General features: G+C 61.0%; 208 protein-coding genes, 6 tRNA genes and 2 pseudogenes (1 of these 216 cut by a window edge). 107 read left to right on the forward strand and 109 right to left on the reverse strand.

Translation table 11 applies throughout. The features are described from left to right. A pseudogene (locus tag WNE31_RS06560) lies at nt 1-3377 on the reverse strand (hypothetical protein); the annotation flags it as partial. A 280-nt stretch (nt 3378-3657) separates the two neighbouring features. On the opposite strand from WNE31_RS06560, the gene WNE31_RS06565 reads away from it, so the two are divergent. From WNE31_RS06565 to WNE31_RS06575, 3 genes are read left to right on the forward strand one after another with little or no spacing between them, the layout of a single operon-like run. After that, nucleotides 3658-4344 (forward strand): hypothetical protein, encoded by a 687-nt coding sequence (locus WNE31_RS06565; protein ID WP_349978920.1) that lies wholly within the window; start codon nt 3658-3660, stop codon nt 4342-4344. Further along, nucleotides 4341-5477: a sialidase family protein gene (locus tag WNE31_RS06570; RefSeq protein ID WP_349978921.1), complete on the forward strand. Its 1137-nt coding sequence runs from the start codon at nt 4341-4343 to the stop codon at nt 5475-5477. The genes WNE31_RS06565 and WNE31_RS06570 overlap by 4 nt, the downstream gene beginning before the upstream one ends. Further along, nucleotides 5474-6064, forward strand: coding sequence for a hypothetical protein (locus tag WNE31_RS06575; RefSeq protein ID WP_349978922.1), 591 nt, complete (start codon nt 5474-5476; stop codon nt 6062-6064). The genes WNE31_RS06570 and WNE31_RS06575 overlap by 4 nt, the downstream gene beginning before the upstream one ends. A 15-nt stretch (nt 6065-6079) precedes the next feature. On the opposite strand, the gene phoB is transcribed toward WNE31_RS06575, so the two are convergent. The 10 genes from phoB to WNE31_RS06625 form a co-directional block, all read right to left on the reverse strand. After that, nucleotides 6080-6769 carry a phosphate regulon transcriptional regulator PhoB gene (gene phoB, locus WNE31_RS06580; RefSeq protein ID WP_349978923.1) on the reverse strand — a complete coding sequence of 230 codons (690 nt, stop codon included), beginning with the start codon at nt 6767-6769 and terminating at the stop codon, nt 6080-6082. A 21-nt stretch (nt 6770-6790) separates the two neighbouring features. Then, nucleotides 6791-7504 carry a phosphate signaling complex protein PhoU gene (phoU, locus tag WNE31_RS06585; RefSeq protein ID WP_349978924.1) on the reverse strand — a complete coding sequence of 238 codons (714 nt, stop codon included), beginning with the start codon at nt 7502-7504 and terminating at the stop codon, nt 6791-6793. A gap of 12 nt (nt 7505-7516) precedes the next feature. Next, entirely contained in the window at nt 7517-8314 is a 798-nt protein-coding gene (gene pstB / locus WNE31_RS06590) for a phosphate ABC transporter ATP-binding protein PstB (RefSeq protein WP_349978925.1), read from the reverse strand. 20 nt (nt 8315-8334) lie between these two features. After that, nucleotides 8335-9681 (reverse strand): phosphate ABC transporter permease PstA, encoded by a 1347-nt coding sequence (gene pstA / locus WNE31_RS06595; protein WP_349978926.1) that lies wholly within the window; start codon nt 9679-9681, stop codon nt 8335-8337. Next, nucleotides 9678-11138: a phosphate ABC transporter permease subunit PstC gene (pstC, locus tag WNE31_RS06600; protein ID WP_349978927.1), complete on the reverse strand. Its 1461-nt coding sequence runs from the start codon at nt 11136-11138 to the stop codon at nt 9678-9680. Before pstC ends, pstA begins: the two co-directional genes overlap by 4 nt. Before the next feature lie 76 nt (nt 11139-11214). Next, complete coding sequence (locus WNE31_RS06605; RefSeq protein ID WP_349979185.1) at nt 11215-12252, reverse strand: PstS family phosphate ABC transporter substrate-binding protein; 1038 nt, start codon at nt 12250-12252, stop codon at nt 11215-11217. Between the two features lie 95 nt (nt 12253-12347). After that, a complete protein-coding gene (locus WNE31_RS06610; RefSeq protein WP_349978928.1) occupies nt 12348-13421 on the reverse strand; it encodes an ATP-binding protein in 1074 nt (357 codons plus the stop codon). 157 nt (nt 13422-13578) lie between these two features. Further along, the gene (locus WNE31_RS06615) at nt 13579-14100 is read right to left on the reverse strand and encodes a gamma carbonic anhydrase family protein (protein WP_349978929.1); all 522 of its coding nucleotides are present in this window, start codon (nt 14098-14100) and stop codon (nt 13579-13581) included. Beyond that, the gene (gene gmk / locus WNE31_RS06620; RefSeq protein WP_349979186.1) at nt 14100-14741 is read right to left on the reverse strand and encodes a guanylate kinase; all 642 of its coding nucleotides are present in this window, start codon (nt 14739-14741) and stop codon (nt 14100-14102) included. Before gmk ends, WNE31_RS06615 begins: the two co-directional genes overlap by 1 nt. Nucleotides 14742-14758: 17 nt before the next feature. Then, a complete protein-coding gene (locus tag WNE31_RS06625; RefSeq protein WP_349978930.1) occupies nt 14759-15649 on the reverse strand; it encodes a YicC/YloC family endoribonuclease in 891 nt (296 codons plus the stop codon). A 174-nt stretch (nt 15650-15823) separates the two neighbouring features. Between WNE31_RS06625 and WNE31_RS06630 the strand changes: the two genes are divergently transcribed. Next, a complete protein-coding gene (locus tag WNE31_RS06630) occupies nt 15824-16444 on the forward strand; it encodes a PAS domain-containing protein (protein WP_349978931.1) in 621 nt (206 codons plus the stop codon). A gap of 60 nt (nt 16445-16504) precedes the next feature. On the opposite strand, the gene WNE31_RS06635 is transcribed toward WNE31_RS06630, so the two are convergent. Beyond that, the gene (locus tag WNE31_RS06635) at nt 16505-17872 is read right to left on the reverse strand and encodes a class II 3-deoxy-7-phosphoheptulonate synthase (protein WP_349978932.1); all 1368 of its coding nucleotides are present in this window, start codon (nt 17870-17872) and stop codon (nt 16505-16507) included. Between the two features lie 208 nt (nt 17873-18080). On the opposite strand from WNE31_RS06635, the gene WNE31_RS06640 reads away from it, so the two are divergent. After that, nucleotides 18081-19085, forward strand: a complete 1005-nt coding sequence (locus WNE31_RS06640) for a GlxA family transcriptional regulator (protein ID WP_349978933.1) — start codon at nt 18081-18083, stop codon at nt 19083-19085. 4 nt (nt 19086-19089) lie between these two features. Here the strand turns inward: WNE31_RS06640 and WNE31_RS06645 are convergent, their stop codons facing one another. Genes WNE31_RS06645 through WNE31_RS06655 form a run of 3 tightly spaced genes read right to left on the reverse strand, consistent with a single transcriptional unit; the run spans nt 19090 to nt 21121 of the window. After that, nucleotides 19090-19509, reverse strand: coding sequence for a hypothetical protein (locus WNE31_RS06645; protein ID WP_349978934.1), 420 nt, complete (start codon nt 19507-19509; stop codon nt 19090-19092). 15 nt (nt 19510-19524) lie between these two features. Next, nucleotides 19525-19962: a hypothetical protein gene (locus tag WNE31_RS06650; protein WP_349978935.1), complete on the reverse strand. Its 438-nt coding sequence runs from the start codon at nt 19960-19962 to the stop codon at nt 19525-19527. A 58-nt stretch (nt 19963-20020) separates the two neighbouring features. Then, nucleotides 20021-21121, reverse strand: a complete 1101-nt coding sequence (locus tag WNE31_RS06655) for a PQQ-dependent sugar dehydrogenase (RefSeq protein ID WP_349978936.1) — start codon at nt 21119-21121, stop codon at nt 20021-20023. A gap of 165 nt (nt 21122-21286) precedes the next feature. Between WNE31_RS06655 and WNE31_RS06660 the strand changes: the two genes are divergently transcribed. From WNE31_RS06660 to WNE31_RS06685, 6 genes are all read left to right on the forward strand, one after another. Next, nucleotides 21287-22471: an ABC transporter substrate-binding protein gene (locus WNE31_RS06660; protein ID WP_349978937.1), complete on the forward strand. Its 1185-nt coding sequence runs from the start codon at nt 21287-21289 to the stop codon at nt 22469-22471. 99 nt (nt 22472-22570) lie between these two features. Beyond that, a complete protein-coding gene (locus WNE31_RS06665; RefSeq protein WP_349978938.1) occupies nt 22571-23353 on the forward strand; it encodes an ABC transporter ATP-binding protein in 783 nt (260 codons plus the stop codon). A gap of 121 nt (nt 23354-23474) precedes the next feature. Continuing rightward, nucleotides 23475-24182, forward strand: coding sequence for an ABC transporter ATP-binding protein (locus tag WNE31_RS06670; RefSeq protein WP_349978939.1), 708 nt, complete (start codon nt 23475-23477; stop codon nt 24180-24182). Then, nucleotides 24182-24595, forward strand: coding sequence for a hypothetical protein (locus tag WNE31_RS06675; RefSeq protein WP_349978940.1), 414 nt, complete (start codon nt 24182-24184; stop codon nt 24593-24595). Before WNE31_RS06670 ends, WNE31_RS06675 begins: the two co-directional genes overlap by 1 nt. Before the next feature lie 42 nt (nt 24596-24637). Further along, on the forward strand, nt 24638-25648 hold the full coding sequence (locus WNE31_RS06680; protein WP_349978941.1) for a branched-chain amino acid ABC transporter permease: 1011 nt from the start codon (nt 24638-24640) through the stop codon (nt 25646-25648). Beyond that, entirely contained in the window at nt 25645-26946 is a 1302-nt protein-coding gene (locus tag WNE31_RS06685; RefSeq protein ID WP_349978942.1) for a branched-chain amino acid ABC transporter permease, read from the forward strand. The genes WNE31_RS06680 and WNE31_RS06685 overlap by 4 nt, the downstream gene beginning before the upstream one ends. A gap of 83 nt (nt 26947-27029) precedes the next feature. On the opposite strand, the gene WNE31_RS06690 is transcribed toward WNE31_RS06685, so the two are convergent. After that, complete coding sequence (locus WNE31_RS06690; protein ID WP_349978943.1) at nt 27030-28571, reverse strand: helicase HerA-like domain-containing protein; 1542 nt, start codon at nt 28569-28571, stop codon at nt 27030-27032. A gap of 426 nt (nt 28572-28997) precedes the next feature. On the opposite strand from WNE31_RS06690, the gene WNE31_RS06695 reads away from it, so the two are divergent. Beyond that, on the forward strand, nt 28998-29585 hold the full coding sequence (locus WNE31_RS06695) for an invasion associated locus B family protein (RefSeq protein WP_349978944.1): 588 nt from the start codon (nt 28998-29000) through the stop codon (nt 29583-29585). 75 nt (nt 29586-29660) lie between these two features. Here WNE31_RS06695 and WNE31_RS06700 read toward each other — a convergent pair whose 3' ends face one another. The 4 genes from WNE31_RS06700 to WNE31_RS06715 are packed head-to-tail and all read right to left on the reverse strand — an operon-like array spanning nt 29661 to nt 33904. Then, on the reverse strand, nt 29661-30869 hold the full coding sequence (locus WNE31_RS06700) for a beta-ketoacyl-[acyl-carrier-protein] synthase family protein (RefSeq protein WP_349978945.1): 1209 nt from the start codon (nt 30867-30869) through the stop codon (nt 29661-29663). 10 nt (nt 30870-30879) lie between these two features. Further along, on the reverse strand, nt 30880-31140 hold the full coding sequence (locus WNE31_RS06705; protein ID WP_349978946.1) for an acyl carrier protein: 261 nt from the start codon (nt 31138-31140) through the stop codon (nt 30880-30882). Between the two features lie 33 nt (nt 31141-31173). After that, entirely contained in the window at nt 31174-32265 is a 1092-nt protein-coding gene (lpxD, locus tag WNE31_RS06710; RefSeq protein ID WP_349978947.1) for a UDP-3-O-(3-hydroxymyristoyl)glucosamine N-acyltransferase, read from the reverse strand. A 25-nt stretch (nt 32266-32290) separates the two neighbouring features. Continuing rightward, on the reverse strand, nt 32291-33904 hold the full coding sequence (locus tag WNE31_RS06715) for a L,D-transpeptidase family protein (RefSeq protein WP_463407420.1): 1614 nt from the start codon (nt 33902-33904) through the stop codon (nt 32291-32293). Between the two features lie 319 nt (nt 33905-34223). Here WNE31_RS06715 and WNE31_RS06720 point away from each other — a divergent pair, with 319 nt between their 5' ends. Then, nucleotides 34224-34793 (forward strand): YcbK family protein, encoded by a 570-nt coding sequence (locus tag WNE31_RS06720; protein ID WP_349978948.1) that lies wholly within the window; start codon nt 34224-34226, stop codon nt 34791-34793. A gap of 137 nt (nt 34794-34930) precedes the next feature. Here WNE31_RS06720 and WNE31_RS06725 read toward each other — a convergent pair whose 3' ends face one another. Then, nucleotides 34931-35596: a cytochrome b/b6 domain-containing protein gene (locus WNE31_RS06725; RefSeq protein WP_349978949.1), complete on the reverse strand. Its 666-nt coding sequence runs from the start codon at nt 35594-35596 to the stop codon at nt 34931-34933. After that, complete coding sequence (locus tag WNE31_RS06730; protein WP_349978950.1) at nt 35589-37211, reverse strand: tetrathionate reductase family octaheme c-type cytochrome; 1623 nt, start codon at nt 37209-37211, stop codon at nt 35589-35591. The genes WNE31_RS06725 and WNE31_RS06730 overlap by 8 nt, the downstream gene beginning before the upstream one ends. A gap of 214 nt (nt 37212-37425) precedes the next feature. Between WNE31_RS06730 and WNE31_RS06735 the strand changes: the two genes are divergently transcribed. After that, nucleotides 37426-40626, forward strand: coding sequence for a 2Fe-2S iron-sulfur cluster-binding protein (locus tag WNE31_RS06735; RefSeq protein ID WP_349978951.1), 3201 nt, complete (start codon nt 37426-37428; stop codon nt 40624-40626). On the opposite strand, the gene WNE31_RS06740 is transcribed toward WNE31_RS06735, so the two are convergent. Beyond that, nucleotides 40623-41936 (reverse strand): ATP-binding protein, encoded by a 1314-nt coding sequence (locus WNE31_RS06740; protein ID WP_349978952.1) that lies wholly within the window; start codon nt 41934-41936, stop codon nt 40623-40625. The genes WNE31_RS06735 and WNE31_RS06740 overlap by 4 nt on opposite strands. Before the next feature lie 39 nt (nt 41937-41975). Between WNE31_RS06740 and WNE31_RS06745 the strand changes: the two genes are divergently transcribed. The 6 genes from WNE31_RS06745 to WNE31_RS06770 all read left to right on the forward strand — a co-directional run bounded on the left by WNE31_RS06745 (nt 41976) and on the right by WNE31_RS06770 (nt 44674). Beyond that, nucleotides 41976-42890, forward strand: coding sequence for an MBL fold metallo-hydrolase (locus WNE31_RS06745; protein WP_349978953.1), 915 nt, complete (start codon nt 41976-41978; stop codon nt 42888-42890). Nucleotides 42891-42969: 79 nt separating this feature from the next. Further along, a tRNA-Asn gene (locus WNE31_RS06750) sits at nt 42970-43044 on the forward strand. Nucleotides 43045-43093: 49 nt separating this feature from the next. Beyond that, nucleotides 43094-43168: transfer RNA gene (locus WNE31_RS06755), tRNA-Asn, on the forward strand. Between the two features lie 153 nt (nt 43169-43321). Continuing rightward, nucleotides 43322-43444: a hypothetical protein gene (locus tag WNE31_RS06760; protein ID WP_349978954.1), complete on the forward strand. Its 123-nt coding sequence runs from the start codon at nt 43322-43324 to the stop codon at nt 43442-43444. A gap of 108 nt (nt 43445-43552) precedes the next feature. After that, nucleotides 43553-44341, forward strand: coding sequence for a sulfotransferase family 2 domain-containing protein (locus WNE31_RS06765; RefSeq protein WP_349978955.1), 789 nt, complete (start codon nt 43553-43555; stop codon nt 44339-44341). 3 nt (nt 44342-44344) lie between these two features. After that, entirely contained in the window at nt 44345-44674 is a 330-nt protein-coding gene (locus WNE31_RS06770; protein ID WP_349978956.1) for a TfoX/Sxy family protein, read from the forward strand. 64 nt (nt 44675-44738) lie between these two features. Here WNE31_RS06770 and ndk read toward each other — a convergent pair whose 3' ends face one another. Then, nucleotides 44739-45161: a nucleoside-diphosphate kinase gene (gene ndk, locus WNE31_RS06775; RefSeq protein ID WP_349978957.1), complete on the reverse strand. Its 423-nt coding sequence runs from the start codon at nt 45159-45161 to the stop codon at nt 44739-44741. A 131-nt stretch (nt 45162-45292) separates the two neighbouring features. Between ndk and WNE31_RS06780 the strand changes: the two genes are divergently transcribed. The 3 genes from WNE31_RS06780 to WNE31_RS06790 are packed head-to-tail and all read left to right on the forward strand — an operon-like array spanning nt 45293 to nt 48417. Next, the gene (locus tag WNE31_RS06780) at nt 45293-47143 is read left to right on the forward strand and encodes an ABC-F family ATP-binding cassette domain-containing protein (RefSeq protein ID WP_349978958.1); all 1851 of its coding nucleotides are present in this window, start codon (nt 45293-45295) and stop codon (nt 47141-47143) included. 16 nt (nt 47144-47159) lie between these two features. Continuing rightward, entirely contained in the window at nt 47160-47777 is a 618-nt protein-coding gene (locus tag WNE31_RS06785) for a MarC family protein (protein WP_349978959.1), read from the forward strand. A 58-nt stretch (nt 47778-47835) separates the two neighbouring features. After that, entirely contained in the window at nt 47836-48417 is a 582-nt protein-coding gene (locus tag WNE31_RS06790) for a retropepsin-like aspartic protease family protein (RefSeq protein WP_349978960.1), read from the forward strand. Between the two features lie 69 nt (nt 48418-48486). On the opposite strand, the gene WNE31_RS06795 is transcribed toward WNE31_RS06790, so the two are convergent. Beyond that, nucleotides 48487-48969, reverse strand: a complete 483-nt coding sequence (locus WNE31_RS06795; protein ID WP_349978961.1) for a DNA polymerase III subunit chi — start codon at nt 48967-48969, stop codon at nt 48487-48489. A 1-nt stretch (nt 48970) separates the two neighbouring features. Beyond that, nucleotides 48971-50455: a leucyl aminopeptidase gene (locus tag WNE31_RS06800; RefSeq protein ID WP_463407421.1), complete on the reverse strand. Its 1485-nt coding sequence runs from the start codon at nt 50453-50455 to the stop codon at nt 48971-48973. A 129-nt stretch (nt 50456-50584) separates the two neighbouring features. Here WNE31_RS06800 and lptF point away from each other — a divergent pair, with 129 nt between their 5' ends. Genes lptF through rsmA form a run of 6 tightly spaced genes read left to right on the forward strand, consistent with a single transcriptional unit; the run spans nt 50585 to nt 58065 of the window. Then, nucleotides 50585-51706: an LPS export ABC transporter permease LptF gene (gene lptF, locus WNE31_RS06805; RefSeq protein ID WP_349978962.1), complete on the forward strand. Its 1122-nt coding sequence runs from the start codon at nt 50585-50587 to the stop codon at nt 51704-51706. Beyond that, entirely contained in the window at nt 51703-52800 is a 1098-nt protein-coding gene (lptG, locus tag WNE31_RS06810; protein WP_349978963.1) for an LPS export ABC transporter permease LptG, read from the forward strand. The genes lptF and lptG overlap by 4 nt, the downstream gene beginning before the upstream one ends. Further along, nucleotides 52797-54989 carry an LPS-assembly protein LptD gene (locus WNE31_RS06815; RefSeq protein WP_349978964.1) on the forward strand — a complete coding sequence of 731 codons (2193 nt, stop codon included), beginning with the start codon at nt 52797-52799 and terminating at the stop codon, nt 54987-54989. The genes lptG and WNE31_RS06815 overlap by 4 nt, the downstream gene beginning before the upstream one ends. Nucleotides 54990-54996: 7 nt before the next feature. Then, nucleotides 54997-56223 carry a peptidylprolyl isomerase gene (locus WNE31_RS06820; RefSeq protein ID WP_349978965.1) on the forward strand — a complete coding sequence of 409 codons (1227 nt, stop codon included), beginning with the start codon at nt 54997-54999 and terminating at the stop codon, nt 56221-56223. Nucleotides 56224-56225: 2 nt separating this feature from the next. Beyond that, the gene (pdxA, locus tag WNE31_RS06825) at nt 56226-57200 is read left to right on the forward strand and encodes a 4-hydroxythreonine-4-phosphate dehydrogenase PdxA (protein WP_349978966.1); all 975 of its coding nucleotides are present in this window, start codon (nt 56226-56228) and stop codon (nt 57198-57200) included. A gap of 22 nt (nt 57201-57222) precedes the next feature. Beyond that, nucleotides 57223-58065, forward strand: coding sequence for a 16S rRNA (adenine(1518)-N(6)/adenine(1519)-N(6))-dimethyltransferase RsmA (gene rsmA / locus WNE31_RS06830; protein WP_349978967.1), 843 nt, complete (start codon nt 57223-57225; stop codon nt 58063-58065). A 50-nt stretch (nt 58066-58115) separates the two neighbouring features. Here the strand turns inward: rsmA and WNE31_RS06835 are convergent, their stop codons facing one another. The 3 genes from WNE31_RS06835 to prfA all read right to left on the reverse strand — a co-directional run bounded on the left by WNE31_RS06835 (nt 58116) and on the right by prfA (nt 60791). Then, nucleotides 58116-58688: a DUF4167 domain-containing protein gene (locus tag WNE31_RS06835; protein ID WP_349978968.1), complete on the reverse strand. Its 573-nt coding sequence runs from the start codon at nt 58686-58688 to the stop codon at nt 58116-58118. Nucleotides 58689-58905: 217 nt separating this feature from the next. Then, nucleotides 58906-59739 carry a peptide chain release factor N(5)-glutamine methyltransferase gene (prmC, locus tag WNE31_RS06840; RefSeq protein ID WP_349978969.1) on the reverse strand — a complete coding sequence of 278 codons (834 nt, stop codon included), beginning with the start codon at nt 59737-59739 and terminating at the stop codon, nt 58906-58908. After that, complete coding sequence (gene prfA / locus WNE31_RS06845; protein WP_349978970.1) at nt 59736-60791, reverse strand: peptide chain release factor 1; 1056 nt, start codon at nt 60789-60791, stop codon at nt 59736-59738. Before prfA ends, prmC begins: the two co-directional genes overlap by 4 nt. Before the next feature lie 62 nt (nt 60792-60853). Between prfA and WNE31_RS06850 the strand changes: the two genes are divergently transcribed. Next, nucleotides 60854-61180, forward strand: a complete 327-nt coding sequence (locus WNE31_RS06850; RefSeq protein ID WP_349978971.1) for a hypothetical protein — start codon at nt 60854-60856, stop codon at nt 61178-61180. Here WNE31_RS06850 and WNE31_RS06855 read toward each other — a convergent pair. The 3 genes from WNE31_RS06855 to WNE31_RS06865 all read right to left on the reverse strand — a co-directional run bounded on the left by WNE31_RS06855 (nt 61103) and on the right by WNE31_RS06865 (nt 63950). Continuing rightward, a complete protein-coding gene (locus WNE31_RS06855; protein WP_349978972.1) occupies nt 61103-61507 on the reverse strand; it encodes a DUF1499 domain-containing protein in 405 nt (134 codons plus the stop codon). The genes WNE31_RS06850 and WNE31_RS06855 overlap by 78 nt on opposite strands. Before the next feature lie 152 nt (nt 61508-61659). Continuing rightward, nucleotides 61660-62619 carry an agmatinase gene (gene speB / locus WNE31_RS06860; protein ID WP_349978973.1) on the reverse strand — a complete coding sequence of 320 codons (960 nt, stop codon included), beginning with the start codon at nt 62617-62619 and terminating at the stop codon, nt 61660-61662. Nucleotides 62620-62789: 170 nt separating this feature from the next. Next, nucleotides 62790-63950 (reverse strand): M20 aminoacylase family protein, encoded by a 1161-nt coding sequence (locus WNE31_RS06865; protein WP_349978974.1) that lies wholly within the window; start codon nt 63948-63950, stop codon nt 62790-62792. 64 nt (nt 63951-64014) lie between these two features. Here WNE31_RS06865 and mazG point away from each other — a divergent pair, with 64 nt between their 5' ends. From mazG to WNE31_RS06890, 5 genes are all read left to right on the forward strand, one after another. Beyond that, nucleotides 64015-64830 (forward strand): nucleoside triphosphate pyrophosphohydrolase, encoded by an 816-nt coding sequence (gene mazG, locus WNE31_RS06870; RefSeq protein WP_349978975.1) that lies wholly within the window; start codon nt 64015-64017, stop codon nt 64828-64830. Between the two features lie 91 nt (nt 64831-64921). Next, nucleotides 64922-65935, forward strand: coding sequence for a Fe(3+) ABC transporter substrate-binding protein (locus tag WNE31_RS06875; protein WP_349978976.1), 1014 nt, complete (start codon nt 64922-64924; stop codon nt 65933-65935). 209 nt (nt 65936-66144) lie between these two features. Next, nucleotides 66145-67086 carry a nucleoside hydrolase gene (locus WNE31_RS06880; RefSeq protein ID WP_349978977.1) on the forward strand — a complete coding sequence of 314 codons (942 nt, stop codon included), beginning with the start codon at nt 66145-66147 and terminating at the stop codon, nt 67084-67086. Further along, nucleotides 67083-67532 carry a GNAT family N-acetyltransferase gene (locus tag WNE31_RS06885; protein ID WP_349978978.1) on the forward strand — a complete coding sequence of 150 codons (450 nt, stop codon included), beginning with the start codon at nt 67083-67085 and terminating at the stop codon, nt 67530-67532. Before WNE31_RS06880 ends, WNE31_RS06885 begins: the two co-directional genes overlap by 4 nt. A gap of 8 nt (nt 67533-67540) precedes the next feature. After that, nucleotides 67541-68947, forward strand: a complete 1407-nt coding sequence (locus WNE31_RS06890; RefSeq protein WP_349978979.1) for a protein adenylyltransferase SelO — start codon at nt 67541-67543, stop codon at nt 68945-68947. Between the two features lie 74 nt (nt 68948-69021). On the opposite strand, the gene WNE31_RS06895 is transcribed toward WNE31_RS06890, so the two are convergent. From WNE31_RS06895 to WNE31_RS06905, 3 genes are all read right to left on the reverse strand, one after another. Next, entirely contained in the window at nt 69022-70497 is a 1476-nt protein-coding gene (locus tag WNE31_RS06895; protein WP_349978980.1) for a carboxypeptidase M32, read from the reverse strand. Nucleotides 70498-70500: 3 nt separating this feature from the next. Then, nucleotides 70501-71652 (reverse strand): heme A synthase, encoded by a 1152-nt coding sequence (gene ctaA / locus WNE31_RS06900; RefSeq protein ID WP_349978981.1) that lies wholly within the window; start codon nt 71650-71652, stop codon nt 70501-70503. An 81-nt stretch (nt 71653-71733) separates the two neighbouring features. Further along, entirely contained in the window at nt 71734-72483 is a 750-nt protein-coding gene (locus WNE31_RS06905; protein WP_349978982.1) for an RNA methyltransferase, read from the reverse strand. A gap of 222 nt (nt 72484-72705) precedes the next feature. Between WNE31_RS06905 and WNE31_RS06910 the strand changes: the two genes are divergently transcribed. The 4 genes from WNE31_RS06910 to WNE31_RS06925 all read left to right on the forward strand — a co-directional run bounded on the left by WNE31_RS06910 (nt 72706) and on the right by WNE31_RS06925 (nt 75973). Further along, the gene (locus WNE31_RS06910) at nt 72706-73326 is read left to right on the forward strand and encodes a thiamine phosphate synthase (RefSeq protein WP_349978983.1); all 621 of its coding nucleotides are present in this window, start codon (nt 72706-72708) and stop codon (nt 73324-73326) included. A gap of 64 nt (nt 73327-73390) precedes the next feature. After that, complete coding sequence (locus WNE31_RS06915; RefSeq protein ID WP_349978984.1) at nt 73391-74284, forward strand: PfkB family carbohydrate kinase; 894 nt, start codon at nt 73391-73393, stop codon at nt 74282-74284. Next, on the forward strand, nt 74281-75207 hold the full coding sequence (locus WNE31_RS06920; protein ID WP_349978985.1) for a pseudouridine-5'-phosphate glycosidase: 927 nt from the start codon (nt 74281-74283) through the stop codon (nt 75205-75207). Before WNE31_RS06915 ends, WNE31_RS06920 begins: the two co-directional genes overlap by 4 nt. A gap of 76 nt (nt 75208-75283) precedes the next feature. After that, nucleotides 75284-75973, forward strand: coding sequence for a DUF502 domain-containing protein (locus WNE31_RS06925; RefSeq protein ID WP_349978986.1), 690 nt, complete (start codon nt 75284-75286; stop codon nt 75971-75973). Between the two features lie 3 nt (nt 75974-75976). On the opposite strand, the gene WNE31_RS06930 is transcribed toward WNE31_RS06925, so the two are convergent. Together WNE31_RS06930 and WNE31_RS06935 are read right to left on the reverse strand one after the other, a co-directional pair. Then, complete coding sequence (locus WNE31_RS06930; RefSeq protein WP_349978987.1) at nt 75977-77008, reverse strand: patatin-like phospholipase family protein; 1032 nt, start codon at nt 77006-77008, stop codon at nt 75977-75979. A 72-nt stretch (nt 77009-77080) separates the two neighbouring features. Further along, on the reverse strand, nt 77081-77854 hold the full coding sequence (locus WNE31_RS06935) for a 3-hydroxybutyrate dehydrogenase (protein WP_349978988.1): 774 nt from the start codon (nt 77852-77854) through the stop codon (nt 77081-77083). Between the two features lie 296 nt (nt 77855-78150). Here WNE31_RS06935 and WNE31_RS06940 point away from each other — a divergent pair, with 296 nt between their 5' ends. Continuing rightward, on the forward strand, nt 78151-79974 hold the full coding sequence (locus WNE31_RS06940) for an extracellular solute-binding protein (RefSeq protein WP_349978989.1): 1824 nt from the start codon (nt 78151-78153) through the stop codon (nt 79972-79974). Between the two features lie 81 nt (nt 79975-80055). On the opposite strand, the gene WNE31_RS06945 is transcribed toward WNE31_RS06940, so the two are convergent. The 3 genes from WNE31_RS06945 to WNE31_RS06955 form a co-directional block, all read right to left on the reverse strand. Next, nucleotides 80056-81408, reverse strand: a complete 1353-nt coding sequence (locus tag WNE31_RS06945) for a cytochrome P450 (protein ID WP_349978990.1) — start codon at nt 81406-81408, stop codon at nt 80056-80058. Then, nucleotides 81405-82619, reverse strand: a complete 1215-nt coding sequence (locus WNE31_RS06950) for a hypothetical protein (protein ID WP_349978991.1) — start codon at nt 82617-82619, stop codon at nt 81405-81407. The genes WNE31_RS06945 and WNE31_RS06950 overlap by 4 nt, the downstream gene beginning before the upstream one ends. 105 nt (nt 82620-82724) lie before the next feature. Then, nucleotides 82725-83477 carry a cytochrome c biogenesis CcdA family protein gene (locus tag WNE31_RS06955; RefSeq protein ID WP_349978992.1) on the reverse strand — a complete coding sequence of 251 codons (753 nt, stop codon included), beginning with the start codon at nt 83475-83477 and terminating at the stop codon, nt 82725-82727. A gap of 93 nt (nt 83478-83570) precedes the next feature. Between WNE31_RS06955 and WNE31_RS06960 the strand changes: the two genes are divergently transcribed. Next, nucleotides 83571-83795 (forward strand): sulfurtransferase TusA family protein, encoded by a 225-nt coding sequence (locus tag WNE31_RS06960; RefSeq protein WP_349978993.1) that lies wholly within the window; start codon nt 83571-83573, stop codon nt 83793-83795. Between the two features lie 161 nt (nt 83796-83956). Here the strand turns inward: WNE31_RS06960 and WNE31_RS06965 are convergent, their stop codons facing one another. Next, complete coding sequence (locus WNE31_RS06965) at nt 83957-87073, reverse strand: Rne/Rng family ribonuclease (RefSeq protein WP_463407422.1); 3117 nt, start codon at nt 87071-87073, stop codon at nt 83957-83959. Between the two features lie 597 nt (nt 87074-87670). Between WNE31_RS06965 and WNE31_RS06970 the strand changes: the two genes are divergently transcribed. Next, nucleotides 87671-88459, forward strand: a complete 789-nt coding sequence (locus tag WNE31_RS06970) for an SDR family NAD(P)-dependent oxidoreductase (RefSeq protein WP_349978995.1) — start codon at nt 87671-87673, stop codon at nt 88457-88459. Between the two features lie 27 nt (nt 88460-88486). On the opposite strand, the gene WNE31_RS06975 is transcribed toward WNE31_RS06970, so the two are convergent. The 5 genes from WNE31_RS06975 to purC form a co-directional block, all read right to left on the reverse strand. Then, nucleotides 88487-89821: a sigma-54-dependent transcriptional regulator gene (locus WNE31_RS06975; protein ID WP_349978996.1), complete on the reverse strand. Its 1335-nt coding sequence runs from the start codon at nt 89819-89821 to the stop codon at nt 88487-88489. Nucleotides 89822-89827: 6 nt separating this feature from the next. After that, entirely contained in the window at nt 89828-91594 is a 1767-nt protein-coding gene (locus WNE31_RS06980) for a sensor histidine kinase (RefSeq protein WP_349978997.1), read from the reverse strand. 36 nt (nt 91595-91630) lie between these two features. Continuing rightward, a complete protein-coding gene (gene purQ, locus WNE31_RS06985) occupies nt 91631-92299 on the reverse strand; it encodes a phosphoribosylformylglycinamidine synthase subunit PurQ (protein ID WP_349978998.1) in 669 nt (222 codons plus the stop codon). Then, complete coding sequence (gene purS / locus WNE31_RS06990; RefSeq protein WP_255106572.1) at nt 92299-92529, reverse strand: phosphoribosylformylglycinamidine synthase subunit PurS; 231 nt, start codon at nt 92527-92529, stop codon at nt 92299-92301. Before purS ends, purQ begins: the two co-directional genes overlap by 1 nt. Nucleotides 92530-92621: 92 nt before the next feature. After that, the gene (gene purC / locus WNE31_RS06995) at nt 92622-93377 is read right to left on the reverse strand and encodes a phosphoribosylaminoimidazolesuccinocarboxamide synthase (protein WP_349978999.1); all 756 of its coding nucleotides are present in this window, start codon (nt 93375-93377) and stop codon (nt 92622-92624) included. Nucleotides 93378-93544: 167 nt separating this feature from the next. On the opposite strand from purC, the gene WNE31_RS07000 reads away from it, so the two are divergent. From WNE31_RS07000 to WNE31_RS07015, 4 genes are all read left to right on the forward strand, one after another. After that, nucleotides 93545-93859 carry a DUF1476 domain-containing protein gene (locus WNE31_RS07000; protein WP_349979000.1) on the forward strand — a complete coding sequence of 105 codons (315 nt, stop codon included), beginning with the start codon at nt 93545-93547 and terminating at the stop codon, nt 93857-93859. Between the two features lie 218 nt (nt 93860-94077). Beyond that, nucleotides 94078-95952: a phosphatidylglycerol lysyltransferase domain-containing protein gene (locus WNE31_RS07005; protein WP_349979001.1), complete on the forward strand. Its 1875-nt coding sequence runs from the start codon at nt 94078-94080 to the stop codon at nt 95950-95952. Nucleotides 95953-96063: 111 nt separating this feature from the next. Next, nucleotides 96064-97077, forward strand: coding sequence for a betaine--homocysteine S-methyltransferase (gene bmt, locus WNE31_RS07010; protein WP_349979002.1), 1014 nt, complete (start codon nt 96064-96066; stop codon nt 97075-97077). Between the two features lie 204 nt (nt 97078-97281). Further along, the gene (locus WNE31_RS07015) at nt 97282-97542 is read left to right on the forward strand and encodes a hypothetical protein (protein ID WP_349979003.1); all 261 of its coding nucleotides are present in this window, start codon (nt 97282-97284) and stop codon (nt 97540-97542) included. Nucleotides 97543-97599: 57 nt separating this feature from the next. Here the strand turns inward: WNE31_RS07015 and WNE31_RS07020 are convergent, their stop codons facing one another. Continuing rightward, nucleotides 97600-98475, reverse strand: coding sequence for a DMT family transporter (locus tag WNE31_RS07020; protein WP_349979004.1), 876 nt, complete (start codon nt 98473-98475; stop codon nt 97600-97602). 128 nt (nt 98476-98603) lie between these two features. On the opposite strand from WNE31_RS07020, the gene WNE31_RS07025 reads away from it, so the two are divergent. Both WNE31_RS07025 and WNE31_RS07030 read left to right on the forward strand, forming a co-directional pair. Then, on the forward strand, nt 98604-99299 hold the full coding sequence (locus WNE31_RS07025) for an endonuclease/exonuclease/phosphatase family protein (RefSeq protein WP_349979005.1): 696 nt from the start codon (nt 98604-98606) through the stop codon (nt 99297-99299). Between the two features lie 52 nt (nt 99300-99351). Further along, nucleotides 99352-100194 carry a PhzF family phenazine biosynthesis protein gene (locus WNE31_RS07030; RefSeq protein ID WP_349979006.1) on the forward strand — a complete coding sequence of 281 codons (843 nt, stop codon included), beginning with the start codon at nt 99352-99354 and terminating at the stop codon, nt 100192-100194. A gap of 21 nt (nt 100195-100215) precedes the next feature. Here the strand turns inward: WNE31_RS07030 and WNE31_RS07035 are convergent, their stop codons facing one another. Next, nucleotides 100216-101562 (reverse strand): DEAD/DEAH box helicase, encoded by a 1347-nt coding sequence (locus WNE31_RS07035; RefSeq protein ID WP_349979007.1) that lies wholly within the window; start codon nt 101560-101562, stop codon nt 100216-100218. 66 nt (nt 101563-101628) lie between these two features. Here WNE31_RS07035 and WNE31_RS07040 point away from each other — a divergent pair, with 66 nt between their 5' ends. After that, on the forward strand, nt 101629-101871 hold the full coding sequence (locus tag WNE31_RS07040; RefSeq protein ID WP_349979008.1) for a hypothetical protein: 243 nt from the start codon (nt 101629-101631) through the stop codon (nt 101869-101871). A gap of 33 nt (nt 101872-101904) precedes the next feature. Further along, nucleotides 101905-102315, forward strand: a complete 411-nt coding sequence (locus WNE31_RS07045) for a Fur family transcriptional regulator (protein ID WP_349979009.1) — start codon at nt 101905-101907, stop codon at nt 102313-102315. 10 nt (nt 102316-102325) lie between these two features. Here WNE31_RS07045 and WNE31_RS07050 read toward each other — a convergent pair whose 3' ends face one another. The 3 genes from WNE31_RS07050 to WNE31_RS07060 form a co-directional block, all read right to left on the reverse strand. Next, nucleotides 102326-103462: a BamA/TamA family outer membrane protein gene (locus WNE31_RS07050; RefSeq protein ID WP_349979010.1), complete on the reverse strand. Its 1137-nt coding sequence runs from the start codon at nt 103460-103462 to the stop codon at nt 102326-102328. A gap of 95 nt (nt 103463-103557) precedes the next feature. After that, complete coding sequence (locus WNE31_RS07055; RefSeq protein ID WP_349979011.1) at nt 103558-105987, reverse strand: GcvT family protein; 2430 nt, start codon at nt 105985-105987, stop codon at nt 103558-103560. Between the two features lie 139 nt (nt 105988-106126). After that, nucleotides 106127-106699, reverse strand: a complete 573-nt coding sequence (locus WNE31_RS07060) for a YceI family protein (RefSeq protein WP_349979012.1) — start codon at nt 106697-106699, stop codon at nt 106127-106129. A 210-nt stretch (nt 106700-106909) separates the two neighbouring features. Between WNE31_RS07060 and WNE31_RS07065 the strand changes: the two genes are divergently transcribed. Beyond that, a complete protein-coding gene (locus WNE31_RS07065; RefSeq protein WP_349979013.1) occupies nt 106910-109327 on the forward strand; it encodes a GcvT family protein in 2418 nt (805 codons plus the stop codon). A gap of 52 nt (nt 109328-109379) precedes the next feature. Beyond that, complete coding sequence (locus tag WNE31_RS07070) at nt 109380-110021, forward strand: nucleotidyltransferase family protein (protein WP_349979014.1); 642 nt, start codon at nt 109380-109382, stop codon at nt 110019-110021. Between the two features lie 6 nt (nt 110022-110027). Here the strand turns inward: WNE31_RS07070 and WNE31_RS07075 are convergent, their stop codons facing one another. The 4 genes from WNE31_RS07075 to WNE31_RS07090 all read right to left on the reverse strand — a co-directional run bounded on the left by WNE31_RS07075 (nt 110028) and on the right by WNE31_RS07090 (nt 113372). After that, nucleotides 110028-111095, reverse strand: a complete 1068-nt coding sequence (locus tag WNE31_RS07075) for a hypothetical protein (protein ID WP_349979015.1) — start codon at nt 111093-111095, stop codon at nt 110028-110030. Nucleotides 111096-111195: 100 nt separating this feature from the next. Further along, a tRNA-Leu gene (locus WNE31_RS07080) sits at nt 111196-111281 on the reverse strand. Nucleotides 111282-111453: 172 nt separating this feature from the next. Further along, on the reverse strand, nt 111454-112806 hold the full coding sequence (locus tag WNE31_RS07085; RefSeq protein ID WP_349979016.1) for a TRAP transporter large permease: 1353 nt from the start codon (nt 112804-112806) through the stop codon (nt 111454-111456). After that, on the reverse strand, nt 112803-113372 hold the full coding sequence (locus tag WNE31_RS07090; RefSeq protein WP_349979017.1) for a TRAP transporter small permease: 570 nt from the start codon (nt 113370-113372) through the stop codon (nt 112803-112805). Before WNE31_RS07090 ends, WNE31_RS07085 begins: the two co-directional genes overlap by 4 nt. 168 nt (nt 113373-113540) lie before the next feature. On the opposite strand from WNE31_RS07090, the gene WNE31_RS07095 reads away from it, so the two are divergent. Further along, on the forward strand, nt 113541-114116 hold the full coding sequence (locus tag WNE31_RS07095; RefSeq protein WP_349979018.1) for a YqaA family protein: 576 nt from the start codon (nt 113541-113543) through the stop codon (nt 114114-114116). Then, nucleotides 114113-114589 carry a disulfide bond formation protein B gene (locus WNE31_RS07100; protein WP_349979019.1) on the forward strand — a complete coding sequence of 159 codons (477 nt, stop codon included), beginning with the start codon at nt 114113-114115 and terminating at the stop codon, nt 114587-114589. The genes WNE31_RS07095 and WNE31_RS07100 overlap by 4 nt, the downstream gene beginning before the upstream one ends. 6 nt (nt 114590-114595) lie before the next feature. Here WNE31_RS07100 and WNE31_RS07105 read toward each other — a convergent pair whose 3' ends face one another. Then, nucleotides 114596-115021 (reverse strand): Lrp/AsnC family transcriptional regulator, encoded by a 426-nt coding sequence (locus WNE31_RS07105; RefSeq protein WP_349979020.1) that lies wholly within the window; start codon nt 115019-115021, stop codon nt 114596-114598. A gap of 117 nt (nt 115022-115138) precedes the next feature. Here WNE31_RS07105 and rocF point away from each other — a divergent pair, with 117 nt between their 5' ends. Beyond that, nucleotides 115139-116062 (forward strand): arginase, encoded by a 924-nt coding sequence (rocF, locus tag WNE31_RS07110; protein WP_349979021.1) that lies wholly within the window; start codon nt 115139-115141, stop codon nt 116060-116062. Continuing rightward, the gene (locus tag WNE31_RS07115; protein ID WP_349979022.1) at nt 116062-117105 is read left to right on the forward strand and encodes an ornithine cyclodeaminase; all 1044 of its coding nucleotides are present in this window, start codon (nt 116062-116064) and stop codon (nt 117103-117105) included. Before rocF ends, WNE31_RS07115 begins: the two co-directional genes overlap by 1 nt. A gap of 104 nt (nt 117106-117209) precedes the next feature. Here WNE31_RS07115 and WNE31_RS07120 read toward each other — a convergent pair whose 3' ends face one another. The 4 genes from WNE31_RS07120 to WNE31_RS07135 all read right to left on the reverse strand — a co-directional run bounded on the left by WNE31_RS07120 (nt 117210) and on the right by WNE31_RS07135 (nt 121135). Next, complete coding sequence (locus WNE31_RS07120; RefSeq protein WP_349979023.1) at nt 117210-117794, reverse strand: HNH endonuclease; 585 nt, start codon at nt 117792-117794, stop codon at nt 117210-117212. A 271-nt stretch (nt 117795-118065) separates the two neighbouring features. Next, nucleotides 118066-119703 carry a hypothetical protein gene (locus tag WNE31_RS07125; protein ID WP_349979024.1) on the reverse strand — a complete coding sequence of 546 codons (1638 nt, stop codon included), beginning with the start codon at nt 119701-119703 and terminating at the stop codon, nt 118066-118068. Nucleotides 119704-119837: 134 nt separating this feature from the next. Next, entirely contained in the window at nt 119838-120506 is a 669-nt protein-coding gene (locus tag WNE31_RS07130) for an alpha/beta hydrolase (RefSeq protein WP_349979025.1), read from the reverse strand. After that, a complete protein-coding gene (locus WNE31_RS07135) occupies nt 120503-121135 on the reverse strand; it encodes a DNA-3-methyladenine glycosylase family protein (protein WP_349979026.1) in 633 nt (210 codons plus the stop codon). Before WNE31_RS07135 ends, WNE31_RS07130 begins: the two co-directional genes overlap by 4 nt. An 85-nt stretch (nt 121136-121220) precedes the next feature. Between WNE31_RS07135 and WNE31_RS07140 the strand changes: the two genes are divergently transcribed. Then, nucleotides 121221-122450 carry an MFS transporter gene (locus tag WNE31_RS07140; protein WP_349979027.1) on the forward strand — a complete coding sequence of 410 codons (1230 nt, stop codon included), beginning with the start codon at nt 121221-121223 and terminating at the stop codon, nt 122448-122450. Between the two features lie 32 nt (nt 122451-122482). Here the strand turns inward: WNE31_RS07140 and WNE31_RS07145 are convergent, their stop codons facing one another. From WNE31_RS07145 to cysS, 4 genes are all read right to left on the reverse strand, one after another. After that, a complete protein-coding gene (locus WNE31_RS07145) occupies nt 122483-123253 on the reverse strand; it encodes a squalene/phytoene synthase family protein (protein WP_349979028.1) in 771 nt (256 codons plus the stop codon). Continuing rightward, complete coding sequence (locus WNE31_RS07150; RefSeq protein WP_349979029.1) at nt 123246-124226, reverse strand: alpha/beta hydrolase; 981 nt, start codon at nt 124224-124226, stop codon at nt 123246-123248. Before WNE31_RS07150 ends, WNE31_RS07145 begins: the two co-directional genes overlap by 8 nt. An 8-nt stretch (nt 124227-124234) precedes the next feature. Further along, a complete protein-coding gene (gene cimA / locus WNE31_RS07155; RefSeq protein ID WP_349979030.1) occupies nt 124235-125866 on the reverse strand; it encodes a citramalate synthase in 1632 nt (543 codons plus the stop codon). 127 nt (nt 125867-125993) lie between these two features. Then, entirely contained in the window at nt 125994-127367 is a 1374-nt protein-coding gene (gene cysS, locus WNE31_RS07160) for a cysteine--tRNA ligase (RefSeq protein WP_349979031.1), read from the reverse strand. Nucleotides 127368-127502: 135 nt separating this feature from the next. On the opposite strand from cysS, the gene WNE31_RS07165 reads away from it, so the two are divergent. Then, nucleotides 127503-127949, forward strand: coding sequence for an MmcQ/YjbR family DNA-binding protein (locus tag WNE31_RS07165; RefSeq protein WP_349979032.1), 447 nt, complete (start codon nt 127503-127505; stop codon nt 127947-127949). A 67-nt stretch (nt 127950-128016) separates the two neighbouring features. Here the strand turns inward: WNE31_RS07165 and WNE31_RS07170 are convergent, their stop codons facing one another. Further along, the gene (locus WNE31_RS07170) at nt 128017-128391 is read right to left on the reverse strand and encodes a VOC family protein (protein WP_349979033.1); all 375 of its coding nucleotides are present in this window, start codon (nt 128389-128391) and stop codon (nt 128017-128019) included. A 78-nt stretch (nt 128392-128469) separates the two neighbouring features. Between WNE31_RS07170 and soxR the strand changes: the two genes are divergently transcribed. Continuing rightward, nucleotides 128470-128940 (forward strand): redox-sensitive transcriptional activator SoxR, encoded by a 471-nt coding sequence (soxR, locus tag WNE31_RS07175; protein WP_349979034.1) that lies wholly within the window; start codon nt 128470-128472, stop codon nt 128938-128940. A gap of 35 nt (nt 128941-128975) precedes the next feature. On the opposite strand, the gene WNE31_RS07180 is transcribed toward soxR, so the two are convergent. Then, nucleotides 128976-129104: a hypothetical protein gene (locus tag WNE31_RS07180; protein WP_349979035.1), complete on the reverse strand. Its 129-nt coding sequence runs from the start codon at nt 129102-129104 to the stop codon at nt 128976-128978. On the opposite strand from WNE31_RS07180, the gene WNE31_RS07185 reads away from it, so the two are divergent. The 3 genes from WNE31_RS07185 to WNE31_RS07195 all read left to right on the forward strand — a co-directional run bounded on the left by WNE31_RS07185 (nt 129103) and on the right by WNE31_RS07195 (nt 132746). After that, nucleotides 129103-130275, forward strand: coding sequence for a pyridoxal phosphate-dependent aminotransferase (locus tag WNE31_RS07185; protein ID WP_349979036.1), 1173 nt, complete (start codon nt 129103-129105; stop codon nt 130273-130275). The genes WNE31_RS07180 and WNE31_RS07185 overlap by 2 nt on opposite strands. 237 nt (nt 130276-130512) lie before the next feature. Beyond that, nucleotides 130513-132054 carry a trimethylamine methyltransferase family protein gene (locus WNE31_RS07190; RefSeq protein ID WP_349979037.1) on the forward strand — a complete coding sequence of 514 codons (1542 nt, stop codon included), beginning with the start codon at nt 130513-130515 and terminating at the stop codon, nt 132052-132054. 155 nt (nt 132055-132209) lie between these two features. Then, on the forward strand, nt 132210-132746 hold the full coding sequence (locus WNE31_RS07195; protein ID WP_349979038.1) for a CatB-related O-acetyltransferase: 537 nt from the start codon (nt 132210-132212) through the stop codon (nt 132744-132746). A gap of 222 nt (nt 132747-132968) precedes the next feature. Here the strand turns inward: WNE31_RS07195 and WNE31_RS07200 are convergent, their stop codons facing one another. The 5 genes from WNE31_RS07200 to pdxH form a co-directional block, all read right to left on the reverse strand. Beyond that, nucleotides 132969-136649: a vitamin B12-dependent ribonucleotide reductase gene (locus tag WNE31_RS07200; protein ID WP_349979039.1), complete on the reverse strand. Its 3681-nt coding sequence runs from the start codon at nt 136647-136649 to the stop codon at nt 132969-132971. A gap of 770 nt (nt 136650-137419) precedes the next feature. Next, nucleotides 137420-137496, reverse strand: a tRNA-Pro gene (locus WNE31_RS07205). 28 nt (nt 137497-137524) lie between these two features. After that, nucleotides 137525-138004 carry a DUF192 domain-containing protein gene (locus WNE31_RS07210; RefSeq protein ID WP_349979040.1) on the reverse strand — a complete coding sequence of 160 codons (480 nt, stop codon included), beginning with the start codon at nt 138002-138004 and terminating at the stop codon, nt 137525-137527. 9 nt (nt 138005-138013) lie between these two features. Further along, nucleotides 138014-138538: a cold-shock protein gene (locus WNE31_RS07215; protein ID WP_349979041.1), complete on the reverse strand. Its 525-nt coding sequence runs from the start codon at nt 138536-138538 to the stop codon at nt 138014-138016. A gap of 120 nt (nt 138539-138658) precedes the next feature. Next, nucleotides 138659-139264: a pyridoxamine 5'-phosphate oxidase gene (gene pdxH / locus WNE31_RS07220; RefSeq protein ID WP_349979042.1), complete on the reverse strand. Its 606-nt coding sequence runs from the start codon at nt 139262-139264 to the stop codon at nt 138659-138661. 95 nt (nt 139265-139359) lie between these two features. Between pdxH and fabI the strand changes: the two genes are divergently transcribed. The 7 genes from fabI (at nt 139360) to trpE (ending at nt 147163) form a co-directional block, all read left to right on the forward strand. Then, nucleotides 139360-140178 carry an enoyl-ACP reductase FabI gene (fabI, locus tag WNE31_RS07225; RefSeq protein ID WP_349979043.1) on the forward strand — a complete coding sequence of 273 codons (819 nt, stop codon included), beginning with the start codon at nt 139360-139362 and terminating at the stop codon, nt 140176-140178. A 7-nt stretch (nt 140179-140185) separates the two neighbouring features. Beyond that, nucleotides 140186-140800, forward strand: coding sequence for a LysE family translocator (locus WNE31_RS07230; RefSeq protein WP_349979045.1), 615 nt, complete (start codon nt 140186-140188; stop codon nt 140798-140800). Between the two features lie 20 nt (nt 140801-140820). Continuing rightward, nucleotides 140821-141339, forward strand: coding sequence for a xanthine phosphoribosyltransferase (gene gpt, locus WNE31_RS07235; protein ID WP_349979046.1), 519 nt, complete (start codon nt 140821-140823; stop codon nt 141337-141339). 129 nt (nt 141340-141468) lie between these two features. After that, complete coding sequence (locus WNE31_RS07240) at nt 141469-141702, forward strand: hypothetical protein (RefSeq protein WP_349979047.1); 234 nt, start codon at nt 141469-141471, stop codon at nt 141700-141702. Nucleotides 141703-142488: 786 nt separating this feature from the next. Next, nucleotides 142489-143664 (forward strand): aminotransferase, encoded by a 1176-nt coding sequence (locus tag WNE31_RS07245; RefSeq protein ID WP_349979190.1) that lies wholly within the window; start codon nt 142489-142491, stop codon nt 143662-143664. Nucleotides 143665-143739: 75 nt separating this feature from the next. After that, entirely contained in the window at nt 143740-145614 is a 1875-nt protein-coding gene (locus tag WNE31_RS07250; protein WP_349979048.1) for a peptidylprolyl isomerase, read from the forward strand. Between the two features lie 37 nt (nt 145615-145651). After that, complete coding sequence (trpE, locus tag WNE31_RS07255) at nt 145652-147163, forward strand: anthranilate synthase component I (protein WP_349979049.1); 1512 nt, start codon at nt 145652-145654, stop codon at nt 147161-147163. A 30-nt stretch (nt 147164-147193) separates the two neighbouring features. Here trpE and WNE31_RS07260 read toward each other — a convergent pair whose 3' ends face one another. Together WNE31_RS07260 and WNE31_RS07265 are read right to left on the reverse strand one after the other, a co-directional pair. Next, on the reverse strand, nt 147194-148012 hold the full coding sequence (locus WNE31_RS07260) for a DUF2189 domain-containing protein (protein WP_349979050.1): 819 nt from the start codon (nt 148010-148012) through the stop codon (nt 147194-147196). A 157-nt stretch (nt 148013-148169) separates the two neighbouring features. Further along, nucleotides 148170-149531 (reverse strand): divergent polysaccharide deacetylase family protein, encoded by a 1362-nt coding sequence (locus WNE31_RS07265; RefSeq protein ID WP_349979051.1) that lies wholly within the window; start codon nt 149529-149531, stop codon nt 148170-148172. Nucleotides 149532-149726: 195 nt separating this feature from the next. Here WNE31_RS07265 and WNE31_RS07270 point away from each other — a divergent pair, with 195 nt between their 5' ends. The 7 genes from WNE31_RS07270 to lexA all read left to right on the forward strand — a co-directional run bounded on the left by WNE31_RS07270 (nt 149727) and on the right by lexA (nt 155390). After that, nucleotides 149727-150314 (forward strand): anthranilate synthase component II, encoded by a 588-nt coding sequence (locus WNE31_RS07270; RefSeq protein WP_349979052.1) that lies wholly within the window; start codon nt 149727-149729, stop codon nt 150312-150314. A 3-nt stretch (nt 150315-150317) separates the two neighbouring features. Beyond that, complete coding sequence (trpD, locus tag WNE31_RS07275) at nt 150318-151340, forward strand: anthranilate phosphoribosyltransferase (protein ID WP_349979053.1); 1023 nt, start codon at nt 150318-150320, stop codon at nt 151338-151340. 109 nt (nt 151341-151449) lie between these two features. Continuing rightward, entirely contained in the window at nt 151450-152103 is a 654-nt protein-coding gene (locus tag WNE31_RS07280; RefSeq protein WP_349979054.1) for a uracil-DNA glycosylase, read from the forward strand. After that, the gene (gene trpC, locus WNE31_RS07285) at nt 152100-152918 is read left to right on the forward strand and encodes an indole-3-glycerol phosphate synthase TrpC (protein ID WP_349979055.1); all 819 of its coding nucleotides are present in this window, start codon (nt 152100-152102) and stop codon (nt 152916-152918) included. Before WNE31_RS07280 ends, trpC begins: the two co-directional genes overlap by 4 nt. Beyond that, the gene (gene moaC, locus WNE31_RS07290; RefSeq protein WP_349979056.1) at nt 152918-153394 is read left to right on the forward strand and encodes a cyclic pyranopterin monophosphate synthase MoaC; all 477 of its coding nucleotides are present in this window, start codon (nt 152918-152920) and stop codon (nt 153392-153394) included. The genes trpC and moaC overlap by 1 nt, the downstream gene beginning before the upstream one ends. Continuing rightward, nucleotides 153391-154566, forward strand: coding sequence for a molybdopterin molybdotransferase MoeA (locus WNE31_RS07295; RefSeq protein ID WP_349979057.1), 1176 nt, complete (start codon nt 153391-153393; stop codon nt 154564-154566). The genes moaC and WNE31_RS07295 overlap by 4 nt, the downstream gene beginning before the upstream one ends. 110 nt (nt 154567-154676) lie before the next feature. After that, the gene (gene lexA / locus WNE31_RS07300; protein WP_349979058.1) at nt 154677-155390 is read left to right on the forward strand and encodes a transcriptional repressor LexA; all 714 of its coding nucleotides are present in this window, start codon (nt 154677-154679) and stop codon (nt 155388-155390) included. Here lexA and WNE31_RS07305 read toward each other — a convergent pair. After that, entirely contained in the window at nt 155384-157405 is a 2022-nt protein-coding gene (locus WNE31_RS07305; protein ID WP_349979059.1) for a ComEC/Rec2 family competence protein, read from the reverse strand. The two genes, lexA and WNE31_RS07305, sit on opposite strands and share 7 nt — an antisense overlap. Before the next feature lie 79 nt (nt 157406-157484). On the opposite strand from WNE31_RS07305, the gene gltX reads away from it, so the two are divergent. The 3 genes from gltX (at nt 157485) to WNE31_RS07320 (ending at nt 162099) form a co-directional block, all read left to right on the forward strand. Next, nucleotides 157485-158909: a glutamate--tRNA ligase gene (gene gltX, locus WNE31_RS07310; protein WP_349979060.1), complete on the forward strand. Its 1425-nt coding sequence runs from the start codon at nt 157485-157487 to the stop codon at nt 158907-158909. Nucleotides 158910-158981: 72 nt separating this feature from the next. Beyond that, entirely contained in the window at nt 158982-160277 is a 1296-nt protein-coding gene (gene gltA, locus WNE31_RS07315) for a citrate synthase (RefSeq protein WP_349979061.1), read from the forward strand. Nucleotides 160278-160479: 202 nt separating this feature from the next. Then, on the forward strand, nt 160480-162099 hold the full coding sequence (locus tag WNE31_RS07320; protein WP_349979062.1) for a calcium-binding protein: 1620 nt from the start codon (nt 160480-160482) through the stop codon (nt 162097-162099). A 24-nt stretch (nt 162100-162123) separates the two neighbouring features. Here WNE31_RS07320 and WNE31_RS07325 read toward each other — a convergent pair whose 3' ends face one another. From WNE31_RS07325 to WNE31_RS07370, 10 genes are all read right to left on the reverse strand, one after another. Further along, the gene (locus WNE31_RS07325) at nt 162124-162900 is read right to left on the reverse strand and encodes an enoyl-CoA hydratase-related protein (protein ID WP_349979063.1); all 777 of its coding nucleotides are present in this window, start codon (nt 162898-162900) and stop codon (nt 162124-162126) included. A 73-nt stretch (nt 162901-162973) separates the two neighbouring features. After that, entirely contained in the window at nt 162974-163426 is a 453-nt protein-coding gene (locus WNE31_RS07330) for a cytochrome c-type biogenesis protein (RefSeq protein ID WP_349979064.1), read from the reverse strand. Then, the gene (locus WNE31_RS07335; RefSeq protein WP_349979065.1) at nt 163423-165396 is read right to left on the reverse strand and encodes a heme lyase CcmF/NrfE family subunit; all 1974 of its coding nucleotides are present in this window, start codon (nt 165394-165396) and stop codon (nt 163423-163425) included. Before WNE31_RS07335 ends, WNE31_RS07330 begins: the two co-directional genes overlap by 4 nt. Before the next feature lie 77 nt (nt 165397-165473). Further along, entirely contained in the window at nt 165474-166007 is a 534-nt protein-coding gene (locus WNE31_RS07340; RefSeq protein ID WP_349979066.1) for a holin family protein, read from the reverse strand. Beyond that, nucleotides 165998-166606 (reverse strand): holin-associated N-acetylmuramidase, encoded by a 609-nt coding sequence (locus WNE31_RS07345; protein WP_349979067.1) that lies wholly within the window; start codon nt 166604-166606, stop codon nt 165998-166000. The genes WNE31_RS07340 and WNE31_RS07345 overlap by 10 nt, the downstream gene beginning before the upstream one ends. Nucleotides 166607-166761: 155 nt before the next feature. Then, a complete protein-coding gene (gene ccmE, locus WNE31_RS07350) occupies nt 166762-167205 on the reverse strand; it encodes a cytochrome c maturation protein CcmE (protein WP_349979068.1) in 444 nt (147 codons plus the stop codon). Between the two features lie 9 nt (nt 167206-167214). Then, entirely contained in the window at nt 167215-168243 is a 1029-nt protein-coding gene (gene argC, locus WNE31_RS07355; RefSeq protein ID WP_349979069.1) for an N-acetyl-gamma-glutamyl-phosphate reductase, read from the reverse strand. Between the two features lie 102 nt (nt 168244-168345). Then, nucleotides 168346-169158, reverse strand: a complete 813-nt coding sequence (locus WNE31_RS07360; RefSeq protein WP_349979070.1) for a glutamate racemase — start codon at nt 169156-169158, stop codon at nt 168346-168348. A 21-nt stretch (nt 169159-169179) separates the two neighbouring features. Next, entirely contained in the window at nt 169180-170058 is an 879-nt protein-coding gene (locus tag WNE31_RS07365) for a lysophospholipid acyltransferase family protein (RefSeq protein WP_349979071.1), read from the reverse strand. Nucleotides 170059-170176: 118 nt separating this feature from the next. Continuing rightward, a complete protein-coding gene (locus WNE31_RS07370) occupies nt 170177-173596 on the reverse strand; it encodes an indolepyruvate ferredoxin oxidoreductase family protein (RefSeq protein ID WP_349979072.1) in 3420 nt (1139 codons plus the stop codon). 173 nt (nt 173597-173769) lie between these two features. Here WNE31_RS07370 and WNE31_RS07375 point away from each other — a divergent pair, with 173 nt between their 5' ends. The 7 genes from WNE31_RS07375 to WNE31_RS07405 all read left to right on the forward strand — a co-directional run bounded on the left by WNE31_RS07375 (nt 173770) and on the right by WNE31_RS07405 (nt 182054). Then, entirely contained in the window at nt 173770-174675 is a 906-nt protein-coding gene (locus tag WNE31_RS07375; RefSeq protein ID WP_349979073.1) for a LysR family transcriptional regulator, read from the forward strand. A gap of 327 nt (nt 174676-175002) precedes the next feature. Then, nucleotides 175003-177270 (forward strand): mechanosensitive ion channel family protein, encoded by a 2268-nt coding sequence (locus WNE31_RS07380; protein WP_349979074.1) that lies wholly within the window; start codon nt 175003-175005, stop codon nt 177268-177270. Between the two features lie 154 nt (nt 177271-177424). Then, a complete protein-coding gene (locus tag WNE31_RS07385; RefSeq protein WP_349979075.1) occupies nt 177425-178492 on the forward strand; it encodes a BamA/TamA family outer membrane protein in 1068 nt (355 codons plus the stop codon). 86 nt (nt 178493-178578) lie between these two features. Next, nucleotides 178579-180735 (forward strand): phosphoribosylformylglycinamidine synthase subunit PurL, encoded by a 2157-nt coding sequence (purL, locus tag WNE31_RS07390; RefSeq protein WP_349979191.1) that lies wholly within the window; start codon nt 178579-178581, stop codon nt 180733-180735. 169 nt (nt 180736-180904) lie between these two features. Next, a complete protein-coding gene (locus tag WNE31_RS07395) occupies nt 180905-181132 on the forward strand; it encodes a BolA family protein (protein ID WP_349979076.1) in 228 nt (75 codons plus the stop codon). 100 nt (nt 181133-181232) lie between these two features. Next, nucleotides 181233-181595 carry a Grx4 family monothiol glutaredoxin gene (grxD, locus tag WNE31_RS07400; protein WP_349979077.1) on the forward strand — a complete coding sequence of 121 codons (363 nt, stop codon included), beginning with the start codon at nt 181233-181235 and terminating at the stop codon, nt 181593-181595. A gap of 6 nt (nt 181596-181601) precedes the next feature. Further along, nucleotides 181602-182054, forward strand: coding sequence for a hypothetical protein (locus WNE31_RS07405; protein WP_349979078.1), 453 nt, complete (start codon nt 181602-181604; stop codon nt 182052-182054). A gap of 64 nt (nt 182055-182118) precedes the next feature. On the opposite strand, the gene WNE31_RS07410 is transcribed toward WNE31_RS07405, so the two are convergent. Next, nucleotides 182119-182514 carry a cell division protein ZapA gene (locus tag WNE31_RS07410; protein ID WP_349979079.1) on the reverse strand — a complete coding sequence of 132 codons (396 nt, stop codon included), beginning with the start codon at nt 182512-182514 and terminating at the stop codon, nt 182119-182121. After that, the gene (locus tag WNE31_RS07415) at nt 182507-183232 is read right to left on the reverse strand and encodes a hypothetical protein (protein WP_349979080.1); all 726 of its coding nucleotides are present in this window, start codon (nt 183230-183232) and stop codon (nt 182507-182509) included. The genes WNE31_RS07410 and WNE31_RS07415 overlap by 8 nt, the downstream gene beginning before the upstream one ends. 271 nt (nt 183233-183503) lie before the next feature. Here WNE31_RS07415 and tkt point away from each other — a divergent pair, with 271 nt between their 5' ends. Further along, nucleotides 183504-185522, forward strand: a complete 2019-nt coding sequence (gene tkt / locus WNE31_RS07420) for a transketolase (RefSeq protein ID WP_349979081.1) — start codon at nt 183504-183506, stop codon at nt 185520-185522. A gap of 73 nt (nt 185523-185595) precedes the next feature. Beyond that, nucleotides 185596-186156, forward strand: coding sequence for a hypothetical protein (locus WNE31_RS07425; protein WP_349979082.1), 561 nt, complete (start codon nt 185596-185598; stop codon nt 186154-186156). 77 nt (nt 186157-186233) lie between these two features. On the opposite strand, the gene WNE31_RS07430 is transcribed toward WNE31_RS07425, so the two are convergent. From WNE31_RS07430 to WNE31_RS07460, 7 genes are all read right to left on the reverse strand, one after another. Then, nucleotides 186234-187361 (reverse strand): HlyD family secretion protein, encoded by a 1128-nt coding sequence (locus WNE31_RS07430; RefSeq protein WP_349979083.1) that lies wholly within the window; start codon nt 187359-187361, stop codon nt 186234-186236. Further along, entirely contained in the window at nt 187358-187615 is a 258-nt protein-coding gene (locus tag WNE31_RS07435) for a DUF3302 domain-containing protein (protein WP_349979084.1), read from the reverse strand. Before WNE31_RS07435 ends, WNE31_RS07430 begins: the two co-directional genes overlap by 4 nt. 115 nt (nt 187616-187730) lie before the next feature. Then, the gene (locus tag WNE31_RS07440) at nt 187731-188531 is read right to left on the reverse strand and encodes an acyl-CoA thioesterase (RefSeq protein ID WP_349979085.1); all 801 of its coding nucleotides are present in this window, start codon (nt 188529-188531) and stop codon (nt 187731-187733) included. An 83-nt stretch (nt 188532-188614) separates the two neighbouring features. After that, nucleotides 188615-189595 (reverse strand): DUF808 domain-containing protein, encoded by a 981-nt coding sequence (locus WNE31_RS07445; RefSeq protein WP_349979086.1) that lies wholly within the window; start codon nt 189593-189595, stop codon nt 188615-188617. A gap of 123 nt (nt 189596-189718) precedes the next feature. Beyond that, the gene (coaD, locus tag WNE31_RS07450; RefSeq protein WP_349979087.1) at nt 189719-190210 is read right to left on the reverse strand and encodes a pantetheine-phosphate adenylyltransferase; all 492 of its coding nucleotides are present in this window, start codon (nt 190208-190210) and stop codon (nt 189719-189721) included. Nucleotides 190211-190407: 197 nt separating this feature from the next. Then, nucleotides 190408-190842: a CBS domain-containing protein gene (locus tag WNE31_RS07455; RefSeq protein WP_349979088.1), complete on the reverse strand. Its 435-nt coding sequence runs from the start codon at nt 190840-190842 to the stop codon at nt 190408-190410. A gap of 60 nt (nt 190843-190902) precedes the next feature. Continuing rightward, nucleotides 190903-191799: a LysR family transcriptional regulator gene (locus WNE31_RS07460; protein ID WP_349979089.1), complete on the reverse strand. Its 897-nt coding sequence runs from the start codon at nt 191797-191799 to the stop codon at nt 190903-190905. Between the two features lie 105 nt (nt 191800-191904). Between WNE31_RS07460 and WNE31_RS07465 the strand changes: the two genes are divergently transcribed. From WNE31_RS07465 to WNE31_RS07480, 4 genes are all read left to right on the forward strand, one after another. Beyond that, a complete protein-coding gene (locus WNE31_RS07465) occupies nt 191905-193404 on the forward strand; it encodes a CoA-acylating methylmalonate-semialdehyde dehydrogenase (RefSeq protein WP_349979090.1) in 1500 nt (499 codons plus the stop codon). A gap of 75 nt (nt 193405-193479) precedes the next feature. Next, entirely contained in the window at nt 193480-193896 is a 417-nt protein-coding gene (locus WNE31_RS07470; RefSeq protein ID WP_349979092.1) for a hypothetical protein, read from the forward strand. 80 nt (nt 193897-193976) lie between these two features. After that, nucleotides 193977-194396: a hypothetical protein gene (locus tag WNE31_RS07475; protein WP_349979093.1), complete on the forward strand. Its 420-nt coding sequence runs from the start codon at nt 193977-193979 to the stop codon at nt 194394-194396. 118 nt (nt 194397-194514) lie between these two features. Then, nucleotides 194515-194934, forward strand: coding sequence for a hypothetical protein (locus tag WNE31_RS07480; RefSeq protein ID WP_349979094.1), 420 nt, complete (start codon nt 194515-194517; stop codon nt 194932-194934). Between the two features lie 42 nt (nt 194935-194976). Here WNE31_RS07480 and WNE31_RS07485 read toward each other — a convergent pair whose 3' ends face one another. Beyond that, entirely contained in the window at nt 194977-195423 is a 447-nt protein-coding gene (locus WNE31_RS07485) for a DsrE family protein (RefSeq protein ID WP_349979095.1), read from the reverse strand. Nucleotides 195424-195595: 172 nt separating this feature from the next. On the opposite strand from WNE31_RS07485, the gene WNE31_RS07490 reads away from it, so the two are divergent. The 4 genes from WNE31_RS07490 to mmsB all read left to right on the forward strand — a co-directional run bounded on the left by WNE31_RS07490 (nt 195596) and on the right by mmsB (nt 199983). After that, nucleotides 195596-196729 carry a carboxylate-amine ligase gene (locus tag WNE31_RS07490; protein ID WP_349979096.1) on the forward strand — a complete coding sequence of 378 codons (1134 nt, stop codon included), beginning with the start codon at nt 195596-195598 and terminating at the stop codon, nt 196727-196729. Between the two features lie 118 nt (nt 196730-196847). Further along, nucleotides 196848-197993 (forward strand): acyl-CoA dehydrogenase family protein, encoded by a 1146-nt coding sequence (locus WNE31_RS07495; protein ID WP_349979097.1) that lies wholly within the window; start codon nt 196848-196850, stop codon nt 197991-197993. Nucleotides 197994-198066: 73 nt separating this feature from the next. After that, on the forward strand, nt 198067-199107 hold the full coding sequence (locus WNE31_RS07500; RefSeq protein WP_349979098.1) for an enoyl-CoA hydratase/isomerase family protein: 1041 nt from the start codon (nt 198067-198069) through the stop codon (nt 199105-199107). A 3-nt stretch (nt 199108-199110) separates the two neighbouring features. Beyond that, nucleotides 199111-199983, forward strand: coding sequence for a 3-hydroxyisobutyrate dehydrogenase (mmsB, locus tag WNE31_RS07505; protein ID WP_349979099.1), 873 nt, complete (start codon nt 199111-199113; stop codon nt 199981-199983). A gap of 63 nt (nt 199984-200046) precedes the next feature. Here the strand turns inward: mmsB and WNE31_RS07510 are convergent, their stop codons facing one another. Together WNE31_RS07510 and uvrA are read right to left on the reverse strand one after the other, a co-directional pair. Beyond that, nucleotides 200047-201213: a type III PLP-dependent enzyme gene (locus tag WNE31_RS07510; protein WP_349979100.1), complete on the reverse strand. Its 1167-nt coding sequence runs from the start codon at nt 201211-201213 to the stop codon at nt 200047-200049. Nucleotides 201214-201420: 207 nt separating this feature from the next. After that, a complete protein-coding gene (gene uvrA, locus WNE31_RS07515; protein ID WP_349979101.1) occupies nt 201421-204291 on the reverse strand; it encodes an excinuclease ABC subunit UvrA in 2871 nt (956 codons plus the stop codon). Between the two features lie 154 nt (nt 204292-204445). Between uvrA and WNE31_RS07520 the strand changes: the two genes are divergently transcribed. Then, entirely contained in the window at nt 204446-204808 is a 363-nt protein-coding gene (locus WNE31_RS07520) for a rhodanese-like domain-containing protein (RefSeq protein ID WP_349979102.1), read from the forward strand. A 5-nt stretch (nt 204809-204813) separates the two neighbouring features. On the opposite strand, the gene WNE31_RS07525 is transcribed toward WNE31_RS07520, so the two are convergent. Continuing rightward, nucleotides 204814-205374, reverse strand: coding sequence for a methyltransferase domain-containing protein (locus WNE31_RS07525; RefSeq protein ID WP_349979103.1), 561 nt, complete (start codon nt 205372-205374; stop codon nt 204814-204816). Continuing rightward, nucleotides 205374-206768 carry a dihydrolipoyl dehydrogenase gene (gene lpdA, locus WNE31_RS07530; RefSeq protein ID WP_349979104.1) on the reverse strand — a complete coding sequence of 465 codons (1395 nt, stop codon included), beginning with the start codon at nt 206766-206768 and terminating at the stop codon, nt 205374-205376. Before lpdA ends, WNE31_RS07525 begins: the two co-directional genes overlap by 1 nt. Nucleotides 206769-206904: 136 nt before the next feature. Here lpdA and WNE31_RS07535 point away from each other — a divergent pair, with 136 nt between their 5' ends. Continuing rightward, the gene (locus WNE31_RS07535) at nt 206905-207342 is read left to right on the forward strand and encodes a hypothetical protein (protein WP_349979105.1); all 438 of its coding nucleotides are present in this window, start codon (nt 206905-206907) and stop codon (nt 207340-207342) included. A 26-nt stretch (nt 207343-207368) separates the two neighbouring features. Here WNE31_RS07535 and WNE31_RS07540 read toward each other — a convergent pair whose 3' ends face one another. The 5 genes from WNE31_RS07540 to WNE31_RS07560 form a co-directional block, all read right to left on the reverse strand. Continuing rightward, nucleotides 207369-207947 (reverse strand): DUF924 family protein, encoded by a 579-nt coding sequence (locus WNE31_RS07540; RefSeq protein WP_349979106.1) that lies wholly within the window; start codon nt 207945-207947, stop codon nt 207369-207371. 199 nt (nt 207948-208146) lie between these two features. Next, nucleotides 208147-209412 (reverse strand): MFS transporter, encoded by a 1266-nt coding sequence (locus WNE31_RS07545; protein WP_349979107.1) that lies wholly within the window; start codon nt 209410-209412, stop codon nt 208147-208149. A gap of 131 nt (nt 209413-209543) precedes the next feature. Continuing rightward, the gene (locus WNE31_RS07550) at nt 209544-210311 is read right to left on the reverse strand and encodes a L,D-transpeptidase (protein ID WP_349979108.1); all 768 of its coding nucleotides are present in this window, start codon (nt 210309-210311) and stop codon (nt 209544-209546) included. A gap of 151 nt (nt 210312-210462) precedes the next feature. Further along, a complete protein-coding gene (gene queA / locus WNE31_RS07555; RefSeq protein ID WP_349979109.1) occupies nt 210463-211509 on the reverse strand; it encodes a tRNA preQ1(34) S-adenosylmethionine ribosyltransferase-isomerase QueA in 1047 nt (348 codons plus the stop codon). A gap of 8 nt (nt 211510-211517) precedes the next feature. Then, nucleotides 211518-214814 carry a YhdP family protein gene (locus WNE31_RS07560; RefSeq protein WP_349979110.1) on the reverse strand — a complete coding sequence of 1099 codons (3297 nt, stop codon included), beginning with the start codon at nt 214812-214814 and terminating at the stop codon, nt 211518-211520. A 171-nt stretch (nt 214815-214985) separates the two neighbouring features. Here WNE31_RS07560 and WNE31_RS07565 point away from each other — a divergent pair, with 171 nt between their 5' ends. The 5 genes from WNE31_RS07565 to WNE31_RS07585 all read left to right on the forward strand — a co-directional run bounded on the left by WNE31_RS07565 (nt 214986) and on the right by WNE31_RS07585 (nt 220305). Continuing rightward, on the forward strand, nt 214986-215447 hold the full coding sequence (locus WNE31_RS07565) for a peroxiredoxin (RefSeq protein WP_349979111.1): 462 nt from the start codon (nt 214986-214988) through the stop codon (nt 215445-215447). A gap of 20 nt (nt 215448-215467) precedes the next feature. Next, a complete protein-coding gene (locus WNE31_RS07570; RefSeq protein ID WP_349979193.1) occupies nt 215468-216280 on the forward strand; it encodes a ferritin-like domain-containing protein in 813 nt (270 codons plus the stop codon). A 154-nt stretch (nt 216281-216434) separates the two neighbouring features. Then, on the forward strand, nt 216435-217748 hold the full coding sequence (locus WNE31_RS07575; RefSeq protein ID WP_349979112.1) for a M23 family metallopeptidase: 1314 nt from the start codon (nt 216435-216437) through the stop codon (nt 217746-217748). Continuing rightward, the gene (locus tag WNE31_RS07580) at nt 217738-218241 is read left to right on the forward strand and encodes a bactofilin family protein (protein WP_349979113.1); all 504 of its coding nucleotides are present in this window, start codon (nt 217738-217740) and stop codon (nt 218239-218241) included. The genes WNE31_RS07575 and WNE31_RS07580 overlap by 11 nt, the downstream gene beginning before the upstream one ends. Before the next feature lie 138 nt (nt 218242-218379). Beyond that, nucleotides 218380-220305 carry a DUF3604 domain-containing protein gene (locus WNE31_RS07585; RefSeq protein ID WP_349979114.1) on the forward strand — a complete coding sequence of 642 codons (1926 nt, stop codon included), beginning with the start codon at nt 218380-218382 and terminating at the stop codon, nt 220303-220305. Between the two features lie 60 nt (nt 220306-220365). On the opposite strand, the gene purN is transcribed toward WNE31_RS07585, so the two are convergent. Further along, nucleotides 220366-220959 (reverse strand): phosphoribosylglycinamide formyltransferase, encoded by a 594-nt coding sequence (purN, locus tag WNE31_RS07590; RefSeq protein WP_349979115.1) that lies wholly within the window; start codon nt 220957-220959, stop codon nt 220366-220368. Then, entirely contained in the window at nt 220956-222002 is a 1047-nt protein-coding gene (purM, locus tag WNE31_RS07595; RefSeq protein WP_349979116.1) for a phosphoribosylformylglycinamidine cyclo-ligase, read from the reverse strand. Before purM ends, purN begins: the two co-directional genes overlap by 4 nt. 108 nt (nt 222003-222110) lie before the next feature. Here purM and WNE31_RS07600 point away from each other — a divergent pair. Together WNE31_RS07600 and WNE31_RS07605 are read left to right on the forward strand one after the other, a co-directional pair. Next, nucleotides 222111-222187 (forward strand) — tRNA-Ile (locus WNE31_RS07600). Between the two features lie 223 nt (nt 222188-222410). Then, nucleotides 222411-223802 (forward strand): calcium-binding protein, encoded by a 1392-nt coding sequence (locus WNE31_RS07605; protein ID WP_349979117.1) that lies wholly within the window; start codon nt 222411-222413, stop codon nt 223800-223802. A 222-nt stretch (nt 223803-224024) separates the two neighbouring features. Here WNE31_RS07605 and WNE31_RS07610 read toward each other — a convergent pair whose 3' ends face one another. Together WNE31_RS07610 and WNE31_RS07615 are read right to left on the reverse strand one after the other, a co-directional pair. Continuing rightward, entirely contained in the window at nt 224025-224975 is a 951-nt protein-coding gene (locus tag WNE31_RS07610) for a hypothetical protein (protein WP_349979118.1), read from the reverse strand. A 37-nt stretch (nt 224976-225012) separates the two neighbouring features. Continuing rightward, nucleotides 225013-228108, reverse strand: a complete 3096-nt coding sequence (locus tag WNE31_RS07615) for a TrlF family AAA-like ATPase (protein WP_349979119.1) — start codon at nt 228106-228108, stop codon at nt 225013-225015. Between the two features lie 502 nt (nt 228109-228610). Between WNE31_RS07615 and WNE31_RS07620 the strand changes: the two genes are divergently transcribed. Both WNE31_RS07620 and WNE31_RS07625 read left to right on the forward strand, forming a co-directional pair. After that, nucleotides 228611-228907 (forward strand): hypothetical protein, encoded by a 297-nt coding sequence (locus WNE31_RS07620; protein ID WP_349979120.1) that lies wholly within the window; start codon nt 228611-228613, stop codon nt 228905-228907. 31 nt (nt 228908-228938) lie between these two features. Further along, nucleotides 228939-229976, forward strand: a pseudogene (locus WNE31_RS07625) (recombinase family protein); the annotation flags it as partial. Between the two features lie 493 nt (nt 229977-230469). Here the strand turns inward: WNE31_RS07625 and WNE31_RS07630 are convergent. Continuing rightward, a tRNA-Leu gene (locus WNE31_RS07630) sits at nt 230470-230554 on the reverse strand. Nucleotides 230555-230621: 67 nt separating this feature from the next. After that, nucleotides 230622-230686, reverse strand: the 3' end of a protein-coding gene (locus tag WNE31_RS07635) for a Hint domain-containing protein (protein WP_349979121.1). It continues 994 nt past the right edge of the window; only the last 65 of its 1059 coding nucleotides appear in the window; the start codon falls outside the window, past its right edge; it ends in the stop codon at nt 230622-230624.

Below are 230686 nucleotides of genomic sequence, written 5' to 3' on the forward strand. Positions count from 1 at the left end.
GGGCTGGAGGTGTGGGTGGTGTTGATCTGGAACTGCGAGGCGGTCGCCGTGCCGATCCCGAATTGCAGCACATCCCCTTCGGCGGCATTGTAGTCTTGGATCCAGTCCGAGCCATGGTCGCGAATGCCGATATGGAAGAATCGGTCCGCGCCGGTGCCACCGTTCACGCGGTCATGGCCCCAGCCGCCGTTGACGAAGTCGTCGCCAGCCCCGCCGAAGATCAGGTCGGACCATGCGCTGCCTGTCAGCAGATCCGCTCCGTCGCCACCTATCACGGTATCCGCACCAAAGCCGCCTTCAATGGTGTCGTCGCCAGCGTCCCCGCGCAGCTCGTCATTGCCATAACCGCCCTCGATCAGGTCGTTACCTTCGCCGCCAAAGGCGAGATCGCGAAGGTCGCGATCATCGTCGCCGCCGATCAGCGTGTCGTTGCCAGACCCACCGACAAGCTGGTCCGTGCCGGCACCACCCAGCAGGCTGTCATTGCCATCGCCGCCAAGCAGGGTGTCATTGCCGCCCTGCCCCAGAATGGTGTCATTGCCCGCGCCGCCATCCACACGGTTGTCATCGGGATAGGAATAGATCAGATCATCCCCATTGGTGCTGCCCGCCACGGGTGCAAGGCCAAGAACCTGCGCATAGCTGAGTGTGGTGTCCGTGAACTGGAAGAATTCGACGTTGTTTTCAACCGAGTCCGACCCTTCTGTGGAACTGACGATCACGCCATTCCCGCTGGACCATTCCCGCACCTGAACATCAGTGCTCGCTACCCCGTAAACCGCCGTATCGGTGCCATCGCCGCCGATCAACGTGTCATCTCCGGCACCACCGCGCAGGGTATCATTGCCGCCATTGCCATCCAACCTGTTGGCATAGTCATCGCCGGTCAGGCTGTCATTAAAGCCGTTCGACCCCTCGACGTGTTCAATATTGGACAGCTCGTGACGGAAACTTTCACCACGCCAAACACCTGTGGCGATGCCGGTGGCCAGGTTCACGATTACGGCCTCGACGCCGCTGCGATCATAGCGCACGCGGTCAAACCCGCCGCCGCCATCCAGCGTGTCATTGCCCGCCATGAGAATAAAGCGTTCGTCGGCGTCGCTGCCAAAGACGATGTCGTCTTCCATTGAGGTGCGCAGTTCAGAGGCCGACCCGACAATCGTGTCCTGATCTCCATAGCCGTCATTGCTTACGATGCCCGCCCCGAGATCAATCGCAACGCCGACGCCGGTGCCGGAATAATCGCGATAGTCGAGCCGCACCGTGCCTTGGCTGGCGTCGATGATAATCCGGTCATTGCCAATGGCCCCGCGCACCTGCATCCAGCCGCCGTTCGAAACCGTGACATTCAGAACGTCGTCGTGGTCTGACCCGGTCAGGCCAAAGCCCCAAGCATTCATCGGGTTCATCACGTCAAGAACCGTCGTCGTGGCGTCGGCATTGCTGACCGTGCCGGTATTGGTGACCCCGTTCAGAACGGCATTCACGCCCGTGTCAAAGTCCCAATAGCCGAGTTCGGCAAAACCGTTGACGATCTCGCCAAAGTCCACTGTATCATTTCCGGTTCCGGGCAGGATCTGGTCATAGCTTTGCGCGTTGTCCCCGGGGTTCAGATAATCATCGCCGGGTCCCCCCAAGAGCGTGTCATCCCCTGCCCCGCCACGCAGCGTGTCATTGCCGGCGTTGCCCTGGATCGAGTCATTGCCCGCCAGCCCGTCGATATTGTCATCGCCGTTGCCGCCGATCAGGATATCGTCGCCGTTTGTGGGCGTACCGGTGGCACCTTCGGGCAGAACGATATTGCCGTCATCAAGATGCAGTTCCTCGACCCCGTAAAGCACGTCGGTGCCTTGCGACGATACCACCGTGACGCCTGTTCTTGTGTCCCCGCTGATGGAAAGATCAGCCTGACCCAGCCCCCGGTAAAATGCCTCGTCATGGCCGTCGCCGCCGAACAGGACATCATTTCCGGCACCACCTTCAAGGTCATCATTGCCTCCGCCGCCGTTCAGCGTGTCATCACCGCCGCGCCCCGCAAGATAGTTGTGGCCGCCGTCGCCGGTCAGCGTGTCGTTGAAATTGTTGGTCCCGCGGATTTCCTCGACACCGGAAATCGAGTGCGAAAAACTGTTGCCATGCCACGTTCCCGTGGCCATGCCGCTAGCAAGGTTAACCGATAGGTTTTCAACCCCGTCGCGATCATAACGCAGCACATCCCATCCGCCACCGGCATCGAGCGTGTCAGAGCCCCCATGAAGAATGAACCGTTCATCCCGGCCGCTGCCGGTAATCGTATCGTTCATTTCGGTGCCCTGAATCTCAACGCGCACAGATGCATTGTGTACGTTGATCGTGTCCCTGCCCCCGAACCCGTCATTGGACACAACTCCGGTGTTCAGGTTGATGTTGACCCCCGTCGTTGCGGGCACCCCGAAAGAGCTTTCGACAAAAACAAGGCGCACAACGTTGCCATCATGGATGTTGAACGTGTCATTGCCCCCGCCCCCGGCAAACCCGGCCCAGGTGCTGTCTGAATTGACGCGGACATTGAAGGTGTCGGCGTGGTTGGTGCCCGATATCCAGGCGCCGGTGCCAATGGTCCAGTTCGACGCATCGTGATAGTCCACGATCGTATCGCGCCCGTTCATGCCTTTGTCGACCTCGGCCTCGTCATATCTGTGGTCAAGATTGACCGTGATGCCAGCGTTCAGCTGGTTGTATTCAAGGCGGTAAAAACTGCTGGTGTTCATACCGGTATAGATGAACATGTCGTTGCCCGCCGAGCCCAGCAACAAATCCTGATATTCGTTTAGTCCAGGCACATAAATATCGTTGCCCGCGGTGCCAGTCAGCGTGTCGCTGCCGTCGGTGCCTTCCACAAGGTTTGCGGCTTCGGATCTGACGTTCAGCAGACTGCTGAGTGGGATGTTCACATTCGGCCGCAACGGGCCGGTGGTCGGGGCCGTCGTGATGCCCGTGACCTGGCTGTTCACCGCGTTCATTTCGGCCAGTGAATTGATCGGTGGCAGCGGCGTTCCCCCAATCCCGAACACATATTCGCGCGAGGTGCCGCCGCCGGTATCCACCCAAAGTGTCATGATCGTGGTCTGGTTCCCGCCCCAGCTCAGGCGGCCGATATGGGCTTCGAACGCATCTGTTTCGGGGTCCGCCCCCAGCGCATTCAGAGCATTGCCGATGAACTGGCTGCTGTTGAGGTCGACCGTGCTGGCGCCGCCGTCGCTGACGCCTGTCACGCTGTAGGAAAAGGTGGCCGCGCTGTTGGCTGTCACAATCCTGGATTCCACCGCATGTGCGTCATAAGGTGTGTCGTTCTGGGAATAGATAATGAACCCGGTCAGCGTAAATACATGCATAAGTGTCCCCCCTTAAAAGCATTTTTTGAGCCGCTGCAATAAATGCCGGCGAGCCAGTTATGTCCGCGCCCCGTCAGAGTGTCTCTAATCCGCGTCAAAATCAAGTGACGTCGCGTAATCCCAAAACCCGCAGGCGGAGGCATCCTTGCTCATGACGCCCCTTGGACCTGACCGGGCTTGCACATATATGCCCGTTCAGGCAAACCCAAGGCATCCCGGCGGGCGACAGCGCGTTCTTGCGCGAAACCGGCCTGTCCCTTACACAACTGGCAGCGCGAACATGATGAAAATAAACGAAAAACCAACGGGTCTGGAATACCTGATCTACGGCTTCATGGCCGTGGTGATCTTGGTCGGCATCATCTGGGTCCGCGTCGATCTCGACACGTTCAAGAGCATCTACATACGCGAAGACGGTGTGCTGGAATATTTCACCTCGATCATGCTGTTTGCGGCGTCTGTTCTGATGATTAGCCGGATCGCCCGCATCGGATTTTCCAAGGGCGCGGGTTTCGTCGTGATGAGCGGTTTGATCGCCTTTCTGATGTTCTTTGGCGCGGGCGAGGAAATCAGCTGGGGCCAACGTATCCTTGGCGTGGAAAGTTCCGAGTTCTTTCTGGAAAACAACCGCCAGCGCGAAACCAACTTTCACAACATGGAAGTCAACGGCGTCAACCTGAACAAGCTGATCTTCGGCAAGATGCTGACCACCTTCCTTGTGCTTTATTATCTCGTGCTGCCGCCGCTCTATCGTCGCAAGGAAGGGCTGCGCAACCTGCTGGACCGGTTCTATGTGCCGGTGCCCTATCTGCGCTATGGTCTTGCGCTGCTGATTGCGGGCCTGTCGATCCTGCTGGTGACGGCGTCGAAAAAAGGTGAACTCAACGAGGTTTGCCTCTCGGTGATGTTCTTCCTGACGCTTTATGCGCCGATGAACGCCTATATCTACGACCGCGAGGACACATGACCCCGCGGCGGCGTGTCCTGTCGGCCCTGACCGTGGCCAGCGTCGCCCTCAGTGGTTTGGCGGTGGCAACCCATGCACCGCTTGACTGGGCGTTCGAAGTGGCCCCTGTGCCTGTCTCGGACGCCGAGCCAATGTTTGAAACCGTGTTTGATTACACCTCGCAAGCTGGCGCCGCCCATGCGCCCGCCGTGCGCAATTTCGACGACGGGTTTTCACTGATCTGGTTCGATGGCACGCGGGAATCCCACGAGGATGTGGTCATCAAGGAAAGCCGCTTTTCCAAGGGCGCAGACGGTTGGACCCATACCGACCCCCTGCCCCTGTTGAGCAAGGAAGAAATGAGCGCCGTCTCGGAGCCGCGCCAGGCGATCCTGTCGCTGGGCAATACGATTGCCCAGCATTCCGACCCAAACACCCTGTTTGCCACCGTGGTCTCGGCGGGCGGTTGGGCGGCGGCGTCGATTGCACGGGTGACGGTGGATGGCGATACCGTGACGGGCACCAAGAAACTGTCGCTGTCGCCCTTCCTGAACCGGTCGCATCTGGTGCGCTCGCCCACGCTGTCCTATGCTGATGGCAGCGTCGCAATCCCGGCCTATTTCGAGATGGGCAATTCCTTTGGCGAATTGGTGCGTCTGGACGCAGAGGGTCATGTACGTGACAAGCGCCGCATGACCCAAGGACGGTTCGGCATCCAGCCGGTGATCGTGCCCTTTGATGCCCAGAACGCCGTGGCGCTGCTGCGCAATTTCGACAAGGCCACGGATCGGCTTGTCGGCACATGGACCAATGATGGTGGCCGAAGCTGGAGCAAGGCCGAACTGCTGGACCTGCCCAACCCCAATTCGCCGGTAGCGGCGCTACGCCTGTCGGACGGGCGTATCCTGATGGCGTTCAATGACTCGCCCACCAACACCACGATCCTGAAACTGGCCCTGTCCTCGGATCAGGGGCGCAGCTGGACCCGCATTCACACGCTCGAGCAGGATAACGGTTCGGCCCGGTATCAGATGATGACCCACCTGCCAGATGGCACGATCCTTCTGGTCTACTCCATCGCCAACAAGACCGCGATCCGCGCGCATGTCTTCAATGAATCCTGGGTGCGGGCGCGTGAGGAGGCTGTGCAATGACCGTGGCTTATGAGACCGCCGGGGCGGCCGTCATCATTTTCTGGGTGGTGTTCCGGATCGCCCGCTGGGCTGTGGCAGACCGCATCGCCGCTGCGCTGGCTGCCGCCGTCACCGTCGCGTTGCTGACCGTTCTGGCGGACAGCGCCATAACCTTGATGATCGTTGCGGTGCTCGCGCCTTTCGGCGCCATGCTGCCCATTCTGGCAGGCGCGAATATCCTTGCGAAATTCGGGAGGCCGGTGGACAGGTTTTCCACGGTCGAGATCTTGCTGGCCCTGATCTTTGTGACACTGTTTCTCGCAGCCTCGATCGGCGCGCTGCCCTTTGATCCCTACCGTTTCGGGTATGATCCCCTGCCCGCCGGAGCTGTGGCGCTGGCGTTGTGCCTCTGGGCGCTGTGGCGGGGGCATGTCACGCTCGCGCTGGCGGCGGTTCTGGGTCAGGTGATGTGGATGACAGATACCGGCAGCACCAACTATTTCGACCACGTATCGCACATGCTGTTGGTGCCGGTGCTGGCGATCACGCTGTTGCTGCGACTGGTGGGCATGTTGCGCCCTGCCCGGCCCGCACCGGACAAGGCCTGAGCCGGTCAGCGCCAGTTAGCCAAGGGCATAGCCCGCCCCACGCACCGTGCGCAGCACGTCTTCGCCCCCATGCACACAAAGCGCCTTGCGCAAGCGGCCGATATGTACGTCCACCGTACGGCTGTCGACATAGATGTCGCGTCCCCAGACCCGATCCAGCAGCTGTTCGCGGCTCCAGACACGGCCCGGTTTCTCCATGAAGGTCGACAACAGGCGGAACTCGGTCGGCCCCAGTTTCAGCGGTTTTTCGCAGCGGGTCACGCGATGGGTTTCAGCATCCAGCACGATGTCCTCGTACTCAAGCCGCTGCCCCACGGCCGCAGGGCGGACGCGGCGCAACTGGCTTCGGACCCGCGCCATAAGTTCGAGCACCGAATAGGGTTTCACCACGTAATCATCCGCGCCGGTCTCAAGGCCGCGCACGCGGTCCACCTCTTCCGAGCGCGCCGACAGCATGATGACCGGAATTCCGTTGGTCTGGGGCTTGGTTTTCAGGCGGCGACAGATCTCGATGCCCGAAATACCCGGCAGCATCCAGTCGAGCACGATGATATCGGGGGCTTCTTCCTCGACCAGAAGAAGCGCCTCGTCGCCATCGGCGGCCGATACCACGTCAAAGCCTTCGGCCTTGAGGTTGTAGGACAGGACGTCGCGCTGTGCGGGTTCATCCTCGACAACAAGAACGGTGGGGTGATCGTGGGACATGGGTCTTGATGCTCGGTCTGGTTAGTCGGCGGGGTGCAGTTCCGGGCGATAATGATCTTCGCGCGGGCGGTTTTCATCCGGCATCTCGCCGGTCACCAGATAGATCACCTGCTCGGCAATCGCGGTCACATGGTCGCCCATGCGTTCGGTGTTCTTGGCGATGAAATGCAGGTGCATACAGGGTGTGATGTAACGCGGGTCTTCCATCATGAAGGTCAGGAATTCGCGGAACAGCGCGTTGTACATCTGGTCAATGTCGCGGTCGCGTTCCAGAATATCGCGCGCCAGTTCGGCATCGCGCTGGATATACGCGTCCAGCGCGTCCTTCAGCATCAGTTGCACCTCGCGCGCCATCCGGCGCAGCGCGCCGCGCGCCCCTTCGACAGGGGTCATATGCACCAGAACGCCGGTCCGCTTGGCCATGTTCTTGGCATAGTCGCCGATACGTTCAAGGTTGCCTGCGATTTTCATCACCGACAAGGCCACGCGCAAGTCCACCGCCGTGGGCGAGCGCAGCGCGATCAGCTTGAAACATTCGTCATTGACCAGTTGTTCCAGACGGTCGATGGCCTTGTCGTTTTCACGAACCTGCTCGGCCAGTTCTTCGTCGCGGTTCTTGAGCGATTTCGAGGCATCCAGGATGGCCTCTTCCACGAGACCGCCCATCTTCATGATATGCGCCTGAATCTGTTCCAGTTCGGCGTCAAACGAGGACACGATGTGTTTGTCGTTCATTTGGTGATCTCCTTACCCGATCCGGCCCGTGATATAGCTCTCGGTGCGTTCGTCTTTCGGGTTGGTGAAAATAGTGGCGGTGTCGTCATATTCGACAAGATGCCCAAGGTGGAAAAACGCGGTCTTCTGGCTGACGCGCGCGGCTTGCTGCATCGAGTGGGTCACGATCACCACCGAAAAGCGTTCGCGCAGTTCGTCGATCAGTTCCTCGACCTGCGCGGTCGCAATCGGGTCAAGCGCCGAGCAGGGTTCGTCCATCAGCAGGACTTCGGGTTCGGTTGCCACCGCGCGCGCGATGCACAGGCGCTGTTGTTGGCCGCCCGACAGGCCGGTGCCGGGGGCATCCAGACGGTCCTTGACCTCGTCCCATATGGCGCCACGGCGCAGGGCCCGTTCGACAATCTCGTCCAGTTCAGCCTTGTTCTTGGCCATGCCGTGAATGCGCGGCCCGTAGGCGACGTTGTCATAGATCGACTTGGGGAACGGGTTGGGTTTCTGGAACACCATACCCACCTTGGCGCGCAATTGCACGGGGTCGACACGTTTGTCATAGATGTCTTCGCCGTCCAACAGGATGTCGCCTTCGACGCGGCAGATATCAATCGTATCGTTCATCCGGTTCAGGCAGCGCAGGAAGGTCGACTTGCCACAGCCCGACGGGCCGATAAAGGCGGTGACGGTCTTGTCCTGGATTTCGATGTCCACGTCCTTGATGGCATGGGTGTCGCCATAATAGACCTGACATTTGCTCGCCGAAATCTTGATGTCTTTTTGTTCCACTTTGACCCCCAGGTTCGGTGCGTCGTACATTTTTTGGTTTCCTTCCGGCGTTACCAGCGGCGCTCGAAGCGGCGACGAAGGATAATGGCAATGGCATTCATGATCAGCAGGAACACCAAGAGAACGATGATGGCGCCGGAAGCACGCTCTACAAAAGCAGGGTCCGAACGCTGGGTCCAGTTGTAAACCTGAACCGGCAGGGCGGCAGCGGGGTCAAAGAACCCTTCCGGCGGGCCTGCGGGATATTCGCGCACGAAGGCCACCATCCCGATCAGCAACAGCGGCGCGGTTTCACCAAGGGCCTGCGCTAGGCCAATGATCGTCCCGGTCAGAATACCGGGCGCGGCCAGGGGCAGCACATGATGGAACACCGCCTGCATCTTCGAGGCCCCGACGCCCAAGGCCGCGTCGCGGATTGAGGGTGGCACGGATTTGAGCGAGGCGCGGGTGGCGATGATGATCGTCGGCAGGGTCATCAGGGTCAGCACAAGCCCCCCCACGATGGGCGCCGATTGCGGCAGCCCCATGAAGTTGATGAAGATCGCCAGACCTAGGATACCGAACACGATGGACGGCACCGCCGCGAGGTTCGAAATGTTCACCTCGACAATATCGGTGATCCAGTTCTTCGGCGCAAACTCTTCAAGATAGATCGACGCCGCCACCCCAATCGGCAGTGTCAGGCACAGGACCACGATCATCATGTAGAACGACCCAAGGATGGCCACGCCCAGACCCGAAGCCTCGGGGCGGTTTTCCGAGGCGTCCGCCCAGATCAGGAAGCCCAGATTGAACGAGGTCTTGAGATAGCCCGCCTCTTTCAACTGGTCGGCCAGCATCAACTGCTCGGGCGAGACGTTCTTGTCCAGTTTGGCGGTCTCTTCCGTCACGCGGCCCTTGTAATAGCCGTCGATCCGGCCATTCGCGAGGAACTTGAACGTCACCGTTTCCCCGATCATGTCGGGGTTTTCGAGGACGAAGCGGCGCAACTCGGCCGGCCCTTCTTTCGAGATCATCTTGCCGGCGTCCTTGGCCTTGAGGCCCTCAACACCAATCTCGGGATTTTCGGCGATGATCGTCTCGAAGGATTTGGTGATCAGCGGCGCATAGCCGAAGGTCGACACCTTGGCGATCTTTTCAATGTCGCGGGTGCCCGCCTTGTCCAGCTTGGCCGGATCCAGATAGACATCCATGGTGATGAATGTCTGGCGGAAGGCCGACGACCCGTTGGCAAGGATCGACCCCAGAAGACCAACCAGCGCCAAGATCGCAATCGCGATGGCAATCACGCCATACATGCGGAACCGGGCCTCGGCGGCGTTGCGTTTCTTGGTGCGTGCGTCCTGAACCAGAAGCGAAGTGCTGTGCACGCCGGAATTGTTGGTCGCGTCGGTCATTCGTACTGCTCCCGGTACTTGCGAACGATATAAAGGGCCAGAACATTCAGCCCCAGCGTCACCACGAAGAGCGACAGGCCAAGGGCAAAGGCCACGAGCGTTTCAGGGCTGGCAAATTCTGTGTCGCCGGTCAGCTGGCTAACGATTTTCACAGTGATCGTCGTCATTGCCTCGAACGGGTTCATCGAGAGCTTGGCCGCGGCCCCTGCCCCCATAACCACGATCATGGTTTCGCCAATCGCGCGCGATGCGGCCAGCAGCACGGCGCCGACAATGCCGGGCAGCGCGGCAGGCAGGATCACCTGTTTGACGGTTTCCGACCGGGTCGCGCCAAGCCCGTAAGAGCCGTCGCGCATCGCCTGCGGCACCGCGTTGATCACGTCGTCAGACAGCGACGACACGAAGGGGATCAGCATGATGCCCATGACCAGCCCCGCTGTCATCACCGACGAAGACGAGGTGCCCAGCCCAAGCGGCTGGGCAAAGTAATCGCGCAGCAGCGGGCCAACCGTGATCAGGGCAAACAGGCCGTAAACGATGGTCGGGATCCCGGCGAGGATTTCAACGGCGGGTTTGACGATCGACCGCACCCGCTTCGAGGCGTATTCCGACAAGTATACCGCCACCAGCAACCCAATCGGCACGGCAAAGATCAGCGCCACGAACGACACATAAAGCGTGCCCCAGAGCAGCGGCGCAATCCCGAGATCCGACCCGCCGGTGAATTGCGGGTTCCAAGTCAGGTTGAAGAAAAAGTCCTTGGCCGGATACAGCCGGAAGAAATGCGCGGTCTCGAACAGCAGCGAGGCGATGATTCCGACCGTGGTCAGGATCGCCACGGTGGAAGACAGGATCAACAGCGCCTTGACCGCCGCCTCCGATACGTTGCGCGCGCGAAACTCAGGGCGGATGCGCATCAGCGCAAACAGGAACCCGGCGACAGACAGCGCCAGAACCACAACCGACATGGCCACGCGCAGTGTCGCGGTGATCGCGCGGTATTCCTTGGCGGCGGCCAGCACGTTCTGCGGAATGTCCGAGGCCACTGCGACCCCCACCTCGGCCAGCACGGCGCGCACATTTGTGGCGCCCGCGTCAAGGGCATCAATCTGGGGTTCGGTCAGCGCGCCCGCGACCACCGCCACGTCCAGACCGTCCGAAATCCGGCGCACATCGGCCATCACGAGGTCAAGCGAGGTCGTCTCGGCCAGCTTGGCCGGATCAATCATCCCGCTGACCTGGCTTTCAACGTAAAGCGGCTGCAACAGCAGCCAGGCAAAGGATACCAGAAGGGCCGGAACAGCAGCTGCCAGAAACACGGTCTGGCCATAATAACTGGGCAAGGAATGCAGCTGTCGCACATCCCCCCCGACCATCGCGAGGGAACGTTTGCGCCCCACGAAAAAGCCGACGGTCGCGATGGCGACCACGGCGAGAAGAACAAGACCGGCGCTCATGGAATCTCCGACGGGTAGTCAAAAAAGGTTGAGGGTGGCGCCGGACCATGGCGCCACCCGGTCGTTTCGGGCGCGCTTAGTTCAGCGGAGCCATTGCGGTGCCGTTGGCAACCATTTCCTGGGTCTTGGCCAGCTCGGGGTCAGACACCAGACCGTACTCGGCCAGCGGGCCGTCGGGGCCTGCGATCTCGTCCGAGACGAAGAAGTCGATGTATTCCTGCAGGCCGGGGATCACACCCAGATGCGCGTTCTTGACGTAAAAGAAAAGCGGACGCGACACGGGATATTCACCCGAAGCCACGGTTTCGGTCGACGGGGTCACGCCGTCCATGGTGGCCACGATCAGCTTGTCGGTGTTGTTCTGGTAGAACGACAGGCCGAACACGCCGATGGCCTGCGGGTTAGCGTCCAGTCGCGCGAGGGTCTCGGTATAGTCGCCGTCGATATCAACCGACACACCGTCGGTGCGCAGCGCGTGACAGGCTTTCTTGCCGGCTTTCTTGTCGCCGCCATTGGCCTCGACCAACAGGTCCAGCGCGCCGGTGGCTTTACAGCCGGCTTCCAGAACCTTCTTGTCGAACACTTCGCGGGTACCGTGCTTGGTGCCGGGGATGAAAGCCAGAACGTCTTGTGCAGGCAGGTCGCCGTTCACGTCGGCCCATTGTTTGTTCGGGTTGGCAACCAGCTTGCCGTCAACCACGACTTCTTTGGCCAGCGCATTGAACCAGTCGGCGGGGGTGAAGGCAAAGGCCGGGCCGTTGATGTCCGAGGCAAACACGATGCCGTCATAGCCAAAACGTACTTCCATGATTTCGGTCACGCCGTTCGAGGCACACAGGTCGATGTCCGACTGTTTGATGCGCGAGGACGAGTTCGCGATGTCGATGGTGTTTTCGCCAACACCTTCACACATGGCCTTGCGACCTGCACCCGAACCGCCACCTTCTACGACGGGGGTCGGGAAATCAAAGTTCTCGCCAAACGCTTCGGCGACGATGGTGGCATAGGGCAGAACGGTCGAAGACCCTTTGATCTGCAGCTGATCGCGGGCAGAGGCGGTGGTGGCAGCGGCGATGATGGCCAGTGCCGAAGCGGTCAGTTTTACGGACATGATATGTACTCCATTGGTTTTGGCCTTGTGTGCACAAAGCCTCGGGAGCGGGTGCTAAGCCCCTCGGGCTAAGCTTTTGTGACGGGTATGTAACGCTTTTATGACAGGGTGCCGGATGGGGCGCGGTTTTCCTGTTTTTTAGGCAAAATAACCGTGAAAGTTGATCCCTTCCCCAAGGTACTTTCAATCTGAAGGCGACCGCGATGGCGATTCAGAATGTGTTTCACGATGGCCAGACCCAACCCGGTGCCCCCCATCTCGCGCGAGCGATGCGAGTCGATTCTGTAGAATCGTTCGGTCAGGCGCGGGATATGCGCAGAATCGATGCCCGGCCCGTTGTCCGAGACCGAAATCAAAAGCGCAGGCGTGCGCAATACGTGATCGCGCGGCGTTTCCGACAGGTGCACATCGACATGCGTGCCCTGTCCCCCGTATTTCAGCGCGTTCTCGACGAGGTTCATGAACACTTGCACCAATTGGTCCGCGTCCCCCACCACCATGGGCAGTGCTTCGGGCGCGGAATAGGTAAAGGTGCCGCCGTTTTCCTCGGCCACGGTGGACAGGTTGCGCAGCACCGATTTCAACACCTGATCCAGATCGACCGACGCCGTGGGGCGCATCCGCGCGTTTTCCTCGACCCGGCTCAGCGACAGAAGATCGCCCACCAGCCGGTTCATGCGGCTGGCTTCGGACGACATGGTGGAAAGGAACCTTTCCTGCGCTTCGGGATCGTTGCGCGCGGGGCCCTGCAGGGTTTCGATAAAGCCAAGGATCGCGGTCAGCGGCGTACGCAGCTCGTGGCTGACATTGGCGACAAAATCGCGGCGCATCTTGTCAGCCTGCAACATGTGGGTCACGTCTGTGAAACACAGCAGCACCCCGTGCATCCCCCCGCCCGACACTTTCGAAAAGGTCACGTCATAGCGGATGTTATGGGGGCCGTCATGGTGGTGATAGACCGCCGATTGCCTGTCCCCCTGCACGAGGCAGGCCTCCAGCGCATCAATCAGGCCGGGCTGACGAAACACCAACACAAAGGGGCGTTGTTGCCCTGCATTGGCATTCAGCGTCAGGGCCGCCTTGTTGGCCGCCATGATCCGGGCATCCGCCCCGACAAACACCGAAGGCAATGGGATGCCATCGACAAAGGATTGCGCAAGGTCAAGAGACATGAGTCCGGTCCGCGGTAAGGTCGCCCAAAGACTTTCCGAGACTCGGGGGTTTGTAAACTGGGCAAGACAAAAGTTTCACCCAGTTGTTACAAATCGCACTTTTAACATTAAAATCAACGCACTATGATGGGCACTTAAGGTAAATCACTCCGATAACCTAGACAGGCTTCAGGCCCGCGCGGAACCGGCGCATGTTTTCCTGGTAGTGAAGGGCACTGGCGCGCAGCCCGTTGATGGCCGCCTCATCCAGTTGCCGCACCACCTTGCCCGGCGCGCCCATGACCAGCGATCCGTCGGGAATTTCTTTGCCCTCGGTAATCAGGGCGCCTGCCCCGATCAGGCAGTTCTTGCCGATTTTGGCACCGTTCAACACGGTGGCCCCCATCCCGATCAGGCTGTTGTCGCCAATGCTACAGCCGTGCAGCATCGCCTTGTGCCCGATCGTACACCCCGCCCCGATGGTCAGAGGAAAACCCATATCGGTGTGCATGACGGTGTTTTCCTGCACGTTCGATCCGGCCCCGATCAGGATCAGTTCGTTATCGCCGCGCAGGGTGCAGCCGAACCAGACCGACGCCCCCTCTTCCACGCGAATCTTGCCCACCAGATTGGCATCCGGCGCAACCCAGCTGTCTTCGGCAATTTCGGGCGCGGCCCCGTCCAGTTCATAAAGCGGCATTACGACATCTCCTCGAATTCGGCCTGAAGGCTGCGCACGTGCGATTGCAACATCGGTTGCTGTTCGCGGCGCATCCGTTCGGCAGTGATGATGGTTTTCAACTGGGTCTCGGTGGCGTCCAGATCGTCATTGACCAGCACGTAATCATAGGCCCCCCAGTGGCTGATCTCGTCCCAGCTTTTCTGCATCCGCTTGGAAATCACCTCGTCACTGTCCTGCCCGCGCGTGACAAGACGGCGGTGCAGCTCGGTGATCGAGGGCGGCAGGATGAAGATCGACAGCGCATGTTTGCCAAGGTTCGAATTGCGGATCTGCTGTTCACCCTGCCAGTCGACGTCAAACAGCACGTCGTTGCCCGAGTCGATCACCTTTTGCACCGGGGCCGAGGGCGAGCCATAGAAGTTCCCGAACACGTGGGCATGTTCCAGCATTTCGCCACTGGCCACCATGCGTTTGAATTCGTCTTCAGAGAGGAAGTAATATTCGCGGCCATGTTCTTCGCCGGGGCGCGGCGCACGGGTGGTGGCCGAAACCGAGAAGCTCAGGCCCGGATCCCACTCCATCAGACGCCGTGCCAGCGTCGATTTTCCCGCGCCCGAGGGCGAGGACAGGATGACAAGAAGGCCGCGTCGGTTGGTCATGTCGGTCATGAGATCATTCATTCCACGTTTTGGACTTGTTCGCGCATCTGGTCGATCACCGCCTTGAGGTCCAGCCCGATGCGCGTCAGATCGGTGTTTTGCGATTTGCTGCACAGGGTGTTGGCCTCGCGGTTGAACTCCTGCATCAGGAAATCCAGCTTGCGGCCCACGGGGCTGCCCGCAGCGAGAAGATCGCGCGCCGCATCCACATGGGCGCGCAAGCGATCGATTTCTTCGGTGATGTCCTGCTTGACCGCGATCAGCGCCAGTTCCTGCGCGATGCGGGTCTCGTCCATGTCATCGACATTGTCCATCACCTTGGCAAGGTTGCGACGCAGCGCGGCGGCGGTTTCATCGCGCCGGTCTTCCAGCACGCCGGTGGCGGCCTCGGTCAGGGCAGCAATCTGGTTCAGCTGATCTTTCAGCACGGAGTCCAGGGCTTCGCCCTCGGCGCGGCGCATTTGCAGGAACGCATCCAGAAGGTCGGGCAAATCGGCAAGGATCGCCTCGCGCAGGGCTTTCGTGTCGGTCTCAACGCTGGCCGCGTCCAGCACGCCGCGCTGCGCCAGAACATCGCTGGTCGTGGCGGGGGCCAGAGACAGGCCGCGCTCCAGCGCGCGGGTTTCGATTTCAGCCAAGGCATCCAGAACCACGTCAAGCTGGCTGGTATTCAGCGCAAGCGTTTCGCCCTCTTCCTCGCGCGAGATGCGCAAGGACAGGCTGACCGAGCCGCGCGCCAGCGCCTTGCCAAGGCTGGCACGAATGGCGGGTTCCAGCCCTTCGATCCAGTCCGGCACCCGCAGGCGCAGATCCAGCCCCTTGGCATTCACGCTGCGCAGGTCCATCGACCAGCTGAACCCCAGTGCCGCCCCTTTTTGCGCGGCAAATCCTGTCATTGATTGCAGCAAGGGCCGCTCCTTTTCTGATTGCCCCGACACCTAATGCCATCCCCTGACAAGGTGCAAGGCTTTCACGGGAACTGCGCAGCGGAAGTTAACCATTTTCCACGGTTTTTCTACGCATTTGGGGAAAATCTGACATAGTCCTTTAAGGAGTTGTTAGGGAATTGGGAGGGCCGCACCATGTGGTCAATCACAGGGTCCATGAAAGGCCCGGACAAAGGATCGCACACCACCGCGCGGGATGAGACCGGTCTGCGCCGGCTGCAGGACATCGAAACCTATTGGGACAGCCTGCGCCGCGATCGCCGCCTGCCCGCACGGGCCGAAGTTGATCCGCGCAGCCTGCAGGCGGCACTCGCCCAGACCTTCATTCTGGAACGGATCGCACCGGGTATGGCGCGGGTGCGCGTGGCCGGGCATCTTTTGTCCGATCTTCTGGGCGTCGAGATGCGCGGGATGCCGGTCGGATCCCTGATTGTGCCCGAGTCGCGGATGGACTTTGGGGCGGTGCTGGAAGACGTATTTCGCGGCCCGGCCAAGGCCACGCTGCGGTTCAGCGGGGATCCGGGCCCGACGCGCCCGCGCCTTGCGGCGGATATGATCCTGTTGCCGCTGACCGGCCATCGCGGCGATGTCTCGCGCGTATTGGGCGGCGTGGCGTTTCACGGCCAGATCGGGCCGCGTCCGCGCCGCCTGGTCCTCGAGGGCAGTTTCCTGCGGCAGGTACGCCGACCAGAGGCTGCCCCCCTGCCCCAGACCCGCGCCACGCATGTGCCGCATCTTCGCCTTGTAGAGAACTGATATAAAACGAAAAAGGCGCGCCATGGAGGGCGCGCCTTTTGATCTGTCTGGTGTCGGGCCTTAGCTGGCTTCGGCCTGCCGTGTGTCGCGCAACGACGAAAGTTCTTCGGCCACGAGGAAGGCCAGTTCCAGCGATTGCGACGCGTTCAGACGCGGGTCGCAAGCGGTGTGATAGCGGTCCGACAGGTTCTCTTCGGTCACGGCGCGTACGCCGCCTGTGCATTCGGTCACGTCCTGACCGGTCATCTCGAAATGCACACCGCCGGGGATCGTGCCCTCGGCCTTGTGTACGGCAAAGAACTCGCGCACTTCGCGCAGCACGCTGTCGAAAGGCCGCGTCTTGTACCCGGTTGCCGACTTGATGGTGTTGCCGTGCATCGGGTCACAGGTCCAAAGCACGTTGGCGCCTTCTTCCTGCACCGCCTTGATCAGGCGCGGCAGGTGTTCGCCAACCGATCCGGCCCCGAACCGCGCGATCAGCGTCAGACGTCCGGCCTCGTTTTCGGGGTTCAGCTTCTCCATCAGCACCTTAAGGTCATCTGCGGTCGTGGTCGGGCCGCATTTCAGACCAATCGGGTTCTGTACGCCGCGGCAGTATTCCACATGCGCGCCGTCGGGCTGACGGGTGCGGTCACCGATCCAGATCATGTGCCCCGACCCGGCCAGCCATTTGCCCGAGGTCGAATCAAGACGGGTCAGCGCCTCTTCATATTCCAGCAGCAGCCCTTCGTGACTGGTGTAGAATTCCACCGTGCGCAGCGCGCTGGAGGTGGCCGAGCTGACGCCCGCAGCCTTCATGAAGTCCAGCGTGTCGCTGATACGGTTGGCCATATCGCGGTATTTCGCGGCCTTCTCGCCCTCGGTAAAGCCCAAAGTCCAGGAATGCACCTGATGCACGTCGGCATACCCACCGGTCGAAAAGGCGCGCAGAAGGTTCAGCGTGGCGGCGGCCTGCGTATAGGCCTGCAGCATCTTCTTGGGGTCCGGGATGCGCGCGGCCGAGGTGAAATCCAGCTCGTTGATGATGTCACCGCGGTAGCTGGGCAGTTCAACCCCATCCACGGTTTCCGTCGGGGCCGAGCGCGGTTTTGCGAACTGGCCCGCCATGCGGCCCACCTTGACCACGGGCACCTTGGCGCCATAAGTCAGCACCATTGCCATCTGCAGCATCACCTTGAACGTGTCGCGGATCGCGTCGGCCGAGAACTGCTCAAAGCTTTCGGCGCAATCCCCGCCCTGCAACAGGAAGGCTTCGCCGCGCGAGGCGGCACCAAGATGGTCTTTTAGGCGGCGCGCCTCACCGGCAAAGACAAGCGGTGGATAGCTGGCCAGCTGGGCCTCGACAGCCTTCAGCGCGTCCTCATCCGTATAATCTGGCATCTGGATCCGCGGTTTGTTCCGCCAGCCAGATTTAACCCATTCTGCCATTGTCTTAACTCCGGTAAACTATTTTCAGGGTCTCTATACAAAAGCTCTTGAGCAAGGGCCATAACTGAATTAATGCGCCCGCCACCAAACTTGGACCTGTCGCGGCGCCAACAATCGGGCGCAGGGGCCTTGACCTCTGGCCGTGATCTGGCGCTAACATTGTACCATCAAGGCGCGCGCCGCCCCACACTTTGCAGGAACGCCCGGAATGTCGCAGTTGAAACGTCTCAACGCCACCCTTGAAAAGAACACGAAGACACGCCGCTTTGTGTTTGTTTTGCTTGAGAATTTCACCATTCTGTCCTTTGCCTCGGCGCTGGACTGTCTGCGCCTTGCCAACCGGCATACGGAAACGCCTCTTTACGAGTGGATCCTGATCGGCGAAGGCGGCGAGACCGTCAAAAGCTCGACCGAGACCGAATTCACCCTGCAGGACGACCTGATAGATTTGCACCGTGACGATACCGTGATCCTGTGCGGCGGGCTGGATATTCTAAAGGTCAGTACCAAGCGCCTGTTGAACTGGCTGCGCCGCGAGGCCCGCAAGGGCGTGCGTATCGGCGGGCTGTGTACGGCCGCCTATCCCATGGCCAAGGCCGGTCTTCTGGACGGCAAACGCGCCACGATCCATTGGGAAAACCAGGACAGTTTCACCGAGGAATTCCCCGAAGTCGAACTGAAGAAGTCGGTTTTCGTGATCGACGGCAACCGCATGACCACGGCGGGGGGGACCTCGTCGATCGACATGTTCCTGCAGATTATCGCGAATGACCATGGCGAGGAACTGGCCAATTGGGTCGCGGACCAGCAGATTTATTCCTCGATCCGCACCGATCAGGACACGCAGCGTCTTTCGGTGCCCACCCGCATCGGTGTGCGGCACCCCAAGCTGAGCCAGGTCATCCAGATGATGGAGGCCAATATCGAGGAACCTATCAGCCCCTCTCTCTTGGCCAAAGAGGTGGGCATGTCCACGCGCCAGCTTGAGCGATTGTTCCGGCGCTATCTCAATCGCTCGCCCAAGCGGTATTACATGGAACTGCGTCTGCAAAAGGCGCGCAACCTGTTGATGCAAACGGATATGAGCGTGATCAACGTGGCGCTGGCCTGTGGCTTCGCCTCGCCCTCGCATTTCTCGAAATGCTACCGGGCGCATTACGACACTACCCCGTATCGAGAACGGGGCACCCAGGCCGCGCGTCTGTCGATCTGAGGCGTCAGAATTCCTTCAGCATCTTGTCCGGCAGGGAGTTGAAAGAAAAGCGCAGCACGACAAGTTCGTCGTCGCGCTGGTGCAGCATGAAATAGAAATAGACATAACGCAGCCCGATCCAATAGGCCCGCGCCTCTTGCGTGATGCCGTTGCCCAGATCCTTGCGATTGAACACCACCACATTCTCGAAATCCTCGGGATACAGCGCGAGGAACTGACCCTCGATATTCCGGATCTGTTCGGAAGTCAGTTCATCCCGCCCGCCCAGGATCGACAAAAGCGTTGCGATATCGCGCGACTTGGCCTCTCGGTCGACGAACCGTTCAAAGGTTTTGTAGTCCTTGAAGACTGAATCCTGAATCTGCGCCAAGGCAAACCCGGGCGCGCAAATAAGCACCGCCAAAAGCGGTTTGAACCATTTCAAGGTAAATTTCCTTTCTTAAAACAAGGCGTTCAGCTTGTGGAAATCGGCATCAAAGCTGAAATTCAACAGGCGGGGTTGGTTATCGACGGTATGCATCAACAGATACACATAAAGGTACTGGCTCTCGTTCCAGTAGGCGATGATCTCTTGCCGGAAGCCGTTCTTGTGAATCTCGGACCGGACAAGCGCGACATCGGTGAAATCGTCGGGATAGAGCGCGCGCAGACGCGTATCAAGGTCTGCGCGCTCGGCTTCGTCCGGCTGTTCCAGCGCCTTGAACATCGCAATTGCATCGCCCAAGCGGCGCTGCAGGATCAGGCTGTCCATCTGTTCGCGGGCTTCGTTATAGGTTGCACGCGGCAGAGGCGGCTTGGTCTCTTGCGCCAGGGCGGACAGGGGCAAGGCCGACAGGGCAAGGGCGAATGTCGCGGCGGTCAAAACGGAATTGGACATGGGAAACCTTCTTTGTTCAGTTGCCTCGAGATTGACCGGTTCCGCCCCTGTTCGTCAATCACTGCATGGGCGAAAGCCGGAAAACCGCGCCCTCGTCTTCAGAGATGAACCAGAGCGTGCCGTCGGGCGCCTCGCGGATGTCGCGCACGCGACCTGTCTGGGGGCCTTCAATCCGCTCGCGTTCGTTGAGGTTTGACCCAGAAAGCCTTGAAATATAGTCGAACTTCAGGCTTCCCACAAAGATGTGCCCACGCCATTGCGGCCAGAGCTTGCCCGAGTAGAAAGTCATGCCCGACGGCGCGATAGACGGATCCCAGTAAAAGGCGGGCTGCTCCATGCCCTGCTTGCGGGTGCCTTCGCCGATCTTGGCACCGGAATAATGCGTGCCATAGGAAATCACCGGCCAGCCATAGTTGCGCCCCGCGCGGATGCGGTTCACCTCGTCCCCGCCGCGCGCACCATGTTCATGCACCCAAAGCCGCCCCTGCAAATCCAGCGCCGCACCTTGCGGGTTGCGGTGCCCGTAGGACCAGATTTCGGGCTGCGCTCCGGCCACCCCGACAAACGGATTGTCAGACGGCACAGCCCCGTCACGCCGGATCCGCACGATGCTGCCATTGTGACGCGACAGATCCTGTGCCGAAGGACGGTCGGCCCGGTCGCCAAGGGTGATGAACAGCGTGCCGTCACGCGCCTCGACGATACGGCTGCCGAAATGGCGCCCGCCGGATGACCCCTTGGCCATCTCGAAGATCGTCTTGACCCCGGTCAGCCGCGTGCCGTCGGCGGACAATACCGCCCGCGCCACCGCCGTGCCCGACCCCGCCCCCTGTCGCATAGCGTAAGACAGGAACAGCTCCCGGCTTTGGGCAAAATCACGCGGGACCAGGACGTCCAACAGGCCGCCCTGATTCTGTGACTGCACTTTTGGCACGCCCGATACCTTGCTCTTGGCTCCGCCCGGCGCGACGCGCCACAATGCCCCTGCGCGTTCGGTCACCAGAAATGATCCATCCGGCAGAAAGGCCAGCGCCCAAGGCGTACGGAACCCGTCTGCCATCCGTTCAATGCGCAACGCCCCCTGCGAGGTCGACAGCGTTTGCGCCAGCGCGGCAAACGGCAACAGGCACAGGGCGAAAATTGTCAGAAAACGGAACATGCGGGGCCTCTTTGTTGCTTTGACCCATAACCTAGCATGGTTGCGGAAAAATCCTGCCCAAACATTGCGCATTTCCGCGTGATCCCCCCTTTTCATTCGAAAAATTGCACCGTAGGCTCCGGCGCAGGAACAAGAATTCCGATGATCCAACTAGGGAGTGGACTAATGAAAAAATTCCTGATGGCGTCTGCCGCCGCTGCACTGATGGCCGGCGCGGCCTCTGCCGAAGACATCAAGCTCGGCGTTATTCTCGGCTTTACCGGCCCGATTGAATCGCTGACCCCGGCCATGGCCGGTGGTGCCGAAGTCGCGATGGCCGAAGTCACCAAATCTGGCAAGCTGCTGGGTGGTGCGTCGGTGTCGCCGGTGCGCGCGGACTCGACCTGTATCGATGCAGGTGCGGCCACCGCTGCTGCCGAACGCCTGATCACCGCAGAAGGTGTCAAGGGCATCATGGGCGCGGACTGCTCGGGTGTGACCGGTGCGGTTCTGGCCAACGTCGCCGTGCCGAACGGCATGGTCATGATCTCGCCCTCGGCGACCTCGCCCGCGCTGTCCGATGCCGAGGACAACGGCATGTTCTTCCGCACCGCCCCGTCGGATGCGCGTCAGGGTCAGGTTCTGGCAGACGTGCTGATCGAGCGCGGCTTCAAGTCGGCAGCGATCACCTATACCAACAACGACTATGGTAAAGGCCTGGCAGACAGCATCTCGGCCGCCTATCAGGCCGCAGGTGGCGAAGTCACCGCAACCACCGCGCATGAAGATGGCAAGGCCGACTACTCGGCCGAAGTGGCCGCCCTGGCAGCCGCGGGTGGCGACATCCTGATCGTGGCCGGATATGTGGACCAAGGTGGCCCGGGCGTGATCCGTGCCGCGCTGGACACCGGTGCGTTTGACACCTTTGCCCTGCCCGACGGCATGATCGGTACCGCGCTTGAAACCAACTTCGGTGACGAGATCGAAGGCTCGATCGGCACCGTGCCCGGCAGCGACGCGGCAGATGCAACGGCCGTTCTGGAAGCCGTGGCCGCGACCGGTGCGGATGCGTCCGGCCCCTATATCGGTGAAAGCTATGACGCTGCCGCCCTGATTATGCTGGCCATGCAGGCCGCGGGTTCGGCCGAACCCAAGGACTATGCCGCCAAAATCATGGACGTGGCCAACGCACCGGGCGAAAAGATCGCTGCGGGTGAGCTGGACAAGGCGCTTGAAATCCTTGCCGGTGGCGGTGACATCGACTATGTCGGCGCGACCGCGGTGGAACTGATCGGGGGCGGCGAAGCCTCGGGTGGTTACCGTGAAATCGTGATCGAAGGTGGTAAGATCACCACTGCCAAATTCCGCTAAGACCTGTTAAAACCTTAGCTTGATATCGAACAGCCCGGACATGTTCCGGGCTGTTTCAAATTCTGAAAGGCGGAGCATGCCGCCGACGGGGGAAGACATATGATCGTCGTAGAGGGCGTTCACAAGCATTTCGGCGGGTTCCGGGCCGTCGATGGTGCGACACTCACGATCGAGCCGGGATCCATCACCGGGCTGATCGGACCAAACGGAGCCGGAAAAACAACCCTTTTCAATGTGATCGCTGGCGTTCTTAAACCTACGTCGGGCACCGTCACCATGGCGGGCGAGGATATCACCGGCCTGCCGCCGCATGAATTGTTCCACAAGGGTCTGTTGCGCACCTTCCAGATCGCGCACGAGTTCAGCTCGATGACCTGCCGCGAGAACCTGATGATGGTGCCGGGCGCGCAATCGGGTGAAACCTTGTGGAATACGTGGTTCGGCCGCAAGCGAATCGCTGACGAGGAACGCGCCCTGCGCGCCAAGGCGGACGAGGTTCTGGAATTCCTGACCATCAGCCATATCGCCGATCTCAAGGCGGGCGAAGTGTCGGGCGGCCAGAAAAAGCTGCTGGAATTGGGCCGCACCATGATGGTCGATGCCAAGATTGTCTTTCTGGACGAGGTCGGCGCCGGTGTGAACCGTACCCTGCTTTATACCATTGCCGACGCGATCAAACGCCTGAACGAAGAGCGCGGCTATACCTTTGTCGTGATCGAACACGACATGGAGTTCATCGGTCGCATCTGCAACCCCGTCATCTGTATGGCCGAGGGCAAGGTTCTGGCCGAAGGCACGCTGGACGAGATCAAGGCCAACGAACAGGTGATCGAGGCCTATCTGGGCACCGGTTTGAAGAACAAGGAAATGATGGAGGCCTGATCCCTTCGACGGGGACCAAGGTCCGGTCGCTGCCCCCTGCCCGTCCGCTGGCTGCGTTGGCACGGTGCGCTGCGACCCTTCCAGTCGGACACGCTCCGACGACCGAAAGGACAAAACAAAGATGAGCTTTCTGATCGGACAGAACATGACCGGCGGCTATGGCAAGGGGCCGGACATCCTGCATGATTGCACCATTTCCGTCGACAAGGGCGAGATCGCGGTGATCGTGGGCCCGAACGGCGCTGGCAAATCCACCGCCATGAAGGCGGTGTTCGGGATGCTGAACGTGCATACCGGCAAGGTGATGCTGGATGGCGAAGACATCACCAACCTGACCCCGCAGGCCCGCGTTCAGAAGGGCATGGGGTTCGTGCCCCAGACCCACAACATCTTTACCTCGATGACGGTCGAGGAAAACCTCGAGATGGGCGCCTTCATCCGCAAGGACGACATTTCCGAGACGATGGAGCAGGTCTATGAGCTGTTCCCGATCCTGCGTGAGAAACGCCACCAGCACGCGGGCGAACTGTCGGGGGGCCAGCGCCAGCAGGTCGCCGTGGGCCGCGCGCTGATGACCAAGCCGAAACTGTTGATGCTGGACGAGCCCACCGCGGGCGTGTCGCCCATCGTGATGGACGAACTGTTCGACCGCATCATCGAGGTCAGCCGCACCGGCCTTCCCATCCTGATGGTGGAACAAAACGCCAAACAGGCGCTGGAGATCGCCGACAAGGGCTACGTTCTAGTACAGGGCAAGAACGCCTATAGCGGGTCCGGCAAAGAACTGTTGGCCGATCCCGAAGTGCGCAAGTCGTTCCTGGGGGGCTGATGCACGGCTTGAGCGTCATATCCGCAGGTGTGCGCCCGCCCCGACGCGGGGTGCGGAAGGCGTCCGGCCTTTTGGGCGGCGTGGCTGTGTCGGTCGGGGTGATGTTGACCGCCCTGCCCGCTGTTGCAAAAGGGATGACCTGTCTGGCGGACACCCAATGCCGGGGCGACGCCGAGGCCATGTGCGCGGCTTCGACGCTGGAAATCAAAATCAAACCGCGTGGCGGATATACCGATCTGTGGATCGGCGGCGAAGGCCCCTATGCGGGTAAACCCGACCACACCGGAGACAAGCGGCGCTGGATCGTTTCGGCCTTTGGCGGCAGTCACGCGCTGACGCTGCAACCGGACGGCGCGTTCCTGTACCACGGCAATCGCGGCAAGCGGTTCACCGGAACCTGCACCGAAACATGACAACGATAACAAGAACAATGACGAAACGAGAGATGTGACCTGATGGACTTTCTAAATGGCCTTGTGGCCCTCTCAAACTTTGTGCTGATCCCCGCGGTCGCCTATGGCAGCCAGTTGGCTCTGGGTGCGCTGGGGGTAACGCTGATCTATGGCATTCTGCGGTTCTCGAACTTTGCCCATGGCGACACCATGGCCTTCGGGGCGATGGTGACGGTTCTGGTCACATGGTGGCTGCAGGGCATGGGGGTCAGTTTCGGCCCACTGCCCACCGCGCTTTTGGCGCTGCCTTTTGGCATCTTGGGGACAATCGCGCTGGTGCTGTTGACGGACCGGGTGGTCTACAAGTTCTACCGGGAGCAAAAGGCCAAGCCGGTGATCCTTGTGATCGTGTCGATGGGTGTGATGTTCGTAATGAACGGCCTTGTACGTTTCATCATTGGCCCCAACGACCAGAAATTCGCCGATGGGGAACGGTTCATCATTTCCGTACGGGAATTCAAGCAGTTGACCGGCCTGCGCGAAGGTCTGGCGATCAAGACCACCCAAGGTCTGACCGTGGTGGTTGCGGTGATCTGCGTGGTCGCGCTGTTCTGGTTCCTGAACCGCACCCGCACCGGCAAATCCATGCGCGCCTATTCGGACAACGAAGACCTGGCGCTGTTGTCGGGCATCAACCCCGAACGCGTGGTGATGTACACGTGGATGATCGTGGCCGCGCTGGCGACGATTGCGGGTGTGCTTTATGGGCTCGACAAGACGTTCAAGCCGTTTGTGTATTTCCAACTGCTGCTGCCGATCTTTGCCTCGGCCATCGTCGGCGGCCTTGGCAACCCATTGGGTGCGATTGCGGGCGGGTTCATCATCGCCTTTTCGGAAGTCACGATCACCTATGCGTGGAAGAAGGTGCTGACTTACTGGCTTCCTGATTCGTTGGAGCCTTCGACGCTCGTGCAGCTTCTGTCCACCGACTATAAATTCGCGGTCAGCTTCGTGATTCTGATCGTGGTGCTTCTGTTCAAGCCGACCGGCATCTTCAAAGGAAAAGCGGTATGAGCGATACAGTGAAAAACTCTCTCCTGTTTGGTGCCGTGGCCCTGCTGATCATCGGCACCGGCTTCATGCAATCGTGGAACTCGGCGCTGGTCTTGCTGAACATGGGGCTGATCTCGGCAATCATGGCGCTGGGTGTGAACCTGCAATGGGGCTTTGCAGGCCTGTTCAACGTGGGTGTCATGGGGTTCGTGGCGCTTGGGGGGCTGGCGGTCGTGATGACGTCTATGCCGCCCGTGACCGAGGCCTGGGCGGCAGGCGGTGCGCGTGTGATTGCGGCGCTGTTGTTTGGCGCTGCGACGATCGTGGCGGCGGTGCTGGCTTATGGCCGTCTGCGTGGCACGACCCGCACCGTTGCAATGCTGGCGATCCTGATTGGCGGCTTCTTCATCTACCGCGCGCTATTTGATCCCGCCGTGCAGGCGATCGAGGCGATCAACCCCGCCGCCACCGGATATCTGGGCGGGCTTGGCCTGCCGGTGCTGCTGGCCTGGCCGATGGGCGGATTGCTGGCGGCCGGTGTGGCATGGCTGATCGGAAAGACGGCTTTGGGCCTGCGCTCGGATTATCTGGCGATTGCGACGCTGGGCATCGCCGAGATCATCATCGCGGTGATGAAGAACGAAGACTGGCTGGCACGCGGCGTGAAAAACGTGAACGGCCTGCCCCGTCCAGTGCCCTATGAGGTGGACCTGCAGGATACCGAGAGCTTTGTGCAATCGGCCCAGAACCTCGGGCTGGATCCGGTCACGGCGTCGTCGCTTTATGTGAAGGCCAGCTATTCCTTGTTGTTTGCCGGTGTGCTGATCCTGATTCTTGTCGCGGCGCAGCTGGCGCTGCACAGCCCATGGGGCCGCATGATGCGCGCGATCCGAGATAACGAGGTTGCCGCAGAGGCGATGGGCAAAAACGTCACCCGCCGACATTTGCAGATTTTTGTGCTGGGTTCGGCCATTTGCGGCATCGCGGGCGCGATGATGACAACACTGGACGGGCAGCTGACGCCGGGCACGTATAACCCGCTGCGCTTTACCTTCCTGATCTGGGTGATGGTGATCGTCGGTGGCTCGGGCAACAACCTGGGCGCAGTGCTGGGCGGCTTCCTGATCTGGTGGCTGTGGATCCAGGTGGAGCCGATTGGCCTGTGGCTGATGGAACTGATCACCAGCGGCATGGCCGAAGACAGCGCGCTGGCCGCGCATCTGATCGACAGCGCAGCACATATGCGACTCATGACGATGGGGATTATCCTGCTGCTGGTCCTGAGATTCAGCCCGCGCGGCCTGATCCCCGAGAAGTGAGACCGGAACAGGGAAACTGCAAAAGGCCGCTCATTCGAGCGGCCTTTTTTGTGAGTATTTGCGGCAAGATGAAGACAGGGGAGTCAGCGCCCCTTGAACAGGCCCCCCAGAATGCCGCGCACGAGTTTGCGGCCCGTGGTGCCGGAAAGTTCCTTCATGACCATCTTGCCCATGGCCTCGCCAAAGCTGGGTTCCTTGCGGGTGCTGCGCGAGGTCGAGCGGGTCACGCGGGTGCCGGAATAGCGCCGCCCTGCGTTGAACTCTCGTTCGTGCGCGGGCATGTCGTCTTCCTTGTCTTCCAGATCGGCGGCCTCTTTCGCGGCGGCTTCTGCGCGGGCCTTGAGGATTTCATAGGCCGATTTGCGGTCGACCAGCTTTTCATATTTGCCTGCCACCGGTGAGGTCTGGATCACCTCTTTGCGGGTTGCGGGATCAATCGGGCCGAGTTTCGACGAAGGCGGACGGATCAGCGTGCGTTCGACCACGCCGGGCACACCCTTTTTCATCAGCATCGAGGTCACGGCCTCGCCCACACCGACCTCGCGGATGGCGTCTTCGGTCGAGAAGCGGGGATTATCACGATAGGTTTCGGCGGCCAGTTTCAACTGTTTGCGGTCCCGCGCGGTAAAGGCGCGCAGCGCGTGCTGGATCCGGTTGCCAAGCTGGCCGAGGATATCCTCGGGGATGTCGGCGGGGTTTTGCGAGATGAAATAGACCCCGACCCCTTTCGAGCGGATCAGGCGGGCCACCTGTTCGACCTTGTCGACCAACGCCTTGGGGGCCCCGTCGAACAAGAGATGCGCCTCGTCAAAGAAGAACACGAGCTTGGGCTTGTCGGGGTCGCCCACCTCGGGCAGTTCCTCGAACAGTTCCGACAAGAGCCAGAGCAGGAAGGTCGCATAGAGGCGCGGCGCCCCCATGAGTTTGTCCGCGGCAAGAATATTGATCCGACCCCGGCCATCCGTATCGGTGCGCATCAGGTCCGTGAGTTCCAGCGCCGGTTCGCCAAAGAGCTTGGCCCCGCCCTGGTTTTCAAGCACCAGAAGGCGCCGCTGGATCGTGCCCAGCGAATTGGTCGAGATCGTTCCATAGCGCAGGGTCAGCGCCTGCCGGTTTTCCCCCACCCAGACCAGCAGCGATTGCAGGTCCTTGAGGTCCAAGAGCGGCATGCCTTCGACATCGGCGACTCGGAAAGCGATGTTCAGGATACCTTCCTGCGCTTCGCTGAGTTCGAGCAGGCGCGACAGCAGAAGCGGCCCCATCTCGGCCACGGTGGTGCGCACGGGATGCCCCTGTTCGCCCAGAAGATCCCAGAAGGTGACCGGAAAGGCCTCGTAGCTGTAATCGTCAAAGCCGATTTTCGCGGCGCGGTCTGTGAAGGCCTGATGCAGCTTGAAGCTCTCGCTGCCGGATCCGGCCAGACCGGACAGGTCGCCTTTGACATCCGACAGGAAGACCGGCACGCCGGCCTTGGAAAACCCTTCGGCCAGGATTTGCAGGGTGACGGATTTCCCGGTGCCCGTGGCCCCTGCCACCATGCCATGCCGGTTGGCGTATTTCAGCGCCAGCCCCTGTTTGACGCCATAGTCTTCGCCGCCGCCACCAATAAAGATCGAATCTTCCAAAATCCGCCCCCGAAGAAAAATCACACATTCGAAAGACAGTTTTAACCATTTTACGCCATCATAAAACCCGTCACGCGGCCGATTTGGCCCGTGAATTGTTTCCTCCCTGTTAGACTTGGCCACGCATTCGCTTGCGTGGCTTTTTTTGTTGAAAATCAAACCGTAAAACTTGATTTTTTCCTGTTGACGCTTGGTCGTTTTCTTCGTAGCGTTCCCCCCAATGAATAAGTCGGCCAGTCCGACGGGGAGTGAAAATCGGAAAAGAGGCCTTCGGGCCTCTTTTTCATTTGGCGGGTGTTTTGCGGAAAACGGGCCGGACGCAACAGCGATTTCTTGCCTTTGACGAAATTCCCGTCCGCTTGCCACTGACATTGCCCTTGGCCCGTGTTAAGCGTCTCGCGAAACAAGAAACTGGCGGTTTGATTCATGAAGAACACAGCACTCTCTCTGGCAACCCTGGCCGTGATGGCCCTTTCGGCTCCGGCCTTCGCGCAAGGCGTTGGTTCGCTGTCGAACGGCACGCTGGAAATGGGCGAAACGGTGACCAATTCCAATCCGGCCCCCGTGGATGACGTGACCAACGAAGCCTTCGGAGACTGGAACCTGCAATGCGCCAAGACCGGCCCCGAGCCGCGCCCCTGCCGCATGTACCAGCTTCTGAAGGACGGGGCCGGTACTCCGGTGGCGGAAGTGACGGCCTATCGTCTGCCCGAGGGTAGCGCAGCTGCGGCTGGTGCCACCTTTGTCGTGCCGCTCGAAACGCTGCTTACAGCGCAACTGTCGATGACCATCGACGGCACCTCGACCAAGCGCTATCCCTTTGCTTTCTGCAACACGATCGGCTGTTTCGCGCGGATCGGGTTCACGGCCGAGGAAGTCGAAGAACTGAAAGGTGGCAGCAAGGCGAGCCTGGGCATCGTTCCGGCCCGCAACCCCAGCCAGCCGGTGACCGTGATCATGTCGCTGAACGGTTTTACCGCCGCCTATGACAAGTCGACGGTTGTGCCGGAATAAGCAGACCTGCGATCTGACAGGACAGCGCCCGCAACCGATTGGTTCGCGGGCGTTTTCTGTATTTTAATGGGGGTATCAGACCTTGCGCAGGGCAATCACGGCGTTCAGCCCGCCAAAGGCAAAGGCGTTGGACAGAATCGCATCGACCTTGGCCTCGCGGGCCTCGTTCGGGACGACGTCCAGCGCGCATTCCGGATCGGGTTCCTCGTAGCCGATGGTGGGGGCAATGACCCCGTCGCGCAGCGCCATGATCCCGGCCAGGAGTTCAACCGCACCGGTGCCCCCGATCAGGTGCCCGTGCATGGATTTGGTCGAGGAAATCATCAGGTTGTCGGCATGGGCCCCGAACACATCGGCCACGGCGGCGCATTCGGTCTTGTCATTGGCGGCGGTGCCGGTGCCGTGGGCGTTGATATAGCCCACATCCGACGGGTTCAGACGCGCATCGGCCAGTGCCCCGGCAATGGCCCGCGCGGCACCTTGTTTCGAGGGCATGACAATATCTGCAGCGTCCGAACTCATCGCGAACCCCGCCACTTCGGCAAGGATCTCTGCGCCACGCGCCTTGGCGTGGTCATAGTCCTCGAACACGAAGATCCCTGCGCCTTCACCCTGCACCATGCCGTTGCGGTTTGCGCTGAACGGGCGGCAGGCGTCCTTGGACATGACGCGCAGACCTTCCCATGCCTTGACGCCGCCAAAGCACAGCATGGATTCCGATCCGCCCGAGATCATGACCGGCGCCATGCCGGTGCGCACCATCTGGAACGCTTGGGCCATGGCGTGGTTGGAGGACGCACAGGCCGACGCCACCGTAAAGGACGGCCCCTTGAGGTTGAACTCCATGCTGACATGGCTGGCCGCGGCGTTGTTCATCAGTTTCGGAACGACAAAAGGATGCACGCGGTTTTTGCCCGCCTCGTAAACGGTGCGGTAGTTTTCATCGAGCGTGGTCATCCCGCCGCCCGAATTGCCCAGAACAACGCCGGATTTCGCGGCCATTTCGCCCGAAAATTCCAGCCCCGCCTGCGCGATCGCCTCGCGCGCGGCGACAAGAGTGAACTGCGTGAAGCGGTCATAAAGCGACATCTGCTGGCGGTTGAATAGGCCCTCGGCCTCGAAGTCCTGCACCTGAGCGCCGATCCTGACGGCGAGACGGTCGACGTCCGGCATATCCAGCGGCCCGATCCCGCAGCGCCCCTCGCGAAACGCCGCCAGCGTGTCGGCCACGTTGTGCCCGAGCGCGTTGATGGTGCCTGCCCCGGTGATGACAACGCGTTTCATGGCCCTGCCCTTAGCCTTTCTGCTCGGCGATCAGCTTTTCAATGCCCGCAATGATCGTGGCCACGGATGAAATGTCGAAATCGCTTTTCTCAGGTTCGTTGGCGTTGAAAGGCACCGAGATGTCAAAGCTCTCCTCGATGGCAAAAATGCTCTCGACCAGCCCGAGACTGTCGATCCCGAGATCTTCGAGCGTGCTGTCCATGGTCACATCCGAGGGGTCCAGAACGGCCTGTTCGGCAATGATCCCGATAACCTCGTCCTTGATGCTCATTTTGTTCTTCCTTTCGCCAGATCTGGCAGTGATTTAGTCATTGCTGTCCGAAGATTGAATGGTTTTCTTCAACGCGGACACATCGTCAAAAAGACGCGGCAGGCGTCTGAGGCCCTTATACATCTCCAAATGTGTCTCCATCTTGACAGCCGGATATCCCAGCATGACCCGACCGGCGGGCACCTTGGACATCATCTTGGTGCCGCCCCCGGCGATCACGTTGTCCCCCACGGTGATATTGTCCGAAACACCGCATTGGCCACCAAAGACCACGTTTTTCCCGATCCTGGTGGATCCGGCGATACCAACCTGCCCGGCCAGCAAAGTGTTGTCGCCGATTTCGACATTGTGGGCGATATGGACAAGGTTATCCATCTTGACGCCGTTGCCGATCACCGTGTCGCGGATGGTGCCACAGTCGATACAGGTGTTGGCGCCGATTTCGACATCGTCGCCGATGGTGACCGAGCCAAGGCTGTGAATGCGGGCCCAGACCTGGGACTTGACTTCACCCTGATCGCCAAGGGTTTCGCGGGCGGCCTCGACGCCGGATTTTTCAGGCGTGACAAAGGAAAACCCGTCCGAGGCGATCCGGACGCCGGGTTGCGCTATGAAGCGCGCGCCAATCGTGGCGCGGGCGCCGATCGAGACCTGTTCGCGCAGGAATGCCTCTTCCCCAAGCGTCACATCCGCACCGATGGTGCAGTTCGGGCCGATGATGCTGTTGGCGCCGATAATGGCGCGTGGGCCGATACTGGTGAACGGGCCGATGGTGACGTTTTCGCCGATCTCGGCGCTGGCGTCGACCACGGCCATGGCATGCACACCGCTGCCATAATGCTGGCCCGGATCCATGATGCGCGACAGACCCGACAGGGCAAACCGCCCACGCGCCGATACGATGGCCCCTTGCAGCCCCATCCCCTGCCAGTCGGCCCCTTCCCAGAGCATGGCAGCCCGCGCCTGCCCCTGGGCCAGGCCGTCAGCGAATTTCGGATTGGTCAGCAAAGCCAGATCATCCGGTCCGGCCGAAGCGGGTTCGGCGACACGCGCCACGATTAAGGAAGTGTCCCCCAGGGCAGTTGCCCCGATGGCGTCGGCGATCTGCTGCAATGTATAGGCCATGGGTCCCCCGCGTTTTGCGGGCGTTTTACCCCTGCACCGCGTCCAGCGCCACCCCTTCGTTCACCATGGCCTGCCAAATCTTGGCGTCACGGCCATAGACATCGCGGCGATAGTTCATGTGACCTTTTCCGTCGCTGAACGCCGTACGATAGATGATGTGTACGGGGATGTCCTGTTCAAGATCCACCTTGGTTTCACGCCCTGTTTTCAGGCGAGACTGGAAGAACTCTTTGGGATCCTCAACCTGTTTTGCCAGGATTGTATAGGCAAAATCAAAGGGTTGATGCAGGCGGATGCAGCCGTGGCTATAGGCGCGCACCTCGCGGGCAAACAGGTTTTTGGCCGGCGTGTCGTGCAGATAGATGTTGTGCTTGTTCGGGAACATGAACTTTACAAGCCCCAGCGCGTTGCGCGACCCCGGGGGCTGTTTGATATCAAACGGGAAATTCCGCGCGCTGAACTGGCTGAAATCCACCGCGCCACGGTTGACCACCTGCCCGCGCCCGTTCACCAGCTTGAGATAGCTGACCGCGTTCGGGTTACGTTTCAGCATCGGCAGGTATTCCTTGGTCGCGATCGAGCGCGGCACGTTCCAGGTCGGGTTGATGACCATGTGCTCCATCACGTCCGAAAACTCGGGGCTGCGCCGGTCGCTCTGGTTCTTGCCCACGACCGAGCGTGTTTCGAACGTCACGGTGCCATGATCGACAATGCGCGCGGTGAAGTCTGTCAGATTCACCAGAACATGCCGGTCGCCCCGATCCTTGTTCAGCCAGCGTTCCCGTTCCATCGCGACCATGATGGATTTCAGACGGTCCTGTGGCGTCCGGTTCAGTTCCTTGATCGTGCCGGCCCCCGCCACACCATCAGGTTCCAACCCGTTGTCGATCTGGAACGCCTGCACGGCCTTCTGCATGTCGGTGTCGTAGACCGCACTGGGGCTGCGATCCAGATATCCCAGTGCGATCAAGCGGTTGCGCAGCGAAATGACTGCGTTTCCGCGATCCCCCGGTTCGATCTTGTTGCCTTTGACGGTCGGTCCCCAACCGCCCTGCGCGATCACGGTCTCAAGACGTTTCTTTTCCTTCATAAGCGCGAGGTATTGCGAGGTCGTCGGCGGCAGGCTGTGCATGAACCGCGCGGGATCACTGTTCAGGAAGCTTTCCAGATTCTCGCGCGGATCCCGCACCGGGGCGTCACGCTTGATCCCGTCATCCAGCGAGGTCGGCTTGAACATGCCACTTTGAACGTCACGCGCATAGATGATGAATGCCTTGCTCATCGCCACCTCGGCCAGGCCCAGTTCGCGTGGAGTGTCCGCCTCGCCCAGTTGCTCCAAAAGCGCCTCGAACTGATACCGTTTTACCGGCAACCCGTGCTGGTCAGCATCGCGGAGCGCCCGCAACAGGGCCGAACGCCGGTCGATCCCGGCCTCTGTGTCTACGGTCCAGACCGGTGCAAAGCCGTTTTCCCGATAGAAAGCTGATAGTGCCTCGTCCCGCGACGCGGCCTCGGCCACAGCCTGTTTGAACGCCGTCACCTGCGCCTTGAGCGGTGCCGGGGTCAGTGACAAGGCGCCCACAAGGGCGGCGCCTGATACCATGGCAATGCGAGAGGCTTTCAGAAGGGGTTTGAACATGCGCGCGTTCCTCAAAATAAACTTGTGACCTGATTAACGAGATTTTTCGAAAATATGACAATCATGTCTACTAACATTTTTTTGAGCACATGCAGGAGAAGCCGACTTGATGCAAGCTCACCGCAGTTTCCGACCCGAATCCCACAAACCGCAGAATTGCGCAAAAATTCGCCTAAATCCCTTGATTGTGGCATCCGCGCCAAAATGAACGCTTGGTCGGTGATTCCGGATATGTCATAACGTCCCCACATCTGGGGATGTTAACAATACCACGTAACATCGTGGTGGCAGGTAAGCGACGGGACAGGCGCTGAAAACTATGACTGAGAACAACTCGCTGAGTATGACACGGCGCGGACTACTGCGCGCATTCGCAGCTACGACAATCGCTGCGGCACCCACCTTCTCGAATGCGGCAGGGTTCCTGCGCGGCTCGGGCGATATCCGCCGCATCCGTATGTATTCGGGTCGGACCGGGGAACGGCTCGACACGATCTACTGGATCGAGGGCGAATATATCAAGGACGCGGTGAAAGAGATCAACCTGTTCATGCGCGACTGGCGCACGGATCAGGTCAAGGGCATCGACCTGCGCACCGTCGATATCATGGCCGCATCGCTTAACCTTCTGGATACGAACGAACCCTACATGCTGCTCTCGGGCTATCGCAGCCCGCAGACCAACGCCATGCTGCGTTCGCGCTCGCGTGGGGTTGCCAAGAATTCGCTGCACATGAAAGGCCAGGCAGCCGATCTGCGGTTGTCGTCCCGCTCGGTCAGCCAGGTGGCCCGCGCCGCGGCGGCCTGTAATGCCGGTGGTGTCGGACGCTATTCGCGCTCGAACTTCGTGCATATGGATTGCGGCGTGGTCCGCACCTGGGGCCGCTGAGCCCCACCTGTTCCCGAAAAAATTCTGGTGCCGGTCCTGACCTTGTCACGGGCCGGTTTTCTTTTGTCTGCTGGCCCCTGGCAAAAAAGGCGCGGGGCCGCCCCCGCGCCTGATCCGAAATCCGGTGGGTCTGCCGTCTACCCCTCTGCGACAGGTTTCAACCGTTCCGGTTCGTTGCTCTCCAGATAGGCCTCTTGTTCAGGCGTCAGGTCGATCTCGTCATAGCCCGTCACCATCGGTTTCACATGTTCGCGGAACCCGTGCCCCACGGTCAGCAGGTAGACATGGATGATGATGAAAGCCCCGATCACATAGGCCGACAGCAGATGCAGGTTGGCAATCAGCGTGATCGCCAGAACCGAGTCGCTGCCGGCCCAGAAATTATAGGTCAGATACAGCAGGCCGGTGATCCAGATCGCCGGAAAGATGAACCATTTCAACACGAAATAGGTCGCGGCCTGCAGCGGGTTGTGCTTGCGCCAGAAGATTTTTTCATAAGGGTGCTCCTCGCCTTTGAAGACGCCATAGGCATAGAAGCGCGCCACGGCGACCATGCCTTCGATCTTGGGGATGAACTGTTTCCACGTGCCCGTGGTGAACAGCCAGAAGGTTGCGAACACCCACAGCGCCAGCAGGGCCAGCGCGGCCAGCGTGTGCAGCATCACTGCCTGTCCGAACGGGATCAGACCATGCACCCCGTTCAGCCCCATGCCGGTGACCATCAGTGTCAGGATCAGGATGACCTGCATCCAGTGCCAGAGCCGTTCAAAGGCCGGGTAAACCTTGACGATACGCTTAGCCATGGTGATCTCCTTTCGAATTGCGCGAGAAGAGGCGCAGCAGGGAATGGCCGATGACGCCGAGGAAAGACATCAGGATGATGGCCTTGCCCAGCAACCCGATCCAGCTGTTGGGATCGGTGCCCGGCATGAATACGCCCGCAACATCGGCAAGGCGCCCGTTTTCCTGGTGGCATTCCACACAACCCACCGCATCCTCGGCCGGTGCCACCATGTGGGTAATCGGCCAGTACATGTAGGTGTCGACGAAGCCGAACTCTCCCGAATAGGGCTGGTTGGCGGCCTTCATGCCCGCGTCAATCGCCTTGGCCCAGTCGAAATTGGTCCAGAACGCAGTGTCGGTCGTTGGCCCCCAGACATGGGTGTAGACAAGGTTTTCGTTCACCTTGTCATAGGCCTGCCGCCCTTCCATGCGCTTGAACGGCCAGATACGCGAACTGCCATCGGCGCGGTCGCCATGGATCACGTTCACGTCAACCGTGTTGGTCGGGTCTATCTTGCGGTCGATCGTGGTGTATTCCACCTGCCCGTCGAACCACGCGTAATGCGGCACGGCGTTTTCGGCATATTCGAAATTGCCCTTTGTCGACATGTAGGTGTGCATGTGCTTGCCCATGGACGAGGTATACTTGTCCTCGCTATAGGGTTTGCCGGTTTCATCCATCTTGCCTGCGGTCGACCAGTCCCACATGGATTTCGTGGGCACGCCGCCCCGCGCGAATTCCGGGATGTGGCAGGTCTGGCAGGCCAGTGTGTCGGTGTGATCGTTCAGCTTCATGCCCTTGATATTGGTCGGGTGCGGCGCGTCCCCGTGGCAGGACTGGCACGAGGCGGCATGGCGCTCTTCGCCGGGTTTGCCGGTGCCGTGCGGATCCGAGGCCAGCACGTTATAGCGCGATCCGGCCCATTGGTGGCGGTCGCTGACGTGGCAATCGGAACAGACCATATCCTCGCCGCCCTCGGATTTGGGCGACATGTGCACATCGACGTCAAAGCTGGGATTATAGAGAACCGACGACAGGTCGCCATGTTTCACGTTATCCCCGCCGCCGCCGTAAAAGTGACAGTTGCCGCAATTGTCACGGTCCGGCATGCCGACACTCATCGCGGCCTTTTTCAGGTCCACCGCCCACGCCTTCTGACCGGTGATGGTCTTGCCTTTGGCTTCCATAGGCGGATGCCCTGCCCCGGTAGCCAGCTTGGTGTACTGGTCCGAAGTGTCGTGGCAGACGAGGCAGTCCTTGGCGGTCTCTTTTTGCGGCGGGGCCTCGTTCATGTCGTCCCAGCCATATCCGGCGTGGCACGAGGTACAGCGCGGTTCGTTTCCGGCGACGCTGCCACAAAATGCGTTGATGACGTTTTTCTTGCCCAGCTTCTGCCCCGTGTCGGGGTGATCGTATTCCCACGTAAAGTGGATCGAATGCATGAACTGGTCGTCTGCCTCGGTATGACATTCAAGGCAGGCTTCGGTCACTTCAGGACCGGATTTAAAGTCCTTTTGCAAGGACGGGAACTTGGAATGGTCGGCGGTCGATTTGCTGACGGCGTCTTCGGCGACGGCGTTTCCCGCCGTGACGATAGCCAAACAAAGCCCCGCAATAGCTTGTTTCAAAAGCATAAAGATACCTCGCGATCAGAAACGCGCTGGGTGCACATTTCCCTTGGGTAAAGAAGTATTCGCGTTACATCTTTGATATATATCAAAAGTAAAATATATAAAAACCACCATATTTTACGCGCCACACCTGTGCCTCGCCAGGGCATCTCGGGATATCACCAAGGCTTTTCAAAACAAGATAACATGTTTACCATCCTGTGCGGGGAGACGAGACATGACACGCATTTTTTCCGACAAAACGCGACCGGTGCATCTGGGGCCATATCCGCTCGAAACGCTGCTGCGCCAGTCAGGGCCAATCACCACCAAGGTGCCGCCCATGTTGCCGCTTGAATTTCGTCGCCTCGACACCCCGCATTCGCTTGTGAACGCGATGGGCGAGTATCAGGCGATGATGGACACCATACGCGAGGGTCTGGTCAATCCGGTACGCTCGGAGGTGCCGACAGATACCTTTGAAAGATCCAACCATCTCAAGGCGTTCGGCTATTTCAACGATGCCTCTATGGTGGGAATTGCCCGCCTTCCGGACAGCGCGCTGTTGCCCACACCCCTGCGCAACCCCGATATCGACCGGCTGGCCCGGGATCTGCGCACACGCCAGACGAAGACACTGGCCGCTGGCATCGACATGATCATGGCCGACCTGAAAGAGTCGGTCGAAGCGCCGCCGACGGGCATTGACGGCCACAGCCACGTAATCGTGTACCTGTACGAACATCACCGCGACCCCGATCCGTCCGAACCCGGCGCCGAATGGATTGCAGATGCCCAGGACCACCGCGCCTGTTTACGCGCAACGGAAACTGCCTGTGTCATCGCCAACTATCTGAGGTTGCTTGGCTTTTCCGCGCGGGCCCACAGCCGCACGACAAGCGATATTGACCTGAACCGCGTCGCAGTCGAGGCCGGTCTGGCCACGGTCGAGGCAGGACAGCTGGTTGCGCCCTATCTCGGCACCGGATTTGGCGTCGCGGCGGTGACCACTGACATGCCGCTCTCGGTTGATCTTCCGCTAGCCGCCGAGCAGCCCTATCTGAAAACACACGGTCCCGCATGGTGGCTGGGCAAACACTCGGCCAAAAGCGCGCTGAACCGTGATCCCTATCGCAAGCGCCGCTATGTGGATGGTGCCCACCCGTTCGAACGGCTGAAACGCGTGGACAGCCCGACGACCTATATTGACGAGGCCAATGTCGCCCGCGTCCCCAAGCGCGCTGATATGTTTGCCCGCGCCCAGTTCGGCGACATGGGCAAGGCCAACCAGAAATACGCCACTGGTGGCCATTACGTGCGCAAATCCGCGCCCTCGATGGCGCAGCGCCGTGCACTTGGCGCTTTTGTTCTGTTGCAGGACGGAGAGGCTGATCCCAAAGGCAGCCGCCCGAGCGAAGCGCAGCGCAATGCGGATAACGTAAAGGCGGCGAGCTATTTCCTCGGGATTGATGCGGTGGGCATTTCCCGCTGCCCCGACTGGGCGTGGTACAGCCATGACGCCGCGGGCGAGCCCATCGACCCGCCCCATGATCAGGCCATCTCCATGATCGTGGATCAGGGGTTCGAAACCATGGAGGGCGCCAGCGGCGATGACTGGATCTCGGTTGCGCAATCCATGCGCGCCTATCTGCGGTTTTCCCTGCTGGGCGGCGTGATTGCCAAACAGATCCGCAATCTTGGCTACAAGGCCAAAGCCCATAGCGTGATGGATGGCGAGGTTCTGCAACCACCGCTTCTGTTGCTGTCGGGGCTGGGCGAGGTCAGCCGTATCGGAGAGGTCATCCTCAACCCATATCTGGGGCCGCGTCTGAAATCGGGGGTGGTGACCACCGATATGCCCATGGCCCATGACAGGCCAATTGATTTCGGGCTGCAGAATTTTTGCGAGAACTGCAACAAATGTGCCCGCGAATGCCCGTCCGGGGCCATTACGGCGGGCCCCAAGCTGATGTTCAACGGCTATGAAATCTGGAAATCCGACAGCCAGAAATGCGCCACCTACCGGATCGGCACCGAAGGCGGGGCGATGTGCGGGCGCTGTATGAAAACCTGCCCCTGGAACCTTGAAGGGCTGTTTTCCGAGGCGCCTGCCCGCTGGGCCGCCTCAAACATCCCTTCCGCCGCCCCGCTGCTGGCGAAATGGGACGACAAGCTCAAGCATGGCAGCCTTAATCCGGTCAAGAAATGGTGGTGGGATCTCGAAATCCAGCCCGAGGGGCATTACGCGCCGACCGACAAGCCGGTGAATGAACGTGACCTGCAACCGGACCTTGATCTGAAATACGAGGATCAGACGCTGGCGGTTTATCCCGCCCCGCTGGCCCCGCACCCGTGGCCCTATCCTTTCCCGATGGATCGCGAGGCCGGAATTCGTGCCTATCAAGACATGATTTCCGCCGACCAGTACAAGGCGGAACTGGCGGCGGGGGACACAAGCCATGTGCATCGCTATCGCAACGACGCCGAGTCGCCGGTGCTGCGTGTCGAGGTCAGCAAGGTCGACCCGATGACCAGCTCGGTCACGAAATACGAATTCCGCGCCCTGGACGGCAGCCCCCTGCCCGACTGGACCGCGGGCGCGCATCTCGACATTCTGGTCGCGCCGGAATTCCTGCGCCAGTATTCCATGTCAGGTGATCCCGCCGACCCGAGCCTGTATCAGATCGGCGTCCTGCGCGAGGATACAGGGCGTGGTGGCTCCAAGCTGATGCACCGGATCTTTTCCGAAGGGCGCAAGGTGTTCATTTCGCGCCCGATCAACCATTTTGAACTGGTCGAAGAGGCCAGCCGCAGCTTTCTGATGGGCGGCGGCATCGGGATCACGCCGATGATCGCCTTTGCCCACCGGCTGCACGCGCTGGGCCGTGACTTTGAGCTGCACTATTCTGCCAGTCGCAAGGCCGATGCGGGGTTCCTGGATGACCTTCAAATGGTGCCATGGGCCGAAAAAGTGCACCTGCATTTCTCGGATCAGGGCAGTCGTGCCGATCTGGATTCCATCCTGACCGGGTATCAGCCGGGCTGGCATGTCTATACCTGTGGGCCCGACCGTTACATGGACGGGGTGATGCAAGCCGCCGCCCGTCAAGGGTTTCCCGAAGAAGCCCGCCACCTTGAATATTTCAGCGTCCCGGAACAGCCCGACCACGTGAACCACAGCTTCAAAATGCGCCTCAAGGACGGTCGTGAACTAGTTGTTCCAAAAGAAAAAACCGCGAGTGACGTGTTGCTGGAAAACGGGGTGCATGTTGATGTGAAATGCGCCGATGGCATCTGTGGCGTCTGCAAATGCACGGTGCGTTCCGGCAAAGTAGAACACCGGGATTTCGTATTGTCCGAAAAACAGCGCGAGACCACAATGATCCTGTGCCAGTCTCGCGCGGCAGACCCCGATGGCGTGATCGAAATCGACCTTTAGCGCCCGATCACGATATCGGCCTGCAACCCGCCCAGGGCTTCGCTCTGCCCCAGCCGCAGCACGCCACCGTGAGCACGCGCCACGTCGGCCGCAATCGCAAGGCCAAGCCCCACGCCCGTACCCTTGTTCTGGTTGCGCGCGGGATCTAGGCGGGAAAACGGTTTCTGCGCCTCTTCGCGGTCTGCCTCGGGAATGCCGGGGCCGTCATCCTCGATCCGGATGCGCAGATATCGGTCGCCCAGCACCACCGACACCTCGGCCTTTGATCCATAGCGCACGGCGTTGCCGATCAGGTTCTCGACCGCACGTCGGATGCCCACCACCCGCAACGAGGCCAGCCCCGTCCCTTCGACCGAAGCCAGCGACACGTTATGTCCGGCGCGCGCGCTATCATCGACAATCCGCTGGACCAGTTCGACCGGATCAACCTCTTCGGGGTCGCCTTCCTTGGCGTCGCGCGCATAGCTGAGAAACACCTCGAGCAGGCGCTCCATCTCTTCCACGTCCCGCATCAGCAACTCGGCATCTTCCCCGTCTATCAGCGACAACCCCAGTTTCATCCGCGTGAGCGGCGTGCGCAGATCGTGGCTGACCCCCGAAAGCATCATCGTACGCTGTTCGATCTGGCGTTCGATCCGGTTGCGCATATCAACAAAGGCCCGCCCAGCTGCGCGTACCTCGACCGCGCCGCTGGGGGAATAGGGCACGTTGCGCCCTTTGCCAAAGGCCTCGGCCGCATTGGCCAGGCGGGTGATCGGACGCAGTTGGTTGCGCAGGTAGAAATAGGCGATCAGGGTCATCAGCCCGCCGAAAAACACCATGCTGACAAGCAGTTGGTGCGGATTCGAGGCCGACACGCGCCGCCGGTCAAAGGTGATCCGCACCAGACCGCGGTCAGTATCGGTGAAGATGTGCACAAAGTCATTGTCGGGCAAATCAATCGCCCGGAATGTCGGCACGCGGTCGTCAAGAATGCCGGTGATGATGATGCCAGACACGTCATACCAGCGACGCGTGGCGCGGATGTCGCTTTCGTCGACATAGGCCACGCTGGAATCCAACATGCGCGTCAGATAGGCCAGCGCACGGACGCGGTCGGTCTCGGTCTCGGCGCGGTTGATCGTGTCGACCACGAGGTTGATCTCACGCGAGGCGGCGGTTGACATCTGGCGGGTGACGCCCTCGAAATGGCGCTGGATAAAGACCACCGACACCACCAGTTGCAGTGTGATCACCGGCAGGATCAGGATCAGTGCGGCACGGCCATAAAGGCTGCGGGGCATATAGTGTTTGAGCCAGCGGAAGGTCATGGCTAAACCATGCAGTGAGACAGCCCGGAAGGAAAGACCATGGACCCCGAAATTCTTGCCTTTGACCCAACCCCCGGTGTGGCGGAAGAGATCGAGCCCGGGTTGCGCCGGTTGCTGGCGCCGAATCCCTCGCCGATGACCTTTCGGGGCACCAACACCTATCTGCTGGGCACGCGAGGATTGGCAGTGATCGACCCCGGCCCCGACCTTGACGATCATTTGCAGGCCATTCTTGACGCCGTGGAAGACGACCAGACCATTACCCATATCATCGTGACTCACGCACATCTGGACCACTCGCCCTTGACCGCGCGTCTGTCTATGGCCACTGGCGCCCCGATCTGGGCCTTTGGCGGACCGTTCGCAGGGCGCAGCGCGGTAATGGCGGACCTTGCGGACAAGGGGTTTGCCGGTGGCGGCGAAGGGGTCGATCTGCAGTTCCGCTGTGACCATACGGTGGCCGATGGCGACGTGATCGCCGGCGACGGCTGGAGCCTTGAGGTGATCCACACGCCCGGCCATTTTGGCAACCACATCGCGCTGGGGTTTGGGGATGTCTGCCTGACCGGGGATCACGTGATGAACTGGTCCAGCACGCTGGTCAGCCCACCCGACGGGGACCTGACCGATTTCATGACCTCTTGCGCCCGTCTTCAGGCGCGCGACTGGCGGGTCTTTCACACCGGCCACGGCGCCCCGATCACGAACCCCTCCGGACGGTTGGCCTGGCTGGTGGCTCACCGTCAGGGTCGCGAGGCGGAAATCCTTGAGGCCCTGAAAGACGGCCCTGCCCGCGCTTATGACCTGGCCTGCCGGATTTACACGGAAACCCCGCCCGCGCTGATGGGCGCGGCCACGCGCAACGTGTTTGCGCATCTGGTCGATCTGACCGGTCGCGGCGTGGTCAAACCCCGGCAAACACTTGAATCCGAAGCGATTTTTGAACTGCTCTGAAAAATCCCGCGGAAAATGAAAAAAATGTGATACCCCCTCTGGACGTGGCAATTCCGGTTGGCTATACGGTGCCTCGTGTTCCGGCGTAGCTCAGCGGTAGAGCAGTTGACTGTTAATCAATTGGTCGTAGGTTCGATCCCTACCGCCGGAGCCAAAATCTTCTCACACGGTCACGGGTGAGAGATTGCTACAAATCTAGATGTTCCGGCGTAGCTCAGCGGTAGAGCAGTTGACTGTTAATCAATTGGTCGTAGGTTCGATCCCTACCGCCGGAGCCATAAAAAGCCCTTCAAGGTGAGAGCCTTAGAGGGCTTTTTTGGTCTTCGCACCTTGAGTACCGGCATGAAATCGGCACGAAATTAGCCCGCTTCCGGCATCAGGTTGCCCTGAAAACCTGCTCTTGTGGACCCCATAACAACAGGAGCAGACCCATGCCATATACCAACCCGGCCCCCAAGCCCGCCAAACCCAACCCGCAAGATCCCGCCGCCAAGGGGGGCAACAAGCCGCAGGAACCCGCCAAGCCGCTATTTAGCGACTGGGCCATGATCTGAGCCACAGTCCCGCCTGTGGCACGTCGCCCGACCGGGCAACACGGGCTTTTTCTTTGGCGCGATGTTTTCTAGACTATTGGGACTTGCCCGCTTCAAGGCCCGCCAGTCATGACCAAAGTGCCCATATTATCCGCCCTTGTACTGGTGGTTGTCCCGCACAAGCTGTGCATCACGCTGACGCCCAAAGTGGCCTCGACGACCCTGCTGGGATTTGCGATGGAGCTGGTGGGCGAAGATATCGGCGATGAAAACCCACGCAAATATGCCCGAAAACATGCGGACCGACTGGCCGAAAAGGGCCTTTTGCAGCGTAGGGTGCTGAAGAAGAACATTCATACACTGGCCGAGGAATTCCCCGGCTTCAAATGGGTCGCCGCCGTGCGCAACCCTTACGCCCGCGCGGCCTCGGCCTATCGCAGCAAGGTACATCGTTTCGCCAAGGAACACCGCAAGGGCATCTATCTCTGGACCGGCCTAATCAAAACCCTGAAGGGGCCGAAACACTGGGACAATTCCCGCACCCATGCGATTGAGGCCGCGAATTATATCTCGTTCGAAGACTTTCTTGAGGGGCTGGCGGCGGGCAATGTCGAGACAAACGGCCATTTCGACCGGCAATCCACGATCCTTGAAATCCCATCCGTAACGTATGACCTGCTGTTGCGGCAGGAAAGGCTGGCCGAAGACGTCGCGAGCTTGCGCCGGATGGTTGGACTGGACGCGCCCGATGTCGCCGCTTTGAGCGAGGCCAATGTCACGCGACGTGGCGGGTTTGATATCTCGTCCTTGTCGGCGCGCGAAGTTGCCCTCGTGAACGCTATCTACGCCAGTGACTTCGCCAATCTGGGCTATGACATGGTGGATCCAGCCGCACAGGCCATGCGGGTATTGGCCTGAACGATGGGCACCCCGATTTCCACGATCCGCAATCTGGGCCCGGCCATGGAAGAGGCCTTTGACCGCGCTGGCATTCACAGCGCCGAGGAACTGCGCGCGCTGGGGCCGGACGCGGCTTATGCGCGGTTGTTGCAGACCGGCACGCGGCCGCATTTCATCGGTTATTATGTGTTGGTCATGGGATTGCAGGGGCGTCCCTGGAACGATTGTCAGGGCAAAGAGAAAGAGGCCCTGCGCGCACGGTTTGACGCGCTCAAAGCCGGGAACAAGGCGCCGGACCGCACCGGCATCGAAAAGATCCTGAACGAGATTGGCGTGATCGAACGCAATTAGGCAAAAGAATAGGCCGCCCCGGTTCTTCGGGACGGCCCTGATCCTGTCAGATCGAAACGGGGACTTAGCCGACCAGTTCCAGACCCGAGAAGAAGTATGCGATTTCGACCGCTGCGGTTTCCGGTGCGTCCGAGCCGTGAACCGAGTTTTCGCCTACCGATTCCGCGAATTCTGCACGGATGGTGCCGGCGGCGGCGTCTGCGGGGTTGGTGGCGCCCATGACTTCGCGGTTTTTCGCGATGGCGTTTTCACCTTCCAGAACCTGCGCGACGATCGGGGCCGACGCCATGAATTCGCACAGTTCGTCATAGAACGGGCGTTCCTTGTGCACGGCATAGAATTCACCGGCTTGCGCCTTGGTCAGGTGAATGCGCTTTTGCGCAACGATGCGCAGGCCGGCCTCTTCGAATTTGGCGTTGATCTTGCCGGTCAGGTTGCGGCGGGTTGCATCGGGTTTGATGATCGAGAAAGTGCGTTCCAGAGCCATGTGTCTTCTCCTGTTGAGGGGACCGGCACCCTGCCCGCCCCCGTGTTCGAATTGGCGCCCCGATACCATGGGCAAGACGACTTGAAAAGCGATGATTGACGCTGCTCGCCAGATGGGCGAAACCGGGCGTCATGCTGCGGATTGATGACATCTCTTACAATGTGGCCGGACGGCCCCTGATCGTGAACGCCTCGGCCACGGTGCCCACCGGGCACAAGGTGGGCCTGGTGGGGCGCAACGGCACCGGGAAAACCACCCTGTTTCGTCTGATCCGCGGGGAACTGGCGCTGGAAACCGGCCAGATTTCCCTGCCACCAAACGCCCGCATCGGCGGTGTCGCCCAAGAGGTGCCTTCGTCCGAGGTGTCACTCCTGGACACGGTGCTGGCCGCCGATACCGAACGCGCCGCCCTTATGGCCGAGGCCGACACGGCGACCGACCCGATCCGCATCGCCGAGATCCAGACTCGTTTGGCCGACATCGACGCCTGGAGCGCCGAGGCGCGGGCATCGTCTATTCTCAAAGGTCTGGGATTTGATTTCGATGACCAGTCGCGCCCCTGTTCGGATTTTTCCGGCGGCTGGCGGATGCGCGTCGCGCTGGCGGCGGTGCTGTTTTCACAGCCGGACCTGCTGCTTTTGGACGAACCGACCAACTATCTCGATCTGGAAGGCGCGCTCTGGCTGGAAAACTATCTGGCAAAATATCCCCATACGGTCATCATCATCAGCCACGATCGTGGCCTTTTGAACCGGGCCGTGGGCGCGATCCTGCATCTGGAAGACAAAAAACTGACCTTCTATCAGGGCCCCTATGACCAGTTCGCCCGCCAGCGCGCGGAAAAGCTGGCCCAGGCAGAGGCGATGGCCAAGAAGCAAGAGGCCCGCCGCGCCCATCTGCAATCCTATGTGGACCGGTTCCGGTACAAGGCCGACAAAGCGAAACAGGCACAATCCCGCCTCAAGGCGCTGGCGCGGATGGAACCGATCGCCAGTCCGCAAGAAGCCGCCCTGCGATCCTTTGCCTTCCCTTCGCCCGAGGAACTGTCGCCGCCCATCATCCGCACCGAATCCGGCGCGGTCGGGTATACGGACACGCCGGTTCTGAAACGGCTGAACCTGCGCATCGATCAGGACGACCGCATCGCGCTTTTGGGTAAGAACGGTCAGGGTAAATCCACACTGTCGAAACTGTTGTCGGATCGTCTGCCACTGATGGACGGACAGATGACCAAATCCTCGAAGCTGCGCATCGGGTATTTCGCGCAGCATCAGGTGGACGAGCTGCATATCGACGAAACACCGCTGGACCATCTGCGCCGCGAACGTCCCGATCACCTGCCGGCCCGCCTGCGGGCGACCCTTGCGGGGTTCGGCCTTGGGGCGGATCAGGCGGACACCGTGGTCGGGCAATTGTCGGGCGGCCAGAAGGCGCGGCTTTCGTTGCTATTGGCAACCCTCGATGCGCCGCATCTGCTGATCCTCGACGAGCCGACCAACCACCTTGATATCGAGAGCCGCGAGGCGCTGGTCGAGGCCCTGACCAATTATTCCGGCGCCGTGATCCTTGTGAGCCACGACATGCACCTGTTGTCGATGACCGCCGACAGGCTGTGGCTGGTGGCGGACGGGACCGTGAAACCCTATGAGGGCGATCTGGAAACCTATCGGGCGGAACTTTTGGCGTCAGACAAGGCGGCGCAGAAACCGAAAGAGACCAAAGCCGCCCCCAAACGCGCGTCACGCGATGTGGTGCTGGCCCTGCGGGCCGAAGTGCGCAAATGCGAGGAACGGGTCGAGAAACTGACCGAGATGCGCGAGAAGCTGGATGAAAAGCTGGCCGACCCGGCGCTCTATGAAGGCGGCAGAACCGACGACATTGCCAAGTGGCAGAAGAAACATGCCGAGGTGATCGAGGGGCTGGAGCGCGCGGAATCCCTGTGGATGGTTGCGCTGGAAAAGCTTGAAACGGCCGAGGCCTGAGCGATAGCGTGATCCCATGGACAGTGCCGGACTCATCACAGCCTTTGTCACGCTTTTCGTGATCATCGACCCGGTGGGGCTGACGCCGCTGTTCATTGCCCTGACCCACGAGATGGACGCCACCCGCCGGCGGGCGATTGCCCTGCGGGCCTGCCTGATCGCCTTTGCCATACTGGCGCTTTTTGCCTTTTTTGGCGAGGCGGTGCTGGGCTTTATCGGGATTTCGATGCCGGCCTTCCGCATCGCGGGCGGCATCCTTCTGTTGCTGACCGCGCTGGACATGCTGTTTGAACGACGGACCAAGCGGCGCGAAGATCAGGCCGATGACGACGACCACGATGACCCGTCGGTCTTTCCCATCGCCATTCCGCTGATTGCGGGGCCGGGGTCGATTGCGACGGTGATTTTGCTGTCCAGCCAGCACAGCGGCGTCACCCATACGCTTTTGGTACTGGGGGTGGCGCTGGCGGTGCTGGGGGTCGTGCTGGGGCTGTTCTTGATGGGCGGCCTTCTGGCCAAGGCGCTGGGAAAAACGGGCATCAACGTGGCCACGCGGCTGTTGGGGATGCTGCTGGCCGCGCTGGCGGTGCAGTTCGTTCTGGAGGGTCTGCGCGATTTCGGCCTGATGGGGTGACCTCTTCCTATCAGGCACGCCCTGCCCTATATCCACTGAAAGAAAGCAAGAGGTGCCCATGAGTGGCGATCAGATCGGGCAATTGACATATCTGGTAGTGTTGGGGGCTGCGGTGGTGTTCTGGTTCGTGACCAGCCACCGCCAGTCCTTTGGCAAAACCGTACAACAGGCGCTGGCCTGGATCCTGATCGGGCTGGGGCTGGTGGCGGCCTACGGGTTCTGGGACGACATCCGCAGCACCGTCACCCCGAGTGCGGCCAGTTTCGAAAGCAACGGCCAGATCGAGATTCCGCGCGGGCCGGACGGGCATTATCACATGACGGTCGAAATCAACGGCGCGCCGATCCGTTTTATCGTCGACACCGGCGCAACGCAGATCGTGTTGAACAAGGCCGACGCCCGCCGGATCGGGATGGACCCCGAAACCCTGCCTTATTTCGGACGCGCCATGACCGCCAATGGCGAAGTGCGCACCGCGCCGGTGCGGCTGGACGAGATGCGCGTGGGCGACATCGTCGACCGGAACGTGCCCGCGCAGGTCAACGAGGGCGAACTGGGCAAATCATTGTTGGGCATGACCTATCTGCAAAAATTCCGACAGGTGACGATTGTCGACAACACGCTGATCCTGCAGAGATAAAGCCGCACTTGATGTGCGTGGGGATGGGTCGGATTTGAGTATTTTTGGCAAGATGAAGACCGGGACGCTTTAAGAGAGGCTGTTAGCTTTCTGCTTTTTCAGCTTTTTCTCCCATCGACCACTTTCTTCGGACCAGTATTGTGCCGCACATCCCGCGTCGGTCAGCGCCTTCCACTGGGTGCGGGCATGGGCGACGGCGTCCAAGTCATGGCCGTCGAACAGAATGCAGACACGGTCTGCGGCGCGCACCTCGTCCGGTGTGACCGGCGCGCCGTCGATCGACATCAGGCACCCTGCGGCATTGCCGTTGCTGCTGCTCTCATGGGTCAGCAAAACCGGCTGGTCGGCGTCATGGGGACCCCCGGCCAGCCCGTGTGGCAGAAAGCTCTCATCGCCCTGCAACCACAGCTTCTGGTCCAGCCAGTCCATACGGTCTGCGCTGCGGCCCCGTACCAGAATGCGCCAGCCTGCGCCGCGCGCCTTGCCGATCAGCATCGGCAAGGTGACGTCGATGGGCTGGCGCGTCAGGTGATAAAAAAAGGCCGCGCCCAAATCACCCGGCCTCGTCTTTGCTTTCGAACCGGTCGGCAACCAGACGGTCCAGCGCCATCACGCCCCAGCCCGTGGCGCCCGCGGGCGCATAGGTGGTGGCGGCCTTGACACTGGCGACCCCCGCGATGTCGAGATGGATCCACGGCACGTCATCGGACACGAAGCGGTGCAGGAATTCCGCTGCGGTGATCGACCCCGCCGGGCGTCCGCCAGTGTTTTTCATGTCGGCGATGCGGGATTTCAGCATGTCGTCATAGGCCGGTGCCAGTGGCATCCGCCACGCGCCTTCGCCCTCTTGCCGCGCGGCGCGCAGGAAGGCGTTGCAGAAAGCATCGTCATTCGAGAACACGCCCGCATTTTCATGCCCCAGCCCGATGATGATGGCTCCGGTCAGCGTCGCCAGATCCACCATCGCGGCCGGCTTGAACCGCTGTTGTGTGTAGTGCAGAACGTCACACAGCACCAACCGCCCTTCGGCGTCGGTGTTGATGACCTCGATCGTGTCGCCCTTCATGGATTTGACCACGTCGCCGGGACGGGTCGCCTTGCCCGAGGGCATGTTCTCGACAAGGCCCACCAGACCGACCACATTGGCCGGGGCCTTGCGCAGCGCCAGCGCGCGCATCACGCCCGAAACAACGCCCGCACCGCCCATATCCATGGTCATGTCTTCCATACCCGCGGCCGGTTTCAGCGAAATGCCACCGGTGTCGAACACCACGCCCTTGCCGATCAGGGCCAGCGGGGCGGCGTCTTTCTCGCCGCCCTTCCACTGCATGACTACCACTTTGGACGGGCTTTCCGATCCTTCCCCCACCGAGAGAAGCGCGCCCATGCCCAATTCGGCCAGCTTGTCTTCTTCCAGAATCTCTACCTCAAGACCCAGCGCGGCCATGTCGGCGAGGCGGTTGGCGAATTCGGTGGTGGTCAGCACATTGGCCGGTTCATTGGTCAGATCACGGGTAAAGAACACGCCGTCCGCCACGGCCAGCATCGGCGCGGCCTGCGCCGAAATCTCGTCAGGCCTGGTGACCATCATGCGCACCGCGCGGGGGTCTTCCTTGGGATCGGCACTGCGGTGATCTTCAAATTCATAGTCGCGAAGGGCAATGCCCATGGCCAGAGACGCGGCGCGCCGATGCGCCCCGGCACAGACCAAAAGCGGGGATGTGCCACGCAGCTTTGCCAGCGCCACACCGGCCTTGCGCGCCTCGACCGGCGTGCAGTTGCGCTCGAGGAACATCACGTCCAGCGCCTCGGCGGCCATGCCCGCAGGGAAGGCAATGGTGGTGACGTCGCCGGACTTGGCCTTTTCGGCCTTGGCGTCGATCACGCGCTGGACCGCGCCACGGGTCAGACGGTTGGCACGGCGGGCGGCCACGTCCATCCGGCCCTCGCGCGTGACCAGCACGGCCACACGGCCCTCGGCCCCTGCCAGCACATCGCCGTCGACCTCTTCGAAATTCACGGAAACGGGTTTGACCACGTGTTTTACTCCCTGTTGTGTGCCTCAGTCCTAGCGTGCCACCGTCCCCTTGACCAGATAGCAGTTTTCCCCGCCGTTTGTTTCCACTAAACTGCCGCCAAAACAGGCAGGAATTGGGGGCCGTCACACGTGAGCAGATTCGACAGATATGTGCTGTCGCAGCTACTGGTCCTGTTCGGATTCTTCTCGCTGATCCTTGTGGCTGTCTACTGGGTCAACAGCGCGGTCGAACTTATGGACCTCTTGATTGCCAATGGCCAGTCGACCTCGGTGTTCCTTGAGTTCACGGTGCTGAGCCTGCCCGGAATCATCCGCCACGTGATCCCATTTTCGACCTTTGCGGCGACGGTCTATGTCATCAACCGCCTGAGTAGTGAAAGCGAGTTGACGGTGATGCAGGCCACCGGGTTCAGCCCGTGGCGCCTTGCCCGGCCTGTCATGCTGTTTGGCGTGATCATTTTCGTGATGATGTCGACGCTGACGCATTACCTCGTGCCAAGTTCACTCTATCAGTTCAACCTGCGGCAGGCAGAGGTCAGCCAGAACCTGACCGCGCGCCTGCTGACCGAGGGTGAATTCCTGCATCCGACCGATGGCGTGACCTTCTATATCCGTGACATCACGCCCGAAGGCGTTCTGAAGGACGTCTACCTGTCGGATCGGCGCGACGATGAACAGATCAGCACCTACACCGCCGCCGAGGCCTATCTGGTGAACGATGCTTCGGGCGCGAAACTGGTGATGGTGGACGGGCTTTCGCAAATCCTCGTGCAGCCGGGCGGGCGTTTATTCACCACGAATTTTTCGGATTTCACGTATGATATCAGTAGCCTGATCCGCAAACCTGCGATTGTCCGGCAATCCATCCGTTATATGCCGACAGGGCAGCTTTTGACGCGCAGCTACGAGATTGCCGATGAATTGAACACCAATCGCGGCGATATCTTGGAAGAAGCGCATTCCCGTTTTGGGCAACCCCTCACCAGCGCCCTTGCCGCGCTGGTGGCCTTTGGTACGTTGCTTTTGGGCGGCTACAGCCGGTTCGGCGTGTGGAAACAGATCGTGCTGTCTTTCGTCATGCTGATCTCGCTTGAGATCGTGCGTAGTGCGGTGCTGGATCCGGTGCGGGCCAATGGGGATTTGTGGCCCCTAATCTATCTCCCCGCGGCTCTGGGCCTGTGCCTTGCGCTGGTTCTCTTGTCCCTGTCGGCCTATCCGCCGTCCATGTTCAAACGACGAGGGGCAGCATGACGATCCACTTTTATTTCGCCCGCAAATTCATCTGGGTCTTTCTGGGCATTTCGGCGCTGTTCCTCGCGCTGCTGGGGCTGGTCGATCTGATGGACCACCTGCGCCATTTCGATGTCGAGCAGATCGGGTTTGACCAGGTGCTGCGCCTGACCCTGTTGAATGCACCGGCCTCAATGTACCAGATCCTGCCGCTCTTGGTGATCCTGTCGGCGGTGGCCCTGTTCCTGAGCCTTGCAAGGTCCAGCGAACTGGTGGTGGTGCGCGCCTCGGGGCGGTCGGCGCTGGTGTCGCTTTTGTCGCCGGTCATGGTGGTGTTCTTGATGGGGGTCGTATCGGTCACCATGCTGAACCCGATCGTGGCGCTGACCTCGTCGCGCTTTAGCGAACTGAAAGAGAGCTTTGATTACGGTGGCAGAAGTGCCTTTTCGGTATCGGATCAGGGGCTTTGGCTGCGCCAGGGCAGCGACCGCGGCCAGGCGGTGATCCATGCTGACCGCACGAACCCGGATGCCTCGTATTTCTATGACGTGACCATTGTGCTTTATGCCAAGGATGGTGGCCCGGTGACGCGGATCGAGGCCGAGGCCGCCGCGCTGGATGAGGGCGCGTGGGAGCTTTACAACGCCAAGGCCTGGCCTCTTCATGCGGGGCTGAACCCCGAAGAAGGGTCCAAAACACACGAGTTGCTGCGCGTCGAAAGCAGCCTGACACGGGACCGTATCCGCGACAGCTTCGGGTCGCCTGCCGCGATTTCGATCTGGGATCTTCCCGAGTTCATCGGCGATCTGGAAGAGGCCGGATTTTCGGCGCGGCGCCATCAGGTCTGGTTGCAGATGGAATTGGCCCAGCCCCTGTTCCTTGTCGCGATGATGATGATTGCCGCGGCCTTTACCATGCGCCACACCCGCGCCGGACGCACCGGCCTTGCAGTGCTGGGGGCAGTGATGACCGGCTTTGGCATGTACTACGTGCGTAACTTTGCGCAAATCCTTGGCGAGAATGGACAAATTCCCGTGGCACTGGCCGCGTGGGCGCCCCCGTTTGCAAGTGTCATGTTGGCACTGGGGCTTTTGTTGCATATGGAGGACGGATGACGCCCCTTGTTCGGATTCTCTGTCTTGCGGCCCTCGGGGCCACGGCAACTCCGGTTGCAGCGCAAGAGATTCCGCCAGCTGTCAAGGAAAATGCCTCGCAAAACGTGGTGCTAATCGCGGACAGCGTGCAGGTGACCGTCGACAACCGCCTTATCGCCAAGGGCAATGTCGAAGCACTTCAAGGGGATGTGCGGATCGAAGCCAAGCAGATCGAGTATGACGGCAGCGCCGACATCGTGCGCGTGACCGGCCCGATCCGTCTGTCGCAAGGGGATCACACCCGCATCATCGCCAGCTATGCCGAGATGGACACTGCGTTCCGCAACGGGTTGCTGCGCAGCGCCCGCGTGGTGCTGAACCAGCAGTTGCAACTGGCTTCGAACCAGCTGAACCGCGTTGAAAACCGCTATAATGTGCTGACCAAGACCACGGTCAGTTCCTGCCGCGTCTGCGCGGATGATCTGAATGCCGCGCCGCTGTGGCAGATTCGCGCCCAGCGGGTGGTGCACGACCAGCTGGAACGACAGATCTATTTCGACCACGCACAGGTGCGCGTTCTGGACGTGCCGATCTTCTATTTTCCGCAACTGCGCCTGCCCGACCCGACCCTGGACCGGGCGCGCGGTTTCCTGATCCCGGAACTGAACCAGAGCAGCCTTCTGGGATTTGGCGCCAAGGTGCCCTATTTCTTTCCCATCGGGGAATCCAAGGACCTGACGCTGACCCCCTATCTGGCGGACAAGACCCGTACCATGGAGTTCCGCTATCGGCAGGCGTTCAAGCAGGGACGGATCGAGTTCAACGGCGCGGTTTCGGATGATGACATCTACCCCGACCAGCCACGTGGCTACCTGTTTGGCGAAGGGCATTTCTATTTGCCGCGTGATTACACGCTGACCTTCGACATCAAGGCGACCTCGGACGAGGCATATCTGATTGATTACGACTATTCAGACGATGACCGGCTGGAAAGCGACATCACCGTGCGTCGGGTGAAACGGGACGAGAACACGCGCTTTGCGCTGATCCATTACAACTCGCTGCGGGACACCGAAGACAACGACACGATCCCGACGATCATCGGCGTGGCCGAAACCGAGCGGCGGTTCTTCCCCAAGGCGATTGGCGGCGAAGGGCGCTGGTCGGTGTTGTTGCATCACCACCACCGGACCTCGGATCTGGATGTCGACAGCGGCGACCCCGACACCATCGTGGACGGGCGCGACGTGACGCGGGCTAATGCGAACCTGTGGTGGCGGCGCAACTGGACCATGTCGAGCGGGTTGCGCGCGGGTCTGACCACGCAATTGACTTTTGACGCCTTCCAGACCGATGACGACGCCACCCGCGACGGGTTCGAAAGCCAGTTCACCCCGAGCGTCGCAGCGGACCTGCGCTGGCCCTTCAGCAAGGTGTCGCCTTCGGGCGTGTCCTATATCATCGAACCAGTGGCAATGATCGGCTATAGCGGAGGCGACACACTGAACGTGGCCAATGACGAAAGCTCGCGCGTGGAGTTTGACGAGGGCAACCTTCTGTCCCTGTCGCGCTTTCCTGCGGGCGACCGGCGCGAACGTGGGGCGCAGGCGGCGCTGGGGCTGAACTGGTCGCGGATCGACCCGGATGGCTGGCAGGCCTACCTATCTTTCGGGCAGGTGTACCAGAAAGACGTGCATCCCGATTTCACCACCAGTTCCGGCTTATCGCAATCGCCGTCGGATTTCCTGATCGCGGGCCAGTTCCGCAACAATAACGGGCTGACCTTCACTGCGCGTGGTTTGTTTGACGGTTTCAGCGGGCTGAACAAGGCCTCGGCCCATGCGGCGTGGAGCAACGAAAAACTGTGGCTGGTCGGCAGCTATGTCTGGCTGGGGGCCGATCCGGCAGAAGGGCGTGCCGACAAGGTGGCCGAATGGACGCTGGATTCGCGCTATCGTTTCAGCCGCCATTGGACCGGCCTTCTGGACTGGCGCTATGATCTGGCCAGCGACCAGTCCGCCGAAGCGGGGATCGGCCTTGAATACCGCAACGAATGTGTTCTGGTCGGGCTGGATGTCTCGCGCAGCTTTATCACCAACACCAATGTCGAACCGCGTACAAGTGTGGGCCTGACAATTTCTTTCCTTGGCTTTAGTGTCAATTCCAAGGACAAGAGCTATCACCGCACGTGCAGTAACAAAGCAGGGTAACCGCAACATGATTTCATTCCGCCCTCTGGCCCGCCTGACGACCGCGCTGGCAGTGTGTGCCGCCCTGACCGGCCCTTTGGTGGCCCAGGATTTTTCCGCTGCCGTGACCGTCAATGACCGCGTTGTCACCAATTTCGAAATCGAACAGCGCGCACTGCTTCTGTCGATCATGAACGCCCCCGGCAATGCCCGCAAACAGGCCAAGGAACAGTTGATCAACGAACGTCTGCAATTGCAGGCCGCCGAAATAAACGGAATCCAGCCCAGCGAAGAAGGCGTGCAGGCCGGCATTCAGGATTTTGCCCGCCGGGTGAACATGCAGCCGGAAGAACTGATCAAGGCGCTGGAAACCGAGGGGCTGTACGAGGACTCGCTGCGCGATTTCCTGTATGCCCAGATTGCCTGGCGCGGCGTGATCCAAACCCGCTTTGGCGCGCAGGCCAATATTTCCGAGGAAGAGATCGACCGTGCCGTGGCATCGAATACCGGCACCGGCGGCATCAATGTCTTGCTGTCCGAAATCGTGATCCCGATCACGCCGCAAACGGCCCAGCAGGTGCAGTCGCTTGCGTTGCAGCTGTCGGAAATCACCGAGATCGACCAGTTTGCCGAAGCGGCCCTGCAATATTCGCAATCCCGCACCAAGGATGAAGGCGGGCGCATCGACTGGATGTCGGTGACGAACCTGCCGCCCGAATTGCGCCCGCAGATCATGGCGCTGAAACCAGGCGAGGTGACTGCGCCCTACCCCTTGCCCAATGCCGTGGCCCTGTTCCAGCTGCGCTCGATGCGCGAAACCGGGCGCCGCGCCCCGTCTTACTCGGCAGTGGAATATGCCGCCCTGTCGCTGCCCGGCGGACGGACCGAGGAAAACCTCGGGCTGATGCGCCGGATTCTGGACGATCTCGACACCTGTGACGATCTTTACGGGCTGGCCAAGGATCTACCGCGCGACAATCTGATCCGTGAATCCGTGACTCCCGGTGAAGTGCCCCGCGATCTGGCGGTGGAACTGGCCAAGCTGGACGAAAACGAAGTCTCGACCAACGTCGTGCGCCGCACCGCCGCGGGCGAGCCGGTTCTGGTGCTTCTGATGTTGTGCGGTCGAACCGTCGCCCTTGGCGAAGAGGTCTCGCGCGAGGACGTGGCGAATTCCCTGCGCAACCAGCGCCTGCAATCCTATGCGGATGGCTATCTGGCGCAGCTGCGCTCGGAAGCCATTATCGTGGAGTAAACATGACCGCCCCCATCGCGCTCAGCTGTGGTGAACCGGCCGGTGTCGGATTGGAACTTGCGGTCAAAGCCTGGGAACGCCTGCGCGAAGAGGTGCCATTTTTCCTGATCGCGGATCCCCGCCATCTGGGCGCGTCTGTGCCACTCGCGGAAATCGAGACGCCGGCAGAGGCCCTGTCGGTGTGTAAGAGGGCATTGCCGGTCCTGCCTCTGGATTTTGGCGGCGAGGCCGTGCCAGGGTCGCCCGATCCGACCAACGCCAAAGGTGTGATGGAGGCGATTGCCCTTGGCGCGCGCCTGGCGATGGAGGGCGCCGCAAGCGCGCTTTGCACCGCGCCGATCCACAAGAAGGCGCTTAAAGACGGCACCCTGTTTCCGTGGCCAGGCCACACAGAATACCTTGCCCATCTGGCCGGGGTCGAGAATGTCGTGATGATGCTGGCCAGTGACCAGCTGCGCGTGGTACCGACCACGATCCATATCGCGCTGGCCGATGTGCCCGCGGCACTGACGCCAGACCTGCTGCGTCGCACGCTCGAGATCACGCGTGCGGGTCTTGTCGACCAGTTTGGCATCAAAGCGCCGCGCATCGCAGTCGCAGGACTGAACCCGCATGCGGGCGAAGGTGGTGCCATGGGCCGAGAGGACATGAGTGTGATTGCGCCGGTTGTCGACTCGTTGCGCGCCGAAGGCTGGGACATCACAGGTCCGCTGCCCGCCGACACCATGTTCCACGCCGCAGCCCGCGCCCGCTATGACGCGGCGGTCTGCATGTATCACGATCAGGCGCTGATCCCGATCAAGACGCTGAATTTTGATCGCGGTGTGAACGTCACACTTGGCCTGCCCTTTATCCGCACCTCGCCCGATCACGGCACAGCCTTCGACATTGCCGGCAAAGGCATCGCCAATCCCTCCAGCCTGATCGAGGCGCTCAAACTTGCAGCGGCAATGGCGGCATCGAGGGCGGGCATTTGAGTATCTTAGCAAAGAAGAAGACATGAGCGGCATCGATAGCCTTCCCCCGTTGCGCGACGTGATTGCCGAGCATGGGCTTTCAGCGCGCAAATCGCTGGGACAGAATTTCCTGTTGGACCTGAATCTGACAGCCAAGATCGCACGGCAGGCGGGCGATCTTTCGGAATGTGACGTGCTGGAAATCGGGCCCGGCCCGGGCGGGCTGACCCGGGGCCTGCTGGCCGAGGGCGCGCGCAAGGTGCTGGCCATCGAGAAAGACACCCGCTGCATGCCGGTGCTGGACCAGATCGGTGCGGCCTATCCCGGCCGGCTGGAGGTCATCAACGGCGATGCTCTCGAGATTGATCCTCTGGCGCATCTGACCCCGCCCATCCGCATCGCCGCCAACCTGCCCTATAATGTCGGGACCGAGCTTCTGGTGCGCTGGCTGACCCCAAAGGACTGGCCCCCGTTCTGGCAAAGCCTGACCCTGATGTTCCAGCGCGAGGTGGCCGAACGGATCGTGGCCCAGCCCGGCAGCAAGGCCTATGGGCGGCTTGCGATCCTGTCGCAATGGCGTGCGGACGCCAAAATCGTGATGAGCCTGCCGCCGGGGGCCTTTACCCCACCGCCCAAGGTGAGCAGCGCAGTGGTACACCTGACCGCCCTGCCCGAGCCCCGTTTCCCGGCCGACGCGCGCGTTCTGAGTCACGTGGTCGCCAAGGCGTTCAACCAGCGCCGCAAGATGCTGCGCGCGGCCCTCAAGGGCGTGGCGCCCGAGATCGAGGACCGTTTGCTGGCGGCGGGGATCAAACCCACGGAACGCGCCGAACAGGTCTCGCTGGAACAGTTCTGCGCCCTCGCACGGGAAGTCGCCAAGGCGTGACCATAGCCTGAACGAAAAAGACCCGAAGCCTTGGCTTCGGGTCTTTTCTTTTATTCGGCCGCCTCAGGACTTTCCGGTGCCGGTTTGTCCTCGGATTTGGATTCTTTCTTTGGCGCGGGTTTGCGGCGCGGCTTGCGTGTTGTCTTGGGCTTTTCTTCCGCCTTAGTCTCGGGCGTTTCCACCAGACCGGCGTCGCCGCTGCCTTCTGCGATCTCGATCACGTCCGGTTGCGGGGCATCTGCCGGATCGGGGTTCGCATCATTGCCGCCGCCATTGGCTTCACGTTCCTGACGCTCCATCCGTTCCTGACGCTCGCGGTCACGTTCGGCCTGGCGTTCACGGTTCTGGCGTTCCTGTTCTTCGCGGCGCGCTTCTTGTTCGCGCTGTGCCTCGGACAGCATGCGCAGGTAATGTTCAGCGTGCTGCTGGAAATTCTCGGTCGCCACGCGGTCATTGGCAAGCTGGGCGTCGCGGGCGAGTTGGTTGTATTTGTCAATAATCTGTTGCGGCGTGCCACGCACCTTGCCCTCGGGACCCGAGCTGTCAAACACCCGGTTGACGATATTGCCTGAGGGACGGTTGCGATTGTTCTTGTTCCGCGAACGGGATTTTGAAGATCTCATTTTTGTTGCTGTCCAGCCTTGGTCACAAAATCGGTCGTTATACCCGTTTCGCGCCCCTTGCGCTCAAAAACCGGGAATCGACTTTTTGGCTTGATGTCCTGCGGGACCGGCGGTGTCACCATCTTCGCAAGGACATTTCCTGAGTAATCGGGTCTGGCACTGCATACAAGGGCCTAAGTGTTAATTCATGGCGAAAATGCAGGTTTTTTTGCCAAACTCACGCAATTGTCGCGGTCACCACACGATCGCGGCCGTCCAGATCGGCGAGGATCTGCACATGGCTCAGCCCCGCTTCGCGAAAGATCGCCACCACGTCTGGTCCCTGTTTCCAGCCGATTTCCACCATGAGACGCCCCGCCGGTGTGAGGTGGCGCGGCGCATCTTCAGCGATGGTGACATAAGGTGACAAGCCATCCCCACCCGGTGTCAGCGCAAGATGCGGATCATGGTTCAGAACCTCGGGCGCAAGGTCGCGCATCTCGGTTTCGGAAATATAGGGCGGGTTCGACAGGATCAGGTCGAACTGACCGATCACCCCGTGAAACCAGTCCGCCTGTTGCAGGGTCAACCGGTCCGCTACGCCATGGGTTGTGGCATTTGCCGCCGCCACGCGCAGGGCGGCAGGGCTGACATCCGTGGCCAGCGCCGTTGCCCCGGCACATTCCAGCAACAGGGTTACGGGCAGGATGCCCGATCCGGTGCCAAGGTCCAGAATACGGCGCGGCGCGGGGCCTTTAAGGGCTTCTGCGATCAGGGTTTCGGTTTCGGGGCGCGGGTCCAGAACGGCCTCGCTCACTTGAAAATCGCGCCCCCAGAAGGCGCGCCGCCCGATGATCTTCGAGACCGGTTCGCGATGGCAGCGGCGTGTCAACGCCGCGTCGAACCGGGCCTGCTGTGCCGCAGTCAATTCGAGATCCGGTTCCAGAGACAATCGCGCGGGCGGCAAGCCCACCGCATCGGCCAGCAAAGCGCGCGCATCGCGTTCGGGCCCGTGGATCCCGGCATCGCGCAGACGGGCCATCCCGTCCTGCAACGCCTTGCGCAGGATCACGCCGCAATCTCCGCAAGCATCCGCGCCTGATCGTCTGCGGTCAGTGCGTCGATGATCTCGTCCAGATCGCCGCCCATGACCGCATCCAGCTTGTATAGCGTCAGGTTGATGCGGTGATCCGTCATCCGGCCTTGGGGAAAGTTGTAGGTGCGTATGCGTTCCGACCGGTCGCCCGACCCGACCTGCGACTTGCGATCGGCGGACCGCGCGCTGTCGATCCTCTGGCGTTCCAGATCATACAGCCGCGTTTTCAGAACCTGCATCGCGATCTCGCGGTTGCGATGCTGGGATTTCTCGGAACTGGTCACGACGATCCCCGAGGGAATATGCGTGATCCGCACGGCAGAATCGGTGGTGTTGACGTGCTGCCCGCCCGCCCCCGAGGACCGCATCGTATCAATCCGGATGTCATTGGCATCAATCTGGATATCCACATCCTCGGCCTCGGGCAGAACCGCGACGGTCGCTGCCGAGGTATGGATACGCCCACCGCTTTCGGTTTCGGGCACGCGCTGCACGCGATGCACGCCGGATTCATATTTCAGCCGGGCAAAAACGTTCTCGCCCTTGATATGGGCGACGACCTCTTTGATGCCGCCAAGCTCGGTCTGCTGTTCCTCGATGATCTCGACCTTCCAGCCCCGCGCCTCGGCATAGCGTTGATACATGCGCAGCAGGTCACCCGCGAACAGCGCGGCCTCGTCCCCCCCGGTGCCAGGCCGGATTTCCACCATGGCCGGGCGCGTGTCAGCCTCGTCCTTGGGCAAAAGCGCAAGTTGCAGCGCGTGCTCCGCCTCGGGCAGCCGCTGTTTCAAGGCCGGCAGTTCTTCTTCCGCCAGTTCGCGCATGTCAGGGTCATCCAGCATGCTCTCGGCCTCTTCCAGATCAGCCAGCAACTGGCGATAGGCCGCGATCTGTTCGACCACCGGTTTCAGGTCGGCATATTCCTTGGCCAGCCGCGCGATATCCTCGCCCGCCGTGCCCTCTGCCATCTGCGCCTCGAGAAACTCGAACCGCTGCTTGATCTGTTCTAGACGCTCAATAGGAACCATAAGGGTAAGTGGGCCAATCCGCAGACTTGGTCAAGGGGGCGGAGTGGTGTAGATTGTCCCCCATGCGAGGATTTCTGATCATATCGGCCCTGACACTGGCCGCCCTGCCCGCCGCTGCAGACTATAACCTCAACGGCAAGGTCATCGACTGCTACTGCACCGACAGTTCCGGCGCGCGGGTCGATCTGGGGGAAACCATCTGCCTTCAGGTGGACGGGCGCATGTTCATGGCGCAATGCCAGATGTCGCTCAACGTACCGATGTGGCGCGAGGTGTCCGAAGGTTGCCTGTCCTCGGGCCTGTCATCGCCCTCAATAGGCGCGCAAAGCATCGATCCAGGCATCGACACGGGTCGCGTTGACGCCGAAATCACGCCGCCCAAATCGTGAACGCGCATAGATCAGCACCTCTTCCCCGTCCTGCTGTACCGTCGTGTAGTCCGGAAAGCCGACCATCCGTGTGCGGCTGATAAAGGTGATCATGCCACTGTCAACGGACCCCGCCAGAACATCGGTGCGCGGGTCGGCGGCGGCAATCGCCTGAAACCGCTCGAGCCCGCCTGCGCCGGTCATCACACGGCGGGTCACACCATTGCCAAACGTCTTGTCCGCCTCGACCTTCGGGGGTACGTGCCAGATTTCGGGCCGGCTGGGGGCCAGCCGGATATAGGCCAGCATCACCAGTGCAAGGATCGCAATTCCCCAGACAAGCGTCATCCCAGTCCCTTTCAAAATCCGCAGCACCGCCATCTCCCTTGAAATCCCTGGAAGACCTGGCGCAGTCGCAACTTATTTCAATACGACCATGTAACCCACGAAGGCCCGCTTCGCCAAGCCCGGGATGGGCCCCGTGATGCCGCAGGGGCGCGCTAGCGGCGCGTCGCCCCCCAGATCTGCAACAGTTCGGTCGCTATATGCGCCCCGGCAATCGCCGTGGCCCCGGTCGTGTCAAACGGTGGCGACACCTCGACAATATCGCCTCCTACCATATTGATCCCGGCAATGTCGCGCAGGATATGCGCCGCCTGCGCACTGCTCAGCCCGCCCCAGACCGGCGTACCCGTGCCCGGCGCAAAGGCCGGATCCAGACAGTCGATGTCGAAACTCACATAGGTCGGGTTGTCGCCAAGGATATCCTTGATTTTTACCACCACCGCTGCGGGGCCGGTGTCATGCACCTCGCGCGCATCAATGATTTGCACCCCAAGCGGGTCTTCATTCACCGTTCGGATGCCCACCTGAACCGACCGTGCCGGATCCACGATGCCGCTTTTGACCGCCTTGTAGAACATTGTGCCATGGTCGATCCGCTCCATGTCATCATCGGCCCAGGTGTCGGTATGGGCGTCGAACTGCAACAGCGACAGCGGGCCGTATTTCTCGGCATAGGCTTTCAGGATTGGGAAGGTGATGTAATGGTCGCCGCCCAGAACAAGGCTCGCCGCGCCCGCCGACAGGATGCCGCGGATATGCTCGGTCAGGGCCGCCGGAAAATCCTGCACCCGCGCGTAATCAAAGGCCAGATCGCCGTAATCGACGATGTTGAACGCCTCCATCACGTTGTAATCCCAGCCGTAAGGCGCATCCGGGCTTTGCAGCGCCGAGGCCTCGCGGATTGCGCGCGGACCCAGCCGCGTGCCGGGCCGGTTGGTCACCGCCTGGTCAAAGGGCACGCCGGTCACGGCAATATCAACCCCGCTCAGATCCTTGCTATAGCGGCGGCGCAGGAACGAGGTCGCCCCGCCAAACGTGTTCTCGAAACTGCACCCGCGCATGTCGCGCCGGGTGAACGCCTCGTCCACCTGTGTTTTTGCATCTTCCAGTGCCATCTGCACCCCCGTCGTAAAATTTGATCAAATTCTGAACAAGACAGGAGCCCCCGTCAAGTCAAACCGCAAGCCCGCACTTTTTCTTGGGACAAATACCTCGGGGGTCCGGGGGCAGCGCCCCCGGGGCTCACTGCGGTCCGGCGGCAGCGTCCCCATTCCGGCCTGCCCCCTCAGACCGGCTGGGCCGTCTCGACCAGCCGCGCGAAAAACGACGCGCCGACCGGCGAAATCTCGTCGTTGAAATCATAGTTCGGATTGTGCAACCCCGCGCCCGGCCCCTGGCCGAGAAACAGATAGGCCCCGGGCCGCGCCTGCAGCATATAGGCAAAATCCTCGGCGCCCATTTCCTTGCCCGTATTGTCCTGCACCGCGTGATCGCCCGAAATCTCGCGCGCTACATCTGCGGCAAATCCCACTTTTGCCGGATCATTGACCGTTGCGGGATAGCCGCGCTCGTAGCGCAGCGTGGCGCTCACGTCGAAACTGGCGCCATGGCCTGCCACGATCTGTTCCATGCGACGGATGATCATGTCTTGCACCTCGGGCTCGAAGGTGCGCACGGTTCCGTTCAGATAGGCCGTGTCGGGGATCACGTTATCGGTACTGCCGCTATGGACCTGCGTCACAGACACCACGGCCTCTTGCCGCGTGTCGTGATTGCGGCTGATGATGGTCTGGAAGGCCTGCGCAATGGCAATCGCGGCGACCACCGGATCGGCAGTCTCTTGCGGATAGGCGCCATGTCCGCCGCGCCCCTGAATATCGACGTGGAATTCGTCTACCGCAGCCATGATCGGCCCCGGCGTGGTATAGAAATGGCCGGTTTCGATCTCGGGCACATTATGCAGCGCATAGACCTGATCAATGCCGAACCGGTCCATGATGCCTTCCTCGACCATCACACCGGCCCCGCCGCCGCCTTCTTCGGCGGGCTGAAAGATCAGCGCCACGCGCCCCGAGAAATTGCGCGTTTCGGCCAGATATTTCGCAGCCCCCAGCAACATCGTGGTGTGCCCGTCATGGCCGCAGGCATGCATCGCCCCCGGCACGGTGGAAGCATGGTCCAGCCCCGTGGTTTCGGGCATGGGCAGCGCGTCCATATCGGCGCGCAGCCCGATCGTGCCGCCCGCGCCCTGCCCGTTCACAATGGCCACCACGCCGGACGTCGCGATGCCTTCGTGAATTTCGTCTACACCGAAGTCGCGCAACCGATCCACCACGAAGCGCGCGGTTTTATGACAGTCAAATTCCAGTTCGGGATGGGCGTGCAGGTGCCGCCGCCAGGTTTTCATCTCGTCTGCATAGGCGGCAATGCGATTGAGCACAGGCATGGGGTGGACTCCGGGTTGGGCTTCATCTGATATGCAACTGAACACCGGAATAAGGGGAACTGCAATGGCCGACGATCTGATCCACAACCCCAAGGGCGGCATGCCGCGCCTGCTGGAAATCATGCGCCGCCTGCGCGATCCCGAGACCGGATGCCCCTGGGATATCGAACAGGATTTCGCAACGATCGCCCCCTACACGATCGAGGAAGCCTACGAGGTGGCCGACGCCATCGACCGGGAAGCCTGGGACGAATTGAAGGGCGAATTGGGCGATCTTCTGTTCCAGTCCGTGTTCCACGCCCAGATGGCGGCCGAACGGGGGTTGTTCACCTTTGACGAGGTCGCCGACACCATGTCGGACAAGATGGTCGCCCGTCACCCCCATGTGTTCGGCGATGAAAGCCGGGATAAATCCGCAGACCAGCAGACCCGCGATTGGGAAACGATCAAGGCCGCCGAACGCGCCGGGAAGGCGCAAAAAGGCACGCTGGACGGGGTGGCGGTGGGTCTGCCCGCTTTGCTGCGGGCCGTGAAATTGCAAAAACGCGCCGCGCGGGTCGGGTTTGACTGGCCTGATATCGGGCAGGTTGTGGACAAGATCGTCGAAGAGGCCGGAGAGCTTGCCGAGGCGCGCGACCGCATGACCCAGACCGAGATCGAGGAAGAGTTCGGCGACATGCTGTTCGTGATGGCCAATCTCGCACGCCATCTTGACGTGGACCCAGAAGCGGCCCTGCGCGCCACCAACGCCAAGTTCATCCGCCGCTTTGAAGGGATCGAGGCCAGGCTGGCCGAAGCCGGCAAAACCCCCGCCGAGTCAACGCTCGCCGAAATGGATGCGCTCTGGGATGCGGTGAAGGCCGACGAGAAGCGAAAATAGATACCTGAATGTTTTATTCAGGTATTGACCCAACAAAAATGCTCGGGTATTTCAGGACCAATCGAAACCGCGAAAACGAGAGCATTCACACATGTTGTCCAAGTTCAAAACCGCCCTCTTTGCCACCACCGCCATGGCCATCGCTGCGCCTGCAGTCGCTGACGAGGTCAATGTCTATTCCTATCGGCAGCCCGAATTGATCAAGCCGCTGACCGATGCCTTCACGGAAGAGACCGGCATCAAGGTAAACGTCGCCTATCTCAAGAAGGGCATGATCGAGCGGATGCAGGCCGAGGGCGAGCGTTCCCCTGCGGATCTGGTTCTGACGGTGGATATCTCGCGTCTGGCCGCCGTGGTTGACGCGGGCCTGACGCAAGCCGTGGAAAGCGATGTTCTCAAGGCCAACGTGCCGGATCTTTACCACGATCCCGAAGGCCACTGGTGGGGTCTGACCACACGCGCGCGGATTGTCTATGCCTCGAAAGACCGCGTCGCCGAGGGCGAAGTCACCACCTATGAAGACCTGGCCGATCCCAAATGGAAGGGGCGCATCTGCACCCGCTCTGGCACCAATGCCTATAACGTCGCGCTGACCTCGGCCGTGATTCACCACCTCGGTGAGGACGGTGCCAAAACCTGGCTGGAAGGCGTGAAAGAAAACCTTGCCCGCAAACCGCAGGGCAATGACCGCGCACAGGTCAAGGCGATCTGGGCCGGCGAATGCGACATCGCGATCGGCAACACCTATTACATGGGCAAGATGCTGAATGACGAAGAGCAGAAGGAATGGGCCGAAAGCGTCAACGTGGTCTTCCCGACCTTTGAAGGCGCTGGCACACACGTGAACATTTCGGGTGTGGCTATGGCCAAACACGCCCCCCACCCTGAAGCTGCGCTCAAGATGATGGAATTTCTGACTTCGCCCAAGGCGCAGGAAGTCTATGCCAAGGCCAATTTCGAATACCCGATCGCACCGGGCACCGCGCCCGACGCGTTGGTACAGGGCTGGGGTGACTTCACCGCGGATGACGTCAATCTGATGGATCTCGCCAAACTGCGTCCGGCTGCGCTGAAGCTCACCGAAGAAGTGGATTTCGACGGGTAAGTTCTCGAGTGGTTTCAGTCATTTGAAGGCGCCCTTTTGCGGGCGCCTTTTTCATGAAAGCGCGCAGGCGCGCTGTGCGAGGCGCTGCCTCGCGCTCCGAGGTATTTGGCCAAGAAAAAGCACATGTGCCGATTTTTGCCGAGGGGCGTGGACAAGACGTGTCGTCTGTGGCCAAAGTCGCGGGCAGACACGGACAGGAAAGGTGCCGCATGGCCGCGCGAAAAATCATCATCGACACGGATCCCGGACAGGACGATGCCGTTGCCATTCTTCTGGCACTGGCCAGCCCCGACGAGATCGAGGTTCTGGGCATCACTGCGGTGGCGGGCAATGTGCCCCTACCCCTGACGCAGAAAAATACGCGTATTGTCTGTGAGTTGGCCGGCAAAGCTGATGTAAAGGTCTTTGCCGGATGTGATCGCCCGCTGGGACGCGATCTGGTCACGGCCGAACATGTGCATGGCAAGACAGGGCTGGACGGGCCGGACCTGCCCGATCCGGTGATGCCCCTGCAAAAGCAACACGCGGTGGATTTCATCATCGACACCCTGCGCGCGCATGAGGCTGGCTCCGTCACCCTTTGTCCGCTTGGGCCCCTGACCAATATCGCGATGGCGTTTGAGAAAGCGCCGGATATCGTGGGAAAGGTTCAGGAAATCATCCTGATGGGTGGCGCTTATTTCGAAGTGGGCAACATTACCCCCGCCGCCGAGTTCAACATCTATGTCGATCCGCAGGCCGCCCATATCGTGTTTTCCTCGGGCGCACCGATCGTGGTGATGCCGCTGGACGTGACCCACAAGGCGCTCGTCACAACGCCGCGCAACGATGCCTTCCGGGCCTTGGGCACGCGCGTCGGGATCGCGGTGGCCGAGATGACCGATTTCTTCGAACGCTTTGACAAGGAAAAATACGGCAGCGCCGGGGCGCCGCTGCACGACCCCTGCGTCACCGCCTATCTGATCCGGCCCGACCTGTTTTCAGGCCGTCATATCAATGTCGAGATCGAAACCCGCTCGGAACTGACGCTGGGCATGACGGTTGCGGACTGGTGGGGCGTGACCGATCGCACGCCCAATGCCCTGTTCATCGGGGATGTGGATGCTGACGGATTCTTCGACCTTCTGACCGAGCGGCTGGCCCGGCTATGAGCGCAGCCCTGCACCTCGCCCGTCCCGAGAATATCGAACGGCTTTTGCCCCTGGTTGCCGCGTTTCACGCGGCAGAGGGCATATCCCGGACCGAGGACCAGCGGCGCGCGGCGCTGATGCCCTTGCTGGAAGGGTCACCCCTTGGGGCGGTATACCTGATCGGGCCGACCCGCGCGCCCATCGGCTATATCGTGATCACTTTCGGCTGGTCGGTAGAGTTCGGCGGCATGGACGCCTTTGTGGACGAGCTGTTCATCCGCCCCGCCGTGCGCGGCCGCGGCATTGCGACCGAGGTACTGATCACCCTGCCCAAGGCACTGGCCGAGGCGGGGGTCAAGGCGCTGCATCTTGAAGTGGATCGGGACAACAGCGCCGGACAACGGCTCTATGCCAAGACTGGTTTTCGCGCACGTGACCCCTACATGCTGATGACACGCGAATTGTGAGTTGCCCCATGGCCCTGCAGATCCCCTTTGACAACAGTTATGCACGCCTGCCAGACCGGCTGTTTGCGCGGGTGGCGCCGGTGCCCGTGGCCGCGCCCGAGCTTCTGGCGTTCAACCATCCGCTGGCGCGCGAACTGGGCATCACCGGCACCGAGGATATTGACGAACTGGCCCGCGTGTTCGGCGGCAATACCGTGCCCGACGGGGCCGATCCTTTGGCACAGCTTTACGCCGGGCACCAGTTCGGGCACTGGAACCCTCAACTGGGCGACGGGCGCGCGGTGCTTCTGGGCGAGGTCGCGGGGTTTGATCTGCAATTGAAAGGCTCGGGGCGCACGCCCTATTCGCGCAATGGCGACGGACGCGCCTGGATTGGACCGGTGCTGCGGGAATTCGTGGTCAGCGAAGCGATGCATGCCCTTGGCATTCCCACGACCCGCGCCCTTGCGGCGGTCGCAACCGGTGAAACAATCCGGCGCGAAACGGAATTGCCGGGCGCGGTTCTGACCCGTGTTGCCAGCAGCCACATCCGTGTTGGCACCTTCCAGGTGCTGGCCGCGCGACAGGACATCGAAGGGCTGCGCGCCCTGTTCGACCATGCCGTGGCACGTCATTTTCCCGAGACCCGGGATCCGGGCGAATTTCTGCAGGCGGTTGTGAGGCGGCAGGCCGCGCTTGTCACGCAGTGGATGTCCGTCGGCTTTATTCATGGGGTGATGAACACCGACAACTGCGCGATCTCGGGCGAAACCATCGACTATGGACCCTGCGCCTTCATGGATGCCTATCACCCGATGACGGTGTTTTCCTCAATCGACCGTAGCGGGCGTTATGCCTATGCTGCGCAGGCCGATATCATTGTGTGGAACATGGCCCAACTGGCCACGGCACTGGTGCCGCTGATGCCGGATGCCGACGCCGCAGTGACCCGCTTTACCGGCATCATCCACGAGATGCCGGCGCTTCTTCAAGACATGTGGACCGGCACATTGTTGCGCAAAATCGGCATCGTGCACCCACAGCCGGAAGATGACGCGCTGGCCACCGACCTGTTGCAGATGATGATGGAACAGGGCGCGGATTTCACCAACACCTTCGCCGCCCTCACGACCGGCACAGCCCGCGACCAGTTCACTGACCGCGATGCCTTCGACCCGTGGTTCGCCAAGTGGCAGACGCGCCTAGAACGTGAAGACGCCCCGCAAGAGGTCATGCGCACTGCGAACCCTGTGCTGATCCCGCGCAACCACCGCATCGAAGAGATGATCGCGGCGGCCGTCACTGGCGACATGGCGCCGTTTTCGCGCCTGATGGCGGCCCTGGCCGCGCCGTTTGACGACAATGCCGAGATCGCCGATCTGCGCCGCCCCCCAGCCGAGGCCGAACGCGTCCGTGCAACTTTCTGCGGCACCTGATCTTCACCTTGGTGAAAATACTCCGGGGTGAATTGGCCGAAGGCCAAGAGGGGCAGCGCCCCTCATCCCTTTTTTCAGATCCCGTACAGGTCGGCGAACTTTTCTTCGAGATAGGTCAAGAGAGGCTCGGGCCCGGGCTCCATGCCGCTGGCCTGCCGGATGGTTTCGTCAGGGGTGCGCAGCCCGCCATGGCGTTGCAGGTTCTCGCGCAACCATTCTGTGGCAGCACCGGTCTTGCCCTTGGCAAGATCGGTATCCAGATCCGGCACGGCCTTGCGCAGCGCCGCATGCAGACAGCCCGCATAGACATTGCCAAGTGAATAAGTCGGGAAATAGCCGAACAGCCCCACGGACCAGTGCACATCCTGCAAACAGCCATTCGAAGGCTTGTCCACCTCATAGCCGAAATCGGCCTTGAACCGGTCGTTCCACGCCGCCTCGAGATCGCCCACGGCAAGGTCCCCACCCATCAGCGCACGCTCAAGGTCAAAGCGCAACATGATGTGCAGGTTATACTGCACCTCGTCGGCCTCGGTGCGGATATAGCCGTTATGCACCGCGTTCACCGTTTTGTAGAACGCATCGGCATCGGCCACCCCGATGTCGCCGAATGCCGCCTGCATTTCCCCAAACAGCCAGCCTGTAAAGGCGCGGCTGCGGCCCAGTTGGTTTTCATAGATGCGGCTTTGGCTTTCATGCACGCCCATGGACACGCCACGCCCCAGCGGGGTCAACGCATAGGCGTCATCAATACCCTGTTCGTAACAGCCATGCCCGACTTCGTGGATCGTTGAATAGAAACAGTTGAACGGGTCGTCTTCGCTGGTGCGGGTAGTGATGCGCACGTCATGCGCCGACCCCGAGGAAAACGGATGCACCGCTTTGTCGATCCGGCCCATGGACATGTCATAGCCAAAGACGCGGGCCAGCTTGCGGGTCAGCTTCATCTGCTTGTCCGCCGGGAATGTCCCGCTCAGCCGTGCGGGCGTGGGTTGGTCCAAAACCGCCGCGCGCAGCGCCACCAGACGCGGGCGCATGGCGTCGAACATGGCCTGCAACTCGGTCGCCGTCATGTCCGGTTCGTAATCGTCGATCATGGCGTCATAGACATCGCCACCCTCGGCCAGCGCCTGCCCTTCCTGCCGTTTCAGGCGAACCACTTCGTCCAGCACCGGCAGAAAGGCCGCGACATCCTCGGCCGCGCGCGCCGTGGCCCACTGGCCTTGTGCGCGGCTGGTGACACGGGCGATCTCGGCGGCCAGGTCGGCGGGCACTTTCAGGCTGCGGGCATAACTTTTGCGGATCAAACGCATCTGCGCCTGTCCAACCGCGTCCAGCGTGGCATCGTCGATCTGCGCCAGCCACTCGCCGATGCGCGGATCGGTCCTGCGGGCGTGCAGCACGCTTTCCATGGCGGCCATTTCCTCGGCCCGCTGGGGCGCGGCGCCGCGCGGCATCACGGTTTCCTGGTCCCATCCCAGCCGACCCGCCACCTGCCCCAGTGCCTCGGTCGTGTGCTGGAACGCCATCAAATCATCATAGGCCGCCATGGGTTATCCTTTCCGAATGGATTGGGTCTGCGGAAAATGCGACAGGAACCGCGCCCGCAGGACCAGAACCCAGACAAGGATCGCGACGATCTGATGGGTGATCGCGATGTGCACCTGCGCGGCATAAAGCACCGTGCCGATACCCATCAGAAGCTGGATCGCGATCGACGCCATCACCGCGTTGAAGGCAAAGCGCGTCGCTGCATGGGCCGACTTGCGCCCGCGCAGCCAGACCACCACGGCAAAGGCGACCAGAAGATAGCCCCAGACCCGGTGAATGAACTGCACCAGCCCCGGATTTTCAAAGAAGTTCTTCCACACGGGTTCGATCAGGAACGGATCCGGGGGGATGACCTGCCCGCCCATCAGAGGCCAATCGGTATAGGACCGTCCCGCGTCAATGCCTGCCACCAGCGCGCCCAACAGAATCTGTACGAAGGTCGCGTGCAGCAATCCGGTCGAGAGCGAGAACAGCTTGTCTTCCTTGCCCCGGCGCGCCTGCATCAGGTCGCGTTCTTCCCGGCCCAACAGGAACACGTACCACGCGATAAAGCCCAGAATGACAAAGGCCAGCCCCAGATGGGTCGCCAGTCGGTACGAAGCCACCGTCGTGACCCCTTCGCCCGAGGTCACGCCCGAGGCCACCATCCACCAGCCGACGGCGCCCTGCACCCCGCCAAGCGCCCCAATCAGGAACAGGCGGCTGGTCCAACCGGTCGGAATTTTCCCCGCAATCGCAAAGCCCGCAAAGCCAAGTGCCCAGACAAGGCCGATCACGCGGCCGATCTGGCGGTGTCCCCACTCCCACCAGTAGATGTATTTGAAATCGTCCAGCGTCATCCACTGGTTCTCGATTTCCCATTGGTCGATCTGCTTGTATTTGTCGAATTCCGATTGCCAGTCGGCCTCGTTCATCGGGGGGATGGCGCCGGTCACGGGGCGCCATTCGGTGATCGACAGGCCGCTGTCGGTCAGACGGGTCAGGCCGCCCACGACGATCATCACCACGACCATGGCAAACAGCACCATCAGCCACGCCCGGAGTCCCCGGCGCGCTCCGCGCTGCCCTTTGTCAATGCCACCCACGGCGGCTCTGGGCTGGTCCTTGGCAGGGCTGTCGCCCACCTCTTCAAAGATGCTGCGTTTCTGGCTCATGTTTGTCCCTTGCACCATGTCCGGAAAAGAGTTTCGGGTGAGAGTAGAGCGCCCCCTGCCCGCCTTCAAGCGCCTGCGACGTTATTGGTCGCTGCGCTCTTTCCAACGCACCATTTGCCGCAAAACCCCGTGCAGCATCTGTACGTCCGCGCGTGTGAGCGGCATTCGCGACCACATGTTACGCAGGTTAAGCTTCATGCCCTCGGCCTTCTCGGCAGGAAAGAAGAACCCGGCCTCTTCCAGACGCTCTTCATAATGCGTGGTGAGGGCTTCCATCTCTTTCTGGCTGGCCCATTCTGTCTTGGCCATGTCCACCCGTTCGGGCGTGACCTCGACCGACTGACGACGCCATTCATAGGCGGTCAGCAACACGCATTGCGCAAGGTTCAGCGAGGCAAATTCCGGATTGACCGGTACGTTGATGATCGCGTTGGCCTTGGCGATATCCTCATTCTCAAGGCCCGCACGTTCCGGCCCGAACAGAACGGCGACCTTTTCGCCTGCGGCGATTTTCTCGCGGGTAATTTCCATCGCGCGTTCGGGCGTGACCACGGGCTTGGTCAGGCCGCGCGCCCGTGCCGTGGTCGCAAACACATAGTGGCAGTCTTCCAGCGCGTCTTCGACGCTCTCGGTCAGCAGCGCCTCGTCCAGCAAGCGCCCCGCGCCCGAAGCCATGGCAATCGCTTTCTGGTTCGGCCAGCCGTCGCGCGGGTCGACGATCCGCATCCGGTCCAGTCCGAAATTCCACATTGCACGCGCCGCGCCTCCGATATTCTCGCCCATCTGCGGGCGCACGAGAACAAAGGCGGGTTGCGGGTTTCCACTGGGCATCGGCCACTCCATCAAGTCACTCTGCCCGCCCATATCGCCCTACCCCCCGCAAAACACAAGGCAAAGCCCCCGGTCTTTGTGAAAAACCTGTGGTTTCGCACAGCCCTTGCAGCGCCCCCCCCGCGACCGCGCCCTTGAATTTCCGCATCGCGACGGACAAAGTAGCCAAGCGCGAAAATCCACGCTATAGCGGCGCGACATACCCCATGAAGGAGCCCGAAGATGGCCGAAACCGAGCTGCCCCAGATCTATCTCATCACCCCGCCCGAGATCGAACTCAGCCGCTTCCCCGACCAGTTGGGCCGCGTGTTGGACGCGCATGACATCGCCTGCGTGCGGCTTGCGCTGGCCACCCGTGACGAAGACCGTATCAGCCGTGCCGCCGATGTGCTGCGCGAAACCTGTATCGCGCGCGACGTGGCCATCGTGATTTCCGAACATATCGTCCTGTCCGAACGTCTGGGTCTGGACGGCGTGCACCTGACCGACGGCGCGCGGTCGGTCCGCAAGACCCGCAAGGATCTGGGCGATGATGCCATTGTCGGGGCCTTCTGCGGAGCCTCGTCCCATGACGGCATGACCGCTGGCGAACTGGGCTGTGACTATATTTCCTTCGGACCCGTAGGCAACACGCCGCTGGGCGACGGCACCGTGGCCGAACGGGATCTGTTCCAGTGGTGGTCCGAGATGATCGAGGTGCCGGTTGTGGCAGAGGGTGCGCTGGACATAGACATCATCCGCGCCTTGTCGCCCTTCACCGACTTTTTCGGCATTGGCGAGGAAATCTGGAACACCGAAGACCCGGTTGCGCAACTGGCCGAATTCCGCGCGGCCTTTGCATAAGCCGGGATTGCCCCGGCGCACCTCAACGCTTGCCAAGACCCGCGCAAAGGGCGACAAATCCTGCATGACACATGATCCCGACATTCTCTGTATCGGGTCCGTCCTCTGGGACGTGATCGGCCGATCGCCCGCGCATATGCGGCAGGGCTCGGACGTGCCCGGACGGATCACCCGCCTGCCGGGCGGCGTGGCGATGAACATCGCCATGACACTGGCCCGGTTCGGGCTGCGCCCCGGGTTGCTGACCGCTATCGGACAGGACCCCGCAGGCCATGAATTGATGAATGCCTGTCAGGCACTCGGGATGGTGACGGACCATGTCTATCGGTCCGAAGACCTGCCCACGGACCAGTACATGGCCGTCGAAGGCGCCAACGGTCTGATTGCCGCAATTGCTGATGCGCATTCGCTTGAAGCTGCGGGCGACAAGATCCTGCGCCCCTTGCAGAACGGCGTCTTGGGCAGCGCCAAGGCCCCCTACCGCGGGTTCATCGCGCTGGACGGCAACCTGACACAGGCCCTGTTGGAAAGCATTGCGCGCAGTTCCCTTTTCGCCGACGCCGACCTGCGCGTCGCGCCGGCCAGCCCGGGCAAGGCCACGCGGCTGATGCCCTTTCTGACCCACGACCGCGCCGTGCTTTATGTGAACCTCGAAGAAGCCGGTCTCTTGTGCCAGACCACGTTTTCCACCTCGGACGAGGCCGCGTCGGGCCTTCTGGCGCGCGGGGCCAAGCGGGCGCTGGTGACGGATGGCGGCGCCTCGGCCAGCGACGCCAGCCTCGACGGCGTTCTGACCCAAACCCCGCCTTCGGTTCTTGTGACCCGTGTGACCGGCGCAGGCGATACGTTCATGGCCGCGCATATTGCCGCCGAAGCCGCCGGATGCGACCGCTCCGAGGCCCTGTCGCGGGCCCTGCACGCCGCCGCCACCTATGTCTCGGGAGGAGACGCGAAATGAGCCTGATCACCCTTGCCCCCGAAGTCTCGGACGCGCTGGCCCAAGGACGCCCCGTGGTCGCGCTGGAAAGCACGATCATCACCCACGGGATGCCATGGCCCCAGAACCTTGAAATGGCCCGCAAGGTCGAGGGCGTGATCCGCGCGGGCGGGGCCACCCCCGCAACCATCGCCGTGATCGACGGCACGCTGTATGCGGGCCTGACCGGGGCACAGCTGGAACAGCTGGCCCAGACGCCCGATGCGGCGAAACTGTCGCGCGCCGATCTGGCCGTCTGCATGGCGCAGGGTGGCACGGGGGCCACCACGGTTGCCGCCACCATGATCGCGGCCCGCATGGCCGGCATTCACGTCTTTGCCACCGGCGGCATTGGCGGGGTGCACAAGGGCGCGGAAAACAGTTTTGACATCTCTGCCGACCTGACCGAACTGGCCCAGACCGCCGTCACGGTCGTGGCCGCCGGTGCCAAGGCCATTCTCGACATTCCCAAAACGCTCGAAGTGCTGGAAACCGGCGGCGTGCCGGTCATCGCCTATGGTCAAGACAGCTTTCCGGCCTTCTGGTCCGCCACCTCGGACCTGGCCGCGCCCCTGCGCATGGACACCCCGTCCGAGATCGCCCGCGCGCATCTGTTGCGCGCCGAGCTTGGCCTGCCCGGTGGGCAATTGGTGGCCAATCCCATTCCGCAGACGGCGGATATTCCCGCCGACACGCTGGCCCCGATCATCGCGCAGGCCACGACCGAGGCCACCGCACAGGGAATCACCGGCAAGGGCGTGACGCCCTTCCTGCTGTCGCGCATTTTTGAGCTGACAGAGGGCCGCTCGCTTGAGGCGAATATCGCCCTTGTGCTGAACAATGCGCGGCTGGCGGCGGAAATTGCAGCAGAGATTTCCGCCCAGCTTGCGCCCCCTGCCAAATAACGTCAAAAACGCCACAGCGTGCTTGCACCGCACACAGGATATACCTAGGTAACGTTTAAACTCTCATGGACGTTACATGACCACGCCTTTCGACGAAGACCTGCCCCCGCCCCGCAAACCCGGCCTGTTCGCCAGCCTGCGCGCGTCGTTCCTGACGGGTATTGTCGTGATTGCACCGGTCAGCATGACGGTCTGGCTGGTCTGGACCATCATCGGATGGTTCGACAACGTGGTGTTGCCACTGGTGCCTGACGCCTTCCAGCCCGAACAATATGTCGACATCAACCTGCGCGGCCTTGGCGTAGTATTCTTCCTTGTTTTCACCATCATGGTGGGCTGGATTGCCAAGGGTCTGATCGGCCGGTCGATGATCAATTTCGCCGAGAGCCTTGTCTTGCGGATGCCGGTGGTGCGGTCGATCTATTCCGGGGTGAAACAGATCGCCGAAACGGTCTTTGCCCAGACAGAACGCACCTTTGAAAAGGCCTGCCTGATCGAATACCCACGCAAGGGAATCTGGGCGATCGGCTTTATCTCGACCGACGCCAAAGGCGAGGTGGACCAGAAGGCCCAGACCGGTGATCGCCTGATGGGCGTCTTTATCCCGACGACGCCCAACCCGACCTCGGGGTTCCTGCTGTTCTTTCCCAAAGAGGACATCATGGAGCTGGACATGACGATCGAGGACGCGGCCAAACTGGTGATCTCGGCCGGTCTGGTCTATCCCAACCCCAAAGACCCGTCTCTGCCGCTGGACGAAGACTGATCCTCAGCCAAAGGTCGCTTGCAGATCCACGCTGCTGCGCGTGCCAAGGTCATCCTTGTGCTTGGCAAGAAATGTCTCTGCCGCCACACGCCCGGCCTTTTTCAACTCGTTCAGGATATAGGGCGTCGGCACGGTCTTGGTGGCCACCGAAAGATCATTCATCAGCGCGTCATCCGAGATCATATGCACTTTGACGTGCTTCATCTCGCCCTCAGCCAGCGCGCCACGTTCGATCAAACGCTGCACAAAGGAAATTGCCCGCAATTCCCCCAGTAGTGCTGCGTTAAAGCTGATCTCGTTGATCCGGCTCTGAATCTGCTGCGGGGTCACGGGCTTTTCGGCGCGTTCGATCGGGTTCAGGTTGATAATAACAATATCGTCCGGCAACCCCTTGTCATACAAGGGAAACAGCGCCGGATTTCCGGTATAGCCCCCGTCCCAATAGGCATCTGTCTCGCCGGTCTCGGGGTCTGCAATCTCGACCGCCTGGAACAGGGTGGGCAAACAGGCCGAGGCCAGGATCACATCGGTCGTGATCTCTTCGCGTGTAAACACCCGCGCCTTGCCCGTGCGCACATTGGTGGCACAGATGAACAGGCGCGGGCCCTGTTCGGAACAGACATCGCCAAAGTTGAACGCCTCGACTACGGGCCGCAGGGGATTACGATAGAACGGCCCGTAGACATAGGGCGACATCATCCGCGACACGGTTTCGCCCACCGAATAGGGCAACGAATATTCCATCGCGCGGGCCACTGCCCCCGGCCCCAATCCCGTCAGCCAGTTCACAAGATGCAGATCACCCACCGCGCCCATGCGCCGCCACAGCGCCTCGAGGTTTTCAAGCGCACCCGCCCGCCCGGCCTCGATCATGCCGGACTTGACCGCCGCCCCGTTCAGTGCCCCCGCCGAGGTGCCCGACATGCCTGCAATCTCGATATCCGGATCGGCCAGCAACACCTCAAGCGCCCCCCAGGTAAAGGCGCCATGCGCGCCGCCGCCCTGCAAGGCCAGATTGATCTTCTTGCACGCCATGGACTTCATCTTTCTAAAGGTGCCTCCGGGGGTGTGGGGGTTGCCCCCCACGCCTGACTGGACAGGATCGGCTTACAGCGCGGTCCAGCCGCCATCCACGCTGATCGTGGTGCCGGTGATCTGCGCCGCTGCGTCCGAACACAGGAACACGGTTGTGCCGCCCAGCTGTTCCACCGTTGCAAACTCTTTCGAAGGCTGACGGGTCAGCATCACGTTCTTGACCACCTCGTCCCGAGACATATTGTATTCCCGCATTGTGTCAGGGATCTGCGCCTCGACCAGCGGGGTCAGCACATAGCCCGGACAGATCGCATTGCAGGTGATCGGCTCTTGGGCGGTCTCCAGCGCCACGGTTTTCGACATGCCGACCACGCCGTGCTTGGCCGCGATATAGGCCGCCTTGTAGGGCGACGCGGTCAGCCCGTGGGCCGAAGCGATATTCACAATCCGGCCCCAGCCGCGTTCACGCATCACCGGCAGCGCCGCCGCCGTGGTGTGAAAGACCGAATTCATGTTGATCGCGATGATGGCATCCCATTTCTCGACCGGGAACTCGTCAATCGGGGCCACGTGCTGGATCCCTGCATTGTTCACAAGGATATCACAGCCCCCTGCCTTGGCGATCAGATCGCGGCATTCCTCGCCATCGGACATGTCGGCCTTTACATATTGGGCCTCGACATTGAATTCCTGTGCGATCGACGCCGCCAGCGCGTGGTCTTCGTCGCGGTCGGTGAAAGAGTTCAACACCACATTCGCCCCCGCGCGGGCCAGTTCGCGCGCGATTCCCAACCCGATTCCCGAGTTCGAACCGGTGATGATTGCGGATTTACCTGCCAGTGTCATGAGACTTTCCTTCTATGTCCGAGTCCCGCGCACCATATCATGCTGCATCAGCAAAATAAGGGGTTTCTGACCCTGTTACGTATTCTTACCCACCTGTCGCCAAAGCAAAAAAAACCCCGGCGCAAGGCCGGGGTATAGTCATTGAGGCAGGTTTCATACAGGCAAGAAACCTATCGAGCAGTGACACCTTTATAAGCGTTCCGACGCCGAGAGTCCAAGCTAAAAGTTTGATAAGGCTTGAATCCCCCGTTAGCTTGGCCCCAATAAAAACAAGGCAGTGCAGGATTGTTCTCACCATGCGACCAGTATGTTTCCGCCCCGTGGCCCGGGCATTGACCGTGATCAGCCTTATTTCGTGGGCTTCCTTCGTGTCGTCAGAACCAAAACATGGCATCGCTATGTATGGGGACCCTGCCCTACCACAGGATTTTGTGTCTCTCCCCTATGCCAACCCCGACGCTCCCAAGGGTGGCAAAATCGTCACCGGCAACACCGGCGGCTTCGATTCGCTCAATCCGTTCGTGCTGAAAGGGACGGTGCCATGGCAGTTGCGCCACCTTGCCTATGAATCCCTTATGGGGAGAAACTGGGACGAACCTTTCACCCTTTACGGGCTTCTGGCCGAATCGGTCGAGACCGGACCGAACCGCGAATGGGTTGAATTCACCCTGCGTGAAGAGGCCCGATTCTCGGACGGTACGCCGGTCACAGTCGCGGATGTGATCTGGTCTTACGAGGTTCTCGGCACGCGCGGCCACCCCCGCTATCTCGGGTTCTGGTCCAAGGTCGACCGGATCGAACAGACCGGACCGCGCAGCGTGCGCCTCACCTTCAATACGCCTGACCGCGAATTGGCGCTGATCGCGGGACTGCGGCCGATCCTGAAAAAGGCGCAATGGGACGGCAAAGACATCACCGCCGCCACGTTGAACGATATTCCCATCGGCACCGCGCCCTATACGGTGGCAGACTTCGAGGCCGGACGCCATGTCACCCTGCGCCGCAATCCCGACTACTGGGCCAAGGATCTGCCCCTGCGGCAGGGCATTGCCAATCTCGACGAGATCCGTATCGACTTCTACGGGGACGGCGATGTCATGTTCGAAGCGTTCAAGGCCGGCGCGCTCAGCTACTACCGCGAATTCAACGCCGAGGCCTGGGCCGCACGCTATGACTTTCCCGCCGTGACCTCGGGCGAGATCGTGAAATCGGAAATTCCGCACCAGAAACCCTCGGGCATGACCGGGCTGGCCATGAACACGCGGCGTGCGCCGTTCGACGATATCCGCGTGCGCGACGCGCTGATCCATGCGTTCAACTATGAATTCATCGCCGACACCCTGACCGGCGGACGCCAGCCGCGCATTAATTCATACTTCTCGGGCTCTTACCTTGCCATGTCGTCCGGTCCCGCCCCGAAAGAGGTCGCGGCCCTGCTTATTCCTTATGCCGACAGCCTCTCTACGGATGTTCTGGCGGCGTATGAGTTGCCTGCATCAGACGGCAGCGCCCGCAACCGGCGCAACATGCGCAAGGCAATGCAGCTTCTCGACGCCGCCGGATTCGAGGTGCAGAACGGCGTCATGCACGCCCCCGACGGTCAACCTTTCACGTTTGAAATCCTGCTGCGCCAGGGCGACAAACAGGATCAGGCAATTGTCGATATCTACCGAAAATCTCTGGAAAAACTCGGCATCTTTGTCACCGTCACCACGGTGGACAACGCCCAGTACAACCAGCGCCTCAACGATTTCAACTTCGACATGACCGATTTCCGGCGCGCGCTGTCGCTCAGCCCCGGCAATGAACAGGCGCTCTATTGGGGCAGTGCCGCCGCCGCACAGGAAGGCTCGCGCAACCTGATGGGCATCGCATCACCCGCAGTGGATGCCATGATCACCCGCCTGACCCGTGCCGAAAGCCCCGACGCCTTTGAAACCGCCGCCCATGCGCTGGACCGCGCCCTGACCACGGGGCGCTACGTGATTCCGATCTGGACCTATGCCGTGGGCCGCATCGCCCATAAGAGCGACCTGAAATTCCCCGACACCCTGCCCATCTACGGCGACGGGGTGGAATGGCTGCCCGGTGTCTGGTGGCACGACCTTAGCGCCGAATAACCACGGCCAGCCTTTTTCTTGGGTCAAATACCTCGGGGTGAATTGACGCCCCCGGCGTCAAGAGGGGCAGCGCCCCTCACCTCACCTTTTCGTCAGGCGCAGGAATATCCCGTCCTTTGAGCGTACCGTCAGATACGCCACAGGCACGGGCGCAGGCCCCACGGCTTCGACCCGATAATGTTTCAACAGCATCGACAGGATCAACGGCCCCTCGACCATCGCAAACCCGGCACCGGTACACACACGCGGGCCGCTTGAAAACGGCATATAGGCCTCGCGCAGACAGGTTTTGCCGTTCTCGGTGGCGAACCGGTCCGGATCAAACCCGTCAGGATTGTCCCACAGCCGTTCATGCCGGTGCAGATGCCAGGGCGACAACACCATCTGGCTGCCCGGCCGGATGTCACGTTCGCGGAACTGTTCGGGACAGCTGTTCTGGCGCACCATCATCGGCACCGGCGGGTAAAGGCGCAGCGCCTCGCGGAACACGTCGCGGCTGATCCGCAGCTTGCCCATCACCGAGAAGTCACACCCTTCCAGCGCCTGCGCCTCTTCGGCGATCCGGTCCTGCCATTCGGGATAGCGCGCCACCAGATACAGGGTCCAGGCCAGCGCCGAGGCACTGGTCTCGTGTCCGGCCAGAAAGAAAATGGCCACCTGATCCACCATGTCCGAGGTCGAAAACGTCTCGCCCGTTTCAGGATCGCGCGTGGTCATGATCTTGGTGGCCAGATCATCCGGCGCGGTGCCTGCCATGATCTCGGCCATGCGCGCCTCGGTCAGCTGCGCAATCAGCCCCCGGATCGACGCCGCGGCCTGCCTTGTGCGGCGTTTGTGAAACCGTGGCACCCAACGTGGCAGGGGCAGGAACGCGCCCACATTCAGGATCGGCTGTGTGCGTTGATAGTCACGGAACTCCGAAAACACCTTGCCCGCAACCTCGTGTTCGATCGGGATCGAAAACAGCGTGCGAAAGATCACGTCCGCCGCCGCGTGGCTGGTTTCTTCCTCAATTTCGACGGTCTCTCCGACCCTGTGACCCAAACGCGCCACCATCGCTTCAGAAGCCTGCCACATCGCCGGAAACGTGTCGCGCAGACGCCCCCCCTCAAAGGCCGGGTCAATGATCCGCCGTTGCTGTTTCCACACCGCACCATTGGTCAGAAACACCGAATTGCCCAAGAGCGGGCGCAGGCCCTCGCTGATCCGGCTGCTTTTCGGAAAGTCGTCGGGCCGGTCTTTCAGCACAGTTTTCACAAGCTCGGGCTGGTTCAACAGGTAAGAGCGAAAAAACGGCGTGCGGAATTCGGCCATCCATGCCCGATACAGACGCGCAGGCTGTGCTGACAGGATATCCTGCCGGAACAGGCGTGCATATTTCAGCAGCGAAACCTTGTCGGGACGCGAGGCCGGTTTGGGGGGCAGATCGCTCACAGCGCCCTCCCCGTGAACTTGTTGACCGGCTTTTCGATCCGGCTTTTCGACGGGCTGCGCCCCGCGTAACGCGCCGCCAGCGTGCGCGGACCTGCGGTGATCTGGAAATAATCATAGTCGCCGGGCCGGTCAAATGCGCAGAGATATTGAAAATGTAGCCGGAAGAACCGCCAGCGCAGCTCTTTCCAGCGTTCGGGACTGAGGGTCTGGGTAAAGGCCGCCGACACCACCAGTGGCCAGCGTTTGCCCGCTTCGGGCGCAACCCCGGACACGCTGACCGGATCACACAACGCAAAGGCGCAGCCATCACCGGGCGCGGTGATGTCCACCCATGCGATCTCGTCCCGCTGGCACAGGTCATGCAGGTCCTGCCGCAAACGACCGGCCTTGGGCAGGAACGACACCATCGGCACCACCTGCCCCAGCGACAGGAATCCCAGCGCCGGCCCGTCCGCCGGCACCCGGCCCGCGCGCAGCAGATCGGCCAAGATTGACACACCCAGATGCGCACCCGAGGAATGGCCGACCACCAGAACCTCGTCCACGTCACCCTGAAGGGCCTCGGCGATCACATCGGCAAATTCAGACAACCGCGTCTCAAGCTCGGGCGGGTTGGCGCCTTTGGATTGTGCGGAATAGGCATAGTCATGCATCAGGTAATAGGCAAAGAACTTGCCATCGCGTTTGCGAAACCAGTTCAGAACCAGCGGCACCATCACCACCCCCACCCACGCGGTCCAGTCCGGCAGGGTCATGGCCAGCAACTGCCCGATCCCGTAGGCCGAGATCATCGCGATCAGCAATTGCACCAACAGGAACACCACGGGATACAGTGCCGCAATCACCGGCCCCTTGCGCAGCCGCATCAGACGCCACAAGGCGCCCGAACCGATATAGGCCCAGGCGGTGCGGACAAGTTGCAGGTAGGTTCCCGCAATGCCCTGTTCCATGCTGTCGCGCACGATGTCGGACCAGACCAGCACCTCGAAATCGGCCTCGGTCACGGTGCCGTCTATATGGCCGGTCACATACCAGCCATACCGCCCCTTGGTCTGTTTGGGGGTCAGATCGATCTCATAGCCGGAAATACGCGCCTGCGCCGCGCCCTCTTTGCGATAGAGCTCGCGATAGCGGCGCGGGTGAATGGGGTCATAGCCGGGGATGTAGAACACCCGCCTGCGCTGCACCTGTTTTTCTGCGCCTTGGCCCATCTGCTTACCTCGTCTTGCAGGCAGGTTACTCGCCCTTTTGGTCCGAAGTAAGACAAAAGCGCGCCAGATTTGGCGCGCTTTTCAAGATATTGGCTGTTACGGCAATCAACCAAGCGTGGCGAGCGCCGGGAAGGTCTCCAAAAGCCAGTAGGAAAAGGCCGAGAACCCGCCGGTCAGCATCAACAACCCGATGGTCCACAGCAAAAGGCCCATCACCCGCTCAATCTGTTCCATATGGCGCTTCATCCAGCCCATTACCCCGCCCATGCGCGGCAGGAAGGCCGCGACCAGCAGGAACGGAATGCCGAGTCCCGCGGCATAGACCGCCAGCAGCAAAGTGCCGCGCGCCACGGACGCTTCGCCCGCCGCCAGCGACAGGATCGCCCCCAGTTGCGGGCCAATGCAGGGCGTCCAGCCAAACGCAAAGGCCAACCCGAGGATATAGGCCCCGAAAGACGAGCCGCCCTGGTCGCCCACATCCATGCGAGCCTCGCGATCCAGAAACCCGATCCGGTAGATCCCGATGAAATGCGCGCCAAAAACCATCACGATGACGCCCGCTACCGTGTTGAACCAGCCCTGATAGGCCAGAAACAGCGTGCCCACCGCCGAGGCCGCAAAGCCCAGGAACAGGAACACGGTCGACAGCCCCAGCACAAAAAACAGCGCCGGCACCACCGCCTTGCGCCCGCCAGACTTGCCCTCGGACAGGTCGGTCACGCTGACCCCGCTCATGTAGGCGAGATAGGGTGGCACAATCGGCAACACGCAGGGGCTCAGGAACGAGATAACCCCGGCAAACAGCGCCACGAACATGGCAGGCAAAAGGCCCGCGTCGATGATGTCGATTCCAAACATGCTAGGGACTTACGGCAAAGCGCCGGAAAGGTCACGGGGCAGAGGTGTCACATCCTTGTGGACAGGCCCCGATATCGCGCATATGTGAAGGACATGACCCACGAGCTTGATGCCATTGGCCTGTTGTGCCCCCTGCCCGTTCTGAAATTGCGCAAACGCCTCAAGGCGCTTGAGGCGGGTGACCGCATTCGCCTGTTGGCCGACGATCCCGCCGCCATTGTGGACGTCCCGCATTTCTGCAACGAAAGCGGTCACACCCTGCTCGACAGCAGCGAGGCCGGCGGCACTCTGACCTTCCTCGTCGAAAAGCGCCCCTGACCGGCCCGGCGTCACCCCTGTCCTTCATCTTGCCAAAAATACTCGCGCCGCAGGCACGTTTTTGCACTGCAAAAACGTTTCCGGACACACAAGCCCAACGCTGACATGAAAAAGGCCGCAGCTTTCGCCGCAGCCCTGTTCTTTTTTCTGAAACCAGAAGGTTAGCGGCCCATTGACCACCAGCCCTTGCGCTTGGGCTTGGGCGGTGCGGCAGGCTCTTCAACCACTTCGGCCACCTCTTCCTGTTCCGGCTCTGCGGCTTCAACAGGTGCTTCGGCGGGCACGGGCTCCTGGCTATCGGCCCCGTTTTCCACCACATCCACAGGCTCTACAGGGGCCCCGGCCTCTACAGACGCCTCTTCGGGCGCCGCAGTTTCCTCGGCAGTTTCAGCCGCATCAGGGGTTTCCGTCGCCTCTTCCACGATATCCGCCTCGTCCGGGGCCGCCCCTTCGGCAGCCGCCACCTCGGGTGCAGCCTCGTCCGCAGAGGTCTGACCGTCTGCATCGCCTGCCGTCTCTTCGGCGGCTTGGGTCTCTTCCGGCTTTTTCGAGCGTGACCGGCTGCGCGACCGCGAGCGGCTCGATTTCTTCTTGCCGGTCTCTTCGCCCGCGTCGTCCGTACTATCCGCCTCAGTCACTACTTCGGACGATTGCGACTCGTTCTCTTCCTCGGACTCGCCATTGCTCTCGGATGCGTTCGCATCATCCTGGCTGTAGCTGCTGCGACTGCGGCTACGACGACGCCGGCGACGGCGTTTCTTGGGCTTGGTGTCCGACTCGTCCGTGTCCGGCGTCTCCACCGCTTCGGCCTCGACTTCAACCGCTTCGCCGTCGATCTCGTCCATCAGGGACATGTCGACCGACACGACCTGCGCCGCAGGCTCGGCCACCTTGCGGGTTGCGGTCTTGAATTTTTCAAGCGTGAACTCGGGCGAGATCAGGTGCATGTCCCCTTCGATGCGCACAGACAGGCCATATCGCGCCTCGATCTGGGCGACATGTTCGCGCTTCTGGTTCATGATGTAGTTGGCAATTGCCACCGGACATTTCACCAACACCTCACGAGACCGGCGACGTGTGCCTTCCTCTTCGATCTGGCGCAGGATCGACAGCGCAAGGTTGTCATCCGAGCGGATCAGGCCGGTGCCGTGGCAGGCCGGGCACGGCTGGGTTGTCGCCTCGATCATGCCGGGGCGCAGGCGCTGGCGGCTCATCTCCATCAGGCCAAAGCCCGAGATCCGCCCCACCTGAATGCGGGCACGGTCGGTCTTGAGCTTGTCCTTCATGCGCTTTTCGACGGCGGCGTTGTTCTTGCGCTCATCCATGTCGATAAAGTCGATCACGATCAGACCGGCGAGATCCCGCAGGCGCAACTGGCGGGCCACCTCTTCGGCTGCCTCAAGGTTGGTCTTGAGCGCGGTTTCCTCGATCGAACCTTCCTTGGTGGCCCGGCCCGAGTTGACGTCGATGGCGACAAGCGCCTCGGTCACACCGATCACGATATAACCGCCCGATTTCAGCTGAACCGTCGGGTTGAACATCGACGACAGATAGCTTTCCACCTGATAACGCGCGAACAGCGGCAGTTGATCGCCATACTGTTTCACGTTCTTCGCATGGGACGGCATGATCATTTTCATGAAGTCCTTGGCAATGCGATAGCCGCGTTCGCCTTCGACCAGAACCTCGTCGATCTCGCGGTTATATAGGTCGCGGATCGAACGTTTGATCAGATCGCCTTCTTCATAAATCTTGGCAGGCGCGATGGATTTCAGCGTCAGGGCACGGATCTGCTCCCACATGCGCTGGAGATATTCATAGTCGCGCTTGATCTCGGCCTTGGTGCGTTTTGCACCGGCCGTGCGGATGATCAGACCCGCGCCCGAGGGCACCTCGATCTCGTTCGCGATTTCCTTGAGTTTCTTGCGATCTGCCGCGTTGGTGATCTTGCGGGAAATCCCGCCACCGCGCGCGGTATTCGGCATCAGGACGCAGTAACGCCCTGCCAGCGACAGATAAGTGGTCAGCGCAGCGCCCTTGTTGCCGCGTTCTTCCTTGACCACCTGCACCAGCATGATCTGGCGCACCTTGATGACCTCTTGGATCTTGTAGCGGCGCGGACGCGGCTTGCGCGGCGGACGGATATCCTCGCTATCGTCCTCATCGGCGACGGACTCGATGGTCTCGTCCTTTTCCGCCGCATCCGAACGTTTGGGTGTGTCGTCTTCTTCGACAGGTTCGGCAACCTCTTCGGTTTCCCGGGCTTTTGCCTCTTCCACCGTTTCTGTGACTTCAACGGGCTCTGTCGAAGCCTCTTCTTCTGGGGCGCTGTCGACCTCGGCCTCGGGGGCGGCATCTTCCACCGTCTCGGCCTCGGACACGTCTTCTGCCGCCGCGACCTCGCCATCGGTTTCGGTCTCTTCACCGGTTTCGGGGTCCAGCGTCACGGTCGGGTCTTCGCCTTCCGTGGCCATGGCCATGGTCTTGCCCGGGGTCTCGGGGTCTTCGTCGGTGCTTTCAGACTCTGTCTCGTCAGACGCCGTATCAGCGGCCTCTTCTGTTTCCGCGACAGTCTTTTCCGCCGCCGGTTCTGCAACCTCTTCAGTCGCTTCAACAGCCTCTGCGTCTGCATCTGTGTCCGAAGCCTTTTCGGCTTCAGGCTCGACAGGCGCTTCTGCCTCGGCGGTCACCTCTTCGGGCGCGGCATCCTGTGTCTCAACCGCTTCCGCCTCGACCGTTTCCGCCTCGTCAACGGGTTCTTCGACAGGCGTCTCCGCGACAAGCTCCATCGGCGACAGCCCTTCGGTGTCGTCTCCTGACTCATCAAGGTCGATGGTCTCCATGCCCTCGATCTGGGGCTCCGCAGCCGCAGCCTCTTCCGCCGCAACAGGCGTTTCGGTCTGCTTGGTCTTGGGCTTGCGCGACCGCGACCGGCGGCGTTTTGGCTTTTCTTTTTCTTCTTCTTCGTCGCGGGCCTTCATGGCCTCTGCATAGGCGCGCTCTTCTTCCATGAGCGCCTCGCGATCCGCGACGGGGATCTGATAGTAATCGGGATGGATTTCCGAAAACGCCAGGAATCCATGCCGGTTCCCACCATAATCCACAAAAGCCGCCTGAAGCGACGGTTCGACGCGCGTTACCTTTGCGAGATAGATGTTGCCAGCCAGCTGGCGTTTGTTTTCGGATTCAAAATCGAACTCCTCGACCTTGTTTCCGTCGACCACCACAACGCGGGTCTCTTCCGCGTGGGTGGCATCGATAAGCATTTTCTTAGCCATGTTTTCCGTGTGCACCCCGGCAATCGCCGACGACGCCCCGGGGGGGCGTTGAGGTGAGGTTGCAGGGGGTGTCTTGTCTGGGCGACGGCAGACGCGCGGCCAAGGGGGCCGCGTACGGCCTCTGCTCGGTCCATCAATGTGTTCGCGCGCTTCATCGCGTTTCTTCTCCGACACGCAGGGTTTTACATCACCCGGTGCCTGTTACATGCCCTCCGCCTTGGCGGTGCGGGCGTCTCTTTGGCCTTTTTTGGGGCCCAATCGGTCTGGAGCATGATGTCGGGCAGCTGTTGCCATCGACCAGTCACACGCCAGCGAAACTCATAAAGGTGGTCACAGAACGGACCACCACACGCCTACATAAAACCAGCATTCAAGAAATTACAATGGCAAAAGCCGCAAAAACATGCCGCGCAAGTCCTGACACGGCGTCGAAAGTCGCGCGCGCACCGTGGCCCCCTTGCGACAGGCGACCTGCCCCCCTATCCTGAATGCCAGCGAACAGGAGAAAGTCCAGTGGACCAGTGACACGGCATTGCCGGTAAACGCACCAGCCCCCGCCAGATGGGCGGGTCTTTTTTCTGTTTTCAAGGATTTTTCATGACACGTCTGACAGACAAACTTTGCGTCGTGACCGGCGCAGGTCGCGGCATCGGGGCCGCCATCGCCCGCCGCTTTACCGATGAGGGCGCCACGGTCATCGTGACCGACCAGCACCTCGACCGTGCCGAAAGCATCGCCCACGAGATCAACGCCACCGCCCATCGCCTTGATGTGGCGGTCGGGGCCGACTGGGACGCATTTGCCGCCGCCCATCCCCAGATTGACGTGCTGGTCAACAATGCCGGCATCACGGGCTTCGAGGATAGCTTTGCTCCACAAGACCCTGAAAATGCGTCTCTTTCCGATTGGCGACGGGTGCATGCGGTCAATCTTGACGGCACGTTTCTCGGCTGTCGCTATGCGATCCGGGCAATGCGGGTCCGCGGGCGCGGATCAATCATAAATATCTCATCGCGCTCGGGGCTTGTGGGGATTCCCGGCGCGGCGGCATATGCCTCTTCCAAGGCCGCGATCCGCAACCATACCAAATCCGTCGCGCTGTATTGCGCCGAACAGGGTCTCTCGATCCGCTGCAATTCGGTGCATCCGGCGGCAATCCTCACCCCGATGTGGGATCCCATGCTGGGCAGCGGCGCAGAACGGATGGCGCGCTTGGACGCGCTGACCGCTGACACCCCCCTGCGCCGCTTTGGCACGGTGGACGAGGTCGCGGGGGTCTGCGCAATGCTGGCCTCGGACGATGGCGCCTATATGACCGGTGCGGAAATCAATATCGACGGCGGGTTGCTGGCGGGCAGCCTGTCGCCCCCCGTCCCTGCGGATTAACAACCAAAGCCCGGCCGCACGGGCGGGTCAGAGATAATCCGCCCGCTGCAGCCCGTATTTGGCCATCTTTTCGTTCAACGTCCGGCGCGGCAGGCAGAGTTCCTCCATGACGCTGGCGATCGAGCCGCGATGGCGGCGCATGGTGTTGTCGATCAGCATCCGTTCGAACGCCTCGACATATTCCTTGAGCGGCTTGCCCTCGGTCGTCATCACCGGTTGCATCTCGTCGTGGTCGTTCATCAACAGCGACGCGATGGTGCCCTCGCCCCGACGGCTTTGCAGCACGGCTCGTTCTGCAAGGTTGATCAACTGGCGCACATTGCCCGGCCACGGCGCCTGCAACAGCTGGGCCGCTTCCTGCGCGCTGACCTTGGGGGCCTCGCAGCCGTAATCATCGGCGAACTGTTCGCTCAGGCGCGTAAACAGCGTCAGGATATCCTCGCCCCGCTGGCGCAACGGCGGCACGGTGATTTTCAGCGCGGCGAGCCGGTAATACAGGTCAGGGCGCAGCGCGTCCTCACAGGTCTTGTCCTGTTCCTGCATGTTGGAAATCGCGATGATGCGGGTTTCGGCGGGACTGCCTTGTTCATTGATCACGTTCAAAAGCCGCGCCTGTGTCGCGTCACTCAGGGTTTCGATATCCTCAAGCACCAGAGTGCCGCCGCGCGCCTCTTCGATGGCGGGCAACTGGCTGTCTTCGGGCAGCATCGGGCCGAACAGGCGTTTGGCAAGGGCATCTTCCTCGAAGGCACCACAGCTGACCAGCACGAATTTCTTGCCCGCGCGGCTGCCCACGGCATGCAGCGCATGAGCGACCAGCGTCTTGCCCGTACCGGTTTCCCCGTCGATCAGGACATGCCCGTCCGCCTGTCCCAGATCAAGAATGTCTTCTTTCAGACGCTCCATCGCGGGGCTTGCCCCGATCAGCTTGCTCATCAACTGGCCGCCATCGGACAATTCGCGCCGCAACGCGCGGCTGTCCAGCGTCATGCGCCGCGCCACGGTGGCCTTCTTGGCAAGCTGGCTCATCCGGTCGGGATTGAAGGGTTTTTCAAGGAAATCAAAGGCCCCGACGCGCATCGCTTCGACCGCCATCGGCACGTCGCCATGCCCGGTGATCATGATCACCGGCAGCGCGCTGTCCGACCCCATCAGTTTCTTGAGAAACTGCATCCCGTCCATGCCCGGCATCTTGATGTCCGATATCACGATGCCCGGATAGTCCGGCCCAAGCACCTTGAGCGCATCTTCGGCGCTGGCGAAGGTCTCGGTGTCATAGCCCGAAAGGGCCAACCACTGGCTGATGGATTGGCGCATGTCCTGTTCGTCATCCACGATGGCGATCTTCATACCCTGTGCCATACCGGTTTACTCCGCTGCTTCAATGTCTTCACTCAAGATAGGAAGCTGAACTTCGAATACAGCCCCCCTGTCATGCCCGTTGCGCGCCGTCAGGCGCCCGCCAAGGTCGCTGACAATCCCCGAAGAAATCGCCAGCCCCAGCCCGACCCCGTCGCCGGGCTGCTTGGTGGTAAAGAAAGGTTCAAACAGATCATCCAGGTTTTCGATGCCCGGGCCGTTGTCGCGCACGGTCAGCGTGGCGGTTTCGCCCGCGGCCAGAATGATCTCGATCTCGGGGTTGGATTGCCCGTCCGTCGCATCGAGTGCGTTGCGCAAGAGGTTGATGATGACCTGTTCCACCCGAACGCGGTCGCCCATCACGCGCACGGTCTCATCTGGCACGATGCGGCTGATCTTGACCTGCCGCTGGCGCAGTTGCGGCTCCATCATCGACAGGGCCGAGGCCAGCGCGTCCCCCATATCCACCGGCACAAAATCGTCGCCGCCCTTGCGGGCATAGGATTTCAGCTGCTTGGTGATCGTCCCCATGCGCTCGATCAGGTCGTCGATGCGCTGGAAGGACGACAGCGCCTCGTCCGGACGGTTGCGCTGCAACAACAGTTGCGCGCCGGCCAGATAGGTTTTCATCGCGGCCAGCGGCTGGTTCAACTCGTGGCTCACCGCCGCCGACATTTCCCCCAGCGCGGCCAGCTTGGAACTTTGGGCCAGCGACTGCTCGGCTACGGCCAGGCTTTCCTGCATCCGTTCGCGTTCGGCAATCTCGCGCTGAAGGCGCAGGTTCAGCGCCCGCAAACCGGCCGACTCCCTTTGGAACAGCGCCATGCGCAGCGCGTTCTTGCGCCCGAGCAGGTAGAACCCCAGCGCCAGCAGGATCGCAAAGCCCATGATTTCCAGCGCCAGCACCGCGTTCACCCGCTCGCGCACGCTGGCATAGGTGGTGAACGAGGTCATACTCCAACCGCGGAACGGAATCCGCGCATCCTCGCGCATCACACCCTCGCCCTGAATATAGGCATCTGCCGGCAGGGCGGTCCAGTCGCTGGTGGCCTGCAGCGCGCGTTCGATCGCGCCGTCGGCAGGCTGGCGCGCAAGCGCCTCGCTCTCGGTCAGGCCACGCCAGCGCGGTTCGGTGGTCAGGATGATCGTGCCCGAACTGTCGGTCACAAAAACCGCGTCCGAAATCCCGGCCCACGCCCGTTCGAATTTCTGCAAATCCACCTCAACCGCAATTACCCCGATCACCTGCCCCTGAAAATCCAGCCGCTTGGCATAGGTAAAGTGATAGGCGCCAGTGTCGTGGCGTTCGACTGTAAACACGGTCTCATTCGACCGCAGCGCATCAATGAAAAAGGCGCTTTGACGGTGGCTTGAGCCCAGCTTGGTACGCTCGGTCGCGGCCACCGTGCGCCCGTCGGAATCCAGCAACATAAGCGAGGCCGCGCCGATCTCGTCCACAAAGGAAATCAGCCGCGCCGTCGATTGCGAGAAATCGCCCGAATTCAGCGCCCCGATCAACGCGGGGTCGCGCGCCAAAAGTTGCGGCACGATGGCGTTGCGGCGCAATTCGGACTGAAGGTTGCCGGAATACAGCGCCAGCCGCAGCTCGGCCCGGTTGCGCGTGTTCTGGGTAAACCGGTCTGTCAGGAAAGAATTCGTCACCCAAATCGTAACCGCCGCCAGCACGAACAGCACCAAAAGCGCGATCCGCGCGCGCCAGTTCGGCGGCGCGGACGTGTCGTCGGATCTCGGATCAAGGGGCAGCTTGTCGCTCATGCCGACAGATTACGCCGCCCCTGCATGGGTCACAAGTCAGGCCGTGGCCAACTGATCCATCAACGAGCGGAACATTGCCACACCATCGGTGCCGCCATGGCCCTCGTCCGCGGCCCGCTCGGGGTGCGGCATCATCCCGAGAACACGGCGGTTTTTCGAAATCACCCCGGCGATATCGGCGACCGACCCGTTCGGGTTGTCAGTATAGGTAAAGGCGATCCGCCCTTCATCGCGCAGTTGCGCCAGCTTTTCGTCGGTCACGAAATAGTTGCCGTCGTGATGCGCGATCGGAATGTCGATCACCTGCCCCGCCTCATAGCCCGAGGTGAACGCGGTTTCGGCATTCTCGACCTTGAGACCCACCGTCCGGCAGATGTATTTCAGCCCGCCGTTGCGACGCAGCGCCCCCGGCAGGATGCCTGTCTCGGTCAGGATCTGGAACCCGTTGCAGATGCCGATGGCATAGCCGCCGCGCTCGGTATGAGCGTTCAGCGACTTGCAGATCGGCGAATTGGCTGCAATCGCGCCGCAGCGCAGGTAATCCCCAAAGGAAAACCCGCCCGGCACGCCGACGATATCCAGACCTTCCGGCAGCGCGGTGTCCTTGTGCCACACCATGGTAACATCCATGCCCGCACGTTCGAACGCCACCGCGAGATCGCGGTCACAGTTCGACCCGGGGAAAACAATGACCGCCGCCTTCATCACATCAGCTCCACGCGGTAGCTTTCGATCACGGTATTGGCCAGAAGCTTTTCGCACATCTCGGTCACGGTGTCCTCGGTGGTGCCCTCGGCCAGATCCAGCTCGATCACCTTGCCCTGGCGCACGCCTTCCACGCCGTCAAACCCAAGCGATCCCAGCGCATGGCGCACGGCCTCGCCCTGCGGATCCAGAACCCCGTTTTTCAGCATCACGTACACACGTGCTTTCATGTCTTTTCTCTCCGGCTGCAAGACAAAGCACATCCCCGGCTTTATCTCTTCAAAAATATTCAAATCCGCGCCCGCGCCGGGGCGCAGCTTTCTCAGTTCACGAGCGTCGGTTTCGGCCCGGTGCCCTTGGGCAGCACATTCAGACGCCGCGCAACCTCGGTATAAGCGTCGGTCAGGTTGCCCAGATCCCGGCGGAACACGTCCTTGTCCAGCTTCTGGCCGGTTTCGATATCCCAAAGACGGCAGCTGTCGGGGCTGATTTCGTCGGCCACGACCAGACGCTGGAAATCCCCTTCGTAGACCCGGCCGATCTCGATCTTGAAGTCGATCAGCTTGATGCCGACGCCATACATGACCCCCGACAGGAAATCATTGACCCTCAGGGCCAGCCCCAGCACGTCGTCCATATCCTGCTGGCTGGCCCAGCCAAAGGCCGCGATATATTCTTCGGGCACCAGCGGATCGCCAAGCGCATCGTCTTTATAGCTGTATTCCACGATGGGGCGCGGCAGTTGTGTGCCCTCTTCGACGCCCATGCGTTTGCTGAACGACCCTGCGGCAAAGTTCCGCACGATGACTTCCAGCGGAATGATCTCGCACGAGCGGACCAGTTGTTCGCGCATGTTCAAACGTTTCAGGAAATGCGTCGGCACGCCGATCTGGTTCAGACCGGTCATGAAATACTCGCTAAGGCGGTTGTTCAGCACGCCTTTCCCGTCGATCACGTCTTTCTTTTCGGCATTGAACGCGGTTGCGTCATCCTTGAAATACTGGACGATCGTGCCGGGTTCCGGGCCTTCGAACAGAATCTTGGCCTTGCCTTCGTAAATCTTCTTGCCACGCGCCATGAAGTCTCTTTCCTGTGTCGCGACGGTGTTACAGGGCCGAGTCCCTGCCGTCTGGCGCCCTCTTAATCCATGGGCGGCATTGTCGCAAGCGTGCCCAGCCCTCTTGCGGCAATGCGGTCACCTGTGCATACAGGGGCCAACGCCAACATTTGCAAGGGACACCGCAGATGACCACCTTTGACGATCGCGAACACGCATTCGAAGCAAAATTTGCCCATGATGAAGAAATGAACTTCAAGGCCGACGCCCGCGCCAACAAGCTGTTGGGCCTGTGGGCCGCTGAAATGCTGGGCAAAACCGGCGACGACGCCGAAGCCTATGCCAAAACCGTTGTGCTGGCCGACTTTGAAGAAGCGGGCCACGAAGACGTGGTGCGCAAGGTCGTGGGCGACCTCGAAGGCAAGATCACCGCAGAAGAGATTCGCGCCAAGCGCGCCGAGCTGCTGGCAGTGGCCAAAAACCAGCTGATGCAGGAACTCTGATCCGCAGCCACCCACATCCTGATCCGTCAGGCACAGCGCGCGGAACCCCGTTCCGCGCGTTTGCTGTTTCCCGCTCATGTCAGGTGTGCCGGAGATAGGGTCTGGCTTAACCCTCCAGAAAGACGCCTGCGCCTAATGTGGGCCGTGACGATGGCCTTGCCCGGGTATTCCCATGCCCCGCTCTAAAAACAGAGAACACGCCTTTGCAGTTGCACCGGATGCTCAAACATGGACTGCCCCTCGGTATTGCAGGGGTCTGTTGCTGGCTGGTCTGGCAAAGGCTTGAAGGGGTCGATCTCGGGTCGCTCAATGTCGCCGTCCGGCAGTTGGCGCCGCACCAATGGACACTGGCGCTGGCCGCCACTTTTCTCAGCTTTTTGGCACTGGCACGCTATGATGTGATCGCGCACCGGCATTTCCGCACTGGTGTGGCAACGCGTGCGGCCACCATATCGGGTGCAACGTCCATCGCCCTTGGGCAGACACTTGGCGCAGGGGCCATCGTGGGCAGCTTCGTGCGCTGGCGAATGCATCCCGAACTGGGCCTGTTCACGGCGGCCAAGATCACGGGGTTTGTTACCCTGACCTTCCTGTCGGCGCTTGCGGTGGCTGTAGCCCTTGTCGCGCTGATCCTGCCGGAACCGCACCTGCCTAGCTGGGCCTCGTTGCTGATCCTGTGCGCGGCCTGCGCGCTCGGGTTTGCCGCGTTTTTCTATCCGGTCCTGCGCTTGGCCCGGCGAGAGATCGCCCTGCCCACCTTGCCGGCCATGGGGGCGCTGTTGCTATTGTGCCTGGCTGACACGCTGGCGGCGGGGCTGGCCTTTTACGCGCTGCTGCCCGGAGGCACAGGTGTGACGCTGGCGGTGCTGCTGCCCGTCTTCCTGATTGCGCTTGGCCTTGCGATCCTATCGGGCACGCCGGGGGGTATGGGGCCCTTCGAGTTGACCCTGCTGGCAATGCTGCCAGAGGCCCCGCAACTCGAACTGATGGCTGCAATCCTTGCCTTCCGCCTTGTTTATTACGCCTTGCCCGCCGTAATTGCGGTGCTGTGCCTGCTGCGTCCACTGCGCGCCGACGCGCCCGTTGCGCCGGTGACACGTCTTGGGGCGTTGGATCCGGCGCTGACCGCGCCGACCGCCCGCGCAGAACTGGGGGTTTTGCGTCAGAATGGCGGCGCGATGATCCTCTGCGGGCGTGGACAATGCGGCGTGGTGCGCACCGGCCAGACGCTGACCGCGCTGTTTGATCCGCTCGACATCCATTCGGGCGACCTGACCCGCCCCCTGCGCCGCATGGCACGGGCACAGAACCGGATCGTTTGCAAATACAAGATCACGGCGCGTCAGGCGGTCCATGCGCGCCGCGCGGGCTGGGCCGTGCTGCATATCGCGGACGAGGCCCTGATCTGCACCGCAACACATGACCTGCAAGGGGCCGCTTATCGCCAGTTACGACGCAAACTGCGTCAGGCCGACCGCGCCGGTGTGACCGTCGCTGCCGCCACAGGACCGGCCCTGCCCCTGTCGGACATGCGCCGTCTCAGCCACGCGTGGGAAGATACCCATGGGGTCGCCCGCGGCTTTTCCATGGGTCGTTTTGAGGAAGACTATGTCGCCGGACAGCGCGTGTTTCTGGCTCATGCCGGGGGCGCGCTGGTGGGCTTCATCACGCTGCACGCCTCGCGGCATGAATGGTGTCTTGACCTGATGCGGGTCCGGCACGACGCGCCCGATGGCACGATGCACCTTCTGGTGCAGCACGCGATCGAGGCCGCCCGCGCCGAAAACGTACCCTGCCTGTCACTGGCCGCGGTGCCTGCCGGGGCCAAGGGGGTGAACGCGGTCGAGGCCGGGTTGCGGCGCAAGTTCGACCAGCACGCCAACGGACCCGGCCTGCGCCAGTTCAAAGCCTGTTTCGCGCCGCGCTGGCAGCCTCTGTTCATGGCAGCTCCCAGCTGGGCGCAACTGGTGCTGGCAGCGTGTGACCTGATCCGTTCGGTCCGCACGAACGGCCCGCAACCGCATCCGATCCCCCTGCCGGCACCGCCCGTTGCCGAAACGCCCCCGCCCCCGGCGCCGGCACAGGCCGCTTAATCAGGGCAGCGTAATCCTGCTCATAATCAACATGAACAAAATGCGCATTGTGCCCGCGCGGGCGGCGTGACACATGTGCCCCGACCAAGAGATTTGAAAGAGGAAAGCCCGATGACCAACGCGCTGACCAAGATGCTGGAAACCCGCGACTGGATTCTGGCCGATGGGGCCACCGGCACCAACCTGTTCAATATGGGGCTCGAATCCGGCGATGCGCCCGAGCTTTGGAACGAAGCCCATCCCGACCGCATCAAGGCGCTGTACCAGATGTTTGTCGATGCGGGATCGGACCTGTTCCTGACCAATTCGTTCGGGGGCAATGCCGCCCGCCTGAAACTGCATGACGCGGGGCACCGCGCAGGCGAGTTGTCCCGCATCGCTGCCGAACTGGGCCGGGAAGTTGCCGACGCCACGGACCGCCCCGTAATCGTGGCAGGCTCGGTCGGGCCCACCGGCGAAATTCTTGAACCTGTCGGGCAACTGAGCCATGCCAGCGCCGTCGAAATCTTCCATGAACAGGCCGAGGGCCTCAAGCAAGGCGGCGCGGACGTGCTGTGGCTGGAAACCATTTCCGCGCCCGAGGAATACAAGGCCGCGGCCGAGGCCTTTGCATTGGCCGACATGCCCTGGGTCGGCACGATGAGCTTTGACACCGCAGGCCGCACCATGATGGGTATGACCTCGCAGGACATGGCGCAGATGGTCGAAACCCTGACCAACCCGCCGCTGGCCTTTGGCGCCAATTGCGGCACCGGCGCGCCCGACCTTCTGCGCACGGTTCTCGGCTTTACCGCGCAGGGCACCGAACGCCCCATCGTGGCCAAGGGCAATGCGGGCATCCCGAAATATGTCGATGGCCACATCCACTATGACGGCACGCCCGAGTTGATGGCGGATTACGCCGTGATGGCGCGCGACTGTGGCGCGACGATTATCGGCGGCTGCTGCGGCACCAAGCCCGAGCACCTTGTCGCGATGCGCGCCGCGCTCGAAACACGCCCGCGCGGCAGCCGCCCGACGCTGGACCAGATCACCGAAACGCTGGGCGCGTTTTCCTCGGCCAGTGACGGCACCGGCGACGATGCCGCAGCCCCTGCCCGCCGCAGTCGCCGCCGCCGCGGCTAGACCTGCCACTTTTTCAAGCAGAGTAAGGCCGGAAGCATGTCTTCCGGCCTTTTCCTTGCGCAGGATGAGGGCATTTTGACATAGATCAGGGTCGCTCCCCAATCAGAGGCCGCAAACTGCGGATACATGACCCGAAAGCCCCCCCTATCCGGGGCGGACACACAGTATCGGGTGACTGTTCAAGACCTCCGAGAGGACCCTGCCATGAGTATCCTGTTCGAAAAAATGACCCCCGCCGCCCGCGAAATCGCCGAGGCGAAACTGCGCGAGGAAGGAATCCTTGCCCCCGATGCGCCTCTGGAATACGCGTTTGAGGTGCTGCCGTCGGAACGCGCCGCACTGGAAAAGGCCCGCGACGCATGGGACGAAAAAATCGCCGCAAGCAAGGACGACGCAAGCCTTGCTGATCTGGCCATCGCCAAGGCCCGCTGCGTGCACGAGGAAATCTCGGCTCTACAGGGGTAACGCCCCCAGATCGCACCAAATTTGAAAGGCAAAGGGGATACCCCTTTTGCCTGCACGCTATTTCCGATTGATAAGGGTCAGGCCCGCCGCGACAAGCCCCAAGGCCACCCAGATCCAGAAGCTGACCGTCTCGTCCAACAGCCACCAGCCCAAGAGCACACTGAACACGGGTGACAGAAAGCTGAACGAGGCCACCCCCGACGCGGGATAGACCGACATCAGCCAGAACCAGATCAGATAGGCGATGGCGACAACACCGATCGACTGGAACATCAGCCCGGCATAATGGATTGCTTGCGGATCGCGCAGCAGCGGGCCGAACAGGGGCGCAACCGCCATCAGGGCAAAGGCTGACACGATCAGCTGCCACATCAGCTGGGTTTCGGGTTTGACCGTGGAGAGCGGCGTCACCCGCACAACCAGCGCAATCCCGCCCCAGGCCAGCGCCGCGATCAGCGCCAGAACATCCCCCAGAACCGAGGCCGCGCCGCCCTGCCGGTCCATCAGGGCCACCCCGACCCCCGTCATGGCCAGAACCAGCCCGATCAGGCGCGGCTTGGTCAGGTGCTCGCCCGGCAGGGCCACATGCGCCGCCAGCGCCAGCCAGACCGGCATGGAATAGAAAATAATGCTCGCGCGGGACACGGTGGTCAGATCAAGAGCGAGGTACAGGCATATGAATTCTATGGTGAAAAGAAGCCCCGACAAAATGCCAGCTTTGACCACGGGGGCCGTGCGCACAAGGGGTTTGGACCGCCACCACATCCACAGCCCCACAGCCGCCAACCCGATCACCGACCTCAGCGCCGCAGCGAAAATCGGGGAAAACCCGCCATTGGTGACCTTGATCACCACCTGGTTGAAGGCCAACGCAATCGCGAACAGGATCAGCGACACGGCCCCGAATGTATCAATATGTGATTTGCGTTCCATTTGCGCAGTCGCACCGTGAATTGCCCCAAAGTCAAGCTACCTCGTTCGGAACGTCGCGTAGCGGCATTTCTGTCACTGGCCATGCGGCCCGCGACATGGCATCACCGGAACACCAGTGGAAGGCGCCCATGACCCAGACCTTGCGGATCGCGACCTATAATTTGCAGAAATGCGTCGGGCTCGACATGCGGCGCCGGCCGGACAGGTCGTTACAGGTGATTGATGCGCTGGAGGCCGATGTCGTGGTCCTGCAAGAGGCCGACAAGCGCCTGCCGCCGCGCCCTGCGGCCCTGCCCCATGACCTGCTGGAAAGCCATGGCTGGCATATCCTGCCGTTTGGACAGGTGGGCGGGTCGCTGGGCTGGCATGGCAACGCGATGATCGCACGGGCCGGAATCACGCTGACCCACGGGCAAAAGCTCGACCTGCCGGGGTTGGAACCGCGCGGAGCCATTTGCGCCGAACTGGACACGCCTATCGGGGCGCTGCGTGTGATCGGCACCCATCTTGGATTGATCCGGCGTTATCGCCTGATGCAGCTTTCGGTTCTGTCGCGCCATTTCAGGGAAAAGGGCAAGATGCCGACCGTGCTGTGCGGGGATTTCAACGAATGGGGGTCCAAGGTTGCGCTGGACAACGCCACGCCCGGCGTCACCTTTGCCGAGACCGATCACAGCTTTCCTGCCCCGCGCCCGGTGGCCGCATTGGATGCCTTTGCCCTCAGCAAAGGACTGGCCGCGCGGCAGACCGGTGTGCACAGGGCCCGTCCGGCCCATATCGCCTCGGATCACCTGCCAGTCTGGATTGACGTTGCCCGCGCTTGAGCGGGTGCCAACCGCGTGCTAGGCCAAGATATCCCAGATCAGGAGCGCGCCCATGTCTACTTATGTCGTTTACGATGTGTTTACGGATAAACCCTTTGGCGGCAACCAGTTGGCAGTCTTTCCTGATGCAACAGACCTGGCCGAGGACCAGCTTCAGTCCATCGCTGCCGAGTTCAATTTCTCGGAAGTGACCTTTGTATACCCGTCCGAAAATCCGGACCACACAGCCAAGGTGCGCATATTCACCCCGACGATGGAAGTGCCCTTTGCCGGCCATCCCACCATTGGCACCGCCGTGGCGCTGGCCGATCTGGGCCAAGGGCCGGAGATGGTGCTTGACCTGGGGATCGGCCCGCTGGCTTGCCGGGCCGATGCGGGCCATGCACAGTTCACCACCAACGCCCCGCTTGAAACACTGGCCAGGCCCGACCCTGATCTGGTCGCGCGGGCGCTCGGGATTTCACGGGATGCCATCCTGACCACCACCCACGCGCCGACCATGGTGTCGCTGGGGCTGGGGTTCACGATCACGGAACTGGATTGCCGCGACACGCTGGCGGCGCTGGAAACGGACATCGCCGCGTTTCGGACAGGAAATGCGCGCTATCCGTCAGGGCTGGACTTCGCCCAGTTTGCCTATGTCCGCGAGGGCGACGTGATCCATGCGCGCATGTTTGCACCTCTGGACAATATCCCCGAAGACCCGGCCACGGGCAGTGCCTGTGCCACGCTCGGCGCATTGCTGGCCGAGATCGCGGGGCAGGACGTGACACTGCGCGTGCATCAGGGCGACGATATGGGCCGCCCCAGCGTGATTGGCGTGACCACGCTGGACAGCGCGGTCACGATCAGCGGTCAGGCCTGCAAGGTCATGGAAGGGCGGCTTTGTCTATAGGGCGCCCCAACGGTTAATGGATCACTTGCTCGCGCCGCTCCGCCGACGCCGACGCTGACCGCCGCCCGCAGGCTTGCCCGCGCCTGCCGGACGCCCACCACCGGGTTTGCCACCCCGTGCGCGACCACCGCCCGCGCCACGGTTGCCGCCGGGTTTGCCGCCCGAAGGCCCGCCGCGCCGCTGTCCGCCGCGACCGCCGCCGCCATTAGCCTTGGATTTGTGCGAGGGATCTTCCATCCCCATCCAAGGCGTGCCGGACAGCACCGGAATCGTGAATTTCATGACCTTCTGGATGGCTTTCAGCTCGTCCACTTCATCCGGGGCGCAAAAGGCCACGGCGGCCCCGTCCATGCCTGCGCGCGCGGTACGGCCGATCCGGTGGACATAGTTTTCCGGCACGTTGGGCAGGTCATAATTGTAGACATGGCGTACCTGCGGAATATCCAACCCACGCGCCGCCACATCCGTGGCCACCAGCACCATGATCTCGCCCTCGCGGAACGCCTTGATGGCGCGCTCGCGCTGACCCTGGCTTTTGTTGCCATGCACGGCCCCGGCCTCGTAACCCGCCTTGACCAGCGCTTTCATCAACCGGTCCGAGCCGTGTTTCGTGCGGGCAAAGACAATCGCCGCCTCGTCGCGATGCTCGGCAAGCAGTTCGATCAAAAGGCTGGTTTTCTCGGCCTTTGCAATGAAATGGATGCCTTGGGTGATCTTGTCCGCGGCCTTGCCCGGAGGCGACACCTGCACCCGCACCGGGTTTGTCAGATAAGCGCCCGCGATTTCGGCCATGAGTTTGGGCATGGTGGCCGAAAACAGCATCGTCTGGCGTTTTTCCGGCAGGTAACCGACAATCTGGCGCAGGGCATGGATGAACCCCATATCCAGCATCTGGTCGGCCTCGTCCAGCACAAGGAAATCTGTGGCCGAAAGGTCGATCGCGTTGCGTTCCAAAAGGTCGATCAGGCGACCGGGCGTGGCAACGATGATGTCGGTGCCACGGGCGACGCGCGAAATCTGCGGGTTGATCGAGACACCGCCCACGATCAGGCCGATCTTGAACGGCGTGCCCTCGACCAGAACGGACAGGCTGTCCTTGATCTGGTTGGCCAGTTCCCGTGTCGGAGCAAGGATCAGGCTGCGGGCGGTTTTGGGCTCGGGTTTGCGGCCATAGGATTGCAGCCGCGCAATCAGCGGCAGGCCAAAGGCCAGCGTCTTGCCGGTGCCGGTCTGGGCCAGCCCCATCACGTCCTGCCCCTCAAGCGCATGGGGAATGGCGCGTTCCTGGATCGGGGTCGGCTTGTCGATTCCGGTATTGTTCAGCTTGGTAATCAGGGCTTTGGGCAGCCCGAGGTCAGTAAACGACATAGATCATCTTTCCGCGCCCCACCTTTGGGAACGCTGTGCAAGGCCCATCCATGTGGGCGGTGGTTGATGAGCAAAATGCCGATCCGTGCCCTGTTACGTCACGGGCCGCATCCTGCCCTGGCCCCACGCGTGATCTTGGGATCGGATTGCCTGCCTCTGGTCACGCCGGTCTGTTCCGGCTTCTTCGGTGCTGCTCACGCGGCAGAAGGCAGTGACGGGTACATGTGGCCTGTCCTGCCCACTGTCAAGCGGGAAAGTCGCGCCCTGCGGCAGGAAAAGCACTGGTACAGGGTCGCCGTGTTCGGGTAAACCGAAGATCAAAACCGTCTGGGACAGCCGCAAATGACCGATACGATCATCGCCCGTTGCGAGGCCAAAGGCCTGCGCATGACCGAACAACGCCGTGTGATTGCGGCTGTCTTGCAGGAAAGCGATGACCACCCCGACGTGGAAGAGCTTTATGCGCGGGCCTCGGGGCGGGACGAAGGCATTTCGCTGGCCACGGTCTATCGCACGGTCAAACTGTTCGAAGAGGCGGGGATTCTCGACAAGCTGGAATTCGGCGACGGGCGCGCGCGCTATGAGGATGCCGAGCGCGAACATCACGACCACCTGATCGACATCAATTCCGGCGAGGTGATCGAATTCGTCGATCCCGAAATCGAGGCACTTCAGGAAAAGATCGCGGAAAAGCTGGGGTATCGTCTCAAGGGGCACAAGCTCGAACTTTACGGCGTGCCGATCAAGAAATAGGTCCGGCGCCCTACTTCAGATGGCGCCCCCAAGCGTGGCCCAACTGGATATAGACAATCGTGTCCTCGGGGCCGACAGCCACATCCAGACCCATATCCAGCCCGAACCGGCGGGCCACCCGATAGCGCACCCCGAGACCACCAGTGAAGGCCTCGTTGTTGTTGGTTATGGCCGACCCTCCGCCCGCTGTGGTGCGCCCGTATCCCGCAAACCCAAGAATTGCCCACCGCTCCCCGATGCGGCGACGCAGTTCGATCTCGCTCGAAAATACACGATCCCCCTGATACCGGTTCAGAGGAACGCCCCGGATATCCATCGATGGTTCCATGAAAAATGGCGTGTTGCCCGACGTGCCTTCGCCCTTGAGCATGGCGGCAAAGGTCCAGTCCGGGTTCGGACTGATAAACCCCGCCCCGAACAGGCTGAGCATGGAATAGTCTACGTCACTTCCAATCGCCCCGTCATAGCGGCGCAGATGAGCATTCACGTGATACCCCTGTGTCGGCGTCAACGGATTGTCCAGCGTGTCATAAGACGCCAGCACACCAAGCGCGTTCAACTGTACATCCTGCGTCAGGGCCGGCGGCAGCGGAATCCCCGAGCCGAAATCCGGGCTGACTTCGGTATTGGCGATGGTCAGGCTGGGGCCAAGAAAAAGCGCACTGTCCCCCATGCGCATGCGGCCCTCTAGATAGGCGACCTTGGCAACGTTGTTGAAGTCGAACCCCCTATTGCCGGTTGGATAGAAGGTCATGTTGACCGATCCGCCACCAAGAGCGGCCGTGTACTTGAACCGCCCGCCCTGAAAGCTGCCCTTGCGAAACGCGGCGGCGGCGCGCGATCCGTTCCCCGTCGCAACGCCACCCAACACGGTAATCGTGGGATCATTGCCTTCGGGCAGGCCGGAATAATCCAGAAACGTCGCCGCCAACCCCAGACCTTTCCCAAGCGCCGGTTCCGTAATGATAATGGGCACCGGAATGAACCCGCCCCGCGCCAGGTATTCCGAGATATCGAACCTCTGATCCTCGGGGTCTGTCATCAGATCGCGAAACCCGCGTTCCGCTACAGCCGTGCTTGCAAGGACACAGGCGGTCAGAACCGACACACCCGTTGAAAGGGCTATTTTCCATAGACGGCGTGCCAAGAAAGTTTCCTCCGGTGTTTGCGAAAGGCTGCCCTGACCGGCCAAAGGACTCAACCCGCAAACGCGCCCAAAGGTGCAAAAAGACCACAACCGTGTCAGGCGCGCAGCTTTTCCCCTTTGGGATCAAACGGTGGCTCGGACAGGATCATGCCCTTGTGCGGCTGGCCCAGCACCATCACCTCGACCTCATCGCCCGGCCCGGCAGCACCATGTTTCACATAGCCGAGGGCCAATGACATGCCCACCGTGTAGCCATAGGTACCCGAGGTCACACGCCCGATCCCCTGACCATCTCGGAAGATCGGCTCGCCCCCCGTGGCGTCGGCATTTGACGCCTTTGTGGCCGCTTCGTCGATATGGATCAGAACAAGCTGTTCGCGCGGATCTTTGGCCAGCACCTCTTCCACGGCGGATTTGTGCAGGAAATCTTTGCCCAGCTTGCACAACCGGTCCAGCCCGACCTCTTGCGGCCAGTATTCGGGGCTGTATTCCCGGCTCCATGACCCATACCCCTTTTCGACCCGCAAAGACATCAGCGCGCGGCTACCCACCGGACCGGCACCGAACTCTTTTCCTGCCTCCAGCAGCGCCTGATAAAGACGCGCCTGGTCTTCCACGGCACAGTGCAGTTCCCAGCCCAGATCACCGGTGAACGATACCCGCAGCGCCAGCGCCCGCACCCCCGCAATGTCGATCCATTGCGACCGCATGAAAGGGAAATCCTCGGTCGCGAGCGAGGTGTTGGTCATCCGCTGCAGCAATTCACGCGATTTGGGGCCGGCGACGTTGAAGCCGCACATCCCGTCGGTCAGGCTCTCGAATGTCGTGCCCTCGGGCAGCGGCACCATATCGAAGAACCGCTTGTGATAGCGTTCAGCCATGCCCGACGAGATGACAAAGAACTCGTCCTCGGCCACGCGGGTCACGGTGGCGTCGCCCGCGATCCCGCCGCGCACCCCGATCAAGGGCGTCAGGCAAGACCGGCCCACGGCCTTGGGCATCGTGTTGGCAAAGACCGCGTTCAGCCAATCCTCTGCCCCTGCCCCCTTGACGCGGTACTTGGCAAAGTTCGAGATGTCGATGATCCCCGCACGATCCCGCAGCATCCGGCATTCCGCGCCGACCGGTGCCCACCAGTTCTGGCGGGTGAACCCGTTGGTGTCGACCGTGCCGGGCGTGTCGGCAAACCACAAGGGATGTTCCCAGCCATAATTGAGCCCGAACACCGCGCCCATGTCCTTTTGCATCTCGTAGGCGGGCCGTGTGCGCAAGGGACGGCCCGCCGCGCGTTCCTCGTTCGGGAAATGGATGGCAAAGCGGTGCGCATAGACATCGCGCACCTTGGCCTTGACGAAATCGGGATTGTTCGCCCAATGGCCAAACCGCGCCACATCCCATGGGAACATGTCGTACTGCATTTCGCCTTCGATGATCCACTGCGCCACCATTAGCCCCATGCCCGCCGATTGCGAGAAGCCCGGAATGATACCGCCGCACATGAAATAGCCCCTGAGTTCCGGCACAGGCCCAAGGATCACATTGCTGTCCGGTGACCAGATCATCGGCCCGTTGATGACCCGCTTGATCCCCGCCTCGCCCACCAGCGGCACGCGGTCAATGGCGCGCATCATGTTGTCCTCGATCCGTTCCAGATCATCGGGGAACAGATCATGGGCAAAGTCCAGCGGCGTGCCGTTCTCGGCCCAGAACCGCATGTCTTTCTCGTATGCCCCGATCAGCAGCCCCTTGCCCTCCTGGCGCAGGTAATATTCGCCGTCCCGGTCCGCAACCGATGGCAGGCGGCGGTCCATCGCGGCGATCTCGGCAATGGTTTCGGTCACGAAATACTGGTGCTCGGTCGGCTGCAGTGGCACCTCGATCCCGGCCAGTTTCGCCACCTCGCGCCCCCAGAGACCGGCAGCATTGATAACCCATGGCGTATGGATATCCCCCTTGGGGGTGCGCACGATCCAGCTGCCATCGGGCTGCTGTTCGGTCGCCGTGACCGGCGTGAACCGGTTGATCTCGGCCCCACGCTGGCGCGCGCCCACTGCATAGGCATTGGTCACGCCCGAGGGGTCCACGTTGCCGCCATCGGGTTCCCACATGATCGTGCGGATGCCGTCAAAATTCACCAGCGGATGCAGGCGCTCGGCTTCATCACGGCTGATTTCGTGGAAATTCATGCCGTAAAGCTTGGCCTTGGCGGCCTGCAATTTCAGCTGATGCTCGCGGTTTTCGGTCTGCGCCAGGTAGAGCGATCCGGGGCGAAACACGCCGCAGGACTGGCCGGTCTCGGACTCAAGCTCGTCATAGAGCCGCATGGTGTAATGCTGCAGCCGGCTGATATTGGCGCTGTCATGCAGCCCGTGAATGTTGGCCGCCGCGTGCCATGTGCTGCCACTGGTCAATTCATCCCGCTCGAGCAGGACAACGTCGCTCCAGCCGAGCTTGGTAAGATGGTACAGGATCGAACATCCGATAACGCCGCCACCGATGACGACGGCCTGAGCCTGGGTCCGCATGGGAATATGCCTTTATGTTCCGCTTCTCTGGCTCCAGCCTGACCTGCACCGCCCCCGCAGAATTGCCGGATTGCGACACCTCCGGTCGCAAATGTTCCGATCCCGCGCAATCCTGGGACAAGGCGTTTGCCCGGCCCCGTCAATCGACCCGCCGGATGAACACCGAAAAATCAAGGGTGATGATATCCTCCAGCACCTCTGGATAGGCGGTGATGCCGAATGCGGCGCGCGACACGCCGCCGCGAATCCGCAGGATGATCTCGGAATTGTCTTCGGGCGCACCGACCAACCGCTGAAACGCAACCTCAAGATTGACGGGGCGCGTCACGCCCTTGAGGGTCAGATCCCCCGATACCCGCGCCGTATCACCCGCGCGGCGAATATCGCGACTCACGAACCGCGCCTCGGGATAGCGCGCCGTATCCAAGAAATCGCGACTTTTCAGGGCCAGCGCGGCAATCGGGTCGAACACACGCGCGCCGCCGGTGTCAATCGTGACATCCACCGAAGACCGCGCCACATTGCGCCATTCGATACGGATATCAGACGCCTTGACCGGAAAGACACCTTTTGAGGGTACATCGCTTGTCTTGTAAAAAAACGCGACCTCGGAGCGGTCCCCGTCCAGCACATAGCGTTGTGCCTCGGCCTGTGCCCCTTGCGGCACGACCAACATCAGGGCGCAAAGGCCAACCAGGAAAAACCGTATCATGACCCAGAGCCTAGCGTGCTGACCTCAGGTTCCAAGACAAACCTCTGTGACAAAGCCGCCCGCCCATGTCTTCATCTTGCCAGAAATACTCCGGGGGTGTGGGGGCTGGCCCCCACTTTATCCAAACACAAACGACACGCTTTGTCGCAAATTGACACGCCCCAAGAGACATCTCTGTCACACTCGCCACCAAACTTTGGGAGTGCATTCATGAAAACCACCACACGTGTCGTCGTGATCGGCGGCGGAGTCGTCGGCTGTTCCGTTCTCTATCACCTGACCAAACTGGGCTGGTCGGATGTCATGCTTCTGGAACGCTCGGAACTGACCTCGGGGTCCACGTGGCACGCGGCGGGCGGGTTTCACACGTTGAACGGCGACACCAACATGGCGGCCCTTCAGGGCTATACGATCAAGCTTTACAAGGAACTGGAAGACATTACCGGCATGTCCTGCGGTCTGCACCATGTGGGCGGCGTGACGCTGGCCGACAACCAGGAACGGTTCGACATGCTGGTGGCCGAACGCGCCAAACACCGGTTCATGGGACTGGAAACCGAAATCGTCACGCCCGAAGAGATCAAGAAGATCGCGCCCGTCACCAATATCGACGGCATCATTGGCGGGCTTTATGATCCGCTGGACGGCCATCTTGACCCCTCGGGCACCACCCACGCCTATGCCAAGGCCGCGCGCATGGGCGGGGCCACGATCGAAACCCATTGCATGGTGCGCGAAACCAACCAGCGCCCCGATGGCAGCTGGGACGTGGTTACCGACAAGGGCACGATCCATGCCGAACATATCGTCAATGCCGGCGGCCTCTGGGCGCGCGAGGTCGGGGCGATGGCGGGCGTGTACCTGCCCCTGCACCCGATGGAACACCAGTATATCGTGACCGACGAGGTGCCGATGATCGCCGAGATCATCGATGGCGGCGGCGAACACCCGCACGTGATGGACCCCGCCGGAGAAAGCTATCTGCGCCAGGAAGGCCGCGGCTTGTGCATCGGGTTCTATGAACAGCCCTGCAAACCCTGGGCTGTGGACGGCACGTCTTGGGATTTCGGGCATGAGTTGCTACAGGATGATTTCGACAAGATCGAAGACTCCATCGCCTTTGCCTACCAGCGTTTCCCCGACCTCGAACGGGCGGGCGTGAAATCGGTGATCCACGGGCCCTTCACTTTTGCCCCCGACGGCAACCCGCTTGTCGGGCCGGTGCCCGGCCTGCGCAACTACTGGTCGGCCTGTGGCGTGATGGCGGGCTTTTCCCAAGGCGGCGGTGTCGGGTTGATGCTGGCGCAATGGATGGTCGAGGGCGAATGCGAACGCGACACGATGGCGATGGACATTGCCCGCTTCGGCGACTGGATCACCCCGGGCTATACCCTGCCCAAGGTGGTCGAGAACTATCAGAAACGCTTTTCCGTGTCCTACCCGAACGAGGAACTGCCCGCCGCGCGGCCGTTCCGCACCACCCCGATGTATGACATATTTGACAGCATGGGCGCGGTCTGGGGCGCGCAATACGGGCTTGAGGTGGTCAATTACTTTGCCGAAGGGGACGAACCGCGCTTTGAAACCCCGTCTTTCCGCCGCTCGAACGCGTTCGGGGCCACCGCCCGCGAGGTAGAGGCCGTGCGGCAGGCCGTCGGCATCAACGAAACCCACAATTTCGGCAAGTATTCCGTGACCGGCGCGGGCGCGCGGGCGTGGCTGGACCGGATCATGGCAGGTCGCGTGCCGCAGCCGGGCCGCCTGTCACTGACGCCGATGTTGTCGCCCAAGGGCCGCCTGATCGGGGATTTCACGATTTCCTGCCTGAGTGAGGAGGAATTCCAACTGACCGCCTCTTACGGGTCGCAGGCCTATCACATGCGCTGGTTTGAACAGAATCTCGACGATGGGGTCCGCGTGAGCAATATCTCGGACACCCGCAACGGCTTCCAGATTGCCGGCCCCAAGGCGCGCGACGTGCTGCAGGCCTGCACGCGCACCAATATTTCGGACATGAAATTCATGGATGTGCGCCGCATGACCGTCGGCATGGCCGACTGTATTGTGCAGCGGGTCAGCTATACCGGCGACCTTGGTTATGAAATCTTCACCGATCTGCCCTCGCAACGCGCGCTTTGGGCGACACTCTGGCAGGCGGGCCAGCCCCACGGCATGCGCCCCTTCGGGATGCGGGCGATGATGTCGCTGCGTCTGGACAAGTTCTTCGGCTCGTGGCTGTCAGAATTCTCGCCCGATTATACCGCTGCCGAAACCGGTCTGGACCGTTTCATCAGCTTCAAGAAGAACACCGATTTCATCGGGCGCGCCGCCGCCGAGGCCGAGCGTGAAACCGGCCCCGCCCGCAAGCTGTGTGCCTTTGAGGTCGACGCCGACGATGCCGATGTGCAGGCTTACGAACCGATCTGGCTGGACGGGAGCGTGGTCGGGTTCTGCACTTCGGGCGGCTATAGCCACCACGCCCGGAAATCCATCGCACAAGGCTTCGTGCCCACGGACCACGCGGTCGAAGGGCTTGAGGTCGAGATCGAGATCCTCGGCGCCATGCGCAAGGCACGGTTGATCACCAAGCCGCTGTTTGACGCAGACGGGGCGCGCATGCGCGGTTAGCCCTTTCCCCTCGCCGCCAGTTTTGCAAGAGTGAGCCCGCCGCAGCCCTGTCATGGGGGGCGGCGGTGTTCAGGTCAAAGGGGCGCGGATGCTCACCATCATGATCCTTGCTGCCGGTGCGTCCTCGCGGATGCGCGGGCGGGACAAGCTGGCTGAAAAGGTCGATGGCGTGCCGTTGCTTGCCCGGATCACCGAACGGGCGCTAAAGACTGGCCTTCCGGTGCGCGTCATTGTCGGGCCGACCACGCTTGCGCGCCAGAACCTTTTAGGGGATCTGCCCGCAGATGTCTATTTCGCCCCCGACGCCAAGGCTGGCATGGCCTATTCCATCGCCGCTGGTGTGGCTGCCCTGCCCGACAACTGCGCGGGCGTCATGCTGATCCTGGCCGACATGCCCGAGCTGACCACCGCCGATCTCGGCGCGCTGGCGACCCGCTGGGCCACCCTGCCCGCGCCCGCCATCCTGCAAGCCACAACTAGTGACGGCACCCCCGGCCATCCCGTCATTTTTCCCAAGGCGGTCTTTCCCGCGCTGATGCGCCTGACCGGAGATTCCGGCGCCAAACCGGTGCTTAAGGCGCATCCCGGGATGCTATACCGCCATGCGCTTGCCGCGGATCACGCCGCCATCGATCTCGACACCCCCGAGGCCTGGGCCGCATGGCGCAAACGGCGCAAGGCGCACAAAATTTGATCCGGCTCAGAACCGCTTGGTGGCAGACAGGACAAACCGGTCGCCATTGCTGTTCCTGTTATATTCCCCCTGAACGCTCAGCCCGTTTTCAAAGCCGACATTCAGGCCAATGACGGCGCTGACCTTATCGGCATTGGTGGACTGCGCAGTATATCGCACATCAAGACTGTCGCCATCGGGGAAAGCGTTGTTCAGACGGGTGACACCGCTGATCTTTTCGTCATAGTCCAGATAGGACACCCCCAGATAGGGCGCAAACAAAACATCGTCGAACACCACCCAGCGTCGCCCGAACCGCAGGCCTGCCGTCAGTGAACGCACCTCGGTGTCCGAGTTCTTGCCAAGCGTGTCGGTAAAGGACGCAGTGCCGCTCAGGAAATAGTTTTTCCAACCGACTACCCCCGTGACTCCCAATGTGGCCGTCACAGCATCCACCCCGGCGCGAAACCTTTGTGAAACAGTGCCACAGGGGCTGATCGGGTTACAGATCGGCGGCGGAAAGGCGGCATCAAGATCCACCACCACATCAAGATCGGCGCGGCCATCGACCTTGCCCAGCGACGCAAACACGTTGAGGTTAGGCAGAATCCACGCATCCAGCTTAACCTGTTTGCTGCGTGTCTTGGAAATCACATTGTCCAGCGTGACAAAGGGCAAGGGCCTGAGCGGGGTGTTTGGTGGCGGGGGTGCCCCCTTGCCCAAGGCGACAGCAACGTCCGTGATCCGCTGTAACTGCGTGTTTTCCACCCCGATAACGGCCACGCCAAAGGGCAACGGCAGGGTATAGCCCCGGTCGATGGCCTCTTGCGCCTTGAAAGGCAAAATCCGGTCGTAGGTGATGGGATGCTCCGTGGACGGTACGGCTTCGGGATATCTCAGCTGAAGGTTCTCGGGCAGTCGCAATAGGGCGTGCAATTGCGGCAGTATGCCGTCTGACAGGGCGTTCGGCAGCGCGGGCCGTGTGGCCGCATCGGTGGGCGCTTCGTCCGCATCCACGGGGGTAGCTAAGATTGCGGCTGACAGGATAGCTGCGATGGCGAATGCATGGGTGATATGGCGGATAGCTGTAGACATGCGCTGTAGATACCGCGTGCCCGTTCCCGAGACCAGAACGGCTGCCTCAATCCAGTGCGCCGTGGCGAAAAAGCACCAGAATTCAGAAAAAAGGATAGGTTGGTACCCAAGGCCGGACTCGAACCGGCACGCCCGCAAAGGCGGGGGATTTTGAATCCCCTGCGTCTACCATTCCGCCACTTGGGCCCATAACTTCCCCTTTGAAAGCAAAGGGATGCAGCATGGCGTTGACGTCACCGCGAGGTGGTAGAAAGATTCCCCTCGGCCTCTCAACGCAGCGGACACTATCCGCAATCCTGACGGGTGAAAAGATCGAAAACGCCCCGTCCGGAAAATTTCATGGCACCACGCCCCGCGCCTAGAACACCACCCCGACCAGCCACAGCGTGATCGCAGGGAACGCGACCAACAGGCCGACCCGCAGGAGGTCGGAAAGGATGAACGGCGCCACCCCCGCATAAGTACGCGCGATTGGCACGTCGCGGGCCACCCCATTGATGATAAACAGGTTCAGCCCCACCGGCGGTGTGATCAGCCCCACCTCGACCACGATTAGGGCAAGGATACCGAACCAGATCGCGGTTTCTTCGGGGCTCATCCCGAAATCCAGTACCTCGATCACCGGCAGGAAAATCGGCACGGTCAGCAGAATCATCGACAAGCTGTCCATCACGCAACCGAACAGCAGATAGGCCAGCAGCATCACCAGAAGCACCATGATCGGCGCAAACCCCGCGCCTGCAACCCATGTCGCCAGCAAATCCGGCGCGCGTGTCAGGGCAAGGAACCCTTTGAACAGGTCCGCCCCGAGCAGGATGAAAAAGATCATCGCCGTCGCCTTGGCGGTCTCAAGAATCGCCTCTTTGAAGCCCGCAAGGCTGAGACGGCCCGCAAGGATCCCGTAAAGCCCGGTTGCCACCGCGCCAAAGGCCGCGGCTTCGTTCGGGGTGAACAGCGCCTGGGCGCCCGGCTTGGCCCAGTTCCAATCGCCCACGATGCCGCCCATGGTCAGGCCGAAGATCACGATCACCGGCCACGTCGCCGCCAACGTGCGCAGACGGTCCTGCATGGGCACACGGGGCGCGGTGGTTGCGCTGTCGGGTTTCAGCCGCACATACAACGCAACGGTCAGGATATACCCCAACGCCGCCAGAACCCCGGGGATCAGCGCCGCCATGAACATCTTGACAATGTTCTGCTCGGCCATGATCGCATAGATCACGAGGATCACCGAGGGCGGGATCAGAATGCCCAGCGTGCCCCCAGCGGCCAGAACCCCGGTGGACAAGGTGTCGGAATAGCCCCGCTTGCGCATTTCCGGCAGGGCCACCTGCCCCATCGTCGAGGCCGTGGCCAACGACGATCCGCAGATCGCACCAAACCCCGCACAGGCCCCGACCGAGGCCATGGCAACCCCGCCCTTGCGATGGCCCAGCCAATCACTGGCCGCGCGAAAAAGCGCCGCGGACATGCCGGTCCGGGTCGCGAACTGTCCCATCAACAGGAACAGCGGCACAATCGACAGGCTTTGCGTGGAAAAGGTTTCATAGGTCAGGGTTTTCAACTGGGACATGGGCGCATTGGGCGTGCCCATGACATACCAGCTGCCGAAAAAGCCGGTCATCGCCATGGCCAGCGCAATCGGCATCCGCAGGAAAATCCCCACCAGCATCAGTACGAACCCGGTCAGCGCAAGGGACAGGCCGGTCATGCATGATCCTCCTGCCCTTGCAGCACCCACGTGAAGCTGCGCCAGACCGTGTAAAGCGCGACAATCACGAACAACAGCGCCGCCACCAGCGCAAGGCCATAAAGGATCCAGACCGGGATCTGCAATTCATAGGTCGTTTCGGGGAAAAACGGCTTATAGCCCATGCCCAGCCGGTCGCGCAGGGTGTCGCTGCCATAGGGGAACTTTTCGCCAAACCCGAACCAGAGCTGGCGCAGGATCACCACGGCGGCGACCGAGATCAGCACATCGCCCAGAAAGCCCAGGAATGCCTCGATCCGCTTGGGAAAGCGCGAGGTCAGGATGTCGACCGTCACATGCCCACGCTTCAACTGGCAATAGGGCAGAAAAGAAAACACCGCCAACGCACAGCCATTGGCGACCAGTTCATAATCTCCCGGCACCGGCCCCAGACCCATTCCGGTGAACATGCGCCCCACGATCGACACCACGGTCGTGGCCGCCATCGCACATAGCACCAGACCACCGCCATAGGCCATCGCCCGTGCCGCGCCTTCGATCCTCCGCTCCAGCGGATTTTGTGCCATGTCCCTGCCCGTCCTGTTGCTGTCGCTCGGGTGGGACGCATTTACAGGGGTCGGCACCTTGCCTGCAACCGTCTTTCCACAATTTCGGGCTTTGCCTTTCCCCCGTGAACATGAGACAAGCACGCCGAACAGGCCCCCAACCAGCCCCCTTTCAGAACGAGCAGCCCCATGCAGCGACTTTATCACTGGACGATGAGCCTTGCCGAGCACCCCAATGCGCTCTGGGTTCTGGCCATTGTCAGTTTCATTGAAAGCTCGTTCTTTCCGATCCCGCCGGATGTGTTGATGATCCCGATGATCATCGCTCGGCCCAACCGCGCCTTCCTGATTGCCACGGTCGCCTTGGTGGCATCTGTGCTTGGGGGGCTTTTTGGCTATGCCATCGGGGCCTTTGCCTTTGAACAGGTCGGCCGACCGATCCTGGAAAGCCTGGGCAAAGGCGAAGCGGTCGCCGCCTTTAACACGCGGTTCAACGATTTCGGGTTCTGGGCCGTGCTGGCCGCAGGGGTCACCCCCTTCCCGTTCAAGGTCATCACCATCATGTCGGGCTGGACGGGCATGCCGCTTGGCACCTTTATCGTGACCTCAATCATCGCCCGCGGCATCCGGTTTTACCTTGTGGCCGGTCTGCTCTGGAAATTCGGCTCACCCATTCGTGACTTCATCGAACAGCGCCTTGGCCTTGTCATGACCGTCTTCCTGGTGCTGTTGTTCGGAGGATTCCTGCTCGTGAGGTACCTATGACCCTGTCCCGCCGCCTGATGATCCTGCTTTTGACCGGCTTCTCGATCTTTTCCATTCTCGGGGCCTGGTTTTTTCAATACGGCATGGGGCTTGCCCCCTGCCAGATGTGCTATTACCAGCGATACCCTCACTGGTGGGCGGCGGCTTTCGGGATCCTGGCCTTTGTCCTTGGCAATCGCATCCTGTGCTATCTCGCCGGGCTTGGCGCGCTGGTTACGTCTCTGGTGGGGTTCTACCATTCCGGAATCGAGCGCAAGTGGTGGCCCGGACCGGCCTCCTGCACCGGCGGCGGGCAGTTGGACACCTCGAACCTGCTCAGCATGGATGGCGGCGGCATCGCGCTTTGCGACGAAATCCCGTGGGATATTTTTGGCATCACCATGGCCAACCTGAACGCAATCGGGTCTCTGGTGGTGGCCGCGCTGTGGATCTGGGTGGCGCATCAGCCCGAAGAAGGCCGCAAGATCTTCTGATCCGGCTCAGCCGGATTTGCGCGTCGCCAGCAACAGGTTCGTTTCGCTGGTGCTGACCCCTTCGAAACGGCGGATGCGGCCCAGAACCTCGTCCAGTTCTTCCAGCGTGTCCGTGCCCAGTTCGACGATGATGTCCCAGCGCCCGTTCGTGGCGTGGATGGCGCGCACCGCCGGCAAGCCGCCCAATTGGCGCGTGACACGATCCGCCCCGCGCCCCTCGATCCCGATCATCATCAGCCCGCGCACCGCATCCCGGTGCGCGTCTTCCTTGAGCACCACCGTAAAGCCGACGATATCGCCCCGCTCGCGCAGGCGTTCGATCCGTCCGCGCACCGTGGTACGTGATACGCCCAACAGCAGCGCCAGATCCGACAGAGAGGCCCGCGCATCATGGCGCAACGCCGAGATCAACTTGCGGTCCAGATCGTCCATATCGTAACCCCTGCCTTTCACTTTGTAAGGTTAGCGCACGTAATGGACAAATTGTAGGGTGCAAATCAACACATTTCGAACGCATCTTGCCAATATCTGAAACGCGACGGACATAACATGACTTCGAAAACCTGCATTTTGATCGGGGCGCCCGTGGATTCTGGCAAACGCCGCCGGGGGTGCCTGATGGGGCCCGATGCCTATCGCACCGCCGGTCTGGCCGAGACCCTGACCGCGCTGGGCCACAAGGTGATTGACCGGGGCAATGTCACGCCCGATGCGCACGAGGCCGATCAGCCCGATCACAAGCTGCACGCGCTGAACGAAACCATCGGCTGGACCCGCGCCCTGCGCCATGCCGCCCGCGATGCGATGGCCGAAGGGTTGCCGATTTTCCTGGGCGGAGATCACGCGCTGTCGGCTGGCACGGTGACCGGCGTGGCCGACCACGCTGCGACGCTGGGGCGTCCGCAATTCGTGCTATGGCTGGATGCGCATAGCGATTTCCACACGCTGGACAGCACGGATTCGGGCAATCTTCACGGCACGCCCGTGGCCTATTTCTCGGGTCGTGCGGCCTTCCCCGGTTTCCCCGAGGTGCAGACCCCCGTCCCGCAGGACAATATTTGCATCATCGGGCTGCGTTCGGTCGATGATGCCGAACGCGCCGCCCTTCAGGACAGCCACATCCACCGCCACGACATGCGCGAAATCGACGAACACGGCATTGCCCGCCCCCTGGCGGCCTTCCTTGACAAGGTGGCCGCCGCCAATGGCTGTCTGCATGTCAGCCTTGATGTGGATTTCCTCGATCCCGATGTCGCCCCCGCCGTCGGCACAACCGTGCCCGGTGGTGCCACCGTGCGCGAGGCGCATCTCGTCATGGAAATGTTGCATGACAGCGGGTTGATGACCTCGATGGACCTCGTCGAACTGAATCCGTTTCTGGACACCCGCGGGCGCACGACCAAGCTGATGGTGGACCTTGCCGCCAGCGCCCTGGGCCGTCGCATCTTTGACCGCCCGACAAGGAGCTATTGATGACCACCCCTTCCGAAAAAGCCCTCGTCCCGTTTGTCAGCGTCGACAACATGATGCGCCTGATCCACCATATCGGCGTGGAACCCATGCTGCGCGACCTCGCCGCCTATATCGAAGAGGATTTCAAACGCTGGGAACTGTTTGACAAAACCCCGCGTGTCGCCTCGCATTCCGAGGTCGGCGTGATCGAGCTGATGCCCACCTCGGATGGCGAGGCGTATGGTTTCAAATACGTGAACGGCCACCCCAAGAACACCGCAGAAGGCTTGCAGACCGTGACCGCGTTCGGCCTTCTGGCCGATGTCTATACCGGCTATCCTGTGCTCTTGACAGAGATGACCCTGCTGACCGCACTGCGCACAGCCGCAACATCAGCTATGGTCGCCAAGCATCTGGCCCCAAAGCACTCTTCCACGATGGCGATGATCGGCAACGGGGCCCAGTCCGAATTCCAGAGCCTCGCCATGAAGGCCATTGTCGGGGTCGACACGATCCGCCTTTATGACAGTGACCGGCGGGCTTCGGAAAAATGCGCGGCGAACCTTGCCGGCACCGGGCTGAGCACCGTGATCTGCACCTCGCCGGAAGAGGCAATCGAAGGCGCCCAGATCCTGACGACCTGTACTGCCGACAAGCAATACGCGACCATTCTCAGCGACAACATGGTCGGCAGCGGCGTGCATATCAACGCCATTGGCGGTGACTGCCCCGGCAAGACCGAACTGGCCAAGGGCATTCTCGAACGCTCGGACGTGTTCGTGGAATATCCGCCCCAGACCCGGATCGAGGGCGAGATACAGCAGATGCAAGACGATTTTCCCGTGACCGAGTTCTGGCAGGTCGTGACCGGCGCCCGCGCGGGCCGCACCAGTGACCGCCAGATCACCCTGTTCGACAGTGTCGGCTTCGCAATCGAGGATTTCAGCGCGCTGCGCTATGTGCGCGACAAGGTGCTCGAGACTACGTTCCACTATGATCTCGACCTGCTGGCCGACCCCGACGATCCGCGTGACCTGTTCGGAATGTTGCAACGGGCGGGTTAGTCCCCGCACTTCACCTTGGCAAAATACTCCCGCCGGAGGCAACCCGCCGGTCGCCAGACCGGCAAGACCTGCGCGCCGCAGGCGCACAATGACCTTGCGCTTCGTTAAGCGTCGAGTTCGGCGTCCCAGTAAAGGAAATCCATCCAGCTTTCATGCAGATAGTTGGGCGGAAACCGGCGGCCCATGTTGCGCAGCTCTTCCGAACTGGGCTGGCGGGGCGGTTTGCGCAGATGCATGCCCGCCCGACGCAGGGATTTGGACCCTTTCTTCAGGTTGCAGGGGCTACAGGCCGCCACGACATTCTGCCAGCTTGTGATGCCGCCCGCGGCCCGCGGGACCACGTGGTCAAAAGTCAAATCCCCCTTCGCGCCGCAATACTGGCAGCGGAATTCATCCCTCAGAAACAAATTAAAGCGCGTGAAGGCCACGCGCTTTTGAGGTTTCACATAGTCCTTGAGGACAACCACGCTGGGGATCCGTATCTCGATCGAAGGGCTGCGCACGACGTGGTCATACTCGGCCACGATATCGACCCGGTCCATAAAGGCCGCCTTGACCGCGTCCTGCCATGGCCACAGCGACAGCGGATAATAGGACAAGGGCCTGTAATCCGCGTTCAAAACCAGCGCCGGGTGGTGGCGGGCGCCGGCAGGTTGCCTGACAAAATCTGTCCTGAAATCTCCGTCCATGGTGCGAGTCGTCCTCTGCCTCGTCTGCTCTGATCGGCACCGAGGCGGGCGCCCCGCCCCGTCCTGATAATCACTATATATCGTGTCCTGCATCTGGCAAGCCTCACGATCTATGCTTTGCACGACTTCGATAAACCGGACGCGTAACGCCTATGTGACAGGCACTGGCAAAGCTGTGGTCCTTGAATGGAAAAAGACCGGTCTGCCCCTCGGGACAGACCGGCCTCTGTGTTGCTGCGCGTGTTCTGATGTCAGACGGTGCGGCGTCCCATCAGAATTTCAGCCCTTTGACACCAAAGGTCTTGGACAGCGCCACGGTCACGCGCGGATCATCCTGTGCAATCATGCCGCCGATACCGAAGCGGCCGATGGCGTTGGTCACGTTGGCATCCAGTGAAAACCCGCTGTCATTGAAGTTATAACGCAGGCCCGCCGCCCAGGTAGCTTCGTCGTTGTCGAGGAAAATGGGTGTCACCTCGCCAATCAGTTCAAGGTTGTCACTGACTTCATAGTTTAGCCCCAGACCAAGCCCCGCCAGTTCCGTCGTGCCCCAGGCCGCCACTTTCGGCGATACGTTCACCGTCAGGCGGCTGTTGGCCTGATAGGTGCCCAAAAGGTCGGCAAAGAACACGCCCACGCCGCCGACGCCGCTTTCGATCTGGCGCCCATAGAGCATGCGCGCGCTAAGCGAGAAAGCATCGCCGTTGTTCTGGTCGAGAAAGCGCAGTTTCGGCCCGAGCATATAGCGCACCTTGGTTGTGGGCACGATGGCCCCGGGCGCGGTCGGGTTGTCGGAATATTGTTCAAAGGCCAGCTGGATTTCGCCGTCGCGATCCGGGCTGAACGAGATCAACGTCCCGGCATTGCTGTCCTGTCCGCCCCACGCGCTGATCCGGAACTGGCCCGGTTCCAGCACATCGGCCGTGCCGAGCGTAAACCCGTCCTGTTCAAGGTTCATCTGCCGCTGCGTGAGCGCAACAGGCGTGCCGCGATAGGTGTCAGGATATTTTGCGCCCGGCGTATAGACCAGACGCAGGCCCGCCAGAACGCGGTCGCCATCGGGCCAGTGGGTCAGGATGCTGGTCGCGGGCGTATAGCCCACGCCATTGGTGATATAGCCTTCCAGACCGGCCTTGGGCGAGATGTTGAAGCGCCCGCCAACAGTCCAGACAGGTTTGGATTCATAGGTCGCGGTGTTCGAAATGGTGTTATTGCCGCTGACCGGCGCGTCAACCGCCCCGAAGAAGGCAAGCCGCTCGGACGGGCGATAGCTGACACCGGCGCCAAGGCTGGCAATCGTGCCATAGAAGGGCGTGCCGTTCACCGTGTCGGGATAGTAGTAGAGCGACGGGGTCAGGTGGAACTGCCACTGGTTCGAGGCACGATAGGTCAAAGGCACCTTGAGCGACCCGGTCAGCACGTTCGAGCTCTTGCCGCCCCAAAGCGGGGAATCCAGCGTCGAAAAGTTGTCGATCGACACCTGCGCGGCAGCGGCGAAATTGCCGCTGTCATAGAATTTGTACTTGCCCCACAGCGCGTAGACATGGGTGATGATATCGGGATACAGCCCGTTGATTGGGTCGACCACCGGATCCCAGTAGGAATGGATATCCAGACCAAAGCTGAACTGGTCGTTGGGCGCATAGCTGCCGCCGCCGAAATACAGCTGGTTGCCGGTCGCGGGCCCATCGCTGGGGTCGGTTTGGATCGTGCCGATATCCAACTGAATCGTTCCGCCCGGATTGGTATTGGCTGTCTCGAACGAGAAAATCCGCGTCGGATGGTTTTGCAGGGGTACTGGCGACTGTTGCGCCAGCGCGCCCGTCGCGGCCACTCCCCCCAACAGGCAGGCCCCGATGGGCGCGGCCAGACGGGATTTGAAAAAAGACTTTGGTGCAAATTTCGACACAACGAACTCCGGTAATGCTGCGTGGCGTTGCCCCCGTTATAGGTCACTTGGGGGCAATCCGCGAAAAGCTATTTTACGAAACCCCCGTTATTTCGCCTGAAAAACGCGGGGCAAGCACAAAAATGTCACGCCTTTTACAGGCCCAGCTTGTCCCGCATAAAGGCCAGCGCCACCGACAGGCCATCGGGCGCGATGCCGTGGGCAGTGCCTTTCATGATATGGGCATAGACATCCTGCCAACCCGCTTCTTGCAGGGCTTCCGCCGCCTCGGGCAGGGATTGCGGCGGCACGACGTCATCCATGTCACCATGCACCAGCAGCACCGGCGGCTTGCTGATCGCCTCGTCCTTGAGCAGTTCCGGCCCAAGCAACCGGCCCGAAAAGGCCACGATACCGGCGATTTCATCTTCGCGGCGCGGGGCAACGTGCAGGCTCATCATCGATCCCTGGCTGAACCCGAACAGCACGACCTGTTCCGGCAAAACGTCTTCATCCACCATGACCGCATCCAGAAAGGCGTTCAGGTCTTCTACCGCAGCCTGCATGCCGCGTTCGCTTTCTTCTTCGGACGACCCGTCAATCCACGGGATCGGGAACCATTGATACCCGCCAAAGGGCATCCCCGGTACACTTTCGGGCGCGTCAGGCGCCAGAAAAAGTGTGTCGGGCAGGTGTTCGCCCAGCGGATCGGCCAGCCCCAGAAGGTCGGCCCCGTTGGCGCCATAGCCATGCAGAAAGATCACCACGCTGCGGGTGGTGCCGGATTTCGGCTCTTTGCGGCCGGTGGTCAAAACGCGAGTCATCGGATCCCTTCCCTGTCCTTTGCCACCCTGTAGTAGGCCCAGAGCGCGCGCGCCGCAACCGATCGCCACGGGCTCCAGTCTTCGGCCATTTGCCGCAGGGCGCGTTCTGTGGGGCGTGCGTCAAGGTCGAAAAGCACCCGCGCGGCTTCTTGCAGGGCCAGATCGCCAGGCGCGAACACGTCGGCACGCCCAAGGCTGAACATGGCGTAAATCTCTGCCGTCCAGACGCCGATGCCCGGCACCTTGGTCAGTTCAGCCACCACCTCTGCATCAGGAAGGGTGCGTAACCCATTGAAATCTATACGCGCCTCGGCAAGGGCGCGGGCATAGCGGATTTTCTGGCGCGACAGGCCAACGGCGCGCAGTTCATCGTCGCTGGCCCACATGATCTTGCGCGGGCCGGTCAGGCGCTCTGCTTTCATCCGGCCCCAGATCGCATTGGCCGAGGCCACGCTGACCTGCTGGCTGACAATCGCGGCCAGCAATTGCGCAAACCCGTCGGGGCGGCGGCGCAGGGGCAGCGGGCCGGTCAGATCCAACGCGGGGCCGAAACGCGGCTCTTGCACCACCAGCCAGGCGGCGCCTTCCGCCACACAATCCGGGGTTTCGATGATCCTGCCGACGCTCATGCGCCCCTGCCCTCATATTCACAATTTGCTACACGTCTCTCAACCATGCTGGACGTCCGGTTGTTAACAAGATAACGCTTGGCACATGATCCACACCGTAGACGATACCCGCGCCAAACGCACCGTGTTTATCCTTGTGCTGGCCCAGGCATTTCTGGGCGCTCAAATGCCGATGATCTTTACCATTGGCGGCCTTGCGGGACAATCGCTGGCCACCAATGCCTGCTGGGCCACCCTGCCGATTTCGCTGATCGTGGTCGGGTCGATGCTGGCGGCGAATCCGGTGTCGATGATCATGCAGAAATACGGCCGCCGCGCGGGGTTCATCCTTGGCGCGGCTGGCGGCGCCATCGGGGCCGCGATCGGCTCTTACGGGCTTTACCTCAATTCGTTTCCGGTTTTTCTGCTGGGCAGTCTGTTCACCGGCATCTACATGAGCGCGCACGGGTTTTACCGGTTTGCCGCCGCCGACACGGCCTCGGATGCGTTCCGCCCCAAGGCGATTTCCTATGTGATGGCGGGTGGTCTTGCTGCGGCAATCATCGGCCCGCAACTGGTCAAGGTCACGTCGCAATCCATGGTGATTCCGTTCCTTGGCACCTATCTGACCGTGATCGTCATCAACATAGTCGGCTCGGCCCTGTTCCTGTTTCTGGACATTCCCAAACCCCAAGCCCCCAGCGCGGACCAGCCCTATGGCCGCACCCGCTGGGAGCTTTTGAAGTCGCCCCGCATCATGGTGTCCGTGATCTGCGCGATGGTTTCCTATGCGTTGATGAACCTTGTCATGACCTCGACCCCGCTGGCCGTGGTCGGTTGTGGCTTTGAAGAAGGCATCGCGGCGGATGTCGTCACCGCGCATGTGCTGGCCATGTACGTGCCCTCGTTCTTTACCGGTCACCTGATCGCGCGGTTCGGCACGGAAAAGATCGTGGCCCTTGGCCTTGCCATCCTTGCCGGGGCCGGTGTTGTCGCCATTCAGGGGGTCGAGCTTGAGAACTTCTTTATCGCGCTAATTCTGCTGGGTGTGGGCTGGAACTTTGGCTTCATCGGCGCAACCACCATGCTGGCCGGCGCGCATGAACCACATGAGCGCGGCCGGATGCAGGGCCTGAACGACATGATGGTTTTCGGTTGTGTCACCATCGCGTCACTGGCGTCTGGCGGTTTGATGAACTGTTCGGGTGGCGATGCGCAGGCGGGCTGGATGTCGGTCAACCTTGCCATGGCGCCGTTCCTGATGCTGGCCGGCGGCGCGCTGATCTGGCTGATCCTGCGCCCGCATGACGATGAAACACCGCTTTCAAGTCGCTGATTTTGTGTTTGTTTTTGGGTGAAACCGAAAGATCACCACCGCCCGGTCACGGCCCGACGCATAAGCCCCAGATGGCGGGCAAAATCGCTGGTACCCAGCGTTCCGGATTTGACCCGATCAGGATCGCTTGCGGCCTGTTTCAACAAGGCCTCGGCCTGCCATCCCCCATAAAGCGCCTGTCCCGCGACCCGGTCCACCGCCCGACGGTTGCGTCGCGCGGTTTTGAGCCGGTCCAGCGCGCCGCGCGCCAGTTTGGCGACAGTTTCAGGGCGGCCATCCACCAAGGGCACGCGTTTGCGCGCCTCAAGTTCGGGGATCGCGCGCAGCCAGTTGGCAATGCCGTTGGCAAAGGCAAAGTCGCGCACCACCGACTCCTCTGCTGTGCCCAGCGATTGCGCTGCAACCACCAACAGATTGCCGCAGGTCTTGTCGATGTAGTCTTCAAAGGCCGCCGAATCCTCGAAAGGTTCGCGGTAGATTTCCCAGCGCCGCGCGAGGATCAGGTCATCCAGCAACGTGGTCGCCCTTGGGCTCAGCACGCCAGCCAGAGGTGTCACCACCTCGTGCCGCCGCACCTCGCCGCCTTCCGCGATTTCTTGCAGCGCATCGCGCCACCATTGCAGGCGCATCTCGGCGATCATGCTTTCCTCGGTCACCCAAGGCGCGCGCGCCACTTCAAGGTTGAAGGCGAACAGCGGAAACAGCACATCCCGCGCCTCGGGACGCGCGGCCATGACCCCGGCAAACCGGTAGGGGTCGCCCTTGGCAAGGTTTGCGGCACAGGCGGCAATGTCGTCAGACACGGCTTAGAAACTCCTTGATCAGGTCGGCCACGCGCGGATCATGCACGACGCCCAGATGATTGACCCCGTCGATCACCACATACTGCCCATTGTCTGTGACCGGTGTCATCAGGGGTTCATAGCCTTCCGCGATAAAACTTTCGTCATCGCGCCCCGCCACCAACAGAAACGGCGGCAAATGCGCGATATCCCCAAGGTAATCGGAGCGCGGCGCATAAGACTGGTTCAGCCGCCACGAATAGGCCAGCGTCGCCTCGTGCCCCACCGGCCCATTGCGCACGGCCTCGGGCATGGCGAACTGAATCACGGTCAGATGGTCCAGCACATGAACCCGCAACATATTCAGCATCGACAGGCCGACAATTCGGCGGGTCAGGACATGCGCCCACCCGCCCGAGTTTTCCCGCGTGGTGGGCGCGTCGTATTTGAGGAAGGGCGCTAGCAGCACAGCGCCGTCGATCAGACCGGCATGGGCCCCGCCCGCAAACCGCACCACAAGGCCTCCGCCGGAACTGTGCCCGGCAAAAACAACGGGCTGGTCCCCCTTGCGCCGTGCAAGGATCAGGTCGGCCAGATCGTCTTCAAGCTGCCCCAGATAGGACACGTCCCCGCGCGCGCCCGGCCCGTTGAAATGCCCGCGCAGGTTCACGGCAAGGATATCTGCCGCGCCGTCCAGCTGGGCCGCCAGCGCCTTGAACTGCCCACCATGCCAGCCCGAGCCATGCACCAGCACCAAGAGTGGCGCATCGGGCCTGTCTGCCGGAAGATGCCACGCGCTGAGTCTGGCCCCGTCGCGCGCGGGGCTGTGCACCAGTGTCATCTCTGCCGTGTCGACCGAAGTCAGGACATCCGCGAAGGACATCGCGCCCTCGGGCAAACTTTCCGCGGGACGCTGGGACGCCACAAGCCCCAGCGCAATGGCGGTGGTGACGCCCAATCCAATGGCCGCCACCCCGAAAACCCGTTTCAACATTTAAACACTCACGCTGCCCTGACGGCGCCGTCCCTCAACAATTTCCAGTTCAGCGCCTCGAGCAGCGCCTCAAAACTCGCATCTACAATATTGGCCGACACCCCGACCGTCGCCCAGCGGCGGCCCGTGTCGTCTTCGAAATCAATAATCACACGGGTCACCGCCTCGGTGCCGCCATTGGTGATGCGCACCTTGAAATCCACAAGCCGCACATCGTTGATAATATCCTGATACGGGCCCAGATCCTGCCGCAGCGCCTGCCAGAGCGCGTTGACAGGGCCTTCGTCGCTCATCTCGCTGGCGTCCTCGTTCTTGAAATAGGATGTCATCTTGGCCCCGCTTGGCAGTTGGACGGTGACCACGGCCTCGGATTCCACCACAAGGTTGCCGCGCGCATTGCGCCGCCGTTCCGAGATCACGCGATAGCGTTCCACGTCGAAAAAGCTTTGTGCCATGCCCAGTTCCTGCCGCGCCAGCAGTTCGAAACTGGCCTGCGCGGTGTCATAGCTATAGCCCTCGGCCTCGCGGTCCTTGATCCGGGTCAGGATACGTCCGAGCGCGGGATCGCCCTTGTCCACCGAAAGCCCCGCATCGGCCAGACGTTTGCGCAGGTTCGACTGCCCCGCCTGGTTCGACATCGGGATGATGCGTTCATTGCCCACCACGGAGGGATCGACATGTTCATAGGTGGTCGGGTCTTTCAGGATCGCGCTGGCATGCAGCCCCGCCTTGTGGGCAAAGGCCGAAGCCCCGACATAGGCCGCCTGTTTCATCGGCACGCGGTTCAGGATGTCATCCAGAAGGCGGCTCGCGCGGGTCAGACCCTTGAGCGCGTCCAGCGTCACGCCGGTCTCGTAAAGGCTGGCATAGGGTTCCTTGAGCAAGAGCGTCGGGATCAGCGTGGTCAGGTTGGCATTGCCACAGCGTTCGCCAAGGCCGTTCAGCGTGCCCTGAATCTGGCGCGCGCCCGCATCGACGGCGGCCAGCGAATTGGCGACCGCATGTTCGGTGTCGTTATGGGTGTGGATGCCCACATGGCTGCCCGGAATGCCCGCCGCGATCACCGCCTTGGTGATCTCGTACACCTCGCGCGGCAGGGCGCCGCCATTGGTGTCGCATAACACGATCCAGCGCGCCCCGGCCTCGTAGGCGGCCCTGACGGTTTCCAGCGCATAGGCCGGGTTGGATTTGTAACCGTCAAAGAAATGCTCGGCGTCGAACAGGGCCTCGCGTCCTTGCGCAACCAGATATTCCATTGTACGGCGGATGTTTACGGTGTTTTCCTCAAGTGAAATCCCAAGCGCGGTTTCCACGTGGAAATCGTGGGTCTTGCCGACAAGGCACACGGCGGGCGTGGCCGCGTTCATCACGGCGGCCAGCACATCGTCGTTTTCCGCCGACATGCCCGCGCGCTTGGTCATGCCAAAGGCGGTAAAGGTTGCGGCCAGTTTGGGCCTGGTGTCGAAGAACTCGCTATCCGTCGGGTTCGCGCCGGGCCAGCCGCCTTCGATATAGTCGATGCCAAGGCTGTCCAGCACGGCGGCGATCTGCGCCTTTTCGGGGGTCGAGAATTGTACGCCCTGCGTCTGTTGGCCGTCGCGCAGGGTGGTGTCATAGAGATAGAGGCGGTCTTTGCTCATGTGTTCTGCTCCTTGGCCTCTTTACTCATCCGTTTGGGGTCAAAACATCCCGGTTCGCTTGCGAACCGGTTCGCCCCCGACCCGCCCCAACCCTCGTGTCGGGGGCAAACCTTTGTTGCGTAGGTTTTCACAACAACCCCTCCAGCTTGGCTGCATCAAAGCCGGCGGCTGGCAGCAATTCCACCCCGGCCTTGCTCATCCGCACCTCGACACCGGCCTCGACAAGCGCGGATTTGATCCGGTCCACCTCGGAGAAGTCTTTGCTTTCCATTGCCTTGGCGCGGGTGTCTGCCAAAAGCACTTCATAGGCCGACAGGTCCACGCCCTTGGCCCAGTCGCCCAATTCCCCGGTCAACAGGCCCAGCATGTTGGCGCTGGCCAACAGCCCCGCCGCATCGCCGACACCGGCCAGCTTGTGCAACTCGGCAATCGCCCCAGCCGTGTTCAGATCATCAGCGAGAGCAGCGACAAGCGCCTCAGACACTTGCCCAGCCTCAACTCCATCGGTCAGCGTGCGCCACTTGCGCAGCGTCGCCTCGGCCTCGGCGGCCTTTTTCGCGGTCCAGTCCATCGGCTTGCCATAATGCGTCGACAGGAACACAAAGCGGATCACCTCGCCGGGCACCCCCTGATCCAGCAGGTCGCGCACGGTGAAGAAATTGCCGAGGCTTTTGGACATCTTCTTGCCCTCGACCTGCAGCATCTCGTTGTGCAGCCAGTAATTCGCAAAACCTCCGCCATCCTCGGCATGGCCCGAGGCACAGCAGCTTTGCGCGATCTCGTTCTCGTGGTGCGGGAATTGCAGGTCGTTGCCACCGCCGTGAATGTCGAACGTCTCGCCCAGCAGATCCTTGGCCATGGCCGAGCATTCGATATGCCAGCCCGGACGCCCACGGCCCCAGGGCGACTCCCACCCCGGCAGATCGTCGCTCGACGGTTTCCACAGCACGAAATCCATCGGGTCTTCCTTGTAGGGCGCCACTTCGACCCGCGCGCCCGCGATCATGTCATCCACCGACCGGCCCGACAGCGCGCCATAGTGTTTATAGGCCCGCACGCGGAACAGGACATGCCCGTCTTTGGCATAGGCAAAACCGTCGGCGATCAGCGTTTCGATCATCGCGATCATCTGCGGGATATATTGCGTGGCGCGTGGCATGAAATCCGGCTCGCGCGCACCAAGCGCCGCCATGTCATCCAGATACCATTGGGTTGTCTCGGCGGTGATCTCGGAAATCGGGCGGCCCGACTCGGCAGCGCGCGCGTTGATCTTGTCATCCACATCGGTGAAATTGCGCACATAGGTCACGTGGGTTTCGCCGTAGACATGGCGCAACAGCCGGTTCAGCACATCGAACACCACCACGGGACGCGCGTTGCCGATATGTGCGCGGTCATAGACCGTCGGACCACAGACATACATGCGCACATTGTTCGGATCGATCGGCCGGAACACCTCTTTCTTGCGGGTCTTGGAATTGTGCAGCTTGATCGTTGTCATGTCTCGTCCTCGGGCGGCCACAGCGCAAGGGATACTGGGCACAGGTTACGCTCGCGGCGGGCTTAACAACTTCAAAGCATGTTTGGAATAGAAGAACGGCCCGCCAGTTTGTCTCAGGCAGGAATGCAGCAAATAATGAGGGTGCGTGCAGTGTTCATGGGGGCGACCATAGGCAGAGGCCCCGCCCCGGTCAAGCGTGTTGACGCGCCCGCGCCCACCCCGCATGGTGGCGACATGATCCGCGATGACGTCAATGCCTTGTGCGCCGCCCTGCCGGGGGCGGAATGGTCCGAACCCTTTGGTCCGGGCCATGATGTGTGGAAGGTCGGAGACAAGATCTTTGCCGCGATGGGGGCGCAAGGGGTGGGTGTCTCGCTCAAGACTCCCGATATCGACACTGCCCAAATGCTGATTGAGGTTGGCGCGGGCCTCAAGGCGCCCTATTTCCACCGCAGCTGGATCCTGATCCCCTTTGGCGGCGACGCGGATGAGATGCGCCACCGCCTGCACGTGTCATACGATACTGTGCGGGCAAGTCTGACAAAAAAGCTTCAGGCCAGCCTCGCGCCCCGCCTGCCCTGAGACCAGCCGCGCCCGCGTCACCCGCCCAATCGGATAGCCGCGCCGGATGAGGACCCGTTCCAGAAGGTCACGCATAACTGACCACCTCGAACTCGATCCCGTCCGGCCCGTCGAAATAGAACCGCAGCCCCGGTTCGTAATCGGCGTGGTTTTTTGGCACATAACCGGCGCGCTTCACTTTTTCTTCCACCGTATCAATGTCTTCGACGACCACGCCCACATGGTTCAGCCCTCCGATACGGGTATAGGTGTTGCCCGCCGCTTCAAGCGGTTTGGCGGGTGCATACAGCGCCAGATAGCTGTCTGCGTCGCCCACATGCACGGAATACCCGTTGTCGATGGCGGCCCCTTCCCAGCGGATATGCCAGCCGAACAGATCGCACAGGATCGCGGCGCTGGCCTTTGGGTCGGGCACGGTGACGTTCACATGTTCCAGTTTCATGGTGTTTCCTTTCTCTCGACTCATCTTTGAACCTGTTGTAATTCTTCAAGTTAACTTGAGGTCAAACGGTTTTTTCCCATGCCTGACAATCGACTTACCAAAGGCGGGCTGACAATCGGCGAGGTGTCCGACCGCACGGGGCTGGCCCCTTCGGCGATCCGTTTTTATGAGGACCAGCAACTGGTGTTTCCGCTGCGCAATGCCGGTGGGCAGCGGCGCTTTGACCGCTCGGACATCCGGCGCCTGTCTTTCGTGATGATCGCGCAGGGCCTTGGCTTTACCCTGCCCGAGATCCGCAGCGCCCTGCAGGGCCTGCCCGAGGGGCGCACCCCGACCAAGCGCGACTGGGAACGGATCTCGACCCGCTTTCGGCGCGACCTTGATGCACGCATCGCACGCATGACCGCTCTGCGTGACAAGCTCGACGGCTGTATCGGATGCGGCTGCCTGTCGCTGAAGACCTGTGCGCTCTACAACCCCCAGGACCGCGCGCGCAGCCGTGGAACAGGCCCGCGGTATCTGTTGGGCGACCGGCCCTCGGACCTCTGACCACCTGATGACATTCGCGGCAACCCCGTCCTCCCTCAGGTAATCCGGCGAACCACTCCGAATGCCATTCGAAAGATTTCCAGACCCCCGAATTCCATTTGACGCGCGCGCAGGATATCGGCCATTTCCAAAGGCCAGACCCCGCAGCACAGGAGCAGACCCATGCAGCTTTCCCATCGGATCACCCACATCACCGGCGGCGGGTCGGACGGTTGGGACGTGTTCTACAAGGCGCGCCGCATGGTGGCCGAGGGGCAACCGGTGATCGAACTGACCATCGGCGAACATGATATTCGCACCGATCCGGTGATCCTCGCCGCGATGGACCGCGCCGCCCGTTCAGGCCATACAGGCTATGCCATGGTGCCCGGCATCCAGAGCCTGCGCGAAAACGTGGCCCGCCGGATCGAGGCGCAATCCGGTGTGCCCACCACGGCCAACAATATCCTGATCACGCCCGGCGGTCAGGCAGCCCTCTTCGCGGCCCATCTCGCGACCTGCAACGAAGGTGACACCGCGCTGTTCCTGGATCCCTATTACGCGACCTACCCGGGGGTCATCCGCAGCATCGGGGCCGTTGCAAAGCCCGTGCAAACCCATGCCGAAGACGCATTTCAGCCCCGCGCCGAAGATATCGCGACAGCAGCCAAGGACGGCGCGGCTTCGCTCTTGATCAACACGCCAAACAACCCCACCGGAACAGTCTATGGCCGCGACACCCTTGAAGGGGTGGCTCAGGTCTGCAGGGACCATGATCTCTGGCTCATCTCGGACGAGGTCTATGACACGCAGGTCTGGGAGGGCACCCACCTGTCGCCCCGCGCCCTGCCCGGCATGGCCGAACGCACGCTGGTGGTCGGGTCGATGTCCAAATCCCACGCCATGACCGGCAGCCGTGTCGGCTGGATCTGCGGGCCGGAAGAGGCAATTTCACACCTGATCAACCTCGCCACGCACACCACCTATGGCGTGGCCGGTTTCATTCAGGATGCCGCCGATTTCGCCCTGAATCAGGGCCCAGACCTCGAAGAGAAGATCGCCGCCCCCTTCCGCCGTCGCCGCGAGATCGCCCGGGACATTCTGGAGAACCAGAACACCGTCGGTCTGATCCCGGCGCAGGGGGCGATGTATATCATGCTGGATATCCGCGCCACGGGGCTCAGCGGAGAAGACTTTGCCAACCGCCTGCTGGATGCGGAACTGATCGCGGTCATGCCGGGCGAAAGCTTTGGCAGATCGGCCGCCGGGCACGTCCGTGTCGCCATGACCGTGGACGACGATGCCTTTGCCGAAGCCCTGCGTCGTCTCTGCACCTTTGCGGCGGAAATCGCCTGAAAAAGGCCCCTGACGGCCCAAAAGCGACATAATGTCGCGAACGGCGCAGATTATCCTGTATTGAGCGGCCCATGATTGCCTCATGACAGGAGGTAACGCCGTGCAAGCCATGCGCAGCAAAATTCAACTGGTCATCATGACCATCGGTGCGGAACGCGGTCGTGCCGCGCGCGGGCGCCCCTGTTTCAACGTCTGACCTCACCCAAGACCAGGCATTGAAACAGGAAATGACCCCATATGAACGCGATCCCTTCCCGCCGTTCTGGCGGACGCGCCGCCCGCCGCGCGGCCCGCGCCGCCCCCGTTGACGCAGAGGCCCGCTCGGTGCGGGCCGGCATGTCCGGCGGCCAGTACAAACCCCTCTCGGACAGCCAGATTGCCCGGATCCACGATGCCGCGCTCGAGGCGCTGGAAACCATCGGCCTTTGCGATGCGCCCCCCAGCGGGGTCGCCTACCTCGTCAATGCAGGCTGTATTGCCGGTGATGACGGGCGCATCCGCTTTCCCCGCGCCGTGGTTGAAGACGCGCTGGCCATGGCCTGCCGCGATATCACGCTCTGCGGTCGTGACTCGCGCCATGATCTGCACCTGAACGGCACACGCGTGCATTTCGGCACGGCGGGCGCAGCCGTGAACATGGTCGATGTCGAAGGCCGCAATTACCGCGACTCGACCGTGCAGGATCTGCATGATGCGGCGCGCATCGTGGATGTGCTGGACAATGTGCATTTCCTGCAACGCCCCATGGTGTGCCGCGATATTACCGATAATCGCGAAATGGACCTCAATACCATCTACGCCACCGTATCAGGCACCACCAAACATATCGGCACCTCCTTCACGGAACCCGACTTCGTGGGCGACGCGCTGGAGATGCTGCACATGATCGCGGGGGGCGAAGACCGCTGGCGGGCGCGCCCCTTTGTCAGCAACTCCAACTGTTTCGTGGTCCCGCCGCTGAAATTCGCCACCGAATCCTGCGAGGTGATGGAACGCTGCATCGCCGGCGGCATGCCGGTGCTTTTGTTGTCGGCGGGCATGGCCGGGGCCACTGCCCCCTCGACCATCGCGGGTGCCATCGTGCAGGCCGTGGCCGAATGCCTGGCCGGGCTGGTCTACGTGAACGCGGTGAAACCGGGCCATCCGGCGATCTTCGGCACCTGGCCCTTTGGCCTTGATCTGCGCAGCGGGGCGATGACCGGCGGCTCGGGTGAACAGGCACTGCTGACGGCGGGCTGCGCGCAGATGCACGCCTTTTATGGCCTGCCCGGTGGCGCGGCGGCGGGCATGACCGATGCCAAACTGCCCGACATGCAGGCCGGCTGGGAACAGATGTGTTCCAATGTGCTGGCCGGGGTGGCGGGCCTGAACATGGTTTATGAATCCGTCGGCATGCACGCGTCGCTTCTGGGATTCTGCCATGAATCGCTGATCCTGGGCGACGACATGATCGGTCACGCCCTGCGCGTGTTGCGTGGGATCGAGGTCGACGATACCACGCTGGCCCTCGACCAGATGCGCGAGGTCTGCCTGGGCGGGCCGGGCCATTACCTCGGCACGTCCGAGACCCTAGCCCGGATGGAAAAAGACTATGTCTATCCGTCTCTTGGAGACCGAACCTCACCCAAGGAATGGGCCGAGATCGGCAAGCCTGACCTGAACCGCAAGGCCATCGCGCGCAAAGAGGACATTCTTTCTCGCCCTTCGGCCGCGCAATTGGACCCGGACCTCGACACGGCGCTTCGGGCACGTTTCACCATCCATCTGCCACGCGGCTAGGCCCTTTTTCTTGGACTAAATACCTCGGGGGTTTGGGGGCAGCGCCCCCAATCCTGCCGCCTGCCACACAGGTTTCCGGTTCAATTCCGCGCCAAAACGACTTAGAGCGGATTCAAACATGCAGGACGGAGCCGGAAATGCTCAGACAATTCAGAATGCGCAGACGGTATCCCGATGTGAAAATCGGGCGCGGCAGCCATGTCAGCGACGACACCACGATCGGGGCGCATTCCTATATCGGCCTGCACTGCTTTGTGACGCGGGCGCGGATCGGGCGCTATGTGTCGATCGGCAATTTTGTCTCCATCGGCAACGGTGAACATGACCTGAAACGCGTCTCCACCGCCAGCATGTTCTACACCGAAGGCTATGACATCCTGACCCGTGGTGCCTGTGTGATCGACTCCGATGTCTGGATCGGGGTCGACTCGGTCATCCGGCGGGGCGTGCATCTGGGACATGGATGCGTTGTGGGCGCCAACTCGTTCGTAAACAAGGATATTCCGGCGTTTGCCATCGCCGTTGGATCGCCCGCGAAAGTGGTTGGATACCGCTTTCCCGAGGAGATTCGACAGGCCATTCTCGACTCGGGATGGTGGCAGCACGCGCCCGACAAGGCCGGCGCGATCATCCAGCAACTGGAACAGGATCTCGACCTCACCGGCGACATGGCCTCGCCCGATCCGTCCTGATCCCGCATAATAAGAAAAATGGGGGGCGCGAAGGCCCCCCAGTTTCGCCGCTCAGGCTCACTCATTGATACCGCCCGTGGTTTTTGCCTGCGGCCTGAGCGTCGTGTCGGAGCGAGCGCACCCGCTCCGTGTCTTGAAGGATATGACAGGTCACATCCTGATTCTCTTGCGGGAAATTCCTATCAAACTTCCCCTTAAATCCAACCCCTTACGGGGCGGAATTCAGCTACACCCGCTGGTCGCGCCGCAGGTATTGCACTTCATGCAGGTGCCGTTGCGTACCAGCGTATAGTTGCCGCAATCCCCACAGGGATCACCCTCGTAGCCCTGCATCTTGGCCTTGGTGCGCGCGTCCATGCTGACCGTGCCCGAGGCCACCGCAGTGGTGGTGGTGGCGGCGATGGTGGCCACGCCTGCACCGCCCGCCGTTTCCGGCACAAGGGTTTGCAGGGTGGCGACAGGATCGCTGCTGCCAAGGTCGACACCGCCCGCATTGCCGCCGTTCATCACGACCAATTCCTGCGGAACGCGCTTGCGCAGATAGCCTGTCGAGGAAATCTGTTTGAGCACCTCGAGCGAGCGGGTCGCTGCGGTTTCGGACAGTTCCTTGACGTTAGAGACACCCTCTTCCTCGCCACGGCCCAGATCATCGAAGCTCGCGCCTTCGGGTTTCACATGGGCCAGATCGGTCCGGTCAAGGTAGGACACGGCCAGTTCGCGGAAAATATAGTCAAGGATCGACGTTGCGTTCTTGATCGAGTCATTTCCCTGCACCATGCCCGCCGGTTCAAACTTGGTGAAGGTAAAGGCGTCGACGAATTCTTCGAGCGGCACGCCGTATTGCAGGCCCACCGACACCGCGATGGCAAAGTTGTTCATCATCGCGCGGAACCCGGCGCCCTCTTTATGCATGTCGATAAAGATTTCGCCCAGCGAGCCGTCGCCGTATTCGCCGGTGCGCAGATACACCTTGTGCCCGCCGACAACCGCCTTCTGGGTATAGCCCTTGCGGCGTTCCGGCATCTTTTCGCGGTGACGCTTGACGATTTCCTTGATGACGACCTTCTCGATCACCTTCTCGGCCAGCACCTGTGCCTTTTCCTGCGGCGTGCCGGTTTCGAGGGTCTCGGCGGCGTCCTCGTCATCCTCGACCAGCGCGGCGGCCAGCGGTTGCGACAGTTTCGAGCCGTCGCGGTACAGTGCGTTGGCCTTGATGCCAAGCGACCACGACAGCTCATAGGCCTTCTGGCAGTCCTCGATGGTGGCGTCGTTTGGCATGTTGATCGTTTTCGAGATCGCACCCGAGATGAACGACTGGGCTGCGGCCATCATGGTGATGTGGCTGTCAACACTCAGATAACGCTTGCCTTTTTTACCGCACGGGTTGGCGCAATCGAAGATCGCGTAATGCTCTTCCTTGAGGAAGGGCGCGCCTTCGAGGGTCATTGTCCCGCAGACATGGTCGTTGGCGGCCTCGACATCGCGGCGCGAAAAGCCAAGATGCGCCAGCAGGTCAAAGCTGGGATCGTTCAGTTTCTCGGCGGGAATGCCCAGCACGTTGGTGCAGAACTCCTCACCCAGGGTCCATTGGTTGAAGACAAATCGGATGTCAAAGGCCGAGCCAAGCGCGGCTTCGATCTTGTCCAGCTCGTTCTGGCCAAAGCCGTGCCCGACCAGCGAGGTGTGGTTGATGCCCGGCGCGTTGCCAAGGGTGCCATGGCCCACCGCGTAGGACACGATTTCCTCGATCTGGGCCGATGAATAGCCCAGCGTTTCCAGTGCAGCTGGCACCGAACGGTTGATGATCTTGAAATAACCACCGCCCGCGAGTTTCTTGAACTTGACCAGCGCAAAGTCCGGCTCGATCCCGGTCGTGTCGCAATCCATGACCAGACCGATTGTGCCGGTCGGTGCAATGACCGAGGTCTGGGCGTTTCTAAACCCATGTTTTTCACCAAGGCTCAGCGCCTCGTCCCAGGCCGACTTGGCCAGCGCGACAAGGTTGTGGTCGGGGCAGTTGCCGTGATCCAGCGCGACCGGCTTTACCGCCAGCCCTTCGTAGCCTTCGGTCTGGCCATAGGCGGCGCGACGGTGGTTGCGGATGACGCGCAGCATATGGTCCGCGTTGCGCTTGTATCCGTCAAACGCGCCCAGCTCGCCCGCCATCTCGGCGCTTGTCGCATAGGCCACACCGGTCATGATCGCGGTCAGCGCGCCGGTCAGGGCACGACCTTCATCGCTGTCATACCCATAACCCATGTTCATCAGCAGTCCGCCGATATTGGCGTAACCCAAACCCAGCGTGCGGAAATCATAGGACAGTTGCGCAATTTCCTTGGACGGGAACTGGGCCATCGTCACCGAGATTTCCAGCGTAATGGTCCACAGGCGCGTGGCGTGCATGTAATCCTCGGCCTGGAACACGCCGTCCTTGTAGAAGGTCAACAGGTTCATCGATGCCAGGTTACAAGCCGTGTCATCCAGGAACATGTATTCGGAACAAGGATTTGAGCCGCGAATCTCACCGTCTTCGGGGCATGTGTGCCAGGCGTTCACGGTGTCGTGGTACTGAATGCCGGGGTCGGCACAGGCCCAGGCCGCGTGGCCCACGTCTTCCCACAGCTTGCGCGCCTTGATGGTCTTGGCGACCGTGCCGTCGGTGCGGCGGATCAGCTCCCAGTCGGCATCGTTTTCGACCGCCTTCAGGAAGGCATCGGTGACGCGGATCGAGTTGTTCGAGTTCTGGCCCGACACAGAGGCATAGGCTTCGGAATCCCAGTCGGTGTCATAGGTCGGGAACTCGATGCTGGCATAGCCCTGCTTGGCGTAATCCAGCACGCGCTTGATATAGGTTTCGGGAATGGCAACGGTTTTGGCGTCGCGGATCGCCGCCTTCAGACCTGCATTGACCTTGGGGTCATAGGCATCGGTTTCGGTGCCATCCCAAGCCTTGATCGCTGCGAAAATGCCGTTGAGCTTCTGCTCGTGCATTTTCGAGCCTGCCACGATCGAGGCGACCTTCTGCTCTTCTTTGACTTTCCAGTTGATGTATTCCTCGATATCCGGATGGTCCGCATCAACGATGACCATCTTGGCCGCGCGACGTGTGGTGCCGCCCGACTTGATCGCGCCTGCCGCGCGGTCCCCGATCTTGAGGAAGCCCATCAATCCCGAGGACTTGCCACCACCGGACAGCGATTCACCATCGGCCCGCAGCGACGAGAAATTGGTGCCAGTGCCCGAACCGTATTTGAACAGGCGCGCTTCGCGTACCCAGAGATCCATAATGCCGCCATCGCCGACAAGGTCATCCTTGACCGACTGGATAAAGCAGGCATGGGGCTGCGGGTGTTCATAGGCCGATTTCGACTTGGTCAGCTTGCCGGTCTTGTAGTCCACGTAATAGTGGCCCTGCCCCGGACCGTCGATGCCATAGGCCCAGTGCAGACCGGTGTTGAACCATTGCGGGCTGTTGGGCGCGGCGCGCTGGGTCGCCAACATATAGCGCATTTCGTCGAAATAGGCGCGGGCGTCTTCTTCGGTGCTGAAATAGCCACCTTTCCAGCCCCAGTATGTCCAGGCCCCTGCCAGACGGTCGAACACCTGCTTGGCGCTCGTTTCGCCGCCGATCTCGGCACCCTCTGCCGGCACCGAGCGCCACAGGAATTCCGGCACGTCTTTTTCACGCACTTTCCTGACCGCCGAGGGCACACCCGCCTTGCGGAAATATTTCTGTGCAATGACGTCGCTCGCCACCTGGCTCCAGCTTGACGGCACTTCGACCGCGTCCAGACGGAATACGATGGTGCCATCCGGATTGCGAATTTCGGACTCGGTGGTCACGAAGTCCAGGTCTGCGTAAGCGTCCTGCCCTGCTTTTGTAAATGTTCTTTCGATTTTCATTATCGCCTCGTCCCGCGTTTTTTAGTCAGTCCCCATCCGTGCGTCATTGCGCACGGCCCATGCCCCCGGGGCGCCTGTCTGGTCACGAGACAAACCGTCCCTGCCCCGGACAACGTGGTTTTGTCCGGACTCGCCCGTGCCCGATGATAGGCCCGTGTGATGGTGTCAGTTTTACGTCCCTGCCCAGATCAAGGCTGAACCACTATATGTTGTGGGTTTCCCGATCTGCCCGCACAATCTGGCGTATCACACCATAAGGGGTCAAACCTTTTATTTACAAATCCGCCACTTTTTTGCGGTTGACGCAAACGACCCGAAGCGGCTCTAGGCAGCGGATTTGATTCCTTTCCGCAGGTGCGAAATCGGCAATCTGCATGTGGTCTCTCAGGGAATGGGCGGAAGGTTTTGGAAAACAACAAAAATCCAGATTTGCCCCGCTAGGCGGGAACTTATCCACAAGATATTGTGGAAAACAGGCGCTCCACACAACATCTATGCATTCGCCAAAAAATCATCACAAACCATACGGCACCGGCAGGGTGATTCTTCGGGGAATCACGGCACGGATACGCAGGGCGTGTGACGGAACAGGATCAGGGAAAGAGTCGTTCTCCCGATCCCAATGCAAGGCCCAGGCGTCATGCCTGCCCGCCGGATCGCCTGCACCACTATATATAGTGGCACGATGTCCAGATCAGAAACGCTTGCACAGAAGCGCCCCGCACCAAACGCGGAGCTGGCAACTTCGTGTCGTGCTTTTCAGAGAAAAATGGTCGGGACGGCAAGATTCGAACTTGCGACCCCCTGTACCCAAAACAGGTGCGCTACCAGACTGCGCTACGCCCCGGACCGTGCAGGCGGTTTAGCGGCATTGTTCAGCCGTCACAAGGCCAAACCGCACCCTCTTGCAAAATTGACGGGTGGCGCAGCGCACTGCCCTCGGTGATGCCCATGCGCGCGGCCAGACCGCCGTTGATTTCCAGAACATAGCGCACGGGCTGACCGCTGCCGATAGGTGTGCGGTCCAGGGGTTGCGCGTTGGAATGGATATGCACCACCTCGCCATTTTCGGCGATGAACAGCATGTCCAGCGGGATCAGCGTATTTTCCATCCAGAAGGACACGGGTTCGGTCCGGTCGAACACGAACAGCATTCCGGCCGAGGTCGGCATATGGTCACGGTTCATCAGACCAATGGCGCGTTCGCGCCTGTCATCCGCCACCTCGACCGAGAATCGCGCCTGCCCCCAATCGCCCCGCAGCGTAACCGCGTCGTCGCGGCATGTGTCTGCCGCGACCTGTGTTGAGGCAAAGACCACGCCAAGGAGGACAGCGGCGCGAAGGCTCATTTTCATGATGGCATCCTATTTCAGCGCGTTTTCCCAGGCCGAGACCTCGGTCGCCATGCGCCCGCGCTTGCCCTCGATCACGCGCAAGGCCAGCGCCTCGCCCGGTTGCAGATCGGCCAGACCCGAGCGGCGCAGCACCTCGATATGAACAAACACGTCTTCGGGACGGCCAAAGATATTGGCGAACCCGAACCCCTTGGCCTTGTCGAACCACTTGACCCGCGCCGGTTCCAGCGGCGCGTTGCGCATCGCCTCTTCATCCAGATCGCGGAAATCCTCGAGCGTGGCCGACAGCGCCGCCGCGGGCGCGTCAATGCGAAACACCTCGACCGCCTGCACACCGCGATCGGTCTTCTGCACCTCCAGTTCGATCCTGGCCGAATCCGCAACCGAGCTTTGCCCGAAATTGCGCAGGACATTGGCATGCAACAGGATATCCGGTCCCCCGTCATCCGCGATCACAAAGCCAAATCCCTTGACCGGATCAAACCACTTTACTTCACCGGCGACTCGCACCTTGTCTTTTTCGTTTTCACTCAACACGTTAACCTTACGTAAACATCATCCCCATGATAGTTAACAGATTGTGCTTTAATTCCCTGGTGGCGGCAAGGGAAACCATAAGTTTTTTAGGGGTTTGCCATTTACGTTACGTGAAAATCACGGGTTCAGACGGGTGATTTCCCAAGTGTCGTTAACGTTTTCGCGCCGCCAGACAAAGCGGTCATGCAGGCGGAACGCCCCGTCGGCCCAGAACTCGATTTCGACCGGCGTGATACGGAACCCACCCCAGAACGGCGGACGTTTCGGCGACGGTCCCTGCTGGGCGGTGACCTTGGCCACCTCGGCCATCAGCGCGGTGCGCGACGACAGCGGTTGTGACTGCTGCGAGGCCCAGGCACCAAGGCGGCTTTTGAGCGAGCGCGAGTTGTAATAGGCATCGGCCTGCGGCCCCTCTTCGCGGGTCACGGTCCCGCGCACCCGCACCTGCCGGCGCAGCGATTTCCAGTGCATGACAAAGGCCGCCTTGCCGCCCTGTTCAATCTCGCGGGCCTTGGCGCTGCCATAGTTGGTGTAGAACACAAAGGCGGCGTCGTCGATATCCTTGAGCAGCACCATGCGGGCATTGGGCAACCCGTCGGCATCAACCGTCGACAGGGCGATGGCATTGGGGTCGTTGATCTCGGTCTGCTCGGCTTCGGCCAACCACGCACGGGCAATGGCGAACGGATCGTCGCCTGCAAAAATTCCGGTTCTGTCTGACATCTTGTTTCCCTTTACCTGAGGTCATTGCCGCACTTGATGCGCTCTGCCGGATCGCCTAAACGTCCTGCAAACCGAATTTGGACGGAGATGACGGAATGTCAAACAATCTGATGGCAGGCAAGCGCGGCCTCATCATGGGGCTTGCCAATGACAAGTCGATTGCCTGGGGCATCGCAAAAGCCTGTGCAGATGCGGGCGCCGAGATGGCATTCAGTTATATGGGGGATGCGTTCAAGAAACGTGTCGAACCGCTTGCCGCCCAGCTTGGCGTCGAAACCCTGATCGACTGCGACGTGTCTGACGCGGCCTCGATCGACGCGGCCTTCGCCGAGATCGAGGAAAAATGGGGTAAACTGGACTTTATCGTGCATGCCATCGGGTTCTCGGACAAATCGGAACTGCGCGGTCGTTATGTGGAAACGTCGAAGGACAACTTCCTGATGACGATGGACATCTCGGTCTATTCCTTCACCGCCGTGATGCAGCGTGCGGAAAAACTGATGAAAGACGGTGGATCGGCGCTGACCCTGACCTATTACGGTGCGGAACAGGTGATGCCGCATTACAATGTGATGGGTGTGGCCAAGGCCGCACTGGAAGCGTCGGTCATGTACCTGGCCGAGGATCTGGGCAAGGACAACATCCGCGTGAACGCCATTTCCGCTGGTCCGATCAAGACGCTGGCCGCAAGTGGCATCGGTGACTTCCGTTATATCCTGAAATGGAACGAGCTGAACTCGCCCCTCCGCCGCAACGTGACCATCGAGGATGTGGGCAAATCCGCGCTGTACCTTTTGTCCGATCTCGGCTCGGGTGTGACGGGCGAGAACCTGCACGTGGATGCGGGCTATCACGTGGTCGGTATGAAGGCCGTGGACGCCCCCGACATCGACGCGGTGACCGGCCGGAAGTGATCCGGCCATGACCGCTGCGGCGTTCCTGTCGATCCTCGCGATTCACCTGTTGGCAGCGATGAGCCCCGGCCCCTCTTTCGTGGTGGCGGTGCGGGTGGCCGCCGCGCACGGGTTTCGCCCGGCGGCGGGGCTTGCCATCGGCTTTGGCGCAGGCGCGGCCTTGTGGGCTCTGGCCGCGATTGCCGGTCTGGCGCTGGTCTTCCAAATCCTGCCCTCGCTGTTTTTTGTGCTGAAACTGGTCGGCGCGGGGTTCCTGATCTGGCTCGCGGTGCAGATGTGGCGCACGGCCGACCTGCCCCTCTCCGGCCCCGAGACCGACCTGACCCCGATGCGGTTCGGCGCGGCGTTGCGACTGGGGTTTCTGACTGCAGCCGCCAATGCCAAGACGGCGGTGTTTTTCGGCGCGATCTTTGCGGGGTTGATCCCGCCGGGTACGCCGCTCGCGTGGCTGGCTGCAATCCTTGTCGCGGTCTTTATCAATGAAACCCTGTGGTATGTGATCGTCGCGCGCGCCTTTTCCTTGCCGCGCGCGCGTGCTGGGTATATCCGTCTCAAATCGGCGGTCGACCGCGCCTTTGGCGGCCTGATTGCCCTGTTCGGATTGAAAATCGCCCTGAGCTAGACACCCTGAAGGAGCCCCCCATGACCGACCGTCTGCCCCATGAAAAAGGCTTTCATATCAGCTGGGACCAGATCCACCGTGACAGCCGCGCCCTGGCGTGGCGCCTCGACGGGCATGGCCCCGATGACGGCGCGTGGCGGGCGGTGGTTGCAATCACGCGGGGCGGCATGGCGCCAGCCATGATCGTGAGCCGCGAGCTGGACATTCGCACCGTCGACACGATCAGCGTGAAATCCTATCACTCGGGCGGTGGCAAGCAGGACCAGCAGCGCGACGCGCAGGTTCTGAAAAGCCCAGATGCAAACTTGATGGGCGATGGCGAGGGTATCCTGATCATCGACGATCTGGTCGACTCGGGCAAAACGCTGGAACTGGTGCGCGAGATGTACCCCAAGGCGCATTTCGCCACCGTCTATGCCAAACCCAAGGGCGAACCGATGGTCGACACGTTCATCACCGGCGTGAGTCAGGACACGTGGATCTTCTTCCCGTGGGATATGGCGCTGCAATATGTAGAACCCTATCGCGGCACAGACTGATCCTTTGCCCGCTGTCGCGGGCAATGCCTCCGGCGGGAGTATTTCGGGCAAGATGAAGACGGAGCGGCGGTCGCATAAGAGACGCCATTGCGGGTTGCGCCGGGGCGCGATTGAAGGGACGCTTTGGCGATGCGCAGGCTTTGGGTTCATATTGGGCATGACAAGACGGGATCGTCTTATCTTCAATCGGTCTTTGCCCGGAACCTTGACATGCTGGGCGCCGCCGGGATCGCCTATCCGGTACGTCCGGATCTGAGGGAAACCGCAGCCAAGGGGCAGACCACATCGGGCACTGAAAATGGCCCCGACCTCGAGTCGCGCATGGCCGCCCTGCCGGGCGGTCTAGACGTGTTGCTGAGTTAAGAGGGTTTTTTCAACCTGTTGGCCGAGCAGCCCGACGCGGAACTGGGACGCTGGCAGGATTGGTGCCGGACGTTCGGGTTTGACGAGCTGCATGTTCTTCTGTTCACGCGCGATCCGGTGGCCCATGCGGTGTCGTCCTATTTGCAAACCGTGCGTTGGCATGGGCAGACAGATCCGCTGGACACATACGTTCTGGGCTATCACCCTCCGCTGATCGTGCTGCGGGTGCTGGAACGCCTGCAGGCGGCGCCGTGGGTCACCTCGGTGACCGTGCGCAATTATTCCAGGGTGCGGGAACGTCTGACGGCCGAGGTTTTGGACTGGTTGCCTTTGCTGCGGGATATGGCGTTTGCCGAGGACACCGGCGAGGTGGTCAATCGTGGCCTGTCGGATACGGAACTGGCTCTGGTCCTGCGGATGAACCGGCGCAGTCCTGACCGGGCCCGCGCCTTTGCCATGCGCGCGCTGTTGCTGTTTCCCGAAGCAGAGAGCGCCCGGGCGGCCCTCGCTCGGGGCGCAGGAACAGGTGGTTTCGCAAAATGGAGACGCCATGGCCATGGTCAACGCACAGGTCCCGCCCGAAGGCCAGTACAGCATCGACACCCGCCCCCCGCCAGAGCGCGCGGTCACGCGACTGGAAATCGCGACCACGCTGGCGCGGATGGCGCTGGGGTTGGCGCGGGTGCGGGTGGGTCGGATTTTCGGGCGCTGACAGGATCGGGCCGCTTGCCCTTGGGCAGGCACGGCCCTAGGGTCTGCCTGTTGATGACTGACCCGGAGAGCGCCATGCCCCTGCCCCGCACCGCCACCACCTTTGCCCCGCCCGTGATGGAGGCGCGCCGCTGGCTGGAGGGGATGACGTTCACAGAGGACAGACCCCTGATCAACGTCAGCCAGGCCGCGCCGGTCGATCCGCCGCCCGAGGGGCTGCGCCGCCACATCGCCGAAACCGCGCTGACCGTGGCAGAGGCGCATCTTTACGGGCCGGTTCTGGGCCTGCCAGAGTTGCGCGACGAGGTCGCAACGCAGTTCTCGGCGGCCTATGGGGGCGAGATCGCCGCGGCGCAGGTGGCAATCACCTCGGGCTGTAATCAGGCCTTTTGTGCCGCGATCATGTCGCTGTGTGGTGAAGGGGATGAGGTTATCCTGCCAACCCCTTGGTATTTCAACCATAAAATGTGGCTGGATATGCTGGGTGTAACTACCGTGCCGCTGGCCACGGGTCGTGACCTGTTGCCTGATCCCGAACGGGCAGCGGCGCTGATCACCGACCGGACCCGCGCGATTGTATTGGTCACACCGAACAACCCCGGCGGCGTGGAATACCCCGCTGAACTGGTGCGCGCCTTCTTTGATATGGCCCGCGCGCGCGGCATTGCGCTGATCGTTGACGAGACCTATCGCGACTTTGACTCGCGCAGCGGCGCGCCGCATGACCTGTTCACGGATCCCGACTGGCACGACACGCTGATCCAGCTTTATTCCTTTTCCAAGGCGTACCGCCTGACCGGACACCGTGTCGGCGCGATGATCACCAGCGCCGCGCGGCTGGCCGAGGCCGAAAAGTTTCTGGATACAGTCACGATCTGTCCCAACCAGTTGGGCCAGCACGCAGCGCTTTGGGGGATGCGAAACCTGTCGCAATGGCTGGCGGGGGAACGGGCCGAGATCCTTGACCGGCGTGCCGCGATTTCCGACCATTTCCCGATGCTGGAGGCAACAGGCTGGAAGCTGATGGGAGTCGGCGCCTATTTCGCCTATGTGGAACATCCGTTTGACGCGCCCTCGGACGAGGTCGCCCAAAAACTGGTGCAAGAGGCCCATGTCCTCACCCTGCCCGGGACCATGTTCATGCCCGCGAGCGACGCCAGCGGCCAGCGGCAGATGCGCATCGCCTTTGCCAATGTCGACCGCGCTGGCATCCAGACCCTGTTCGAGCGGTTGAAAGCCGTACAAATCTAGGTGTCTGCGCCCATGTGCCGCCCGTCGCCTCTTGCGACCCCCTGCCATGCAGCGTAGACATCCCCGAAAGGTCTGATGAAGACCACCACTGACGGGGAAAAACACATGTCCAAGGGCAAAACGTCGAACATTCTGGTCTGGATCCTGATGGGTTTGCTGATTGTCGGCCTTGGCGGGTTCGGTGCGCTGAACCTGTCGGGCACGGTGACCACGTTGGGCATGGTTGGCGACGAAGAAATCACGCTGGATGAATATGCCCTCGAACTGCAACGGGAAATGCGCGCGATCGAGGCACAGACCGGCCAGTCCGTCAGCATCGCCGACATGCAGGCCGCCGGGATGGATCGCGCGGTTCTGGCCAATCTCGTGACCCAGCATGGCATGGATGCCGAGAACCGCCGCATGGGCCTGTCGCTGGGCGACGAGAACCTTGCCAAGGAACTGTTCCAGATCCCCGAATTCCAAAACCCCGATGGCACGTTCAACCGCGACGCCTATCGCTATGCGATGGAGCAGGCGCGCCTGACCGAGGCCGCGTTCGAAGAAAGCGTGCGGGATGAAACCGCGCGCCGCTGGTTGCAGGCGGCGATTTTCACCGGTGTTTCGATGCCGGAGACCTATGGCGACACCCTGCTGAACTTTGTCGGTGAAGAACGTGACGTGACGCTGGCCCGTCTGGAGGCCAACATGCTTGTGGTGCCGCTGCCGGTGGCCGATGACGTGACCCTGCGTGCCTTTTACGACGCCAATATCGACGCCTATATGCACCCTGCGACGCGCGATATCACCTATGCGTGGCTGACGCCGGACATGCTGATCGACACGGTGGAGATCGACGAAACCGTCCTGCGCCAGATCTATGACGAGCGCAGCGGCGAATATAATCGCCCCGAGCGCCGTCTGGTCGAACGTCTGGGTTTTGCCAACGAGGCCGACGCCCAGCAGGCGCTGGACCGCATGAACCGGGGCGAAGCCTCGTTCGAAACGTTGGTCGAGGAGCGGGGCCTGTCGCTGGGCGATGTGGACATGGGCGACGTGAGCCAGGCCGAGCTTGGCGGGGCCGCTGGAGAGGCCGTCTTTACTGCGCCCAGCGGGGCCATCGTAGGGCCGGTGGATTCCGATCTTGGTGCCGCGCTCTTCCGCATCAACGGCATCCTGCCTGCCCAGAATACCAGCTTTGAAGAGGCGCTGCCCTTCCTGCGCGAGGAACTGGCCGCCGAACGCGCCCGCCGCGTGATCGAGACTCAGGTCGGTGATGTGGACGATCTTCTGGCGGCTGGTGCCACGGTCGAGGAACTGGCCACGGAAACCGATATGCAGGTCGGCACGCTGGGCTGGCACCCCGAGGCGCCTGACACCATCGCCGGATATGAAGAATTCCGCGCCGTGGCCGCAGCGGTCAAGGAAAGCGATTTCCCGCAGGTCGAATTTCTTGAGGATGGCGGCATCTTCGCGCTGCGCCTTGATGGGGAAACTGCCGCCACGCCGAAGCCCTTTGAAGAAGTGCGCGCCGACGTGCTGACCGACTGGACCAACAGCGAAACCGTGCGCCGCCTGCAAGAAATGGCCGACACGCTGTTGCCGCAACTGGCCGGCGATGCCCCGTTCGAGGCATTTGGCCTGACCCCGCGCAACGAGGCCGGGATCATCCGGGACGGGTTCGTGCCGGATGTGCCCGAGGGGTTCGTCAGTGACATCTTCGCGCTGGAGCCCGGACAGGTCGTCGCCATTGCTGCCGAGGATCATCTGATCCTTGCCCGTCTTGACGCTATTCGGGCACCCGATCTGGCCAATCCGCGCACCGGACAGATGCGCCAGATCGTGCTGCAACAGGCGTCCGAGGCGCTGGCCATTGATCTCTATCAGGCCTATTCAGGCGCGCTGCAGGGCATTCACCCCGTCAGCGTGAACCAGCAGGCCCTGAACGCGGTACACGCACAATTCCAGTAAGACCCGGCCCCGCGCCACAGCCAAAAGGGAAGACCCCGTGGAACTGATCCCGTCCTATGACAGCTTTGCCGCCGCCTATGAGGCGGGTCGCAATCAGGTGGTCTATGCCCGTCTGGCGGCCGATCTAGACACGCCGGTTTCGCTGATGCTGAAACTGACCGGGGCGCAGAAAGATGCGTTCATGCTGGAATCCGTGACCGGCGGAGAGGTGCGCGGGCGTTATTCGATTATCGGCATGAAGCCTGACCTGATCTGGCAATGCCACGGCACCGAGTCGCGCATCAACCGCAATGCGCGGTTTGACCCCGACGGGTTCGAGCCGCAGGAGATGGACCCTCTGACCGCGCTGCGCGCCCTGATCGAGGAAAGCCGCATCGCCCTGCCCGACGACCTGCCGCAAGCGTCTGCCGGTCTGTTCGGCTATCTGGGCTATGACATGATCCGTCTGGTGGAACATCTGCCCGACGTGAATCCCGACCCACTGGGCCTGCCCGATGCCTGCATGATGCGCCCCTCGGTGGTGGCCGTGCTGGACGGCGTCAAGGGCGAGGTCACCGTGGTGTCGCCCGCCTGGGTCAGCGAAGGCCAGTCCGCCAAGGCCGCCTATGCGCAGGCCGCTGAACGGGTGATGGACGCCGTGCGTGATCTGGAACGCGCCATGCCGCAGGCCGCGCGTGATCTGGGCGATGCAGACGAAATCGCGCCGCCCGTGTCGAACTTCACGAAAGAAGGCTATATGGCCGCCGTCGAGAAGGCCAAGGATTACATCCGTGCGGGGGATATCTTTCAGGTGGTGCCCGCGCAACGCTGGACGCAGGAATTCCGCCAGCCGCCTTTCGCGCTTTATCGGTCGTTGCGGCGCACCAACCCTTCGCCCTTCATGTTCTATTTCAACTTTGGCGGTTTCCAGGTGATCGGGGCCAGCCCTGAGATCCTTGTGCGCGTCTTCGGCGACGAGGTCACCATCCGCCCCATCGCGGGCACCCGCCCCCGTGGCGCCACGCCGGAAGAGGACAACGCGCTCGAGGCTGATCTGCTGGCCGACAAGAAGGAACTGGCGGAACATCTCATGCTGCTGGACCTCGGACGCAACGATACGGGGCGCGTATCCAAGATCGGCACCGTGCGCCCGACCGAACAGTTCATCATCGAACGCTACAGCCACGTGATGCATATCGTCTCGAACGTCGTGGGCGAACTGGCCGAGGACAAGGACGCGCTGGATGCGTTCTTCGCGGGTATGCCCGCCGGTACGGTCTCGGGCGCGCCCAAGGTGCGGGCGATGGAGATCATCGACGAGCTGGAGCCGGAAAAGCGCGGCATCTATGGCGGCGGCGTGGGCTATTTCAGCTCGGGCGGGGACATGGATATTTGTATCGCCCTGCGCACGGCCATCGTGAAAGACGAAAAGCTGTATATTCAGGCAGGCGGCGGCGTGGTCTATGACAGCGACCCCGAGGCCGAATATATGGAAACCGTGCACAAATCGAACGCCATCCGGCGCGCGGCAGCGGATGCGGCGCGGTTTACCGGCAACGGCAACGGGTGATCCCCCGCCCCTGTGTCCTGATCTCCCGACCTAGGCGTCGATCGGCGCCACCGCGCGCTGGTAGAGATGCCATGTGGTGTGGCCAAGGATCGGCAGGGTAAAAATCAGGCCCAGAAAGGCCGGCACCATCGACAACAGCATCGTGACCGAGATAATCGCCGCCCAGCCCAGCATCACCACGGGGTTTTCCGTTACCACCCGCACCGAGGTGAGCATGGCCGTCACGAAATCAATCTCGCGGTCCAGCAGGATCGGCATGGCCACCACCGTGACCGAAAACAGCACCGCCGAGAGGACCGCGCCCGCCAGCGTGCCAATCGCAAGGAAGGTCCAGCCTTCCGGCGTCGAGAACACGATCTGCATGAACCCGTCGAAATCCGAGAACGAGGCATCCTGAAGGATGATCGCCAGCCACAGCCGCACCTGATAGACCCAGACCCAGAAGATGAACAGGGTCACGAACGCCATCCAGCCCATTTCGCGTTTGCGCTGGTTGGCCATGACGGTCAGGATTTCCGACCAGCCGAAACTCTCGCCCTTTTCCAGGCGGCGCGACATTTCATAAAGACCGGCGGCAGCAAAGGGCGCGACCAGCGGAAAGCCGACCACGGCGGGAATGACCATCCAGATCTTGCCGAGCGAGACAAGGCTCCAGACAAACAGAATCCCGAACAGAGCGTAGAACAGGCCGAAAAAGCCGCTCATGACCGGGCGCGCAAGAAAGTCGGCAAAGCCGGCTTTCAGAGAGTCGGAGATATCTTCGGACGTGACCTTGTTGACCACAGGCACGGGCGGCGCCTGTGGGGCCACGGTTTCCGGTGAGGTGGACTCGTCGGTCTTGGATGTCATGGCTTGCTCCTCCCAAAGCAGGGCCCCGCCCGCGCCTGCCTTACAACAGACCGGACGACGCAACAGACACGCCTCCTGCAAACAGAGTGCAACAGGACGGGCCATCGGGCAAGGTTTTCAAACCCACCGCCCTGTCTGGATGGGATTTGAGCTGGCCTCAGAGTTCCTTGGAGCGCAACAGCGCCGAGACCGGCGCCAACGACACCGTGCTGGCACGATCCTGCAAGCCCCAGAGCAACAGCGCCGAGATCGTTTCCTCGCGCAGACGCCCGACCATGACCACGCCGCCTTCCTGACCGGCCTTGAACGCGGCCTGATCAAGGAACCGCCGGATCACGGTGGCATTCTGGCCCTTGCCGTCAAAATCGCGGAACACCGTGGCGGCGGGCACGCCATCGCGGCTGGCCAGCTTTTGCGCCGTGTTCAGCCCCTTGGGGAACATCACCAGCCCGTGACCGGAATTCAGCAACACCGCGCGGGTCTGGTCCGAGACTTCTTTGCTGCCCTGCAACCCGTCTCCGGTGCCTTCCATGACACCGATGGCTTCGGGCATGGCCGAAAGATGCGCATCCAGCGCGACCTCGACATCCGACGCCGCCGCTGCGGCGGGCAGATCGACCATCGCCAGAACCTCGAACCCGAGATTGCGATAGGTCGCGACCCGCTCTACCAGATCGGGGACCAGCGTGTTGACCGCAAAGCTGAGGGGATAGGGAAAGCTTGTCAGTATCTCGACGTCGATTTCGCTGCTGCCGTCATCCAACAGCACAACCGACATGATCGGCTTGCCGGGTTCGATCTCGAAAGGTTCGGCATTGAGGTCAAAGGGACGCGGGGTGCGGGTGGTCTCGACGGGGGTGGCGTCGCCCGTCACGGTGGGCAGGCGCGAGGATTCAAGCTGGGGGAACTTCTCGTCCAGATTGCCTGCGGGTTTCAGCATCGACTCGCCCTCGGACATCTCTGTCGCCATGTCTTCGGTTTCGCCGCTTTCGGCATCTGGCGACATGTCCTGTTCGGGGGCCGGGGCGGGTGTTTCAAAGGCGCCTTCAACCACGGGCACCGAGGGCGCAACGGGCTGGGCCGGGTTGGTTGTGATCGAGAGGTCGTCGTCCGTCGAGGGCGCGGCGGGGGCTTCGGTCATCGCACCGGGCAAGGCGGGATCAGAGGTGCTGTCGCCGCTCAGCCCCGAGGCAGCGCTGCCGGGCTCGGGGGCGGTCATGGTGCCGTCAGGTGCGGCCACATCCGGTTTCGGAGCCGAGGCGGTGTCGGTCAGAGGCGGCTGGTCGCCGTCGCCCGTGGATGTGACGGGCGGGGTTCCGGTTTCGGGCACGGTGGTGTCCACCTGCGAACCTCCGGCAACGGGCGTGCCATCGGCAGGCGGTGTCACGCCCGCGGGTTCGGTCGCATCGGTCTGGGGCGCTACCGTGGCTGGCAGCGGTGCCAGCAAAGACGCCAATCCCAGCACGAGGGCAATCGTCACCGCCCCCCAGAAAACCCCGGAAATCAAACCTCTGATCATGCTCTCGCCCTCTTGCGCCGTCTTGCCTGTTCCAAGCGCCCGGTCTGGTCGCCCGATTCTGGTGCGTTTGGCGGGTTTGCGGCGGAGGAACCTGCCCGCACCCTCTTGACCCTACGCGCCAAGCCTGAACATGTATACCGCGACCGGGCCCGGGGTCTCTACCCTGTTTCTCATCTTTGGACAAAGAACTGCAATATGCTGCTGCTAATCGATAACTACGACAGTTTCACCTACAACCTTGTGCATTACCTGGGCGAACTTGGCGCGGATGTGCAGGTACACCGCAATGACGCCCTGACCGTGCAGGATGCGATGGGGATGAAACCGGCAGGCATCCTGTTATCCCCCGGCCCCTGCGACCCCGATCAGGCCGGTATCTGCCTGGCCCTGACCGAGGCCGCCGCCGAAACCCGCACGCCCTTGATGGGGGTTTGCCTCGGGCACCAAACCATCGGCCAGGCCTTTGGCGGCAAGGTGGTGCGCTGCCACGAGATCGTGCACGGCAAGATGGGACAGATGCACCACACCGGCAAAGGCGTGTTCAAGGGCCTGCCCAGTCCGTTCGACGCGACGCGCTATCACTCGCTGGTGGTCGAACGCGAGAGTCTGCCTGACTGTCTTGAAGTCACGGCCGAGCTTGAGGACGGCACCATCATGGGCCTGCAACACCGCACGCTTCCCATCCAAGGCGTCCAGTTCCACCCCGAGTCGATCGCCTCGGAGCACGGTCACGCCATGCTGCGGAACTTTCTCGACATGATGCCCGCGACCGAGGAGGCCTGATCCATGAGCGACGCCCTGAAACCCCTGATCGGTGCGGCGGCAGACGGCCCGCTGACCCGGCACGAGGCCGAAGCGGCCTTTCAGATCCTGTTTGACGGCGAGGCCACGCCCAGCCAGATCGGCGGGCTGTTGATGGCGCTGCGCACGCGGGGCGAAACGGTGGATGAATATGCCGCTGCCGCTGCCGTGATGCGCGCCAAGTGCCATGCTGTGAAAGCCCCCGAGGGCGCGATGGATATCGTGGGCACGGGCGGTGATGGCAAGCACACGCTGAACATCTCGACCGCGACGGCCTTTGTCGTGGCGGGCGCAGGCGTGCCCGTGGCAAAACACGGCAACCGCAACCTCAGCTCGAAATCGGGCACGGCGGATGTGCAGGGCCAGATGGGCATCAACGTAATGGTCGGCCCCGCCGTGGTGGAAAAGGCGCTGGCCGAAGTGGGCATTGCCTTCATGATGGCCCCGATGCACCACCCCGCGATTGCCCATGTGATGCCCACGCGGCAGGAACTGGGCACGCGTACGATTTTCAACATTCTTGGCCCCCTCACCAACCCCGCCGGTGTCACCCGGCAACTGACCGGCGCTTTCAGCCGTGATCTGATCCGCCCGATGGCGGAAACGCTGGGCCAGTTGGGCAGCGAACATGCGTGGCTGGTGCACGGGTCGGACGGCACGGACGAATTGACCATCACCGGAGTCAGCTGGGTCTCGGCGCTGGAAAAGGATGGATCGGTTCGGGATGTGGAGCTGCACCCCGAAGATGCGGGTCTGCCCGTGCACCCGTTCGAGGCCATCGTGGGCGGCACGCCCGAGGACAACGCCAACGCCTTCCGCGCGCTGCTGGACGGTGAAGCGAGCGCCTATCGCGACGCGGTGCTGCTGAACGCAGCCGCGGCGCTGGTGGTGGCAGATGCCGTGGGCGACCTGCGCGAAGGCGTTGAAAAGGCACGCGAAAGCATCGACAGCCGCGCGGCCAAGGCCAAAGTTGCAGGTCTGGCGCGTGTGACCTCGGACGCGGGGTGACATTCGTGAAACAGAGGCATGCGACCACCCGAGGTGGGTGCGACTGCACCCGCCTGTGGGGCGGGCGGGTGCATGCCGGAATGATGCGCTTCCCGGCGAGGCACGTCACATGACACCACTCTCCCCCCCCGCCACATGGGCCCACCTGCCGTTCTTTACCCGTGACCTGCCCGCGATCAATGCCGCACTGGCCGCAGACACGCGCGTGATATTGCCCCCGCGCGATCAGGTCTTTGCGGCGCTGGACCATTGCGCCCCCCACGAGGTCAGAGTTGTGATCCTCGGACAGGACCCCTATCCCACCCCCGGCCATGCGCACGGGCTGTCCTTTTCTGTTGCACCCGATGTGCGCCCGCTGCCCCGCAGCCTGACCAATATCTACAAGGAAATGCAGGCCGATCTGGGACAGGTGCCGCCCAATGGCGACCTGCGCGGCTGGGCGCGGCAGGGCGTCTTGTTGCTGAACACCGTGCTGACCGTGCCGGCAGGCGCGGCCAACGGGCACAAGGCGCTTGGCTGGCAGAAACTGACCCATGAAATTCTGGCCGAGGTGTCGCAACGCCCGACCGCCTTTGTCCTCTGGGGCCGGCAGGCACAGGCCCTGTCCCCGCACATTCACGCGGGCGATCACCTCTTGATCGAAACCGCCCATCCCTCTCCGCTTTCGGCGCGAAAAGGGTTCTTTGGGTCCCGCCCTTTTTCGCGTATCAACAACTGGCTCGCCCGGCGCGGCGAATCCCAAATCAACTGGACGACCACATGACCGCCACTGTTCTGGACAAAATCAAAGCCTACAAGCTCGAAGAAATTGCCGCAGACAAGGCCGCCAAACCACTGGCCGCCGTCGAGGCCGACGCGCGCGAGGCATCGCCCCCGCGCGGCTTTGCCGACGCGCTGTTCAAGGCGGCCCGCACAGGGTACGGGCTGATTGCCGAGGTCAAGAAAGCCTCGCCGTCCAAGGGGTTGATCCGGCCCGATTTCGATCCGCCCGCGCTGGCCAAGGCGTATGAAGATGGCGGCGCGACCTGTCTGTCGGTGCTGACCGACACGCCCAGCTTTCAGGGCGCCAAGGAATACCTCACGCAGGCCCGCGAGGCGACCAGCCTGCCTGCCCTGCGCAAGGATTTCATGTATGACACCTATCAGGTGGCCGAGGCGCGCGCCCTTGGGGCCGACTGTATCCTGATCATCATGGCCTCGGTCAGTGACGCACAGGCGCAGGAACTCGAAGAGGCCGCGTTCAGCTGGGATATGGACGTGCTGATCGAGGTGCATGACGCCGAGGAACTGGAACGCGCGACCAAGCTGAAATCGCCCCTGATGGGCATCAACAACCGCAATCTCAAAACATTCGAAACCACGCTCGACACCACGCGCACCCTGTCGAAACTGGTGCCCGCCGAGCGGCATATCGTGTCGGAAAGCGGGCTGAACACGCCCGGGGATCTGGCGGATATGGCCCGCTATGGCGCGCGCATCTTCCTGATCGGGGAAAGCCTGATGCGTCAGGACGACGTGACCGCCGCCACGCGCGCGCTGCTGGCCGATCCGCTGACCCGCCCCGGGGGATTCTTCTGATGTCAGGTCTCACCCATTTCGACGGCAAGGGCGATGCCCATATGGTCGATGTGTCGGACAAGGCCGTCACCGACCGGATCGCCACCGCCGAGGGCTGGGTCCGCATGAAGCCCGAAACTCACGCCATCATCGCCGAAGGCCGCGCCAAGAAGGGCGATGTTCTGGGCGTGGCGCGTCTGGCCGGGATCATGGGGGCCAAACAATGTTCAAACTTGATCCCGCTCTGCCATCCCCTGCCGATCACCAAGGTGTCGGTAGAACTGACCCCCGACGCATCCCTGCCCGGCGTGAGGATTGAAGCCACCGTCAAGACTACCGGCCAGACCGGCGTCGAAATGGAAGCATTGACCGCCGTCAACGTCGCCGCCCTGACCGTCTATGACATGTCCAAGGCCGTGGACAAGGACATGGAAATCGGCGGCATCCGCGTGATCCTGAAAGACGGCGGCAAATCCGGGAGATACGAGGCCACATGATCCCGGTTTCCGAAGCTCTCGATCACCTCTTTGCGCTGGCGGCCCCGCTTGAGGTCGAAACCGTGCCCCTGTCTGCCGCCAATGGTCGCGTTCTGGCGCGGGCCGTGCAGGCCAACCGCGACCAGCCGCCGTTTTCGGCCTCGGCCATGGATGGCTATGCGCTGCGCGATGCCGACGTGCGGGACGGTGCCTCGTTTGACGTCATTGGCGAGGCCGCGGCAGGGCACAGGTTTGAAGGCGCAGTGGACGCGGGTCAGGCGGTGCGCATCTTTACCGGCGCGCCCGTGCCCGAGGGTGCGGATCGCGTCGTCATTCAAGAGGATGTGATCCGCGAGGGTGACAGGATCACGCTGCTCGACACTCTGGACAGCGGGTTTCATATCCGCCCCGCCGGAGGTGACTTTGCCAGGGGCGCCGAAATTGCCGCGCCGCGCCGTCTGCGCCCTTCGGATATCGCGCTGATGGCGGCGATGAACATTCCCGAGGTGCCGGTCACGCGCCGCCCTCGCGTTGCGATCATGGCCACGGGGGACGAGTTGGTCATGCCGGGCGAGACCCCCGGCCCCGACCAGATCATCGCCTCGAACAGTTTCGGCCTTCAGGCCATGTTGCGCGACCTCGGCGCCGAGGCCCGCCTGCTGCCGATTGCCCGCGACACGCATGCCTCGCTGGAAACCGCCTTTTCACTGGTGGATGATGCCGATCTGGTGCTGACCATCGGCGGTGCCTCGGTCGGCGATCATGATCTGGTCGGCGCAGTGGCGGCGGATTTGGGGATGGAGCGCAGTTTCTACAAGATCGCGATGCGTCCGGGCAAACCGCTGATGGCGGGGCGGCTGGCCGGAGGCGCGATGATGATCGGATTGCCCGGCAATCCGGTGTCTGCAATGGTCTGCGGGCATATCTTCGTGGCGCCGGTCGTGCGGAAAATGCTGGGTCTGGACGCAAGCCCGGCGCCGGAACTGGCCGCGCCGCTGGCCGCGGCCATAGGGCCAAACGGCCCGCGCCAGCACTACATGCGCGCCCGTGTCGAAAACGGCGAAATCACTGCTTTCACGCGCCAGGATTCCTCGCTTTTGACGGTCTTGTCTGACGCCAATGCCCTGTTGGTCCGGCCCCCTAACGATCCGGTCCGCGCCGCAGGCGAGATCCTGCGCTATGTGCCGATCTGAGAGGCTCTGTCACGGGATGTTCCCGCGATGTTCGCAAAATATTTGACACAAAACGAGAACATGCGTAGAACATTGGCATAGACCTGCGGTTTTCAAAACGGGGACATGCCATGCTGACCAAGAAACAGCTCGACCTGCTGGAGTTCATCCACACACGTTTGCAACGCGACGGGGTGCCCCCCAGTTTTGACGAGATGAAAGATGCGCTCGACCTCAGGTCGAAATCGGGGATTCACCGCCTGATTACGGCTCTGGAAGAACGCGGGTTCATCCGCCGCCTGGCGCACCGTGCCCGCGCCATCGAGATCGTGAAACTGCCCGAGAGCATGGGCGGCGCCCCGAGCGCGCCCAAGGGCGGGTTTGACCCCAAGGTGATCGAAGGCCCACACCCCTCGCCCACGCAGCCTGCGAATATCACGCCGCAGGAAATCGTGATGCATGCCCGCGAACTGCCCGTGATGGGCAAGATCGCCGCCGGTGTCCCGATTGAAGCGATAAGCCATGTAGACCACCACGTCGCGGTGCCGGGGCAGATGCTGCGCAGTTCGGGCAACCACTATGCGCTTGAGGTCAAGGGCGACTCGATGATTGAGGCGGGGATCAACGATGGCGACGTCGTCATCATCCGCGAAACCACCACCGCCGATAACGGCGATATCGTCGTCGCACTGGTCGAGGATCAGGAAGCGACGCTCAAGAAATTCCACCACAATGGCAGTTCGATCGCGCTCGAGGCGGCGAACCCCGCCTATGAAACCCGCGTCTACCCCGAGGACAAGGTTAAGGTACAGGGCTGTCTTGTGGGTCTCATCCGCACTTACTGACGCCAACGCAAATCCGCGCTGTTCCACATCCGCCGCCCGCTGACCTCGCGGGCGGTCTTTTTTTGCCACGTCCCGCCGGGCAATGGGTGCAGGGCGATGGCGCCTGTCTCGCGCAGGCGGTCGGGATCATAGACATCGCACGGCAGCTCTCGCCCGAGGGGCTGGTTGGTGACAAGGATCAGATCCGACGCGCAGGTCTGTTGCGCCGCAACGGCGCTCTTGCCGGTCAGGTGCAGGATCGGGATCGCGAGATCATCGTGCCAACGTGCCGCTGCCGCGGCCTGCGTGCCCCCGTCCCCGTCGTTTTCAAGCCAGTTCAGCGCCACGAACCCCTGCCCCCGCGCCTTGCTGAGCGCGCGGCCCCCAGGTGTCATCACCCCGACGATCCCGCCACTGTCGGCGATCAGGATCACCGGGCGGTCGGTCTTGGCCCACAGGACAATGGCCAGCAACACGCCCCCGAAACCCAGCCATCGCATACGCCCCTGCCACAGGATGACCCACAGCATCCCAAGCGTGAAGACCGGAAGGAAGAGTTTTGGCGGGCTTGGCAAATGGCCCTGCGCGCCATCCAGCGCAGCCACATACCCTGCCACGGTCAGGATCGCGCGCAGACCCTGCTCCATCGCCCAAAGACCGACCCCCTCAAGCCCCAGCGGCGCAAGGCAGGCAGCGGCCACGGCGGCGGGTGCCACGATCAGTCCCATGATCGGCATCGCCAGAAGGTTCGCGGGCAACCCGTAATGCGCAACTACGTTGAAATGCGCTGCGGCATAGGGCGCGGTGGCCAGCCCCGCCACGGCCGAGGACACGACCAGCGCCGCCGTGGACCGCAGCCGGCGCGGGCCAAGCGTCCAGCCCTTGTCTCGGATCAGGCTAAAGACCGCCACCAAACCCGTGGTCGCGGCAAAGGACATCTGGAACCCCGGCCCCAACAACGCCTCGGGGCGCAGCACCAGAATGATCAGGGCCGCCATCGCCACGGCGCGCAGCGACAGGGCGCGCCGGTCCAGCAGGATGGCGCAAAGTGCGACCGCAGCCATGACAAAGGCGCGCTGGGTGGCGACACTGCCCCCCGATAGAAGAAGGTAGGCCGCCGCCGCGACCAGCGCGACCACGGCGGCGACCTTCTTGGCCGATAGGCGCAGGGCCACGGGCGGCACGAGCGTCAACACCAACCGCACCGCCGCAAAGACCACCCCCGCCAACAGCCCCATATGCAGGCCGGAAATCGCCAGAAGATGGGCGAGGTTCGACGCTCGCAGCGCCTCGGTCGTGGTCTGGTCCAGCCCGCTGCGGTCGCCCGTGGTGATGGCCGCCGCTACCCCCGCGACGTCGGGCACCATGCGGCTTTGGATTGCTTCGGACAGGGACATGCGAAAAGCAAACACCCTGTCACCCCCGGCACGGGGTCTCACCGTCAGAACCGGTGTACGGGTATAGCCCACCGCCCCGATGCCCATGAACCATGCATGACGCTGGAAATCGAATCCGCCGGGTTCGACCGGCCCTGAAGGCGGCGACAGATGCGCCGTCATCATCACCACCATGCCCGGCGCAGGCGTGATGAACCCCTGTTCCCCGTGCAGCGCCACACGCACCTTGCCGGGTGTGCGGTCTGGTGTGGTGTTTTCAAGCTGCACATCAGCCAGCGTCAGGCGCAGGGCATCCGTGGCCGACCGGTCAATGCCCACGATCCGCCCCTGCACCGCGCCATAATAGCGCCAGTCCAGAACCGGGGCCTGCACCAGATGCGCCCTGAACGCAGCCAGACACAGCCCCAGACACACCAGGGCCACGGCCCAGACCAGGGGCGAAAACGCGCCGCGCAGGGCCACCGCCACGCCCGTGCAGATCACACCAGAGGCAGCGCAGGCCGCGAGCACAGCAAAGCCGGGTTCAAAGGGCAGCGCGAAATAGGCCCCCACCCCGATCCCCAGAAAGACCGGCGCCCAGGCAAAGAGATGCCCGCTCTGCCCCAGAAGGGCCGCTTCAACCCCTGCAAAAATGCGCAAGCCTTGTCCTCTCTCGGGCAGGTCGCTAGACAGGCCCAAACGCTAGTCCATCCTTGGTTACGGAAAGGTTAATCCCCGCATGACACGCCAAGTCGTCACCCGCTTCGCCCCGTCGCCCACCGGTTTCCTGCATATCGGCGGCGCTCGTACGGCCCTGTTCAACTGGCTTTATGCGCGTGGACGCGGCGGTAAATTCCTGCTGCGTATCGAAGACACCGACCGTGAACGCTCGACCCCAGAGGCCACGGCCGCCATCCTGCAGGGGCTCTCGTGGCTGGGGCTGGATCATGACGGCGACGTCGTCAGCCAGTTCGAAGGGGCTGCGCGCCACGCCGAGGTGGCCCATCAACTGTTGGCCGAGGGCAAGGCCTATAAGTGTTTTGCCTCGCAAGACGACATCGCCGCCTTCCGCGAGCAGGCCCGCGCCGAGGGCAAATCGACGCTCTATCGCAGCCCATGGCGCGATGCCGATCCGGCCAGCCACCCCGACGCGCCCTACGTCGTGCGCATCAAGGCGCCGCAGGACGGTACCACCGTGATCAAGGACGAGGTGCAGGGCCACGTCACCATCCGCAATGATCAACTGGATGACATGATCTTGTTACGCTCGGATGGCACACCGGTTTACATGCTGGCCGTTGTTGTCGATGACCATGACATGGGTGTAACCCATGTGATCCGCGGGGACGATCACCTGAACAATGCCGCGCGCCAGATGATGATCTATGACGCGATGGGCTGGGACGTGCCGGTCTGGGCGCATATCCCGCTGATCCACGGCCCCGACGGCAAGAAACTGTCGAAACGCCACGGGGCGCTGGGGGCCGAAGAGTATCAGAAGATGGGCTATCCGGCGGCTGGCATGCGCAATTACCTCGCCCGTCTGGGCTGGAGCCATGGCGACGACGAGTTCTTTACCGACGCGCAGGCGAAAGAGTGGTTCGACTTCGCTGGAATCGGAAAAAGCCCTGCGCGGTTCGACACCAAGAAGCTCGAAAACCTGTGCGGACAGCACATCGCTGCCAGCGAAGATGCCGCGCTGCTGCAAGAATTACTGGCTTTCCGCCGCGCAATTGGCGAGTCCGACCTGCCTGACGACAAGAAGGACGGTTTGTCGCGGGGCATGTATTGCCTTAAAGAACGGGCCAAGACATTCCCGGAACTTACTGAAAAAGCTGAATTTATCCTTTCAGATCGCCCCTTGCATCCGGATGCGAAGGCGCAAAAGAACCTTGATTCAGTATCCCGTGGTATACTGAAAGAATTGACGCCGCAGTTGCAAAATGCTAGCTGGTCGCGAGACGGATTGGAGGCTGTCACCAACTCTTTCGCAGACGCCAAAGAGATCAAATTCGGCAAGATGGCCGGACCCTTGCGGGCCGCGCTTGCCGGGCGAGCGGTGACACCCAGTGTATTCGACATGATGCTTGTTCTGGGGCGCGAGGAAACGATTGCCCGCCTTGAAGAAGCCGCAGATTTTGAACCGGAGGGCCAGCCGGGTTAACCAACGCTGCCCCAACGACAGATAGACCGCCCGGATCATCCGCAATCCGGGCACGAGAGGAAGGGACCACGAATGTCTGACACCCAGAAAACAGCGAAGCTGACGATTGACGACAAGACCTACGACCTGCCGATCCACTCGCCGACCGCTGGCCCGGATGTTCTGGATATCCGCAAGCTCTATGGTCAGGCCGGTGTGTTCACCTATGATCCGGGTTTCACGTCAACCGCGTCTTGCGACTCGACCATCACCTATATCGACGGCGAGGCCGGTATCCTGCTGCACCGTGGCTATCCGATCGACCAGCTGGCCGGCAAATCGCATTACCTCGAGGTCTGCTTCCTGCTGCTTTACGGCTATCTGCCCTCTGCGGCCGAGCTGGAAAAGTTCGAAAGCACGATCACCCGCCACACCATGATCCACGAACAGATGCACAACTTCTTCCGTGGGTTCCGCCGAGATGCGCATCCGATGGCGACCATGGTGGGTGTGGTCGGGGCCATGTCGGCCTTCTATCATGACTCGACCGACATCTCGGACCCGCACCAGCGCGAGATCGCATCGCATCGCCTGATCGCGAAAATGCCGACCATCGCCGCGATGGCCTATAAATATTCGATCGGTCAGCCCTTCGTGTATCCGCGCAACGATCTGGATTATGCGTCGAACTTCCTGCACATGTGCTTCTCGGTGCCTGCCGAGAAATACGAGGTGAACCCGATCCTGGCTCGCGCTATGGACCGTATCTTTACCCTGCACGCCGACCACGAACAGAACGCGTCGACCTCGACCGTGCGTCTGGCGTCGTCGTCGGGGGCCAACCCGTTCGCCTGTATCGCAGCCGGCATCGCCTGCCTCTGGGGCCCGGCCCACGGTGGCGCCAACCAGGCCTGCCTGGAGATGCTCAAGGAAATCGGCTCCCCCGATCGCATTCCCGAGTATATCGCCCGCGCCAAGGACAAGAACGACCCGTTCCGCCTGATGGGCTTTGGCCACCGCGTCTACAAGAACCGCGACCCCCGCGCGACCGTGATGAAACAGTCGGCCGACGAGGTGCTGGAACTGCTGGGCGTCGAGGACAACCCGCTGTTGCAAGTTGCCAAGGAACTCGAGCACACTGCCCTGAACGATCCGTATTTCGCAGAGAAGAAGCTGTTCCCGAATGTCGACTTCTATTCGGGCATCATCCTCGAGGCGATGGGCTTCCCGACCTCGATGTTCACCCCGATCTTCGCATTGTCGCGTACCGTTGGCTGGATCTCGCAATGGAAAGAGCAGCTGTCGGATCCGGCGCACAAGATTGGTCGCCCGCGTCAGCTGTACCTTGGCGAGGTCGAGCGCGACTATACGGACATCGAGAATCGCTAAGAGCGGTCTTTCCAGAAAGAATTCAAAACGCGCCCCGGCTCTGCCGTGGGCGCGTTTTTTGTGAATAAAAGCAAAAACTTGAAACGGTATCGGTACCTGCCGGCCATTGTTGACCGTTGGTTAACAAAAATTAACACTTTTTGACTCGTCGCTCGAAACACCGATAATTGTGTCGAAATTGTGTTTCTCAGGAGTTCGTTTCATGATTGCTGCATCCGTTATTCTTGGCGTTGCCTTCTGGGGCTGGGCTCTTATGGAAATTTTCGACGACGACGATGATGATTCAAACGCGTCGTCAGATGACTCGCAAACCGATGACGATTCGATGATCGACGACGGGGACGACGACAACACCGATGACGGTGATGACTCGGATGATGATGATGATGACGCCACTGATGGCGTTCAGATCATCGGCGATCAGGATGCCAACACCCTGACCGGGGGTGAAGGCGATGACACCATCATCGGTCGCGGCAACGATGACACCATCAAGGGCCTTGAAGGCAATGACGACCTGCGCGGCTGGGCGGGCAGCGACAGCATCAATGGCGGTCCGGGCGCCGACACGATCGACGGCGGTTCTGCCAATGACACACTGTTCGGCGGCGGTGGCTTTGACGAAATGACCGGCGGCACCGGCAATGACATGATCGACGGCCACACCTCGGATGACACACTTTATGGCGAAGAGGGCGCTGACACGCTGATGGGCGGATCGGGGGCCGACATGCTCATGGGTGGCGACGGCATGGATTCGCTCGTCGGGGAAGAGGATGATGACGCGCTGGACGGCGGCGCGGGCAATGACGTGCTGGACGGCGGTGTTGGGGCGGACATGCTCTATGGCGGGGCTGGCGACACGCTGACCGGCGGCGACGGGGAAGACACCTTTGCGCTGTTCTCGGACCAGTTCGACACCGAGAACCCGGGCGTGATCACCGATTTCGAGGCGGGCGATCAGCTCTTGCTGGTCTACCCCGAGGGCACAACGCCCCCCGCCTATTCAACCACGCAAGATGGCGACGACACACAGGTGCTGATGAACGGTGAACCGGTTCTGACGGTGCAGAATGCCGATGCCGCGGTGGTGGCCGATGCGATTTCGCTGGCCGAGGATGGCGACGAGGATAACTCGGACGATCCCACCAACAATATCATCATCGAGGGCGATGACAGTGACAACGCCATTGCCGGCACGGTTGAAGAAGACTTTATCTACGGGGCTGGCGGCAATGACAGCCTGGCCGGGGCCGACAGCGGCGACCTGATCCTTGGCGGCGATGGTGACGACACCGTGTTTGGCGAAGCCGGAGATGATGTGCTGATCGGCGGCGCGGGGGCGGACTCTGTGACTGGCGGTGTTGGTTCGGATATCATTGTCGGCTCGTCGCTTGTGGATGAGGACGCGCTGATTTCCTCAGCCCGGACAGCCACCACTGTGGACGACGTAGTGATCAACCTCGACACCTCGACCGACACTGACGCGGGAGATGTCCTGCGCGGCCAGATCGGGAATGACACGATCATCATGGGCGAAGCTGACACTGTTTCCGGTGGCGCCGGAGCCGACCAGTTTGCCGCAGGCGAATGGATTGTGGATGGCGGCCCGGCGGTGATCACCGATTTTGACGGAGATCGGGATATCCTGAGCTACAGCTACTCGGGCGACACAATGCCTGTTCTGACCATGACCATGGGCACGGATGGCAGTGCCGAAGTCATGGCCGATGGTGTGCCGGTGATGATAGTCCAGAACCCGCCCGCCGGATTTGCGGTGACGGACGTGCAACTGCTCCGTATGGATGCGCCCGCAGCCTAAGCCCGACCACGTCTGTCGGGGGCCTTAACGGCCCTCGAACTTGGCGGCACGCTTGTCGAGGAAGGCCACGACGCCCTCTTGGAAATCGCGGGTGCCGCCACATTTCCCTTGAAGCTTGGCCTCCAGCGTCAGTTGCCCTTCAAGCGTATTGCCAAGCGACGCCTGCATCGCCTCTTTGATCCGGCGATAGGCCATTGTCGGGCCCGTCGCCAGATGCGCGGCACGCGCCTTCCAATGGCTTTCAAACACGTCATCCGGCACATGTTCCCAGATCATGCCCCAGTCATCGGCCTGTTGCGCGGTGATCTTGTCGGCAAACAGCGCCGCGCCCATGGCCTTGGCCGATCCGACAAGACGCGGCAGGACGTATGTGCCCCCGGCATCCGGCATCAGGCCGATCCGCGCAAAAGCCTGCATGAAATAGGCGCTTTCCGAGGCGATCACCACATCCGCAGCCAGCGCAAGGTTGGCCCCTGCCCCGGCAGCGGCCCCGTTCACGGCGCTGATCACCGGCACGGGACAATCGGCAATCGCCCGGATCATCGGACCGTATTCGTCGCGCAGGGTGCGTTCCAAATCCATGTTAGAGGCATCCGCCCCATCGCCCAGATCCTGCCCCGAGCAAAAGGCCCGCCCTGCCCCGGTCAGAACCACGACGCGCGCCTGTTGACCCGCCTCGATTACGGCATGGGTGATCTCGGCCCGCATGGTCGCGGTCAGGGCGTTCATAACGTCGGGACGGTTGAGCGTGATGACGGCAACCCCGTCCTCAAGCGCATAGGTGATCGTTTCAAAATCCATCGGACAAGCCCTCCTGCAACCCTGTTCGGATCACCTTAAACGCCACAAACCCCGCTCAAAGCGAAACCCCGCGTCAGTTTTCCATGATTTTTTTCAGCCGGGCCTGTTCGTCGTCACTCAGCGCTGGCTCGGCCTTTACCGGTGCAGTCGACCGGCGGCGCAGATACCCCACACCGACCCCCAGAGCAAGGAGCAGCATCGCCGGCCCCGCCAGCCACAGAACAAGGTTCGAGCCGCTGGTTTTCGGGTTGAGCAGCACATATTCGCCATACCGGTCGACGATAAAGGCCATGGCCTCTTCATCGGTGTCGCCTTCGGTCAGACGCTCGCGCACCAAAAGACGCAGGTCTCGCGCCAGTTCGGCATTTGAGTCGTCAATGCTCTCGTTGCGGCAGACAAGACAGCGCAGGTCCTTGGACAGTTCACGCGCCCGTTCTTCAAGGACCGGATCGTCCAGCACCTCGTCTGGCTGAACGGCCCAGACCGGGGCCGCCAGCAACATCAGGATCATCAGGAACCGTTTCATTCTGCGGGTACTCCGGCAGTGGGGGCCTTGCGTGCACCTGCGGCGACACGATACCGGCGGTCGGTCAGGCTGAGCACGCCACCCAGCGACATCAGCACACACCCCAGCCAGATCCAGTTGGTCAGCGGCTTGATGTAGGTGCGCAACGTGTACCCGCCATCCGCTTGCGGATCGCCAATCACCACGTAAACGTCGCGCAGGAAGCGATAGTCGATCGAGGCCTCGGTGGTCGGCATCGAGCGCACCGGATAAACCCGTTTCTCGGGGTTCAGCACGGCGACAAACTCACCATCCTGGCGGACCGTGACATCGGCCATGGTCGACAGATAGTTCGGTCCCTCGACCTCGTTCACGGCGTCCAGCGTCAGTTCAAACGCACCGACCTCAAAGGATTCCCCGACATAGGCAACGCGGATATCCTCGACCTCCCACGCCATCAATCCGGCAATCCCGACCATGGTCACGCCCAGCCCGGAATGTGCGACCGCCTTGCCCCAGTCGGCGCGCGGCAAACGGCCGAGCCGTTTCAGGCGTCCGCCAATCGGGCCACGGCCCGTGCGACTGAAGATGTCGATGATTGCGCCAAAAACCAGCCATGTGCCAAGGAACACACCAACCGGTCCCAAAAGGCTCTTCTCGGTCTGGATGGACCACGCCAGCCCGGCCAATGCCACGGCCAGAACCAGTGCCGGCATCAGTGGCTTCATGGTTTTCGAGATCACAGCCCGCTTCCATGGCATCATGGCCCCAACTGGCAGGATAATCCCGAGGATCACCATGAAGGGCGTGAAGGCCATGTTGAAGAACGGCGCGCCAACGCTCAGCTTGCGGTCAAAGAACATCTCGGAAATCAGCGGCCAGATGGTTCCGATGAACACCACGAAACAGGCTACGGCCAGAAGGATATTGTTCATCACCAGCGCGCTTTCGCGGCTGACCATGCCAAAAACGCCCTTGGCTTCCATCGCACTGGCGCGTGCAGCAAACAAGGTCAGCGCGCCGCCCATGAATACCGCCAGAATGGCAAGGATGAACACCCCGCGCTCGGGGTCATTGGCAAAGGCGTGGACCGAGGTGATCACGCCAGAACGCACGATAAACGTCCCGATCAGCGAGAAGCCGAAGGCCAGAATGGCCAGAAGGATGGTCCAGCTTTTCAGCGCCTCGCGCTTTTCGACCACGATGGCCGAGTGCAGCAGCGCCGCCGCCAGAAGCCAAGGCATGAACGAAGCGTTCTCGACCGGATCCCAGAACCAGAAACCACCCCAGCCGAGTTCGTAATAGGCCCACCACGATCCCAGCGCGATACCGATGGTCAGGAACACCCAGGCCGCCAGCGTCCACGGCCGCACCCACCGGCCCCAGGCCGCATCAACACGCCCTTCGATCAGCGCGGCCACGGCAAAGCTGAACGCCATCGAAAGACCGACATAGCCAAGGTAAAGGAACGGCGGATGGAAGGCCAAGCCGGGGTCCTGCAACAGCGGGTTCAGGTCTTCGCCGTCAAACGGCGGCACGCCAAGCCGCAGGAACGGGTTCGAGGTGAACAGGATAAAGGCAAAGAAGGCCAGCGCGATCCACGACTGGACCGCCAGCGCCCGCGCTCTCATTGTCGGCGGCAGGTTGCCCCCGAACCACGCCAGCGTCGCCCCGAACAGCGTCAGGATCAGCACCCAGAGCAGCATCGAGCCCTCATGGTTGCCCCAGACGCCGCTCACCTTATAGAGCATCGGCTTGAGCGAGTGACTGTTCAGCGCCACCAGCCGCAGGCTGAAATCCGACACCACGAAGGAATAGGTCAGCGCAAGGAAGGACGCGAAGGTCAGGATGAATTGAACACCGGCGGCTGGTTCGGCCACGGCCATCCAGCCGGGCCAGCGCTTGTGCGCACCGATAAGAGGAATCACGGCCTGGACCAGAGCGGTCAAGGCGGCGAGGATCAACACGAAGTGGCCAAATTCTGCTATCATGCCCCCGTATATATTCCGCCCCGCCGTCCGGGCCAATGGCTTTCGTTGGGTCTGCGTTCACAATGTCGCGGCCCGCGTCAAGCCCGGCTGCGCCGCCAGTCTTCCAATGCGGGATTCCTATCGTCAAGACCGTCGTACAATGTATTGATTTCGCGTATATTTTCCACCACGATCGGCACGTTGCGCAGGGTTTCGGCGATCGACTTCTGGAACGCCTGCCCCTTGGCCTGATGGCGCGCCCCGAAATAGAAACTGACGATCACCCCCAACAGCCACCAAAGCGGCTCGGGCACCAGCGCGATCCCTGCCATGCGTTCGGCAAACCAGACTGGGTCAATCATGGCCGACACCACCAGCCCCAAACAGCCAAGCGCCATCATCGGGCGCGGCAGGCGGTTGATGGCATCCATGACCCTGTCAAACCGCCCGCGCCCGGTCTGGCGGTATTCGTCGGCCAGCGCGGCCATCGCCGCCAATTGCACCTGAACGCCACGTTCCGCCCCGGCCTCGGCATTCTCGCGAAACACCTCGACCGTGTCTTTAACCACATTGCGCCCGTCCCCGAAAATCAGCGCCAGCAACGACCCGAACATGCCCCCGTTCATCCCCATGCCGCAATCCTTTCGCGGAAATCCGCATCGCTCAGGTGATAGCGCGGCGAAATGAACTCTTCCGCGCGCTTGATCCACCCGCCCTTGCCGCCTGCACGCGTGCGGGCGTATTTGCGGCTCGCCGGGCGTTGGTCGGCCAGACGGAAATAATAGTTGCGCCGCGCGATCCCATAAGCATCGACCAGATGATCGGGCGCTTCCTGCGCGATGCGCCAGCTGGCCTCGACCGTTCGCGGTCCGATCACCCCATCCACCGCAACCCGCGCGCCCATATCATTCAAAAGCCGTTGCAAAATCCTGACCGCATGTGCGCCTGCGTTTACATACATGTCGAACAGGCTCGGCTGGATCATCTGTGGCAGACGGTCCAGCCCCGGCCCGTGAAAATAATGATCCAGAAAAATCTCTTCCGCTTGCGCAGCGGTCAGCCGCGCCACATCGGCGGCATCCACATCGCCGTCGTGATCCAGATCCAACCCTAAGCGGCGCATCGTGTGGATGGTCACCCCAAAATTCGTAGCACCGCCCGGATCGTCGGGGTCATTCACGAACCCGCCTTCCCGCGCGATGATCTCTCGCGCGATCTGCCTTACATCCATGGCCCTCACCTCATTTGAAACTGTGTCCCCCAGCATTTCAACAAGGTGTTAACCGGGCTTCACCCGACCGTGCGCTGACCGTGGCCGCCCAATGAAAAAACCCGTGGCGTTGGGGCCACGGGTCTTTCGCTGATGTCAAAATCCGGACGGATGCGTCAGGTTCCGGGTTCCTGATAGACGCCTTGTTCCTTCAAGGCATCCACGACCTCTTTCGGCATGTAGGTTTCGTCATGTTTGGCAAGGATTTCATCGGCTTCAAAGACACCGTTGACGTAGCGCCCGGTGCCAACCATGCCTTGGTTTTCCTCGAACAGGTCCGGCAGCACACCGGTAAAGGCCACCGGAATCGACGCCCCGCCATCGGTCACGTTGAAGGTCACCGTCTCGCCCTGTCCGCGCACAAGCGATCCCTCTTCGACCAAGCCGCCGATGCGGAACACCTCGTTCGCAGCGGGCGGTTCTTCCGCGACCTGGCTGGGCGAGCGGAAAAAGTTGATTCCGTCCTGGAACGCAAAGCCAATCAGCACGGTGGAAATGATCAAGGCCGCGAAGGCCAGCAGGATCACCTGGATGCGACGTTGTTTCTTCAGGTTCTTCATGGTTCCTCCCTACGGAAAGACCGGCGCAAGCATCAGCCCCGCCGTTTCCTCTTCACCAAGCATGAGGTTCGCATTCTGCAAAGCCTGCCCGCTCGATCCCTTGGTCAGGTTGTCAAGCACGGCAATCACGATCGTACGTCCCTCGATCCGGTCGCCCACCACGCCGATATGGCAGAAGTTCGACGCCCGCACATGTTTCACGTTCGGGGTTTCGCCCATGGGCAAGACCTCGATAAACGGTTCATCCGCATAGGCCGCTTCGAAGGTGGCTTGCACCTCTTCCGCCGTGCCATGCACATAGGCCGTGGCCAGAATGCCCCGGTTTGCCGGCAGCAGATGCGGCGTGAACTGGATCTTTACTTCGCGCCCCGCGATCTTGCTGAACTCCTGGTCGAACTCGCCCAGATGCCGGTGCGTGCCGCCCACGGCATAGGCGCTATAGCCTTCGCTCAGCTCGGCATGCAGCAGGTTTTCCTTCAGAGACCGGCCTGCGCCCGATACAGCACATTTCAGGTCCAGAATGATATGATCCAGGTCAATCACCCCCGCCGCGATCAGCGGCCGCAGGATGAACTGGCCCGTCGCCGCGTTACAGCCCGTGCCGGCCACCAGACGCGCGGATTTTATGTCGTCGCGGTAAAACTCGGTCAGGCCATAGACCGCCTCTTCCTGCAACGCGACCGCGTCATGCTGGCCGCCATACCACTTGGCGTATTCCTCGGGGTCGCGCAGCCGGAAATCTGCCGAGAGGTCCACCACCTTCACCGTTTCGGGCAACGCCTTGATGACCTTCTGGCTGGTGGCATGCGGCAAGGCGCAGAAACACAGGTCCACACCGTCAAAGTCGATCTCGTCAATCGTGCAGAGGGTCGGCAGGTCCAGATGACGCAGATGCGGGAACACGGCCGCCATTTCCATGCCTGCCTTGCGATCCGCCGACAGCGCGACGATCTCCATATTGGGATGGGTGGCGATCAGCCGGACAAGTTCGGCACCGGTATAGCCGCTGGCACCAAGGATTGCGATCTTGTGGGTCATTTCGGACCTCTTCCTTTCTTGGTCACACGCATGGCGCGTATGGTCCCCTCTTTCGGGGCAAAATGTAGGTTGTAAATGCAGGAATTGCGAGAGGCGCGTTTGTCACGCCTTCTGGAAAGTGATCTTTCGTCGCAGGAACTGTGTCGCACGGTTCGAGACACGCGCCGGATCCCCGGTGGTCAGGAACAACGACTCGGTGCCTGCGCCCAGCATATTTGGGTGCCGTGTCAGGTAATCAGCCAGCGATTCCGCCACCAGATTGGCCTGCGAATACACCTTCACATCCGCGCCAAGCGCATCCTGAAACGTGTCATGCATCAACGGGTAATGCGTGCAGCCCAGAATGGCCGCCTGCGGATCGGGCATCTTGCGCTTCAGCGCATCGACATGCGACCGCACCAGTGCCTCGGCCAGGATCATGTCGCCGTCTTCAATGGCATCCACGACACCGCCACAGGCCTGCGCCTCGACATCCACGCCGATGGCGCGAAAGGCCAGTTCGCGCTGAAATGCGCGGCTTGCCACCGTTGCGGGCGTAGCAAACAGCGCCACGTGTTTGACTTCGACTTCGCGCGGCGGCGAGTTGTCGCCCCAGCTGCGTTCGGTCAGGGCCTCGATCAGGGGCACGAACACCCCCAGCACCCGCTTGTCAGTTGGAATCCAGCTTTCCTGCATCCGGCGCAGCGCCGCCGCGCTGGCAGTGTTACAGGCCAGAATAATCAGGTCGCAGCCCGCATCCCACATGCGTTCCACGGCAGCCGTGGTCAGGTTGTAGACGTCATCGGCGTCGCGCACCCCGTAAGGTGCGTGCAGATTATCACCGAAATAGACAAACGGCACCTCGGGCAACCGCTTGGTGACCGCATCCAGAACGGTCAAGCCGCCCAACCCACTGTCGAAAATGCCTACTGCCATGTTGTTCCCCAACCGGGGGGCTTACGCCCTGTATTTTTCTTCGAATTCAAAGCCATACCCGTTGGCAGGGATCGGCCTTGGAGACAGAGCATACGTTTCGTCCCGCAGGAAGTCCATGAGTGCTTTTGTATCAGAGGCGCGGGCGCGCACGGCCTGTGGATCAATCGGCTTGCCGATCACCACCCGCACTGGCGTATCCACACGTTTCTTGAACTCGCGGATCAGAAACCCCATGCGCAGCGTCACGTGCAGGTGACTTGCGATTTGGAACAGGCGGCTGGTGGTGCCGTCGAAGAAAATCGGCACAACCGCAGCCCCCGATTTCGCGACCATGCGGGCGGTAAACCCACGCCAGCCCGGATCAAGCGGTTGTCCGAACGGCGTCACGGCCGTCGACACCGTGCCACCCGGGAAAATCCCGATCGCCCCACCCTGTTTCAGGTAATCCAGCGCCACCTTGCGCGTGTTGAGGTTCAGCTTGATCGCCTCTTTCGTGGTATCGAACGACACCGGCAGGATGATCCGGTTGATGTCCTCGGCCTTGTTGAAGACCTGATTGGCCAGAATGCGGAAATCGCCGCGCGTTTCCGACAGGATATGACCCAGCATCAACCCGTCCAGAATGCCGTAGGGATGGTTCGCAATCGCAATCAGCGGGCCGTGCTTGGGGATATTGTCCAGAGATCCGCCCACCACCTCGAGCTCGAGCCCATAGCGTTCTTTCATCACCGCCCAGAAATCACGCCCCGCTGCCACTTCGTGTTCATAGCCTTCGGCGCGCTTGATCAGACCGATCCGGCCCGTCGCGTTTTCCATCACGCGGATCACAGCACGACCGCCCATTGTGGCGGCAGAATGGGCATAACTGATTTCACGTGCGACGTGGTTCTGGCGTGGCATGTGTCTGATCTCCGGTTTGCCAGCTAAATAGAAAGGAAAATCCTTGCTGGCTAGAGTCTATGACAGGGATGCGACAATCAGATGACCCCGCGGCAAGGGTTTGCCGCGGGGGGTCGTGTCATTCGGCGGCTTTTTGCTGGGACGGATCCTGTTTCAGAGCGATCAGCAACTCTTCGCGCCGTTTGGCTGCCTTGGCCTCGTTTTCGGCCTTGACCGGGCCGAAGCCGCGGATCTGCTTGGGCAGCTCGGCCAGCGCCACGGCGGCGTCCGGGGCATTGTTACCGTGCTCCGCAATGATCTGCTTCATGTCCTTTTCGTACTGGCGGATCAGGGCGCGTTCCATCTTGCGTTCCTCGGTATAACCGAACACATCCAGCGGTGTGCCCCGCAGCCCTTTGAGCCGCGCAAGAATGCCGAACCAGCGGATCATGCCGGACCCGTATTCCTTTTTCTGAGGGCGGCCATTCGGCCCCATCTTGGACAGCATCGGCGGGGCAAGGTGGAATTTGACGTCGAAATCCCCGTCGAACACCTCGGCCGCCTTGGCGCGGGTCTCAAGATGCAGGCGGGCGACCTCGTATTCGTCCTTATAGGCCAACAGCTTGTGATACCCCACCGCGACCGCCTCTTTCAGGCGCGTATCCCCGATACTGTCGACAAGCTTGCGGTATTTGCGCGCCAGACCCTTGCCCTGATACTTGGTCAGGTGTTCCGCGCGGAAGGTGATTTTCTCGTCCAGAGACTTGGGCAGGGCCACGACATTCGGCGCGACCATGCCGGCGGCCTTCTCGGGGTGCAGCATCGCCCAGCGACCGATCTCGAAGGCGCGCAGGTTGCGTTCAACAGCGGCGCCGTTGACCTCGATCGCCTGCCGGATTGCCTCGAGGCTGACCGGGATCAGGCCCTGCTGCCATGCGGCCCCAAAAATCATCATGTTCGAGAAAATCGAATCCCCCAACACCACACGGGCCAGTTCCGAAGCATCGAACAGCGCCAGACGATCCCGGATGCGCGCTTGCAAAGCGACCTCCAACCGGTTGGTGGGCAAACGGAATTCCGAATTGTGGGTAAAGTCTCCGGTGATGATTTCGTGACTGTTGACCACCGCGCCGGTCCGTCCGGTGCTGGTCAGGCCAAGGGTCTTGGACCCCGCGCTGACCACAAGATCTCCGCCGATCAGGGCATCGCATTCGCCGGTGGCGACACGGATCGCGCTGATATCCTCGGGGGTTTCAGCCAGACGGCAGTGGATATGCACCGCGCCACCCTTCTGGGCCAGTCCGGCCATTTCCATCATCCCGGCCGCCTTGCCATCGATCTGCGCAGCCTGCGCCAGCACCGCGCCGATGGTCACAACGCCGGTGCCGCCGACGCCGGTGATGACCACGTTGTGGGTGCCATCAATCGGGGCAATCTCGGGTTCGGGCATGTCCGGCAGGTCCAGCGCGGCGGTCGCCTCTTTGCGGATCGTGGCGCCCTCAACGGTGACGAAGGACGGGCAGAACCCGTTCAAACAGCTGAAATCCTTGTTGCACGAGGACTGGTTGATCTTGCGCTTGCGGCCCAGTTCGGTTTCGACCGGTTCGATCGAGATACAGTTCGACTGCACCCCGCAATCGCCGCAGCCCTCGCAGACATCGGTATTGATAAAGACACGGCGGTCCGGATCAGGGAACTGGCCGCGCTTGCGGCGACGGCGCTTCTCGGACGCGCAGGTCTGGACATAAACAATGACCGACACACCCTTGATTTTGCTAAACTCTTCCTGAACAGACATCAGGTTCGCACGTTCATGAAAGGTGATCCCCGACGGGAAGGCCGATTTGTCCAGATCTTCCTTTTCGTCATAGACCACGGCCAGGTTTTCCACGCCCATCGCCTGCACCTCGGCGGCGATGCGTTGCGGGGACAGATCGCCGTCATTGGACTGACCGCCGGTCATGGCGACCGCGTCGTTGAACAGGATCTTGTAGGTGATGTTTGTCCCCGCCGCGAGCGCGGCACGGATCGCCTGAACGCCAGAGTGGTTATAGGTGCCATCCCCGAGGTTCTGGAACACGTGGTCGCGGGTCGAGAACGGCGCCTCGCCGATCCAGTTCGCACCCTCGCCGCCCATATGGGTAAAGCCGGTGGTTTCGCGGTCCATCCACTGTACCATGTAGTGACAGCCGATCCCCGCATAAGCGCGGCTGCCTTCGGGCAGCTTGGTCGATGAATTGTGCGGACAGCCCGAGCAGAACCACGGCGTGCGCGCGGCAATGTCTTCGGCGTTGTCGGCGCGCTTGGCTTCGATCAGCTTTTCCAGACCGGCCTTGATCCGGTCTGTCCCGCGCCCTTCCTCGATCAGGATTTCCCCAAGTTTCTGGGCAATCAGGATCGGGTCCAGCGCCGCCTTGGTCTGGAACAGCTCTTCGCCATGCATCGACCCGGCGCCACCGCCCTTGTGCCAGCCATAGACGCGGCGGCCCCGGCGGTCATCAAAGATGGCTTCCTTGACCTGCACCTCGATCAGCTTGCGCTTTTCTTCCACGACCACGATCAGGTCCAGACCTTCGGCCCAGTCATGGAACCCTTTCATGTCCAGCGGGAAGGTCTGGCCCACCTTATAGGTGGTGATGCCCAGGCGCTCGGCCTCGGCCTCGTCAATGCCCAGCAGGTCCAGCGCATGCACCAGATCCAGCCAGTTCTTGCCCGCAGCCACGAACCCGATTTTCGCGCCGGGCTTGCCCCACATGCGCTTGTCCATCTTGTTCGCGTGCGAAAACGCCTCGGCGGCAAAACGTTTATAGTCGATCATGCGCGCCTCTTGGGCGTGCGGCGTGTCGCCAAGACGGATGTTCAGCCCGCCCTCGGGCATCTCGAACTCCGGCGTGACAAAAGACAGACGGTGCGGATTGCCGTTTACGACCGAGGTGGCCTCGATCGTGTCCTTCATGGTCTTAAGGCCGACCCAAACCCCCGCAAAGCGCGACAGCGCAATGCCGTAAAGGCCGTAATCCATGATTTCCTGCACACCGGCGGGCGACACGATGGGCATATAGGCATCAACCAGCGCCCATTCCGATTGGTGCAACACGGTCGAGCTTTCGCCCGTGTGGTCATCGCCCATCGCCATGAGAACACCGCCGTGTTGCGAGGTGCCCGCCATGTTGGCATGGCGCATCACGTCGCCGGTGCGGTCCACACCCGGCCCCTTGCCGTACCACAGCCCGAATACCCCGTCGAACTTGCCTTCGCCGCGCAACTCGGCCTGCTGCGCGCCCCAGAGCGCAGTCGCCGCGAGGTCTTCGTTCAAACCCGACTGGAACAGGACGTCCGCCGCCTTGAGCTCCTTTTCGGCGCGCATCATCTGGCTGTCGACCGCGCCAAGGGGTGAGCCGCGATAGCCGGTGACATAGCCTGCGGTGTTCAGACCCGCCTTGGCGTCCCGCGCCTTTTGCATGAGCATCAGACGCACCAGCGCCTGGGTCCCGTTCAACAGGACCTGATCCTTTTCCAGATCGAACCGATCGTTCAGTGATACCTTCTGGATACTCATCGCACGCCTCCCATCGCAGATTTTCTCTTGGATTAAATATAAGTCAAAACTAGGTCATTAATTATGACCTATCAAGAAAAATTTACGACAATCAGCATCCTGTCGCCCATGAGACGGTTTCGTTTTGCAATGGTTTCGCATAGATAAAAGTTAAGAAAACGAAAGTTGCGGATATGGATTGGGACAAGCTCAGAATCTTTCACGCGGTCGCGGACGCAGGCAGCCTTACTCATGCGGGCGATACGCTGCATTTGTCGCAATCGGCTGTCTCGCGCCAGATTCGCGCGCTTGAGGAAAGCCTCAATACCACCCTGTTCCATCGCCATGCGCGCGGACTGATTCTCACCGAACAGGGCGAGTTGTTGTTTGATGCCACCCGGTCGATGACGAAACGCCTGGACGCCGCCGCCGCGCGCATCCGCGATTCCGAGGAAGAAGTGTTTGGAGAATTGCGCGTGACGACGACCATAGGGTTCGGCACGCTCTGGCTCGCCCCCCGCCTTCCCAAGCTTTATGAAAAATATCCCGACCTCAACATTGACCTGATGCTCGAGGAAAAGGTGCTGGACCTGCCCATGCGCGAGGCCGATGTCGCAATCCGCATGAAAGAGCCGTCGCAGGCCGACCTGATCCGCAAGCGCCTTATGAGCGTGCACATGCGTCTTTATGCAACGCCGGAATACCTCGCCAAAAGGGGCACGCCCGAACGGATGGAGGATCTCAGCGATCACCGCCTGATCTGCCAGAATATCAGTTCGGCGCAGGTGGGGGCCGGCACCAGCCTTGTGCAGGCGCTTCTGAGCAACGACATCCCGTCGGTTCTCTATGTGAACAACTATTTCGGAGTGTTGCAGGCGGTTTTGCACGATCTCGGCATCGGTGTGTTGCCTGACTACGTGGTACAGGATTTCCCCAACCTCGTGCGCGTCCTGCCCGAGGTGGATTCGGGCGAAGTGCCTGTGTTTCTCGCCTATCCCGAAGAATTACGTCAATCCAAGCGGATCGGGGCATTCCGGGACTTTGTGCAGGAAGAGATCATTTCACATCGCAAGCAGTTGAGAGAACAGGGTAATCTCTGAGTTATGCACTGAGCGCATAGCGGGCATGCTGCAGGTGCGGCATTCTTTCCCTTGATCGATTCAAAACTGATGCCTATTTCATCCCTCGAAGGCGATGATTGCCTAGATGCGCATCACCTTCACCTCCCTGTTGGACTTCGGCCGAGCTTATTGCTCGGCCTTTTTTTTGGCCTTTCGATCCGCTCTTGGGGGGCGCATTGCGGGATCCCACATACTTTTGGATGCGCTTTACACCCTAATATCCTGAGTCTTTGGCACAAAATGGCATGATCTTTGCCGGTTGGGTGGTAAGGTGACGCGATAACGATTCAGTGATCCGAGGAATTCATGTCACACATACTGAAACAGGCCGTTGCTGCCCTGTGGATCGGGCTCGTGCTGGCCCTGCCCGCGGCGGCACAGGACGTTGCCCCGGCAACGCCCGAAATCAACGCCGAGGAAATGACCCCAGAAGCCATCGAGGCAATGGTGGCGCGCATGTCGGACGACCAGGTCCGCGCTGTGCTTCTCGACCGTCTTGATGCGGTGGCGGCCAAGCCCGAAACAAAACAAAACGTTTCGGTCGCACAGCGACTTTCCACGCTGTGGACGGCATTTATCACCCCTCCGCTGCAGGCAATCGCGAAGCTGCCTCATCTGTGGCAGATGGAAAAGCTCGCGTTTACAAATCTGCTCGGACATACGGATGGTCTTGGGGGGCTCATGGTCCTTCTCGGGCTGATTTCGCTGGTTCTGGCCATCGGGTTTGCCGTGGAACTTGCGGTTCGTGCGTATCTCTCGCGACGGGTTCGTCAAACCGTTGACACGGCTGGTGAACAGTCTCTGCGTGACGCGCTCGGCTTCCTGATGCGCCGTTTCTTGCGGGAAATCTTCGGTCTGATCGTTTTCTACATAACTCTGCGGATCGTCGGTCGGCTTATTCTGACACCGGCCATGCTTGGGTTCGCAGCTCCGTTTGTCACCTATCTGATCTGGATGCCGCGTCTTGCCGCCGCGCTGTCGCGGTTCCTTCTGGCCCCGCAACGCTCTGACCTGCGTCTAGTTTCGATCGACGACCATTGGGCCAAGTTCCTGCACCGCAATATCATCGGGCTGGTTGTTCTGGCCGGTTTCACAATGTACATTGTCGGCTTCAACGCGGCCATGGGCGTGCCTCCGGGGGCGACGCGGCTTGGTTACATGCTCGACAGCATGGTTTACATTTATATTGCGATCATTGCCCTTACCGCACGCGAAGGGCTTCAGTCCATGATGCTCGGGGCGGATCCGGATCGGACCCGTTTTGATGAACGTGTCGCGCAGGGCTACCCCTATTTCGCCGTCGGGATTGCCGTGGCCACCTGGATTCTGGTGACCATTCTGGTGGGTCTTGGCAAGGTCGATGCGCTTTTGCACGGCGCGCACTACTACACGATGGGGCTGTTGCTGGCGGCTCCGATCATCGACACAGCCATTCGCGGCATTGTCCGCCATGTCGTCCCGCCGATGAAGGGCGAGGGTCCGGTGGCCGAAGCCGCGTACAAATCGACAAAGCGCAGTTTCGTTCGGATCGGTCGGGTTCTGGCGGCGGGCATCATCCTGATGTTGATTGCCCATGCATGGGACACCAACTATCTTGAGTTATTCCAGAACAAGGCCGGCATCGCCGACAACCTGTTCAGTTTTGCCATGACCTGTGTGGTCGGGTACGTCGTTTACGAGGCGGTCTCGCTTTGGATCAACCGCCGTCTTGCGGCCGAGATCACGGCGCTTGGCATGACCGAGGAAGAAGCCGATGCCGAGATGGGCGGGGCCAGCGGGTCGCGCCTGTCGACCGTGCTGCCCCTGATGCTGTTGTCGGCACGGGCCACGATCATCGTTGTGTTCGGCCTTCTGGCGATCGGGAACCTTGGTATCGACATCACCCCGCTTCTGGCCGGGGCCGGTGTGATCGGTCTGGCCATCGGTTTCGGGGCGCAGAAACTGGTCACCGACATCGTGTCGGGCGTGTTCTTCCTTGTCGATGATGCGTTCCGGGTTGGCGAATATGTCGAGATCGCGGGCACCATGGGCGCGGTCGAGAAAATCTCGATCCGCTCGATGCAACTGCGCCACCACAGGGGACCGGTGCACACCATCCCCTATGGCGAAATCCCGCAGCTGACCAACTATAGCCGCGACTGGGTGATCATGAAACTCAAGTTTACCGTGCCGTTTGACACCGATCCCAACAAGGTCAAGAAGATCTTCAAAAAGATCGGCCAGGAGATGATGGAAGATCCGCTGTTCAAGGATGACTTCCTGCAACCGTTCAAATCGCAGGGCGTCTTTGACATCGACGATGTGGGCATGGTGATCCGTGGCAAGTTCATGGCCAAGCCGGGCAAACAGTTCATGATCCGCAAAGAGATCTACAACAAGGTCAAGGCCGCCTTTGCCGAGGCCGGAATCGACTTTGCGCGTCGCGAGGTGCGCGTAGCCATTCCCGGCCTCGAACATCACGACGATCTGAGCGAGGAAGAAAAGGCCCAGATCGCCGCCGCAGGGGCCGCCGCTGCACAAGCGCAGCCCGACCAGCCTGCCGAAGGTGGGGGGGGCTCAAAACCCGGCGACTAAGCTGTTGCGGCGTCACACCTGCTTGACAAGAACCACATGCCCGCGTGACATCGCGGGCATGTTTTCGTTTATGACAAAAGTCTTGCTATCCCCTGCCCTTCGCATCCGCTCTGGCGCGGCAGTGCAGGCTGTTCTTGCGGGTGTGGCATGCGCCATGGCCCTGATCGCCCCCGCGCAGGCGGAACATCCGCTCGACTCTGCACACACCACGCTACACGACAAGATAGACGAAGACGAAGAGTTCGGTTTCCGGCAGGGGTCGTTCATGGTCGCACCGATCCCGTTCAAGAACCCCCTGATCGGCAGCGGCCTTGCACTTGGCGGCGCTTATCTTTTCCAGAGCGACGCAAAAAGCAAAACCTCTTATATCGGCCTTGGCGCGTTAAAGAGTGACAACGGCACCACGGGTTATGGTCTGGGCGCCAGCCTTGCCTGGGCCGAGAACCGCTGGCAACTCAGCGCCACGGCGGCCGAGGCCGAAGCCTTTTACGACCTGTTTGTTCTTGGCCTGCCGATCCCCCTGCGCCAGCAGGGCGAGATGTTCAACGCGTCGCTGCTTTACGGGTTTAACAGCGATATCTCTTTCGGACTTGGCCTGCGCTATCTGGACACAACAATCAACCTGGCCTCGGGCGCGGCCCTGCCCCCCACGATTGCCGGGGATGCCGTCCTGACACTTGGCAATCTCAGCCTGATCGGGCGCTGGGACACGCGCGATGACTCGCTTTATCCGCGCAGCGGGTTCTACTGGGACACCAATCTCATGGCCGGCACTGCGCTCGACGGTCTGGACCGCGATTATCGTCGCGTCTACAGCACGTTCAGTCTTTATCACTCACTGGGCGAAAAAACCGTGATCGCGGGGCGGGCCGCGCTGTGTGGTGTGACCGACGAAGCGCCGTTCTTTGACAAATGCGCCCTTGGCGGAATAGACGCGATGCGCGGCTTTCCGTCTACCCAGTATTACGACCTGCGCAGCGCCTCGTTACAGGTCGAGTTGCGCCAAAGGTTCGGCGCCCGCTTCGGCGCGGTGGTCTTTGCAGGCGCAGGCATGACCGGCCCCGATTTCGGGGCGATGGACGTCGGCGGCGTGCACAAGGCGGGCGGTGTCGGACTGCGGTTCCAACTGACCAAGAAATTCGAAACCGATTTCTCGGTGGATGTCTCGCTGAATGACGAGGACGAAGAGCTGGTCTATATCTATGTCGGTCAGCGGTTCTGACCGCCTGCGACCCGTTTGCTCTTTTCCTTATGGTCTGTCTGGCCTAAAAGCGCCCCAAAGCAGCCTTGGGGAATCTCATGACCAATATGGAACCGGCCATCACCACCGATCTCATCGAAGCGCACGGATTGAAGCCCGACGAATATGAGCTGATCCTCGAGATCATCGGCCGCGAACCCACCTTTACCGAGCTGGGTATTTTCTCGGCCATGTGGAACGAGCACTGTTCCTACAAATCCTCCAAGAAATGGCTGCGCACCCTGCCCACCGACGGCCCGCAGGTCATCTGTGGCCCCGGTGAAAACGCCGGCATCGTGGATATTGGCGACGGCGACGCCGTGGTCTTCAAAATGGAGAGCCACAACCACCCCTCGTATATCGAACCCTATCAGGGTGCGGCGACCGGCGTGGGCGGCATTCTGCGCGACGTTTTCACCATGGGGGCGCGTCCCGTGGCGGCGATGAACTCGCTCTCTTTTGGTGAAACCTCGCATCACAAGACGCGCCAGCTGGTTAACGGCGTGGTCGAAGGCGTCGGCGGCTATGGCAACTGTTTCGGCGTGCCCACCGTGGGCGGCGAGGTGCGGTTCCACCCCGCCTATAACGGCAACTGCCTTGTGAACGCCTTTGCCGCCGGTTTGGCCAAGACCGACAGCATCTTTTACTCGGCGGCCTCGGGCATTGGCATGCCGGTGGTGTATCTGGGCGCCAAAACCGGCCGCGACGGTGTCGGCGGCGCGACCATGGCCTCGGCAGAATTCGACGACACAATCGAAGAAAAACGCCCCACCGTGCAGGTCGGCGACCCCTTCACCGAAAAACGCCTGATGGAAGCCACGCTGGAACTGATGCAGACCGGCGCTGTAATCTCGATCCAGGATATGGGCGCCGCAGGGTTGACCTGTTCCGCCGTGGAAATGGGCGACAAGGGCAAGCTGGGCGTCAAGCTGAACCTTGAAGACGTGCCGCAGCGCGAAGACAACATGACCGCTTACGAGATGATGTTGTCGGAAAGCCAGGAGCGTATGCTGATGGTCCTCAAGCCCGAGCTTGAGGCCGAAGCCCGCGCCGTTTTCGAAAAGTGGGATCTGGACTTTGCCATCGTGGGCGAAACCATCGCCGAAGACCGCTTCCTGATCATGCACAACGGCGAGGTCAAAGCCGACCTGCCGCTGTCGCCCCTGTCGGGTCGCGCGCCGGAATATGACCGCCCTTGGGTGGCCACCCCCGCCGCCGAAGACCTGGCCGACGTGCCGCAGATCGACCCGATTGATGGTCTGAAAGGCCTGATTTCGTCGCCGAACTATGCCGGCAAACAATGGGTCTATGAACAATATGACACCATGGTCATGGCCGACAGCGCCCGCTTGCCCGGCCAGGGCGCAGGCATCATCCGCGTGCATGGCACCGACAAGAAGCTGGCCTTCACCAGCGACGTAACCCCGCGCTATGTCAAGGCCAACCCGTTCGAGGGCGGCAAACAGGCCGTGGCCGAGGCGTACCGCAACCTCACCGCCGTGGGTGCAAAACCGCTGGCCTCGACCGACAACCTGAACTTCGGCAACCCTGAAAAGCCCGAGATCATGGGCCAGTTCGTTGGCGCGATCAAAGGCATCGGCGAGGCGGTTGCCGCGCTGGACATGCCCATCGTGTCGGGCAACGTGTCACTTTATAACGAGACCGACGGCAGCGCGATCCTGCCCACCCCGACCATCGGGGCCGTCGGACTGATCGCGGCGGATGAAGAGCCGATCAATGATATCGCCCGCGAGGGCCATGTGGCGCTTCTCGTAGGGGACACCACCGGACATCTGGGCCAGTCGGCCCTGCTGGCCGAGGTGTTCAACCGCGAAGAAGGCGACGCACCGCATGTCGATCTGGACGTCGAAAAGCGCAACGGGGATTTTATCCGCGCCAACCGCGATTGGATCAAGGCCTGCACCGATCTGGGCGACGGCGGGCTTGCGCTGGCCGCGTTCGAAATGGCCGAGGCTGCCGGTGTGGGCGTGGTTCTGGACAGCGACGACACGGCGTTTCTGTTTGGCGAAGATCAGGGGCGTTACCTGATTGCCTGCAACTTTGATCAGGCCGAAGCGCTGATGATCAACGCAGGTCAGGCCGGTGTGCCGATCGCCACCGTGGGCAAGTTCACGGGCGACACGGTCTGGATGGGCAACAGCTCGGCCCCTCTGGAAGAGCTGGCCGCCCAGTTCCGCGCCAGTTTTGCCGAAGCGATTGCCTAAGGTGTGATTGGGGGCCAGCCCCCAACCCCCCGGAGTATTTCGGGCAAGATGAAGGCAGGTGCGACGCGCCTGCCTTTTGCGGATTTTGGGCCCGGGAAACCGCGCGATCTGCTTGCACAGCCCTTGGTGCAGCCCTAAGTTTCACACAGACACCAACACGGAGACTGCAATGCTTCTTGCTTCTGATATCGAGGCCATGATCCGCGCCGGATTTCCCGACGCCAAGATCACGGTGATGGGCGATGACGGCCAACATTTTTCGGCCGAGGTCATCGACGAGAGCTTTCGCGGCAAGAGCCGCATCCAGCAGCAACGTGCCGTGAACGCCGTGCTGAAGGCGGAAATCGACAGTGGCCGCCTGCATGCGCTGGCGCTGACCACCAAGGCCCCCGAATAGGACATCACAGGGATTGCCGGTTGTCGCCGGGCGGTCCGGGGTCTATGTCACAGTCTGATCGCGCCGCATCGGCGGCACCAACTCATAAGGAAACGCGCAAATGAGTGACGCACAAACGCAAATCGACGAAACCGTGAAAGCCCATGACGTGGTGCTGTTCATGAAGGGCACCAAGGAAATGCCGCAATGCGGGTTCTCCAGCCGCGTGGCCGGGGTGCTGAACTATATGGGGATCGAGTATACTGACGTGAACGTCTTGGCCGATGATGCGATCCGGCAGGGTATCAAGGACTATTCCGACTGGCCCACCATCCCCCAGCTTTATATCAAGGGCGAATTTGTCGGCGGCTGCGATATCATCACCGAGATGACCCTCTCGGGCGAATTGGACACCATGTTCGACGACAATGGCGTGGCCTATGACAAGGACGCCGCCAATCGCATCCGCGAAGCAAACGCCTGATCCGGGATGGCCAGGCTGATCGCGAGACTCTGGTATGCGCCCGGGTCTCGCATTGTATCTGTCGATCTGTTGCAGAAACGGCTGACTGAAAATCTGGGCTGCACGGTTGAAAAGCTCGAGACCGGCGCGGAGATGCCGGTGCTTCGGGTCACGGCCCCCGCGCATCTGTTGCTTCGCATAGAGAACCACGACAGCATCGCCATGGAAGCCTCTGATATCGCGTCACAAATTGATGCCGGGGGTGGGCGGAACCCTGCCGCTGACAAGTTGCGGGGATGCACCCGTCGCATTGATATCGGTGCCGAGCCTGAAACGGATCCCGATAGCGACACGGTGCGCCCCATCCTGACCGGGCTGACCAGCGGGCTGGATGCTGTTCTGGAGGACTGCGTGCATGGGCGGCTGACCCTGGCGCAGCGCCCGAAAAAATCCCTGATGCAAAAGCTGCTGGGCCGGTAGGCAAAGAAAAAGCGTGCCGACATTGTCCGGCACGCTTTTTCATTTCATCGCATGGGCGCGCGGATCAGCCCGCGACCTTTTCTTCAACCGAGTCCGCCAGCGCCTCGGCCCGTGCGGCCAGTTCCGCGAGCGTGTCATTCACTTCGCGCGGGATCACCGCCACCTCGACTTTTTCCGGCTCGGGCGCGGGCTGGGCCTTGAGCGCCTCAAGCTCTTCGGTTTTGGTCGACAGTTCGGTTTCCATCGCGCGCAGACGATCCTCCAGCCCGGCGGTCTTGTCGGCCAGCATCAGACCTGCCATCAGCAACATGCGCGCTTCGGGGATACGCCCGATTTGCGTGGTCAGAACCTGTGCCTCATTGTCCAGCATCTTGGCGGCGGATTGCAGGAAATGCTGTTCACCGTCCTGACAGGCCACTTCGAACACGCGACCCCCGATTTGAATTTCCACTTCAGGCATCCTTGGCTTCTCCTTCCGGGGCGTCCTGTTCGAGCATCGGGCCGAGCGATCCGACAATCACATCCATCTCGGCGCGTTCCACGTCGCGTTCGGCCTTGAGATTGTTCAGCTCGGCCTGCAGGGCCTTGTTGACAAGTGTATGATCGGGCAGATTCTTTTCCGCTGCTTCGCGCAACAGGTTGTTGGCTTCGCGCAGCTGGCGGCTGGTGATCCGCAGGCGGCGAAGGCGTTTGGACAGCTGGGTGATTGCATCCCGGTTTTCATCAAGGTCGATGGGTGCCAGCGTCGCGGCGGTCGCCGCAGCTTCGGACTCGGCCTCGACCTGCGCGGCCTTTTCGGCGGCATCGGCCTGCGCCTGTTCCAGATCGGCCCGCAGGGATTCGATCTCGGACTGGGCGGCGGTGGCCTGCGCCTTGGCCTCTTCGGCCTCTTGCTGCGCTTTTTCCAGTTCGGCCTGACCGGCATCGACATAGCTGCGCGAGGCTTCGGCCTCGGCCCGCAGCGACGTGACCTCGGCCTCCAACTCTTCCTGCCGCGCGGCAAGCGCCGTGTTGCGGGTTTCGAGCTGGGCCAGCGCGGTTTTTTCATCTTCGAGTTGCTGTCGCAGCGCCTCGGTCTCTTCCGCAGCGCCCGCGCCACCCGACAGCCCCTCGAGGCTGCGACCGATCCGGTCCATTGCCGCGCTGATCCTGCTTTCGAGATCGCTTATTTCACTCATCAGCCTCATCCTTTGGTTGCGGGTCCGGGGCATGCCCCCTGCCCGTTCTTTTACCCGTTCGTCAGATTTGGCTCCAATCTGCCACCGGAACGCGAAAGACACAAACACAAAGCACGAATCGACAAGACGCGGGTACAGGCCAATTTTAGCCAAAGGCACGGCAAAATGCGCCCCCCTCCCCGTTCTGACGTGCAACCCTGCTTGATATTCGCCGCAAGCCTGTTATGCAGCGCCCAACCTGAAAAGCGACTTGTCAAAGGAACCTTGCCCCGTGGATATCGCTGCCCTTCGTGAAAAGAACCCCGAACACTGGATGAAAGCCGCCGCCATCCGGGCCCTGACGCTGGATGCGGTCGCCGCCGCCAATTCCGGGCATTCCGGCATGCCGATGGGCATGGCCGACGTGGCTACCGTGCTGTTCGAGAAGCACATGAAATTCGACGTGGCCAATCCGAAATGGCCGGACCGCGACCGGTTCATCCTGTCGGCGGGACACGGGTCGATGCTGATCTATTCGCTGCTTTACCTCATGGGCGACGCGCAGGTGACGCTCGAGCAGGTCAAGAACTTCCGCCAGATGGGTGCCCTGACCGCGGGCCACCCCGAGAATTTCCTGATTGACGCCGTCGAAACCACCACCGGCCCTCTGGGTCAGGGCATCGCCAATGCCGTGGGTTTTGCCATGGCCGAGGAAATCCAGCGCGCCCAGTATGGCCGCAAGCTGGTCGATCACTACACCTATGTCGTCGCCGGTGACGGCTGCCTGATGGAAGGCATCAGCCAGGAAGCCATCGGTCTGGCCGGGCGTCACAGTCTGGGCCACCTGATCGTGCTTTGGGACAACAACAACATCACCATCGACGGCACGGTCGAATTGTCGGACCGCACCAACCAGGTGCAGCGTTTCCGCGCCTCGGGCTGGCATGTGCAGGAAATTGATGGCCACGACCCCGAGGCCATCGACGCCGCGATTGAGGCCGCCAAGAAAACCAAGAAGCCTTCTATGATCGCCTGCAAGACGCATATCGCGCTGGGGCACGCCGCACAGGACACATCGAAAGGCCACGGTGCGCTGACCGATGCCGATCAGCTGGCTGCCGCGAAAGAGGTTTATGGCTGGACCAGTGGCCCCTTCGAGGTGCCCGCAGACATCAAGGCCCAGTGGGAAGCCATCGGCAGCCGTGGCGCCGCCGCGCGTGAAGCGTGGGAAGCGCGCTTTGCCGAAGCCTCGCAGCAGAAACAAAACCGTTTCAACCGCGCCTATGCGCTGGACGTGCCCAACCGCCTGTCTGCAGTCGTCAAGGCACTGAAAAAGCAGGTTTCGGATGAGAAGCCCACCGTCGCAACCCGTAAAGCGTCGGAAATGGCGCTTGAGGTTATCAACCCGATCATGCCCGAAACCGTGGGCGGCTCGGCCGACCTGACCGGATCGAACAACACCAAGACCGGCGATTTGGGCGTGTTTGACACCGATAATCGCAAGGGGCGCTATATCTATTGGGGTATCCGCGAGCATGGCATGGCGGCTGCAATGAACGGCATGGCGCTGCATGGTGGCATCCGCCCCTATTCGGGCACGTTCTTCTGCTTTACCGACTATGCGCGCCCCGCGATGCGTCTGGCGGCTCTGATGAAGGTGCCGTCGGTCTTTGTCATGACCCATGACTCGATCGGCGTTGGCGAAGACGGCCCGACCCACCAGCCGGTGGAACATCTGGCCATCTGCCGCGCGACCCCGAACACCCATGTGTTCCGCCCTGCCGATGCCGTGGAAGCAGCCGAGGCCTGGGAACTGGCGCTGTCGTCCAAGGAAACGCCGACCGTCATGGCGCTGACCCGGCAGAACCTGCCGACCGTGCGCACCGAGCACAAGCTGAAGAACCTCACCGCGCAGGGTGCCTATGTTCTGGCCGAGGCAGAGGGCAAACGTCAGGTGATCCTGATGGCAACCGGCTCCGAAGTTTCGGTGGCGATGGAAGCCAAGGCCAAGCTTGAAGCCGAAGGCATCGGCACCCGCGTGGTATCCATGCCCTGCATGGAACTGTTCGCAGCGCAGGACGAAGCCTATCGCCGCAAGGTTCTGCCCGCCGGCAACATCGTGCGGATCGGCATCGAGGCCGCCGTGCGCCAGGGCTGGGATCAGTGGCTGCTGGGCGAACGTGCCCGTGCGGGGAAATCCGACTTTGTCGGCATGGACCGCTTCGGCGCCTCGGCGCCCGCAGGTGAATTGTTCGAAAAGTTCGGTATCACCGCAGACAACGTGGTGGCCAAGGCCAAGGCGCTACTCTGAGCCGTTTCGAATTTGTAAAAAGTTAAGAGGCGTCCCATTGCGGGGCGCCTCGTGTCTGTTCAAGGGGGTGGAAATGAAACGGGTATCACTTGGCCTCGGGGTTCTGGCCCTTAGCCTGCACATGTTGGCCCCGTCAGCGGCCAAGGCACAAAACATCCGCGCGGCAACGCCGCAGGCCAACTATCCCCCCGAAAGCTGGGTCTTCAATCTGCAATTCCGCCGGTTCCCGTGGTCCATCGACTGTCGCGAGGAAAATGGCCGGGGCAAACTGACCAAACGCGGCTCAGGCGGCACCGTAACCTACAAGCTAACCGGATTTCCATCAGCCGACCGGCTGTTGTGTACGGTCAACAATGATCCGAAACGAGTGATCCTGATCGATGTCGACAACCTGTTCGGCGTCGGCCGCAAAAAACGGGTCATGGGCGGCGAATATTTCGAGGGCGAGGTGAACCGCGTGGACCTCAAGGTCCAGTATCAACGCAATGCGGTCGGCTATGGATCACATAAGGCCCATGCGCGCCGCTACACGGTGTTTGGGAAAGATCGTATCATTTATGCCGATGACACCATGTTGTACGGGTTCTTTCCGCAGCGCCGTTACGAACAAACCAAAAAACGCTGGAAACCCTGACACCACCTCAGCAACCATAACCCGCTTGACAAAGGGCGCCCGTCAGGACGCCCTTTCCTTTTGACCGTTCCAGGGCCTTAGAGCATGGGGTTGAGATAGTTCATGATGGCGGTCATACGCATCATGACTTTCCGAATAACATGCGTGGCCCCTGCGCTTTCCGTATAGATGGCGACGGTCCCCACCGCGCCGGGCCGCAGCGCCATGGCATCCTCGGGATCAACTGGCGCCAAGCGAACAAGGAAGGGCTCCGCCCCCACCTGACGCGCGGCTCCGATATTGCCGCTGACCTGCGCCTGCCCGCCCGAGGCGGCCGGAATGATCTGGTCCACAACCGCCGGAATAATCTCGCCAGGGCGGGTTTTCATAGCAACCTCAACCGGTTGCCCCGGCGTGACATGGCGCAGATAGATTTGATGGATTTGCGCCACCGCCGTGGACTCGGAGGTGTCCACAAAGGCCATCGAGGGTGCCAGCGGCAGGGAGACCACACGCTGCCCGACCGCGAGGGCCAGATTGGTCACATAGCCATCGCCGGGTGCGCGCACGATGGTCTGGTCCAGTTCCCACTCGGCCTGTTCCAGGCGCGCTTCGGCCTCGGCGACCTTGGCCACCTTGCCATCGGGCATGACCGCGCCGAGTTCAGCCTCGGCCTTGCGCACGGCGGCCTGGGCAGACACGACCGCTGCATTGGCCTGATCCAGATCACTTTGGCGGCGTTCAAGCCGGTTCTCGGAATAGACACCGCTCTCGACCAGTTGTTTGTCGTCGTCATACCGTGATTGTGCCAGCGTAGCCTGCGCCTGCGCCTGCTGCAAAGACGCCTGCGCGGTTTGCAACGTGTCCTGATCCTGTTTGGCCTGCGCCTGTACCCGCACCAGCCCTGCCGCCGCCAGATCGACTGCGCGCCGGAACGGTTCGGGATCGATACGGAACAATACGTCGCCTTCCTTGACCGGCACATTTGGTTCGGCGGCCACCTCGACCACCTGCCCGGCAACATTGGGCACAACCGACACGACCCGCGTCATGATCTGAACGGGACCCGAGGGCGCCCCCCATTGCATCGGCACAAACAGGAAGATCAGCAACAGCAGGATCCAGCCGCCGGTGCTGGCCCATGTTACCTTGCTGTCAGGCAACACCTTGGCCTTGATCAGCGCATAAAGGATCGCGACGTAAATCAGCGTAAGAAAGATAATCATGCCGCGTCTCCTTCCTGCTCAGAGGGCAACTCTTGCCCCGGATGCACGTAGAAGGCCCAGACCAAAGCCAGCGGCCAGAACACCCCAAGCGCCAGCGCCCCAAGCCATCCGGCCACATTGACCGCCTCTTGCTGGGGATGGTTGCGCGCCGCCGCGACCCGGCCCGGCAGCATCGCCAGAAAAACAAAGACTCCGAGGATCGTCAGGATCAGCACGATCAGGATGATCCAGGCAAAAATATCGAGTCCACTCATTGAGGCGGCTCCTTCTATGTGGCGGCGCTGCACCGGTTCAAACGCAGGGCCTTTGCTTCAGCTTACAGGGAGCCCAGCGTCATGCAAGGACACTGGGCTGTGACCTCACGGTGAGTTACACGAAGATCACCACCGACTGCATTCCGTCCACGACGAGTTGCCCGTCGCTGTTCCACATGCGCATGACCTGAGAGCTATAGCCGTCGTGCCCGGCGGTCAGCGCACTTTCGATCATCCACCAACCGTCACGCGTGGTTAGGGTTTCGCTCAGAACGTTGCAAATCCAATTGACGGACGAGTTCGGCCCCATCTTGGTGGCCATTGTAAAGACCGCCGGGGGCGGGATGTCGGCAATGCTGATCAACCCTTCGGGACTGTCCCACATCGCGGGATCGCGGTGCCGCGCCCAGACCCGCACATAGCCCCGGTCCGCCCCCATGAAGGGGCGGTCGCCCTCGATCAGATGCACGTCGAAATTGGCCAGAAACGGCACCGGCGGTCGTTTCATCTGGGGCGGGAAATAGGGTTCGGTCTGTTCGGGGGCCTTGGCCTCTGGTGCGGCTAGGTCCACGCTCAGATGACTGTCCTGCGCGCGGCCAAAGGACAGGGTCGCCAGCGCCGCCACTTTGCCCTCGATCCGCGCGATGGCCTGCACGGTGGTGATATTGCGCCCCTGACGCAAGATCTCTGCACTGATCTGCGGCGGTGTGCCGATGGGTGCCGTGAAATTCACCATCATCGACCGCAGCGGCGGCAGGTCGGGAAACTGCTTGCGCGCGGCCGCCAGCAGCAGGGTCGCGGAAAACCCGCCATAGGTCGTGCGCCCCTGCGTCCAGTGCGCAGGCACCTCGGCTGAAAAGCTGCCGTCCTGATGGGGCATATCCGCCAGAATCTGGCTAAGGGTCGGGGTATCCATGGCGCGCTCCTGTGTCTCTCGGAAAAAACCTAGGGCGCGGCAGCGAAAGGTGCACGCATGACGGAACGTCGCGCCCCCCCGGTTTAATGCGCCTGCGGTTTCTTGCCCGAGATCGCGGCCAGCGCGGGCGCGATGACTTTGGTGGCAATCGGGATCAGCACAAACCCAAGCGCCAGCCCGAACACGCCGTCCATCGCAGCCTTGGAAATCCATTCCACCGCGCCGACCCATGCGGCGGGCGCCATATGCCCAAGGGCATAAGCCCAATCATGGATGTGATGGCCCAGCCAGCCAAAACCCAGCTCTTCAAGGCCATGCACCACGATTGATCCGCCGACCCAGAGCATGGCCGCAGTGCCGACAATGGTCAGCAGTTTCATGAAATGCGGCATCCCGCGCACAAGGCCGCGCCCAACCGCCCTTGTCAGGCCAAGCCGTCCGTTCCCCGCGAGGAAAAGCCCCACGTCGTCCATCTTTACAATCAGCGCGACCGACCCATAGACCGCTACGGTGATGCCCACACCCGCCACGGCCAACGTCGCGGCCTCCATCCAGAAATTGCTTTCGGGGATGCCCGACAGGATGATGGTCATGATTTCAGCCGAAAGGATAAAGTCGGTCTTGATCGCACCCTTCGCCTTCTGTTCTTCCAGATGCGCAGGGTCACCCGTGACCTCGTCTTCTTTGAAAACCTTGTGGCCCGCATCGCTGTGAAACAGGGCGTGGGCGATTTTCTCGGCCCCTTCGAAACACAGATAAGCTCCGCCCAGCATCAACAGCGGCGCAATCAGCCACGACGCGAAATTGGCCAGCAACAACGCCGCCGGCAGCAGGATCAGAAGCTTGTTCTTGATCGAGCCCTTGGCGATTTTCCAGATGATCGGCAGTTCGCGCTTGGCCTCGAATCCATGCACGTATTTCGGGGTGACGGCGGCATCATCTATGACCGCGCCGGCGGCCTTGGCGCTGGCCTTGGCCGCCCCTGCCGCCACGTCATCCACCGATGCCGCAGCCACCTTGGCAATGCCTGCCACGTCATCCAGAAGCGCCAACAACCCACTCATAAGAACTTCTCCTGCACGTCATACCAAAACCGCAAGCCTGCGGACCCATGAGCCATACTATGAAAAAGCCCCGGAAAACACAGGGGGTTTTCCGGGGCTTGCTTCAAAAAAGTATCGGGAAAATCAGCCGAACCGTTCTTTCAGCGACTCGTTTACCATGGGGGTGACAAATTTGGACACGTCCCCGCCTAGCCGCGCGATTTCCTTGACGAGCTTCGAGGCAATCGCCTGATGTTGCAAATCGGCCATCAGGAACACGGTTTCGACCGAGTCATCCAGAGCACGATTCATGCCGACCATCTGGTATTCATATTCAAAGTCAGTCACGGCGCGCAGGCCGCGCACGATGATCTGGGCGCCGACATCATGGGCACAGTCGATCAGAAGGTTCTCGAACGGATGTGCGACGATCTCGGTGCCGGTCTCGTGCGAAAGCTTGGCGCATTCGGCCTCGATCATGGCGACGCGCTCTTCCAGGGTGTAGAGCGGCCCCTTGTCCCGATTTATCGCCACCCCGATCACCAGCTTGTCTACCAAGAGCGACGCCCGGCGAATGATGTCGATATGACCCAAAGTGATGGGATCGAACGTTCCGGGATACAAACCAACGCGCATTTGCCTTCTCCACGCATGTCAACTTGTCCGGCACGCAACATTATTGCGCCTGAAAAAGCAAGTGGTACACAATGTCGCCCGTAGATTTACGGACAGGATCACAAGGGGTTGCCCGGCAATACTGCACAACCCCGACCTGCGCCCGCCTCTTGTGCAGTGTCATGCGCCGGGATGTGCAGAATGCTGGAAAACGGGGCCTAGTGGCCCATGATCATGCCCTCAAGGGCATCCTTTTCCATCTTCAGCTCGGTCAGGCGGGCCTTGACCGTGTCGCCCAGGGTAACAAGGCCGACCATGTCGCCGTTTTCGACCACGGGCATGTGGCGGAAGCGGCCCTCGGTCATTTTCTCGAGCACTTCGGTGGCGTCATCGCCCATGGCGCAGGTGACAATGTTCGACGTCATATAGTCATCGACCTTGTCACCCAGACAGCTTGCGCCGCGCTTGGCCACTTCGCGCACGATATCGCGTTCGGACAGGATTCCGTCGATGCTCTTGCCGGTGGCCGAGACGACAACGGTCCCGATGCCCTTTTCCGCAAGGATCTTGGCCGCATCAGAGACAAGCGTGCCGGGTTTGACAGTGACAACTTCCTGATTGCCCTTGGATTTCAACACCTGATGTACAAGCATTCAGGCCCTCCCAAAAATTAAATGTTATATATCCAAGCGTTGCCGCATTCTTTGAAACTGTCAAGTTTGCGCTTCCAGCTTTTGCACCGCGTCCCGCATCCCGTTGCACAGGGCTTCGGAAAACCGGTTCATCCGTTCCAGCCGTTTGTCATCCTCGTGACGGACCAGATAGAAGGACCGCGTCAGGCTGAATTCCTCGGCCAGCACCTTTTGCACCCCGCGATTGAAGGGGATGGAAAAGTCATGCACGATCCCCACCCCTGCACCGATACGCACGCAATTCACCTGCACCGAGACCGAGTTCGACGACAGGGTGGATTTCTCGATCCCCGCCTCGTGCAGATAATCCAGTTCCTTGTCGAAAATCATGTCGGGGATATAGCCGACGATATTGTGCTGCTTCAGATCAGCCAGTGTCTCAAGCGGCGGCGCTTTGCGCAGATACCAGCGCGCCGCCGCGAGATGCAGCTTATAGTCGGTGATCTTCTGCACCATCAACCGCCCCGCTGACGGGGGGCTGACCGCGACCACCATGTCGGCCTCGCGCTTCGAAAGGTTAAAGACCCGCGGCAGCGCCACGATCTGCACCTCAAGGTCGGGGTTGTCGCGCGTGATCTCGGAACAAACCTGCGGCAGCAGGTAATTCGCCGCACCATCCGGTGCCCCGATGCGGATCTGGCCGGTCATGCGCCCGGTCTCGCCGCTCAATTCCTCGGCGGCGACCTGCATGGTCTGTTCGATGCGCATGGCATGCTGCATGAGGCGCTGGCCGCTGTCGGTCAGGGCATAGCCCGTAGGCGATTTCACAAAAAGCGGAGAGCCGAACGCCGTTTCCAACCGCCCGATGCGCCGCCCCACCGTAGCAGGATCAACCTTGAGCCGCCGCCCCGCCGCCGAAAGGCTTTCTTCGCGGGCCACGGCCAGGAAAATGCGCAGATCATCCCATTGGGGTTCCATCCCGCCCTCCTGAAAAAATGCAAAACTGTTTTGAAAACTTGCCCCTTTTCCAATCATTTTTGCAAGCCTATTCTGCCCTCAACCCATTTTAGAGGAGGAGTCCCCATGCAAGAGCTGACCCATTACATCAATGGCGAACACGTCAAAGGCACGTCCGGCCGTTTTGCCGATGTCTTCAATCCCGCCACCGGTGAAGTGCAAGCCAAGGTGCCGCTGGCCAGCAAGGCAGAGCTGGACGCCGCCGTTGACATCGCCGCCGCCGCACAACCCGCTTGGGAGGCCGTCAACCCCCAGCGTCGCGCCCGCGTGATGATGAAATTCGTCGATCTTCTGAACCGCGATATGGACAAGCTGGCCGAGGCGCTGTCGCGCGAACACGGCAAGACGTTCCCAGACGCCAAGGGCGACGTGCAGCGTGGTCTGGAAGTGGTGGAATACTGCATCGGCGCACCGCAGATGCTGAAAGGGGAATTCACCGATTCGGCCGGCCCCGGCATCGACATGTATTCCATGCGTCAGGCCCTGGGCGTGTCGGCGGGCATCACCCCGTTCAACTTCCCGGCCATGATCCCGATGTGGATGTTTGCCCCGGCCATCGCCTGCGGCAACGCCTTTATCCTGAAACCGTCCGAGCGTGACCCCTCTGTGCCGCTGATGCTGGCCGAACTGATGGAAGAGGCCGGTCTGCCCAAGGGCATCCTGCAAGTCGTGAACGGCGACAAGGAAGCCGTGGATGCGATCCTTTATAACGACACCATCCAGTCCGTGGGTTTCGTCGGCTCGACCCCGATTGCCGAATACATTTATGGCACCGGCTGTTCGCAAGGCAAACGCGTGCAGTGCTTCGGCGGCGCGAAAAACCACATGATCATCATGCCCGACGCCGATCTGGATCAGGCCGCAGACGCGCTGATCGGGGCCGGTTACGGCGCGGCTGGCGAACGCTGCATGGCGATTTCGGTTGCCGTTCCGGTGGGCGAAGAAACCGCCAACCAACTGCGTGACAAGCTGATTCCGCGTATCGAAAAGCTGAAAGTCGGCCCTTACACCGCAGGCGACGACGTGGACTATGGCCCCGTTGTGACCGCAGCGGCCAAAGCCAACATCCTGCGTCTGGTGGAAACCGGCGTTGAACAGGGCGCCGATCTCGTGGTCGATGGCCGCGACTTCAACCTGCAAGGCTATGAAGACGGGTTCTTTGTCGGTCCGCACCTCTTTGACAACGTCACCAAGGACATGGACATCTACAAGCAGGAAATCTTTGGCCCTGTTCTGTCGATGGTGCGCGCCAATGACTATGAAGAGGCGTTGGGTCTGGCGATGGATCACGAATACGGCAACGGCACCGCGATCTTTACCCGCGACGGGGACACCGCACGTGACTTCGCCAACCGGATCAACATCGGCATGATCGGGATCAACGTGCCGATCCCGGTGCCGCTGGCCTATCACACCTTTGGTGGCTGGAAGAAATCGGCCTTTGGTGACCTGAACCAGCACGGCCCGGACGCGTTCAAGTTCTACACCCGGACCAAGACCATCACCTCGCGCTGGCCTTCGGGCATCCGTGAAGGCGGCGAGTTCAACTTCAAACCGATGGATTGATCCCCCGTCAAAAACATGGTTCCAAGAGGGGCGGAGTTTCCGCCCCTCTTTTTTGGTGCAAGACAAGGACGCCATATGTCGGTGACGTTCCACATCCTCAAGGACCACGGGCTGGTCTATGTGCGCTATGATGGCGTGGTCAATGCCGCGGATACGATGCAGGCCTTTGCCGCTTACGCCCAGCACCCCGATTGCCGACCGGGTCAGAAACAGCTTGTCGATCTGTCGCGCGCAACCGAGGTCGAGTTTGACTTTGTAGACCTCATGCAGATGCAGGCCAAGAAGGCCGACGTGTTCATGGCCGAAGGGGCACAAACCCTGATCACCTACGTTGCCCCGACCCGACTGGGCCGCGATGTGGTGGCGTCGATCCTGAAATCCTGGGAATCCTTTTCGACCATCGTACCGATCTGCGTGGAAACCCTGTCAGACGCCTGTGACGTGCTGGGCCTGCCCGAGCCTGATCTGACCAACGCGCTCAAGGCTGCTTGAATCCCGCGCCAAGACACGGCAAAACTCTGGATCAACACGCATGACGCGTGTTCGCGACATTCCATCGCCGGAGATCCCTCTTGTCGGTTCGTTTCAAAATCCTGCCCGAGACCAACCTTGTCTATGTATTATGCAGCGGCGAAGTCACGATTGACGAGACCCTAGATTCGTTCAGCGCCTATGCGATGCATAAGGAATTCAAACCGGGCCAGAACCAGATGATCGACCTCAGTCAGGTGACCGGGTACGAACGTGATTTCCCTAGGATCATGGCGCTTCAGGCGGAACAGGCGGATGTGTTCCTGTCGACCGGCAAACGGCCTCACCTGATTTTTGTCGCCCCCACCCCCCTGACGCAATCCATGGCCATGACGGCGCTTCGGTCCTGGCAACAGTTGGAGGGGGCGTTGCCGGTGGTCGTACAGACGATTCCCGAGGCGCTGGATATTCTGGGACTGGACGCGACAATTGTTGCACAATTGCCGTCGCAGGTTGCTTGACCACGACGCAGTCGCTGTGACCGGCACCCGATCCTCTGCCCTGTGGCAGCCACGTCACCCTTTTCATATGCGCGCATTCGGATAGGTTGAATCCCAGAGATCAAAGCAAAGGTCCGATATGCCTGTTTCCATCACCCTGCACACCCCCAAGAACTTGGTCTGCGTGCGCTATTCCGGATTTGCCGAAATCGCCGAAAGCATGGGCGCGTTCGAAGAGTACATGCGGCGCCCAGATTATAGGTCGGGTCGGGATATGCTGGTGGATATGAGCAAGGTCACGAGCCACGAAAAAGCCTCGCCGGACCTGATCCGCCACCACGCCCTGATGACCGAGATTTTTGATGCCTTCGACCATAAACCTCTGATCGTGTTCTATGCCCCGACCCGCGTGGCGCAAAGCATGGCGCTGGTGTCGGCCCGACCGTGGGATCAACTTGATACGATAAGCACGGCCATTCTGGAAAAGGAAATCGACGTTCTGGAACTCTTGGGGGTAACGGAGCCCAGTATCGAACGTCTGCTGGAAAAATCCAGCTAGGACACCGGCATCACGCGATGCCGGCGCCAAGGTCAGGCGGGTTTACCAGCCCAAAGTTTTTGTGTTCGGATCGAACAGCCAGCCCGCAACCAGTTCGGTGCTGCCCATGGTCACGCCGTCGATATAGTCAGCCTGGGTAAGACCCGCCGCCTTCGAACAGGCGCCGCACATGATGACGGTGCCACCATCGGCGATAAACGCGGTCAGCATGTCCTGGATCGAGGTACCGTTTGCCGCCATCAACCCGTGCACGTGGCTGGGACGTTTCTTGTCGGCCAGATACACGGCGCGCACGTTCATCCAGATCGCGGCGTCATGCCCCTGTTTCTGGGCTTTCTGATGGGCGAACATGATCGCCTTGGCGGCGGCCCAGGTGTCATCCGTGGTCAGGTTCACGAACAGACGCGGCTTCATGTCTTCGGCGGCGGCCACCATCGGGCTCAGGATCAGGGCCAGCGCCAGAACGGCATGTTTCAGAAGTTTCGGCATGAAACTCTCCTTTTCAAGTTAACTCCCGATCATTCGTATTCGATTATCAATATATCTAAAAGGTGAAACATTACCGCGCTGGAGGGTTATTCTGACGCAGGCCCGTGCAGCTTTTCTTGAAATCCGCACGTAATCCTGTTGAACTTGGTCAAAAGGTCTCGGGAGGATGGCCATGTCACTGAAAGAACCAGATTTTACCATCGGGGTGGAAGAAGAATACCTGCTGGTGGACAAGGATAGTCTGGATCTGGCCCCTGCCCCCGAAGGTCTGATGTCGGCCTGCAAGGCGGAACTGGAAGGTCAGGTCAGCCCCGAATTCCTCAACTGCCAGATCGAGATCGGTACCGCCGTGTGCAAAACCGTGGGCGAGGCCCGCGAAGACCTGAAACGCCTGCGCAGCACCGTCGCGCGGGTGGCGGGGCAGTTCAACCTCGCCCCGATCGCCGCCTCGTGCCATCCCTTCTCGGACTGGCGGCAACAGCATCACACCGACAGGGAACGCTATAACGAATTGCGCGACGATCTGGCCGGGGTCGTGCGCCGGATGCTAATCTGCGGGATGCACGTGCATGTGGGCATCGAAAGCCCCGACCAGCGTGTCGACCTGATGAACCAGCTCAAGTATTTCCTGCCCCACCTTCTCGCGATGAGTTGTTCGTCGCCCTTCTGGCAGGGCGAAGATACGGGGCTGAACAGTTACCGTCTGACCGTGTTCGACAACTTGCCGCGCACCGGCCTGCCCCCACGCATGGAGGGCTGGGGAGAATTCGAACGCTCGGTCAATGCCATGACGCAGATCGGCGTGATCGAGGACGCCTCGAAAATCTGGTGGGATTTACGCCCGTCGTCGCGCTTTCCCACCATCGAAAGCCGCATCTGCGATGTCTCGCCCACGCTGGAAACGACCCTGACCATTGCCGCGCTGACGCAATCGCTGACCCGGATGCTGTGGCGGCTGGCAACCAGGAACCAGCGTTGGCGACTGTATGACAATTTCCTGATCTCGGAAAACCGCTGGCGCGCCCAGAGATACGGTATCAACGAGGGGCTGATCGACTGGGGCCGACGCGAAATCGTGCCGTTCAAGGACCTGTTGCATGAAATTGTCGAACTGGTCGAAGAAGATGCCACCACCATGGAAAGCCTGTCGGAAATCGAGAACGCCCTTGCGCTCTTGACCACGGGCACCAGCGCGGACCGCCAGCGCGGGGTCTATCGCGATGCGATTCAGGCCGATTATTCCCATCAGGATGCACTATGCGCTGTGGTGCGACACCTGATCGACGAATTCCACGCCGATCTCTGACCCGCAGAAATACGGGTTTGCAAAAATGCGGGACCGTTTTGCCAAATTGCATCCTGACATATTGCTGCAAGAATTCTATAATTAAACAAATGTTCAATTGCGCGTTTGGGAGGACCCGATGGATTTTGCACTGACCGAAGAACAAACCCTGATCTTTGACATGGCCAAGGGCTTTGCCGAAGAAAACATCGCGCCCTACGCGCAGGAGTGGGAGGCCGCAGGCACCATCCCGAAAGAGCTGTGGCCGCAGATTGCCGAGCTGGGCCTTGGCGGGATTTATGTCTCCGAAGAATACGGCGGATCGGGCCTGACCCGTCTGGATGCGACCCTCGTGTTCGAAGCGCTGGCCATGTCCTGCCCCGCCGTGGGGTCGTTCCTGTCGATCCACAACATGTGCGGCGGCATGATCGACAAGTTCGGCAGCGAAGAGACCAAGCAGAAATGGCTGCCGGACCTTTGCACCATGTCCAAGGTGTTTTCTTACTGCCTGACCGAACCGGGCTCGGGCTCGGATGCGGCGGCGCTCAAAACCCGCGCGGAACGCACCAATGACGGCTATTCGCTGAATGGCACCAAGGCATTCATCTCGGGCGGGTCCTATTCCGACGCCTATGTTACCATGGTGCGCACCGGCGAAGATGGCCCCAAAGGCATTTCCACCGTGGTGGTCGAAGACGGCGCCGAGGGCCTGTCCTTTGGCGCGCTGGAAAAGAAAATGGGCTGGCTGGCGCAACCCACCGCGCAGGTTCAGTTCGATGACTGCAAGGTGCCCGCCGACAACCTGATCGGCGAAGAAGGCAAGGGCTTTGTCTATGCCATGGCCGGGCTGGACGGGGGCCGACTCAACATCGCCGCTTCGGCGCTGGGGGGCGCGCAAAAGGCGCTGGACCTGACCATGCAATACATGTCCGAGCGCAAGGCCTTTGGTAAACCGATCAACCAGTTCCAGGCGTTGCAGTTCAAACTGGCCGAGTTCGAAACCAAGCTCCAATCCTCGCGCACCTTCCTGCGTCAAGCGGCATGGAAGCTGGACAATGGCGCGCCGGATGCGTCGAAATTCTGCGCCATGGCCAAGCTGATGGTGACGGATGCCTCGTTCGAGGTGGCCAATGGCTGTCTGCAACTGCATGGCGGATACGGCTATCTTGCCGATTACGGCATCGAGAAAATCGTGCGTGACCTGCGCGTGCACCAGATCCTTGAAGGTACGAACGAGATCATGCGCCTGATCGTGTCGCGCCAGATGATCGCGGACGCGGCCTAAGCCCACCCCGACCCGGCGCCCTACGGTGCCGGGTTTGTTTTTCCGACGGACCGAACAGGGACACGCGTACCCAATGAGTGACATCAACATCCGCAAGACCGGCCAGACAGGTCGCATCACCTTTACCCGCCCCAAGGCGCTTAACGCGATGAGTTATGAGATGTGCATCGCCATCGAAGACGCGCTGGATGCTTGGGAAACCGACCCCGAGGTCAAGATGCTCGTGATCGACGCCGAAGGGGAAAAGGCGTTTTGCGCGGGCGGTGACATTGCCGAGCTGTACGAGACCGGAAAAGCCGGAAATTTTGCATTCGGACAAAAATTCTGGGCCGATGAGTACCGAATGAATGCAAAAATGTTCGAATTCTCCAAGCCTGTCGCGGCCTTTATGCAAGGTTTCACGATGGGTGGCGGTGTTGGCGTGGGCTGTCATGGCAGCCACCGCGTGGTGGGTGACAGCAGCCAGATCGCCATGCCGGAATGCGGCATCGGATTGGTGCCGGATGTGGGCGGCTCCTACATTCTGGCCCATGCGCCGGGGCGTCTGGGCGAATATCTGGGACTGACAGCCGCCCGTCTGGGCGCGGGTGACGCGATCCATGCGGGCTTTGCCGACTATTACATCCCCGAGGCGGACTGGCCCGCGCTGATCGCCAAGCTGGAAGAGACCGGCAACTGGTCCCTGATCGACGCCGCCGCACAGCATATCAACCCAGGCCCCATTGCCGAATCCGGGGCCGAAATCGATGCGTTTTTCGGGGGCGAGGCGCTGGCCGACGTGGTCAACGCGCTGAAAGCCAGCGATAGTGATTTCGCTGCCAAGACCCTGAAAACCCTGAACCGCAATTCCCCGCTGGCCATGGGTTGCACGCTGGAAATCGTGCATCGGGTCCGCGCCGCAAGCGACATCCGCGCCGCGCTGGAGCAGGAATACCGCTTTACCTATCGCGCGATGGAACACGGGGATTTCCTCGAAGGGATCCGCGCACAGATCATCGACAAGGACCGCAACCCGCAATGGCAACACAGCCTCGACTCGCTGCCCGCCGTTGCCGTGAGCCAGATGCTCATGCCGCTGGGGGATGCCAAACTGACATTCGAAAAGGGAGAGTAAGCCATGAAGATCGGATTTATCGGACTGGGCAATATGGGCGGGCCGATGGCCGCCAACCTGGCCAAGGCAGGCCACGAGGTAACCGGCTTTGACATGGCCGACGTGTCGATCGAGGGCGTGACCCTTGCCGCCTCGGGCGTCGAGGCCGCAACAGGCGCGGATGTGGTCATCACCATGCTGCCCAACGGCCAGATCCTGCGCGCCGTGGCGAAAGAGATCATACCGGCCATGTCCAAGGGTGCAGCCCTTGTTGATTGTTCCACCGTGGACGTGGACAGCGCCCGCGCAGTCGCAGCCCAAGCAGCCGAGGCCGGTCTTCTGGCCGTGGATGCGCCGGTGTCCGGCGGTGTTGGCGGGGCCGCAGGCGGCACGCTGACCTTCATGGCGGGTGGCAGCGCCGAGGCCTTTGCCAAGGCCGAGCCCCTGTTCGACATCATGGGCCAGAAAGCCGTGCACTGCGGCGAGGCCGGCGCCGGTCAGGCTGCCAAAATCTGCAACAACATGATCCTTGGCGTGACCATGATCGCCACCTGCGAAGCCTTTGCTTTGGCTGACAAATTAGGGCTCGACCGGCAAAAGATGTTCGACGTGGTGTCGACCTCGTCAGGCTATAGCTGGACCATGAACGCCTATTGCCCTGCGCCGGGTGTGGGCCCGCATTCGCCCTCGGACAATGACTACAAGCCCGGCTTTGCCGCGGAACTGATGCTCAAGGACCTGCGCCTGTCACAACAGGCCGCCGAAAGTGCCGATGCCGACACGCCCATGGGCCAGATCGCCACCGCGCTGTATGAACAGTTTGTCGAAAGCGAAGACGGGCTTGGCATGGATTTCAGCGCCATGCTGCCGCGCTTTGAAAAACGCGGGCGCGGCTGAACTCGGCCCTCCTGAAACGCAAAGCGGCGCGCCCTCCTCGGCGCGCCGCTTCTCCTCCCTGCCCTACAGAACCACGCACTCCAACGGTGGGAAGCCGTTGAACCCGACCGAGGAATAGCTGGTTGTGTAAGCCCCTGTATTGCGGATGATCACCTTGTCGCCCGCCGCCAGATCCAGCGGCAGCGCCATCGGGCGTTTTTCATAGAGCACATCCGCGCTGTCGCAGGACGGACCGGCCAGAATGCAGGGGCCGGTTTCGCCCCCGTCACGCGGGGTCGCGATCTGGTACCGGATCGCCTCGCCTTCGGTTTCGGCCAGCCCCGAGAAACGACCAATGTCGAGGTAAACCCAACGGCACAGGTCCGAGTCAGACTTGCGCGAGACCAGCATTACCTCGGCGGCAATCGCACCCGCATTGGCCACCATGCCGCGACCCGGTTCTGCCATCACGCGGGTTGCCCCCGGAAAGAGGTCGCCGACAAGAGCACGCACTGCGGCGGCATAGGTCTCGGTTTCCTCGATCTCGTCGCCGTAAAAGGCCGGGAAGCCGCCCCCGATATTGACCAGCTCAAGCGGAAAGCCCGCCGCACGCAGATCGTTCCAGACACGGGCCAAGCCCTGCAACGGGCGCAACCACATGGCGGATTGGCGGGTTTGCGACCCGACATGGAACGAGATCCCGACCGGTTTCAGCCCCAGCACCTGCGCCCGCGCCATCAATTCGGCGGCCTTTTCCGGGGCACAGCCGAATTTGCGGGTCAGCGGCCAGTCGGCTTCGCTTTCCGTCACCAGAAGGCGGATATAGACCTGCGCACCGGGCGCATTTTCAGCAATCTTGTCAAGCTCTTCCTCGGCATCGGCTGCGAACAGGCGCACGCCGGCGCCATAGGCAAAGGCAATGTCCGACGGGCGTTTGATGGTGTTGCCAAAGCTGATGCGCGACGGCTGCGCCCCCTGCGAGAGGCACAGTTCGATCTCGCCGCGCGAAGCCGCATCAAACCCACAGCCTTCGGCGGCCAGACGCGCCACCAGCGCAGGCGTCGGGTTGGCTTTGACGGCATAGCAAATCTGTGCATCGCCCAGACCACGCTTCAGCGCGGCATGGTTCGACACCACCTGCTCAAGGTCCAGCACAAGGGTCGGACGGTCAAAATTTTGCGACGCAATAAAGGCGTCCACACGCGAAACAGCACGGTGCACCGGCACCGGTTGAGGGAACTGAAGGGTCATGTGATCCATCTCCAAGTGGGCGCATTTGCCCAAGCAATAAACAGGGAGACGTTACCGTCGCTACATGGACCTCCCGACCCCGGTTCCCGGGAGTTCGGCCAGAGGTGCGTGCGTTGGCGTCGTGAGGCGCATATCGGGCCAAACGATGAGTCGTGCAAGAAAAAAAAACGCCCCGGTGCATTTTTTTGCCCGGGGCATTTTTTCGACCTATTCCGCCGCGACCCTCTTGGGGTCAAGCATGTCCCTGAGATACCGCCCCGTATGACTGCGCGGTTCCTTCGCCACGTCTTCTGGGGTGCCCACGGCCACGATCTCGCCGCCGCCATCGCCGCCTTCGGGGCCGATATCAATGATCCAGTCGGCGGTCTTCACCACATCGAGATTGTGTTCGATCACCACGACCGTGTTGCCCTGTTCGACCAGTTCATGCAGCACTTCCAATAACTTGCGCACATCTTCAAAGTGCAGGCCGGTGGTCGGCTCATCCAGGATATAGAGCGTACGACCCGTCGACCGCTTGGCCAGTTCCTTGGACAGTTTCACGCGCTGTGCCTCGCCGCCCGAAAGGGTCGTGGCCTGCTGGCCAACCTTGATGTAGTCCAGCCCGACACGGCTCAGCGCCTCCATCTTGTCGCGGATCGACGGCACCGCCTTGAAGAACTCGCGCGCGTCCTCGACCGTCATGTCCAGCACATCCGCGATCGATTTGCCCTTGAACTTGATCTCGAGCGTTTCACGGTTGTAGCGCGCACCCTGACAGGTTTCGCAGGTCACATAGACATCGGGCAGAAAGTGCATTTCGATCTTGATGACCCCGTCGCCCTGACAGGCTTCGCACCGCCCACCCTTGACGTTAAAGCTGAATCGGCCGGGTTTATAGCCGCGCGCTTTGGCCTCGGGCAGACCGGCAAACCAGTCGCGGATCGGCGTGAAAGCGCCAGTATAGGTGGCCGGGTTCGACCGCGGGGTGCGCCCGATGGGGCGCTGATCAATGTCGATCACCTTGTCCAGATGCTCCAGCCCCTTGATGGTCTCACACGGGGCGGGCGTCTGGCGCGCCCCGTTCAGACGCATGGACGCGGTCTTGAACAAAGTTTCGATGGTCAGGGTCGATTTCCCGCCCCCCGACACGCCAGTCACGCAGACAAATTTGCCAAGCGGGAACTCGGCCGTGACATTGCGCAGGTTGTTGCCCGTAGCTTTGACCACCTTGAGCTTTTTGCCGTTGCCCTTGCGGCGTTCGGCGGGGATGGCGATCTCGCGGGCGCCCGACAGGTACTGTCCGGTGACCGAGGCGGCATCGGCCTGAATTTCCTGAGGGGTGCCCTTGCTGACCACCTGCCCGCCATGCACACCCGCCCCGGGACCAATGTCAAAGACATAATCGGCCTCGCGGATGGCCTCTTCATCATGTTCCACCACGATCACGGTATTACCCTGATCGCGCAGGGATTTGAGCGTGCCCAACAGCCGGTCATTGTCGCGCTGGTGCAGCCCGATCGACGGCTCATCCAGCACGTAAAGGACACCAGTCAGACCCGACCCGATCTGGCTGGCCAGACGGATGCGCTGGCTCTCGCCACCACTTAATGTACCGCTTGAACGTGAGAGCGTAAGATACTCTAATCCCACATTATTCAAGAAACCAAGACGTTCGCGGATTTCCTTGACAATGGCGCGGGCGATTTCCTGTTTCTGGGGTGTCAGGTGGTTCGGCACATCCTCGATCCAGGCCAAGGCCTCGCGGATGGACATCTCGACCACCTGCCCCACATGCAACAGCTGGTCGCCCGACCCGATCTTGACGGCCAGCGCCTCGGGGCGCAGGCGATAGCCTTCGCAAGTGCCGCAGGGGCGGTTGTTCTGGTAGCGTTCGAACTCTTCGCGAATCCAGCTGGAGTCGGTTTCGCGATAACGGCGTTCCATGTTGGGGATCACGCCCTCGAACACCCGTGTCACCTGATAAACGCGTCCGCCCTCGTCATAGCGGAACTCGATCTCTTCATCGCCCGATCCGTAGAGGAACACCTGCTGCACCTTCTTGGACAGGTTTTTCCAAGGGGTGTTGCGATCGAATTCGTAGTGTTTTGCAATCGCCTCGATGGTTTGCAGGAAATAGGGCGACTTGCCCTTGCGCCATGGCGCCAATGCGCCGTCATAGACCTTGAGCGTGGCATCCGGCACCACCAGGCGTTCGTCAAAGAACAACTCAACCCCCAGACCGTCGCAATCCGGGCAGGCCCCGAAGGGCGCGTTGAACGAAAACAGACGCGGTTCGATCTCGGGGATGGTGAACCCACTGACCGGACAGGCGAAATTTTCACTGAACGTAATCCGTTCGGGGTCGCCCTCTTTCGGGGCGGTTTCCAGAATGGCGATTCCGTCAGCCAGATTCAGTGCCGTGCGCAGGCTGTCGGCCAGACGTGTCTGCATCCCGTCCCGCACCACAAGACGGTCGACCACCACGTCGATGTCGTGGCGGAATTTCTTATCCAGCGTCGGCGGTTCGTCCAATTCGTAAAACGCACCGTCCACCTTAACCCGCTGGAACCCCTGTTTGCGCAATTCAAGGAATTCCTTGCGGTATTCGCCCTTGCGGTCGCGCACGATGGGCGCCAGCAAGTAGCCGCGCGTGCCCTCTTCCAGCGCCATGATGCGGTCCACCATATCCTGTACCTGCTGGGCTTCGATTGGCAGGCCGGTGTCAGGGCTGTAGGGCGTGCCGACTCGCGCAAACAACAGGCGCAGATAATCATATATCTCGGTCACGGTGCCCACGGTCGACCGCGGGTTTTTAGACGTGGTCTTCTGTTCGATGGATATCGCGGGGCTGAGGCCGCTGATATGATCCACGTCGGGTTTTTCCATCATGTCGAGGAACTGGCGCGCGTAGGCCGACAGCGATTCCACATAGCGGCGCTGTCCCTCGGCATAGATCGTGTCGAACGCCAGCGAGGATTTCCCCGACCCGGACAGGCCGGTGATCACGACCAGCTGATCGCGCGGAATATCAACGTCGATGCCCTTGAGATTATGTTCACGCGCGCCGCGCACTTCGATATTTTTCAGCTCAGCCATGCCAGCCCCCGGATGCAGTGCCCTAGAAATAGGTGACATAGGGCGAGTCTCCAACCAAAAAATGTGAACAAAGTGTGAACTTACCAGAAAGTCATTGTATTCATATTTTAGAATGTTACTTTGTTCGGCAAGACAGCATCACGAGAGAGACGCCATGTTCTTCTTCAAAAAGCCTCGGGCCGCTTCGGGCCTCAGCCCCGCCGACGCCGTCAAAGGCGCAGCCGAAGGCCGCGTGACAGTGGTGGATGTGCGCGAACATGGCGAGGTCGCCGCCTCGGGCAAGGCACAGGGCGCGGTGCATGTGCCCCTGATGCGGTTGCGGGATATGGCAGACCCGCGCCACCCCGATTTTCATGACGCCTTCAAGACCGATGCCAGCATCGCGCTTTACTGTGCGTCTGGCGGCCGGTCGCATTCGGCAGAAACCCTGTTGCGTCAGATGGGGTATGACAACGTGCACAATATCGGTGGCCTTGGCCATTGGGTGCGCGCGGGCGGCGCTCTGGAAAGCGCCTGAAGCGGTCAGGTCTTTCGGGCCAACGCCCAGGCACAGATCGGAAAATCGGGGTCGTTGGTCAGGTCATCCGTGTCGGGATCGTAGGCAGGTGGCCAGTCTTTTTCCATGTTTCGCAATCCCGCCGCGCGGTTGCCCCATTGCTCGGCGCGGATATCCTCTTCGGCAAAACCGACCTCGGTCAGCAGGTTTTTCAACCCGCGCGCCGTCCAGCGTGAACAATCGGTCGGGGCGGCGTGAAACGGGATGAAGAACGGCACCGCAACCCAGAAATACCCGCCGGGACGCAGCATGTCAAAGACGTTGACCGTGGCGATATAGGGCCGGTCCAGATGTTCCCAGACCTGGTTGGCAAGGATCAGGTCGAATTGCCGGATCTTGCCAAAGCGGTTCATGAACGGTCCGGCACAGATGTCATGCTTGGGATAGCGAAACTGTTGATAACTTTTGCTGGGCAGCCCCTGCCCCCACCAGCCCGAGATTTCACACAGGTCCATGTTTTCAAGATCCAGCTCGCGCAACCATTTGCGGCTGGTTTTCTGCATCACGATACGGTTGAGGCTGGCCATCAGAAGTGGATGGCCCTGCCATAGGCGTCAAGCACGCTTTCGTGCATCATTTCGGACAGGGTCGGGTGCGGGAACACGGTTTCCATCAACTCGGCCTCGGTGGTTTCAAGCGTGCGCCCCACCACGTAGCCCTGGATCAGTTCGGTCACTTCTGCCCCAACCATATGCGCGCCCAGCAGTTCGCCGGTCTTGGCGTCGAACACGGTTTTGACCATGCCCTCGGGCTCCCCCAAAGCGATGGCCTTGCCGTTTCCGATAAAGGGGAAGCGGCCCACCTTGACCTCATAACCCAGTTCCTTGGCCTTCGCCTCGGTATAGCCGACGCTGGCCACCTGAGGATGGCAATAGGTGCAGCCGGCGATGCTTTCGGGTTTGACGGGGTGCGGGCTTTGGCCGGCAATCATTTCAGCGACCATCACACCTTCATGCGAGGCTTTGTGTGCCAGCCAAGGCGCCCCGGCAATGTCACCAATGGCATACAGGCCCTCGGCAGACGTGCGGCAATACTCATCCGTTGTGACATGGGTCCGGTCGATCCCGACCCCAAGTGCCTCGAGGCCCAGCCCCTCGACATTGCCGACGATCCCCACCGCCGAGATCACGGTGTCAAACTCATGCTTCTCGACCTTGCCCCCGATCTCGATATGGGCGGTCACCTTGCCCTTGGCGCGATCCAGTTGCTTGACCATGGCCTTTTCCATGATCGTCATACCTTGTTTCACGAACTGTTTCCTGGCGAAGGCGCTGATCTCGGCATCTTCAACAGGGAGCACGCGGTCCATCACCTCGACCACGGTCGTGTCGGCGCCCAAAGTGTTGTAAAAACTGGCAAATTCGATACCGATGGCCCCCGACCCGATGACCAACAGCTTCTTCGGCATGCGTGGCGGCTTCAGCGCGTGCTTGTAGGTCCAGACCAGATCACCGTCGGCCTCAAGCCCCGGCAACTCGCGGGCGCGCGCGCCGGTGGCCAGCACGATATGCGGCGCGCTCAGCTCTTCGGTGCCCTTATCGGTCTTGACGCTCACCTTGCCCCTGGCGGGCAGCGTCGCCTCACCCATGAGGACGGTAACCTTGTTTTTCTTCAGAAGGTGCCCGACCCCGCCGGACAATTGCTTGGCCACACCGCGCGATCGGTCCACCACGGCATCAAGATCATAGTCGATCTTGTCCGCGCTGAGACCGAACTCCTTGGCGCGATGCATCAGGTGAAACACCTCGGAGGACCGCAGCATCGCCTTGGTCGGAATGCAGCCCCAGTTGAGGCAAATCCCGCCAAGATGTTCCCGTTCGACTATGGCGACCTTCAACCCCAGTTGCGCACCCCGGATGGCCGCCACATAGCCCCCGGGCCCTGCACCGATCACAATCATGTCGAAACTGCTGGTCGCCATCGTCGTCTCCTCCTGTCGTTGCGGTCGAGCCTAGATCACTTCGTCGCGCACATCAACGCGACTCGCGACTATCAATCGCGACCGGAACGGGGCATTGTGAGAGACAGGAAAGCCAACGATTGTCGGGACGTACCCCATGAAAGTCATCAAAGATCTTCTTCTTGCCCTCATCAACGCGACGCTTCTTCTGGCGGCGGTCTGCCTGTTCTTCCTGTGGCAGGTTTCGAACACGGTGGAGCGGGCCGCAGGTGCCTTTGCGGCGCAGTTGAACGTGCTGGAACCGGTCAGTACAGAGCTGGGGAACCTGACCGCCGAGGTGGCCGCGTTACGCGGGGATATGCAGGTTCTGGCATCAAGCTCTGGCGAACTTGCCTCGGTCACGGCGCAGCGCATTCAGGCCCGCGTGGACCGCATCCAGACCGATCTGGACACGATGCGCGCCAACACCCAGCAGGTTGTGGCCAACGCAAAGGCCGCACCGGAAAAGCTGGTGACCACCGCCGTGACCACGGCGACAGACAACCTCAGCACGCTGGCGTTTGACTTGCGGGGCTGCACACGCCCCGAAAGCTGATCTCTGAAAAGGAGAAAGGCGCCCGCTCAGGACGCCTTTTGCAATTCGGTCACGGTGTAGCCATAGCCGCCGCGATCGACATATTCCTTCTCGGGGCCGGTATAGGACCGCTCGAGCGCGTCATTGCGATAGGGGAAGCGTCCGAACAGGCGGATCACCTCGCGATGGGCACGCGCATGGATCAGGTTTGATTCACCGGTCCGCGGCATCCGCTCAAGCATCATACGCACACAACGTTCCTGATCGCACAGATTTTCCGAATGCATCAGCGGCAGATAGAAAAACTGCCGCGCCGGTTCGTCGATCTTGAGATCCCAGCCCGCATCAATGGCCGCTTTCGCCGCCGCCAGCGCCGCCCGGTCCGAGGCAAATGCCCGGGCCGTGCCCCGGAACATGTTCCGCGAGAACTGGTCATTGAGAATGATGTAAGCCAGTGCACCGCTGGGATAGGTCAGCCATTGCGCATAACTGCCCTCTTGTGCCTGTTTCCATGCATCCAGGAATCTGTCCCGGATCTTCTGGTCGAGTGTGTTGTCCACCGCGTACCAGTTTTCTTCTCCGACTTCATCAAGCCAGAAAGTCAGAATTTCTTCGGGGCCTGCCATACCCTCTCTCCTCACCCGTCGCCGGTCATGTCCGACATAAAAATGTTACACAGGAAAATGCCGGAACCCGAAGTAACAATTTGCGTCAATCGCGACATAAAATGCAACGATATCGCTAACATAGGCGGATTCCGGAGCATTTTTTCAGATCGGAAACAGGTTTTCCCAAAAGGCGCGCCCCGAAACCTGCACCATTGCGTCACGCGGTTTCGGCATTTTCCTCGTCTTCGAGCGCGGTTTCGATGGCAATTTCCTGCACGACCTCCATCGCGACGGGCGACGCGGTCGGCAGAACCGGCGAATAGGCCCCGGTGTCTTCGACCGCGATCCCTTCGCGGCGGGTCATCCGGTAAAGCGCGTAGCCCCCAAGCCCCAGCATCAGCGCCGCAATGACAAGGAAAAACCCGGACGGCCCCGAGACCTCCATGATCCAGCCAATCACGATCGGGCCGGCAATCGCCCCTAACCCGTTGATAAAGACCATCCCCCCCGAGGCGGCGGCCATCTCGTCCACTTCCAGAAAGTCGTTCGTGTGTGCAATCAACAAGGAATACAAAGGGTTAGAGAACCCTCCCACCAGCGTCGCCGCAACCAGCAAAAGCCAGAAGGTTTGCCCGAACATCATCCCGACCAGCGCCCCCAAACCGCCGACCAAGGCCGAAAAGGCAATCAACACGCGCCGGTCCATCCGGTCGGACAACCAGCCGACGGGATACTGCACCAGCGTGGCCCCGACATAGAAAGACGCAACAAAGATCGAAATTTCGCTCACTGACAAGCCGACCGAGGCGCCATATACCGCCGACATGCCGAACTGGGCCGCGAACACCCCGCCCAGCAGGATCATGCCAACCGCCCCGAGCGGTGACTTGTGGACCAGCTCGCGCAGTGTCATGGCCTTGGTCATCTCGAAGGCGGGGGTTGGAGAGATGCTGAGCAGGATGGGCGCAAACGAGATCGAGACCAGCACCGACGGGATCACGAACAGGACAAAGCCAGACGGGTCTGCCGTCACCAAGAGCGCCTGCGCCGCCACCACGCCAATCATCTGGACGATCACATAGAGCGAAAGCGCCTTGCCTCGGGTTTCATTGGTGGCCGCGTTGTTAAGCCAGCTTTCGGCGGTCACATACACGCCGGAAAAACAGAAGCCGATGATGATCCGCCCCACGGTCCATACCCACGGGTTGGCAAAGGTCGGGTAAAGAATCAGGACCGCCGAGATAAACGAAGCCAGCGCCGCAAAGACCCGTACATGCCCAACCCGTCGGATCATCTCGGGTGCCATGCGCGACCCGCCAAGGAAACCGACGAAATAGGCCGACATCACGATCGACATTTCCCAGGTGCCGAAGCCTTCGATTTCACCCCGCACCCCCAGCAGGGTGGATTGCAGGCCGTTTCCGACCATCAGAAGCATCATCCCGAGAAGCAGCGCCCAGGAACCGGAAAGAAATTGAAACATCGGGGACTCCGAGAAAAATCACGTGGTTGCGAGGGGCCCTGTTCGCACAACGCGCGGGCCCGTGTTGCTCTGTCTGCGACCCGCCTGATCCGTTTGCGTCACATGGTCATGACACCGGACCGGCGGGCACTTTACTCGGTCGTGTTCTTGGCTTCCTGCGCCTCGACGGCGGCATAGATCACCTCGGGGTCAACAATGGTCGGAGGCAGTTCGACGCCACGGTTTGCCATCGCCTCGCCTTCCGCGGCCACGGATTCTTCATAGGTACGCACCACCACGTCCGTGCCCATGGGCGTCCGGTTATACAGGTCGATCACATCCTGGTTGAACATGCGGATACAGCCCGCGGTGCTGGAATTGCCGATCGAGGCCAGATCGTTGGTGCCGTGGATGCGATAGCGCGTGTCGCGCCCACCGCGATAGAGATAAAGGGCGCGCGCGCCAAGCGGGCTGGCCACACCGCCGGGGATGCCACCTGCAAAGGGGCCGTACACCTCGGGTTCGGTGCGCAGCATGTTCGCCGTGGGGGCCCAGCCGGGCCATTCCTCTTTGCGCCGGATGCTGGCGCTACCCTTGAAGCCGCGCCCCTCGCGCCCGACCGCAATGGGATAGCGGGTCGCGTTGCCGCCATCCTCAACCAGATAAAGGAACTTGGCATAGGGATCGACCACGATGGAACCTGGGGCTTCGGGGCCGTCATATTTTACGGCGGCGCGCCGGTTGGGCTCGTCCAGGTATTCGACAGGCACTGCTGGCAGGGTGATGTCACCATCCGTCAGCACGTCATACATCTCGGGAGTTGCCCCACGACTGGGACCGTCTTCATAAGGCGCACCACAGGCCGCCAAAAGCCCAAGCCCGCCCAGCAAAGCCAGAAGTTTGAAAGAAGGTCTTTTCATGATCGCGCCCATTTCGTCCCGTTGAAAACCCGTACCTTAACCTGAAACACTCTTATGAATCGGGTTCAGGGTACGCAGAAGGACCGGTTTGTCGCAAGGGGGGCATTCCCAAGCTTCAAGAATTCCCTGTCACGCGCCCGCCCGTTGCCCCCTAGGGCAGCAATAGCGAGGCGTCCCCGTAAGAGAAGAACCGGTATTCCGAGGCGACCGCATGGTCATAGATGCGACGGATCCGATCCTGCCCCATCAGCGCCGAGACCAGCATCATCAGCGTGGACTTGGGCAGGTGGAAATTCGTCATCAGGGCGTCTGTGACCTGAAACTCGAAGCCGGGATAGATGAAAATGTCTGTCCCGCCTTCCCACGGCTTGATCTCGCCTGCGCGCGCAGCACTTTCGATCAGGCGCAGCGCGGTGGTGCCGACCGGGATGACCCGCCCTCCTGCCGCCTTGGTGGCGCGGATTTCTTCGGCGGCCTTTGGCGTGACGCGCCCCCATTCGGAATGCATCTTGTGGCGGGTCACGTCCTCGACCTTGACCGGCAGGAAGGTGCCCGCCCCCACATGCAGCGTGACATAAGTAAACTCAACACCATGCGCGGCCAGTTTTTCCAGCAGGGGTTCATCGAAATGCAGCGACGCCGTGGGCGCGGCCACGGCGCCGGAATTTTCGGCCCAGACGGTTTGATAATCGACTTTGTCCTGCGCATCCGCAGCGCGTTTGGCGGCGATATAGGGCGGCAAAGGCATGTTGCCCGCCTCGGCCAGCGCCGCGTCGAAATCATCCCCTTGCAGGTCGAATTGAAGGATGCCCTGCCCCTCTTCCTTGGCCACGAGGGTGGCTTTCAGCGCTTCGGTGAAGACCACCTCTTCGCCCTCGCGGATTTTCTTGAGTGGTTTCAGCAACGCCGCCCATTGCCCGTCGCTGCGCGGTTCCAGCAGGGTCACGTCGATGCGCGCCTCGGTCGTGCCCTCGGCCCCGGCACGCCAGCGCACACCGCCGAGCCGCGCAGGGATGACCTTGGTATCATTCAGGACCAGACGATCCCCCGGACGCAGCCACGTTGTCAGGTCCGACACCACCGAGTCGGTGATGCGATCCCCTTCGGCCACCAGCAGCCGTGCAGAACTGCGCGGATTGGCAGGACGGGTCGCGATCAGCGTTTCAGGCAGATCGAAATCGAAATCGGAAAGCTGCATCAAGGCACCTAGCGGTTGTCGGGACCCTGCCCGGACTGGCCCGGATCCGTGGGGGTGGGTTGGGATTGCGGCACGCTGAGCGTGTTGCCCTCCATCGAGGGGGGCGGGCGGCGGAAAATCTCTCGAAAAAAGCCCGGCGTCAAGGCCGAGAGCGGGTTCACCGTGATGGAATAGTTATCAATCGGCCCGCGCACCTGATAGTTGAAGGCGATCAGCCCTTCGCCTTTCTTGGAAATCACGCGCCCCATCTGGTTGACCACGAACAAGGGCGACAAGGCCCCCTGCATATCAAGGAAACTGTCGGCCAGCCGGTAATACCCGTCTGCCGAAACCCCCATGGCCGGGCCAACTGCGCTGGACTGGCCGATTACGAGGCGAGTGTCTGACAGTTGGAACCGGCCCGAGATCTCGTTGAACAGGATACCCGGCCCCTGCAACTGTTCGAGCAACCCCACGACACTGACCGCGTTCAGCATCTCGGCCACCACGGGCAGTTCCTGCACCTTCAGCCCCAGTACCTGAAAGCTGCCGTCCCAGTTTTGTCCGTCGGGGTTGGGGGCCAGACGCAGGGAAAGCGTTCCGCCGGTCGCCGCATCCAGCAAGCGCATCGCCATCAAGACACGAGCGGCATTGTCCGAGACGACATGCACGCCGGTGCCGGTGTTTTGCGGATAGACCTCGCCGCGGATTGGAGCTGATCCGTTCAGATTGCCCGAGAAATTGCCGACAAGCCCGTCAGACGTAGTGAAATTCCCGGTGACATCCGTCAGGAAGATCGTTTCGGACACCCGTGCCTCGGACAGGTTCGCGGTGATGGGAATGGGGTCGCCCCCGCCACCACCTCCGGAGCCACCCCCGCCAAGCCCTTCGGGCAGGTTGCGCATGTCAAAGGTGCCGCCGCGCATTTCCACCGCCGGTGTGCGACCGGGGCCGCGCCCGATCAGCCGCCCCTGCCCCTGCAACCAGTTTCCGACGCGGAACGCGGTGAAATCCACCTGCCCAAGCCCCCCTTCCGCGGTCAGGGTCAGGCTGCCCTCGGCGTCCAGCCCCGGCGCAGTCAGGTCAAACCCGTCTATGGTGGGCGGCGAGGTCAGCGTGATCTGCATCGCGGCCTGTCCCTCGGTCTCGGACAGTTTACGCCAGGCCAGCGGCGGGATGTCCAGCGTCGCCCCGACCAGATCAGAGGTCAAGGTCATCACCGGCGGCACGTCCGTGACGAACTCGATCCGTAAATCGGCGGGCGCGCTGCCCTGCACCGTACCCGGCGGCAGGCCCACGGCAAACTCTTCCAGTGCCAGCGGGCTGAGTTCGGACTGGCCGGTCAGGGTGCTGGTGCCATCGGCGCGTGCGCCGATCCCCGTTTGCCAGCGCACCTTGCCCGGCAAGGCCCCCACCTGCCCGTCCACATCGATCACGACCTTGTCCTCGGTCGCGGAAAAGGACACGTCGCCGCCCATTTCCTTGCCCTTGATGAAATGGCTTGTGCGGATGTCCCGCCCGTGGCCGGACGCCGTGAAGGTGACCTCTTCGGGTGTAACCTTGGGTTTCAGCACCAGTTGCACGACGCCTTCGGCCTGCATCCCGCCACTGGCGAGATCGACCGGCAGATTTGCCTTGGTCATCACCTCGAGCGGCGGGCGGTTGAGCAGGGACAGGAATCCGGTCACCGCCCCTTGCGCCTTGAGTTGTACCGTTGCGGGCGATTGTTTGAGCCGCGTATTCTCAACCGTAAACGCGGTGCCCGCAACATTGATCTCGCCCCCCTGATCAGGGGTGATCCAGCCCTGTTCGGCGGTCACGTGAAATTTCTCGTGGATCATGGTGGCAAATCCGGTCACGCGCCGCACCGGCGGCAGAGTCTTCATGAACCGGATATCGGCATCGCTGAACAGGAAGTTCAAAAACACCTCGGGCTTGTCGTCGGGGCGTGACTTCATCCGGAAACTGATGTCGCGGAAATCGCCCGAGAACAGGTTATCGCGGATCCACTTCTGCAGGCGCGGCTTAACGCCCTCGGGCCAGATCGCCACCAGATCGTCGCGGTTGTAGTGGTTCAGATCCCCGGCCAGTTGGAACACCCACTCACCCTCGGCGACGGACAAATCCCCTGCCAGTGTCAACTGTCGGTCCGACTGGTTCAGGACAAGCTGGCCCAGCGACACCTCGAACGGATCAAGCCGCAGCCGGAAATCGGCAAAGGCACTGTCCAGCGCGACCTCGACCGCGCTTTGGCGGGTCGGGGCGACCTGCAAGTCCCTGAGCGACAGCTGGAACACGGTTTCTTGCGGCAATCCCTGCTGGAAATCGCCCAGAACGGCCTGTCCGCGCGCGGTCAGCGTCACCCAATCCGACCGTACGGCCAGACGGTCCAGCGTGATCCGCTGTTGCTTGGGGCGATAGGTCAGATGGGTCAGCGCCGACTGGAACGGAATGGGCTGGTCCACGCCCTCGGGATGCAGAACGCCCTTGTCCATTTCGAGGCTGACCGTGGTCGGCCCAAGCCGCCCCTGCGGATCGACCGACACCCGCAAAGCGCCCGAAATCGGCGCGCGCACCGCCCCAAGCCAGGCCAGCGCCGCTGATTGCGCCGCGATTTCGCCTGCCGGAAAGGCATCAAAGGCCAGAATGAAATGCGCCTCTTCCGTGCCATAGGCCGTTTCCAGTGCCAGATCGACAGACGACGCATAGCCCCGCCCACCCAGAAGCGTCAGATGCGCGCCAAAAGAGATCAGCGCCTCGTCGCGCTCCATCCGGGCCGAGGCCCCGTCCACGTTCCACGCCAATCCGGCGCGCAGGTCTTCGTAGCGCAGGCTCAGCGCGTCGATCGACACGCGATCGAGCTGTGCAAAGAACGGCCGCGCCAGCAACGCCTCGATCTGGGTGCCGAACCCCGCCATCACGGTTTCAGGGTCCAGCCCCTGCAACCCCTGCCCCTGCCCACCGAACGCAAGGTCGAAACTGCCATCCTCGCGCCGCTGCAATGCAAAGGACAGGCCCGACAGACGCAAATCCGTGGGGTTGATGCGCCCGTCCCCCAGATTGTCGAGCGAAAAGCTCGCGTCGATCCGTTCGACCGCGATGGCGCTGTTGCTTTCGGCATGGGTCAGGCGGACATTGTGCAGGGTCACGCGCGGGCGTAATTTGTCTTCGACCACGACAGAAACGCCGTCTAGCCCCATGTCAATATTGGGAAATCTCTCTTCAAGAACGGCTTCGACGCGGGTCACCACCCATTCGGGCAGGTCCACGGCGCGCCCCATCAGGATGAACAGCCCCACCGCCCCGACAAGCCCTAGAAAGATCACCGTCTGAATCGCAACAATGCCCACCCGCCGGCGGGGCGGCTGGCGGAGTTGTTCGTTTTCTTCTGTGGCCTGCGGTGGGGTCAGCTCTATGTCTCGTCTTGTGGTTTTTGGGGTTGCTCACCTGACCCCAACATATACGTTAATCCCGCCTACCCCAAGGAGTCATGACAGATGTTTGACATCGCCGATCCCGCCCCCGATTTTTCCCTGCCTGCCTCGGATGGCAGCGAGGTATCGCTTTCCGCGCAACGCCCTGCGCCCGTGGTGCTGTTTTTCTACCCGCGCGACAACACGCCCGGATGTACTAAAGAGGCCATCGGCTTTACCGAGTCCCTGCCCGAGTTCGAGGCCGCAGGCGTCAAGGTCTTTGGCATTTCCAAGGATTCGATTGCCTCGCACGAGAAGTTCGTCGCCAAGAAAGAGCTCGGCATGCCGCTTTTGTCGGACGAGCACGGTGATGTCTGCGAGCGCTATGGCGTCTGGAAAGAAAAGAAAATGTACGGCAAGACCTTCATGGGCATAGAACGGACCACAGTCCTGATCGATGCCGAGGGCAAGATCGCGCGGATCTGGCCCAAGGTCAAAGTGGACGGTCACGTGGCCGAGGTGCTTGAGGCGGCGAAATCCCTGTGACGGACAAAACGCTTGCAGAAATGGCGGTCGAGGTTCTTACGACCGCCGACGGGCGCGCAAAGACCGCGCTGTCGCACAAACATGCGGCCGCCTGGTTTGCCGCGCGCGAGGCCGGTGTCCCACTTGAGGTCGGGCACGCCACGCCGCCCCTGCGCCCGTCGCGCCCTGAAAAGCCCGAGCTTCTGTCGCCGCGCGACGTGCCGCGCCGCCGCCCCGGCAGCCCGCAGGGTCGGATCGCCCTGTTACATGCGGTGGCCCATATCGAACTTAACGCCGTGGACCTGCACTGGGATATCATCGCGCGGTTCACGCAAGAGCCCATGCCGGTTGGGTTCTATGATGACTGGGTCAAGGCCGCCGACGAGGAATCCAAACATTTCAACCTGATATGCGACTGTCTTGAAGCGATGGACAGTTACTATGGCGCCTTGCCCGCCCATGCCGGCATGTGGCAGGCCGCCGAAGACACCGCCGAAGACTTCATGGGGCGGCTGGCCGTCGTACCCATGGTGCTCGAAGCGCGGGGGCTGGACGTGACCCCGGGCATGATCGAGATCTTCAAGAAGGCCGGCGAAACCCAGACCCTGGCCGCGCTCGAGGTGATCTATGCCGAAGAGGTCGGCCATGTCGCCTACGGGTCGAAATGGTTCCACTTCCTGTGCGGGCGCAACAATCTGGACCCAAAAGAGGTGTTCCACGGGCTTGTGCGCAAGTATTTCCACAGTGCGCTGAAACCACCCTTCAACGAGGAAAAGCGCGCCGAGGCCGGGTTGCCACCCGATTTCTATTGGCCCCTCGCCGAAGAGACCGACACAAAGACCCGCGTACGATAGGCGGGTCTTTGCCCATATAAGGCCTGCAAGAACGCTATCCACCTGATGCGACGTCATAAACCTTGCCCGTTCGAATCCGTACGGGTAAGAACGGCGGCGGTCGCGATGGGGACATGATCGGGCCAGATGGGGACGGGAAAAAGGAAGCTTTGGCGTGCGGACAAGATTTGCGATCAGAGTTCATCAACTTCTGGAACGGTTTTTTCCCGAAAGACGCCTGTTCCTGCGCTCGGACAACGACACGCGTTTCATCCGGCTGCGCCCCTCGACCCAGCTGATCGCCTTTGCCGGAAGCGCCGCCATCGTGGCTTGGGCCATTATCGCCACCGCCGTTCTGTTGATGGATTCCATCGGCGCGGGTAATTTCCGCGAACAGGCCCGCCGGGATCAGCAAACCTATGAAACCCGCCTGAACGATCTGTCCGAAGAACGCGACGCCCGCACCGCCGAGGCGCTGGCCGCGCAGGCGCGCTTCAACGCTGCGCTGGACCAGATTTCAGCCATGCAGTCGGAATTGCTGGCCACGGAGGCACGCCGCCGCGAATTGGAAACCGGGATTGACGTGATCCAGGCCACGCTGCGCCGCACCATGAAAGAGCGCGAGACCGCGCTTGCCGAGCTTGCAACCCTGACCCAAAGCCCGAATGGTGGGGGCACCGCGGTGGCCGACGGCACACCGCTTGGCAACGAGATGATGACCCTTCTGTCTGGCGCTCTCGAAGAAACCGCCCGCCAGCGTGACGAAGTCATTGCAGACGCACAGGCCGCATTGAAAGCAGCCGAGGAAATGGAACTCGAACTGGCATTGATGGAAGAAAAGAACGACCAGATCTTCCGCCAGCTTGAAGACGCGATGACCATCTCGGTCGAACCGCTGGAAAAAATGTTCACCTCGGCCGGTCTCAGCACCAAATCGCTGCTCGAAGAAGTCCGTCGCGGCTATAGCGGTCAGGGCGGCCCGATGACCCCGCTCAGCTTTTCGACCAAGGGCGGCGACCTGACCAAGGAAACCGTGCGCGCCAACCGTTTGCTGGATCAGTTGGACCGGTTGAACATGTACCGCATCGCGGCAGAAACCGTGCCGCTGGACATCCCGATCAAGTCGGCCTTCCGCTATACCAGCGGCTTCGGCATGCGCTGGGGACGGATGCACAACGGCACCGATTTCGCCGGTCGCCACGGCACGCCGATTCTATCTACGGCAGACGGGGTTGTGACCCATGCGGACTGGCAATCGGGCTACGGGCGCCTTGTAAAAATCAGGCACGCCAACGGAATCGAGACACGTTATGCCCATCTGGCAAGAATCCGCGTAAAGAAGGGGCAAAGGGTCTCGCGCGGGGAACGCATTGGTGATATGGGCAACTCCGGAAGGTCTACCGGCACGCATCTGCATTACGAAGTGCGCGTCAATGGTCGGGCCGTGAACCCCATGAAGTTTATCAAGGCTGGAAAAAATGTTTTCTAAGAGCAAAATCAACGAACCCGCGCCGAAATCCGCTGATCCGGCCAAGCCTGCCCCCTCTGAAGCCCCGGCCAAAGCCGTGCCGCCGGCCCCCAAGGCAGCCGCAGCGCCTGCTCCGAAGGCCAAGCCGCCCGCATCCGTGCTGTCGGCTGACCTGCACATCTCGGGCAACATGAAAACCACTGGTGACATTCAGGTCGAAGGCACAGTCGAAGGCGACATCCGCGCACATCTGCTGACCATCGGCGAAAGCGCCACCATCAAGGGCGAAGTGATTGCCGATGACGTCGTCATCAATGGCCGTATCATCGGCCGCGTACGTGGTCTCAAGGTACGTCTGACCTCGACCGCCCGCGTCGAAGGCGACATCATCCACAAGACCATCGCCATTGAAAGCGGCGCGCACTTCGAAGGCTCGGTCCAGCGTCAGGACGATCCGCTGACCCGCGGCAAGGACGCCCCCAAGGCCGCTGCCAAGGCCCCTGCTGCGGAATAACGCCCGCCCCAAAATTGATGACAGAACAACGCCATCCGGTTTGGGTGGCGTTTTTTTTTGGGGATTATCTGACACTGTGTTAGTTTTCTCTCCTATGGACGCAAAAAGCTCACAAACATTGCGCCACGGGAGGACACCATGAAAACCACCACTTGCCTTGCGGCCGTTCTGGCATTGATGTCAACGACGGTTTTGTCTCAGGTCACACCGACTAAGGAGGCTGCAGAGAGCGGCTTCTCGGATCAGCCTTTTTCGCCTTATGCCAATCGAAACTTTCCCGAACGCCCTTTATGGGGGGAAACACACCTGCACACAGGGTTATCACTGGACGCGGGCGCGTTTGGAAACATCCTTGGTCCGGATGATGCGTGGCGGTTCGCCAAAGGCGAACAGGTCGTGTCCTCGACCGGCCAACAGGTCCGGCTGAGCAGGCCTTTGGACTGGATGGTGCTGACGGACCATACCGACCTGATGGGATTTGCCCCTGACCTGCAAGCGGGCAAACCCGGTATTCTGGCCGATCCCAAGGGTCTGGAATGGTACGAAGGCTATATGGCCGGTGGCGAGGCGGCGGGAGAGTCGGCCTTCGATCTGATTACAAACTTTTCGCAAATGACCCTGCCCGAGGCGATCGTCGAAGCTTACAGCCCCGGCGCGGATCCGTTTTCCTTTACCTGGGAGAAAATCGTGAACGCAGCCGAGCGCCACAACGACCCGGGTCAGTTCACCGCCTTTATCGGGTTCGAATGGACCTCGGTCCCAAAGGGAATAAACCTGCACCGCAATGTCATGCTGCGAGATGGGCCGATGCGCGCACTTCAAGTCGTGCCACCTGTCACTCAGCCGCCATACGGCGATACGAACCCGCACTCGCTGTATGAATGGCTTGAGGCGTATCAGGAAAAAACCGGCGGGCGCGCTGTCGCCTTTGCGCATAACGGCAACCTGTCGAACGGCTGGATGTTCCCGACCGAAGACACCTATCACGGCGGCAAGGTCGATCAGGAATATGTCGAACTGCGCGCCAAGTGGGAACCGCATTACGAGATCACCCAGATCAAGGGGGATGGCGAAGCCCACCCCTATCTCAGCCCCGAGGACGCATTTGCCGATTATGAAAACTGGGATATCGGCAACCTCGATCTGACCGAACTCAAAACCGAAAACATGCTGGCCGGGGAATACGCGCGTGAAGCCCTGAAGCAGGGCCTGAAGCTCGAAGCACAATTCGGCACCAACCCCTACAAGTTCGGCCTTGGCGGCGCGACGGACAGCCATACCGGCCTGACCACCGCAGAGGAAGAAAACTTTTTCAGTAAATCGGTCAGCGTCGAACCCTCGCCGACCCGCATTGAACATCCCTTCATCGCAAGCGATCTGGGGCGGATCGACGGGCACATGCTGGTCGCCTCCGGCTATACGGCTGTCTGGGCCGAGGACAACACCCGTTCGGCGATCTATGACGCCTTCAAGCGGCGGGAAACCTATGCCACGACCGGCCCGCGGATCGGGTTGCGCTTTTTTGGCGGATGGGAGTTCAGCGAACAGGATCTGCGCCGCAGGTCCCTCGCGGAACCCGGATATACCAAGGGCGTTCCGATGGGATCGGACATGCGGCCGAGAGAAAGCGACGTGGCCCCGACCTTCCTGATCGGCGCATTGCGCGATCCGATTGGCGCCAACCTGGACCGCGTACAGGTTGTCAAAGGCTGGATGGACACCAACGGCGACTTGCACGAAAAGGTCTATGACGTGGCCTGGTCAGGCGACCGTGCGCCCGACGCAGATGGTAAATTGCCTGCCGTTGGCAACACCGTCGATCTGGAAACAGCAAGCTGGCAGAACTCGATCGGAGCCTCGGAACTGACCACGGTCTGGAGCGACCCCGATTTCGACCCTGCCGAAAGCGCGTTCTATTATGTCCGCGTGCTGGAAATCCCGACGCCGCGCTGGGTGGTGTATGACAAGGTCCGGTTTGGTATCGAACTTCCTGAAGAGGCGCTGTTGATCCATCAGGAACGCGCCTATTCCTCGCCAATCTGGTACACGCCGCCAAAAGGGTAAGCCAAGCGTTTTGTGCAAGGACGGGGCGCGGATCACGCGCCCCTTTTTCATCCGAAATCCCTAAAGATAAACCGGCGTCAGATCCCCCGCTGCAAAGCGTCGCAGCACTGCAGGATAGAGAACGTGTTCTTGGGTCAGGACGCGCGCGGCCAGTTCGTCGGGCGTGTCGCCATCTTTGACCGGCACCCGTGCCTGACCGAGGATTGGCCCATCGTCCAGCGCCGGAGTCACCAGATGCACGGTCACGCCATGTTCCGCATCCCCCGCCTCAAGCGCGCGGGCATGGGTGTGAAGCCCCTTGTATTTCGGCAAAAGCGACGGATGGATGTTCAGCATACGCCCTTCCCACGGGGCGACGAAGTGTTCGGTCAGCACACGCATGAAACCGGCCAAGCAGATGATGTCGGGCTGGACCTTGTCCAGCTCGGCCTGGAGCGCATCTTCAAAGGCCACGCGGTCGCCCTTGAACGGACGGTGATCCACCACCGCCGTGGGCACGCCCAGCTCTGTCGCCTTTTTCAGGCCGCCCGCCGCCGCGTCATTGGCCAGCACCAGAACGGGTTCCGCCGGATGGTCGCCCGATTGCATGTCGCGCACCAGGCTCACCATGTTCGAGCCGCCGCCCGAGATGAAGATCGCGACGCGTTTCTTCACAGGAGGCTGCCCGCATAGCGCATGCCCGCGCCCTTTGTTACGGTGCCCATGCGATAGACGGTTTCGCCTTCGTCCCGAAGCAGTGCCTCGATCGCGTCAGCCCGGTCTGCTGCCACCGACAGGATCATGCCAACACCGCAGTTGAAGGTCTTGAGCAGCTCGGCCTCGGCCATGCCGCCGGTCGCAGCCAGCCATTTGAAGACGGGCGGCAAATCCCACGCGCCAAGATCAATGTCGGCCCCCAGATCATCGGGCAGAACACGCGGCAGGTTCTCAGTCAGACCGCCACCGGTGATATGGGCCAGCGCATGCACGCCCCCTGCCCGTACGGCTGCCAGCGACTGCGTCACATAAAGACGGGTCGGCGCCAGCAGGGCCGCGCCCAGAGTGCCCTCGTCCCACGGGCAGTCGTCGCCCCAGCCAAGGCCCGAAATCTCGACCAACTTGCGCACGAGGCTATAACCGTTCGAGTGCACACCGTTCGACGCCAGCCCCAGAAGCACGTCGCCCTCGGCCACGTCCACGGGCAGGTCCGCCCCGCGCTCCATCGCACCCACGGCAAAGCCCGCAAGGTCGAAATCGCCGTCTTCGTACATGCCCGGCATCTCTGCGGTCTCGCCCCCGATCAGAGCACAACCTGACTGGACACAGCCTTCCGCAATGCCCTCGATGATCCGCGCGGCTTTGTCGGTTTCCAGCTTGCCAGTCGCGAAATAGTCGAGAAAGAACAGCGGCTCGGCGCCCTGGCACACAAGGTCGTTCACGCACATCGCGACAAGGTCGATGCCCACGCCATCCACGTTGCCAGTGTCAATCGCGATACGCAGCTTGGTGCCCACACCATCGGTCGCACCGACAAGAATGGGGTCGGAATAGCCAGCATCCTTGAGGTCAAACAGCGCGCCAAAGCCACCCAGACCCGCCATCACGCCCGAACGTGTCGTGCGCTTGGCCGCCGGCTTGATCCGATCGACGAGCGCATTGCCCGCATCGATATCCACACCTGCATCCGCGTAAGTGATTCCGTTCTTGCCTTCGGTCATGACGCACTCCGTAATTCGCTTGGGCAGGCACTAGACCAAGTCGTGATTGGAAGCAACGGTAAGCCTTGACGCGGGCGCGGGTTCTGGTAGCAAAAGGCGCACAAGGTAGGGCCTGTAGCTCAATTGGTTAGAGCAGAGCGCTCATAACGCTTTGGTTGCGGGTTCAAGTCCTGCCGGGCCTACCAATGACATCCCCACAGTTGAATCCCGAGCATGTGGCATGGTCGGTCACAAGGGTCTCAGTCCAGACGGATTCCCGCAGATCGAAAGCAAAACCACAGCGTCAGCGATCACGCGAAAACACGCAGGAATTGACAAGGATCATACTGATACTTCCAAAGCGGGTTATAAAGCGCAAATCATGAATGTTTCATTTTGCCGATAACCGCGAATTAAGGGAGATCTATTTTGGTTACGATCACAGGGTACCGCGCAATCGACATGCTGGGCGAATCGTCTTTCTGGTATGGAACAGTCCAAAGCTATAGCGGCCGCCAGATCACAATCGTTGCCGGAGCGTTGCGCGCACAATACACAGGCAACTTCTCTTACGACGTCTACGGAAATGTGTACGGGCAAGTCACGGGCTATAGACAGTGGGCAAGTGGTGTCCTGACACATGCCCTGACAAACGGGAATCTCGACGCCTACAGCGTTATGCGGTATTCCGAGCGCAACGATACTGACGGCCTGATGCGCTATGTGCTGACGGGCAATGACGTGATCAATGGCTCTGCGTACAATGACCGCCTTGCCGGGGGCAACGGGGCAGACACGCTTTCGGGCAATAATGGCAATGACACACTCGACGGGGGGGCCGGAAATGACTCGCTGAATGGCGGTGGCGGGCATGATCTTTTCCTGGAAAGCGCGGGCAACGACATCATCCAGGGCGGTACGGGCATCGACACTGTCAGGTTGTTTGTCGACTCCAGCGCAGCCACGATGACGCAGACCGGCGCGGGATACAGGCTCAGCTTCAACGGCCAGAGCAATGACTATTACAATGTCGAGAATTTCGAATTCACCGACCAGACACTGTCGGCACCGCAGCTTCACACCTTGAACCTTGATCCCGCCGTTGACCTGACCGGCGGCGCGGGCAGCGACCGGTTGCAGGGCGGCAACAACAATGACCGCCTCAGTGGCGGTGGCGGCAATGACATGATCTATGGCGGGGATGGCGCAGATCAGATCGACGGCGATGACGGGAATGACCTGATCATCGCCGGTGCAACCTCTGCCGACCGAAGCGACACGATCTATGGCGGCGCAGGAGATGACACGATCGATGCAGGCTATGGAAACGACTCTGTCTACGGGATGGACGGAAACGACAGCATCGTTGGCGGGTTCGGAGCTGATTTTCTGGCCGGTCAGAATGGCCATGACACCATCACCGGCGCGGCGCTCGGGGATATACTGTTTGGCAATGCAGGAGATGATTTCCTCAATGGCGGATGGGGCCATGACCGGGTGAATGGCGGAGACGGTGCCGACCGTTTCTTCCATATCGGAATTTTCGATCACGGCTCGGACTGGATTCAGGATTATGACGCAACCGAAGGCGATGTGCTCGAGTTTGGCATTGCATCAGCAACCGCCGCACAGTTTCAGGTGAACTTTGCCCATACCTCTGATGCGTCGGGGGAACGGGCCGGTGATGATACACTGACCGAGGCTTTCGTGATCTATCGCCCCACAGGTCAGATCATTTGGGCCTTGGTCGATGGCGCAGGTCAGTCAAGTCTCAATTGGACGGTTATGGACAGCAATGACGTCTATGACCTGTTGCTCTGATCAAGGGTTGGCCTAAGCTTCGGCGCGACATATCAATTCCAGAGATTGGTGCACCTAAAGGAAGAAAGTTCAAACCAAATATTCAGTGAGTTTCACAGGTGGCAACTCTATTTTGCAGAACAAAAAGGCAATCCGACACCCAAGCTCTAAACTTCTTTCTGCATCGGTTTTATTGGATCGGAACGTCTGCGCCAAAAGCGGCGCAGGCGACATATTGGCAATTTAGGCGTTCGATGTAGGATGCGCACGGATATCGTTCGACACCCAGTCGCTGTCATCTTGCGTAGTCACAAATTCCCGATCCCAAGGCCCCCACCCTTGGTTGATTGGCACATCAGCAAGCGGATTGTGCACCATCGTAAGGGGGCGCACTTGGCGCTCCATGTTTCCGATCCCAATACGAGACCACAGCACACCTGAAACGCTGGAGAACTGAGGGTCTACGAGCGCGGTTCGCGGCACCGCTCCACTTTCTCTTTCAATTTCGGGAGCGTATTCAAAATTTTGCTCAACAATCTCGCCCGTTTCCGGGTTTACAATCAGGCGCTCGTTCCCAATTGGGAGCAGGGAAGTCATAATCAAGGGCGGATCTTCTGGCGCAAGCAGCGCAAAACGACTGGCGCTTATTGCAATAACTCTGCCGTCCTCTGGATTGATTACGCCCTGATCAAGGTAACTTTGTATTCGACAGAACTTAGTCCAAAATGCGCTCGTCGTGCGTAGCCTTGCTTGACGAACAGGCATTGGTGCAACTCCACCGCCTTGGTTCAAAGGTATCGGTCCAACTACTTGATCCGGCCCCTGAGCGCCTCTCGTCGGCGCAATGGCTTCTATCCAAATTCGGCGACTTTGATCAATGACACAAAGGTCTGGTTGCCCGCCTTCAACAGCGCGTTCAACAGTCGGGAGTAGCTCAAGGCCCGCATCAATCAAAGTGCAGCCTAGAAACATTTCCCAGAAGCGTGCATCTAAATCACGAGCAAAACCATCGCAAAAATCTGGGTCGGCATACGGCTCGTATTTGGCCCACATCTCCTCAATGAGAGCACGCATCTGCTCTTCTGCGGGGGCATTTGCCTCCCTGATGTTCTCGTATCCAATGTCTAACCCGTCACCCACAACTTCAAAAATTTGCGTCACCTGTCCACTTCTCGCCTTTTCATACTTATCCATAATTCGTCAGCAGTGGCCTTGCGGTGGCCACGAACCGTCAATGATATTTGTTTCCCCTATTGTCGAAGGCTCGCTTGGTACCCTCCAAGACATTGACAACCTTTTCGTTGATTCCGGGGTCTTCAATGGCACCCGATGTATAGTGTATTTCGGGGCCACCCTTTCTACTGAATGTTGCGTGAATGATCTGCTCTGCATCGCAAACCACAGCTAAGTTTGGATTGTGTGTAACCATAAAAATCTGGCGGCTCTTTTTGGCTTCATCAAGGACTGGAACCAAGAGGCTTACGATTGTTTGGTTGTCCAAGTTCTCTTCAGGCTGGTCCAAAACAATGGGGTTTCGGCCTTTGTCCACCAGAAGGTAGAAAATAAGCAGCAAAGCTCCTCGCTGACCCGGTGACAAATGCTCGATTTGAGTTTCCTGAAACAAAAGAGTGTACTTCGGTTCGATGAAACGAAGTCCAAAAATGTGATCGTAAACATCTGAAACACTTCGATCCTTGCGCATAATAGGACCTAGGCCAAGAGACTTTTCATCGACGTTTCGGGCAGCGTCATCAAGCAGTTTGTCGAGGTTTTCAGAAAGTGTCACCGCATCAGTTTCCTTCCGCAATTCCACTGCCTCGAAAATTGTTCGCACGGCTTCCAAGCTTTTGTCTTCGCCCCTAAGTGGACCGCTATGTTGTTTAACCAGATCAAAAAGCTGTGACGAGAAGCGATCAATACCTGCTTCAAGTTTGGCTTGAAAGGTTAGTTGGTACTCCTCCTGAATGAGGACGTCGCTTTGAATTACTGATTGCAATGGAGCAAATAGCCCTTCCCGAATTTTCCGCTGCGCTTCCAACGACTTGAAAATGCTAGCCACCAGAAGCCGACGCTCTCCTTTCAGCTTGTTGCATCGCTCAGGAAGTTCCTTCAAGTAGTCTATTCGAGCAAGAATCCCATTCAGAGACTCGGGATCGTCACTGGAGCCTTCGATCTCTTCCAATTTGGCCTGCCAACCTCGAAGTGAAAGTAGGTAGCTCTGATACAGTTGCTGTGGTTCAGCCAGTTGTTTGGCCTTCTCCTGTCGCTCCTCAGAAAGACTCTGTGTTTCGTTCTGCAAATTTGCGCGCTCAGATGCGAATTGTTGGAGAAGCCTCTGATATTGCTTTTCTCTTTTTTCAACTTTGGACAATCTGACATCGAAGGAAACGAGATCGGTCGACGCAACTCTGATATTCGCCGCATCCATCTGACTTGTGGTTAGATATTCCTTGTATTGCTCCTCAAGCCTAGACACTTTCCTCCTCAAGTTTTCAGCAGATTGCTTTTTTGTCGTTACTTTCCTCTCTAACCCACGCAAGTCGGCTTCCCGTTGCGCCACCTGCTCGAGTCTCTCATCGATCGCAACAATACGATCCCTAATCTCAAGTTGTATGGGGGTAAGCTGCTCGGTCGGTTCTGCAACCTGTTTTGGCTTGCTCTCAACATGGGCTTCGCGTTGTTGCTTCACTAGCTTTAGCTGCTCGTCAACGTTTTTGATGGCGATAGGATTCAATTGGTTCTCAATGTTCGCGATGTCCTCGTTGAGTGCCGACATCGCCTTTCTTTGTTCAGCGAGATCTTTGCGAAACCCCTCTTCGAGTCTGTCAATAAGCTCTTCGAAATTTGAAGAGCCGGTGCGCTCCATCTGTGGAACGTGGGCAAAGATAACCGAGCGCAGTTCCTTCTCGAATTCATTAGACTTACCACTGACGTGGTCATTGCAAAGTGCCTCAAACCTCCCCTGTGGAATGTATCGCACCAGTTCGACAAGTTCTGGTTCAGGGTCATCAGAAAGGAGTTCCTTGCGACTATTGCCAGAAATCCATGTCAGTTCACCTTCAAAGAACTTTGCAGGTTCTCCAGATTTTCCTCTGAACCTGTCTTTCCGCAAAAATGAAAAGTACGCTTTCTGCTGCGACTGACCCAGCAAAGCAATGATATCTGCGAGCGCGCTCTTGCCACTTCCTTTGTTACCGATGATTGCGACTAGGTCGGGGTTTAGGACCAAATCACAGTTCGCGAGCCAATTGGGAGTTCCTGGAGGGGCCGTATTTTTTCGAACGGCTAAGCGATCTATATAGAAGGTCTTGTTCTCATCGATCCTTACCAGTTTGGCAGGGCTTTCACCAATGTACGAGCGATTTGCTGGCTCTTTTATTGCTTGATGCAGCCCTTCCCAAGTCGGGTTAGCCTTTATCCAAGTTTTCTTGCCAGACGGGAAGTCTCCGTAGCCGCGACTATCGTTCGAACCGCTTTTGCCAACGAAGCGGTGTGCATCACTACCGGAGACAGCAAGCCTAGCTTTTCCAGAAAGAGCATCTTGAAAGGCTCTAAACCATTTCTTGTTTCCTTCAGTTTCGACACCAGCAAAAGCAGCCCACTGATCGTATTTTCGCGCTTCGAAGATCGGTGGTAGCGTGAATAGGCTCATTGTGAACGCGTAGTGCTCGTTCCAATCAATTTTTTCCAAGCCGTCGCTTGTCGAAAATGGCATAAAGGCAAGAGCCATACCTTCAGCTACAGAATTTACGGCTTCTTCATAGGATTCACGTGTAATTTCTGCAATTTTGCTTCCGACCGCCAATGCCTTGCTTTCGCAGTTCGAAATCTCATTTTTGGAAGTGCCGAGTTTGGTAAGTTTGTCTTCGCCCGCTTTACGCGCGTAGTCCGCAATTGCGGCAGGTGACAAAGGCCTTCTGATGATTTCAAGTTTCAGCGTCGACAGGAAATCCCGAAGATGCTGATCATCAATCTTATCCGAAAACACGACATGTGCATTCAAGCGTACAGTTGTCGGTGTGCATATCCGAAGTTCAATTCCCGGGAACACTGTCTTCTTGAGTATTGGAGCACCGTCCTCCGCAAGCCGCTTTTGTAAACGAAACCACCCGTCGAAAGTCCAGTAATCCATGATTGCAAAAACTTCGGGTTCTGCGCTGTTCATAGCGTCGATCATGTCATCAACGAGACGCTTGTTTTCTTCTTCATCTTCGCCAAATTTGGCTCCTTCCCAATGAAAGGAAGCGGGTGTGTGAATGTGGAGATCCCATACTCTCCACTCTGAACCTCTGGGATAAGCAGCGATTGCGTCTTTCACTGAAGTCATTTCAAAAACCTTCTAAAATGGGTTGTGTGGACGTTGCCAGATTCAGCGGTAAGATGAAAGTTGTAATGGGAAATTTCGAGAAAGTTATAGTGTGGTGCGTCCAAAGAGAACTCCAGTCGGTCGTCTGTCAGCACCATGAAGATGCCCCTAAAGAGTGTTCTGCGTACCGAGGTGTTCGGCACGAATCGCTTACGAAACGACTGATCTTTTTCCAAAGTTGGTCTCACATGAAGCCTAGGCTGGTCTCCGACCAACCCGAATCCAACGATTCTCAAACTTTTTTTCATGTCACAGAAAATCACACGCGATGCTTGTTCGTCGAATTTCTTTCGTAGTTTCAGTCTTGGTTTGTGACGCAAAATGGCATGTCCGAAAATGCGTATTTTCGGACATTTAATTACGTAAAAACAAATGCTTGCCAAAACCACCTCCTTCGAACTTACGCTTAGGTGTCGCTGAGCAAAACGACGCGATCATCCACCAAAGCAAGGAGGGTTCGAATTTGAAAATAGACAAAGAAAACACTCAGGCCAAAACACCAAAACGGGTCAGAAACAGGGAGCAAGTGTCCCGCCTTCGAAGCGTCGAAATCGATGTTGACGCCTACCAAAGCCTTCTTGACCAAACCGGCCTAACAGGCGAGCAGCGCGCCGAGTTTCTGGAAGCGATGTGGTCCATTATCGTGGCGTTTATTGATCTCGGCTTCGAAGTTCATCCTGTTCAGCAATCCATCGGAAAAACCGAACCAAGACCGCATCTGATGAGAATCGCGAACGAGTTTGTTCGTGATGCAGCCTGAACGCCCATTCAAACTAGAAAGGAAATTTTCAATGCTCACTGATCTGAAATCTATAACCGCCAGACTATGCTTCATTTACTGCCGCGCCTCCTCCGCCAAGCAAACAAGCGATGGTGCCGGACTATCCAGTCAAGAACGTAGCTGCCGTGAGTACGCTGAACGGCAAGGTTATGAGGTCGTTGAAGTCTTTACAGACGTCATATCGGGCAAGTTCTCTGAACGGCCCGGGATGAACGACCTTCTACAACACCTGCGAAGCGTGAATGGCGCCGACTATGTTGTTGTAGTGGATGACATCACGCGGTTTGCCCGGGACGTTTCAACCCATACTGAATTGCGAGAGAAGATCATGTCTTGTGGCGCAAAGATTGAGAGTCCCAAGCAAAAGTTTGGGGAAGACGCAGGCTCTCGTTTCATTGAGACCATCTTTGCAGCGATTGCGGAGCACGATCGGTTGAAAAACGCCGAACAGTGCAAGAGCAGAACGATTGCTCGGCTGCAAAACGGCTTTAACGTGTTCAAGGCTCCTCGGGGCTACAAGTATGTAAAAGCCCCCGGCGGCGGTAAGATTATGGTTCCAGATGAGCCGGTCGCCTCAATTGTCACCGAAGCATTGAATGGCTTCGCATCTGAGCGTTTTCAAACCCAAGCGGAGGTCAAACGGTTCCTCGATTCCAAACCCGAGTATCCGAAGGACTACAGGGGTACAGAAGTGCGCTTTGACGGCGTAACCAAACTACTAAAACACGTTTTGTACGCTGGATATCTTGAGAAGAAGGAGTGGGGTGTCGCCCTCACCAAGGCTCAGCATGAACCGCTGATCTCATACGACACGTATTTGATCATCCAAGACAGGCTCAATGCAAAGAGCGTTGCCCCGGCTCGCAAGGATATCGACAAGGACTTTCCGCTTCGCGGTTTCTTGGTCTGTGAAGCGTGTGGGCGGAGGCTTACATCGGCTTGGTCAAGGAGCCATACCGGGAAGAAATATCCGTACTATCTGTGCCAGCAACGAGGTTGCCCACTTAAGGGAAAGTCTATTGCCCGGGATAAGGTTGAGGATCAGTTTGATGAACTATTGAGATCGGTAATTCCAGATCGAACCACATTCGAACTCGCAGACCGTATGTTTCGCGACGCGTGGGATAAGCGTTCAGGCACTGCCAAAGAGGAATCGAAAAGACTTCGAACCAAGTCGCGGCAGATTGAGCGGGAATTGTCGGCATTCGTTGAGCGAAGCGTTCAAACCAAGAACGCTGCAGTGATCGAAGCCATCGACAACAAATTAGCCGAGCTACAGTCAGAAAAGGTAAAGATTGACGAGGTAGCAGCCAAAACGGCTTGCCCCGCCCGCACATTTGACGAGATGTTCGAACTCGCCATGAGATTTCTCTCAAGTCCCTACGATATATGGGAAAAAGGCGACTTGGCATCCAAGCGAACAGTGCTTCGGCTGGTTTTTTCTCAGCCACTCGCGCTCAGCTTGAAAGAGGGTATTCGAACCCCAAAAACCACCTTTCCGTTCAAGGTGTTACGGTTTCTGTCCAGCTCCGATTGCAAAATGGTGCGGGTGGAGGGACTTGAACCCCCACGCCTCGCGGCGCCAGAACCTAAATCTGGTGCGTCTACCAATTTCGCCACACCCGCACTGAGCCCGCTGTGTATTTCCGCGCTGCAAGGGTGTCAATCCGTGATTTTACGCGAGGAACCCGCGTCAGTTGCGCAAGAGCCCCGCCTCCCATCGACGGGCAATCGTGCGGGCGGGCGCGAGGGGGGTGG

The organism is Shimia fortis, from assembly GCF_040225985.1.
Lineage (GTDB): Bacteria > Pseudomonadota > Alphaproteobacteria > Rhodobacterales > Rhodobacteraceae > Shimia.

Excerpts from the sequence above, each read along its gene's own strand:
- WNE31_RS06565 (WP_349978920.1), top strand. The coding sequence starts at position 3,658 with ATGATGAAAATAAACGAAAAACCAACGGGTCTGGAATACCTGATCTAC.
- WNE31_RS06570 (WP_349978921.1), top strand. The coding sequence starts at position 4,341 with ATGACCCCGCGGCGGCGTGTCCTGTCGGCCCTGACCGTGGCCAGCGTC.
- WNE31_RS06575 (WP_349978922.1), top strand. The coding sequence starts at position 5,474 with ATGACCGTGGCTTATGAGACCGCCGGGGCGGCCGTCATCATTTTCTGG.
- phoB (WP_349978923.1), bottom strand. The coding sequence starts at position 6,769 with ATGTCCCACGATCACCCCACCGTTCTTGTTGTCGAGGATGAACCCGCA.
- phoU (WP_349978924.1), bottom strand. The coding sequence starts at position 7,504 with ATGAACGACAAACACATCGTGTCCTCGTTTGACGCCGAACTGGAACAG.
- pstB (WP_349978925.1), bottom strand. The coding sequence starts at position 8,314 with ATGTACGACGCACCGAACCTGGGGGTCAAAGTGGAACAAAAAGACATC.
- pstA (WP_349978926.1), bottom strand. The coding sequence starts at position 9,681 with ATGACCGACGCGACCAACAATTCCGGCGTGCACAGCACTTCGCTTCTG.
- pstC (WP_349978927.1), bottom strand. The coding sequence starts at position 11,138 with ATGAGCGCCGGTCTTGTTCTTCTCGCCGTGGTCGCCATCGCGACCGTC.
- WNE31_RS06610 (WP_349978928.1), bottom strand. The coding sequence starts at position 13,421 with ATGTCTCTTGACCTTGCGCAATCCTTTGTCGATGGCATCCCATTGCCT.
- WNE31_RS06615 (WP_349978929.1), bottom strand. The coding sequence starts at position 14,100 with ATGCCGCTTTATGAACTGGACGGGGCCGCGCCCGAAATTGCCGAAGAC.
- gmk (WP_349979186.1), bottom strand. The coding sequence starts at position 14,741 with ATGACCAACCGACGCGGCCTTCTTGTCATCCTGTCCTCGCCCTCGGGC.
- WNE31_RS06630 (WP_349978931.1), top strand. The coding sequence starts at position 15,824 with ATGTGGTCAATCACAGGGTCCATGAAAGGCCCGGACAAAGGATCGCAC.
- WNE31_RS06635 (WP_349978932.1), bottom strand. The coding sequence starts at position 17,872 with ATGGCAGAATGGGTTAAATCTGGCTGGCGGAACAAACCGCGGATCCAG.
- WNE31_RS06640 (WP_349978933.1), top strand. The coding sequence starts at position 18,081 with ATGTCGCAGTTGAAACGTCTCAACGCCACCCTTGAAAAGAACACGAAG.
- WNE31_RS06650 (WP_349978935.1), bottom strand. The coding sequence starts at position 19,962 with ATGTCCAATTCCGTTTTGACCGCCGCGACATTCGCCCTTGCCCTGTCG.
- WNE31_RS06655 (WP_349978936.1), bottom strand. The coding sequence starts at position 21,121 with ATGTTCCGTTTTCTGACAATTTTCGCCCTGTGCCTGTTGCCGTTTGCC.
- WNE31_RS06660 (WP_349978937.1), top strand. The coding sequence starts at position 21,287 with ATGAAAAAATTCCTGATGGCGTCTGCCGCCGCTGCACTGATGGCCGGC.
- WNE31_RS06665 (WP_349978938.1), top strand. The coding sequence starts at position 22,571 with ATGATCGTCGTAGAGGGCGTTCACAAGCATTTCGGCGGGTTCCGGGCC.
- WNE31_RS06670 (WP_349978939.1), top strand. The coding sequence starts at position 23,475 with ATGAGCTTTCTGATCGGACAGAACATGACCGGCGGCTATGGCAAGGGG.
- WNE31_RS06675 (WP_349978940.1), top strand. The coding sequence starts at position 24,182 with ATGCACGGCTTGAGCGTCATATCCGCAGGTGTGCGCCCGCCCCGACGC.
- WNE31_RS06680 (WP_349978941.1), top strand. The coding sequence starts at position 24,638 with ATGGACTTTCTAAATGGCCTTGTGGCCCTCTCAAACTTTGTGCTGATC.
- WNE31_RS06685 (WP_349978942.1), top strand. The coding sequence starts at position 25,645 with ATGAGCGATACAGTGAAAAACTCTCTCCTGTTTGGTGCCGTGGCCCTG.
- WNE31_RS06695 (WP_349978944.1), top strand. The coding sequence starts at position 28,998 with ATGAAGAACACAGCACTCTCTCTGGCAACCCTGGCCGTGATGGCCCTT.
- WNE31_RS06700 (WP_349978945.1), bottom strand. The coding sequence starts at position 30,869 with ATGAAACGCGTTGTCATCACCGGGGCAGGCACCATCAACGCGCTCGGG.
- WNE31_RS06705 (WP_349978946.1), bottom strand. The coding sequence starts at position 31,140 with ATGAGCATCAAGGACGAGGTTATCGGGATCATTGCCGAACAGGCCGTT.
- lpxD (WP_349978947.1), bottom strand. The coding sequence starts at position 32,265 with ATGGCCTATACATTGCAGCAGATCGCCGACGCCATCGGGGCAACTGCC.
- WNE31_RS06715 (WP_463407420.1), bottom strand. The coding sequence starts at position 33,904 with ATGTTCAAACCCCTTCTGAAAGCCTCTCGCATTGCCATGGTATCAGGC.
- WNE31_RS06720 (WP_349978948.1), top strand. The coding sequence starts at position 34,224 with ATGACTGAGAACAACTCGCTGAGTATGACACGGCGCGGACTACTGCGC.
- WNE31_RS06725 (WP_349978949.1), bottom strand. The coding sequence starts at position 35,596 with ATGGCTAAGCGTATCGTCAAGGTTTACCCGGCCTTTGAACGGCTCTGG.
- WNE31_RS06730 (WP_349978950.1), bottom strand. The coding sequence starts at position 37,211 with ATGCTTTTGAAACAAGCTATTGCGGGGCTTTGTTTGGCTATCGTCACG.
- WNE31_RS06735 (WP_349978951.1), top strand. The coding sequence starts at position 37,426 with ATGACACGCATTTTTTCCGACAAAACGCGACCGGTGCATCTGGGGCCA.
- WNE31_RS06740 (WP_349978952.1), bottom strand. The coding sequence starts at position 41,936 with ATGACCTTCCGCTGGCTCAAACACTATATGCCCCGCAGCCTTTATGGC.
- WNE31_RS06745 (WP_349978953.1), top strand. The coding sequence starts at position 41,976 with ATGGACCCCGAAATTCTTGCCTTTGACCCAACCCCCGGTGTGGCGGAA.
- WNE31_RS06760 (WP_349978954.1), top strand. The coding sequence starts at position 43,322 with ATGCCATATACCAACCCGGCCCCCAAGCCCGCCAAACCCAACCCGCAA.
- WNE31_RS06765 (WP_349978955.1), top strand. The coding sequence starts at position 43,553 with ATGACCAAAGTGCCCATATTATCCGCCCTTGTACTGGTGGTTGTCCCG.
- WNE31_RS06770 (WP_349978956.1), top strand. The coding sequence starts at position 44,345 with ATGGGCACCCCGATTTCCACGATCCGCAATCTGGGCCCGGCCATGGAA.
- ndk (WP_349978957.1), bottom strand. The coding sequence starts at position 45,161 with ATGGCTCTGGAACGCACTTTCTCGATCATCAAACCCGATGCAACCCGC.
- WNE31_RS06780 (WP_349978958.1), top strand. The coding sequence starts at position 45,293 with ATGCTGCGGATTGATGACATCTCTTACAATGTGGCCGGACGGCCCCTG.
- WNE31_RS06785 (WP_349978959.1), top strand. The coding sequence starts at position 47,160 with ATGGACAGTGCCGGACTCATCACAGCCTTTGTCACGCTTTTCGTGATC.
- WNE31_RS06790 (WP_349978960.1), top strand. The coding sequence starts at position 47,836 with ATGAGTGGCGATCAGATCGGGCAATTGACATATCTGGTAGTGTTGGGG.
- lptG (WP_349978963.1), top strand. The coding sequence starts at position 51,703 with ATGACGATCCACTTTTATTTCGCCCGCAAATTCATCTGGGTCTTTCTG.
- WNE31_RS06815 (WP_349978964.1), top strand. The coding sequence starts at position 52,797 with ATGACGCCCCTTGTTCGGATTCTCTGTCTTGCGGCCCTCGGGGCCACG.
- WNE31_RS06820 (WP_349978965.1), top strand. The coding sequence starts at position 54,997 with ATGATTTCATTCCGCCCTCTGGCCCGCCTGACGACCGCGCTGGCAGTG.
- pdxA (WP_349978966.1), top strand. The coding sequence starts at position 56,226 with ATGACCGCCCCCATCGCGCTCAGCTGTGGTGAACCGGCCGGTGTCGGA.
- rsmA (WP_349978967.1), top strand. The coding sequence starts at position 57,223 with ATGAGCGGCATCGATAGCCTTCCCCCGTTGCGCGACGTGATTGCCGAG.
- WNE31_RS06835 (WP_349978968.1), bottom strand. The coding sequence starts at position 58,688 with ATGAGATCTTCAAAATCCCGTTCGCGGAACAAGAACAATCGCAACCGT.
- prfA (WP_349978970.1), bottom strand. The coding sequence starts at position 60,791 with ATGGTTCCTATTGAGCGTCTAGAACAGATCAAGCAGCGGTTCGAGTTT.
- WNE31_RS06850 (WP_349978971.1), top strand. The coding sequence starts at position 60,854 with ATGCGAGGATTTCTGATCATATCGGCCCTGACACTGGCCGCCCTGCCC.
- WNE31_RS06855 (WP_349978972.1), bottom strand. The coding sequence starts at position 61,507 with ATGACGCTTGTCTGGGGAATTGCGATCCTTGCACTGGTGATGCTGGCC.
- speB (WP_349978973.1), bottom strand. The coding sequence starts at position 62,619 with ATGGCACTGGAAGATGCAAAAACACAGGTGGACGAGGCGTTCACCCGG.
- WNE31_RS06865 (WP_349978974.1), bottom strand. The coding sequence starts at position 63,950 with ATGCCTGTGCTCAATCGCATTGCCGCCTATGCAGACGAGATGAAAACC.
- mazG (WP_349978975.1), top strand. The coding sequence starts at position 64,015 with ATGGCCGACGATCTGATCCACAACCCCAAGGGCGGCATGCCGCGCCTG.
- WNE31_RS06875 (WP_349978976.1), top strand. The coding sequence starts at position 64,922 with ATGTTGTCCAAGTTCAAAACCGCCCTCTTTGCCACCACCGCCATGGCC.
- WNE31_RS06880 (WP_349978977.1), top strand. The coding sequence starts at position 66,145 with ATGGCCGCGCGAAAAATCATCATCGACACGGATCCCGGACAGGACGAT.
- WNE31_RS06885 (WP_349978978.1), top strand. The coding sequence starts at position 67,083 with ATGAGCGCAGCCCTGCACCTCGCCCGTCCCGAGAATATCGAACGGCTT.
- WNE31_RS06890 (WP_349978979.1), top strand. The coding sequence starts at position 67,541 with ATGGCCCTGCAGATCCCCTTTGACAACAGTTATGCACGCCTGCCAGAC.
- WNE31_RS06895 (WP_349978980.1), bottom strand. The coding sequence starts at position 70,497 with ATGGCGGCCTATGATGATTTGATGGCGTTCCAGCACACGACCGAGGCA.
- ctaA (WP_349978981.1), bottom strand. The coding sequence starts at position 71,652 with ATGAGCCAGAAACGCAGCATCTTTGAAGAGGTGGGCGACAGCCCTGCC.
- WNE31_RS06905 (WP_349978982.1), bottom strand. The coding sequence starts at position 72,483 with ATGCCCAGTGGAAACCCGCAACCCGCCTTTGTTCTCGTGCGCCCGCAG.
- WNE31_RS06910 (WP_349978983.1), top strand. The coding sequence starts at position 72,706 with ATGGCCGAAACCGAGCTGCCCCAGATCTATCTCATCACCCCGCCCGAG.
- WNE31_RS06915 (WP_349978984.1), top strand. The coding sequence starts at position 73,391 with ATGACACATGATCCCGACATTCTCTGTATCGGGTCCGTCCTCTGGGAC.
- WNE31_RS06920 (WP_349978985.1), top strand. The coding sequence starts at position 74,281 with ATGAGCCTGATCACCCTTGCCCCCGAAGTCTCGGACGCGCTGGCCCAA.
- WNE31_RS06925 (WP_349978986.1), top strand. The coding sequence starts at position 75,284 with ATGACCACGCCTTTCGACGAAGACCTGCCCCCGCCCCGCAAACCCGGC.
- WNE31_RS06930 (WP_349978987.1), bottom strand. The coding sequence starts at position 77,008 with ATGGCGTGCAAGAAGATCAATCTGGCCTTGCAGGGCGGCGGCGCGCAT.
- WNE31_RS06935 (WP_349978988.1), bottom strand. The coding sequence starts at position 77,854 with ATGACACTGGCAGGTAAATCCGCAATCATCACCGGTTCGAACTCGGGA.
- WNE31_RS06940 (WP_349978989.1), top strand. The coding sequence starts at position 78,151 with ATGCGACCAGTATGTTTCCGCCCCGTGGCCCGGGCATTGACCGTGATC.
- WNE31_RS06950 (WP_349978991.1), bottom strand. The coding sequence starts at position 82,619 with ATGGGCCAAGGCGCAGAAAAACAGGTGCAGCGCAGGCGGGTGTTCTAC.
- WNE31_RS06955 (WP_349978992.1), bottom strand. The coding sequence starts at position 83,477 with ATGTTTGGAATCGACATCATCGACGCGGGCCTTTTGCCTGCCATGTTC.
- WNE31_RS06960 (WP_349978993.1), top strand. The coding sequence starts at position 83,571 with ATGACCCACGAGCTTGATGCCATTGGCCTGTTGTGCCCCCTGCCCGTT.
- WNE31_RS06965 (WP_463407422.1), bottom strand. The coding sequence starts at position 87,073 with ATGGCTAAGAAAATGCTTATCGATGCCACCCACGCGGAAGAGACCCGC.
- WNE31_RS06970 (WP_349978995.1), top strand. The coding sequence starts at position 87,671 with ATGACACGTCTGACAGACAAACTTTGCGTCGTGACCGGCGCAGGTCGC.
- WNE31_RS06975 (WP_349978996.1), bottom strand. The coding sequence starts at position 89,821 with ATGGCACAGGGTATGAAGATCGCCATCGTGGATGACGAACAGGACATG.
- WNE31_RS06980 (WP_349978997.1), bottom strand. The coding sequence starts at position 91,594 with ATGAGCGACAAGCTGCCCCTTGATCCGAGATCCGACGACACGTCCGCG.
- purQ (WP_349978998.1), bottom strand. The coding sequence starts at position 92,299 with ATGAAGGCGGCGGTCATTGTTTTCCCCGGGTCGAACTGTGACCGCGAT.
- purS (WP_255106572.1), bottom strand. The coding sequence starts at position 92,529 with ATGAAAGCACGTGTGTACGTGATGCTGAAAAACGGGGTTCTGGATCCG.
- purC (WP_349978999.1), bottom strand. The coding sequence starts at position 93,377 with ATGGCGCGTGGCAAGAAGATTTACGAAGGCAAGGCCAAGATTCTGTTC.
- WNE31_RS07000 (WP_349979000.1), top strand. The coding sequence starts at position 93,545 with ATGACCACCTTTGACGATCGCGAACACGCATTCGAAGCAAAATTTGCC.
- WNE31_RS07005 (WP_349979001.1), top strand. The coding sequence starts at position 94,078 with ATGCTCAAACATGGACTGCCCCTCGGTATTGCAGGGGTCTGTTGCTGG.
- bmt (WP_349979002.1), top strand. The coding sequence starts at position 96,064 with ATGACCAACGCGCTGACCAAGATGCTGGAAACCCGCGACTGGATTCTG.
- WNE31_RS07015 (WP_349979003.1), top strand. The coding sequence starts at position 97,282 with ATGAGTATCCTGTTCGAAAAAATGACCCCCGCCGCCCGCGAAATCGCC.
- WNE31_RS07020 (WP_349979004.1), bottom strand. The coding sequence starts at position 98,475 with ATGGAACGCAAATCACATATTGATACATTCGGGGCCGTGTCGCTGATC.
- WNE31_RS07025 (WP_349979005.1), top strand. The coding sequence starts at position 98,604 with ATGACCCAGACCTTGCGGATCGCGACCTATAATTTGCAGAAATGCGTC.
- WNE31_RS07030 (WP_349979006.1), top strand. The coding sequence starts at position 99,352 with ATGTCTACTTATGTCGTTTACGATGTGTTTACGGATAAACCCTTTGGC.
- WNE31_RS07035 (WP_349979007.1), bottom strand. The coding sequence starts at position 101,562 with ATGTCGTTTACTGACCTCGGGCTGCCCAAAGCCCTGATTACCAAGCTG.
- WNE31_RS07040 (WP_349979008.1), top strand. The coding sequence starts at position 101,629 with ATGAGCAAAATGCCGATCCGTGCCCTGTTACGTCACGGGCCGCATCCT.
- WNE31_RS07045 (WP_349979009.1), top strand. The coding sequence starts at position 101,905 with ATGACCGATACGATCATCGCCCGTTGCGAGGCCAAAGGCCTGCGCATG.
- WNE31_RS07055 (WP_349979011.1), bottom strand. The coding sequence starts at position 105,987 with ATGCGGACCCAGGCTCAGGCCGTCGTCATCGGTGGCGGCGTTATCGGA.
- WNE31_RS07060 (WP_349979012.1), bottom strand. The coding sequence starts at position 106,699 with ATGATACGGTTTTTCCTGGTTGGCCTTTGCGCCCTGATGTTGGTCGTG.
- WNE31_RS07065 (WP_349979013.1), top strand. The coding sequence starts at position 106,910 with ATGAAAACCACCACACGTGTCGTCGTGATCGGCGGCGGAGTCGTCGGC.
- WNE31_RS07070 (WP_349979014.1), top strand. The coding sequence starts at position 109,380 with ATGGGGGGCGGCGGTGTTCAGGTCAAAGGGGCGCGGATGCTCACCATC.
- WNE31_RS07075 (WP_349979015.1), bottom strand. The coding sequence starts at position 111,095 with ATGTCTACAGCTATCCGCCATATCACCCATGCATTCGCCATCGCAGCT.
- WNE31_RS07085 (WP_349979016.1), bottom strand. The coding sequence starts at position 112,806 with ATGACCGGCCTGTCCCTTGCGCTGACCGGGTTCGTACTGATGCTGGTG.
- WNE31_RS07090 (WP_349979017.1), bottom strand. The coding sequence starts at position 113,372 with ATGGCACAAAATCCGCTGGAGCGGAGGATCGAAGGCGCGGCACGGGCG.
- WNE31_RS07095 (WP_349979018.1), top strand. The coding sequence starts at position 113,541 with ATGCAGCGACTTTATCACTGGACGATGAGCCTTGCCGAGCACCCCAAT.
- WNE31_RS07100 (WP_349979019.1), top strand. The coding sequence starts at position 114,113 with ATGACCCTGTCCCGCCGCCTGATGATCCTGCTTTTGACCGGCTTCTCG.
- WNE31_RS07105 (WP_349979020.1), bottom strand. The coding sequence starts at position 115,021 with ATGGACGATCTGGACCGCAAGTTGATCTCGGCGTTGCGCCATGATGCG.
- rocF (WP_349979021.1), top strand. The coding sequence starts at position 115,139 with ATGACTTCGAAAACCTGCATTTTGATCGGGGCGCCCGTGGATTCTGGC.
- WNE31_RS07115 (WP_349979022.1), top strand. The coding sequence starts at position 116,062 with ATGACCACCCCTTCCGAAAAAGCCCTCGTCCCGTTTGTCAGCGTCGAC.
- WNE31_RS07120 (WP_349979023.1), bottom strand. The coding sequence starts at position 117,794 with ATGGACGGAGATTTCAGGACAGATTTTGTCAGGCAACCTGCCGGCGCC.
- WNE31_RS07130 (WP_349979025.1), bottom strand. The coding sequence starts at position 120,506 with ATGACTCGCGTTTTGACCACCGGCCGCAAAGAGCCGAAATCCGGCACC.
- WNE31_RS07135 (WP_349979026.1), bottom strand. The coding sequence starts at position 121,135 with ATGAGCGTCGGCAGGATCATCGAAACCCCGGATTGTGTGGCGGAAGGC.
- WNE31_RS07140 (WP_349979027.1), top strand. The coding sequence starts at position 121,221 with ATGATCCACACCGTAGACGATACCCGCGCCAAACGCACCGTGTTTATC.
- WNE31_RS07150 (WP_349979029.1), bottom strand. The coding sequence starts at position 124,226 with ATGTTGAAACGGGTTTTCGGGGTGGCGGCCATTGGATTGGGCGTCACC.
- cimA (WP_349979030.1), bottom strand. The coding sequence starts at position 125,866 with ATGAGCAAAGACCGCCTCTATCTCTATGACACCACCCTGCGCGACGGC.
- cysS (WP_349979031.1), bottom strand. The coding sequence starts at position 127,367 with ATGACAACGATCAAGCTGCACAATTCCAAGACCCGCAAGAAAGAGGTG.
- WNE31_RS07165 (WP_349979032.1), top strand. The coding sequence starts at position 127,503 with ATGAGGGTGCGTGCAGTGTTCATGGGGGCGACCATAGGCAGAGGCCCC.
- WNE31_RS07170 (WP_349979033.1), bottom strand. The coding sequence starts at position 128,391 with ATGAAACTGGAACATGTGAACGTCACCGTGCCCGACCCAAAGGCCAGC.
- soxR (WP_349979034.1), top strand. The coding sequence starts at position 128,470 with ATGCCTGACAATCGACTTACCAAAGGCGGGCTGACAATCGGCGAGGTG.
- WNE31_RS07185 (WP_349979036.1), top strand. The coding sequence starts at position 129,103 with ATGCAGCTTTCCCATCGGATCACCCACATCACCGGCGGCGGGTCGGAC.
- WNE31_RS07180 (WP_349979035.1), bottom strand. The coding sequence starts at position 129,104 with ATGGGTCTGCTCCTGTGCTGCGGGGTCTGGCCTTTGGAAATGGCCGAT.
- WNE31_RS07190 (WP_349979037.1), top strand. The coding sequence starts at position 130,513 with ATGAACGCGATCCCTTCCCGCCGTTCTGGCGGACGCGCCGCCCGCCGC.
- WNE31_RS07195 (WP_349979038.1), top strand. The coding sequence starts at position 132,210 with ATGCGCAGACGGTATCCCGATGTGAAAATCGGGCGCGGCAGCCATGTC.
- WNE31_RS07200 (WP_349979039.1), bottom strand. The coding sequence starts at position 136,649 with ATGAAAATCGAAAGAACATTTACAAAAGCAGGGCAGGACGCTTACGCA.
- WNE31_RS07210 (WP_349979040.1), bottom strand. The coding sequence starts at position 138,004 with ATGAAAATGAGCCTTCGCGCCGCTGTCCTCCTTGGCGTGGTCTTTGCC.
- pdxH (WP_349979042.1), bottom strand. The coding sequence starts at position 139,264 with ATGTCAGACAGAACCGGAATTTTTGCAGGCGACGATCCGTTCGCCATT.
- fabI (WP_349979043.1), top strand. The coding sequence starts at position 139,360 with ATGTCAAACAATCTGATGGCAGGCAAGCGCGGCCTCATCATGGGGCTT.
- WNE31_RS07230 (WP_349979045.1), top strand. The coding sequence starts at position 140,186 with ATGACCGCTGCGGCGTTCCTGTCGATCCTCGCGATTCACCTGTTGGCA.
- gpt (WP_349979046.1), top strand. The coding sequence starts at position 140,821 with ATGACCGACCGTCTGCCCCATGAAAAAGGCTTTCATATCAGCTGGGAC.
- WNE31_RS07240 (WP_349979047.1), top strand. The coding sequence starts at position 141,469 with ATGCGCAGGCTTTGGGTTCATATTGGGCATGACAAGACGGGATCGTCT.
- WNE31_RS07245 (WP_349979190.1), top strand. The coding sequence starts at position 142,489 with ATGCCCCTGCCCCGCACCGCCACCACCTTTGCCCCGCCCGTGATGGAG.
- WNE31_RS07250 (WP_349979048.1), top strand. The coding sequence starts at position 143,740 with ATGAAGACCACCACTGACGGGGAAAAACACATGTCCAAGGGCAAAACG.
- WNE31_RS07260 (WP_349979050.1), bottom strand. The coding sequence starts at position 148,012 with ATGACATCCAAGACCGACGAGTCCACCTCACCGGAAACCGTGGCCCCA.
- WNE31_RS07265 (WP_349979051.1), bottom strand. The coding sequence starts at position 149,531 with ATGATCAGAGGTTTGATTTCCGGGGTTTTCTGGGGGGCGGTGACGATT.
- WNE31_RS07270 (WP_349979052.1), top strand. The coding sequence starts at position 149,727 with ATGCTGCTGCTAATCGATAACTACGACAGTTTCACCTACAACCTTGTG.
- trpD (WP_349979053.1), top strand. The coding sequence starts at position 150,318 with ATGAGCGACGCCCTGAAACCCCTGATCGGTGCGGCGGCAGACGGCCCG.
- WNE31_RS07280 (WP_349979054.1), top strand. The coding sequence starts at position 151,450 with ATGACACCACTCTCCCCCCCCGCCACATGGGCCCACCTGCCGTTCTTT.
- trpC (WP_349979055.1), top strand. The coding sequence starts at position 152,100 with ATGACCGCCACTGTTCTGGACAAAATCAAAGCCTACAAGCTCGAAGAA.
- moaC (WP_349979056.1), top strand. The coding sequence starts at position 152,918 with ATGTCAGGTCTCACCCATTTCGACGGCAAGGGCGATGCCCATATGGTC.
- WNE31_RS07295 (WP_349979057.1), top strand. The coding sequence starts at position 153,391 with ATGATCCCGGTTTCCGAAGCTCTCGATCACCTCTTTGCGCTGGCGGCC.
- lexA (WP_349979058.1), top strand. The coding sequence starts at position 154,677 with ATGCTGACCAAGAAACAGCTCGACCTGCTGGAGTTCATCCACACACGT.
- gltX (WP_349979060.1), top strand. The coding sequence starts at position 157,485 with ATGACACGCCAAGTCGTCACCCGCTTCGCCCCGTCGCCCACCGGTTTC.
- gltA (WP_349979061.1), top strand. The coding sequence starts at position 158,982 with ATGTCTGACACCCAGAAAACAGCGAAGCTGACGATTGACGACAAGACC.
- WNE31_RS07320 (WP_349979062.1), top strand. The coding sequence starts at position 160,480 with ATGATTGCTGCATCCGTTATTCTTGGCGTTGCCTTCTGGGGCTGGGCT.
- WNE31_RS07325 (WP_349979063.1), bottom strand. The coding sequence starts at position 162,900 with ATGGATTTTGAAACGATCACCTATGCGCTTGAGGACGGGGTTGCCGTC.
- WNE31_RS07330 (WP_349979064.1), bottom strand. The coding sequence starts at position 163,426 with ATGAAACGGTTCCTGATGATCCTGATGTTGCTGGCGGCCCCGGTCTGG.
- WNE31_RS07335 (WP_349979065.1), bottom strand. The coding sequence starts at position 165,396 with ATGATAGCAGAATTTGGCCACTTCGTGTTGATCCTCGCCGCCTTGACC.
- WNE31_RS07340 (WP_349979066.1), bottom strand. The coding sequence starts at position 166,007 with ATGGGGATGAACGGGGGCATGTTCGGGTCGTTGCTGGCGCTGATTTTC.
- WNE31_RS07345 (WP_349979067.1), bottom strand. The coding sequence starts at position 166,606 with ATGGATGTAAGGCAGATCGCGCGAGAGATCATCGCGCGGGAAGGCGGG.
- ccmE (WP_349979068.1), bottom strand. The coding sequence starts at position 167,205 with ATGAAGAACCTGAAGAAACAACGTCGCATCCAGGTGATCCTGCTGGCC.
- argC (WP_349979069.1), bottom strand. The coding sequence starts at position 168,243 with ATGACCCACAAGATCGCAATCCTTGGTGCCAGCGGCTATACCGGTGCC.
- WNE31_RS07360 (WP_349979070.1), bottom strand. The coding sequence starts at position 169,158 with ATGGCAGTAGGCATTTTCGACAGTGGGTTGGGCGGCTTGACCGTTCTG.
- WNE31_RS07365 (WP_349979071.1), bottom strand. The coding sequence starts at position 170,058 with ATGCCACGCCAGAACCACGTCGCACGTGAAATCAGTTATGCCCATTCT.
- WNE31_RS07370 (WP_349979072.1), bottom strand. The coding sequence starts at position 173,596 with ATGAGTATCCAGAAGGTATCACTGAACGATCGGTTCGATCTGGAAAAG.
- WNE31_RS07375 (WP_349979073.1), top strand. The coding sequence starts at position 173,770 with ATGGATTGGGACAAGCTCAGAATCTTTCACGCGGTCGCGGACGCAGGC.
- WNE31_RS07380 (WP_349979074.1), top strand. The coding sequence starts at position 175,003 with ATGTCACACATACTGAAACAGGCCGTTGCTGCCCTGTGGATCGGGCTC.
- WNE31_RS07385 (WP_349979075.1), top strand. The coding sequence starts at position 177,425 with ATGGCCCTGATCGCCCCCGCGCAGGCGGAACATCCGCTCGACTCTGCA.
- purL (WP_349979191.1), top strand. The coding sequence starts at position 178,579 with ATGGAACCGGCCATCACCACCGATCTCATCGAAGCGCACGGATTGAAG.
- WNE31_RS07395 (WP_349979076.1), top strand. The coding sequence starts at position 180,905 with ATGCTTCTTGCTTCTGATATCGAGGCCATGATCCGCGCCGGATTTCCC.
- grxD (WP_349979077.1), top strand. The coding sequence starts at position 181,233 with ATGAGTGACGCACAAACGCAAATCGACGAAACCGTGAAAGCCCATGAC.
- WNE31_RS07405 (WP_349979078.1), top strand. The coding sequence starts at position 181,602 with ATGGCCAGGCTGATCGCGAGACTCTGGTATGCGCCCGGGTCTCGCATT.
- WNE31_RS07410 (WP_349979079.1), bottom strand. The coding sequence starts at position 182,514 with ATGCCTGAAGTGGAAATTCAAATCGGGGGTCGCGTGTTCGAAGTGGCC.
- WNE31_RS07415 (WP_349979080.1), bottom strand. The coding sequence starts at position 183,232 with ATGAGTGAAATAAGCGATCTCGAAAGCAGGATCAGCGCGGCAATGGAC.
- WNE31_RS07425 (WP_349979082.1), top strand. The coding sequence starts at position 185,596 with ATGAAACGGGTATCACTTGGCCTCGGGGTTCTGGCCCTTAGCCTGCAC.
- WNE31_RS07430 (WP_349979083.1), bottom strand. The coding sequence starts at position 187,361 with ATGATTATCTTTCTTACGCTGATTTACGTCGCGATCCTTTATGCGCTG.
- WNE31_RS07435 (WP_349979084.1), bottom strand. The coding sequence starts at position 187,615 with ATGAGTGGACTCGATATTTTTGCCTGGATCATCCTGATCGTGCTGATC.
- WNE31_RS07440 (WP_349979085.1), bottom strand. The coding sequence starts at position 188,531 with ATGGATACCCCGACCCTTAGCCAGATTCTGGCGGATATGCCCCATCAG.
- WNE31_RS07445 (WP_349979086.1), bottom strand. The coding sequence starts at position 189,595 with ATGAGTGGGTTGTTGGCGCTTCTGGATGACGTGGCAGGCATTGCCAAG.
- coaD (WP_349979087.1), bottom strand. The coding sequence starts at position 190,210 with ATGCGCGTTGGTTTGTATCCCGGAACGTTCGATCCCATCACTTTGGGT.
- WNE31_RS07455 (WP_349979088.1), bottom strand. The coding sequence starts at position 190,842 with ATGCTTGTACATCAGGTGTTGAAATCCAAGGGCAATCAGGAAGTTGTC.
- WNE31_RS07460 (WP_349979089.1), bottom strand. The coding sequence starts at position 191,799 with ATGGAACCCCAATGGGATGATCTGCGCATTTTCCTGGCCGTGGCCCGC.
- WNE31_RS07465 (WP_349979090.1), top strand. The coding sequence starts at position 191,905 with ATGCAAGAGCTGACCCATTACATCAATGGCGAACACGTCAAAGGCACG.
- WNE31_RS07470 (WP_349979092.1), top strand. The coding sequence starts at position 193,480 with ATGTCGGTGACGTTCCACATCCTCAAGGACCACGGGCTGGTCTATGTG.
- WNE31_RS07480 (WP_349979094.1), top strand. The coding sequence starts at position 194,515 with ATGCCTGTTTCCATCACCCTGCACACCCCCAAGAACTTGGTCTGCGTG.
- WNE31_RS07485 (WP_349979095.1), bottom strand. The coding sequence starts at position 195,423 with ATGCCGAAACTTCTGAAACATGCCGTTCTGGCGCTGGCCCTGATCCTG.
- WNE31_RS07490 (WP_349979096.1), top strand. The coding sequence starts at position 195,596 with ATGTCACTGAAAGAACCAGATTTTACCATCGGGGTGGAAGAAGAATAC.
- WNE31_RS07495 (WP_349979097.1), top strand. The coding sequence starts at position 196,848 with ATGGATTTTGCACTGACCGAAGAACAAACCCTGATCTTTGACATGGCC.
- WNE31_RS07500 (WP_349979098.1), top strand. The coding sequence starts at position 198,067 with ATGAGTGACATCAACATCCGCAAGACCGGCCAGACAGGTCGCATCACC.
- mmsB (WP_349979099.1), top strand. The coding sequence starts at position 199,111 with ATGAAGATCGGATTTATCGGACTGGGCAATATGGGCGGGCCGATGGCC.
- WNE31_RS07510 (WP_349979100.1), bottom strand. The coding sequence starts at position 201,213 with ATGACCCTTCAGTTCCCTCAACCGGTGCCGGTGCACCGTGCTGTTTCG.
- uvrA (WP_349979101.1), bottom strand. The coding sequence starts at position 204,291 with ATGGCTGAGCTGAAAAATATCGAAGTGCGCGGCGCGCGTGAACATAAT.
- WNE31_RS07520 (WP_349979102.1), top strand. The coding sequence starts at position 204,446 with ATGTTCTTCTTCAAAAAGCCTCGGGCCGCTTCGGGCCTCAGCCCCGCC.
- WNE31_RS07525 (WP_349979103.1), bottom strand. The coding sequence starts at position 205,374 with ATGGCCAGCCTCAACCGTATCGTGATGCAGAAAACCAGCCGCAAATGG.
- lpdA (WP_349979104.1), bottom strand. The coding sequence starts at position 206,768 with ATGGCGACCAGCAGTTTCGACATGATTGTGATCGGTGCAGGGCCCGGG.
- WNE31_RS07535 (WP_349979105.1), top strand. The coding sequence starts at position 206,905 with ATGAAAGTCATCAAAGATCTTCTTCTTGCCCTCATCAACGCGACGCTT.
- WNE31_RS07540 (WP_349979106.1), bottom strand. The coding sequence starts at position 207,947 with ATGGCAGGCCCCGAAGAAATTCTGACTTTCTGGCTTGATGAAGTCGGA.
- WNE31_RS07545 (WP_349979107.1), bottom strand. The coding sequence starts at position 209,412 with ATGTTTCAATTTCTTTCCGGTTCCTGGGCGCTGCTTCTCGGGATGATG.
- WNE31_RS07550 (WP_349979108.1), bottom strand. The coding sequence starts at position 210,311 with ATGAAAAGACCTTCTTTCAAACTTCTGGCTTTGCTGGGCGGGCTTGGG.
- queA (WP_349979109.1), bottom strand. The coding sequence starts at position 211,509 with ATGCAGCTTTCCGATTTCGATTTCGATCTGCCTGAAACGCTGATCGCG.
- WNE31_RS07565 (WP_349979111.1), top strand. The coding sequence starts at position 214,986 with ATGTTTGACATCGCCGATCCCGCCCCCGATTTTTCCCTGCCTGCCTCG.
- WNE31_RS07570 (WP_349979193.1), top strand. The coding sequence starts at position 215,468 with ATGGCGGTCGAGGTTCTTACGACCGCCGACGGGCGCGCAAAGACCGCG.
- WNE31_RS07580 (WP_349979113.1), top strand. The coding sequence starts at position 217,738 with ATGTTTTCTAAGAGCAAAATCAACGAACCCGCGCCGAAATCCGCTGAT.
- WNE31_RS07585 (WP_349979114.1), top strand. The coding sequence starts at position 218,380 with ATGAAAACCACCACTTGCCTTGCGGCCGTTCTGGCATTGATGTCAACG.
- purM (WP_349979116.1), bottom strand. The coding sequence starts at position 222,002 with ATGACCGAAGGCAAGAACGGAATCACTTACGCGGATGCAGGTGTGGAT.
- WNE31_RS07610 (WP_349979118.1), bottom strand. The coding sequence starts at position 224,975 with ATGGATAAGTATGAAAAGGCGAGAAGTGGACAGGTGACGCAAATTTTT.
- WNE31_RS07615 (WP_349979119.1), bottom strand. The coding sequence starts at position 228,108 with ATGACTTCAGTGAAAGACGCAATCGCTGCTTATCCCAGAGGTTCAGAG.